This window comes from Pseudoalteromonas byunsanensis, assembly GCF_001854475.1.
Classification (GTDB): Bacteria; Pseudomonadota; Gammaproteobacteria; order Enterobacterales; family Alteromonadaceae; genus Pseudoalteromonas; species Pseudoalteromonas byunsanensis.
Map to the genome: position 1 here is coordinate 210,803 of NZ_MNAN01000035.1, position 216,394 is coordinate 427,196.

A 216,394-nucleotide genomic window follows, 5' to 3' on the forward strand; every position below is an offset into this window, starting at 1 on the left:
ATATGAACAACATCCCCTAACAATGAACCATCAATAGGCGCCAAAGCGGCACCTAACGAGTCAAAGCCAACACAAAAATTACCGACAGAGGCTGGCGCATAAATAGAGATCATTTGTACTTCCTCACCCTATAAAGTTTTAAGAATATCGGCAAATACACCAGCTGAAGTTACCTCCGCACCGGCACCATAACCACGGATCACAAATGGACGTGGTTGATAATATTGACTCAAAATTGCAAGCGCGTTCTCTCCATCACGAATGTCATACAGTGCATGCGCTTTGTCCACCGCTTCAATGCCTACACGACAACGACCATTTTCAATGCTGCCCACATAGCGAAGTACCTTTCCTTCATTGGCTGCACTTTGAATTTTATCAGCGAAGCTAGCATCCAGTTCAGGTAAGCGTGCCATAAACTCGTCAACAGAAGTTCCTGGCGCAAATTCTTCAGGCACAACCGATTCCACTTCTATATCACTGAGTTCAAGTTTCAATCCGGATTCACGTGCAATGATCAGTAGCTTTCTCGCAACATCAGTGCCTGATAAATCATCTCTAGGATCGGGTTCGGTAAAACCGTTGCTCTTAGCTTTTGCTGTCGCCTCAGACAGGCTCAAGCCGTCTTGCAAGGCACCGAACATATACGACAGAGACCCTGATAAAATACCATTGAATGAAAGCAACTCATCGCCTGCACCAAATAACAACTGCAAGTTGTCTAATACTGGCAAACCAGCGCCTACATTAGTCTCATACAAGAACTTTCTTTGTTTACGCTGAGCAGCTAAAGTGAGGGCTTGGTAGTAGTCATAACTGCCTGTATTTGCTTTTTTATTGGCTGCAACCACATGGAAACCCGCATTTAAAAAATCAACGTATTGATCTGCCAAATACTGAGATGAAGAACAATCTACCAACACAGGATTTATCAAATGATTGGCTTTGACGAATTCTTCAACCCGCTGCAACGAGAACCCTTGGCGTTGATTTGCCAGTTCTGACTGCCATGAGTCAAACGGCACACCGTCCGCATTCAGATATAGCTGCTTAGAATTAGCTACCCCATAAAGATTAAGCTTAATGTTGCGTGCTTCAAGCCAAGTCTGTTGCTTTTCAAGCTGTTTGATAAGCTCCTGACCCACAAGTCCACAACCAAGTAAAAAGACGTCAATTGAAGGTATGTGCGTGAAAAAGTTTTCGTGGCAAACTTTCACCGCATCGTTACAACGCGCCCCATCAATCACCGCTGAGATAGCGCTTTCTGTAGAATCTTGAGCAATTGCAACGATATTAAGTTGTGCCTGTGCCAATGATGCAAAGAATTTTGCAGCAAGTCCTTTATGGGCTTTCATGTTATCACCCACTAGCGTGATAATTGCCAATTCACGTTGTACTTGGACCGGTTCTATCAAGCCTGCTTGTGCCTCTAGTTCAAAAGCTTGCTCTAGCGCATTCAGTGCTAAATCCAAATCTGACTCATGTACGCAAAAGCTGATACTAAACTCACAAGATGATTGGGTGATTAAAACAATTGAAACATTATCGTTGGCCAACGCGCCAAATACTCGAGCCGCCATGCCAACTTTGCCCTTCATTCCAGGTCCAGAGACAGTCAACATCGCAAGATTCTCTAAACTAGATAAGGCTTTTACGGCTTCATCACCTCGTCGCTCATTACTTATTACGGAGCCAGCAACATCTGGGTTATGTGTATTTTTTATCTCACAAGGCACCGAAAATTTAGCACAAGGAAGAATGGTTTTTGGATGCAGTACCTTGGCACCAAAATAAGATAACTCCATCGCTTCTTTGTATGATAACCAGTCAATTTTGCTCGCCTTTTTAATAAAACGCGGGTCGGCGTTATAGACTCCATCGACATCAGTCCATATTTGACAGACTTCAGCGCGTAAACAAGCTGCGGCAACTGCAGCAGAATAATCCGAACCGTTACGACCAAGTGTCGTAAGTTCGCCACGCGTGTTACTTGCTGTAAATCCGGGCATGATGTAGTACTTGCTTGGATTTGCATTCATCGCTGCGACAAATTTGACCTGACTCAACTGTAAGTCTACTTCTGCATCCAAATAACCACCATGACTAACAATACAATCACTCGCTTCAAGGTATGCAGCTTGTGAAGCGCCCAACATAGTCTGCATAAGTGCAACACTGACACGCTCCCCAAAGCTGATTACGTAGGCTCGGACTTGATCTGGACAGTTTTGTAACATTTTGACCCCAGCCAACTTTTCAGCAAGGCTAGATAAAGCAGGCCAGTGAAGCACATCACCATATAGATTTTGAACCTGTTCAAGCAAACCCAGAGCTCGACTTTCCAGTTGTAACCATTGCTCACTATAGTCCTGCCCTTGTTCTGCCAAGTCCACCAATTCCACCAACTGATCTGTCATACCCCCAGGTGCGGAAAGTACAACCAAGGCTTCCTCTCCTGCTTGATTCAGGATCAAGCTGTGAACTTGCTTCAGACATTCAAAATTAGCTAGTGATGAGCCACCGAATTTTAAAACACGCATTGTTATTTTCCTCATTCCTAAAACGAAAAAAGGCCTGTGTTCGTAGTGAACACAGGCCTTTTTCAAATACGCACCGACCTATGCCACTATCCAGAATGGATGGTGGTTGTAATAATGGTCGTGGTGTTAAAATTTGTTTTCATGTTTTTTAGCTTGCCCGAAATATGGGCACTCTGTCAACCTCTTAATGCGACAAATAATATGCAATTTACTCATACATAAATTCATATAAGGGCTAGTTTATGCGAAAGGTAGTTTCAATGGCACAATCAATGGAGTGAAAATAGGAAAAAGGCAGTGGTTAATAAAATGTAACTAGGTAATTTAGCGGATACCATAACGATGCAAAAGTTCGATCAGTCGAGTACTATCCACGGGCTTTTCAATAAAATCTATCGCCCCTAACTGAGTGACTCTGTGCTTCATTTCAGGTTGAATATCGGCTGATATAACAACAACAAAAGTTTCGATGCTTGGCTCTGCTTTCATCTTTTCCAGCACCCCAAGCCCATCCAATATCGGCATAGTGAGGTCTAGACACAACAAATCAATAGGTTGCTGTTTTAAAATGCTTAATGCCTCAAGGCCATCTTTTGCTTGTAATACGTTCACCTCAAGCGCGCTGGACAGACAACGGATAACTTGTTTTCTAGCAACTGTCGAATCATCACAGACTAATATTGAGTAAGTCATTACTAATTTTACTATTATTTGTTATACCTCGTCCTTATAACACAATATTCCTACATCAGTAAGTGTTGCAAGCTGCAATTAAAGTAAAGCAGTATTTAAGAGTGAAAATCAGAGATATTTATTTATTTTTAAACCTTTATTAGCTAAGTTTATGATTAGTTATTCTGCACTAACTCTAATTTCGGGAGCCAAAGTTCATTCATGCTGCAAAAAAGTCTATCTAAAAAGCTACTCACGAATGTGCTATCGGTTTACTTCCTACTTACGTTCGTAGTGACCTGTGGTCAGGTTGTCGCTGAATATGTGAATACCAAAGACTACATTCGTAACGAGCTGACTATGCTGCAAAAAACATTCAGCCGTAGTCTTACACGCGCAATTTGGGAGTTAAATACCAAACAAACAGTAACCACAGCAGAGGGGTTGCTGGCGATCCCTATGATTGAAGGGATCATCGTTCGGGATGATAGTGGTGAGATAATCTCTCAGTTGGGTCGCTCTTTAGATATTCATGAACTTTATAGTCAGCAACTGGTACAAGAAGAAGCCATTATTGAAGACACACCATCAGGGCTATTTGGCTATACCTTCCCACTTATCTTTGAGTTTTCTGGCCGAGCAACACAAGTTGGCGACGTAACGCTGTTCTCATCCCGAGATGTGGTATTTAGCCGTATTATGATATCGATCTATTTTTTGATCGGTAATGCGATGATTAAAACCACGTTCCTAATTATCTTGTTTTTAATTGCCTTTCGCCGCCTACTCACCGAGCCCCTTACCGATCTGACAGACCAAATAGAAGAAATTGAATTAGATGATATTGATGGCAGAAAAATTGATATCGGCACCACCGAACGCAATGAACTGAAGGTGATGGAAGAAGCATTCAACAAACTAATTGATAAAGTCTCAGAATATAGAAAACAGCTTGATCAAACACAAAAAGAATTGTTGATAAGCAATGAGAAACTCGATCAACACAACTTACAGCTTGAGCAAGAAGTCGCACGTAAAACATCTAACCTCAGCCAAGCTATGATGGACTTACAGCAGCAAAAATATGAGTTGGAAAAACAAAAGCTTACCCTAACCGAGGAAGTCGACTTACGTAGTCAAACAGAACAAGAGCTATTAACCAAACAAAAAGAACTTGAGCGGTATGTTGACGAGCTTAATATGGCACAAGAGCGTTTAGTTGGCTCAGAAAAAATGGCAGCACTTGGCGGGCTTGTGGCAGGTATCACCCATGATATTAATACGCCGGTTGGTATTGGGGTCACGGCAACCTCATTCTTACAAGAGCGCTTAAATAAACTTGAGGCGGCATATAAAGATAAAACACTCTCCCCAAAAGCCTTAGAAGAATTTATTAACGAAGCGAAGCAGAGTACCAGCCTACTGACAACTAATCTTGATAGAGCGTCAGAGCTAGTTGCCAGCTTTAAACAAATTGCTGTTGATCAGGCGAGTGAAGCCGTCCGAAAAATTAACTTCAAAGAGTATCTTTCTGAAGTTGTGCGTTCACTACACCCTAAAATCAAAAAAACCAAGCATATTATCAACATTGAGTGCCCTGAGGATTTAACCCTAAACCTGCCCGCTGGAGCTATCAGCCAGATATTTACTAACTTGATCATGAACTCATTGATCCATGGTTTTGATGGTGTTGATAAAGGCGAAATAGATATCATCATTACCGATGATCATGATGATGTTAAAATAGTTTATAAAGACAACGGCCGTGGTGTGACTAAAGCACAATTAGAGAAATTATTTGACCCATTTTTCACCACCAAACGCGATCAGGGTGGCAGCGGTTTAGGCACACATATTACTCTGAATTTAGTAAAACAAACCCTCAATGGAGATATAGAAGTAACCAGTGAGGAAGGTAAGGGGCTAACTTACTACATTCAATTTCCAAAAAATATGCAAGCCCCCATGACCATGTTCAGCTAACCCAGTTAGGACTACTCGTAAAGTTTTACGTGTAGTCCTCCCCTTTACTATAAAATTCTTGCTATCATGAGCGCCTATTTTTAAGCACGGATACTCAATATATGTGGTTTAGTAACCTGATCTGTTATCGTTTTAAACAAGATGTTTCATACAATCAAGAAGAGTTTGAAAAGGCGCTAGAGCAAGACGTATTTAGACCCTGTGGTAGCCAAGATATGAGCACATTTGGTTGGACCAAGGCGTTTGGAAAACATGGCAATAGCTTGTCACATTTTTCACAAGACAGTATTTTGTTATGTGCAAAGCGAGAAGAAAAAGTACTTCCTGCTTCAGTGATAAACGACATGGTTGCTGAAAAGGTTGAGCTCATAGAGCGTGAAGAAAACCGCCCAGTAAAGAAAAAAGAAAAAGACGAATTAAAAGAAAACATTCTGAGTGCTTTACTGCCCCAAGCCTTTAAAAAATCGAGTCTACAATTTGCTTTTATCGATCAAAAAAATGGTTGGGTTGTGGTAAACAGCGCCAGCTTTAATAAAGCTGAAGAATTGCTCGCACTGCTTAGGAAATCATTGGGTACACTGCCTGTCGTGCCTGCATTTGCGAATTACGATTTAGACGTCTTTTTGACAGATTGGTTAACTAAATTTGAAACTCCAGAAGGCTTTGCAATTGGCACAGACGCTGAGTTACAAGAGCCCGATGATAATGGTGCTCAGGTTAAGTTAAAACAACATGACTTATCTTCTGACGAAATCAAAAGTCATCTAGAAAATGGTAAACGCGTTACTAAGCTCGCTTTTGATTGGCGTGAACGCGTGAAGTTTATCTTACAAAACGATGGTTCAATTAAACGCTTAAGCTATGCTGATGCACTAAAAGAACAAAATGCGGATATCCCTAAAGAGGATATGGCCGTGAAGCTTGACGCTGACTTTATTCTAGTCAGTGAAGAGATAAAAGAATTACTCGAAGAATTGACCCAAAGCCTTGGTGACAACTCGGATATGTAACTGATTGAGGCAATAAGCGCACCGCATTTATTGCCTCATCTTTTCGCTAAGAAAACATAGTTCGTACATCTTCCAGTGCATCAATATACTCATCACTGGTGAACATTTCTACTGATTCAATAATGCCTTTATTCGCATACACTTGTAGCGAGGCCGTTTTATCTGAAACCTGTAAAATCCCCTCTAAAATAGCGCCTACTCGAATGAAATCAACATAGCAATCATGTTGTGGTTTATAGTTTGGATTGGACCAGTTTTCCGCCGCATCAATAAACTCCTCAGAAAAGCCCCATTCACGCATAATTGCACCGCCAATTCTACCCGCTAGTTTTTGAATGGCATGTGCTAAAAAGCTTGGGTTTGCGAATACTTCTGGGTGCCTTTCTGCTTCCGTCAAAATGGGAAGAACCCCGATGTTAAATACCAACGAAGCCAACGTAATGGTATCTCGATTTAGAGATGTATGTTTATGCGCCTTAAGGTAGAAATCCATTGTTGTGATGGCTTGACAGGCCACTTTGAGCGTCTTTTGCCACGCTTTATCCATATAGGTTTTGATCAACTTATTATTGGATACAAACAGTTGCTCCATCGCCATGGCCGTAGCAATATTTTTGATTTGCCTCAACCCAATACGGGTCACCGCCTGATTGAGTGTATTCACTTTCACAGAACGACCCAAAAAGGCACTGTTTGCTACTTTGATCATCCGCGCAGTTAAGGCAGGGTCATGGGAGATCACATCCGCCATTTGTATTAAGTTAACGTCTGGGTCATCTGCGGCTTTACGCACACGCACGGCAGCATCCGGCAAAGTAGGCAACACTAAGGTGTCACTATTGATCCTATCTATAAGGATGGTGAGTAAGGCATTCTCTGTTGACATGAGCTTAATTCCAAAACTGATTAAGTAGCGCTAAAACGCCCGTGTTTTAGCCTTTAGTATCGTCGAACATCTTTATAAAGTTAAGAAATCTGTATAAAAATATTCGCTGCGATTGGTATTGGGACAATTTTACAAAAATGCATCGCAGCAGTTAGGCATAATTACTCTGGATCATGTAAAGTAGTCGCTCAAGTTTTATTTCCAATAACAAAAAGAGAGCAGCATGAGACTTTCAAAAATTAGTCAGGCACTGATTATTGCCAGCACCTTGGCACTGGGCGCATGTTCAGACCCAGCAACTAACACATCGACTGCAGCAAACACACAACAATCGCAAGCACCAGGCTACGAACTCGTTAACATCGAACCATCGCGTTTAGACATTTACACACAAGTAACGCTTAACACCGATTTATCTCACCTGAGCGACAACCAAAAACAAATGATCGCTAAATTGATTGATGCCTCTAAGCTGATGGATGACCTATTTTGGAAGCAAAGCTTTGGCATGGATAAAGAGACCTTTCTAAGTCGTATCAACGATGAAAAAGTGCGTACCTTCGCCGACATCAACTACGGCCCATGGGATAGACTAGATGGTGACAAAGTATTTCTCAGCGGTTTTGAAGAAAAATCCCCCGGTGCTGAATTCTACCCTCATGATATGAGCAAAGAAGAACTAAATGCCTCAGACATTAAAGATAAAAAGGGTCTGTATTCCATCATTAAGCGCGATAAACAAGGGAAACTGTATAGCATAGCTTACTCTGAAATTTATGGTGAAGAGCTCAAGCAAGCAGCTAAACTACTACTAGAAGCCAGTACGCTTGCTGATGATAAAGAATTTGCAAACTACCTAAAATTACGTGCTGACGCACTACTTAATAACAGCTATCAAACGTCTGATTTCGCTTGGATGGATATGAAAAATAATCCCATTGATGTTGTCATCGGTCCAATTGAAACCTATGAAGATCAACTGTTTGGCTACAGAGCTGGGTTTGAGTCTTATGTACTCGTGAAAGACTTGGCTTGGAGTGAGCGCTTAGCAAAATTTGCAGCATTTTTACCTGAGCTGCAAACTGGTTTGCCTGTTGATGAAAAGTACAAACAAGAAGTACCTGGGTCAGATGCTGACTTGAACGCATACGATGTCATTTATTATGCAGGACACTCAAACGCAGGTAGCAAAACAATAGCGATTAACCTGCCAAACGATGAGCAAGTACAACTTGAAAAGGGAACGCGTCGTTTACAACTTAAAAACGCCATGCGTGCTAAGTTTGATAAGATCTTGCTACCGATTGCCGATCAGTTAATCGTGCCAGAACAGCGTAAGCACATCACCTTCGATGCTTTTTTTGCCAATACAATGTTCCATGAAGTTGCTCACGGGCTAGGTATTAAAAACACCATTACGGGCAAAGGCACAGTTCGTCAATCGCTACAAGAACACGCCAGTGCCATTGAAGAAGGTAAAGCCGATATTCTTGGTCTTTACATGGTTGAGCAGTTGTTGAATAAAGGCGAGATAACTGAAGGCACGATTGAAGATTACTACATAACCTTTATGGCGGGTATCTTCCGCTCAGTACGTTTTGGAGCCTCAAGCGCACACGGTAAAGCCAACATGATCCGTTTCAATTTCTTTAAAGAACAAGGCGCATTTTCTAAAAATGAGCAGGGCTTATATAAAGTAAACATGGATAAAATGGCAACCGCAATGAAGAATCTTTCTAATTTGATCCTGACCTTACAAGGCGATGGTGATTATCAAAAAGTTGACCAGTTGATTGCCACACATGGTGATATTAAAGCAGAGCTTAAAGCCGATTTAGAAAAGCTAGCACAAGCAAATATCCCTGTAGATGTAACCTTTAAACAAGGTAAATCAGTACTTGGTCTATAAGCTGTCATTGCCATAGATTACAGGCGCCTCAGGGCGCCTTTGTTATTTATACTCTTCCACTGGGCGCTAACACCCGGTACTCCATCCCAATTAATTGTCATCCGCCAAGGTTGTCGCTACCATCACGTCACTTTTATTGATAATTAAGGTGCACTGTGCGAGTTACATTTTCTTCCATGGCATGTGGTTTATCTTTGGCGCTAGCCGCCAATGCAGCAGCTCAGCCGCTTACTCTTGAGCGTATTTTTGATGACCCAGGCCTTGCGGGCAAAGCACCCGTAAAACTTAAGTTTTCTCCTGACGGTAGTCGCGTCACATACCTGCAAGGTAAACAGCAAGATTACAATCGCTACGATTTATGGGAGTACAATCTTAAGGACAACAAAAACCGCCTTTTGGTTGATTCAGAAGCCTTATTCTCTGGTCCTGAAACACTCTCAGATGAAGAGAAAGCGCGCCGTGAGCGACAGCGTATTTTTGGCCGTGGAATATTAGAGTATACCTGGTCTGATGATGGTAAAGCCCTACTCTTCCCGCTCAATGGTGATTTATACTACTATCAACTCGATACAGGTAAAAGCCGAAAACTCACCGATACCGAGGCTTTTGAGACAGATGCCAAATTCTCACCCAAAGGCAATTATGTATCATTCATTCGTGAGCAAAACCTTTATGCGCTGGAGCTTAAAACAGGCAAAGAAATAGCCCTGAGTAAAGATGGCGGTGGTGTAATCAAAAATGGCATGGCGGAGTTTGTCGCTCAAGAAGAAATGAGCCGCATGACCGGATATTGGTGGGCCAAAGATGAATCAAAAATCGCCTTCACTCGTATCGATGAAAGCCCAGTGCAAGAAGCCATTCGTAATGAAATATATGCCGATGAAGTCAAACTATTTAATCAGCGCTATCCATTCACAGGTACCGAGAATGTGAGCATTGAATTAGGGGTAGTATCGGTTAATAACCAGCAGATAGACTGGGTTGACTTAGGTAAAGATAAAGATAAAGATATTTATATTGCTCGGGCAAAATGGCTTAATGACAGTAAGACATTGTCTTATCAGTGGCAAAATCGTGCTCAACAACAGCTTGAACTGCGTTTCTATGACACTGAAAAAAAACAGCAACGCGTTGCTTTAACTGAACAAAGTGATACTTGGATAAACCTGCACTTTGACCTGCATTTTTTGAAAGACAATAAACACTTTATTTGGGCCTCTGAGCGCGATGGGTTCAAGCATTTATATTTATACCGCAATGACGGCCAACTAGTGCGCCAAATCACTCAAGGGGATTGGGTTGTAGACTCACTCAAAGGTGTCGATGAAAAAGCTGGCAAAGTGTACTTTGCAGCCCGCAAAGATACGGTACTTGAAAGTCACCTATACAGCACATCAGTTTTTGAAAAAGCCCCCATCACCCGCATCACAAGCTTGGGAACCTACCACAATGTAGTATTAGCAAAAGATGCCAAAACCTTTATCGACAATAGCTCTGCGGTCAACCAGCCTAATTCGGTAGCACTGCGTAAAGTCAATGGTGAGTTTGTAACGTGGTTGGAACAAAATGAGCTTAATGAACAGCACCCACTTACCCCATATTTGAACGACTTGGCAAAACCCGAGTATGGTACGTTAGCTGCCGAAGACGGACAAACACTGCACTATCGCTTGTTTAAACCTACCAAGTTAGAAAAAGGCAAACAGTACCCTGTAATAGTCAATGTATATGGTGGTCCTCATGCACAACGTGTGGTTAATAATTGGCGTAGCAAGAACCTCTATTTTCAGTACATGGCGCAACAAGGTTATGTGATTTTTCAACTTGATAACCGCGGCTCATATAATCGCGGCAAACGCTTTGAAGACCCTATTTACAAAAAGTTAGGTGTGGTAGAGGTTGCCGATCAAATTCGTGGCGTAGAGTTTTTGCGTACTCTTGATTATGTAGACCCTCAACGAATCGGGATCTATGGTCACAGTTATGGCGGATATATGGCGCTGATGACGATGTTCAAAGCACCTGAGTATTTCCAAGCAGGCGTATCAGGCGCCCCTGTTACAGATTGGACATTGTATGACACCCATTATACTGAACGCTACCTTGGACACCCTAAAGACAATGCGCAAGGCTACAAACAAAGTGCGGTATTTGACTATGCGGATGGTTTGCAAGGGCCATTGATGATCTATCATGGTATGGCGGATGACAACGTGCTATTTACACACGCTACAAAACTATTTAAGCAGTTGCAAGATAACATGCAACCATTTGAAATGATGACTTACCCAGGTTCAAAACACAGCCTTAGAGGTAAAAAAGTGCAAACCCACTTACATCAAACGATCACGAACTTTTTTGATCGACACTTCAATATGCATCGTTAAACTAAAAAAGGGCACATTCGGTGCCCTTTTTAACAACTTAAATTACAAGCAATATCTTGCAAACAAACTACTCACAGTTGCAGCGGTAGGTTTACCATGCTGCCAGTCGCCACCCTCTACACCACTTCCAGCAATGTCCATATGCACATATGGTAATGGTAACAGGGCATCACAACCGTGCTTGTCTAGGCCACCCACAATGGCTAAAAATGCCATTGGGAACTGGTGACCACGAGCTGTAACCGCAGAAGGCGCATTGTTGCTCGAAAGCACATCGTCAGCCAAAGTACGAGGCTTAACGAAATCATAGTCCTCGCGACGACTACGTGACAATTCAGCACCATCGGCCCATAAATCACCCAAATCAGCTAGCTGGCGAGAAACCTGAGCTGTGCGAGCAGGGCCATTTTCAACGTAAGCACTGTAAGGTCCTACAGCACGTGCTGCGTGTCCCGTTAATGTTGCGACGGTGAAAAGCGTCGGATTGACTTCACTCTTCGCCATGTCTTTCATTTCACTCAAAAGATCGCCCATCGCCAAACGCCCTTCAGCATCGGTATTGCCGATACGTACCTTCAAGCCTTCACGACAAGTAATAATTTCATCTGGCACAAAACAATCCGAACCAATCGAATTACGTACCACGGCAAGGTAAGCAATCACTTTTACACCACTTGGCTGATAATCTGCAACAGCTTTCATAAAGCCAGCAACAGACGCTGCCCCACCTTTATCTCGGCTCATACCTGCCATAAAGCCACCGACTTTTAAGTCTGCACCGCCTGTGTCATACACCAAGCCTTTACCAACAAACATCAGTGTACGAGTAACCTCATCGTTTGGTGTATAAACCAGCTTAACCACACGAGGGTGATGACGTTCTACCGCGTAAGATGCACGTGCCACGGTACCTAACATCGGGTATTGTTGCTCTATCGTGTCGATATCCGATACTACCTCAACCGAAACACTGGTATTTTTGAACAACTCAACACAGTAGTCTGCAAATCTTGGTGGTGCCATACGCTCAGGCTCAGTACCACATAAATCACGTGCGGCATACTGACCAGCAGCCAACGCATTGAGTTGCTTACATTGCGCGTCTGTTGCTCCTAAAAGGCTGATTTGACGGACAGGCTCAATACTTGGGCCACGATACTCACGCGCTTCCAAAGGCTGCCATAGCGCTTGGCAAGCCCCTAAATAGGCAACCTGTAAAGCGTTTTGATAACGAGCATCTTGTGGCATACCACAAACCACGAGTGTTGGTGCTTGGCTACCCGCGGCTTTTGCTTCACTGATCGCAGCTTTAGCCGCATCAAACACGCGTCGCACATCGTCATAATCTCGGTTTAATGGCCCAGTTGGCGATACAATTAAGCGCTTGCCCGGAAGCTCTTCGGCTAGCACCAATGTGGCTTTGCTCGCAATTCTGGCGTCTACTGCCAGATATGGCGCAAGCGCTTTGTTAAGACGTTCATCGTGAAGGTTATTCACATCAGCAGCAATTACAATGACAGCATCACAGTGCTCATTGAGAAGATCATCACATGGTAACGACAGAGGAAAAGACATAAAAAAGGCCCTTAGTTACGATAATAAGGGCCCGATTATGGGTTATTTAATAATGCTTTACCAGTAAAGTCGGTTACTGGGCCTGTGCGCTTTTAACTTGCCCACTGCGATGCTTTGCAATCACTGACCATGCTTCAAGCATCACCAGCACACTGACCACTAACACAATTACATCCAGCACCACCAACAACCAATTACCTTGCTGATAGTACTCCTGCAATTTTATGAGCCCTGCAAAAAATGCCATCAACAGTACAAAGCTCATTGGGATCAACGTATATTTAGCAGGGCGACCAAGTTTTATCAGATAAACCGAGATCACTAACAAGGTTAGGCTGGCGAGTATTTGGTTAGTCGAACCAAACAAAGGCCAAATGATCATCCCCCCACTGCCTGACGCTCCGCCTGCGCCAAAAGCAAGCAGTAAGCAACAACCAACCGCTAGCAGAGTTGCCATAACACCATTTTTTAAAACCTGTAGCTGGTATATATCCCCCCATTCTTGAATGATATAGCGCTGCAACCGAACACCGGAGTCCATGGTTGTTCCTGCAAACAACACCACCATAACGGCCAGCAAGGTTGCTGCTATTTCGGTAGGTATTCCCCAGCCACTGCTGATCAGATTAGAGCCACCCGTAATAAAGGCTCCCACACTGCCAGCCCCTAAATGGCTATATATTTCATGCCACTGCTCTGGCGACATGGCTAACATCACGCCGCTCACAGCAACCAAAGTGATCAGCGCCAACGAGCCTTCACCAACGGCGCCTAAGTAACCAACAAATCGACCATCAGTTTCTTTATTCAATTGCTTAGAACTGGTGCCTGATGACACTATGCCATGGAAACCAGAAACAGCACCACAGGCTATAGTGACAAACAACAATGGAATAATACTGGGTGTTTCTGCTGCCATTTTCGTATTAAAGGCGGGCGCGGTGATATCAGGCATCACCACAAACACGGCACCATAGAGTAATATCAACCCCACCAGCAACTGCATACCGTTAATAAAGTCTCTAGGCTGGAGCAGCATCCAAACAGGTAATAAAGAAGCAACCGCTGCATAAATAAATAAGATCACAATCCAGTTTGCTTTATCGGTTAGTCCAAACATTTCTGATGGCAGCGCTAACGGCATACTCGATCCCATGTAAATAGTGGCGTAAAGAATAACGACTCCTATGATACACAAAGGGACCAATGGCACTTGACGCTTTAGCAACTGACCAATCACCAACGCGACGGCGATCGCCGCCCAAGCAGGAAAAACAGCGCTAGGGTTAGCCACAAACGAGTTGGCTATCACTACGCCAAACACGGCATTAACCATCAATAGTACCAAAAACACCACTATCATAAACAATGCGCGCGTACGTTTACCAATGACTGTTTCTGACAGAGCCCCCATGGACTTACCCTTGTGTCTAGCACTTGCCCATAGCGCGCCCATGTCATGAACGCCGGCAAAGAAAATAGTCCCAAGCACAACCCAAAGTACCGCCGGTACCCAGCCCCAGTACACAGCAATGGCAGGCCCAACGATAGGAGCGGCCCCCGCAACAGATGTGAAATGATGCCCCCATAGCACCACTTTGTTGGTTGGCACATAGTCAACGCCATCATTTAACTCATGCGCGGGTGTGACAAAATTGTCATCCATTTTAAAGATTTTTTCGGCAATGAATTTGGAATACACAAACCAGCCAAATAACATTCCGACTACCCCAAACAGTACTATCATGATTGACTGCATTTTAGGCTCCTGCAGGTATTATTATTGTTGAGCCCTAAAAATTAACACAGTTATCAGGTTATGCACTTACCTTTTAGTCTGAATCGAACAGTTTTAACTGAGGTTGGCTTAACTGAGTATCCGCTAAAGAGATATTAATACCTATCAAGCGCACAGGTTTATGCGGGTAACGTGACAACAGCTCGGTTAATAACGTACATAAAATATCTACGTTTAAACTTTCATGCTGACACTCTTTGCTAACAACTTGAAAGTCGAAGAATTTTACTTTAACACCCAGCTTGGTCATGCCTCTTTGCACTATATGGGGCTGTGCTCGCCTGGTCAGCTCAGGAAACAGCGACTCAGACAAGCGCCGAGTCAGCTCTTGTATATCACTGGTATCTTCATTGAATGTGGTTTCTACCCCAACCGATTTCCTCACTCGGTGAGTTTCTACTTCTCGCTCATCAATACCATGACATCGACGCCACAGTATCAAACCAAACTTACCAAACCGCTGGTATAAAAACTCTTCGCTGCTGGCTTTAACGTCACATCCATATTGTAACCCTAGCGCCAACAATTTTTGCTGCGTGACCTTACCAACTCCTGGGATTTTTTTCAGGGGCAGCGTATCAATGAAATCATCCACCATATCAGGCGTGATCACAAACTGTCCATTAGGCTTATTTTCGTCACTGGCAATTTTTGCTAGAAACTTTATCGGGGCAATCCCAGCCGACGCTGTAAGTCCCGTTTCTCTCTCTATGTCAGCCCGAATTTGCTGTGCGATTAAAGTGGCACTCCCCGAGCAGGCTCGGCAATCAGTAACATCCAAATACGCCTCATCTAATGACAAAGGCTCTATCAAAGTCGTATATCGGGAGAAAATAGCTCTGATTTGCATTGAAACTTCTTTGTAAATCGCCATTCTACCGGGCACAATCACTAACTGTGGACACAGCTTTTTAGCCTGATAATTAGACATTGCGGAACGAACACCGTATTCGCGGGCTAGATAATTGGCTGTTGACAATACCCCTCGATGGCTATTACCACCAATGGCAATAGGGACATTTGCAAGTTCAGGATTGTCGCGCATCTCAACTGCGGCATAGAAACAATCCATATCAATATGTATGAATTTACGCATCATATAACAACTGTATTTATATACAGTTTCATTATGTTCATAATTTTACCGCTGTTGCAACTTTTACTCGCTCTTTTAATACACTAAACTGATGGCGACGTGGCATTTGTATTGCCAAATAAAACTTCAACAAGGATTTAACATGCAATTTAGTCGACTAGGTAGCAGCACACTCGAAGTCTCAAGAGTATGTTTAGGCAGTATGACTTGGGGGCTACAAAACAATCAGCATGACGCTGATGAGCAAATTAATTATGCACTCAGCCATGGAATCAACTTTATTGATACCGCTGAGCTATACGCTGTGCCTCCGTCAGCAGATACCTATGGTGAAACAGAAAAAATAATAGGTAATTGGTTGGCCCGCCATCAAGAGAAGCGACAGGAAATCGTACTAGCCAGCAAAATTGCAGGTGGTGGAATGCGCTGGATCAGAGATGGAGCACCAATAAGTGCAAAGACTATTATCGAAGCAGTGGATGCGTCTCTTCAACGTTTAAGTACTGATTACATTGATTTATATCAGCTTCATTGGCCAAACCGTACCTCTCCACACTTCGCAAACCACTGGCCGGGTATGGTGAAGTTTTCAGATGTGGAGCGTGAGCAAGAACTCAGTGAAATGCTAGAGATCCTACAAGCCCTACAAGCTTGTATTGATAACGGTAAAATTCGCCATTGGGGATTGTCTGACGACACAACTTGGGGGATTAACACATATCTGCGCTTAGCCTCTGAGCATAATCTCGCCAAACCCGTTTCCATTCAAAATGAGTTTAACTTGTTGCACACCAAAGATTGGCCATATCTGATTGAAAACTGTATCCATGAAGATGTTGCCTACTTACCTTGGTCTCCACTGGCAGCTGGTTCATTGACCGGTAAATACATTGATGGTGCAAGACCTGAAGGGTCTCGCTGGACGTATGGACAGCGAAATGGGTTATTCAGAGATACACCACAAGCCAATCAAGCCGTTAAAGCTTATGTACAACTCGCACAACAGTTTGGTGTAACCCCTGCACAAATGGCACTAGCTTGGGTAAATCAAGTAGATGGAGTGACTTCAACCATCATAGGAGCTACAACTATGGCTCAACTAAAAGAGAACCTACAAGCATTTGATTTTAAATTAGATGATGCCCAACAAGCAGCAATTAGCGAGTTATTACAGCGCTTTCCTTCCCCCTTCTAAGTCAACAACTCAGTCAACAGCCCAGTGACCGTTGGCTGAGTTTTATCTAACTTGCATTAAGTTTTGTTGGCCAGTCGCGTATAATCGGGCCTATTAACCGAATATGACTAAGAGCGACATGCATATCCTCAATCCAACTACGATTATGCCGTTACCCGGCACTTGCTTTACTCGCCATACCACCAGAGCTATTGTGCTAGATGGTCGTAAAATTCTCTTACTGTATACCGCAAGATATGATGACTACTCACTACCGGGCGGTGGTGTAGATGAGCATGAGAGCGCAGAGCAAGCGTTATTAAGGGAGCTACGTGAGGAAACCGGAGCCGAAAATATGCTCAGTTGCTCTGAGTTTGGTCGTTATGAAGAATACCGTGCGTGGCACAAACCGGATTATGATACGATCCATATCATCTCTGATTGCTATGTTTGCGAAATATGTGGTCAGTTCAATCAACCGCAAATGGAAGACTACGAACACGCCAATGGCATGAAACCTGTTTGGGTGGATATCGACGAAGCTATCTCACATAATCAGAAAACGCTTGCTAATAGTGAAAAACAAGGTCAATCTTTGGTGCGTGAGTTGTTTTTATTGCAACAAATAAAAGAACAGCTTGTGTAAAACTCTGTGTGATGGTTTCCTGAGGATTCGGGTTCTGAGTGATGTATGGCAACTACACTTGATCACGTTAAGTGTTAGGTCAATTGATGTAATTGCTTGATGGTTTTATCAGCAATGTACAAAAATACCGGAGGTGACATGACAACAAAATCCCTTTTTTGCGCACTGCTCATATTCTTTGTCTCCACTTGCTGTCACGCCCAAACACTCACTCTTTATGCTGAAGATCTCCCGCCTTATCACTTTAAAAATGCTCAAGGAGAGGTATCAGGCGCTTTGGTCGATTTAGCACGTAGTACGCTGTCACATGCGCAACTTGAGGGACAATTCGAAATTGTCCCCATGGCTCGTGCCTACAAAGAGTTACAAACCCAACCCAACTCATTAATGTTGTCTTTGCTTAAAACACCTCAACGTAGCAAGCAGTTTTTGTGGATTGCGCAAACCTACTTTGCTGATGCCTACTTAGTCAGCCTTGCCAATAGCGATATAACCCTTGATACCTTGCAACAGGCCAAACAATTTCGCGTTAGTACCGTCCGCGGCTACTCCAGTGAGCGTTTCTTGCGTGAACAAGGGTTTAACGAGGAAGAAAACCTGGTATTGGTGGGCCGTTATCATCAGCTTTGGCAAATGCTATACAAAAAGCGCATTGATTTGGTACTGACCAATACTCTCACCTTAGAAAAAGAAATTGTGAGTACCGGCTTAGATCCCAAGCTCGTCGCCAAAAAGCTGCATCTGACCAATTTTCCTTCCGAGCTGTGGCTTGCCGCCAACCCTCAGCTAGACGCTACAACGGTGCAAAAATTAAAGGCTTCGCTCCACCACCTTAAACAAAGTGGTGTTTATCAGCAAATTCTTGCTCGCTGGAACTTATCAGCGCCTCAGTCCGACAAATAATACTCGACGCTAGTTACCACCCGAACCGTCTTTATTTGCGGTGTATTACTGTCTCTGTCGGTGATGCTGAATTGCCCCTGACGTGCTGACTTAATCTTACCTAACTTGGAATCGGAATCTTTAGCAAACTTCAGTGCCACTTCACGCGCCTTTTGGGTCGCCTCCTGCACCATTTGAGGTTTAATATCATTCAAACCGGTAAACATATACTCAATACGATTTTGGTAATCATCTTGAGTGATAGCAACACCTTGTTTAGCAAGCGTGTTCAGTTTTCCAAGCGCTTGTTTTACCTTACCAGGGTGGTGACTAAAAACAGTAACACCAGATTTAGCGATATAGCGAAAACCCCGCTCATTCTGACCATACTCTTGTGCAAACTTATCTACAATCGAAGGCGTTGCTAAGCTCATCTCTTGTTCATTAAAACCGTGTAAAGTTAAAAATGCTCGAATTGCAGCATCTTTTTCTTCTATCCTCGCCACCAGCGTTTCTAAATCGTTGTCAGCATCTTTATAAAATACCGGCCAAATCACCGTATCAGCTGTCACCTCTTGCTCAGCTAATCCTTTTACCTGTACGGTACGCTCCATTGCTTTAATATCCTGTAAAGACTGAGCAATAAGCCAAGTACTAAATACTATGCCAACAGCCAATACACCCGCAGCACCCAAGTGTTTACTAAATGCTTCTTTCACGGTTTGTTACTCCGAAATATAGTTGTTAGATCAAGGTCTCGTTGAATATGACTCGATCAATCATCAAAAACTGATTACAGTGATAACATAAATCATTGTTTTCATCAGCCAAATTACTATTTTAAAACTCGGCACCTGAACAACTCATGTACCAGTGTAATTTGGCCAGCACTGATGTCATGTCAGTAGAGAAGACTCAAAACAGGAAGGTAAATGAGCGTAAAACAAATAGGACAATTCTTAAACCCTCGCTCTGTGGCTGTCATTGGCGCTTCTAATACTCCTGGACGCGCAGGCTATGTGGTCATGAGAAACCTTCTGCAGGGTGGTTTTAATGGTCCTATTATGCCTGTTAGCCCAAAGCATAAAGCAGTCCATGGCGTGTTAGCTTATGCCAACATTGCTGCCTTACCACAAACCCCAGAGTTAGCAGTTATATGTACCAACAAAAACACCTTAGAGCTGCTGATTGAGCAACTTGGCAGTATTGGCTGTCACAACGTCATCATCATCGCCGCAGGTTTGAGTAACGCACAAAAAGTAGCTTTAAGAAATGTAACACAAAAACATAATATTCAACTACTTGGTCCGAATTGTCTGGGTCTATTAGTTCCCCATATCGGCCTTAACGCCAGCTTTTCTCATACCGTTGCCGACCCCGGTAAATTGGCATTTATTTCACAGTCGGCCGCGGTTTGCTCAACCATTTTAGATTGGGCCCAAAGCAAGAAAATTGGTTTTTCTTATTTTGTCTCTGTTGGTGATTGCCTCGGTATTGATTTTGATGAGTTGCTTGATTTTCTTGGTCGTGATGCAAAAACCAAAGCCATTTTACTGTATATCGACAATATTGACGATGTGAGGCGATTCATTTCGGCCGCCAGAGCCGCAGCATTTAGTAAACCTGTAATTGTCATCAAAACGGGCAAGACCCACGCAGGTGCTGAGGCAGCATATATTCATACAGGTGGGCGAACGTCTGACGACTCCGTCTACGATGCGATGTTCCAACGTGCCGGTATGCTCAGAGTGAGTGATCTCAGAGAGTTGTTTGCGGCAACACAAACCCTTGCTCTGCATCCTAAGTTGCTACAAGTAGAACAGCTCACCATACTCACTAATGGCGGAGGTCCGGGGATCATGGCAGTAGATACCCTGTTGCAACGCTCCGGTAAGCTGACACAATTAGATGATGCAACTCGCGCAGCTCTCAATGCAGTGATCCCGCAATCCAATATGACCACCAATCCTATTGACTTGTTTGGTGACTCATCTCCAATGCGTTATCAAAAAGCATTGGAGATTTTACTCAAGGCTCCCGAGGTTAAGAATTTACTGATTATTCATACCCCCTCTGCGCTGGCACCAAGCGAAGAATACGCAAGAATAATTGCCAGCACGTTACAAACAATCCCTAAAATGGCACGACCATTTGTCATGACGAACTTTATGGGGGAACGTGCAGCCTATGCAGCTCGAGACATTTGTGCCGACCACGATATTCCTACTTATCGCACCCCCGAAGGCGCAGTGGGTGCCTTTATGCATTTGGTTAGTTATCGACGAAATCAAAAGCACCTGACGCAAACACCCGAGTCAGGCAGTGATAATAGCCAAATTAATAGTAAGGCAGCAAAAAAGACTATTCAAATGCTGCTCAAAGAAGGACACTCGCGGCTCTCGACGCATCAGGCAAGCCAAGTACTGTCTCAATACAATATTGAGTGTATAGATACACGCGTGGCTATGACCCCAACTGAAGCGAAGGAACAAGCTATTGAGCTTGGTTTTCCCGTAGCACTCAAATTGATAAGCCCCTCTATCGCATCCAAATCCGAAGTCGGTGGCGTGGTACTCAATTTGAACGATAGTCATGAAGTTGAGCAAACCGCATTTGCCATGCTACTTAGGATAAAAAAGGCGTATCCAGATGCCATTATTGAAGGCTTTTCTTTGCAAAAAATGGCACCAAGAGCAGGTGCGCAAGAACTGCGTATTGCGGTTAAAACAGAGCCAAATTTTGGCCCCGTTATCTTACTTGGCGAAGCTGGTACAGGGTTAGAGTTTTCTCAAGCGGCTGTGGCATTTCCTCCTTTAAATATGAATCTCGCTAAGTACCTGATAGCTGCGGCCCATGACAAAGGAGCACTTAAAGAACGAGCACTACCTGACAAAGTCGACAAATACAGGCTGTGCGATTTACTCACGCGCATTTCACAGTTGATCATTGATCAGAGCGACATTGATAGTATTGAGTTGAATCCGATCTTGGCAAGCAAAGGCCAATTTCTGGTATTGGATGCCAACCTCACCCTCTCCCCCTACCAGCCCAAGGCGGGTAAAAAACGGCTAGTAATAAGACCTTATCCAAAAGATCTGGTTAAAGGCGTGACTTTAAAAAATGGTGAAACAGCCATTTTGAGACCCATTAAACCAGAAGATGAGCGTGCACATCAGGAGTTTGATCAATCGCTGACAAAAGAAGATAGATACCGGCGCTTCTTTGGGGAGCTCCCACAGTTTAATCATGAGCAACTAGCTAAAATGACGCAAATAGATTACGACCGAGAAATGGCGTTTATCGTCACCCAATCCTATAAAAGTAGCTACCGGACGCTTGGCGTGTCACGCATACTGATAGAGCCAGACAACAGCAGCGCAGAGTTTGCAGTAGTGGTGCGTTCGCAATCGAAAGGGTTAGGGTTAGGTCGCATTCTTATGAGTGCTATTATCGATTATGCAGCAAAACAAGGGATAAAAACACTCAGCGGAATTACCCTGCCCGAAAACAGCGGTATGATTGAGTTATCCAGAAAACTCGGTTTCACCATTTCCCGTGACTTTGAAGAAGGGACCGTCAACATGCAACTAATACTAAATTAATTATGCTAACTACTTATCGTGAAAAAACAGCCGCTTTATTAGAAGGAAGTGGGCGCTACTACAAAGCAGGACGCTATTTGGATATCTTTTTGATCACCCTAATCATGGTCAACGTTATCGCTATCGTACTTGAGTCAGTTCCTAGTTTAGCCAAGCAGTATCAAGACTTCTTTTTAGAGCTCGAATTGGTCTCCGTGGCAATATTCTCCATTGAGTATTTGCTTCGCCTTTGGTGTAGTGTAGACAAAATTGAATACAAAAATCTATCATCTAGTAATCTAAAAAAGCGTATTAAATACTTCTTTTCTCCGCTGGCAATCATAGACTTACTCGCTATCTTACCCACCTTGCTGATGGTGTTTATCACATTTGATTTGCGCTTCCTCAGAGTGATTAGATTACTTCGTATCTTTAAACTCACTCGCTACTCTCGAGCAATGCAGTTGTTACTTGCTGCTTTTAAAGAAGAAGGCAGTAGTTTGTTGGCCGCTTTTTTTATCATGTCTGTGGTATTGATCATGGCTTCATGCGGTATCTACTTACTCGAACATGATATACAGCCCGATAAATTTGGCTCAATTCCACAGTCCATGTGGTGGGCGATGGCAACCTTAACTACCGTCGGATACGGTGATGTGGTTCCCGTGACCGCGGCCGGTCGATTTTTTGGTGGAGTGATAACGTTGCTTAGTATGGGTATGGTTGCTATACCCACGGGCTTACTGGCGTCAAGTTTTGCCGACCAACTAAGAAAACGCAGAGATGCATTTAATGAGGCAGTGTTGCACAGCCTCATTGACGGTGAGATTGACCCAAGTGAAAAAGAACACCTTGAAATGTTGCGCATCGAACTGGGTCTAAGTCATGCCGAGGCCAATCAAGCCATCAAAATTATGACCTCGCAACGTGTTCACGCGTTGTATTGCAAACACTGTGGCAATAAACTGTAAACTAAATTTACTGCTCGTTGATGCAAGTGAGTAGACAAGTCACCTGCATCTACGAAAATTAAAATACTGGTTGCCAGGTTTTTTCCAGTAAAGCAGCAATTTGTTCACCGGATTGAACATCGCTAAATAGCGGACCTTGAAAATGGTCACAGCCTAACATTCTTAAGAAGCGTAATTGCTCCTGTGTTGATATGCCATCAGCAATACATTGCATTCCCAAACTATGAGCCAGCGATAAACTTGCATGAATTATCACTTCATGTTCATTATCAATACCAATATCACTGACAAAACTATGATCGATTTTTAACACGTCGACAGGGAATTGCTTAAGGTAAGTTAAAGAGGCATATCCCGTACCAAAATCATCCATAAACAATCTACAACCTAGCGCTTTTAATTGGTACATCACATCAATAACATGACGGATATCGCTCATCATTACCGACTCTGTGATTTCAAACGCGACATATCTCCCCTGCATGCCAGTACGTTGAAGAATAACTTTTATCTGCTCTACCAACTGCGTACTTTGAAAGTCTAGCGCTGATAAATTGAGTGAAATGTACAATTCTGAGTTATAAATATGCCACTGTTTTAATTCAAAAAGTGCACGTTCAAGCGTTTGCAACGTAATCAAAGTGGATAGCCCTGTTTGAGCAACATTGGCAATGACACCATCACCATCACAACCCACAATTTTCGGCCAATTTACTGTAGTCTCAAAACCATCTATTGTTTTGCTAGTACCATTAATTATTGGCTGATATAGGTTAGAAAACTCACCATCATCTAACGCCTGACGTAGGTCTTTTTCTAACACGAACGTACGCTGCACCTGTTGATTCATTTCTTGTTTAAAGAAGTACACCCCCGCGCCACTTTGCTGTACCGCATGACTGAGCGCCAGTTTGGCGTTTTGACATAAGGCAAATGCTTCGTTACCGTCTTCTGGTCCACAAGCAACTCCAATACAAACATCAAGTGACAGCTCATATCCTGAAACATTAATTGGCTTTTCAAACCGTTGAATAAGCTCACTAATACATCGCGTTGCTTCAGATATTTCTCTTACTTGTTCCAGCAGAACATAAAACTCCTGACCTGCTTCTACTCCAATGCTATCTTGCTCTCTAAAGCACTGCCTTAAAATGCTCACTAAATGACGCATAACATTTGCATACTGCTCTGCTGGCAATGATTCCTGATAACGTTTGAGGCGCCTAAAACGCAACGCAACAATGACGACAGGGCTTTGTTGTTGCATCTGTGACAACGCGTGTTGCACTCTATCGATAAACAATACTTTATTAGGAAGCTGAGTCACCACATCATAGTTTGCTAGCTGATAAAGTTCTTGCTCCGTTCGCTTTTGTGACGATATATCTGTCATGACAACAACGTAGTTTGCTAATTCACCATGGGCGTCAGCAACAGCACTTACTTTTATCAATACGTAACACACCTCTCCGCCTGGCTGGGTCAACTGTTCTTCAGAGCTATAATGCTCACCCGGCTTAAGTTGTGTCATAGCTCGCAAATAACGCATCCTAACTTGCCTGCTCAAACCAAGACTCAGTTTAGTACTTGAATCAGGCTCGGCTTCAATATCGAATGCCTGTTGCAGTGCGGTATTACATGCTTGAATTCGCAAATTTTTATCTAAGATAAACACCCAATCGCGTGTCTGTTCAAAAGCAGCGCCAAACAAACGAGCCCGCTCTTCGAAAATTCGCTCTCTGGTTAAGTTGGTATAGGTGCCAGTAACACGCTCTGGGATCCCTTCTTGCCAAGCCATTACCTTGCCGTAATCTTTATACCAACGCCAATGCCCTTGTTTATGTGCTAAACGATAGGTGCAATTAAAAGTTCCCTTGTTAGTCGAAACAAACTCCAGCCATTCAATTCGAAACAGTGCCCTGTCGTTAGGATGCATAATGTTAAGGTATTCATCTAGGGTCACATTGTCATGAGGGTAGTCCAGCTCGGTGGTCAACCTTGGCTGGTAAATTAGATGGTTATCAAGTTGCCAATCCCATACACCAGAACCACTACTTTCTAAAGCCAATTTAAGTCTGGCTTCACTGTTTTGGGTTTCTTTGTGTGCTGCGATGATCATTTGTTCTACTTTGTTTTTCCGATACATCCACAAACTAAAAGAACACAAAGCGAATAGAATATAGGCGGCCAATGCATAAGGTGAACGCCACATCGGATAGCGCACCTTAATATTTAATTTTGCAGGCTCTGTATAGTCCCCTGTATATGGATCCTTTGCCCACACCTTCAGCTGATAGTTACCAGGATTAAGCTTTGGAAACACAACACGGTTGTTACTACGCGTCAAAGTCTTTTGACCACCTGATATCTGATATTCGTACACAACACGGTCTTGATAATTGAATACCATGGCAGAGAAAGCGACTTCTAAACCGATGTCATCATGGTTGAGCACCAACTCATCAATCGCTTTAAGACCATTTTGCTGCAATTTCCTCGACATCAATTCTACCGAAGTGATGTTCACCCGAGATAATAATGGTTTTTTAGGCCTTACAACGGCAGGGTCAAACCAAGTGAACCCTTTTAGTGAACCATAAACGATGGTGCCGTCTTCAAGTTGCTCTGACGCATTCCAGTTGAATTCATTGGTGAATAAACCATCGTCAGTTGCAAACTGCTGCATATGAAGGTTATCAGGGTCCAACCGCCATATTCCTTTATGAGATGACATCCAAATAACACCCACCTGATCCTGACGCATTTCATACATAGGGGTGTCGAGCTTCAACTTTCTTAAATCTATAGTATGCACAACTTCATAGTCATCAAGCGTCAAACCTATTAGCCCCATATTGGACATAGCTAGCCACAAAATGTTGTTCTTATCTATAGTGTACGTAAGCAAATTATCCGGTGAGTGCTCATTGGCATTTGGTGTTTCATAAATTTTTGATAATGACTGAGTCTGAGGTATATATCGATACAATATACCGCCATAGAAAAACAATGGCTGCTCAGGCTTATCTGATAATGGCGTTCGAAACCCAAATGACAAGAACGGATCTTTATTTTTCAAGTCGCCATAGAGTTTTTCTATCGTTTTTTGTTCAATGTTGTAATGAAAAAAGCCTTCCTCAGGGTGAACCAGATACATATCGCCATCTGGCAGTAATGTGACCCCAAAAACGTAATCTTCCATAATGCTTTGATGTGGGCCATCAATAACTTCTGGACGGCGGACTTCGTGGCTTAGTGGATTGAAGATAAACAATCCTCGATGGGTAACTAGCCAAAATTCATCATGATATAAATAAATCTGTAGAACAGAAAACTCGGGCATCACAGCTTCCCCGAGATAACCCTTAAGATAAGAAACAGCCTTACCCGTTTCGGGGTCGTAAGCTGTTAATCCATCATGCGTTGCCGCCCAGATATGACCATTAAAAGCCTGCAAATCCCACACGTTACTGTGTGAAAAACCTTCTCCTTGAACAGTCTGCGCATTTATATTGGTGAATACATCATTCCTTTTCGGCAAATACATCGCCCCATCCATTTTAGTGGCGACCCACAGCGAGCCCTGTTGGTCCTCAACAAAGTCAATAATACTGGTATCTGTAAGACTGTAAGCACTTTGTGCTATACGCTGATCGCGACGCAGTTTTTTCGTATCCTTGTCAAAAAACATCAACCCCTTATCAGTCCCTAGCATGATGGAGTCTGGCTTAACCGATATTTTCCATATATTAAAGTCATTCATCAGTGTTTCATACTGCCAACGGTTATCCTGATATTCGAACATTTCCTCAAGTTGAGTGATGTCAACCTGATAAAGTCCCTGTACAGCACCTATCAACAGCGTTTCTGAGTCAAGTAAGGCCAGTGATTTGGTGTAAGTTTGGAACTCATGTTGCGCAGACTCTATATGCTCAATCGCCAGTAACTTTTGTTTTACGGTGTGATATACAAACGCCCCCTTTGAACTGGCGATAAACAGGTAGTCTCCTACACTCATTAAGTCACGAACAAAGCCACCCTCTTTGTCTATCGGCAGTTGTATATCTATGGTGATCTCACCACTTCTTTCGTCCAAAACCGATACATTGTCACCACGGGCAAGCCATAACTCATGTTCGCTCTTTGACAACATATCATTGACCCCAAACTGCACAAACTCTTGCTCGTTTCGTGGGCCATTCATATATTTACGATAGATATCTTTTTCGGGGTCGTAGGAGTAAAGTCCCGATGCTCTAGAGGTGATCCAAATTATGCCTTGAGGGTCTTGATAAATTCTATCTATGATGGCTTCATCTAAAATGCCACCCGGCCCTTTGACCTTGAGTACTTGATAGCCGTCATAGCGATTTAGCCCCCCCTCTGTTGATAACCACAAAAAGCCTTTATTATCAAACATTAAGGTATTAACGTAACTTTGTGACAACCCCTCAGCTGGCGATAAACGTTTCACTTGCGACGCATCACCTAAATTGGCAAAACAAAGTAAAACGACTGAGAGAAATAGAATTATGGGCTGGAAAAAGTTTGGCATAAGAGCGATAGATTACATTACTTGGACAAACACATTGCCACAATATCACGCTTTTGCGCAACATAACTGTTAAAATATGGCTGCAATTTCAAAGGCAATGTACACTCCACAAACCCCAGTCGCTGATAAAAACCGAGCAAATGACGATAAGCAAAAGTGTAGAGCGTGCTATTTTGATACGCAATCACCTGAGCAAGTAATGTACAGGCAACCCCTTGATTGCGGTACTCTTCAGATACAAGTACAGATGACAAAAACAACTCACCTTCTTTGTGTTGGACACGACATGCCGCTATGATTTCTGGAGCTTTGACAACCCAGTTTTGATCTTGCTTTATTGCCCTCCCTCGCCCTTTGTGACGTTGATAAAACTTATTGATCAAAGGTGTTGCAAGTGGGTCAAGTAAAGAAATTTGCATCTTAACCTGCGAGCATGATGCTCAAGTAATATTCAAAACGCTGTTTGAGTGTAGCCTGCTCCGAGCTTGGACGGCTGTTGATAGTTTCATATACAGATTCGCGGGTATTTTTACCACGTTTGATTTGGTACGCCCAAAACGAGGCTTCATAATCCAACTGGATTTGATATTTTTCTTGTCTGGGCAAATTGCAAAGGTTGTAACTCATAACTATCACAATCAAAATTAAAGTAGTGCGAGTATACCATAGGTTTTGCTTCTCTAACTCGCTTTAGGGAACAATTAAAAATCTAGAGATTGTTGGTCATTTTGCGACGAATTTTGCGCATCCTGATGTTTTTTGCTAGCAAGGTAACGTTTGTAGCGCTGCTTACATAGCGCAATAACCCTTTTTTTTTGTGCATCACTGAAATTATTCCAGGCAAACCGCTCCTCTCTACTGCGATAACAACCCTTGCAGTAACCTCGGTTATTGACTTGGCAGATCCCCTTACATGGGCTAGGGATCTCAAAAATTTCAATCTGTTCCATAATGTCCACATCACCTTATTACTTTCAGTATAACGCGATTTGGTGGACAAATAGCAAACAAAAAAACCACTACAAAAAAGCGAGTGGTTTTTATTATTTACAACTGAGCTTGGCTATTTAGTTAGGAGGCTAACTTACGCTTAAATGGCTCCGCATACATAGCCAATACTTGAGCTTTTAACTCTTCGGGTACCAACTCTAGACGCTGCAAGAAATCCTGCTGCTCTTTTGAGCTTATTTTCTCATCTTCTCCCGCTGCGATATAGTTGCTTGGATGTAGATAATAGTGACCCAATATTTGCTGGTCGATACTGTGGGCTAACTCATCAGGCGTTTCACACCCTGTGACAATAGGTTCACCAAACGCAATATGAACATGGCCCTTATCAGAGCGAATGCCTTCCAAAATACTCTCGATATCCTCACCTTGAGCCTTAACGTAAGCACCAAACTCGCGCTTATGAACCAACTCTTTGGCTTTGGCAATGGCGCAAGGCTCGTACTGGTAGGAAATAGACACAGGCACGATTTTTAATGTACGAACGTACTCATCAAACGGCAGCTTTAACTTGCGCCCTTGTAATTGCAGCATTTTAAGCAGGGCTGGATCGGTCTGATCAATACCATCTTTAGCTCGGCCTTCTTTTTGCGCAATCCAAATTGAATGCCCTGATTGCAAAGAATCATAAATATAATTGGAAAGTTGACTGAGTGCCTTCAGCATTTCTTTTGGTGCTTTAGCCGAGCGCTTTACAATAAAGCTTTTATTTAATCGCATTAACTCCGTGATATAAGGCACTTGTAACAGATTATCACCAATAGCTATGCGTACCGTATTCATTTTGTGTTGATGTAATCCCCAGTTCATTAATGCTGGGTCTAGTACGATATCTCTGTGATTAGATATAAACAGGTAGGCTGCGTTTCTATCGAGCTTATCCAGACCAGAGTAAGTTACCTTAGAAGTTGTATTTTTTATTAAAAGCTCCAGGTAGTGTGCCACTTCCTGTTGCACTTGCTCAACGCTGGTAAAGCGCCCCCACTTGCCACGTAACCGCGCGCGAACGAGTGGACGAGACAAGGTAGACCAATGACTTAACCAGCGAGGTAAATTGTACTTTGCAATGACATCAATAAAGTCGTCATCTGCCAATAAACGCGCTAATGCAGCTGGTACTTCATCATCGTTATAAGGTCTTATTTGTGCGTACGTATCCACTAAACTACTCATTTATTCAAGGATTAAACCGAAAAACGCAGTATTTTATCGTGCTTCACTGCAGGAAGCTAAGATTATCAAGTCTGACCACCTTTGCAAGTCTGTAAATAGTTATTTTTCTGCAACTTTCTTTCGTATATCTATAAGCATCAGCCTGAACATCAATGCCAGTAAAACTAGTCCAGTCAATAACGTAAACCACTGTGGTAATACTTCATGTTGTATTTGCATCATAGGCTCAACGGTAAAACCATAACTCTCTACAAGAAAGTCGGTCAAAAACCCGAAGATAATTGCGACACCAATGACCCCACCTAAATAAGCAATCACAGCGCGTTTGCCTAATTCTTTCCCTACCACCCCAAGAGTTGCAATATTAGTGGCAGGTCCCGCGAGCATAAAGACTAAGACCGCACCGGGAGAAACTCCTGCCATTAACAATCCAGCAGCAATAGGTGTAGATGCAGTCGCACAAATATACATAGGAATACTAATCAAGATCACGACCATCATGGCGATGATCCCGCTTCCCCACTGACTCAAAAAAGAGTCTGGTACATAGGTTTGTACCACCGCGGCAAAAAACAGTCCGACCATCAGCCAGACCATAGTGTCTGATAGTAGTTTGTTACAACTAAACTTAGTCGCTCGCCACATTTTGCTTGTGAATGACTCTTGCGGTGTAACTTCTGCATCACAACAGCTTTGCTGTGCGACTGTACCTTTGGTATCACAACACGCCATTTGTTGAGGAGCCTTTTTTTGCTCTGTTGCACAACAGCTAGTCTGCGTCAAAGTCTGGGGTTTTTCACTAGCGCAGCAACTTGATGTCTCAACAGTTGGTTTGCTATCACAGCAGTCTGGCTTTGTATGTTCATGTACAGAGGTAACTACCAACGGTGAGGATGGTTGCGCCTTCGTATCTCTACCAACAAGTACGCCAGCTACAATCGCACTGCACACAGCAGCGATTGGTCTGATAATCGCTAAAAAAGGCCCTAGCAATACATAAGATACAGAAATTGAATCCACTCCTGTTTCTGGAGTTGATACTAAAAATGCGGTTGTAGCACTTTTTGAACCACCCGCTCTTCGCAGCCCTATCGCTGCGGGAATAACACCGCATGAACACAGTGGCATAGGCGCACCAATCAAAGCAGCCTTAATAGTGGTCCAAACACCTTCTTGGCCCAAATGTTTTTGCAAAAAGTCCTTGGCAATAAATACATTGAGCACGCCTGCCAAGAATAAGCCCAGCATCAACCACGGAGCAGATAGCAAAAACAATTGCCAAAAATTAGTTATGAGTTCCATCGACATCCTCCAACGCGGTTAAAATTGAGCAAAAATCTGCACTCTCTTGTCCACCACAACATCTGTGTGCCAGCTTAGACAATGACTTCTCGAAACACTGTAACTCAGCGATACGTGAACGTACCAGCTCTAGCTTTTGTAACGTTATTCCCTTTACTTCTTCACAGCTATGTTGATTCTTATCTACTTTAATTTGTAATAACTCGGAAGTCTCTTTTAAACTAAAGCCCACTTCTTTGGCGCGCAAAATAAATTGCATCTGCTTGAGCTGAGTCTGATCGTAAAGACGATAACCAGAATCACTGCGAGCGCTTGGCGACAGTAAGTTATTTTGTTCATAATAACGTAGCGTGTCTGTCGACACACCCAGCAATTTTGCCAATTCACCAATTTTCATTTGAGCCTCCATATTTCGTGTTACAGTATAAACCTTAGAGTTAACACCAAGGTCAAGCCTTTTTGAGAAAAGTAATGAACATAGTTATTCTTGATACACAAACCCTTGCTAATACACCTTTAGAGCCACTCGAGCGCTGCGGTCATCTTACAACTTATAACAATACCCAAGAACAAGATGTGGTTACACGTTGTCGTGACGCAGACGTTGTCATTAGTAATAAAGTGGTATTGAGTGCCAATACCTTATCTCAATTACCAAAACTAAAACTTATTTGTGTTGCTGCCACAGGCACTAACAATATCGACCTTGTCGCAGCCAAAGAGCTAAATATTGCAGTGACAAATGTTGCTGGATATTCAACGCCTTCTGTAGTTCAACATACATTTACACTGCTAGGCAATTTGTTGGGGAACGTGCATAGATATGTTCAAGACTGTCATCAAGGCCTTTGGCAAAAAAGTGATATGTTTTGCCGTTTAGACTACCCAATTAATGAAATAGCAGGTAAGCGATTTGTAATTGTTGGGTATGGTGCCTTAGGCCAAGCTGTCGCAAAAGTGGCTCAAGCTTTTGGTGCACAGATTCTCATTGCTGAACAACGTGGCAGTAAAACAGTTCGAGCCGGACGCGTTCCTTTTGAACAAGCGATAAAACAAGCCGATATCATTTCGATACACTGCCCCTTAACAAAACAAACCCGTAACCTGTTTGATGAAAAAGAATTTGCCACGCTCAAGCCAAACTGCGTACTGCTCAATACCGCGCGAGGTGGCATAGTTAACGAAGCTGCTCTGGTCAAAGCGCTTACAAAGCATCAGCTTGCTGGTGCTGCAGTTGATGTACTTTCTCAAGAGCCTGCGCAAAGTGACAACCCACTGCTCAGTTATCGTGCAAGTAACTTAATCATCACTCCGCACATTGCTTGGGCAAGTAAAGAGTCTATTGCACGTCTTGTACAAAGTATTGCAGATAATATTCAGAGTTTTAATCGTGGTGAACAACTAAATAGAGTGAACTAATTGACCAAATTATAAGGGATTTAACCATGTTAATTAGTGATATTGACGTTTTACATGCAAGAAAGAAACGCAATTAATTGATATGTATAGATTTTTAATATTGGCAATTAAATTGCTTAGATGTCAGTACATATTGTTAAGGATCAAATAAAAAATGAAAAAATTACTTTTAATCGCAGCACTTGCCACTCCTCTACTTTCTGGTTGTATCGTTGCCGTATCTGATGGTGAAGTTGAACATGGCTGGGTAAGCGAGCATAACAATTGGGAAAAAACACAGAGAAATAACCGTCAAAAGATCTCTCAGCTCAATATTGGTACCGACTATCAAAGTGTTTTAAACTCCTTCAACACCCCAGATTTCACAGAATTGGTCAAAAAAGGTAATACTGTATATCAGGTGCTGTATTTCGCAACTAACAGCAAACACTCTGATGGTAAGGTAACCAAAGACGAATGTACTCCACTGGTGTTCAAAGATGCCAAGTTAATTGGTTTTGGCGAAACGGCAATGTCAGAAATACTGTAAGTCATGTTATGAGGTGAGTGCTACTCACCTCATAAGCAACACCATACGCTCTTGATTGACATGTGCTTGCGATAAAGCACTGTTAGCGTATTGCAAGCACTTCGCGACCCCTAAAGAAAACTCTTTCTCAATTAACACGATACCTGTACTAATACTCACATGAGCACAGATTGGAGAAGACTTATGAGGAAGCAATAATTTGTCTATTGCATCATGCATCATGTATAACAAAACTTCGATTTGTTCCATCGTGTGCCCAGGCAATATCACAGCAAAACGCACTCCATCGTAGCGTGCAATAAACCCTTGATGACTATCAACCGTTTCTTTGAGGGAGCGCGCAACTTTAATCAAACACTCATCTCCAGCACCATAGCCATACATATCGTTGTAGGCCTTAAAATAGTCAATATCGACGAGCAAAACCCCCAAAGTATTACCAGCAGCACGACAAGACTGCCACTGATCCGCTAGGTGCTTATCAAATAAACGACGATTAGGTAGTTCAGTGAGCCCATCTATCGAAGCTAATTCTTCCAATAGATCGCTTTTTTGTTTTAGTACTAAATGTATTTTTACTCTGGCCCTGACGATTAAAGGGCTAAAAGGCTTGGTGATATAATCCACTGCGCCCATCTGTAACCCTTTGACTTCATCACTATAACTACTACTGGAAGAGACGATAATGACGGGGATTTTATAAGTCTCAGAGTTGTTTTTTAATCTTTGAATAAACGTCACACCTTGGGAGTCAACCAAGGAAATATCAGTAATAATTAAGTCTACTTTATGGGTAGCAATAAACTCAATCGCGTCCTCACAATTATCCTGCAAAGCCACTCGGCAATCTTCACTGAGAGTATTTTCCAGTACGACTCGGTTTAAAGGATCGCTGTCAACGATTAGGACTTGCGCATTACTGTGCATTTACTCCCCTTTATATCTCATTAATATAAACTCCCGTACCTGCTGTAAATGCACTTTCAAGGCCTTTTTCAAATCAAGTTTTTGTAGTGTACCGGCTTCTTTAATATGCAACTCAAGATGTTTTGCAGCCATAGACAAATTGCTAAAGCCAATCCCACCAGCAGCGCCTTTGATATTATGAGCCAACATCTGAAGCTGTTTATCATCATTGAGTGTATCAATTCTTTGTAAATATTCTGTACACATAGTAGCAAACTTTTCAAGCATTTTGTCTAATAAATCATCACTCCCCATCATCTGCCGCAACCCCATCTGTTGGTCAAAGAACGTACCTTCACTCGCTAGGTGTATTTGCAACGTCTCAAGTAATTTCGTCTGAGATAAAGGCTTTGTTAGGTAGTCATTCATACCCACCGACAAAGCATGCTCTTTTTCTCCTTGCGAGGAATTTGCTGTTAATGCGATGATTGGGTTACTAAAATCACGTAACTTTGTTCGCAACTCTTCTGTAGCTTGATAACCGTCAATTTCCGGCATATGAATATCCATTAAGATCAGATCTGGCTGTAACTTGGTAACGATTTCTACTAGGTTCTCGGCTGAAGTTTGTACCGCTACATTCACACTGAGCGTTTGCAACATGTTTGCTGTGATACTCAAATTAAGTTGATTGTCATCAATCACCAAACAAAGACTGCCTGAAACCAGCTTGTCGGATAATAGTTGCTGCTTACTCTGCTCATCCTCCTTGATTAAAAAGCAGCACGCACTTTGTAAGAACATGACTTTGCTCAACAGCTTTACTTGTGTCAGGGCCGTCAACTGCGCAGCACTCACTGTGTCTGGGACTAAAATATGTTTTAACGTTTTCAAGGTGCAATGGTTGGATTGCAGAATAATTTTTGCATCACTAGCACTGCTGACAACAAGGCAATCGTAATGTTGCTCAGACAACTTGGTATACGCTTCTTTAGCCTCATGAATAACATCGATATAAGGCTTATTCATGTATTCAGTGACGCCATGGTTACTACACAGCCATAGGGTATGAGTCACGCGCCTTGGCCCATCATTACGTACTTTATCTAGTGTTAACGTAAAGTAGAATTCACTCCCCTGATCAGGCTCACTAATTAACGCTATTTCACCTCCCAGTTTCGCCACCTCATGCTTTACAATGGCTAAGCCCAGCCCTATTCCCTCATGTCTCCTTGCTGGAGACTCATCTCCTTGTGTAAACGCATCGAAGAGTCGCTGCTGATCTTCTTGCTTAATACCTATACCTGTGTCTTGAATACTAAAACGAATGCTTTGTTGAGTATTAGTGTCATCCACAACCTTTAAGCTCAATGTAATCGTTCCCTCAAGGGTATATTTGACTGCATTATTCAACAGGTTCAATAGTACTTGTTTTATTTTGTTTTCATCATTTTTCAGAATCGGCCATACGCGTTCATCAACCATAAGCTCAAACTGCAACTGCTTTTGTTCACTCAGTGGCAAAATTAAGTCTTGGCAGTCTTTAATCAAGGTGGCAATACAAAATGGTGCAAAGGATAGTTCCTGATGTTGTCCCTCTACCTTCGCAAAAGATAAAATACTATTAAGCATGCCCAGTAGTTGTTCTGAGGCATGCTGAACCTGGCCCAATAAACTACTCTGTCGTTCACTGACACCTTGGTTTTTGACGATATCGATCACGCCTTGAATCACGTTTAAAGGTGTTCTGATCTCATGACTGATATTGGCAATAAACCGACTTTTGGCCAATGTTGCACGTTCTGCGTCTAATCGTGCCTGTGTCAAACTGGTAATATCTTGCAAATGTAAAACAAAGTACTTTGGTTCTTTGTTTTTATCCCAAACTAAAGAAACACTGAGTTGCAACCAGTAAAGCGGTTCTCCTTGAGATAGACTTAATTCAAGAACGTTCTTATTGTCTTTCAATAACATGCTAAGAATATGAGAAATAGCAAGGTAGCTATCAGAGTTGAAAAGGGACGACAGATGAACATTTGGTTTCAGTTCTTCACAGCTAAGATAACGTTTCGCAGCTTTATTCATCACTAACACACTTTTATCCAACGATACTAAAATCACACCATTGGGCGCATATTCCATTGCAGATTTGAAGTTTTCTTCCGAGGTTTGCAGTGCTTTCATAGCCTGTTGTTGCTCAGTTATATCTCTGGCAACTCCCAAACTACCTAGTAACCCTCGATGTGCATCTAGCAATGGACTCACCGTCAGCATATAACTCTTATGATCTAGAACTATTGTTTGTGTAATGGAGCACCGTTCATCACGCATTTGCTGTTCGAGTGTCAATAGCTCTGGGTACAGGTTCGTCACGTCAGCGAGCTCACGTCCAACCAATTGTGACTTGTCTATTCCTAAAAACTGCTCAAAAGCGCGATTGCAACCAATAAACGAGCCATCTATATTTTTGAAGTAAATTAAGTCTGGAACGCTATCTAATACTGTATTGAGCAGCGCAGCTTGTCGCTCTTTGGCTTCCAGTGAACGTGACAAGGCCCGCTTTTGTAATTGCACCTGCTCATCAAGCATTTCATTGTGCTCTTGCAGTTGCTCCAATAAGCTTTGCTTTTGCATGACAACCTGTTTGACCTTTGCAAACCAAGGCTGCCAGTCAACAGGAACCACATAGTCGAAAGTGCTCTGAGGTGCGTTATCTTGGTGGGTCAAATAGCTTACAAAATAGCTCACTGGACGAATAAAAATCCGGTTACTTAACCAACTGAGTAATATATAGGTGGCAACGACAAACAGTGATAAAAAACTAAATTCAAGTAAGGTTTCAAATAGTAAAGGTTTAATAAACTGCGTTTCATCTTGCTCGTAAACTAAATCGATTGGCGATTGGGAACGCAAACTGTAAAGCTGAACACCGTCTTGCCAAGGTTCAAATTGATTGATTTGATGCTTAGGCTTTAACTGTATCTGCTCATCACTAAGCAAGTTGCGTTTGTCTTTATTAATTAAACTGATCTGTACGTGGGCAGAGGTAATATCTTTAAGCCAAATTGCGACATCTTCACTGTCATAAACAAGCACCACATACTCCCCACGAGCACTGCCGCTTTGCTTGGCGATGCTGAAATAATGCTGACCGTTGATTGTAACACGCTGACTGGTACTAAAATTATACAAAGAGAAGTCAGGGGCTAGTGCCCCATCCAGCATTGCGCTCAGCAGGTGACTGGTGCTGGTGTCTTTTCTGCGGACAAATGCAAACTGCCCTTCTTTTACATAGCCTATAGCATCAAGTGGTGGTACTAGTGCCAATGCAGTATTAAACGCTGGCCCTAAAGCCAAAATTTGCTGCCAATTTTCAGGCACACTGAACGGCTGCTGGTCCCGTTTGCGAGCAACAATCTCGCCCGCATCGTTGTCTAATTTATGGTAATAGTTGTCGCTTTTTTGGATGGCACGCAAAATCGACTGATCATATTCATAGGCTAACGGCTGATCTAAGCTAATAAAAATATTGTCTATTACATTACTTGCTTCAGCGACTTTTTGTACAACTTGCGTATCTATGGCATCAAAGTAAGCTCGATGCTCATTAAATGAACGGTTGAGTTTAGCTTGGTATAAATGTAAACATAAAAACCCAGCCACAATAATTGATATCAACAGGCCAATGAGCGCTGCCCTTCGATACTTTTTCAGGGGAATGAATTCTTGATTATCGTCCATTGAGCCGACTGAGTTAATTGTTATTAAGCAGGAACATTACCAGTAATGTGATGTATGTCTATAAAAATAAGGTCGGTGCAAGTGACAATCCTATCACCGGCACCGAGTGCCATTTTATAAATTTTCTTCCGCAAAAGAAGCTAAGCGACTCCTTACAACGCCGTTTAAATTAATCGTTGCACTACCTTCAAAATGTTTAAAGCGCTCCACAAGATAGGTTAAACCTGATGTAACCGGTGTAAGATAATTACTGTCGATTTGTGCCAAATTACCCGAACAAATCAGCTTAGTTCCCTCTCCGCAACGGGTGATGATGGTTTTTAACTGAGAGGCCGTTAAATTTTGGCTCTCGTCTAAAATAACCACTGCGTTTTGAATACTACGGCCACGCATGAAGTTCACGGACTTAAATTGAATATTCGCTTTCTCCATAATGTAATTTCTGCTCGAAATAGGGCTTTCATCATTTTTATGTAGTACCTCTAATGTATCGGTAATCGCCGCTAACCAAGGGGCCATTTTTTCCTCTTCGGTTCCCGGTAAAAAGCCTATGCTTTCAGCTATTTCCGGAGTATTACGAGTAACAATTACTTTATCGTATATGCCTTTTTCAATAATCATTTCCAAAGCACTGGCCAATGCCAACAGGGTTTTACCGCACCCTGCTGGGCCCGTTAAAATCACAAGCTCAATATCAGGGTCGAGCAATGCATCCAATGCCATCCCCTGATAGATATTTTTTGGTTTTACTCCCCACGCCATTTGGTGCATTAGTCGTTCGCGGCTCAAGTCTTTTAAGGTGATGTGTTCATCGTCAAAACTATCCACTCGCGCGGCAAAGTGTTCTCCATCATCAATCAAATATTCGTTACAAAATACATCGGGTAAGAGGCTTTTTGGTACATGATGTAAGGTGTAACGTCCCTTTTGCTCTGAAGTGCAATCTCCTACATTTTGCCAAAAATCTCCTGTTATTTTTTTGAAACCGGTGCTGAGTAACTTGATGTCGTCGATTAACTGATCGGTACGATAATCTTCAACAAACTTTAATCCCGCCCCTTTGGCTTTTAGACGCATGTTAATGTCTTTAGTCACTAACACGACTCTCTTTTCACAGTATTGTTTTTGCAGGCGAACGGCACAATTAATAATGCGATGATCATTCTCATTACCCGGTAAGCCGGAAATGCTATCTGGAAACAAATGATCATTCACAATAATTAACTTACCGCGCGCAAGTGGCCCATGTTCTTTGTCTGATTGAATACCGGGTAAACGAACTCCTTCTAGCATTTGTTCAGGGGAAGCGTCTTTTAGTACATCGTCTAGGCTACGAATAGCCACTCTAGCGTCACGACTTACATCGCGCTTTCTATCTTTAATGTGATCTAGCTCTTCAAGTACGGTCATCGGGATGACTACATCATGTTCTTGAAAGGAAAGATAAGCGAGGGGTTCATGGAGCAGTACGTTGGTGTCAAGCACGTACACTTTTCTGTCGAGGTCTTGATCTTTTCCCATAGCGCGTTCCTGTCGTTTGCAGTGATATATGCTATACCCATTACATTCGTTGGTAATAACACCAATAAACATAAGGCTATAAACCAAGTTTAGTCTATTTGTCATAAAAGTCCGTTTCATGACAATCAAGCGCTCACTTTTTAGACAAACACCGTTACTTTGCTTTTGCGCGTTTTGCGTTGCTGAATATGCACATTCAGCAACAATAAACAAGATTGAACAACATCAAACGAACGGGTAACATAGCCGCCTTTTTTCTGCTTAAGACGAGACAAACATGAATTTTTCCTTAGGTCAGCGCTGGATCAGTGACACTGAATCAGATTTAGGATTAGGCACTATTGTGGCTTTAGAAGGCCGCCAAGTAACGATATTGTTCCCAGCCAGTGGAGAAAACCGCGTTTATGCCATGCAAGAAGCACCCGTAACCCGAGTTGTTTTTAATCCGGGAGATATTATTCGTCATGTTGAAGAGTGGGAATTACAGGTAGAAAAAGTTGAATTAGAGGGCGATCTGCTGTGCTATCACGGTATCCGTCTCGATACAGAAGAAAAAACAACGTTAAAAGAAACCTTTCTTGACCATTTTATCAAGTTTAACAAACCACAAGATAGGTTGTTTGCCGGTCAAGTTGACCGCTTTGACCGTTACACGTTGCGCTACCAAACTTGGCAGCACCAGTTTCACCGCCAGCAATCTCATCTAAAGGGCGTTGTAGGTCAACGAGCTAGCCTCATTCCTCATCAGCTCTATATTGCCGATGAAGTTGGCAAACGCTTTGCTCCACGCGTATTGCTCTCTGACGAAGTTGGCTTGGGTAAAACCATTGAGGCTGGCATGATCCTGCATCAGCAAATTTTAACCGGCCGCGCTAACCGAGTACTTATCGTCGTACCTGAAAATCTACAACACCAATGGCTAGTCGAAATGCTACGTCGTTTCAATCTACGTTTTTCTATTTTTGATGAAGAACGCTGTGACGAAGCATTCGCTGATTCACCCAATGTATTTGAAACAGAACAATTGGTATTAGTCAGCCTTGAATTTATTACTAAAAAGCGCCGCTGGTTTGAGCAAGCCACACTTGCCGATTGGGATTTGTTAGTCATTGATGAAGCCCATCACCTGACTGTAGAGAAAGATAAACCCAGTACAGAGTATTTACGCATCGCTGAGTTAAGTCAGGATATTCCAGGGTTGATCCTTTTAACTGCAACCCCCGACCAACTAGGCCACTACAGCCACTTTGCGCGTCTGCAATTACTCGACCCTGACAGATTCTATGACTACGACGTTTTCGTAGAAGAAGAAAGTCACTACAAAGAAGTCGCTGAAGCCGCCAACCAACTATTGCAAGACGATGCCCTCGATGAAAAGGGCAAAGCCACTTTAATTGAGTTACTCAAAGATACAGACATTTCTGGCCTGCTTAACAGCGCACAAACGGGCGATGAAGCCGCTAAGCAAGAAATTTTATCTATGCTTTTGGACCGTCACGGTACGGGACGCATTCTATTTCGTAACAGCCGTAGCGGTATTGAGGGTTATCCTGGGCGTAAACTTCACAGCTATCCTGTTGCCCTGCCCAAGCAATACAAAACCGCTATGTCTGTACTTGGTAGTATGGGGGGAGTACAAAGCGCCGAGAAATCAGCTTTGCGAGCATTATTTCCCGAGAAAATTTTTCAGGAATTTGAAGGGACTGGCAGTAGCTGGGCCGCATTTGACCCTCGTGTAGAGTGGCTCATTGATACGCTAAAATCTCTGAAGCATGAAAAAGTTCTGTTGATCTGTGCTGAAGCGCAAACCGCCATCAGCCTTGAGCAAGTATTGCGCGAACGCGAGGCAATCAAAGCCGCTGTATTCCATGAAGGCATGTCAATTGTTGAACGCGACCGCGCAGCTGCGTTTTTTGCAGATGAATACGACAGCGCGCAAGTTTTATTGTGTTCTGAAATCGGCTCTGAAGGGCGTAACTTCCAATTCTCGCATCACTTAGTGTTATTCGATTTACCGTTAAACCCTGATTTGCTTGAGCAGCGTATTGGTCGTCTTGATCGAATCGGTCAAAAATATGATGTAAATATCCATGTACCATATTTTGAAAATACAGCTCAAGAAGTACTGTTACGTTGGTATCAGGAAGGGTTAGATGCTTTTGAAACGACCAGCACCACAGGGCAAATGCTTTATAAAGAGTTTTCAGAGGACCTTCTAGAGTTAATTGGCGATCACAACTGCGATGAAGATGCGCTAGATCCTTTACTTAAGCAAGCCGCAAAGAAAAATGCGGTATTGCGCAGCCAAATGGAACAAGGCCGAGACCGATTATTAGAGTTGCATTCAAGTGGACAAGGTAAGGCTGAACGTTTGGTGCAAGAAATTGAAACGCTGGATGATGACGTTGTGCTTCCCGCATACATGATCAATGCTTTTGATATTTTTGGTGTAAGCCAAGAAGACAAGGGCGAGAACACCATCATTCTCAAGCCAACAGAACACATGTTGAACCCATCTTTCCCTTGCTTAAAAGAAGATGGGATCACCGTCACCTTTGACCGAGCAACGGCTCTATCACAAGAAGATGCTCATTTCATTAGCTGGGACCATCCCATGGTACAGGGCACCATGGATATGATCTGTGATGATGATTTTGGCAGCGCATCTGTTGCGTTGTTAAAGAACAAAAAACTCCCTGCTGGCACCTTCTTCGTGGAGTTGATTTTTATTGCAGAAGCGTCCGCACCGAAAGCCTTACAACTAGGGCGTTTCTTACCACCAACACCAGTGCGTATCCTACTTGATAAAGCAGGTAATAATTTGGCAGCGAATGTTGCATTCGATGCATTTAACAATCAGCTATCCGCTGTTGGTCGTCAAACTGCGAGTAAATTGGCAAACGCCCTTCAAAGTGCTATTCATCCGCTGATCACCAAAGCTAATACCTTGGCGACACAGGAATTGGATGTCATCCAAAGTCAGGCCCAACAAAAAATGTTAGAAGTGATGGCCGATGAACAAGACCGCTTGGTCGCCCTCAAAGCCGTTAACCCGAACATTCGTGATGAGGAAATCAAAGTCTTTGACCTGCAACGTACTGATTTGACCAATCACATCGCTAAAGCTCAACTAAAGCTTGATGCTATTCGTCTAATCGTCGTTACTCACGAATAAGATTGTTGGCTCAAGGCCCAGTGTAGTGCTCGGCCTTGAGTGCGCCCCTTAATAGCTAAACCTAATTCCTTACTTTGCGATTATCAAAAACCTCGTTAAAATGTCGCGCTCGTTCCATTTAAGGCCAAACTTGTGTTGCTGAATTATGCGCCTCCGCGCGACCCTTACTTAGAAATTTTATATCAAGACTCTCACATGTTGGTGATCAACAAACCCAGTGGCTTGTTGACCGTGCCAGGTAAAGACCCTAAACATGCTGATAGTGCTATCAGTCGAGTCAACACGGTATTTCCAAACGCACGTATTGTACACCGCTTAGATATGGCAACATCTGGCGTGCTGTGTTTGGCAATGAGCAAAGAGGCACACCGCTTTTTAAGTATTCAATTTCAAGATAGATTGACGAACAAGTACTATATTGCCCGCGTTCATGGCAAATTAGAGCAACAAATGGGCTCTGTGGACCTACCTCTCATTTGTGACTGGCCGAACCGTCCTAAACAGATGGTCTGTCACGACACGGGAAAACCATCATTGACTCACTTTGAAGTGCTGAACTATGAAGATAACGCCACCCGAGTGAAACTAACGCCCATCACGGGTCGCTCACACCAGTTGCGCGTACATATGTTATCACTTGGCCATGTTATATTGGGCGATAGACTCTATGCCAAAGACGATGCGTTGACAGCTGCACCTCGTTTACAGTTACATGCACAGATGCTACAAATTTGCCATCCTGACACGGGTCAAATGATGACCTTTGAAGCCCTAGCGCCATTTTAATGGTCGATAAGGCTTAGCATAAAACGTAAGTCAGCGCTCTTACACCAAACATGCTACCCAGCAAAGTGATGAAATATGCTTTATTGCTACTCGCTTTGATTGAACAAACCCAAGGCGCTTGCGGTCATTGCTCTAACCCCGGTTTTTATGGTCAATGGATAATCAGGGGCAAACTCACTTGAATGTAACGAAGGTAAGGTTTCGCCATAAGTTTGCGCTTTTTCATATAAAGCGGGTTCTACACCGCCTAACCAAAAAATTGTAATAGGTATATCTTCATCTGTTAAACCATATAGACCGAAGTCTTCTCCTGCCATGACTGGCTCCGACTTCAGTACATTCTCTGAACCAAGCTCTTGCCTGATTGCGTTAGTCACCTTGAGTGCTAAATCTGGGTCATTGTAGGTAGAGGGAATCGTTTCATCTGTATTTACGTACACAACAGGCGCCATTTCTTCGGGCAAGCCTGCACTCAAAGCAATACCTTTGGTCATACGTTTTATTGTCGCGATTTGCTGCTCTCTCACTTTAGGGTCATAGGAGCGCAGCGTAAGCTGAAGCTTCACTTCATTAGAGATAATATTGTGTTTTGAGCCACCATGAATTGACCCAACCGTTATCACCGAAGGTTGCAGCGGCGATATCTCACGACTGGTGATAGTTTGTAACGCTAGCACAATACGCGATGCTAACACCACAGGGTCAACCGTTGTGTGTGGGTATGCCCCATGACCACCCTTTCCCTTAACCGTAATATCGACTGAATCCACATTAGCTAAGGCATAACCAGGCGCTATAGCGACTTTACCTGCAGGAACTGATGCACTTACATGAAGACCTAACACATGATCAGGCTTTGCGAACTGAGTAAACAGTCCCTCTTTGAGCATTGCTTTGGCACCCGCCCCCACTTCCTCTGCAGGCTGGGCCACCATCATTAAAGTACCTTGCCACTTGGAACGTAACGCAACGAGCTGCTTAGCCGCGCCAACAAAACTGGTCATATGAATATCATGACCACAGCCATGCATAACCCCAACTTTATTATTATTACTATCTAATACTTTCACTTTTGACGCATATTTTTTGCCAGTTTGTTCAATTATGGGGAGCGCATCGGTATCCGCTCGGATCATCACAGTTGGACCTTCTCCATTTTTAAGCAAGCCAACTACACCAAACCCCCCAACTCTTTGGGTCACATCAAAACCAAGTGCCTTAAGCTCTGAGGCCAACCGCACTGCTGTATTTTTTTCTTGGTAAGACAACTCAGGGTTTTGATGTAAATGTAAATATAACGACTCCAAATTTGGCATATCGCTTTGAATGTTTTGCGCTAAAGATACGGCATATGCTTGACTTGCAAGCACCAAAGGTAAACACATTAATAGCTTTTTCATTTATTATTATTCCCACTTCCTCAAGTCAGGCTTCAAATTAGCAACTAACACGTAGTTACACAATATTCTGCCAGCGATGTACTACCTTCACTTTTCTAACAATCAATTGATTGCATGATTAAAATTTAAGCTCTATCACTCTATACTTTTGCATAAGCCTATTGCCAATCAGACAATTTTCTCAAACTAATCAGCGGCTAAAATCAGCTCAAAATATACTAAAAAAACCAATGATCACACCGCTATACATTCAAACTTCCAGACGCTCAATTATTATAAATAAGCATAAAAAATACACATTAGATAACAAAAAACGAACAAAAGCGCCTATTTAACGATAAGAAAAATCATTTATGCACCCACAAAAGGAAATATAAATATTTTTACCATTTCAACTTTGACAACTGTTAAATAATGGCTAACTTTGTAACAACCTTTAAATAAAGGTTAACAATCTAATAATTATAAATAGGAACAACATGATGAAAAAATCTCTTCTTACTTTGTCTATCGCCGTCGCTATTACTAGTACCAGCACATTGGCTCAAGAGCCTAGCTACCAAGGTGCAGCAGCTGACATGGAAATTGCTAACACTTGTATCGTGCGATTTAACGATGGCGTATCAAAGTTTGATGTTGAAGGTAAAGCTCGCGGCATGGTTGCTAAAGCAAACGCTCAAGCAAAGCATATCTATAAAAATAGTATTAAAGGTATGGCAGTAAACATGAGCTGTGAAAAAGCCCAAGCTGCTTTTGCCGGTAACACTGACATTATGCGCTTCACTCCTGATGGCGTAGTACACGCGAGCCCAGCAAAAGTGCAAGGTAAGCCTGAAGTAAACATCAGTGCTGCGCAACAAACACCTTGGAGCGTATCTCGTGTAGGTGGTCCGGTAGATGGTAGCCAATACACAGCTTGGGTTATCGATACAGGTATCGACGTTGACCATGCTGATTTAAATGTTAATGCTAGTAAAGGTTTCTCAGCATTCACAAAAGGCAGAAATGCAGGCGTTGATGATGCTAATGGCCACGGTACTCACGTAGCGGGTACTATCGCAGCATTAGATAACGGTATTGATGTGGTAGGTGTTGCTGCTGGCGCGACGGTTGTTCCAGTTAAAGTACTAGATGCTCGAGGCTCTGGCAGCTGGTCAGGTGTACTAGCTGGTATTGATCATGTAGCAGCCAATGCAAGTTCAGGTGATTGCGCAAACATGAGTCTAGGTGGCGGTTTTAACCAAGAGTTAAATGATGCAGTTGAAAATGCGGCACAGCAATCAGGCGCATTCTTTGTTGTCGCAGCTGGTAATGAAAGTCAACACGCTGGTAATGTTTCGCCGGCTAGTGCGTCACACAACCGCGTTTATACTATCTCAGCGACTGACTCAAACGACCGCTTTGCTAGTTTCTCTAACTACGGCAACCCACCAGTAGATTATGCTGCACCAGGTGTTAGTATCCTGTCCACTCGCAAAGGTGGTGGCACAACAACTATGTCTGGTACGTCAATGGCATCACCGGCTGCATGTGCCGTTATCATGATGAGTAATGGTAACCCAAGCGTTGATGGTAAAGCGACTAACGATCCAGATGGTAACGCTGACAGTATCATTCATCTGTAAATCCCCAGTAGCAAAACGGCGCGCTTAACATAGCGCGCCGTTTTTTAGGCTAAATCTTTTCCAATCCAAACAACTTTGCCAATGATCTCTAATTGCTCGAGCTCATGAGGTTGAACATGTTGGTCAACATATTCTTTGTTGTCACTGATAAGCCGAACCGAACCATCTAAATATTGCTGTAATCGTTTAGCGTAAAGTTCTTCTCCAAGCCGCACAACATAAATCAACCCTTCACTTAACTTTTTATCTGATAAGTCGACTAAAATAGTGTTGTTGTTATGAATGGTTGGCTCCATAGAATCGCCCTTGGCAAACACAACCGCCAGCTGACTTTTATCTAGCCCTTTATAATCAACCCATTTTTTTCTGAAGGCTAAATGACGTTCAATTCGTGCCGCACCATTAAAAGCACCATGACCAGTACTCACTGAAATATGGTATCCCGGGACCAGAATAAACTCTTCTTCGAATTCATCCACACTCACAACACGTTGACTTAGTAAAGGGGACATATCGTTTTTGCTTGAAGCCTCGCCAACTCCCTTAACCAACCACATAAAATCCACCCCTGCTTGCTTCGCTATTCGCTCAATAACACTCAGTTTTGGATCCTCCCCTTTTAGAATTCTACGCAACGTTCCTTCTGAGACACCAATTTTTGACGCAAAATTACGAATACTATCTGGTTTAATAGCTTGCTCTACACGCGCAGAGAATGACGCAGTACCTCCCTCTTCACTGGCCGCGCTGTCGCTATAATTTTCATACATATATGATTTCCCTTATTAATTAAGAGTAAAAACCCGCGTTTCATGACACTGATCAAATCAAGAGTGACATTAAAGCTAAAAAAATTATTGAAATGCGTAATTTTTAGATCTAAAATTCAAAAAAATACGCACAACAACTTACGGGGACTCCCTGCCAATTTCAATCTATGCGTATTTAGTGCTGCATTATACATCAATTTATGAAGCTTTTCACTGGACATTAGTATTTTTGCGTAATAAATGAAGGAATTTATAAGTTATGCTTACACAGATTAACATTCAAGCCAATCGCACGCCCAAAGGGGCTGATATTTTAAAGTTTGCCCGCAAGTGTCGCGGTTATACTCAAGCTGAGTCAGCCGCCAGCTATGGCATTGAAGAGCGAACACTTAGACGCTGGGAAAACAATGAATATAACCCTCGTTGGAACGACGTGATAGGATTGCTAGAGGATGTTTATTCTCTTGATGTAGCACATGTAATTTTGGGTATGATGCGCACCAACGAACAAATCTAATAACGAATGAATAAAACAAGAAACAACATGACAGAAAGAAAAATAAACGAAGACCTAATTAAGGTTCCCAAACAAATCCCCCGCACTTCAGGAATACTATCTCGTAAAGTTGGTACAGCCATGTTACGAATTCTGGGCTGGCGCATTAGCGGTGAATTTCCACACTACAGTAAATTTGTTGCCGCCGTCGCCCCACACACATCCAATTGGGATTTTTTTGTGGCCATTTCTGTAAAACTGAGCCTAGGCATTGAAATTAAATTTTTGGGAAAGCACAGTATTTTTGTTGGGCCTATCGGCTGGCTCTTAAAGAAAATGGGCGGTATTCCGGTAGAGCGAAATCATGCTCACGGTATGGTTGCACAAATTAGCGATGTGTTTAGCCACTGTGATGCCTTAATCTTAGGTATTGCTCCTGAAGGAACCCGAAAAAAAACACCAAAGTGGAAAACGGGCTTCTTACATATTGCCAAATCGGCCAATGTACCCGTTGTGCCTATGGCTCTGGATTATCGCAAAAAGGAATTTGTCATTATGCCAGCGCTGTACATTCAAGGTGATATAGAACAAGAATTACAACGGTTCTGTAAGCTATTTGATAAAGAAATGGCTAAATACCCACAGCAAGTATCTGGAGATTAAACCCAGCTCACAATCTCTTGATTTTGTCGCAATATACTCGCAGCAAACTTAGCCTTGCCTATACTGGACAAATCAATCACACATAATAAAAATGACATGAAAAAAGTTCTTTCTTATTCACTTTACACACTTGCCCTTCTTTGTGGACAAGCATCCGCAAACATCACTGTACTCAATGCAAAGGCCTATATCGATGTGGAGTCAGGCCAACATATTAGTAACCCAAGTTTATTAATCGAAAACAATCGCATCATCAAAATTGCTAAACAAGGTCAATTACAAGTCCCAAATAATGCTCAGGTCATCACTCTTAACAATAAAACATTGCTACCAGGATTAATGGACATGCACGTACATTTAACGGGTGATCCGTCTGATAACTTTCTCGCAGCACAGAACTATTCAATTCCAAGAAAAACAGTTAAAGCTGTAAAAAATGCCCAAACAACACTATTAGCAGGCTTTACAACAATACGAAACCTTGGTTCACCGGGTTATAGTGTTATTGCGGTGCGAGATGCTATCAATGCACAAGAAGTGATTGGCCCAAGAATTTATAGTGCCGGTAATGCGATTTCAATTACAGGCGGACACTGTGACGATAACTTTAGCGCTCCTGAGAGAAAATCAGTCGCTGCGGGAGTTGCTGACGGGCCTTGGGCTGTGCGTGCTAAGGTGAGAGAAAACATCAAATATGGTGCCAATACCATAAAAATATGTGCAACTGGTGGGGTGTTCTCTAAAGGCACTAAGGTTGGTGTTCAACAATTTTCAGAACAAGAGCTACAAGCCGCAGCTGAAGAAGCACATTTACGAGGTCTGATTATTGCGGCGCACGCCCATGGTACCAATGGCATTAAAGCAGCTATTCGTGCAGGAATAGATAGCATTGAACACTGTAGTTTCATGGATGACGAGGCCATCTCATTGGCAAGACAACATGGTACTTATTTATCCTGTGATATTTATAACACCGAGTACACCTTGGCGCATGGAGAAGCTAATGGCGTCCCCGAAGAGAATATCAATAAAGAGAAACAAGTGTCCAAAGCTCAGCGCGAGAGTTTTCGTCGTGCAGTAAAAGCAGGACTGAATATGGTATTTGGCTCCGATGCCGCAATTTACCCACATGGAGACAATGGCAAACAGTTCACTCGCATGGTGCAATTTGGCATGACACCACTGCAAGCAATACAGGCGGCTACGATAAATAGCGCAGCATTGCTTAAACAAGCAGATTTAGGAAAGATCTCTGAAGGTTATCTTGCGGATATTATTGCCGTTGATGACAATCCTCTAAGCAATATTGCAACGCTGGAAAACGTCAGCTTTGTGATGAAAGATGGTAAGGTTTATAAACAATAAATCCCAACGGGCCTGTAATATAGCAGGCCTTGAAACATTCAATCTCAGTGGTACGAAAGAAACGCCTTAAAACGCTAGCTACAAATACTATCCCATTCCAATCATTGGGCCAAACTTAGTCATGCCTTGCTTAGCCTTTCTAATAGTATAAAATGCGGCCTGACATTTAGTTAAGTTGGTATTGATGTGCAGTTTAGAAAAGATATAAATGGTTTAAGAGCCATTGCCGTAATAGCTGTGGTGCTATTTCATTTTAATGCAAGCTGGATGCCCGGCGGTTTTGCTGGGGTAGACGTGTTCTTTGTCATATCTGGCTTTTTAATGACTGGGATAATCTTTAAAGGGATAGAGCGCGAAAACTTCTCCATTTTGAAGTTCTATGTTGCACGGGCAAATAGGATCATACCTGCGCTCGGGGTTCTGTGTTTAGTTTTGTTTATTTTTGGTTGGTTTTATCTTACTCCGTTAGATTACCGAGTATTAGGAAAACATATTGCCAGTAGCATGGGCTTTATATCCAATATCATTTATTGGACCGAGTCGGGCTATTTTGAAGCCGCATCCCATGAAAAATGGCTCTTACATACTTGGTCTTTATCGGCTGAATGGCAGTTCTATATAATCTACCCTATCATACTGGTGGCCATGAGAAAGCTGATGTCTTTAAACGCGATGAAGACGACTATTCTAGTTGCAACAATATTAGGCTTCATCTTCTGCGTAATAACCACTTATCAATGGCCTAACGCAGCATATTACTTGTTACCTACCAGAGCTTGGGAAATGATGATAGGTGGTGTTGCTTACCTATATCCACTTAGCCTTACACAAAGTAAAAAGAAGCTTGTAGAGTGGTTTGGGTTGGGGTTGATCCTTATTTCTTATATCTTTGTTTCAAAAGAAAATTTGTGGCCAGGTTATCTAGCTCTACTGCCAGTTATGGGAACATATTTACTAATCCAAGCACAAAGAAACAACAGTGTATTAACTGGAAATGTTATTTTTCAATATGTAGGAAAATGGTCATACTCTATTTACCTTTGGCATTGGCCGCTAGTAGTGGCTATTTACTACTTCTCTCTAAGTGATTACTTCATATACCTAGGTATTTTACTTTCAATTATTCTTGGTTTTTTAAGTCACAAGTACATTGAACAAATTAAGTTTAAAAATGACTTTATAAAACCTTCACAATACCTCCAATGTAAACCTTTTATATTTGTTCTTATAATCGGGCTAGTAGGTAGCTGTACCTTTATTTCTAATGGTATTAACCACCCCATTAGAGCTTTTTCAACATCAGAAGAAGTAAAGTACACTTCCTATTATCATCGCGACAATTATTACAAATATATACCTGAAGCATATAGCCTACAATGTAACTTTTTAGATAGTAAGACTCACAAGGTTAAGGATAAAGGTATTGCTGATGAGTGTGTAACTAACGGTAATGGTGGTATATTCATTTGGGGTGACTCACATGGGCAAGCGCTATCATATGGTATAAGAGAGGTATTTACTGATGTAAATATCAACCAAGTGACAACTGCTAGCTGTAGACCGCTGATAAAAGAAGATATAAAGACCATAGGTGATATAAAAGCATCTTGTGATATATCAAATAAACGAGCTAAAGAGGCTATCATTAAAATCAAGCCAGATGTTATTTTGCTTGTCCAGAGAGCTGAGCATAATGAAAATGAATTTCGAGAAATATTGGATTATATAAAATCTAACAATCTCGAAACAAAGCTAGTTTTAGTTGGCCCAGTCCCTCAGTGGCAACCATCTTTACCTGCGGTTATCGCTAAAAGGTATTTTGATAGTAGCCTTAAGTCAATTAACGATCACTCTTTCGTAGACGAGCTATTTGTTATAAATGAAAAGCTACATAAAAAGTATGACTCTTCAGACATTGAGTACATTTCTTTAATTGATAACCTTTGTGAAAACAATTATTGCTTAGCTAAAGTTGATGACAATAATACACCTCTAGTTTGGGATTATGGTCACCTATCATTAGAGGGATCAAAATATATTGCTAGTGAAATAATCAAAGGTAAATTAACCCCATTTTTGCATAAAAAGTAAAACCAATTGGAAGATCTTGAATTAATAGCTTTAATTTAAGATCTTTCATTCCACATACCAGAACATCATTAAATAAATCTCAATGTAATATTTGTGGATTCACTATAGCGTTACAGAATTATGGTGTGAGTTGTTTGAATAACCACCTCAGCAATAACCTAGGTGTAACTGATTAAAAAAACGCCAGAACGCCATTGAGTTCAATCCACAAAAAAACCTCACATTTTACATTTATTTTACAAAAATAAAATTTACTCTACGCTTATACTTAAGTCATGCTTAAGCACTGGCTGATAAAAGCTAAAAAGGACTGCAAACAAGGGTAAACAACCATGGAACATACGGCATACAAAGCGCAACCATCCAGATTACTATCAATTGATTTACTGCGTGGATTAATTATTATTCTTATGGCATTAGATCACACCAGAAACTACTGGGGAGTGACGCCTTTCTCACCTACCGATCTGGAATTTAGCAATTGGGCTTGGTTTTTTACCCGCTGGATAACTCATTTTTGTGCACCACTATTTGTCTTTTTAACTGGCCTTAGCGCCTTTTTATATGCACAAAAAGTACAAGACCCAAAGCAATTGCGATATTTTCTATTTACGCGTGGTGTCTGGCTTATCATCTTAGAGATTGCCCTTATCACACCCAGTTGGCAGGTGAGTTATAACAGCATTGTACTTCAGGTGATCTGGGTCATTGGTTGCTCAATGGTATTGCTATCGCTAATAGTCAATATGAGTGCTAAATGGATCCTCATGCTGACCCTACCTTTTCTTATATTACACAACGCACTTAATGATACCGCGATGTTAGAGAGTTTCGGCTCACTCAGTTGGCTTTGGCATATACTTCATGTGCAAGGCAGTATTTCCTTTGCTGATATGGGCATTAATGCCTATGTAGCTTACCCGTTGATACCTTGGTTTAGCATCATGGCACTGGGTTATGTTGTGGGACATGTTTACACATGGCAATCATATAAACGTATTACTTACCTAACCAATTTGGGATTAGGAATGATCATTAGTTTTATCATACTCAGAGCTACTGGTGTTTATGGTGATCCTAGTGCTTTTGCATCTCAGTACAATCCCATCACCTCTGTATTATCATTTCTAAATACTCATAAATATCCGCCATCTTTGCAATACGCCATGATGACTCTTGGACCAGGACTCATCTTATTAGCGCAACTAGAAAAACTTAACACTAAACAAAAGCTGTATCGTTATGTAAGTTGGCTAAAAGTATTCGGCGCTGTACCGCTATTTTTTTACGTCATTCATGTACCCATTATTAATGGTTTTGCCCACCTTTATACCTGGCAGAAATTTGGCAAACCCATCAATATGTTTTTTGCTGGTGGTGATTTGCCCGCCAGCTACCAACCTAGCTTATGGCTAACTTATACGGTTTGGCTATTGCTACTACTCGCTTTGTATTACCCCTGTAAGTACTACGCCAGCCTAAAACGGCAATCTAACAGTGCAATTTTGAGTTACTTGTAAATCCAGCCTTATGAAGGGGCATTTTCTGCCCCCATTAAAAATACAATAATCACTTTAAAGGAACAAAGGTGAATTTTAAACCTTTATAGTAAAAAATTTGTAATGTTTGGTTAAATAATTTAGTGTTCCCAGCGTAAACACTCAAATTGGTGTTTACTAATGAAAAACTATTAATAACACGGGAAACACAATGAAAAAGACCAGCCTTTGCCTATTAATGGCTTTAGCAACATCAACCAATAGTATTGCTTTTACGCAACTAGGCGGTGGTGGCATTATGCCAATGGGCCATGAGTGGCTCACGCGCACAGCCGCTTTGGAGTTACTAGATGCCGAGCATATTATTAGCCCAGATCCCAACGACCCTCGTCCAACTTGGCAATATGGATTAGCGAAAAATACCGACTTAAGTGGTGCCTACAGTGAAATATCTAAGATCAGCGCACACACCAATAACAATACAAATTATCAACCGCGCTTTGACAATGTGTATGCCGCAATCGTAGGTGAACGCTGGGTTGATATTGCTGGGTTCAATGTATCCAATGCCAGTATTGATCCTACCGGGCCAAATTGCTTCAGTGCCATCTCCCAAGAGCCTGCGGACTTGCAACAGGATCACTTTATGCGTCGCTATGATGATGTTGCCGGTCAAGGTGGTGTAGACGCGGCTCGCCGTGGTCAACAACGCTTTATTCAACACTTTGTAGACGCTGCAATGGCACAGCAAAAGCGCATTAAGGTCTGGGATGGTGGAGGCTACTCCGCACAAGCAGACGTAGATCATAATTACTTCTTGTTTGGCCGCGCTGTCCATTTATTCCAAGACTCATTTAGCCCAGAACATACTGTTAGGCTACCTCAAGATAACTACGAAAAAGTGTGGCAAGTTAAAGCTTACTTGTGTTCAGAAGGTGCCGAGCAGCATAGTCATGACACTAAAGATGTGCTGAACTTTAGCAGTGGCGATGTGATCTGGCATGAAAATACCCGCTTAGACTCTGGTTGGAGTAGCTATAAGATCAGTAGCATGAAACCGGTTGCTTTGGTTGCACTTGAAGCCAGTAAAGACCTATGGGCTGCATTTATTCGCACCATGGCGGTGCATCCAGAGCAAAGAGAGCAAGTCGCTCGATTAGAAGCTCAAACACTGGTGGATAATTGGCTTTCATTTGATGAGCAAGCCATGCTTACTTGGTATGACAATCAACAACGCCGCGATCACACCTATGTACTTGCACCTAACGAAACGGGCCCTGGAAAAACACTTGAAGAGTGTATGCTTGAGCTCAATGTCGGCACCAGCAGCCAAGCAGAACGTGTGGCTCAACTCGACGCCGAGCGTCGCCAGTGTTTATATAATATTGAAGCTGAGCCTGGGTACGAGGATCTCCATGACCCACACATGGATATGCCTTATAACTGGCGCTGGAAATCTCTAACTTGGAAAACGCCACCTAGTGACTGGCAAGCTCCACAACAAGCGGCCGACAAAGGTCAAACCATTAGCTTTCAATCGGCGCTAAACGGCCAACCTGTGCACACTAAAAATGGCCTAACCAATGACGCCAGATTAGTCGCGACCTCTGGCACAGCCACTGAGTTTATCAAAGTCCCGACATCGGACGGCGCATTTTATTTACGAAGCAAAGACAACCCAGAACTGTTTTTCAGCTATAGCGCAACGTCATCTGGTTATGCCAAACTTGTTGATTCACCACGCCAATCCGCCTATCAGCTTATTTATCAAGGCGGTGTTTGGAATATTAAAAATACCTATTGGCAACAGTATTTCTGGCTCGATAGCAGCGATAACAGCATACACCTCAATCGTCATGGCGAGCCAAATCACAGCTCAGCGAAATGGATCCTCAACCAATAGCAAGTAAACGCAAATAAAGGCGATGGCAAGCATTTAGCTTGCCACTGCCTTTTCTCTAACATTGCCTATTTTATAGAATTATTTAATATCTACCTCGATTGTTGTGCCATGATTAGCCCCTTCGCCCAATGTTGATACAAAATACCAACCCGGTTGTAGGCCATCTAGTTTGAGATATTCATCACTGCCAGAGTGCTGTGAAGAAAAGTCGTAAAAATTGCGACTTGGCCAAAACTGCCCTACATATAAATTTGTGTTACCAAAGCCGTGACGAGTGCGGATCTCTACTTGACTATCTGGTTCAGTAATTTTGATATAGAAGTGACTATCTCCCGCTCCCGCACATACCGCTTGTTCATCAAATAATTGGCCATAATTGAGCGGTGGCATAGAGCGACACGTGTCCGGTAACTCTTTTGGTTTCTTCGCCCCCTCTCTAAGCGCACTGTCATAGCTTGCTGCCAACATCACCGATTGATAGGGTTTGGAGTCTGCGATTGACACATAGTGAATACCCTTATTTAGCGTAACGGTCAGTACTTGCTCTGCGTGCACGGTTTTCGAACGCACCACTGCATTATTTTCAGTTGCCCATTGTCTTGGGTTGTACAGTAAACGTGTGGTTTTTTGTGCGCCTCGGGTACTTAAATATAATGTGGTGTTGTCATGATTAACCTGTACTTTAAAGTACTGCATCTGCCCGCTGATACACTCCGCTTGGTCGAGCTTCAAAGTGTCACCAGAGCTTGCAGTATCCCCTTCTAAGCAGTTAGCTGGAAGGTAAAGCGGAACGCCCAACTCATTTTTGGCTCGCAGTTGTAGCCCATCCGGATCACCTTCATGTGGCTGTGGCAGCCAAGCCTGTAAACAGGCCGCATCTTTCACGCAAGGGTCTGTCAGTGCTTTCATAAAGTTAACAAGGTCGGTGATATCTTGCTCACTTAGATCCAGAGGAACCAACACTGGGGCCCCGTCAGATATTTCAAAATCAACGATTTTGGCCGCTTCTTCGGTATTTATCTCAGCATCTACGAATAGCGACTCGCAATCCTCTCGATGCTTAAATTGCGCTTGCTGACACCACCTTTTGTTGTCGAAATAATCACGCAATGTGGCGCGATAATCATTGTAATGCTCCATCACTTGTTCAAGCGTATCGTAATTACCTGCATGACCGTAAGGACCAGTGACTTCAATATTCAACAGCGTTCCAGAGCGGAAGCTAAATATATCAGCCTCACTGTTGTTACGATGCATACGGCCAAGGTCATTGGTTTGGGTGTCTCCCGCGCCTGTACCCGGGCCTATTTGTGGAAACGCCAACCTATGGTAGTTAGATACCTTGGTTTGCGTAAAGCTGTCAGTGTTGTGGCAACCGACACATTGTGTGGGTATATCCGTTGGCGGTTCACCGCCATCCGATGGCGGAGGGGGCAGGTATAAATATAAGAATGCACCACGCTTTTGCGACTCGGTGATCGCTGACTTATCACCTCGAACGTAAGCAAACCAAGGGTTATTGGTAAAGTTCATGGACTTTTCGTAAGCAGCAATCGCTTTAGTTATGTTGTTAAAAGTGACCACCTCTTCACCGGGTGAAGTGCTTGCACCATACACCTTTTCAAAATGCGCTCGCCAATTGTTTTTAAACAACTCACCCTGACCACTGCCATAGTCGCCAATTCGTGCGGCTAAATGTGCTCTAACAGCTTCATTTGACTGCCCCTGCATAAAATCAAAACCACGCATCTCGGAAGCGGTGATCACAGGAAAACGAGACTGCGCTTGCAATAAGCTATCTCCCGCATTTGGATCTGCCTGTTCATAGGGAACATCCGGTGTGCTAATACCCCGCTCGGGGTTTAACCAGTCCAAGAATTCGACACGCGCATCACGAAACAAGCTACGCTTTTCAGTCCAGGCATTAAAAACTGTGGGTGAGTTTCTGGGTATATACAGATTGTCAGTTAGGGTTTCTCTACCTGGTCCCAATACATCTTCATCTTTTGCCAGCGTACCGATTGGCAATGCTAAACCATCACCACCGCCTAAATAGGGATGGTGACAGCTTGCACAGGCCACATCTTTGTTGCCACTCAACGCTTTGGTAAAAAACAATAGTTTTCCAAGCTGCACTTCGGGGTCATCTACAGCGGGAATATTTGCGCCGGTGGTTAAATCTCCCGTTAATTCATGCTGCGCTATCAACTGCGCAAGCTTGGCGTCTAAATCAGGTTCTTCGGATGGAAGTACATCACTGGCAAGTACCTTGCTGGCGACTGCGCAGAGGCTGATCAGTAAAGCAATCCGTCTTCTCATTGTTATCATGTTAGTTTCCTTTGCTGTTTGAGAATGCTCTCAAACCTGAAAACTAACCCAAAAAATTTACATTTGCAAAATACTAAATACAAATACCGCAAAAATAAATTTAAATGTATATTTTTCATAGATTTAAAAAACAAAGCAAGTAAAAAACAAACAAAAACAACAGTATAATTAGCAATGATTAAAGGTTAAGTTATGACCAAAGTTAAATAAAGGTTAACAATGCGCTATTGCTCTTTGCTCATAAAAATCAGAACATATAACCAAAAAATCTACATCCCCCAATAAAATACTATCGAAGTTAAAAATGACATGTGTAAACTATGGGTTTTCCAAGGAGCAGTTATGACGATTACCAGAGAACATACCAACCAACGCATGAGCCGCATTGTTACCCACAACAACACCGTTTATTTATGCGGACAAGTCTGTGAAGACGCAAGCAAAGACATCACCGAACAAACTCAAACTATGCTTGCCAAAGTAGATGATTTACTCGCACAGGCCAACAGCGATAAATACCACCTACTAAGCGCAACGGTCTACATCAGCGATATGAAGTATTTCGCTCAGATGAATGCCGTGTGGGATGCTTGGGTGCCAGAGGGTCATGCCCCTGCCAGAGCCTGTGTGCAAGCCGCAATGGCTCGCCCTGAACTGTTGGTAGAAGTATCAGTAGTTGCAGCCGTTAAAGAAAGTTAGTGCTTACAAATATATTGTTCGATTGATAAGAGAATGAGGATTCATGTCTACCAGTTAACCTCATTTTCGACCAAAGAGAAATGCTGAATATAACCTAGGTAACCAAGCATATATGCTAGATACATGTATTACCTTTGACACTTCACAACGCTGTCATTATTTAAAATACAGCGCACTGATACAGCAGTGCAAAACCATTCACCGCAAACTACAAAATCGAAATAAAAACCGCCTATACTGACTATTATTGTTGCTAACAAAAAGATATATCTTGAAAAAGCTGTATTGTCTGGTCGTTGCTTTTTTATCTGTACATGGTTTTTTTAGCCCAGTACTTAATGCTCAGAGCGACACGTTAAAACCGTTCACTTTGGCCACCACTAACGATCCTAGAACACCTTTATATCAAAAAACAGTACAAGTACTGCACGTTGCAATGGCCGAGTTGGGCTACTCGCTTACTGTGATAACGCTACCAAGCAAACGCAGTTTGAGTTGGGCGAATATGGGCAAAGTTGATGGTGAGCTATTCAGAGTCAGCGATTTAGATCTGTCAATTTATCCAAATTTAACACGAGTCAACGAACCCATTGCCACGATAGATCAATCTGTCATAGGCAAATCAGATGTAGTGGTCAATGGCTGGCAAAGCATGAAACGCTATATCATCGCCTATGAGCGAGGCACCGCTTTTTTGGATAAAAATCAAAGCCGTTTTAAGGACGTGATCTTAGTAGACGACTTTGATCAAGCCATTGAGCTCATCATGGCCGGTAGAGCAGATATCACAGTGACCAGTAGAGCAACAGCACAGCGTTTAATGCATAGTTCGGCCCAACCATACACTGAGATAAAAATCCATTCCCCTGCGTTAGTTGAGATAAAACTACATACCTATATCAACAAACCACGCCATCCAGAACTTGCCCACCAACTTGCTGAAGTGCTCAAAGCGATGAAGCTTGATGGTCGTTACCAACAACTGAGCTCATTGACGGCCTTCCAATAATTAGAACCGTTAGCTTTTTGCTCGTTTTAGTAATTTTTGCTTTGCTCTAGGAAGTAAACGATTAACACGTACCAACCAATAGAGCATGAGCAATAAAATAATAAGATCCGCATATTCAACTAAAGGAAAATGACGAATGTCTTCTGGAGCACGTTTTAATCCCTGCCCCACAAATGAGCCCACCGCAATAAACATAGCAAAACACATGCGCCATACATGGCGAGTTAACCGCGCGCGTTGACTGATTTCTTTAGCCTTAATATAGCGAAGGTCCAGTACTGCACTGACTATGGCAAGTACACCAAACATGATAAAAGGCTCAGCAGAGAATCCTTGGAAACGCCCCATCGGTGACTGACTCACCAAATATACGCAATAGATACTGTATAACCCGATAAGCAAAGCAATACACATCAATGTATAGTTAAAACCGCCAACCCTTTGAATTTCTGTCCTAAATACGGCTAAGGCTGTGAGTACTAAATAAAGAGTAAAGGCCCCCGCAATCACCGATATCGTCATAGGTTTAATATAGGCTACCACAGCGCCTGATATCGCCATTAGAGCCATAGAGACAACAAACCAGTGACCCGCTTTGATATGCCCCTTACTCCCTTTTTTCAAAAACAACGCCATATATCCGGCAAATACCGCCACTGTGCCAGCCATGATATGACTAACGAGCATAATAGATTGCTCCATAACAACTCCAAAAAATAAGCCATAATTTAAATTCAGACTCATGCTAAGCTCAATCTGTTAAAGTGTCGTCCTAGCCAGTTAGGAAAGACATAAAAAATAAATATAAGCATATTAATCAACAAGATAAAAAATTAGGGATTTTCATGACTCAGCCTTTTGAAATGCTATTATCAGGTATTACACTTGGTGTTGGTGGGTTTTCTTGTTTTTTAGTTGCCCATAAAATGTGCAAACAGGCGTTTTATATTCCGCTTTTTATTCTAATTCTAGCACTCACTTTGCTCAGTGCCGGAGGCACTATTTTTGTAGGCTTTGAGCAACATAAATTTGGCTATATCTCGATTCTGGCGCCTAGCTTTTTACTGTTGGCACCGAGTCTTTGGCTATACTCAAATGCACTGGTTGCCAGTACACCATGGCGCTTTAAGACATCGCACATCAAGCACTATATTCCCGCGCTCACGAGTTTGCTTCTTAGCGCTGCCATCGCGTTGGCGCCAAAATCACTGTTACAAGACATGTTTTTCAGTAATCTAGATGTAACGCCCAATTACCTCTCAATATTTATTAGCGTCGCAACCATGCTTGTTATTGGAATATGGTTGCTACAGACAGTAGGTTATTTACTCAGTCTGGCAAAACTCACTCATCAGTATCACCTTAAACTTAAACATGTTTTTTGTGATCTCACCAACAAAAAACTGAAATGGTTACGGATCATCGTAGCAATCATGTTGATTAACGGTACTTGGGCACTGTTAGCCATCACAGACATTAACTTTGCTCTATTTGAAGCTGCTTGGGGGCAGCTACTGTGTTTGTTGACAATATGGTGGTTAGGCTACTTTGGTTTAAACCAACAACCAGGATTTGCCCCTGTCTATAACGAAGCAACAGCACAAAGCAGCCTAGATAGCACCCATTTTGCGCGCTATCAACGCTCTGCACTGAGCGAACAGCAAAGTCAGCTTATCGCCAAGAAAATACAACAAGCAATTGAAAATGATAAGCTTTATCTAGATTCACAACTGACTCTTTATAAACTTGCTAAGCATATAAGTGAACCTAGTCAGTATGTTTCGCAAACTCTGAGTCAGGTCATGCAAACGTCATTTTTCGAATGTATAAATAACGCGCGGATTGAGGCGGCAAAAGAAATGTTACAAACAGGTCAGTACAGTATATTAGACGTTGCTATGTCAGTTGGGTTTAATGCCCGCTCGTCATTCTATAAAGCGTTTAAAAATAGAACCAACATGACACCGAGTCAATTCCAAAAGAACATAGGGTTATAGCCTGAAATCCCCCCTAGTTTAGGTCTATACTTGACGAATATAGCAATAACAATGAGGATGACATGATGTTATTAAGCAAGCGCGCTCGCTATATATTTGGCTGTACTATTGTCGCCTGCTCTCCTCACATGTACGCCAGCAACGACATCGACTTATTCTCATTAGATCTCACCGAACTAATGAATGTAAAGGTTGAGGCTAGAAAAGTAGAAGAAGACTTACAAAATACTCCTCTTTCAGTGTCAGTAATGTCGAGTCAATTTTTAGAACAACGAGCACTAGACAACTTAGTAGATGCCGCATATTTTATACCCAATATAGATATTACCACTGTCGGTGAAAATTCAGGTTGCACCCACTGTGCTGGGATCACCATGCGTGGTGTAGGCCAAGTAGACCCCATTCCAACCACCGATCCCAGCGTGGGCTTGTACATCGATGGGGTATACCATGCTCGCTCTGCGGGGTCGATTGTTAACTTTCTTGATATAGAGCGAATTGAAGTACTACGAGGACCGCAGGGCACCTTATATGGTAAAAATTCAATTGGCGGGGCTATCAATATATTGACCCGCAAAGTGAGCGATCAGCGACAAATTCGGACCCAACTAACAGCGGGTGAGTTTAATCGATTTGATGCCTCGTTTCTTATCAATCAGCCATTAAGTGAGCGATGGGCCGCAAGAGTAGCCGTTGCCAAATTTACCGAAGATGGCTTTGTTAAGCGGTTAAATGGAGAGCTCGAAGGTGGTCAGGATGAACTCGCAGTGCTAGCAAAGCTGCGTTACCAACACTCTGCAACACTAAGTGTTGAGTTTAGCCTAGACAGACAGTTACAAAACAATGGCAGTGCTCCATCGGTGCTGTCTAAAAAAAATGACAATGCGGATTTGCTCTCACTTTATAACGTAGTCGCACAGCTTTCTCCCGCCGTTGACCCTATCCCTGAATTACAAACTTTTGCAGACCCTTTTTTGAATGCCGCCACCGCTGAAAATGAAAACCACCTAAGTCAAACAGGCTTTCGTGGCACGGTTGAATGGGATATCAACGAGCAAGTACATCTAAAATCAATTACCAGTTACCGCACTCTTGATGCCATCTATGGCCGAGATTTCGACAATAACCCTGTCAATATCGGCTTTACTCATGATGAACAAACTCAACGTCAACTTAGTCATGAGTTTAACCTCTCTGGCAACCAAAGTGATGATTTTAAATGGCTATTAGGTTTGTTTGCCATTGATGAGCACATAGATTATGACTTCAGGTTCGTATTTCTCGAAGGCCTGTATCAGGGTTTAGAAACTCTAGCAGCACCACTTGATGGTTCTCCTTTGAGCGCCCCCACATCCATTGGAGGCCCAAACAATCCTCTCAATCTGGGCCTTGACCTTGATAACAGCTTTGACAATGACGTTGACAACCAAAGCATTGCGCTATTTGCACACAGTACCTACCAGTTTGCCCCAAAGTGGACCGTAACCACTGGCGCACGCTTAACTTGGGAACGTAAAAAGCAGCAAGTTATCACACGATTGAATGTTGCCGATGCCATCGCAATTGACCGAACGGACAGTAGCCCTGATGGCGCCATTGAGAAAAGCTGGCGGGTTTTTTCACCGCTATTGGGAGTTCAATATACGCTATCCAAAGACACTATGTATTTTATCAATGCCGCACGCGGCTTTAAATCAGGAGGGTTTAACGGTGTCGCCAACTCAGCCATCTCTGCACGCCCTTTTGAACCTGAATATCTCACCTCTATTGAATTGGGAGTACGTTCAGAGTGGTTTGACAGTCAACTGCGACTCAACGGCACCGCTTTTTTGCTCGAGCATCAAGACATGCAGTTACGCGGTGGTGAGTCAGGTGAAGACTCTGGTGTTGAAATATTTATTGATAATGTTGGCAATACGCGTACCAAAGGTATTGAACTAGAAGTTGAAGCGTTACTCTCTAACACCACCAATCTCAGTTTCAGCGTGTCTTACACCGACGCCAAATTTACCGATGTAGGTAATGCAACCGAAGTAACGACCACCAGCAAACTGATAAAAACACCGCGTTGGACAGCGGCTTTAAGCCTACAAAAACTTTGGCCTGTCACCAACAAACACTCGCTGACAACTCGGCTAAGTTGGGCCTATCGTAGCGAGGTCTATAATGATGTGTTTAACAGCGAGCACGCTAAACAAGATGCAATTTCACTGTTAAATTTCTACGTAAGTTATCCTATAAATCAGAATCTTAAAGCATCTGCGTTTGTCACCAACCTGACCGATGAATACCATGTGATTGGTGCCAATGATTTTACCAGTGCTTTTGGAGTGTCGGAGTACTATTTGGCACCACCTAGGCGCTTTGGGCTATCGTTTAGTTATCAATTTTAACCACGAGACATCAAGCTAGTAAGTGGTCGGCGCAGCTTGGCATAGCAAGTTGTTGTAACACAAGATACTATCTTTCTAATAATTAAAAGAAGTTTTAAATAAAGCGGCCTTTATCATGACAGCCATCACACAATTGTTTCCTGTTTGGGCAATATTGCTCAGCGCACTAGCATTATTTTTTCCAAACCTGTTTATTAATTTTAAATCAGCCATTATTCCCATGTTGATGGTGATCATGTTGAGTATGGGTCTGACATTAACTCCCCAAGATTTTGTGCGAGCAATACAACACAAAAAAGCGGTTTTGATAGCCGTGCTGCTGCAATTTACAGTGATGCCCTTGATGGCTTATGTCTTGGCTACACTACTACGCTTTGATACAGACTTGCTCATTGGTATGGTGCTGGTTGGCACCGTGGCAGGTGGCACAGCGAGTAATGTAATGTGTTATTTGGCCAAAGGAGATGTGGCTTTATCTATCACCATGACCGCAATCAGTACCTTGCTAGGAGTAATACTTACCCCCTTTCTCACTGCCCTGCTGATTGGTCAGGTTGTTGATATCCCTGTTACAGCGATGCTCGCCAGTTTACTGAAAATAGTACTGCTACCGGTAACTTTAGGCGTGCTGATAAATCGTATTTTTGCCGATAAGCTCAGTCATATCAAACCCCATTTACCATTAGTATCAATGACTACCATTGTATTTATTATTGCTATCATCGTAGCGCTAAATAGCACAAAGTTACAAAGCATCGGATTGCTCGTATTTGTGGCAGTAGTAGCGCATAACGCTATAGGATTGCTACTGGGTTATTGGATACCTAAATGTCTCAAGCAAGAAGAAACGGTCTGCAGAACCATCGCATTCGAAGTTGGTATGCAAAATTCGGGACTTGCTGTTGCTCTGGCAATGAAATTTTTTACCCCCGCAACCGCCATCGCTGGGACATTATTTTCCATTTGGCACAACGTCAGTGGGTCAATGTTGGCGGGCTTTTGGAGCAAACGTTGCGAAAGTAAGCCTGAACTCAAACCTGATACAAAACATTCATAATACAAGATACAAAAAGCCGCCCAGTGGGCGGCTTGATTAGGATCAACAACGTAATAAGGAATAGTTACAGGCTATTTTTTCTCGAGTAGCTTACTCGTACCAATTTCAATTTTGCGTGGTTTTAAAGCCTCTGGAATCTCACGCTCCAAGTCAATCACTAGCAGACCATTTTCAAGTTCTGCACCAAGTACTTTTACATGGTCGCCTAACTGAAACTTGCGCTCAAAATTGCGCTGTGCGATACCCTGATGGATAAAGCGACGGTCTTCGTCTTGCTCTTTTTGTTGCTGCTTTTCGCCCTTAACCAGTAAGGCATTACCTTCGGACTGTAATGATAATTCATGCTCAGCAAATCCAGCCACCGCCATGGTGATCTGATACTTATCTTTACCTAGTGCCTCTATATTGTAAGGAGGAAAACTAGGCTGTTTTTCATTTCGGGCAGCGGCATCCATCAGTGACGCTAAATGGTCAAAACCAATGAATGAACGGTATAGTGGAGATAGATCGACTGTTTGCATAATTTGTATCCTCATAAAGCAATAACTAAGCTGCTTACTCTTTAAAATAAACCAATAAACAGCATATAAAACATAAAGTTAAATTAATTTGGGACCCTATCGGCGTCCTCATAATCCTATCTATGGACGGGGCAAATCCTTTTCAAGAGATTTTTCCAAATTTTTTTAGATAAAAAAATAACCAACTGATTTTAATGAATTTTTATTTTCCACTTTTGTCATTGAGATCTGTACTTGAGCACAAGTAATTAATAGGATGCTGTAACCAAGGTTGCAGTATGGGTATCTTCTTACCTAACAACCAAGCGCATTCGCTGAGTTATCGTGCCGATAGTCAATATTGTGTGCGATGGGGTAATGAATAGCTCAGTAAGGACAAAACGCGGGGATAGAGCAACCACCCGTGCTCAAAAGTAAGGTTAGGGACGAGTCCCTAATCCATATAGCGGCTTAGCGTAAGTGCAGCAAAAGTGACGTTTGCGCCTTTTTCGGCATTTTTTTCACCACCAGTAGGTACGAATTGTCGATCATGCGCTCAATCTCCCCTTGTGGTATTGAGCCGTCGAGCAACACCGTATTCCAAAGCTTTTTATTCATATGATAACCGGGCAAAACCGATGGGAAGATATCTCTGAGCGCTTGAGCTTCGTCTGGATCACATTTTAAGTTAATCCGCCAAATTTCACTGTTACTTTCTCCCATATCCTTGCCCAAGGCCAAAGTCGCAAACATCTTGTCTTTCACCTTATATACATCGACACCTTCACCAAATGGCTGACTTACTGTGGCTTGGGGTTTACTCATAAAGTACTGGTGAGCCTGATGATGATCCATAAAACCTCCTTGTTATTGAGAATCTGGTGACACATGTATTCATATTAGTTGTTGAGTAAGGATTTTCTCCACTGGAGATAGTTTACTGCTGCCAGCACCGTGTAAAAGACAAACAACACCACGGTTGGAAAATAGCCTTTGTTTACGTAAAGATAAATTGATGCAGCATCAATCACAACCCAATATAGCCAGTTCTCCAACACTTTTTTCGCAAGGAGATAAGTCGCAACAACTCCAAAACAAGTGGTAAGGGAGTCCAAGTAGGCAAAGTCCGCATAGGTATAATGCTCCATGACATATCCCACTGCCACGGCGACTATGCTCGTGATGAGGATCAACCAAGCGTGAGAGTGTAGTGACCAACTGCTGATGGGTAACTGATTTTCCTCATTCAGAGTCAATTTTGCTCCCAACATATGGCCTTGTCGCCATTGCCACCAGCCATAAACCGCCATCGCCATATAGAAAAAGTTAAGCAATGACTCCATCAACAACGCACCGTTGAAAAACAGCAAGGTATAAATCAAAGTGCTCACACCGCCTGCAACCCAGCACCAAGCACTTTGTTTCATCGCTAGCAACATGTAAGCGATTGATAATACTACGGCGCTGTACTCCCAAACCGACATAGCCTGAAAGCCACTGATAACATGTTGGAAAAAACCAACTAATTCATTCATATATTTTGGTGCTCAATTGTAATTAACGGAGTATCAATGCTGACGCATCCTTACGCAGTCAATTGAATTAAGTCACAATATGTTACCACCATTGTGCGATTAGTGCCTTGTGAAACCCCGTTAAATTTCAATCTCTGATGTATTTGTTAGATGATTATTTGATGGTATTAAACATGAGGGTAGTGAAGCGCAACAAGCGGCTATAAAGCACAAACATCACACGTTATGAGATTTTTGTATGCCCACATTCAACACAGGCGCTGTGGATCATTTGCAGGTAAATACAACTACTATTTACCTGCAAAACAAAAACCTTATCTTAAAGCTTGCTTACGCTGCCTTAAGATAAGGCTCTTGGCCTTTGTGTTTTGCATTTCGTTTAAAACTACCTTTTCCTTTTTTAGCCTTCTCTACTTTGGCTTTAAACAGCGGGCTGGTAACCAGTGCTTTTAATGCATTATCTTTTATTTCACCACGTTGATGTGCGTGATGATACTGTTTTTTACTCATTAGAACTCCTAATAATTGTATATTTAAGCGTCAGTTGACGAACCGAATTATTGATGTAAACGCCTGTGAGAGCAAGTATTTTTTATGTTATTTTCAACTTTCTCAAGGAACGCTTTTAAACTAATAAAAACATAGAGTTAAAAATTTATCATCGGATTTACTGCGATATATCTCCCTTTACTGCACATTGTTATCAAACCTTCATCTTAAGCTCGCTATACTGTAAGAAAATAAATGCAATTTTTACCAAGCGCTTGAACTTTATTATGCCCAGCATTGTAACCAACCATGGTATTACACTGAACTATCAGGATGAAGGGTCCAAAGATGCTCCTGTGATTATTTTAATCATGGGATTAGGCGCGCAAATGACAGTATGGCCGCAAAGCTTTTTTTATGGCTTAGTTAACAAAGGTTTTCGGGTGATCCGCTTTGATAATCGTGATGCAGGGCTTTCTACTCAGTTGGACCAATTTGGTTGTCCAAGTCTCGTAAAAACATGGTTTAAAAGGCGCTTTACCGCCACAGTAGACATACCCTATACCCTTGAGAATATGTGCCAAGATACACTAGCTTTGATGGACGCCTTACAAATAAAAAAAGCACACTTAGTCGGTGCTTCAATGGGCGGCATGATCGCACAATCCTTAGCTGCCAAACATAAAAAGAAAGTCCTGAGCCTAACTCTACTCATGTCTTCTTCATCAATGCCGACTCTATCTCCAAGTAACTTTATGTTTTTCATGCGTCTGCTCCGCTTACAAGCTGTGAGAAAAAATAAGGTGTCCACCATTAATTATCTAGTCAAGTTAAACCAACTAATTGGCAGCCCAGGTTATCCGCAAGACGAACGAACACTTCGCCAGCAAGCTAGATTAAGCGTGGCACGAGCTCATACTCCTAATGGCTTCAAGCGCCAGCTAGTGGCATTGACTTACAGCGGCAGCCGGGAACATTTACTGGCCAAAATAAAAGCATCAACACTGGTGATCCACGGCTTAGATGACCCAATCTTTCCGCTATCAGCGGGCCAAAAGACAGCGCAAAGCATACGTAAAGCTAAACTCAAAGTTGTTCCAGGAATGGGGCATGACTTTCCGCCTGAACTGATGAAAAAATTAACAAAATGGGTAGCCAAACATGCTGCCAAGTCCGAACGAAAACGCCAAGAGAAAAAAGTGCGCAAATGGGAGCTGCGTGCCGCACAAGACTAAGCTACCTTCCCATATGAGCTTTAACCCAAGCTTTCACTGGAGTTACCCACTCATTCATTGGTCTGTAAAAAGCGCCATGTTCGAGTCCGGTATTAATCATAATTTCATTAAAAGAGCGTGTTTGTGTGCTCCGTTTGTCCAATGCAGCACAACTTTGAGCGCGATCAGATTGCTCATACACCGACAATACATGACCAAATACTTTTATATCCGAGTGTTTACTAGAGGAAAGGCCACCACATCCTGCCAATATAACGGTATTGATTTCTAAGTCGGAGAGTTTGTCAGACGCAACCGCACTAATAAACGCACCACGAGAGAAGCCAATCAAAGTAATATTTTTTGCTGAAACACCTTTTTCTACTAATTCGCGCACTTGTTTATTTAACTCATAGGCATAAGCAAAAGGGTCGGTATTTTTAGCTCTGTGATGTGCAATTAACGTGTAGCTTTTGTCAGACAACGCTTGTTTTACGGCGGGAAAGTCATAAACTCCCCAGCCGTTTTTAGTGTTTACTGGTTTTGGGTCCACACCCTCTACAATGTAACCATGCGAGTAGAATACAAATTTGTCATTTACGGATACAGACTCAGGTGGCGCATTCAAAATAGTCGTACTCCAGCAGTTAAACGATATCAACGCAGCAAACCAAGCGGCGGTAATTATACCAAGTTTCATTTCTTTCCTTATCTTGCATTATCATTTTGTAAAAATAAGTGGCTCATGTGCTTGCCCATTGGTCATATTCCAGAACACAAACCTATGATTTTGCTTGCCTGGAAGATTCACAGCCTCATTTATATTAATCACTTCTTCTTAAGTCTTACTGAATTAAAGAATTAGCGGTGCCAGTATAAGCTCGATTATACTCAAGACACTCCTTCACTCAACTTCGCTTGTACGAATAAGTTTAAGCTTGATAGTATAAGTTTTGTCAAAGCTCGCTTTGCGTAACGCTTTTGGAGAAAGCATGAAAAATAAGCCCTTTACAATAAAAACCATGACCCCCAGTGAGCTTGATATTGTTGTTGATTGGGCAGCAAAGGAAGGCTGGAATCCGGGCCTCAGCGATGCAAAATGCTATTACCTTGCCGATCCAAATGGCTTCTTAATGGGCTATTTAGGTGACGAACCCATCGCATCTATTTCTGTTGTGAAATACAACGATACGTTTGGCTTTTTAGGTTTTTATATCGTCAAACCACAGTATCGAGGGTTGGGCTATGGTTGGCAAATATGGCAAGCAGGACTGCAATATTTGCATGGCTGTAATATCGCCTTAGATGGCGTTGTTGCCCAACAAGGTAACTATAAAAAGACAGGCTTTAAACTCGCCTACCGTAATATACGCTTTGCAGGCTCAGGCGGTGGCACAGTGCCTGAACTCAGTCACATTGTGCCAATAAACACTGTGCCCTTGGCAATGCTTTTTAACTACGAACAAGAGTTTTTTCCTGCCAACCGAAATAACTTTCTCAGTGAGTGGGTCAATCAACCAAATAGTCATGCATTGGCTGTCATAGAGGCAGGACAAATCGAAGGTTATGGCGTGATCCGCCCCTGCCAAAACGGATATAAAATAGGTCCGCTATTTGCCAACACGGTTCAGCAAGCACAGCAACTTTTCCAAGCTCTGCGCGCAAAGACTCTTCCCTGCGATACAGTTTTTTTGGATGTACCCGAAGTCAATGATGCGGCTGTTACCTTGGCTAAGCGCCATGGTATGCTCCCAACTTTTGAAACCGCCAGAATGTACACCATTGAAACCCCAAACCTTCCATTAGATAGAATATACGGCGTAACATCATTCGAAATTGGTTAAATGCCCAAACAAGGCACTTTGCGTTAAAAACCACGAAATCAAAAAAAAACTAAGTGCCTTAAACCTTTCTGATTGCACACGCGTCATACCCTCTAAAGATAACAAAGGATTATTTATGCACTACCTCATGCGATTAGTTAACTTCGTTGTAGTTTTCACTTTTTGTACGCTCACCTCGATGACAAGTAAAGCTCAAACAACTCCCTTTATGCCGCTACAAACACCTCTATCTGCCACCCAAGCACAGCAAGATTTTGAACAGTGGTTTAATTGGCTTCACCAAACTCACCCTGATTTATCACACAGCGTACAAGATATTGACGCCTTTTATCAAAAAGCGGCTGAGATAAAAAGCGGGATAAAAGCCCCCATGACCGCGATGACACTCTGGCAAACTATGGCACCACTAAATTCCATGCTCGCAGACGGTCACATCAAAGTAGGACATGGCTCCGCTTCACAGTGGCGCCAATGGATAGCGCAAGGGACTACTCTTTTTCCGCTGGAAGTACATATTGCCAATGACGGAATTTATGTAGCGAGAGATCTTGGCGCCCAAGGTAGTCACTACCAAGGCGCAAAAATTGAATCAATAAATGGCACGAGCGCAAGTAGTATTTTACAAACACTACTTGCGAATACCCACGGTGATACACTTGCTTTTCGTCAAAACGTCCTAGAAGATCAATTTAATCGATTGTTTTATATGACATTTGGTCCACAAGATTCTTTTCACATTAATCTGACTCACGATAGTAAAAAGCACGCGATTACGCTCAATGCCAAAGCTGCGCTACCGCAAAGTCTGGTCGCTTCGTCCTTTGCAGAGGCATTCAATGTGACCTACCAAGATAACACTGCCATATTGCGAGTGAACACTTTCGCATGGGATGATTTTAAACAATATCTAACCTTCATGGATTCACTCTTTAGCGATATTAAAAGCAAAGAAATTAAGCATTTGATCATAGACATCAGTAAAAACGGGGGCGGCAACGATGACATGTGGATGGCAGGCATATTGCGGTACATCGCCGATAAGCCCTACCGACACTTTTCAACATATCGTTCAAAAATTTTATTGAAATACCGTGACCCGGGACAAATTGTTGGTAATATTGAGCAAGGTGAAAATACCCGATTGATCCAACCCGAACTGCAACTAGATAACTTCTACAGTGGCAAAGTGTCGCTATTGATAGGTACCGGAACTTATTCATCATCTATCGTATTTGCAAACACCGTGCAGGACTACCAATTTGCTCAGCTCATAGGTGCGCCAACGGGCGGTCGCAGCACGCAAAGCGGTGGGATTCAGTTCACAAAACTCACGCATAGTCAGCTACAAATGATTTCACCACGATTTCTACTTACACGTCCAAACGGTGTCGCTCAAATGACGCCTATAGAGCCTGATGTCAGCCTAGCACAAGCAAATATACCAACGAATATTCTTGCACTGCTTTAAAACACAACATACTTAGCGGAGCCTTTTACTCTAAGCTCCGCTTCTATCGCTTTGTTTAATCTCACTAACAATTTGTCCTCTCTCCATTTTCTTTGCACGATTCGATACTACCTTAACGCCAAATAAGCTCTGCGGTACTCATACAACCCATAAAATCGAACGTAAGGATAGAACAATGGTGTTTAAACTCAATTCACTATGCCTAGCATTATCACTGGGACTTTCAAACTATGCAGCAGCCTCTTGTAACGGCATAGGCGACGGTGCCACTGTCTCTTTAGAGGGGATATCTCTGAGAATTTTAGGCTCTGCAGAGTCAGAGTCGTTTTCATTAACCAGTTCACAAGATACTTTAACCGTTACCCGAACAGCCAACGGTAACACCAGTTGCGATACCTTCTACCTAAGTCAAGTTCGGCTAATTGAAGCTCGATTGGGTGCCGGCCATGACAGCTTCGGTGCAAAAGATATCGCCGTCATGCAATACGTTTATGGTGAAAACGGTGACGACATAATTACCACAGGCTCACAACAGGATAGAGTATATGGCGGTGCAGGTGATGACACTATTTTTGGTAGTGGCGGAAACGACACTCTGTGGGGAGAAGACGGTAAAGATATGATCCACGGCGGTTATGGCAACGATCATATCACGGGAGGAAATGGTCATGACCAATTATTTGGCGATCACAATGATGATGTGATCAGCGGTGATAACGGCGGCGACTTGTTGATGGGTGGTCAAGGACGAGACCTACTCATCGGTGGAAATGACAATGACTACCTCGGCGGTGGCTGCCGCCTTGCTAATGCCAATAACGGTTATATATACGAGCAAAGCGGCTGTAACAGTAATAACGATGGTGATGACACCTTATATGGTGGCAGTGGCGATGACGTCTTAAGTGGTGATCAAGGCAACGACACACTCTACGGTGATGACGGTGATGATTATCTGGCTGGTAATCGTGGCCGTGAAGACCGCTTACATGGTGGCAATGGTAACGATGCCTTATTTGAAGTGGGCGATGGTGATGTGGTCAATACAAGCAAATGGCACAAAGCATGGGGCAACAGCGGCGACGACATTCTATTTACTTATTTGGAAAACTCAGTGCAAGAAGGTGGCAGTGGCAACGACGTGATCATCACCTCATCAACAGAGTTTGATGCAAAAATCGAAGGGGGTAAAAATGCCGATTATATTTGGACTGCTGACATGTTTCCACAAGGCAGTTGCGGTAGCGGCGACGATAAAGGCGTATTGTTTTTAAATAGTTGTGAAGGCATAACATGGGTAGATGATTACCAAGGCCTGCTAACTAAGGTGGCTAAGAAAAGTAACTTTAGTAACCCATACTACAAGGCAGCCAACAGTGTTGTCACAATGCCAGGCTCATACACAGGTTTAAATAATGGTTGGCGTAGCTACTCAGTACGTCCAACTGCATTGTTCGACATTGTTTCAAGCTCCGTATTCAAGCGCTGGCTTGACGACCAAGCAACCAAGCCATATTCATATTATGAGTGGCGCGTTGATTACAACGTAAGTAATTCAGGTATTTACGGCACCTATGTAAACTGTATGGAAAACAACATTGCCTACATGTGCAAGATGATTTTGCAACAAGAAGAAACTTGCTACAACCAGACAGGTAGCATTGTGAAGTGCCAATAACTGACGCTAACCCGGCACTTGATGCCGGGTTTATCTGTTAAATTCTACGGAGTCGTTTATTCACCCAAAGCGCTGACATAATGATGGCTCCACCAACAGCGAGTCGCATCATGTCCGCATCTCTGTTCCAGATTGCAACGTTAACCAAAATACCAGCTGGGATCAGCATATTATTCATGACCGCCAATACACCCACGTCCACTTCAGTGGCTCCTTTGTTCCAAGCAAAGTAACCTAAACCCGATGCGACCACGCCCAAATAAATAAGGACGCTCCATTGTACGCTGGTAGTAGGTAGCCGAGACACGTCCCCAAACGCAGTAAAGCAGGTTACCGCGACTGCCAATGCGCCGATAAAAAACCAACCAAAGACGCTTTGTTGAGGAATTTTATTGTCTTGCATGAGACGTTTATACAAAACCTGCCCTGTTGCAAAGCAAATGTTAGCGCCTTGCACCAACAACATACCAATCAAAAACTGGCCGTCCACACCTTCATAACGGATCGCTACCGCACCAATAACCGCGATTAAAGCAGCGACTAAAAAGCCAATATGAAAACGTTTATCTAACAGATCATTCAACAAGGTAATATACAAAGGTGTCATGACAGTAAAGAGTAACACCTCAGGTACACTTAAAAACAAAAAGGAATGGTAGTAAAATCCATACATCACACCCAATTGAATCGCACCGATTAACATTAATTTAGCGGCGAGCTTTTTAGGTATCACAGAAAACTGGAGGAAGGGAAGAAACACGCAGGTCGCCAATGCAATACGCACCAATACGCTAAACCAAGCGTCTACCTGCCCTGCCAAATAAACGCCAATCAAACTGAATGAAAAAGCCCACAACAAAGTGACTGAAATAAGGTACTGCATAGTCTGTACTTAAACTCAAAAATGTTATCGTACACAATCGTGCACTTTGATTCACCTGCAGTGAACCCTAACTCATCTTTAAGTCGTTCTTTTTAAAAGTTTGTAGAGGGTATCTATACGTTTATTGGTACGATAGTTTTCGTAACACATATGGACTCCCATCAAAATCGTACCATATAGCAACAAGTAAGCTGTTATTTCATCCGATACACTCGGTACCAAAGCGCCCCAAGCAAACGCCAATGCACAAATTATTATCGCTTTCAAACAATGATAAAATACACTGGGACGTAGCTTCTCAAGTTCATTCTCTAATTGGAGTTGCTTGTTCATATTTTTCAACAGAATTTGTTTTTCGATCTCGTTAATACTCATAGTCCACCCTCGGACAATCGTAATACGCTCTTGCAACTAGAAAATTTTTCATACTCAAGATTTAGACCCTATAAAAGGTACTTGTAATAACACGGAGTATACAAGCCTCCCTCATAATTACTAGCTATTTTTAGAGTAATAACGTTAATTTATTGTGTCAGTATTCTTTTATGGAACCCACACATTTTCAACAATCAAGAACCTTATTATGACTAGGGTTTTCATGGCTTTAGCTTATCTTGCAAGCACATAAAAATTACCTATATTTAACACAATTAATTGGTTTGTTTTCATCTTTGCAATTATTTGTTAGAGTTCGTGGGTCGGCTATATTCGACGCTATGGGCAAACCATTCGAAAGGATGGGGCGCAAAGTCACCGGTCTAAGGGGTAGAAAAAGCCCTATGATAGCGGGATTGCTAGCGCAGCCAAGCTATGCGGCTGCCTATCTTTCCGTTCCAAATGACCAAGTTGTTATTATTTGGAGCATATAATGAAATTATTAACGAGAAACAAAGTTGTCATGCTTTGTGGGTGTGTTGGTATCGCTTTAGGTTCAGCGTCTTATGCCGCGAACAATGGCACCGCACAAACAACACTACCAATACAAGCCATCGAAAACTTACCAAATGGCAAACTAAAAACTAGCCTAAATAAATTACCTCCTCACGCTCAGCAAAAAGCGCTCGTGCAACTCAATGAATTGGCAATTCCAGCCATTGATACCTTGCTTATGCAAGCAGATAGCAGTGGTGAGCTGTTCTACATCGAAGAAGGTTTGGTTGAAACCATTTCTACCGACAGTGAACAAACATACACTTTACCGCCAGTTGATGTGTTTAAACTGCACAGTAATGAAAACTCTATCAATAAAGTATTTTTAGATTTCGATGGCGGCACTGTCAGTAATCGTGCGTGGGGAAGCGGTGCCAGTTATGATTCAGCTCCCTATGATTTAGACGGCGATCCTACAACTTTCAATGACAGCGAACGTGCGCGTATTCATGAGATCTGGAACCGTATGGCGGATGACTTCGCAGCCTTTGATATTGATGTAACAACAGAGGCCCCCGCTGAATTTGGACCCAATGTTGGTTGGGTGTTGTTTACCAAAGATACTGATTTATCTGGTAAGGCGATGCCACACCAAGGCGCTGGCGGCGTAGCATATGTTAATGTTTGGGGACGTAGTAATTTTAGCTATTATCAACCCGCCTTTGTTTACTACAATCGCTTAGGCGCAGGCATGGCACCATACATGGCTGAAGCGGGCTCTCATGAGCTGGGTCATAACTTGGGCTTAAGCCATGATGGTACCTCAACACAAAGCTATTATGCTGGTCTGGGCAGTGATAGCGAACCGAGCAGCTGGGCACCAATCATGGGCGTCAGTTACTATAAAAATGTAACGCAGTGGAGCAAAGGTGAATACCCTGACGCTAGCCAGACACAGGACGACATCGCTATCATTGCAACAAAGCTAGGCATGACAATAGACACAGAAGGCAGCACCGATAACCCTGTAATTTTAAATGTGGATAGCAATGGTGCATTTTCCGCAACCAACCGCCAAATCGACCCTGATAATGTATCCACATACAATAAAGGTAGTGTGCAAGTCAGTGATAGCGACTGGTTTGAGTTTAAAGTTGGCGCGGGACCTGCACAGTTTATTGCAACCCCTGCTTGGGATGCTTTTGCCCGTAGTAACAAGCGCGGCGCAAACCTTGATATTGGCCTGCGTTTATACGATGGCAACGGCGCTCTCATCATCACCAGCAATGAGTACAACAATACCAGCGCCACCATTCAGATAGACCTAGCACAAGGGGTTTATACACTTGAAGTATTTGGTGCCGAAGGGCCGTATGCCAGTAACTATGCAAGCCAAGGTCACTTTTATTTACAAGGACAAGTTACACCAGCAACCCCAGATAATACACCACCGGATCCCAATCCAATGAGTTTTGCTCAAGTTCCAATAGAGATTAGCGATTCACAAATTGCGATGCAGGCTGTAAGTGCAGTTGATGATAATGGCGGCGTTGTCAGCTACCGTTTTAACTGTACACAAAGCGGAAATATCTGCCAAGGCAGTGACTGGCAAAGTGAAACCAAATTCACTGCAAGCGCATTGCAGCCACAAACCCAATACTGCTTCAGCGTACAAGCCAAAGACCTAAGTGCTAACACAACACTACCGTCTGCGAGTTTATGCGCCACCACTGAAGCTTCTCCACCTGCGCCTTTGCCCCCTAATCCAGCAAGCAATTTATCTGCACTGGACGGAAAAGATGGTACGGCTCAGCTAATCTGGCAAGACAATAGTGATAATGAGCTGTCGTTCGAAATACAACGTGAATCTCAGCATAAAAATGGCCGCTGGCAAGCAAATCAGATTGTCGCGTCAGTCAACAGCAATGAAACGACTTACACAGACTACAGTGATAAAGGGACATTTCGTTATCGAGTACGTGCCGTAAATGAGGTCACAGCATCAGATTGGACAGCATGGCAGAGTGTCACTGTCACCCAAAGTGGTGATGGCGGCACAGATAAGCCATGTAAAGGCAAAAAGTGCCAAAACTAATTAGACATATCTCCCTTAGATATAACCAAAAGCAGCCTCTGGCTGCTTTTTTTACCGGCTTAACCTATCAAACTAACTGTCTATCTATCATGCGTCCTTCATTAAACTCTCATTCTTAAACTCAGTAACTTGATATCTATAGTTGGTAGCTTACTTAAACTTGCCCCTATTCATTTTCCACCGTACTAAACAACATATAATGATCATCACATAAAATGGATTTTTGACTTAAATCCAACCGCAGCTCTTTCACTCTGTCAAGTCAATAGCAACCCCTAGCGAGATACCGTCGTTTTGCGTTTTTATGTACTTTTTAGTTGCTGATAGGTAGTAAAGGTATTGAGTCCTTAGAAACGGAAGATGCTCAATTAGGATGTTTTAGCAATAAAACGAGAGACAAAGATAAGCGTTGGCAATAACTCAAATCGCTTATCTTTAGATTTCATTGGCAGGCATGACTTACAAAGTGTTTGCCTGCTCAGTGATTATCAGCGATAAAATACTTCAACAGTACCTTTAGTTTTAAGAAGAAGTGGCTGACCGCGGCGATCTAGCGCTTTTGGTGAAGCAACCTTGATCCACCCCTCACTGATGCAATATTCTTCAACATCATCACGTTCTTTGCCATTGATGCGCACACCAATATCGTGCTTTAACACATCCTCATTGTAGAATCGGCTGCGTGGATTAATAGATAGTTGATCAGGAATATCAGGTCTTGCAGTTGTATCGTTCATAATATGTTCTTCGATAAAAAAAGTATGCGCTATTGTAGGTAATACTCAGCGGGCGCTCAATAGCCAAGCTAAGAAATGTTCAATGCAAGCTTCAGCATTTATGCGCACCCGTCCAGCAAACTATTTGTCACTAACTCAATGTAAGAGCACTTTTACTACATCATGTTGCTTGCAATAAATAAAAAGGAGAGCCTGTTATGCTCTCCTTTAAAAAGTATTTTGCAAGACGCAACGTCATCTTATAATACGTTGCTGCATCACTTTATTTAATAAAGTACTGCAACTCGTTTTGCTGATTTCTTGAGCTTTCATCGCTGCCATAAGGCCATACGTCAAAGCGTACTGTAGAGTTAGGCGCCTGAATAACCGATGCCCCTTGATATGTATACGACCCAGCGCGAGTAGAGTCTTTATCACCTAAGATCACACCTGAAAAATCCAAAGACACATCACAGTTGGTGTCTTCATGGTGCCAAATCAAGCCATAGTCACCCAGTGTTGAAAGCTGTGCTAAATTGTCTTCCGTATAGATATTGCGACAATTAGCGTCATTAACTTTCGCTTGATTTAGCTGAGAAATACGGCCGTGTTCATCTTTGAACATCATACCACCTGTGGTTGTAGCTCTTAGAGCTACCCAGCGTTCGCTATTCATTACAGAATAACTTTCCGGTGAAATTAGCTCACCCTGTTGAATATTCTCGATACCATCTTTATGGTTCGCAAACAGCGTCCAACCACCGCCTTGATAGTCCATGTCACACCAAACTTTAAATGGTAACACACCCACCTCAGCGCCATCTGGGTCTATTAAGTAAAATCCGGTGGCAGATGTTGGCTCCATCGTTTTGATGTCTAAACAGTTACGCCCTTTTGGTGTCAACTTGTCTTCAATCGCTTCGACTCTAGCCAGTAAATTTAGATAGTCATTTTGCAACCACCAATGTGCACTTTGCAAGTTATTATGGTCTGTGCGTAACTGATTGTACTGGTTTTGCAGAGCCTGTAGTTGAGCTTCTAAGTCTTGGGCTTTAGTGCCCAACGCAGCGTCTGCCTGCTGCAAAGACTCAACATATCCATCTAAATGACGTTTGGTCACTAGGTGTCCTGGCATAACTGGGTCATACGCGGTAACATTGCCTTTAACCTCTAACGCATCACTGGGCGCATCAGTGCCAATTCCCACTTGATGCACAGTGCTCATCACACCATTTTGATATATCCACGTTTCTGATATAGGTTCTTGTGCTAAAACACTTCCTGTATTGGCTGAACCCAAAATAAGTAATAGCGCAGCTTTAACTTTCGTTAATTTATAAGTCATAAACTCTCCATTAGTGTGACTTTAATTGTTTGGTGTTGCTAAATCAGTATACCTATTTTTAGAACAATGCAAACAAACCAGTGCCAAAAAAACAGACAATGGAATGTGTTAGTAGATTTAAATAAGGTCTAAAAATATATTCGTTGATAAGTCTTTGTTGTGTGCAACAGCAATTAATTTATATCTCAATGTCAGCAACGAGCTTACTCAAGCGAAAATAAGCTCGTTCATAGGTAGGCAGCACGAACGTGCTGATATCGGAGCGACTAGTTTAACTTGTTTGGCCCTGTTCGAACCAAATCTTTACCATTATCAAACACTTCCTGAGTAACCCAACGACCCAGTAATAATTGATGATTATCATCTAGCACGGCAACAAATGGACGACCATCACTATTATTGGTTGCCAACGCAACACCAGCTGCGTTTTTTATTCCTAAACCACCATTATCGACTAGACGTAAAAACGACTCTAACGCTTCTAAAGTATCAATCACTTTGTTATCGTCAATCATGCTTCATACTCTGTTACAACTACATGCCCATAGAATATCAGTTTTGAGAAAACGAAAGAAGACTGTAAAAGAATAACTATCGCCTAAGCAATAGTTTTCAAAAATAGCTTCGCCTCTCTCATCACCATCATGACAGTATCGAGCTTTCGGTTAAAAAAGCCCGATATCATCTACCTACTTAACGTAATAGAATAATGTATCTTGCTCTGAACCACTGTACACTTCATGGTTGTAAGGCCATACATCAAACCTAACGCTGTGCTGGTACAAAGACGCACCATTACGCAGGTAACTGTCTCCTCGCGTGGTTGATTTTACACTCATAATAATCAGTGAATAATCCAACCCAGATAGACTGCAGCCGGTTCCCTCATGATGCCATAATGCAGCAGTATCATAAGAAACAAGCGGTTGTGTCAGGTCATTGTTTTGTTTTACAGCAATACAATTGGCGTTGTACAACTTACTTTTACTAATTTGCGAAACCTTAGCGTGCTCATCAATGAACATCATTCCCTCTGTCATATTATTACGAACGGCTTGCCATTGTTCGTTGGGTAATACACCGACTTCGGCTTGGGTGACAGGTGATGTGTGTACGATAGTTTCCAATCCATCGGTATGATGCGCAACTAGAGTCCAACCGCCACCATTTGTGGTCATATCACAGTGTGCGTAAAACGGCGCTATGCCACCATCACCATCAGGGTCAATGAGATATGTACCTGAACTGGCATTGGCGTTTTGCTGCAAAATACTAGCGCAAGTAATGCCATTCACAGGCTCTGGCTCTTCTGGTGGGGTTACAGGTCCGCCACTGGTTACGAAACCACCATAATATTCAAGCTCCGACAAGACGCGATAATTGTGCCCGTGTGTATTGTGAATTTTCAATCTAACATACTTGCCAATCGCCGGTTGTGTCAGTTCCACAGTTTGATCGTAGCTTCTTGCTAGCGAGAAAGATTCATGATCAATAAAGTTGATGTTGTCGTCCGATACTTGCAACGTTACATCTTTCACGCCCATACCTAGATCCGCCGCACTCTTATGCACCATCACTCTAAATGCGCTAATGTATGCACGTTTTTCAAACGCCACCTGTAACCAATGCTCCTGCGCAACGGTGGTTAACCACACACCCCTTTTAATCTTGCCGTAAGTCGCATCGGTATTAACAAGCGTTGAGAGATTATAACCATCAAACGCACCCGAGGCGCTGTCCAATGAATAGCTGTGGCTGGTTGTGTATGACGACTCAGTCAAACCATTCGATCCCACAAGGGCTATGTTGCCATATTGACCCGTTGTTTCACCCGGTTCTACGCCAAATGTACTCGATGTCTCAAGACGCAGCGCCATTGTATCTTTACCATAGTGAGTGATGTCTTGGGCAAATAACTGATTTTTCAAATTAAGGATAGCCACTGCTTCTAACCAGTGTGCTGTTTCAGCGTCTTTTGACTGCTCTTCTTGCACCAACAACTTGCCACTGATAGTTTGAAAACCTTCCTGATTAATCGCCTGCTGAGTTAGATTGTAGGCTAGGTTTTCATTTGTAATCCCATTGTTGTTATCTTTATAGACAGCTAGATAACCAATTGATTCTTCAGCATGGACACTGCCGGACTCCTGCACATCAAGGCTAGCCCCAAAAGTTAACTTTGAGAGACTAGATACACGTAAAGCATAAGCATCAGCTCGATTTTGCGTTTGCCCATTTAATAAAATATGAGGCGCATGTACAAAGCTTTCATTAAAAAATTGATGCGTAGTGCCACTTTTTAAAGTGAACTCTCCTGCTTCCCAAATACTGCCATCTTGTAGTTGGTGACGACCTTTTTCAACCACCAAGAAAGAGACATACTCAGCGCCATGAACTCCATCAAGGTAAGGCCACTCCTTAAATTGAACATCAAAGCTGCTGTCTGTTACATTGGATATAGATACCACTCCTGGCTCACTATCATTTAATGTGGGAACTGAAGCAAAAACAACTGGATCTGTATAACCATTGATGGCTATGGTTGTTTTTGAATCTGTTACCTCTACATTTTCAATTAGCGTTAATGAGTAGGCATTAGATGAAATCACTGCACCTGCGCACAGTGCTATTGCTCTTAATACATTTCTTTGCATTTTATTTCCTTTATTTTTGCCTTAAAGCAGGACCATTACGCCAGCGATAGGTACACAGGTCAATATACTGTTGCTAATTTTCGCACAAAAATACAATGTAATATGATTGCCAAAGACAGGGCAACTATATTTAATTGCATTATCAAAAGCTATTAAATATAGTTGCATATAGACAATAGAGTGGGAAGATAATAATGATTGCTGTACTGACGGGAGATCTGGTTAACTCCAGCAAAATGCTTAATGAAATACACACGGACGCCATCACCACAATTCAAGGCCTATTACAGAGTATAAATGAGCAGCACGGCGCCACTGGCGAGATATATCGTGGTGATGAGTTTCAAATACAATTTCCAAATGCTATTCACGCCATTACCTGTACGATACTGATAAAATTAGCGCTGCACTTTAAAACACGATCTGATAAGCCTGTCCTGTGCACTTTGTCCCTTGCCTATGGCGAACAGCCACTATCAGGTAAGCAACCAACTATTTCAACAGGGCCCGTTTTTATTGAATCCGGAAGAGGGCTCGCCAACACCCCTCGGGGGGAGATTTCCGTCAGCTTTGGTCACAACAATACTAGCGAAATGAGATTACTGACGCAGTTCCTAAGTCACCAATTGAACAAGCTCACAAAAACTCAAGCAGAGTTATTATACATCTACATCACAAACCACTTTGCAGAGCATCAAAAAATTGCTGAAATAACAAAAACCTCACGACAAAATATTAGTAATCGACTCAGCAGTATTGGCGCTACCTTGATACGCGACTACATTGCTGTGATAAACCAGCGAGTTACAAAAGCTAAAGGAAAAGACGATGGACTTACTACTACTGTTAATTAGCGCACATTTTGTCGGCGACTTTTACCTGCAACCAACAGCGTGGGTGATGTGTAGAAATACCCGCCATATAAAGTCCGCTGGTTTATGGAAGCACTTTTTGGTTCATCTTGCGCTTAACACTTTGGTTTTCTTGCTAGCTGATTTTTCATTTTGGCAGGCAAGCATCGCTGTAATGATCATTGCTTTTTCACACTTATTAATGGATTACATTAAGTCTCATCTAAACAATAGCCTACGTACTTTTTTGCTAGATCAAGGTGTACATCTTGTGATTATCTGTTTGGTATGGATCTATTTATCTGAATATTCCTTATCGCAAATCCAATCATTTCTTAGCAGCTTTATCAGTAACAAAAATATTATCATAGGCCTTGCCTACTTACTGGCATGTAAACCCGCTTCAATAATTATTGCATTAGCATTAAAAAAGCATACGGATAGCTTAACAGCCTCAGCTCAGCAACACGCAAATTCAGGCAGCCACGTAACGCACGAGCCTATCAATATTGGTTTAATCTCGGCAGGTGCTTGGATTGGCTATATCGAGCGTTGTTTAGCAATTTCCTTTATCTTTATGGGGCAATTTGCTGGGATCGGCTTTTTAGTGGCGGCCAAAACCATATTCAGATTTGGTGATTTGACCAAGAACAAGGATATGAAACTCACCGAATATATGATGCTAGGCACCCTATTTAGTTACGCTATCGCACTATTTATTGGTTGGCATGCACTGCGCTTATATCAGCTATTTCCCTAAGTTTTCATAGCCACACTCAGTGAAAAACGCCTGCACAGTAACGTAGGGTTTGATAACTTATGTAACAATTAACATACCAAATAAAATGGTCTCATCTCATCGCTATTGCTAAATTGGATCATATAAAATATCGAGTTTAAGCATGTTTTGACACGGAAAAATTATAAATAATAAGGCGATACTATGAACTTCAAACGCATGTTGCTTGTTGTAACATTGGCATTACTAGCCACTCAACCGCTATTTGCCAAAAACCAGCCTAACTACGCCACTAGTAAACTTAATGACCAAGTATATGTAATCACCCAAATATGGAACGGCAATAACAACGGCAACGCAGGCGTTGTAATTGGCCCTAATGGCGTCATGTTAATCGGCTCTTTGATGGCAAGCAGCGCCCCCTATCTCGCTCAGGAAATCAAAAAACTGACTAACAAACCAATCAAGTTTGTTATTAACATCGATTCAGATCCATACAATCATCATGCTAACCAATACTTTGCAGAGCAAGGGGCGACCATCATTGCCCATGAAAATATGCGTTATGAAAAAGCCTATACCGAGTTGCTATTCAAACAGCAAATATCTATTGCCATGGGAAATGAAACCGTCACCGCATATCACTCTCCTACTCATCAACTTAACCATATTGATGTACACCTTGAAAACAGCAATGTGATTTTTATGAGTGATGGATTTAAGGGACATTGGTTAACTCCACATGGTCCCAATGGGTTAAAAGGAGTACTAGAAAGCTTTGATAAAGCGCTTGAACTGGCAAATGATAAAACCATCATAGTTACAGGTAATACTTCAAAAAACCCAACGCACTATGTTAGAGATAAGGCGACACTGATTAAGGTAAAACAACTGCACATAGATTTTACTGAACGTGTCGGCACTCTATATCAAAAAGGAATGACTGCTGAGCAAATTGCTCAAGATGACGTAATCAATATTCTGTTAAAAAACTTTAGCGCATATTCCACAGCCAAACGCTGGATCCCAGATGAAATTGCGATGCTTTTAGAATCCGACTTTATCCAACCTTACCCACTTACCCATGCCCAGTTAATGAACTATACGGGTAACTATTTACTTGATGATGGTACTAAGGTTGAAGTTTTGCTTGAAGGCAACCGCTTATTTGCGCGCTCCCCCGGTTCATTTATGTTCGAACTTACTGCCCAGTCTAAAGAGGTGTTTGACTTTAAAGCGGTACAAGGGAAAAACCAGATCCGCTTTAACTTCTCACAGGCAGGTCACATTCAAAGCCTCACCACCGAGTTGGAAGACAACGGCTGGTGGGCAAGCAGGATAAAAGCTGGTACACATATAAAACAACTATAAATCAACCAGTAAATAATAGCAGGCATTAAGCTTGCTATTATTGAATCACTTCCATTGTCTGCTATCTTTTTTAAGTACATTGTTTTCAAATAACTATAGATGATACTTTCCAAACTCCGCTGTTCTTACTTGCTCTTCATGTCCGCTTCAATGCTGACTTTTTCTGCTGCGTCACAAGATGATGTCTTTGAGTCGCTTTTTGAGATGTCGCTGGAAGAACTGCTAAACACTCCGGTGATCACCGCCTCAAAACAAGCAGAGTCATTGCGAAACTCCAACGCCAGTATATCGGTTATTTCTCGCCAGCAAATAGAACAATTCGGCGCACACAGCCTCTACGAAATTTTAGAGCGCATCGTCTCAGTCAATAGCAATTATGGTGTACTCACTGCAATTACCACGCGAGGCAGTAAACCTTGGACAGGACTATTACAGCACCTAGGGCTGCTCAATGGCAGACCTTTTGGCAACCTCTCTGGTGCCCATAACTTATACTCTTCAATAGCACTGTCTTCGATTGAGCGCATTGAGTATATCCGTGGTCCGGGATCTGTTTTGTATGGCACAAACGCCTATCAGGGCGTGTTCAATATTATTACCCGACAGAGCAAACATGATGGTTGGCAAGCCAATCAAAGCATTACTGTTGGCAGCTTTGATTCACAAATTATCGATGCCAGTTATCTATATAAAAATGGTGATTTATCCACCGCAATCAATGTACTGTACTCAGATATAGGTGGCTGGGATGCCGTTACAACCGATCCAACAACAAACAACACATTCAGTAAAAAAGCATTTCAAGAAGAAAAAACACTGCACTTGGACGTAAACTACAAAACCCTTTCTCTGTCACACTTTAGAAGTGTGCAACAGAAGTTCGCTAACTTTTGGGATGCACCACAAGCGAACTATATTCCTTGGTCAAAACTTCATCCATCCACTTTCACCAACCTAACTCATCAATATCAATTTGATGATAATTGGCAATTAGATAGCCACTATACGAATATCAAAAAAGTGATGGAATGGAGCAGTGAAGGTATTGCAGATAGCTTTATACGCATAAAATCACCACTCAATATCAGACTATTGGAATTTAATGTAAGCGGTGATTTATCTGATAATACCTCGCTGTTGGTGGGCGCGTATCATGAGCATCGCAGAGTATATGATGCCTCGACTATTCCCGACGCCAAAGAGCGCTATGCCAGCATTTATGCACAAATTAAGTACGCAGTCACGCCCAAGTTGAGTGTAGAACTGGGTGGACAATATGTAACTTCGCTCAAACTCATCAATAACATTGATAATCAGTCAGATTTTGTACCAAGACTTGGACTGACTTATCACTTGGATGACGCATGGACCGTAAAGCTTCGTCATGCAAAGGCGTTTCGCCATCCATCGTCAGGCGAGCGCACAATTGAAACGCCAGGGATCCAAAAAGGAACCCCTGATCTTAGCTCTGAAACCATTAACACCACAGAAGCACAATTTTTTTATCAAACCAACGAACAGCTTTTCATTACAACCATATATAAAAGCGAAGAGCATGATTTGATCCTACTCAGACCCTCAGATGACCCTGACTTTGCATTGGAGAACAAAAACAGTGGTGAAATTTCGTCATATGGTATTGAGTTGGAATATAAGCATCAATTAACTGCTCACTGGTATGCAGAAATGTCTGCCACCCACCAGCGCAATGAAGATAAACAAGGCACAAAAAATATTAATTTATCTCCTAACAACAGCTTTAAGCTTGGTTTGAGCTACGATGATTCACTTTGGCAATTTGGTATGTATCTACTGAGTTACTCTAAATATCACGACAACATTTCATTTGACCCAAACCGAAAGCTTGTGAATCCACCAGCTAATGGTTATGACTGGTTAACGTTTAAGGCAAGCCGCAAATTTACCGTTAACACCGACAACCAACTCACTGTGTCACTGGAAATTAAAAACCTATTAGATGAAGCTGTTTATCAGCCTAATGATACTCCCGTGTTTTATCCCATTAATACCCTGCCTGCACGCGAAGGCTTAGGAGCGTTTTTGTCACTGAATTACAAGTACTAATACACGTCTATGCGTTACTCAACAAGCTGCATATTATGCTAATAAGTTGATAATACTCATCATACTCTGAGAAAATGATTTATTCGCTTGCGTTGCAAGGGTTAATTGCGCTTGCTGTAACGTATCACTTTTTACCTTGCGAGAAATATCTGCTGCATAATCAGCATCTGTAATACGCTGATGTGCAGAACTCAGATATTCATGCTGATTGATTTGATTACGATGTACATGTGCTAGCGCATTGATTTTCGAACCGATATCTGCGCGAAATTGACCGACTGTTGCGATTGCTTTGTCGATGGTCTCAATGAACCCTTGTGCATCCCCAGAGCTTGCCACAACGAAATCCTCTAAGCCTAAACTGTGAGCACTTGCTTCAATATCATCAAAAATTACATAACCATTTTCACCGACGGCCAAATCTTTTACGGTCACCACCATAGGCCCATCCGTCTCCCTAGAAACTGATGGCGCAACAACAGGCTCAGTAGGCGGCTCAGGTTCTGGAGGCGGCTCGGGTTGTGGCAACTCAGCAATTTCATCCCAGCTTGCAGTAATATCAAAACGGCCATTGCCAATAACCGACAGCAAAAGGTGCTCAGTGACCACATCGAAATGCAGCTCTTCATAGCGATTATTTTGCGCAATATTACCATCTCCTGAATAAGTAAATTGCATGTCGCGTATCACACGACTATTTCGTGCAGGTAAATTAAAGCGGCCTCCGTCAAACAACAAACTATTGTCATAGCTTTCATCTCCCGTATAGCCATTTGCTGGGGTAAACAAATTTCTCTCAACAACATTCTGAACCGCACTCAGATCGCTACCCACTAAGTGCTCACCATTGGCAGAAAAAATTGCAATATCATCATTTGCGCCATGATCGTACAAATAGATCCGCACATTCTTTGACCCTTCAGGGATCAAACCAAAAGAAATATATCCTGAACTCCTATCTGTAGCCGTTACACCGTTTGTAAGAACACGATCTAACGTGTCGACATTCTCTATGGGCGGCGGTGGAGGCGGCGGCGGAGGTGGTTCTGGCGGCAGTACTACTGGCGGGGGCTCTTTAACAGAAAGTAACGGCTTTTTGCCGAAGACTTCTGTTTGCTCAGCTAATTGGTCAATCGCTTGAATGTTTGCCTTAATTTCTTGATCCAAGCTTGCTCTATCGGCATCACTGTAACTTTCATTTGCCGCTTGCAGCAGCAACGTACGTATTCTTTGTAGATGCTCTGATACCCCCCCTAAAGCCGAGTCTGCCACTTGACCATAGCTAATACCATCATTGATATTCTTTTGTACCTGCTCTTTTACCTTAAGTTGTGTTTGAAGCCGATTACTTAACTGTAAGCCTGCTGCATCATCTTTTGCTGAATTTATTCTTTTTCCGCTACTAAGTGCTTGTGATAATCCTCTTTGTTCATCCGTCAACTTATTAGCTGCAAATTGGTGCCTGCTCAAAAATCCATTTATTGATAACATTCCACTGTACCGATATAACTTTCACATTCATCAGCAATTCTTGTACCAATTTAGGGTAATTGCATTTTTATCAACTTTCCTTGTAAATTTTCATGGTCTGTAGAAATAATGGCCTTCATTGTTTTAACTTTGTGTAAATGAATAGTGGCTATGGCAATGAGTACGTTTTTTTGACGCGGCAAGTAAAAGTATTATTGCCGCTTGAATGAACACCCCAATATTTACAATAACCTCATAATTTAGGCTTGTATTAACAAATAGTCAGGGTATCGTATAGCACAAATGTAAGTCACGTCTCTCAGTTGGAATTCAGATGCGTAAACTGTTGTTACTATTATTGTGTTTATCAGCCCCCACAATGGCCTATCAAGTTCAGCCAATGATTGTCGATCTCGCGTCTCATGGTAAAAAGTCGTTAGTGACCTATCGACTACAGAATCCAAGTGATAGCCCGCTACCCATTGAAATAGAAGTCTATAAACGTACTTTCGATGACAAACAAAAAGAGATCTTAGTACGCGCAGAAGAAGATTTTATTGTTCTGCCGCCACAAATAGAAGTACCAGCCAATGGTCATCAGGTGTTTCGTGCAAAGTATTTAGGCTCGCCGGAACTAAAACAGACTCATTCCTATCGCATTGTGTTTAAGCAACTGCCACTGCCCGGTGATGAAGAAAAATCAGGGGTAAAGATGGTGTTTAATTTCGCAACCTTGGTATTTGTCAGCCCTGATGGACTAGCTGCTCAGCCAAACGCTAGAGTAAGCTGTGAAAAACTTGCAGACTGTAAATTGACGATCAGCAATGATGGTGCACGAGTACTCGACCTTTCTGGCTTTGCATATCACTTTCATCAAGGGAATACGGTTATTAATTGGGCTCAGTTCCAAAGTGTTACGTCTGGTCGTTTTATAATGCCAGGCCACTCTATGGTGATAGATTTGCAGTCTTTACTCGCTGACAAGCCAACCAAAAGTGTAACGCTTATCAACCTATTCGATAAAAAGTAACCGTTAAACGATGTTGAAAATAGCTGTTACCCGTAGGCCTGCTAGCTGGCAGTGTGCGCTATTGACACTGTTGTGGATGCTGACGCCCCGCGCGTATTGTGCTGTGTACGTCATGGACTTTCCGATCAGGCTAAATGCTATCGAGGTGGGGCAAGTTGCAGCCGCCGTGGATGGTTTAACCTTGCATTCTATTTCAGCAGCAGAGTTTAAACGAAACCTTGATTCAACCTTAAGTAAAGAAGTACTCGCGTGGTTAACCAGTAAAGGAGAGCAAGAAATCACGGTTGAGCAGTTCCAAGCTCAAGGGATATCACTGTCATTGCAACCTCAAGATCTCACCATTGAAATGTCGCTAAGTGAAGCGGCTATGGCCACAGATAGCCTATCTTATGGCAGAAAAAAACACTTTGAACTACCAAAAGGAGAAGCTAGCTGGGCGGTATTGAATAACTTCAATTTGAACCATGAGCGGAGCGATAATAATCAAAGCCACCACTCTCAGTTTGAGTGGCTGATTAATGGCAATGTTGGTGGCGGTGATGGCATCAATATGCGCAGTTCAATATTTTGGGAAAACGGTGATAACCTTGAAGAACAATTTTATCGTGGTGATATCGCGTTATTTTATGACAAGCCAGATATGCCCTTGCGAATGACCCTTGGTGATACTCAATCTAGCGCTCGCGGGCACCTGTCAGGCACCCAGCTCGCAGGGTTCGAAATACAAAAAGCCTACTCAAAATTGCAGCCACAGCGCAAAATCACTCCTGGGAATAGCCAACAGTTTGTGCTGCCACGCCCTGCGACGCTCGAAGTCTTCATCAATGATTTTTTGATATCTCGGCTCAAGCTACGCGCTGGGCGCTATGATTTAAATGACTTACCACTGACATCAGGTGTGAATAACATTCATATCGTCGCCACGTATGCAAACGGTGAAACACAACAGTTTAGCTTTACCACACATTACAACGCCAGATTGCTGGCCCAAGGGCTGAGTGATTATTCTCTCGCTATTGGCTACATCTCGTCAGTAGAAAATGGCCGTTACAATTATGATGATGACTTGTTGATATCCGGCAGCTACGAGTACGGCTTAACCGACCAATTGACGCTGGGCGTAAATGGAGCGGTTCATCCACTAGGACACGTACTAGGATCGGTTGCAACGCTAAATAACTTGCTTGGCAATATATCGTTTCGATATTCGCAAAGTAGCATGCAAGCACTACAGGAAAACACCATGAAGGGTTACGCCTATTCTATCGAAACGGAACACAGTATTTTTGGTCATGGTAACTATGGCTCACCAAACTTACGTTTAGGTTATGAAGTAAAAGATGAATTCACTAATACCCCGTGGCTGCAATTTAGTACAACGAATAGTAATAAAAGAGCCTTTGTAGATTACAGCTATATCATTGATGACAATCTAGACTTTAATCTCAACGCTTCACGCTCAATCGATAGTGAGTCTTTGGTGACTAAAAATATGGCGGCAGAGTTGAACCTGCGCTATGAAGGCTTTCGTGTTCGAGTTGGCTATAACCACAGTAAGAGCGAAGACCCTCGTGCGATATCTGAAAACCAGTTTGTGCTTAACTTCATCTGGAATGATTACAATCGCCACAATAATATTCGCGCCAGAGCGCAGTACAACAATCAAAGTAAAATAGCCAGTGCCAGCTACGGCAGAACCAACAACAACTTTGTTAATGACTACGGTTATGAGCTCAGAGCCGAAAAAGGCAGTGACTACAGACAAGAGCAGGTTAAAGCCAGTTATACCGGAGCCTTTTTTAGGGCTGATGTGGGAGCTAGTAACTATACTCGCTCACAGCAAAACAGCGAAACGGGTGCTAGCATCAACCTCTCTACCAGTCTAGGCGTGGCAGATGGGCACTTCGGCATGGGCGCAACCACAACGGCTCCCTTTGCTGTGGTGAGCAAGCATAAAACGCTAAAAGAGACAGACGTGCTGGTTAATGTTGACCATTTTGGTCGCGCACAAACAAAGCCAAGTCAAAATATTGGCGCATTAATTGACCTTGGCTCAGGCTATACAAACTATCAATTTAATATTGACGTACCTGAAGCTCCATTGGGCTACGACTGGGGGCCTGGGATGTATCAAATCACAGGAGGCGCAAATACAGGACATCATATTCAGGTTGGTTCTGAGCTCTCTTATACAGTTATTGGTACTTTAGTAGACATTCAAGGCACGCCGATTGCAATGCAACGTGGGCAAGTAATAAAACAACAAAATAGTGACGCTCGTGAAACCGCGCCGCTGAGTCGGGCATTTTTTACCAACCGAGTAGGTAGATTTGTAGTGGAAGGCATTAGTGTTGGCGAATATATCATTGAAATCAATGATATTAAAGGAAGCTTTCAGGTGGAAGATACAGAACAAAGGTTTATTACAATTGACACCATTACACTTGAGCGAAGTCACGCAAAAGGAGACTCAACTAAATGAAATTAAAAATTTTTGTTTTGTTTTTTGTGAGTTTTCTATTGTCTTCAAACCAAGCGTTGGCGAAGCACGGACGATGTTATGGAAATTTACTGGCCACCTCAGATCCTTCTGAAATCATAGAAGAGCACAGTGATCGCGTGTCAGTCTTTTTACCGTTAAAAATACAAGTTTCTGACATTCTACTGGACTGTGCCGATGAAATATGGGTCGAAGACACATACTACTATTCATTGGTATTTACAGGACCAACTGAATACAAATACCCAAGGCTGTTAGACTCGCAATTTAACACCATGTGGGCGCAAAATGGCATATGGCGCATACCACTAAGTGGTCGCACAACCCAGATGTGGGTAAGGTTAAGACACTATAGTCTGTTTCCCGCAGGAAACTATACCGGCAGCGTTAAAGTGTCTGTGGTGCGTAAAAACCGTGTGATCCAAGAACAATATTTAAATATGTCCTATTACTCCGAGCCACAGGTTGCCGTTTCTTTGGATAATGCCAGTAGAGGTAAGGTCTCGGGAAGCAATGGCCATTACCAAATCAATCTGGGAGAACTTGAAAGCAATATGCGCTTCTATTGGGGCATTAAAATTCTGAGCAATAGCTCTTATGACATTGTTTTAGACTCAGAATACAATGGCTTGCGTCATGAAACCGATACTCAAGCTCTTATCGATTACTCAATAAGCTTTGATAACGTCAAAATCTCGTCTTCTGAGCGGCTAATTCGTAGCTATAACTTTTTCCCTGGCGTCAGAAATAAGTGGTTTGGCTTCGAATTTATTTTAGGTAACACCGAATTAATGCCAGCAGGTTATTATCGCGATAATTTATCTCTGACCGTATACCCAAAATAACCAATTGAAAATAAAGAAATTAAAGATAAAACCACATTCAACAGGAAAATCCACCCGCAAAAAAGCACAACCTTGGCACAACCTTTGCATTATGTTTGAGAAATAGGTAACTAATACCTAATCATTAAAATTATATAAAAACATTTTGCTGTATTTTATTTTAGGGGAAACGCCATGAACACATTACTAAAGTCATTATTTGTTGCGTCTGCAATCACATCAATGTCAGCGGCGGCAGCTGTTACGCAAACAACAGGTACGGAAGCTAGCTTCTCGTTTGAAGGTACTATTGAGCCTATGTGTAAAACTGACAGCGGCACAAACAGCGTGACTGATTTGAACCTAGACTCGACCCAAGAAACTCAAGAAATTGGCACGTTAGATGTGTGGTGTAACACAGGTGAAAATGCAACCACAGAATATAGCTCAGCAAACGGCGGTTTCTTGGTTGCTGACAATGCACAGAGCAGTAAAATAGCTTATACACTAAGCATTGGCACTACAACTGGTGTTGATTTACAAAGTGGCACATACAAGCACTTAACAACCCTTGCTGGTACTGGTAGCGCAGGTGAAACACAAGCTACATCACTTAAGATCACACCACAAACAAACGGCATGAACGATGCGGGTACTTACTCAGATACTATCACGGTAACAGTAAGCCCTAACTAATAGTTATATTTGGCGGTGATGAGATATTCACTGCCCTCCCCACAAATAGAACTAAACAGTCGGATTGGCTTTGTGCCATCCGACCTATCTCACTTCAAAATACACAATTTGCCACTGCACTTTCTTGCCTAGGCGGCAATTAAAATCCTCCCTACAGTTTTCAAACCGATATAACCAGCAATACGGCAACAGATTTTTGACCGTCAAAAGGTGAAGCTCGGTGACTAGAAACGCTTTACAACCACCACAAATTTACCCAGAATAGGCCCGAAAAGAAAAACCGTTAACTTATAAACTGAACAGAAGACGTAGCGCACTGCGATGTATACATTCGGCATTTTTATATGACACCAATTCGATTCACTTTAAACAAAAGTAACTATTTCCTTTGTTTAGGACTATTGGCCCTAATGTGTGTTTGGGCAGGTTTTGACATGTATGATCCGGTAGCTGGGGCTAAACGTTTTTATGATCGCGGCTTTTTGAGTGATCCTACGACCTTATTTATTTTATCTAGTGTCATTGTCACTATTTTTGTATCAACCATCATATTTGGCCTAGCTAAAATGGCGCACTCTTTGGTCTTAGACTTACAGGAGTGTAAATTACACATTCACTACGTATTCTTGCCCAAGGTCAAGACGGTTGATTTTGAAACAGCTGACAATATTGCCATTTTTCAACACAAGGATGACCCCGCTTTAACCGCCATATATTGTGCTAAACAGAGTAGCTATCACCAACCACTATACGATAGTGGCAGTTTCTTTTGGCACTGTCCTGCACAGCGCCTAACTGATTTGGAGGCGTTGATTGCGGAGCATCAATTAAATAAAAGACCATTCCCTTGGGATTAATTGTGCTGGTAACAAAAAACAGGCGCAAGATATGCAGTAAAATGGTTGCAAACTGAAATACAACTGCTGTACTTTAGTGTTAGGGGGTAATGCCATGAACACATTATTGAAACCACTCTTTGTTGCCTCAGCAATTATGTCGCTATCGGCCATGTCTGCGGTGAGTGAAACAACTGGTCGTGATGCACAGTTTGCAATTGCAGGCACTGTGGAGCCAATGTGTAAAACCAGCAGTGGTGCAAACAGTGTAACTGATTTGAACTTGAGCACAGTGTCACAGGCACAAGAAATTGGCACATTAGATGTGTGGTGTAACACCGGTGAAAACGCAACCACAACCTACAGCTCAGCGAATGGCGGTTACCTTATCGCAAACAACGCACAAAATAGTAAACTGGCTTATACCCTCAATATTGGTGATACCACCGACATTGACCTGCAAGCTGGCGCTTATGAGCACTTAAACGCCACAGCAGCAGGTACTGGCAGCGCAGGTGAAACAAAAGCCACCTTACTTAAAATCACCCCACAGATAAACGGCTTGAACGATGCGGGTACGTACTCAGATACCATTACTGTTACGGTGAGTGCGAACTGACACCATAAAATACTCGGATAAAGCCAACACAGCTATTATCCGAGAGGCTGTTCCACCCATACACACATCAACACTCAACAACTTTCCATCGTCACGACAGCTTGGTTATAATCCTCATCTATCGCTGTATTTTGCCATTTATTTGGAATGCTCATGAAAAAACTCTCCAAGGTCCAACAAAAACAACAAGCGTTGGTTATCAACGTAGCCGATATGCTCGAAGAGCAAGCACGCGCAGAAATTCCCGGTATGGTACAGTGCTGGTTTGATGTGGAATATCACCTATTCCCCGGCTCCCTACTTTTGTGTTTTCAATTTGAAGATGAGCAAGCATTAGAGGCCGCCAAACCCGACTTACTCAAATGGCAAAAGCGCTTAAGCGCCGCCATGCTTAAAAAAGGCGTGATCTTAAAAGACATGCGCAAACACCTAACGTTTACGTTGCAAGGACCTGAAGATTAAGGTGTTGTAGGTCGGTATAAGGCGCACAGTGCCGCCATCCGGGAATCAATGGGGTCAGAGTCGTTGATTCTTCTATTTTCGAGCGTTAATAAATGACACCGACTTCCTATCGCCTCCTTTCGGTAATGGTGATGCCCGCCTACCAGCCATTGCCTCGACTTGCTTTTTGAACTTATCGTTGCCAAGTACCCACATTTTGTCAGTTGCTGTTTTTATTTCATCAACCGTAATCGAGGGAATTTCATCATCGAATAGCGCTCTATATCGGGCTTGCCTATCAAGTTTATCTTTACCTAATTGCATATAAAGCGAATGTTCTGTAATCAGCCCAATGGTTTTTCCTACAGCATTGTGCTGATAGCTAGACCAAGTATATTCAGCTGGGTGTTTAACCATGCCAGCTCTAACGGGGTTTAGTTCAATGTAGCGACTGACCACTAGAAAGTAATTATCACTATCAACCAGTGTGGATTTAAAGCGCCCTTCCCAAAGTGTACCCGTACGTTTATACGCTTGGTTAAAATACCTGACGTAATAGCGCCCTAGTGACTGCATCAGCTTACTTATACCATTTGATGTGGTTGGTGTAGCCAGTAAATGTACGTGATTCGTCATAAGCACGAATGCATGAACTTTAACGTTGTACTCTTTGGCGTAATACTTTAGCTTTTCGAGATAAATGACATAGTCATCAGGTTCAACAAAAGTAATTTGCCTATTATTACCGCGTTGAACAATATGCTGCGGTATATTCGGAAGGTTTAATCGAGGTAAACGTGCCATAACTTAAACTAGTCCATTAGTTTATCGTTATATCAGTATAGCTAAGCTAATCAAAAATAAGCAGAATCAAAATCAAAATCAACGACTCTGACCCCATTGATCTGATCAACGACTCTGACCCCATTGATCAAAACCGCCAGCAAATTGTGGCGGTTACGGTTATAGGTTGTTGTAATTTACTCAACCTTGTTTACTTTTCTCTCGGTTCTCCGCCCCAAACTTTGTTGGTGTAGTTCTTCGTGGTTCTCCATACACCATCGTAGAAGGTCCACTGAACATTCTCTGTGCTCACACGAAAGTTAGAAATGACGTCGTTATCTCTATCATGAGCAATCTGCGTCATCAATTTTTCTGAATTTCCAGAGATTCGGTTTGAGTAATAAGCGGTTTGGTCATACATGCCATCATAATACTTATAGGTAATGTACTCTTGTCCAAGTAGGTAGATTTTAGTGATATTTAGATTTGAAACACTACTACCAAAACGACCCGACGCAACCTTACTTAGTATCTCTAAATCTTTACCCCAAAGTTTATTTGAGTAATAGGCAGTTTGGTTACGCATACCATCATAGTATTTCCAAACAGCGTGCTCTCCGAAAGTACGGAATTCTGACAAACGATCTCCCGATCTCTCACTTGCCACTTGAGTCAACGCCACAAGCGCATTTCCCCAAATTCTATTGGCATAATACGTGGTATTGTTTGACGTGCCATCATAATATTTCCAAGTAGCATGTTCACCATACAGTCTAAAATCAGTAATTCGGCTCTTAGAATGGTCACTTGCACTTTGTGTAAGCTCTTTACGAGAGTTACCCCAAACCGTGTTTGAATAATAAGACGTTGAGTTCCTCATGCCATCATAGAAACGCCATGAGACATAGTTTCCTTTTTTCTGAAACTCAGTTATCCGTGATCCAAAAATATTTTGTGCAGCTTGTGTAACTTGCACTCCATCACACTCGTACCAATATGAAGTACTGTTCTGCTCTTTAACACACTGAGCTGCATTCGCAAATGTTGCAGCGAATAAAGGAACTGCGATACAAGCTAATCGAGTACTTACTTTAAACATATTCAATATCATGCTCCTTATATTTGAATAATTACTTTATAGTGCTCCAAAGTCACTTCGACCTTGGTTATAAGTTGTCGTAACCTTTTAATTTAATTATAAAAAAGCAAAAACATAATTACTAACCATGCTTTAAATTTGTTTTTTACTCATATTAAAAAGAAATGAAAACCTAGACACTTTATACTAATGTAGCCAATTTGTGTACAAAATATAAATCAATGGGGTAAATCAATGTAAATCAATGGGGTCAGAGTTGTTGATTCTTCTATTTTCGAGCGTTAATAAATGACACCGACTTCCTATCGCCTCCTTTCGGTAATGGTGATGCCCGCCTACCAGCCATTGCCTCGACTTGCTTTTTGAACTTATCGTTGCCAAGTACCCACATTTTGTCAGTTGCTGTTTTTATTTCATCAACCGTAATCGAGGGAATTTCATCATCGAATAGCGCTCTATATCGGGCTTGCCTATCAAGTTTATCTTTACCTAATTGCATATAAAGCGAATGTTCTGTAATCAGCCCAATGGTTTTTCCTACAGCATTGTGCTGATAGCTACAAAATCAACGACTCTGACCCCATTGATTGTGACCCCATTGATTGTGATTGGAATTAAGCTCACTTCCTATTTTGTTATTGACTCATTTTTTAATCCATATTTTAGCAATTCAATAACACTGACTTTTCTGTGGCAAAATCCAACCTTCCATACCGTCCCCTCCCAAAAAACCTCCTAACTCTAAGTTCATCACAAACTAGCCATATGTATTAATAGACGACCAAACAACCAAACCAAAGGTTTAAAAAAGATCAAAATTAAATCAACTCAATAGGCGATTTACCGTACTTTTTGGTTAGTTTGTCTGATTTTGACCAATTTTAATCCTGTTTAAATTGCGTACCATATATCTAAACGCTACTATCCGCGCCCCTGGTGTATTTACTCTAAAAAGCACCATTGTATGCAAATAAGAACAGGAGAATTATTTTGCAAAATAGAACATTGCTTGTTGGCGTATTAGCAGTACTTTTGAATGGATGCGGTGGCTCTTCCTCAACGGAAACGCCCCCCAAAACTGATGCGAATACTCAACTTGGAGCGGAGTCAAACAAAGAAACTGGTTATACCTTAAACGTCGAGTCTAACTTTTTAGCAAAAGGTGTCGCCATTTCATGGATGGGAACAACTCTGACTTTGGCGAGCAGTGAAGCAGTGACGCTTACAAAGAAAGCCACCAAGTTCGAAGAACCAGCGCTCAATAACACACCAAACAATATGACTTGCAATGGCAAGTTATCAACTACAAATGATACGGCTTATCGTTATGCAATCAACTGTGAGCTCAATGAGGGTTATATTGCATTCACGCAAACAACTGAGTTGATGTACCCCATTACCGTCAAATATGGCCAAGAAACATTTACGCTCTCGAGCAACATACATACCGTAAAACAAGCTCAAGCAAGCAACTATGAAATTGTATCTTTTGGTGGGCCACAAGATTGTGAAGCAAGCGAAGCACAAGGTGTAGTAGGTTTTAACTGCGCGCGATACACTCTGGCCTACTCTCACCGAAAGTTATACAAGGTGTATAACAAAGATCATAAAGCGCTTATTTTTGATGCTGAGAACTACCATGGTGGAATGTTTAGAATTTCACCTTATTACCTATGGTTTAATGACGCTATCTGGCTTATCAATGCGGAAGAACCAGCAGGGAACGTATATTCATTATCTGTAACCAATCACAGTAATATCCAAAAACATGATGTTCATGCAAACAGTTTACTGGTTAATGGTGATGCATTATATGCTCTGTCTTACTCTCAAAACCAAATCCATAAGCTGGCTAATGGCGCATGGAAAAGTGTGAACTTTTATAAAGGAGAGCGTGAAACGGACATTGAACAAATCATTGTGAGCGATATCGTACACAACAATGAAAACGCCTATATTGTTACTGCTGATAAACATGACCCGCAACAATTGTCATATGTAACCTTTGAAGACGGCAATATTCACGCAAAACCGTTGGGCAGCGCGATTGTTAGTCCTGCATCCACACCACTTTTTAAGTTTGACAACAACAACTATGCTATCGGCTTTAATATTGACAACCAGTTAGTCGTCAATAACTTGGATGGACTTTTGGAAGAGCGCAACGAGGCCATAACAACGATCGCTGATGTCACAAATGCCACATTATGGCAGCACAACGAGAACCAGTACTTGTTCGTCAACAATTCAGATGGTGTTCAGCAATTTACTACCGAGGGCTCATCAAACGCATTTGATACTACAGAGCTTAACAATCTTTCACCCGATTGGATTGGGGGTGATCTTAAGCTGCTTATTGCGGGTAAAAGACATGAGCAAACACTTAAGGTAAATGAAGAAGAAAACCGAGTCGTGGAATTTGCAACACTCGAATATTTACGACAAGGTGACAAAGTGCAAAATGAAGCGCAACTTAAAAAGCGCTTAAATACGCAGTCTCCCATCTATATAAACTACAACAACTCGTTGCTTGAACTTAAATACGAACAACGTCAACCAGCCAAACAGATCACACCGCTCCATGCTTATCAGGGCTTTCTATTAGTGTATGTTGGTGAAAATGAATCAATACAATCAAGTGGGCAGTTATGGTTACTAAGCACTGATGAAGCACATCTGGTCACAGACAATTTTGCTTGGGAGATTTTCGCGGATGGTGATATTTTTATTGAGCAAATAGACCCACTCCTAGCCATTATTTACAACAATTACGCTCGACAAAGAATATACACGGTAGAGTTAGATAAGTATCTCTAACACTGCTGATTAAGTTGCTACTCAAAAAAAAGAAGCTGTTATTTTCAGCTTCTTTTTTTGAAACGTATTAACCTAACCGTGCCACTTAAACTGAGCGATGATTTTCAATCAGCCACTGCTTCGGCGACATGCCACTTTGTGCTTTAAATGCGCGCGATAATGCTGACTCACTTTTATAACCTGCTTCTTCTGCTACCAACTTGAGCGACATACCATTTTTTAGCCATTTTTGTACTAAACCAATGCGCCAACTTTGTAGGTACTTTGCGGGGGTTTCACCTATCACCTCACGAAACAGGTTTGAAAAAACACTACGAGACATATGCGCCTCATTGGCAAGGCGTTCAACCGTCCAATCCTCTTCTGGCTGTTCATGCATTGCAACGATAGCCCTGCGCAAATTTTGATGAGCAAGCCCCGCCAACATTCCCACTTTGATCACTTGGTTTTCCATTAACTCTCGGAGCAGTTGGACTAAAAACACCTCTAACAACCTATCAAGCAGCACTTGTCGCCCACAATGACACGCCTGCGCCTCAGCAAACAACAGCGATAATACCTGCTCGCAATTTGGCAGTGCTCTCAGTGATAAACACAAACTATCAGGTAGAGCGCTTGCTATGGGATTGGCCTCATTCCCCTCAAACGACACGTTAGCACATAAAAACTGCGCTGGTGTCTGCTCGGCCACCACAAAGTGCCTTTGTAACGGGCGCGGATAAAACAACAAACTCGGCTCGGTAATGCTGTAAGCGTGTTTGCGACCATGCCACACCGCAACATTGCCTTCACGGATTAAATGCAATTGCCCAAAAGACCCTTCAGTTGCAACAATGTTAGTGCCACACAGCGGGCCTGATTGAAAGGTATGCGCACTTAGAGAGAAGTGCTCAAACAAAGAAGCAAGACGATCCACCATAAAAATACGATCTGCAATGTTTTAAGGACTAACTGTAATAAATAGTATCGCAAAGAGGTGCACAATAACACCCATCAACAGAACAAATAAACAAACCGCTCAAAAAGCGAAAACACCATTAAATTCATTGGAGAATGATAATGAAAAGCTTCACCACCATACTGAAAACAACCCTCTTAGCCAGCGTACTGGCACTATCTACTACCAACGTACAAGCGGATGACTTTAATCGCACAGCCAGCACCATTACCACTAGCGACAACGTGCAGCTTTATTATAAAGATTGGGGTCCTAAAGATGGTGAAGTGGTGACGTTCAGCCACGGCTGGCCGCTCAGTTCTGACAGCTGGGAGTCACAAATGCAATTTTTGGCAGATAAAGGCTACCGTGTAATTGCCCATGACCGTCGCGGCCATGGCCGCTCAAGCCAACCTTGGCAAGGTAACGACATGGACCATTACGCAGACGATTTAAAAGCCGTATTAGATGCACTGAAATTAGACAAAGTCACCCTAGTTGGCTTTTCAACTGGCGGCGGTGAAGTAGCCCGCTACATTGGCCGCCATGGTACAAAGCGCGTAAATAAAGTTGCCTTAGTCAGCGCAGTGACGCCTTTGATGGTAAAAACCAACACCAACCCAAATGGCATTGAGAAATCACAGTTTGATGGCATACGCAAAGCATCTAACGACAACCGCTCGCAGTTATACTTGGATATTGCATCTGGCCCGTTTTACAGCTTTAACCGCAAGGGCGCAAAAGTATCACAAGGCTTAATTCAATCCTTCTGGAGACAAGGCATGATGGGCGGCGCGAAAAATACCTATGACTCCATAGCCGCATTCTCAGCCACAGATTTTCGCCCAGACTTAGCAAAAATTGATGTACCTACGCTGGTAATACACGGTGATGATGACCAAGTGGTACCCATTGAAATATCAGGCGCCGTGTCTGCCAAGTTAATCAAAGACGCTAAGTTTATTGTTTACAAAGGCGCACCACACGGCCTTGCTGATACACACAAAAATAAACTAAACCAAGATTTATTAAACTTCTTACAAGCGAAATAACCCCCGCCAAACATTAAACCGGAGCCTACTCCGGTTTACTGTGATTTGTTTGAACTTGGAGTCCTTATTACCCCTTTGCACTTTTGTTGAAAGGCGCCTTTGGCTTTTCCAAGCTACCACTTTCCATATCTTCAAGCACTTGGTTATAATCCGCCTTTATCGCTGTATTTTGCCATTTATTTGGAATGCTCATGAAAAAACTCTCCAAGGTCCAACAAAAACAACAAGCAATCAATGGGGTCAGAGTTGTTGATTCTTCTATTTTCGAGAGTTAATAAATGACACCGACTTCCTATCGCCCTCTTTCGGTAATGGTGATGCCCGCCTACCAGCCATTGCCTCGACTTGCTTTTTGAACTTATCGTTGCCAAGTACCCACATTTTGTCAGTTGCAGTTTTTATTTCACCAACCGTAATCGAGGGCATTTCATCATCGAATAGCGCTCTATATCGGGCGTGCCTAACAAGTTTGTCTTTACCTAATTGCATATAAAGCGAATGTTCTGTAATAAATCCAATGGTTATGCCACAGCATTGTGCTGATAGCTACAAAATCAACGACTCTGACCCCATTGATTCCCTTTTGTGATTCCCTTTTGAATAATTACTTTATAGTGCTCCAAAGTCACTTCGACCTTGGTTATAAGCTATCGTAACCTTTTAATTTAATTATAAAAAAGCAAAAACATAATTACTAACCATGCTTTAAATTTGTTTTTTACTCATATTAAAAAGAAATGAAAACCTAGACACTTTATACTAATGTAGCCAATTTGTGTACAAAATATAAATCAATGGGGTAAATCAATGTAAATCAATGGGGTCAGAGTTGTTGATTCTTCTATTTTCGAGAGTTAATAAATGACACCGACTTCCTATCGCCCCCTTTCGGTAATGGTGATGCCCGCCTACCAGCCATTGCCTCGACTTGCTTTTTGAACTTATCGTTGCCAAGTACTCACATTTTGTCAGTTGCAGTTTTTATTTCACCAACCGTAATCGAGGGCATTTCATCATCGAATAGCGCTCTATATCGGGCGTGCCTAGCAAGTTTGTCTTTACCTATCAATGGACCCCATTGTTTATGGCCCCATTGTTTATGTTTATATGTATTAGTACCAGGCATCATAATACGAAAAACACCTATTACTTTTGAGTTAAACTGTTATTATATACAGCATATGATTAAACTTATTAAAGAGGGTATCTCCCTTGCCAACAAAGCAATCAGTTTATAAAAACTCTTCTCGTCGAGAGTATGATATTTCAAACGAAAAGAGAGACGAGTATAGAAAAATTTCAACCGAGTCTAGATTAGCCAAACAAGCTGCAGTACAGGGGTTGCATAAGCCTCTACACAAAGTGAACCAGCCCAATCTAGATCCTAATACTCTAATGCCTCAGTTGGAAAATAATGGAATAAGAGCGCTAAGTCTCTTCTCTGGTGGAGGAGGCTTAGATTTAGGTTTTGACCGAGCAGGATTCCACCATGTCGCTTCATATGAGCTAATCCCTATTTGCAAACACACGTTAAACTCTAATAGGCCTAATTGGGAAGTTCATGGAGGACCAGATGACGGGGATGTAACCAATATTGATTGGAAGCAATACATTGGATTAGTAGACGTAGTCCAAGGAGGGCCTCCTTGTCAACCATTTTCAATTGCAGGGGAACAAAAGGGCCTAGATGATGAAAGAAATATGTGGGGAGAGTTCAACAGAGCGGTTAACACTATAAAGCCAAGAGCTTTTGTAGCAGAAAATGTCATGGGTTTGCTGAATCCAAAATTTCAAGATTTCGTAAAAAAATATATTATTGACGAGTTAGCTGATTATCACATTGTAAAGTTTGAAGTTCACGCTTCTGATTTTGGAGTACCTCAAATCAGAAGGCGAGTTTTTTTTGTTGGTTTTAGAAACCCTAGTGACCTAGCGAAATTCGAGCTCCCCGAGCCAACACATTATAAAGGCCATTTACTTAGCAAAAAAAGTAGCCACGATCTCTTCAGCGCCAACAAACCCAAAACTATGGGTGTTAGAGAAGCTCTTGGCTTATCAAACATAGGCTTTGATAACTTAGCACCAACCATCAGAAGTGGCTTTACTGGTAAACGCAATACTACCTCAGTCTTAAATAGCTCTGCTGGTCAAAAATCATGGGGAGATATGGGAATTTGGCCAAATGGCGTTCAAAGTAGCCGTCAAAAAGCCTCTGAATTTCCAGCTAAAAACAAACACTTCAGATTAAGTATATCTGATGTAGGGATTATACAAGGTTTTCCTGAAGACTGGCAGTTTTCAGGAGCCGTTTATCAAGTTCTAGGGCAAATTGGCAACTCAGTTGCACCTCCAGTTGCATACCATGTTGCCAAAAATGTAGCTAAAGCACTGTCCTAACTACCCTTTATCTCCGTTGAAATAACTACGAACTAACTCTCTCAATTTTGTTGGGTGGTTCTCAGTTATTTCAACCCACCCTTTAAAATAGGAAAAAGGAATATGAGGGTTGTTAAGCGTACTTCCTCTTTGAATTAAATATTTAGCTCTTGCTTGCAGTATTTCTAGCATTCTCTCAGGGCTATAGCCATTTTCTAAGTCTTGTAGTTCTATATATTTAGATTTTTTGTACTGCTTTTTCTGTAAACTAACTGCATCCTCATAAGTGTATATTTCTTTTTCACCCATTATTTGATGAAGATCTAAAATAGAAAGCTGACGGGAAGCTAGCTGAGAAAGCGTTATGTCAGGACGGATATAATCTTCCTTACTTTTAATCCAACTTTCCATCATCTTAGGAGAGCCATAATGATAGAACTCACGATTTCCAATAAAAAACCCTATTAACCAATGCTTATCTTTCCACTTTTCAATGTGATCTGGCCCAAAGTCACGGACAGTTGTTACCGAACCTTTAGATGTTGTTTTCAACTCAAAAGGTATTATTCGACCATCAAGCTCCAAATGGGCATCAACGCCATCACGCCCTTCGTTACTATCCTTATATAAGTCAAAAAGATTACGCATTGCATCTTCTCGCACATCATCTTGAAAACTACTAGACACTAATACTCCCTATATTTTGTATTTTAAATGTATGTAATCAAAAGAAATATAATCTAATACATATGCAATAATTTGTACAAAACATTTTAAACACAAAAAAACCGCCTTGCTTTCACAAGGCGGTTTTCAAACTCTAATCAAAGCCAAGCCTACACTTGGCTTTTACCCAACCCTTACTCTGCGTAAGTCTCTACCGCTGGGCATGAACAAATTAGGTTGCGGTCGCCGTATACGTCGTCGATACGGGTTACGGTTGGCCAGAATTTGTCTTTTGCTACGCTTGGTACTGGGAACGCAGCGTAGAAGCGGTCGTATGCACGGTCCCACTCGTTGCCAAGTACGTCGGCTTGGGTGTGCGGTGCAAACACTAGTGGGTTGTTTTCGATTGACCACTCGCCTGAGATGATCTTGTCGATTTCGCCCTTGATTGACACCATCGCTTCGATGAAACGGTCAATTTCTACTTTAGACTCAGATTCAGTTGGCTCAATCATCAAGGTGCCCGCAACTGGGAACGACATGGTTGGTGAGTGGAAGCCGTAGTCTTGTAAACGCTTCGCCACATCCATTTCAGTGATGCCTGAGGCTTCTTTGATTGGACGTAAGTCAACAATACACTCGTGCGCTACGCGGTTGTTTTGACCACGGTACAAAATTGGGAAGTGCTCGCTTAACTTTTCAGTGAGGTAGTTCGCGTTCACAATCGCCATTTCTGTTGCTTGCTTTAAGCCTTCGCTGCCCATCATGGCAATGTATGCCCAAGAGATAGGTAGGATTGCCGCTGAGCCATAAGGCGCTGCTGAAACCGCACCGTTACCTTCTGTTGTGCCCGCTACGTTAATAACGCTGTGGTTCGGCATAAATGGCGCAAGGTGCGATTTAACACCGATTGGGCCAACACCTGGGCCACCGCCACCGTGTGGAATACAGAATGTTTTGTGTAGGTTTAGGTGCGATACGTCAGAGCCGATTGAACCTGGGCTGGTTACACCTACTTGCGCGTTCATGTTTGCGCCGTCCATGTAAACCTGACCACCGTGCTGGTGTACGATGTCACACACTTCTTTAATGGTTTGCTCGTAAACACCGTGTGTAGACGGGTAAGTAACCATGATACAAGATAGGTTTTCTGCTACGTCAGCGGCTTTTGCACGTAGGTCTTCCATATCAATGTTACCGTTCTTATCACAGCCAACCACCACAACTTTCATGCTGGCCATTTGTGCAGATGCCGGGTTTGTACCGTGTGCTGAGCTTGGGATCAAACAGATGTTACGGTGACCTTCGCCACGTGACTCGTGGTATTTACGAATCGCGATAAGACCTGCGTATTCACCTTGGGCACCTGAGTTAGGCTGTAGTGATACGGCGTCATAACCTGTGATGTCAACTAACCAATCATGTAGTTCGTTGATCATGATTTGGTAGCCTTGCGCTTGGTCTAGTGGGCAGAACGGGTGTAGCTCTGCAAACTCAGGCCAAGTTACTGGGATCATCTCCGCAGTCGCGTTTAGCTTCATGGTACATGAACCAAGCGAAATCATTGAGTGGTTAAGCGCTAAGTCTTTGTTCTCTAGACGCTTGATGTAACGCAGCATTTCAGTCTCGCTGTGGTACGAGTTGAAGTTAGGGTGCGTTAAAATTTCGTCGTCACGAACTAGGCTTGCAGGAATACCTGTGATGTCGTCTTTGCTTACTTGTGCGTCTAGCGCGTCAACATCTAGGCCGTGGCCTTCGCCAAGGATGATGTCGAACAACTGGGCTACATCGGCACGTGTCGTTGTTTCGTTTACAGAGAGTGAGTATTCACCCGCATGGTTAGTGGCAAAATTCACTTCTGCCGCTAAAGCACGTGCAACTACGTCGTCTTTGTTATCAGCAACAACGGTTAATGTGTCAAACCAGGTGTCGTGCTTAAGGGCAACGCCTTTTGATTTAAGACCTGTCGCTACAATGCTTGCAAAACGGTTAATACGCTGAGCAATTGTCTTAAGGCCCTGTGGACCGTGGTACACCGCATAGAACGCTGCCATGTTAGCTAGCAATACCTGCGCTGTACAAATGTTTGAATTGGCTTTTTCGCGGCGGATGTGCTGCTCACGTGTTTGCATCGCCATACGCAGTGCATCATTGCCTAAACGGTCTTTTGATACACCAATGATACGCCCTGGTAGTGAACGCTTATACGCATCACGCGTTGCAAAGAATGCCGCGTGAGGACCACCATAACCCATAGGCACACCAAAACGCTGCGCTGAACCCAATACTACGTCGGCACCTAGTTGGCCTGGCGCTTTAAGTAGCAATAAGCTCATGATGTCAGCGGCCACACAGGCAATCGCTTTTTTGTTTTGTACTTGTGCGATTAGCTCTTGTACGTCAACCACTTCACCCGTTGTGCTTGGGTATTGGAATAAAGCACCAAAAATCTCGTGATTTGCAGCGTCAACAGCAGGACCCACCACCACTTCAAAACCAAACTGCTCTGCGCGTGTTGCCACTACGTCGATAGTTTGTGTGTGTACATCATCTGCAATAAAGAAGATATTGGCTTTTTTCGCTTTCGCAACACGCTTAGCAAGCGCCATTGCTTCTGCTGCGGCTGTCGCTTCATCAAGTAGTGACGCAGACGCTAGGTCTAAACCTGTTAAGTCAATGGTAAGAGTCTGGAAGTTTAATAATGATTCTAAACGGCCTTGTGCGATCTCTGGCTGATATGGAGTATAAGCCGTGTACCAACCTGGATTTTCAAGTACGTTACGTAAAATTACGTTCGGTACATGCGTTGGGTGGTAACCCTGACCGATATATGACTTGAATACCTTGTTCTTGCTTGCAACTGATTTTAGGTAGCTCAGCGTTTCAACTTCAGTGCGACTTTCACCGATGTTTAACCCTTGCTCTAAACGGATAGCCGCAGGTACAGTTTGACCGATCAGCTCTTCAACACTCGATACCCCAAGAGCGTTTAGCATGTCAGTTACTTGCGCCGGGCTTGGGCCGATATGGCGACGAATAAAATCTTGCTTTTGCTCTAATTGTTCAAGAGATTTGGCGTTTGACATTAGTCCAGATTCCTATGATCCAAATTAAAAAGTGTGTTTGTCACAGCAGCCTTGGTAACAGCAGAGTAACAAAACTAAATCAGCCCATGTGATATGGCACACGGGCCAAAAATGCGGTGCATTTTATTAACCCCAAATTTGAAAATGCATTTCTTAACAGGGGTTAATTATAAAAGCCCCAATAAATGGGGCCTTTAGATAGACGTAAAACGATTAGTCTTCGTCGATTGAATTCGCGTAACCTTCCGCATCTAAAAGGTTATCAAGCTCTGACTCGTCAGTAGCTTTAATGCGGAATAACCAACCGTCGCCATAAGCGTCATTGTTAACCGTCTCTGGTGAATCTTCTAGCTCTTCGTTGATAGCAACGATAGTGCCTGAGATTGGCGCGTAAATGTCAGAAGCTGCTTTAACAGACTCAGCAACTGCGCAATCTTCGCCAGCATCTACTTCATCATCTACTTCTGGTAATTCTACGAATACCATGTCGCCTAGAAGTTCTTGAGCGTGCTCGGTGATACCTACTGTGTAAGTGCCATCGCCTTCAGCGCGAACCCACTCGTGTGAAGACGCGTACTTTAACTCGCTAGGAATGTTGCTCATCTTTTTGTTCCTTTGGTTCGGTGTTTTAGGCGGTTAACCCACCCTTTCTTAATATTAAATAACTGCTTTGCCGTTACGTACGAAGCAAGGCTTCACTACTTTCACGTCAACTAACTTTTTGCGCATTTCAACCTGTGCCGTATCGCCCGTTGAGCGAGGAACACGTGCTAATGCCACACTAAAGCCTAAAGTTGGTGAGAATGTACCAGAAGTGATCACCCCTTCGCCACCCTCTACGATAACTTTAGAGCCACTGCGAAGTACACCTTTGCTTTCTAAAACTAAACCAACTAATTTATCAGTGCTTTTTTCAGCGCGTTGTTGTTCCAATACTGTACGGCCGATAAAGTCACGCTCCGCAGGCTCCCAAGCAATGGTCCACGCCATGTTTGCAGCCAGTGGCGATACAGACTCATCCATATCTAAACCGTACAGGTTCATGCCCGCTTCTAAACGTAGCGTATCACGCGCGCCTAAGCCAGCAGGAGCAACACCCGCGTCTAATAATTTTTGCCAAAGATCAGCTGCATCATCGTTATGAACCACAATCTCATAACCGTCTTCACCGGTATAACCTGTCGTTGCAATAAATAAATCACCCGCTTGCACACCGAAGAAAGGCTTCATGCCTTCAACCGCTGCTTTTTGTTCATCGCTTAACACCGTCGCTGTTTTTGCTTTAGCATTTGGACCTTGTACCGCAATCATCGCATACTCTGGGCGCTCAGTGACTTCTACCGCGTAACCTTCAGATACTTTCGCAATGTGTGCTAAGTCTTTCTCACGTGTTGCAGAGTTAACCACCAAGCGATAGCTGGTTTCAGTGAAGAAATAAATGATCAGGTCGTCTATCACACCGCCTTGCTCGTTAAGCATACCTGTGTATAGTGCTTTACCCGGTACAGTTAACTTAGCCACATCGTTGGCAACGAGTTTACGCAAAAATGCTTTTGCATCATCGCCTGCTACGTCAACAATGGTCATGTGAGAAACATCAAACATGCCAGCATCGTTACGTACTGCGTTGTGCTCTTCAATTTGTGACCCATAGTTGATAGGCATTTCCCAACCGTGAAAGTCAACCATTTTTGCGCCAGCTTCAAGGTGCTTGGCATGTAACACTGTTTTAGAAGTCATATCATTCCTTCACTTATATTTAATCAACAAGCCGAGTTGTTGACACTACCTCAAACGAGGTGGGGTTAATTCAAATAGCAACAAGGGCACGCCATATAGCGTGCCCTTGTTATTTTGATTTAGTTTAGGTCAAAGCCTTGCGCTTGCAATGTTGCTTGCCATTTATTCAGCGTAGGTAATTGTGCAATTAGCTGATAACGCTGCTCACCTTGCTCTAATAGAGAGGTGACGAATACTTCACCGCTTTGTCTGCCATAACATACCTGTTCGTCGGATAATCGCAACCCAGGTGTTAACTCAAAGCTGTTAACTAGGGTTTCAAACGCCTGCAAGCCTGACACGGTGGTAATGGCTAAATCATCACGTACCACCAACTCTATGTCGTAGTCTTCAACATACGCAGCCACAAATCGCTCTAAAATCTCCACCGCACTGCTTTGTACCACAAAACGATAAGCCGTTTCACTGAAGTAATACACGCAATAAGATTGGCCACCATCTAGATTGCCTTGAATACCAAGACCCGGTGCCATTAGCTTGTTGAGGTTTAAACCCATTTGCTGATTTAAAAAAGGTGTCGCTTCAAACCCGCTAAAATCGAGTACGGTTAACTCTTGTGTCATCGCCATACTATTAACGGCTGGTGCACAGCCTTGGCGGTGCTTAGCAAACATTGTAGGTGCAAATGTCATAGAGACACCTTAATTAAATTTCGATAAACACAGAGTATATTGACCCTAAAAGCCAACAACAAATTGTAATTATTTATCCATTGATAAATAATGCTTATGTAATTAGCTTTGTTAAATAGTATTTATTAATATGAAGAACTTATCCATTGATGGTCTGCGTACGCTCGTGACCGTGGTTGACGTAGGCGGCTTTGCAAAAGCTGGCGAGCTGCTGGGCTTGTCACAACCGGCTGTATCACTACAGATAAAGCGCTTAGAAGACATGCTCAACTGTAAGCTGTTTAAAAAGCAAGGTCAAAGACAGGTACTTAATCAATACGGTGAGTTATTATTGCCGCTTGCCAAGCAGATGTTGCAACACAATGATGCAATCATTCAGCAGTTCACCTCTGAAAGCGTGACGGGTAAAGTGCGCTTAGGGATCCCCAGTGAGTTTGCCGCTCGCATTTTACCCTCCATCATTGGTGATTTTGTGTCTTTATATCCAGACGTATCACTGGAAGTTAAGTCACGCTTAAGTAAGCATTTACTTTCATCTTCAAGGCAAGATCAATTTGATTTAGTGCTGGCGCTGAATGAACAGCTCGATTCAGGTCAACATCCTATCTTTATGCAGGATCAGTTGGTTTGGGTCGGAGACTTATCTAAAGCCAGTGAAGGGACGGTGACACTGGTCACCGCTCCAGAGGGCTGTATTTATCGACGTCGCGCGATTGAAGCCTTACAGCAAGCAGGTATTAAACACCGCATTATATACAGTAACGCCGATTTAACTGGATTAACCGCAGCCCTCAAAGAAGGATTGGGGATCACCGTACTGGCAAAAAGTACCGTACCTAATGAGCTTAATTATCAAAGTCACACCGCAATCTTGCCAGAACTAGGACAGATTGGTATCTGCCTTATTAAGAACTCTGGTGAATCTGTTAATGCGGTCGACAAGCTCGCCGAGTTTATCGCGCTTCGACTCGGTTAATCGTCATAACAATAGGTTTTAAGGCCAAACAATGATTGTAATTAATGGCAAACGACTTGACCCAGTAACTGGTGAGCTCACATACAAAGACAAAGTAATTCAACTTGAGCCCAAGGTCTTGGCTGTTTTATTGGCACTATATGAGGCCAAAGGACAGCTGGTTTCACAACAAACCTTGCTAGACAGTATCTGGCATAACACGGTAGTTGCACCAAATGCATTACAACGTTGTATCACTCAATTGCGTAAACACCTTGATGATGACGACAAAACACTGATCCAAACGTTCCCGAAAAAAGGTTATCGTTTATGCCACAAACCGCGATACAGCAAACTTCTCTCTAGTAGCACTTTTATGCTGGTAAGTGCTTGTTTTTTAGTATTACTATTTGCATTGTGGCTGCTTCAAAAGTTAATAACCGACCCTTCCGTATTCCCCACAACAAAGCAAATACGGCAAGTCATCCCCATAACATACAGCAAAGCCTCCGAACACAGCGGCACATATGGTCACGATCATTACGCATACATTACTGATATAGCACCACAGCAACAGGTGCTCACGGTACTCAATAGCACCACACAACAAAGCCAAGTGCTGCTCAATGCCACACATTTTTTTAGTGCGCCCGCTTTTGCCCCTCAATCAAAACGTTTGCTGATAAGCCAACAGCGCAAGCCTTTGCAGCCACAGCCTCATAAATGTAGTCAGTTAGTACTTATCAACTTAACAACTACTAAACAGCAAGATGTTGGTAACTGTGCTCAACCATTTATTGAGAAAATACTCTGGCTTAGCGAAGACCGAGTTGTTTTATTGGCAAGCAACCAATTGAGTATGCTCTCACTCGCGTCACCAGAACAAGCACAGTCATTACAGTTACCTAATGATGTTAAGCGCCTAGTTGATATACAACTACACGATGCCAACACTGTACAGCTCAGCGGAGTAAACCCAACGGGAGAAGCTAAATTGTGGTTGGTGCGCATTGAGGGCAATACGCTAAATACCTTAAACACCCAGCCTTTACCATCTCCAACTTCTCGAACAAGCATAGTGAAGCTTAATAACAATCAACAAATTCACGCATATAACAATCAGCTCTTTTTCTATCAAGACAATAAGTTAACAGGACAAACGCTCATCCACAGCCCAAGCAAGATAGAATTAAACGATGTAATAGACACAAACACTTTGCTGGCGACGCAGGCGTATCAAGATCAGGACATTACCGAAAGACGGTTTGATGACACGGGGAAATTCCAGGACCATTTCATCAGCGAAAGTGAGTTTATAGAAGGTGATGCTCAGTATCAGCCAAACGCGCAAAGCATCGCCTTTTTGTCCTCTCGCTCTGGTTCATCACAACTTTGGATAACAGCAACACAACCTCGACAACTCACTTTTGCGCAGCCCGTGAGCAACTTTATATGGCAGCAAAATGGTCAAGCTGTTTGGTTTTTAAGTGATGCGAAGCTCTACCGGCTAGCCATGGACGGTCAACTTACAATGATCTCAATACCAGTCACACTCAAGTTGCTTTTTCAGCACGTGGAGTACTCTTCGACCAATAGTTATTTACTGGCCAGCCAAGACAACAACAATCATCTTTTAAAAATTGACCTTAACACACTGACAGTTACAACCTTGTTAAATGAGCCAGTAAATTGGGCGCAAGAAGCACAGCAAAATGTGGTGTTTTTTGCCACACAAACAGGCTATCTTCAGCGCCTTGAAGGCCACTCCATTACTCAAGAGAGCGCTTTTGAAGACCAAAAACTGCAATGGCGTTTTTATTATCGTGATAGTCGGTTGGTGGTGCCGTTAAAGGACCAAACAATTTGGGCGTTTGATCCAACCGAGCACAGCAAGCAGTTTCTAAGTAAGTACGATGAACGAGTGCACCTAGTCAGTGATATAAAACTGACACCACTGTCGCTGCTAGCAACAACAGCAAGTGAACATCACGCCAATTTAGTGAAAATTATTATTGATTAGGCTCCCAATATAGCTCTGTGCTTCTTCATTACGCTGCGCTTTAGCAAGTGCTAAAGCACTTTCTAGCAAAGGCTTTGCGGCAATGGGCTGCGATATTTTGAGTAAAGCCTGTGCGTAGCGAAGGTGATAGTTCACATTGGTTGGGTTGTGTTTGATTAAGTGTTCGAATACCTGTTTGCCTTTATGCGCCTGCCCTTGTTCAAAATAGTAGTTGGCTAATCCTTGTAACTTGCCGTTTGGCGACATGTCATAATCATACTTTTTATTAGCCCTTTGCTGTTGTGAAAGCACAGCAGCTATTCCCCCCTTGGCATAAGGCGCATAGTCCACAATTCGCATATCAGAAAACAACCACTTCGCTCCTTGCTCAAAAGACAACAGCGGTGCACTCAAGTAGTTTTCTGCGCTGAGATCCACAAAAGAACTCTGCTCAAAGTTGTACAACGGCTTCGTTAAAGCTACAAAGTGTGGCTTATTCTCAGTGAACGATCCCAATGACAAATGTAAAGAGCGACCCTTTAAAGTATTTTCTAGCGCTTTACTCATAGCTTTTCGCCAACCTTCATCCGCCAACTCCAACGCTGGACTGGTAATAATAGCCCCCTGATACTGCTGCGGATACTGAGCAAACAGCTCCAGTGCTATATTTCCCCTAGAGGAAAACCCCTCCAGCACGGTATATGGCGCTATGCGAAAGGCGCTTTTTAAATAAACGAAAATATCTTTGTGTAATACTTGAGCAAGCTTATTTGTATATACCCCCTGGGCCAATTCCTCCTTTTGGGCCACCTCTATATCTGGTAGCTGAAGAATAATCATTTGTGGCATTGGACCAAAATCAACATGACTAAGCCAATCAACTTGTGAGCGCAACACCGCCATGCGACTACTTCCTGCGCTTGTCACGAGCAAAGGATACAGCTTTGCATCCGTTTGCTGATAATTGTGTGGCACATAAAGATTAACCTTAAGGCGGCGCTGTAAAACGTCAGAATGAATATCCAACTCGTGAAGTACAGCGTTAATAGCCCAACTTAACGGGCTAAATAAACATATAGCGATGGCAATGAATAAATTTTTCATAATGGCTCCTTATAAAACGAGCCAAAACCCTAACTTAAGTGTGCAGCTGGAGAATTGATAATTTATTGATAAATAGCTGATGAATCACTGATAAGAAAATAAAAGCTTATAATTTAATACGTTGAGTGATTAGTTAGGCCCTGAGTATAACCAGAGCCCATGTAAATATCGCGGTTATTTACCTACCGCTTGCTTAGCAAATAACTGCTTCAAGGGGCCAAGTTTGTCAACCATGCTTAGACCCACACCACGTACTAGCTTTTTAAGTGGATGAGCGCCTTCAAATAACTCTTTAAGTCCTTGCATCATGGCAATATGCTTTTGCGCGTCCAGTTTGCGTGCTCTTTCATACTCTCGTAAAGTTCTGTGAGTCGCAAACTCACTACCTTGCTCTGCGCTCAACAAATCAATTAATAACTCGGCGTCTTTTAACCCCAAATTCATACCCAGACCAGCTAAAGGGTGAATAGTATGTGCAGCATCTCCCATCAGCACCACTTTGTTGTTAAGCCATTGCTTTGCATAACGCATTCTCAGTGGGAATACAGCCCTGTCGGGAGCAACCTCACACAAACCACACTGTCCATCGATAGCGACATTCAGTGATTTGTTTAAGTCCTCTTCAGATAACGCCATTAATCGCTCCGCTTCTTGTGGTGAAGTCGACCAGACAATTGAGTGATGATAATCATCATGTAACGGCAAAAAAGCAAGTGGCCCTGTGGGCAAAAAGACCTGACGTGCAGTGGCCTCATGAGGAAGCTGTGTTTTTACCGTCGCAACTATGGCGTGATGATCATAATCCCAAAATGTCATTGGCATCTTAAACTGTGTGCGAATAGCTGAGTTTGCACCATCACATGCCACAAGTAGTTTAGCCATCACAGGTGTACCAGACTCTAAGGTGACAAGCACATCCCTATCGGTTTGGTGGATGCTTTGATAACGCGTGTTAAATGCCAGACTCACATTGTCAAACTGCTTGAGCTTATTGTAGAGCGCATATCGAATTGCGTCATTTTCGATGATATGACCAAGTTCAGGTAAATCCAACTCACCACTGTTAAAAGCAATTTTACCAAAACTGTCTTGATCGCGAACATCCATATGAGTGTAGGGACTTGCGCGCAATGCGCTTATGTCCTGCCACACACCTAGCCGCTCGAACAGGGTTTGGCTGGCAAGACTAATAGCACTGACACGATTAGCAAATAGCTCTCCCAAAGGTTGGGGCTCAACAGAGCTATCTATAATTTGCACAGTTATACCCGCTTTGGCTAGCCCGAGCGCGAGTGTTAAACCTATGGCTCCGCCGCCAACGATACATACTTGAACTTGCTGCATTAGCGATTTCCTTTGATCACATGGCCCATTAACTGTTTAGCCAGTGGTGCTTTTAAACGTGTAGACAGTGCCATCGCAAACAAACCACAACTGCGGCCTAATGCTATCAGCCTTGAAGAGTTAGAAAATAAACGCACTAAAGAGTCTGTTAGGGTCATCACCGTATTAATATCTTGCTCTCTCGATAATTCGTAACGACGTGTGAAATGGTAGCCGCCAATTTGCTCTTTATTGGTATTGGCTAAGAGTTCAACTAAACACTGTATATCTCTCAGGCCAAGGTTGAAACCCTGCCCCGCTATCGGATGAATGGCGTGTGCCGCATTACCAATCACCAAGCAACGATGGTGCACCACTTTTTCAACACGCCCTAACACTAGTGGGTAACTGGCTCGCATACCGACTTGTGTGAATAGCCCAGCCCGATAACCAAACGCGTTATGTAACTGCTCGATAAACTGAGCGGCATCCATGTTTTGATATTGTTGCAACTGACTGTTTTCCATGCACCATACGAGAGAATAACGGGAATCACTCATTGGCAATAAAGCCATAGGCCCATGCTCAGTAAAGCGTTCAAAGGCATTACCGTTGTGCCCATCTTGTACCTTAACATTCGCGATCAGCGCGCCTTGCTCATAAGCAATACTGTTAAAGTTGAGTTTTAGTAACCCCCGCGTAGGAGACTGCACGCCATCGGCAACCACCATTAGCTTTGTATAAATAGTTTGTCCGGCACTTAGAGTTAGCACCACTTCATCAATGGTTTGAGTCAATGTTTCAATCGTTTCGGGGCAAAACAGCGTGACGCCAGCATCCTTTAGTTGTTGATGCAAATACGCGCCATAAGGATTCACCTCAACCACATATCCTAGGGCTTCACATTGATAGTCCTGATGATGAATTTGAGTTTTGCCGAAGTGACCTCTATCAGAAACATGCACCTGCTTTATCGCTTGTACAAAAGGCCAGCTTGGCTCAAATAAACCTAGCTTTTCAAGATAACATACCGATTGTTGCGCCAATGCAATGCTTCTGTCATCAAAGCTAGGATGTGTATTGTCTTTGGGAGCAAAGGCTTCAACAACACCAATGTTGTAATCAGCATTAAGCTTACTAATTGCCAACGCAGCGGTGGCACCAGCCATGCCTCCGCCTACAATAAGAATATCAAAGTGTTGCAACCTGCTCTCCTAGTGTTGCATTAGCGCTTCTATCTGTTCAATGGTCTTTGGTGCATCTGCGGTTAGGTTCTCAAAGCCATCTTCGGTGACAAGTAAATCGTCTTCAATACGAATACCTATTCCTTTATATTTTTCAGGAACTTCAGCATCCTCATCAAAATACAGTCCAGGTTCGATAGTTAATACCATTCCCGGTTCAAAAGGCCTATCAGCCTCATCTAGTTTGTACTCACCGACATCATGTACATCTAAGCCTAACCAATGCCCTAAACCATGCATGTAAAACGCTTTGCATGCTTGGTTTTCCATTAGTGTATCTAAATCTCCAGCCAATATTCCGAGCTGGATCAAACCTTGTGTCATTACTTTCATTGCAGCTTGGTTAGCCTTGACCAAAGTACCACCAGGTTTAACGTGCTCAAATGCAGCACGTTGTGCTTTTAAAACCAATTCATACACTTGCTTTTGCGCGTTACTAAAGCGCCCTGAAACCGGAAAAGTGCGAGTAATATCTGCCGCATATCCTTCCAGCTCACACCCTGAATCAATCAGTATTAAATCGCCACTTTTTAACACATCGCTATTTTCGGTGTAATGTAAAATATTGGCATTGTTACCAGAACCGACGATGGTTCCATAAGCTGGATGACGCGCGCCATTCATCGCATAGTGGTGGTGCAGTTCCGCCTCTAATTGGTATTCGGTTGCACCCGCTTTGGCAAAGGCCATAGCCCGTTTATGAGCTTCACAGCTTATTTTTGCAGCCTTACGCATCACCGCGATTTCCGCTTCTGATTTAAACAGACGCATTTCATGTACCAATGGGCGAATGTCTTTAATTATCTCTGGAGCTCGATAGCCTTTTTTCGGCGCGCCGCGCAAAGTGCTCAATAACGACCAAATTTTGTCATCAAAGTCATTGTACGTTCCTTGGCCGTAATACAACACGCGCTTTGTGTTGACGAGTAATTGCAGTTGCTCATCAAGCTCACTTAATGGGTAGCTGTTATCAAATAAGTACTGCTCTTTTGCCTGTTCAAAACCAACGCGCCGACCATGCCAAATTTCAGCTATTTTGTCTTTATTTCTGCAAAATAAATGACTGCTGACTTGTTCATCTCGGTCTTTACACAAAACCAATACGGCATCAGGTTCATTGAACCCCGTTAAATAGTAAAAATCGCTGTCTTGACGAAAAGGAAATTCAGTGTCGCGGCTGCGCGTCAACTCAACCGCCGCAGGGATCACCGCGACTGCGTTCTTATCTAACTGTGATAACAAACGTGTTCTACGTTGTAAAAACTCTTTTGTTTCAATCATTAGTGTATTGTCTTCGAAGTTGTAGTCAGGTCTTTGCCCATTTCAGCAAAACATAGCATGGCTGATACTCGGATATATTCAATTATCTCATGAAGGGCTTGTTGGTCTTCTTCGGTGTCATCAAAATGCGTATCAAGCTTGGTTATTTCCGTAAAATCACTGATCACTTCTTTTACATCAACAGATAACTTTCCGTAATCTTTTTGCTTCAAACCAAATCCTAATAAGAACCCCGATACCCAGCCAACTAATGCATTGGCTTGATCTATCAAGGACTCATCTTCACTCGGTAAAAATAACTCAAAGTGAAATTCATCATCACTGAAATGCTCAACAACATGTTTATACATCTTGGCGAAGAACTGTTTTAGCTCTTCTTGAAAAGCTTGCCCTTCGTTGAATACATCACTTAATAACCCGAGGTACTCTTTTTCTTCAATATTTAAACCACATGCCAACAAACCACTGATGGCACCATGTACTTCCGCTGGGGCAATATAAATATCGTGTTTTTCAAGCAGTAGTTGTGCTTGGACGTAATCGTTTAATTCACTCATCAGTTCGACTTTTTTTGGCATGTTTACACTTAATGCTAACACCGCAAGTATAGCAACTCCAAACAATTGTATGCTTTGGAATAAAAATCAACCACCTATATTACTATAGCGAATAAAAACCAAGCAAACGCACAACTATTTGCGTTTTATGGTTTCGGCCGGGCGTTATGTTTTATATACTGAAGGTGTTCCCTAGCTCGTAGGACAGCAGATTAAGTCCCTGAGCCGATAAATTTTATTTAGGAATGTAGTTTGCTTACTTTTGCGCAAGCTCGGCATGTACCGAGAAGCCTACGGTGAGCTGTTGCGTTCCGCCTTGAACCTCAGGGTTCAAGGGCTGACATCCGCATCCGCGTCGCCGGGGAACATCCACTTCTCTTATATTTTAAAGTATCAATATCCTCAATAAGTTAAGCAATTCAACTTCATGATCCCAAAAAACAAAAAACCCCACAATAGTGAGGCTTTTTATCTCTTTTACCTGTGGTTTGCACACCACAAATTGTAATTAAAGTCCTGCGCGCTCTTTAATTACAGCGATGATTGGAGAACCACCGTGACCGTTTCCTTCAGCCCATGCGATATCCGCTCCATCTTCTAAAGCGCTTTTTGGTAGGTTTTTAACAATAAACTCACCAGTATCCGCAGCGTTGCTCGCTATCGCGTGGCGCAGTAAATTATTGCCATTACACTGTATCGCATCAAATACGTTACGGATTTTAACACGTGAACTTTTCAGTTTTTTACGTAGAGCGCTTTTATCATCAGCAGCAACATACTCACACAGAGACACAGCTAACTGTTCATCAGCACTCGCTTTTTGACTAAATGCTAAAGAAGCTGCACATAAAGAAACAGACACAAGCACAGTAGTTAATTTCATTCCAAACACCCTCTAATACTTTCTTCGTACCCCAAAAGGAGTGTAATTGTACCAAGCTGCACAAATTTTAGCAATAAACTCATAGTTTTTTCTTTAGAGTTACGAACTTATGACTATGTAGATTATGCTCATTGGCACTTAAAGTCTGCTCTTCGATGACTTCCCACTGCCCGACTTTTGTATAGTCCGGAAAGCAGGTATCTCCGGCTACATCTAAGTCAATAAAGGTCAAATATAAGCGCTCACACATGGGTAAAAATTGTTCATAAATATTGCCGCCACCAATAATCATGACTTCTTCCACATCGCCAATAAGCTCTAATGCAGCTTGAGGTGAGCTTACAACCTCAATGCCTTGGGCTGAGTAACTTTCGCTTCGCGTGATCACTATGTTTCGTCGTCCAGGCAATGGACGACCTATCGATTCAAATGTTTTCCTGCCCATAACAACGGGTTTGTTCAGCGTAACCCTTTTAAAATGCTTCAGATCAGAGGGTAAATGCCATGGCATTTTATTGTCTTGCCCTATCACTCGGTTATTCGCCATTGCCGCAATCATGGAAATTATCACATCAAACCTCATTAATGATTTAGTATTAAAAAAGGGCCAAATAGCCCTTAATTACAAAAATAATTGTATCTTATCTTTCGTAGATCACTTCGACATCATAGTCGTCGTCATCCCAATCGTCGTCCCAATCATCATCATTGACTTCTTTGGTTGCCTTACGATGATAAGTATCCCACTTAAATTCAACTTCTTCTTGTTCAACCTCAGCCTCAAACTTATCTTTTGGCATACTTTCAAGTAAATCCATGATGTCATAGCAAAGAGCTTGAGTGTTGTGTTTGTTAATTGCTGAAATACGATAGACCGTGTCAGCATCTAGTTCACTGGCGATACGCTCACACAGCGCTTCGACTTCATCTTCTGGAACTAAATCAATTTTATTAAGTACTAACCAGCGAGGTTTATCTGCTAATTTAGGGCTATATTGATGAAGCTCGTTGATGATAGCGAATGCATTATCAACGGGATCGGTACCATCTACTGGCATCACATCCACGATATGTAACAATACACGGCAACGCTCTAAGTGTTTTAAAAAGCGTATACCTAAACCCGCGCCCTCTGATGCCCCCTCTATTAGTCCAGGAATATCAGCTATCACAAATGATTTGCCCGACTCTGGTCTCACTACACCCAGGTTTGGAATCAATGTTGTAAATGGGTAATCGGCGACTTTTGGTTTCGCTGCCGATACGCTGCGGATAAAGGTAGATTTTCCAGCATTAGGTAACCCTAACAAGCCCACATCAGCAAGTAGCATTAACTCAAGCTTTAAGTTGCGAACTTCCCCCGGAGTGCCTAGGGTTTTTTGGCGTGGTGCTCGGTTCACACTGGATTTAAAACGTGTATTACCCAAGCCATGGAAGCCACCTTTTGCAACTAATAGCTTCTGTCCATGTTGTGTTAAGTCCCCCAAAGACTCTTCTGTATCAACGTCCGTCACTCTTGTACCAACTGGCACTTTCAAGAATAAGTCACTGCCTTTTTTACCAGTACAATTGCGAGATTGGCCATTTGTGCCACGTTCAGCTCTATGAAAACGCTCAAATTGGTAGTCAACTAAGGTATTCCAGCTCTCATCTGCTAGCAGATATACACTGCCACCATCCCCACCATCACCGCCATCAGGGCCGCCATCAGGGACATATTTTTCGCGACGAAATGACACAATGCCACTGCCGCCATCGCCCGCTTCTGCTCGAATTTCAACTTCATCGACAAACTTCATGGTTACTCTCTTTTGACTGGGGGGATTCTAATACCGAAGTATAATACCTTTACCGCTAAAGCTTTAGTTCTTAGCTACTTTGTACAATAAAAACTAAACTTCACAGATAAAGTAATGCTTTTGACAAACAAAAAACCCCGCCGTAGCGGGGTTTTTTTAATCTTTTACCGATTACTCAGCAACGATGCTAACGTATTTACGGTTTAAAGGACCTTTCTGTTCAAAAACAACTTTACCGTCTGCTTTTGCAAAAATTGTGTGGTCTTTACCGATACCTGCGTTAGTGCCAGCGTGGAACTTAGTACCACGTTGACGAACAATGATGCTACCCGCTAATACTGATTCGCCACCGAAACGTTTAACACCTAAGCGTTTACTTTCTGAATCGCGACCGTTACGAGTACTACCAGCTGCCTTCTTATGTGCCATCTTTCTGTACCTCTAAATTAAGCGCTAATGCCAGTGATTTTAACTTCAGTGAACCATTGACGATGGCCCATCTGCTTACGAGAATGCTTACGACGTCTAAATTTAACGATCTTAATCTTCTCACCGCGACCATGTGAAACAACCTCAGCTGTTACCTTGCCACCGTTTACGAACGGTGCACCGATCTCGATTTTCTCACCATCAGCAACTAGAAGTACTGAATCGAATTCAACTGCTGCACCAGTTTCAACGTCTAATTTCTCTAGACGAATTGTTTGACCTTCAGTCACACGGTGCTGTTTACCACCACTTTGGAAAACCGCGTACATAATTAACTCCGTCTGTGCGCCCTCAAATCGACGCAACTTAATATTCTTCAATAGGGCGCGAAGTTTACGCTAATGCTTGACTACAAGCAAGCCTATTTTTGTATAAAATGAATAAAAAATAACTGTGATGAGGGCGAATCATTATTTTTCGCTAGTTTATCCAAAAACGCCGCTAAACCAAAGCCCTTTTTTACACTTTTAAGACGATTTTAAAAGCTCACAAAACCCCCGTTAAGTTGTCTAAATAATCAACAAGATAAGACAATAAGTTATTTTTTTAGCCAGATTGGGACAAAATATCGAGCTAGTTAAAATTTTGTAGTACACTCGCGCTGTATCTCGTAACTTATTTTTGGCTTGGAGCACAATGGATATCAAAACTATCCAGACGTTAATCGAACCTGATATGCTTAACGTCAATCAACTTATTCACGCACAAATGCAATCCGACGTTGCTTTAGTTAATCAACTAGGACTCTACATTGTTAACAGCGGTGGCAAGCGCATTCGCCCTATGCTCACGTTGCTTACAGCCAAAGCTTTAGAATGCTCAAATAACACCCATATAACGCTTGCAACCATTATCGAATTTATCCATACAGCAACACTTCTTCATGATGATGTAGTTGATGAATCAGCGTTACGCCGAGGCGAGCCGACAGCAAATGCAGAGTTTGGCAATGCTGCAAGTGTGTTAGTTGGGGACTTTATTTATACTCGTTCATTCCAACTAATGGTGGGTTTAAATAACATGCAAGTGATGCAAATACTTGCCGATGCGACTAACGTCATCGCTGAAGGGGAAGTATTGCAACTAATGAATTGCAACGACCCAGATACCACAGAAAAAAGTTATATGCAGGTTATATACAGCAAAACGGCCAAGTTATTCGAAGCTGCGACGATGCTACCTGCTGTGGTTTTGGAGTACCCTAACGATGTGCAAGAAGCTTTAAAGTTGTATGGAATGCATTTAGGCACCGCGTTTCAACTGGTAGATGACGTACTCGATTACAGTGCAAATGCTGAGCAAATGGGTAAAAACCTTGGTGATGATCTTGCTGAAGGAAAACCGACATTACCGCTTATTTATGCCATGCAGCACGGTTCTGAGAAACAAGTGGCGCAAATCAGAGAGGCAATTGAAACGGGTAATGGCATGACCTACTTGGAAGATATTCTTGCGACGCTTGAACAAACTAAAGCGTTGGATTTTGCCATGGACAAAGCCAAAAACGAAGCCCAAAAAGCGATCAGCCATCTCGCGTTTTTACCAGACTCACCATACAAACAAGCTTTGATAGCATTAGCTGAACTGTCAGTGGCCAGAGACCATTAATAATTACGAATAAAGTATTAAAAAGCCGCTATTGCGGCTTTTTAATATCCTATACCCTTAGAGCTATTTTTGCTCTGGTGGGCGATAGCCTTCTATTTCTACTTCTTTATTTTCAAATAAGAAGCCTACCATTTGTTCCTCTAGTAGTGCTCTATGTTCTGGATCCATCATATTCAAATGCTTTTCATTTATTAGCATGGTTTGCTTATGCTGCCACTGCTGCCAAGCTTCCTTTGAAATATTGTTAAAAATCTTTTCACCAATTTCACCGGGGTATAGCTGAAAGTCTAAACCTGGGGCTTCTTTTTGTAGCTTTTGACAAAAAACAGTACGTGCCATAATTTTTCCACATCAAATTAAAATCTAATGTCGTTAGTCTAACTCATTGCGCTTAGGACTTTAACCAACTTTTTAGTAGGTGCTGCCAACCCAACTTCTGCATATTCATCTAAGTCATACCAAATAATTGGTTGCTCATGTGCAAAGTCAGGAATTGCAGCCAACTTATAAACCAGCGGATGAATGGTTAACTCGAAGTGAGTAAATATATGGATAAATGATTGCAGTGAATGTTGCTGCCCTTGCAATCCATGTTGAGCGATAAACTGCTCGACTTGTTCAAGTGTCTGAAACTCAAAAAAACCAAACAAGCCCCCCCAGATGCCAGCATTGGGTCTTTTCTCCATCAGTAGCTTGTTTTCGGCATTAACGATTAAATGATATGCCTGCTTTTTCGGTTTTTCTTTTTTAGGCTTGGGATTTGGAAATGCTTTAACTTTATTATGCTTATAAGCTAAACACTGCTCCACTAAGGGGCAAGCTTTACAATTAAAATTACTCCTTGAGCAGTGACTCGCACCTAAATCCATCATTGCCTGATTAAATTCTGTGACATTATTTTTGGGTGTAAGCGTATCACTTAGCGCCCAAAGCTGTTTTTCTACCCCCTTAACGCCATACCAGCCCTGTACCATGAAAAAACGTGCTAATACTCTTTTGACATTACCATCTAAAATCGGATGATGCTGACCCAACGCTAAAGATAAAATAGCTCCAGCTGTCGAACGGCCGATACCAGGCAATGCCATAACCTGTTCCAAGGTTTGCGGGAACTGACCGTTATACTCTGTTACTACTATTTTTGCAGTTTTGTGTAGATTTCGAGCCCTTGCGTAATAGCCAAGTCCCGTCCAATGATGAAGTACTTCATCCTCCGGCGCCTCAGCCAACACCTCAATGGTAGGAAAGCGAGCCATAAAGCGTTCAAAGTAAGGAATGACCGTTACAACCTGAGTTTGTTGTAACATAACCTCTGATATCCATACTTTGTAGGGGGTTTTACCTAATTGCCAAGGCAAACTCTTACGCCCATGTAGGTTATACCAATTGACGACTTGATCGGCGAACCATTTCGCCTGCTCACTAGATACCTGCATTAACCACACTATTCATTAATTTATTTCTAGGGCGCCAGTGTATGGCGCTTTTAAAAACAGTCAAGCTATTGTACTTGGGCCAATGAATAGGGATAATGTGCGCCCGTTTTTTACACCGCAGAAATGATTATGAGTGAATCGAGCAAAACCGCGCTGGAACAAGCACAGCAAGAAGGTAAATATATCCGCAAAGTACGCAGCTTTGTAAAACGTGAAGGCCGTTTAACCAAAGGGCAAGATGCTGCTATTGAAAAGTGCTGGCCAACCATGGGCTTAGTGCATAGCCAAGGAATGCTCGATTTCTCAAAAGTGTTTGGTAATGACAACGATGTAGTGTTAGAGATCGGTTTCGGTATGGGTAAGTCGCTAGTAGAAATGGCCAAGAATGCACCAAACCTTAACTTTATTGGTATTGAAGTACACCGCCCAGGTGTTGGCGCCTGCCTAATGGAAGCTGATGAACAGCAAGTAACAAACTTACGTGTATTCGAACACGATGCGGTTGAGGTTCTGGCTGATTGTATTGCTGATGAAAGTTTGACAACTATGCAGCTTTTCTTCCCTGACCCTTGGCATAAAAAGCGTCACCACAAACGCCGTATTGTACAACCTGAATTCGTCGAAAGCCTCAGAAAGAAGCTAAAGATTGGTGGTGTTTTTCATATGGCCACTGATTGGGAAAACTATGCAGAACATATGCTAGAAGTTATGCAGTCGGCCCCTGGCTATGAAAATATCTCGACGACAAATGATTACGTTCCGCGTCCTGATAATCGTCCTTTAACTAAGTTTGAACAACGCGGTCATAGGCTTGGCCACGGTGTTTGGGATCTTATGTTTAAGCGTGCCAAATAACCTTTTGGTTTTTAAAACTATTTGGGCCTTATGAAAGGCCCTTTAATATGAGTAATTATGAGTAAGTTAACAAACCCCAGTCTGTTGCTACTTCGCAACGAAGAAGAGTTACATGGCAACAACATTTTGGTCATCAACACAAACCGAGATGGTTTTTTAGCTGAGCTGACCAAGCTTAATCCCAACGCCACGATTAACGCCTTTAGTTATAATGTGGCGGATCATAATGACTCTTGTAAGTATCCCAACATCAATAGTTACGTGGATCATAGTTTGCCGTCTCTTAGCGACTTGGATTTAATTATTTACTATTATCCAAAGTCTAAGCCTGAGGCATTGATGATGCTTGATAACATCAGGGCTATCGCAAACAAAAATACCCGTTTATTGGTTGTTGGCGATAATAAAGGTGGTGTTAAATCAGTCGAAAAGCAGCTGAAGCCTTTCGCTGCGCAGTTTTATAAACTAGAGAGTGCTAAACACTGTGTACTCTATGAGTTCTCTGAACTGGCAGTAAACCCTAACTTTGATATAGCACAGTACCACACCAAATTTAGTGTAAGCGTTGCACAGAAAACCTTCGATGTAATGAGTGTGCCCGGCGTATTTAATCACGGAAAGCTCGATGTAGGAACTGAGTTGCTGCTTAAAAACATCACAGTACCATATAAAGGCAAAGTTCTAGATTTTGGTTGTGGCGCAGGTATCATTGCAACTTTTCTAGGCTCACAACAAAGTGAGCTTAGGCTCTTTTGTTCCGATGTCAGTGCGCTCGCTATATACGCCACACAGCAAACATTGGCACTAAACGGGCTAACCGCAGACTGTATACTTAGTGACGGTTTGCAAGAGGTGAGCGGTCAATTCAATCTAATCATCAGCAACCCTCCTTTTCATACTGGTATTGCTACCGATTATGGTATTGCCGAACGCTTTTTAGAACAAACTAAAGGCTTTATGAAACCAAGCGGGCAAGTACAAATTGTTGCCAATAACTTTTTAAAGTACCCGCCGATTCTCGAACAACAGTTTGGTCAATATACTATTCTTGCCAAAAACACTAAATTTACGGTATATCAAGCAACGAAGTGATCTTGTCGCCATAATTGTACATATCATCAAGTCTTATATTGGATAAAATAACATGCAAAGTCAGTGATTTTTTTGTTATTTTATTCAATCTCTTTGCTACACTAGAATGTAGTTCATACCGTTCGACTCTTTTTCGCGCCAAATAAAGCTAATTTGAGTGACTTGTACGCCCTAAGTTGCTTTATGAGTTGCCAACAGTATAGCGAATTAGTATTTGGTAACAGGCTGAATTAAGGCTGATAATGACAAAGCAGGCATCAAAAACAAGTATAAGGAAAGTTTTAATTAGCGCGGTAATGCTCGTTACAGCTCTATGCCTGTCTCTATCTATCTCTATCTCTACTTACCTAGATATCAAAGAGCAACGCCAGTTGATCATTAATAAGCTTGATATGATCGCTGAGATTGTCTCGTTTAACGCACAAATAACGTTGATTTTTGAAGACAGAAAGACGGAAGAAAAGCGCCTAAAGTCATTTAAAGCAGTTGATTTAGTTAAAAATATACACATTTATGATATTGATGATGTAACCAATAAACCAGTCTTTTTTACCAGCTACAACGCCTCTAAAACGCCTCCTGTACCATTAAAAGTCAATAGCATAGAGGAACTCAAGGAACCTAGAATTACCGAAGACTATGTAGAGCTTATCAAACCTGTGATTTACGAAGACAAAATTGAGGGATATGTTTATATTCGTGGCGGTTTAGAGCGTTTAAATGAATATATAAATACCAAAATATTGGTTGATATCACGTTAACTCTTTTTGTCTTGCTTTTAGTACTACTTGTAGCAAGGGGCATTCAACGCCGAATTGCTCGACCAATTGAAGAGCTTTCAATTTTACTGCAAGATGTCTCCAAAAATCACAATTACAGCGCCCGAGCTTCAAGTAGTCACATTGAAGAAATCAACATTCTAGCAAGCAGCTTAAATGTGATGTTAACTCGAACACAGAACCAATTAGAGCGACATCAAGCTGATAAGCTAGAAATTAAAAAGTTAAACCAAAGCCTAGAAGAAAAAGTCAATCAGCGCACGATTGCTCTTCGCGAGGCCAACCAAGAGTTGCTAAATACATTGGAGCGTATGCACCAGTATCAGAACCAAATTGTCGAGAACGAGAAGATGGCATCTTTAGGGCAAATGGTGGCAGGTGTTGCACACGAAGTTAATACACCTATTGGTTTAGGGGTCACAGGCTCCACTCTATTACGAGATAAACTAGCTGATATAAAGGTCGCCTTTGAACAAAAGAACCTCACCTCAAAGCAACTGGAGCGCTTCATTACTGATGGTATTGAAAACCTCGACTTAATCTACAGAAATTTAAACCGTGCCGCCGATTTAATCTCTAGCTTCAAACGTGTCGCGGTCAGTCAAGACCTGGAGTTAAGCTCCGATGTCAATCTAGCGACCCTATTGGATAATATAATAAAGGCGATGAAGCCGGATTTGGTGAGCAAACACCCCACTATTAATATTGATTGCCAAGAAGACTTAGTGATTAGCAGTAAGGCAGGTCCGCTGCAGCAAATATTCGAGCAACTGATATCTAACTCTTTGCTACATGGCTTTACTAGCTCAGAAGGCAATGTAATTGATATAAAAATAGCCAAAGACCAAAACCAGTTGACCATCGAATACAGTGATAATGGTTGTGGTGTATCCAGCTCCATTAAAAAGCGTATCTTTGATCCTTTTGTTACAACACGGCGTGGTGAAGGTGGTAGCGGGTTAGGTATGCACTTAGTGTACAACCTCATTACCCAAGCTTTACACGGTAACATCTCGCTTGATGAAAGTTGTAAAGCAGGCGCTAAATTTATTCTCACACTGCCATTGGGTGAGGTGAACTAATGCGCTTACTAATAACTATTTTATTAATAATTCCATTTTTATCTAGTGCAAAATCACCTGATCAGGTACGTTCAGCATTTTTGTATCAGATGGCTAAATTTATTGAATTCCCTAATCAGCAGACAAAAACGTCTACACGATTTTGTTTTCTAAATATAGATAACGGACCTGGGTTAATTCTAGCTGGAAACCGTAGTTTAAAAATTAGAAACTTACCAATAGAAATAATACAAATTAAAAAGCCAGCAAATTTAGGGGAACTTTCAGAGCTGTGTGATATCACATACATTGATGAAAGTAATGAAGATGATATACTTACCGCTTGGACCGATACAACCCCGCTTGATACGGTGTTTGTGGGGGAGAGCATAGACTTTCTTGAAGGTGGTGGAGTCGCCTCTTTAGTCCAAGAAGGGAGTAAAATACGGCTGTATATTAATAAGCAACAAGTTTCGCAACATAATTTTAAAGTGTTATCAAGACTGCTTGCAGTTTCTAAGTTTCATCCTAATTAATTTTACTTGTTAACAATTAGATATACTCCTATAATCGTAAATATTCGGTTTTATTAGATAGTACCGAATTTCATGTAAATAATATATTCCGAAAAGGTTAATTAATAATGCAAACGCCAGTCATTCTGATTGTAGAGGATGAAGACGTAACTCGCCTGAACCTCGTTAGTTTATTTGAAGCGGAAGGTTACAAAGTAATTGAAGCCATAGATGGCGATGACATGCATGACAAACTGACAACGCATGACGACGTCAACCTTGTTGTTATGGACATCAATCTTCCGGGTAAAAATGGTTTAATTCTCGCTCGTGAATTACGCCAAAAGAGAAACATTGGCCTAATTTTCTTAACAGGCCGTGACAACGATGTCGATCGTATTCTTGGTTTAGAAATTGGTGCTGATGACTATATCACTAAACCATTTAACCCACGTGAGTTAACTATTCGTGCACGTAACCTTATCTCAAGAACAGGGTCTTCTAATGAAGAGTCTTCTCTTGATACTAATGGTGTTATCACGTTCAACGGATGGGAGCTAGACGAAAATAGTCGTTGTCTTACTTCTCCAGCAGGTGAAGCAAAACGTTTACCTAAAGGTGAATACCGCGCATTACGTTTAATGCTCGACTCACCAGGTCGTATCTTTAGTCGCGAACAGTTAATTAAGCATATGACTGGTCGTGAACTTCGTGCTAATGACCGTACTGTAGATGTAACAATTCGTCGTATCAGAAAACACTTTGAAAGCGACAGTAATACTTCTGAACTGATCAGCACCATTCATGGTGAGGGCTATCGCTTTATTGGAAAGATTGATAGCTAATAGATCAATGGTTTCAGGGAGTTTTGCAATTATTGAGTAAGGGGCTTATCAGCCCCTTATTTTTATGCCTCATTCTGGTTCGCAGCCAACTGTTCGATAGCCTGCGCTAACAATGACTGCCCCAGCTCGATTTTCTCCTCTAGCTGTTCAAGCCACATACTCAGCACTTGTGTATCTACTAGCTCTGCGTCCAGCTCCATTTTCTTAGCATGTAATTGCACCTGATTTAACCCCACCGAGCCTGCTGCACCTTTTAATTTGTGGGCAACAGATGCATATTCTTCAATATCCTTGCTCTCAAGTGCGTCTCGTAATTCTGTGCAATACTTAGGATTGAGTGTTTTAAATAATCGCGCGCTGCGTTTGAACGCATCAACTCCCATTGAGTCCATAAAGTCAGTTATGGTTTCAATATCTAGCTCATGCTGTTGCTGTTCGCTAAATGAAACTTTGCCTAGATGCTCTTTGGCACTGTTTTGTTTAGCATCGATACCAAACAAGTCTGCTAACATTCGATCTAAACGTGTTGTATTGATAGGCTTTGCTAGAGCTCCCTGTATGCTAATACCTTCTAGTTCTTGTTCTGCGCTGCGAACATTCGCTGTTAGTGCAACAATAGGAAGGTTATCGTAGTGACTATCCGCACGTATTTCCTTGGCAACTTGATCTCCATTAATATCTGGTAACTGCATATCGAGCAGTATTAGATCTAAGTCATCTTCCGTTGCAACCAAAGACAAGGCGTCTTCACCAGTCTCAGCCCAAATGACTTCATGTCCACGCTGCTCTAAAAGGTTTGTTGCAATTTCAGCGTTAAGTGGCACATCTTCAACTAAGAGAATATAAAGGCTTCTACCTGCATAGCTTTGCTGTTTGGGAGCACTACAAAGAGTCAATGGAATATCAACATCAAAACGACTCCCCTGACCTTCTATACTACTAACTCTAATTTGGCCTTTCATCGCTAACACTAACGCTTTAGTAACAGCCAGGCCTATTCCTGAACCTATGGCATTCGCCCCAGTCAAGTCAGGTGCTTTATAATACATGTCAAAAATACGTTCTTGCTGATCACTTGGGATACCCAGACCAGTATCAATAACACTGATTGCTAACCAAGGCCCCGTCTCTTTGTTTTCACGTCGGCACTCTAGTGTTACTCCACCCTTATGAGTAAATTTAACTGCGTTGTTTATCAGGTTCCATAGCACCTGGCGCAAACGTGTTGGGTCTAGTAACGCGTAAACATCTAGCATACCGGAGCGATTAATGGTGAAGTCCAGCCCCTTTTGATCAGCTATCAAGCCCGCAAAGTTAACTACATCGTTTATAAAATCAGATACATTAATACTGTCAGTTGCTATATCTAACTGCTCCCTATCAATCTTATCTAAGTCTATAATATCATTAAAAATATTACCGAGCGTTTCTGCACTTGAGAATATGGTATTACACCAACTTTTCTGCTGCTGAGACAATTCAGTATCCAATAACATGCGCGTTAAGCCTACTATCCCGTTTAATGGCGTTCGTAACTCATGGCTTAATGTTGCGATAAATTTGCCTTTATCTTTGTAGGCTGTTTCGAGAGCTTGTTCTGCTTCTTTACGACTGGTGATATCACGGCCAAATGCCAGCAAACCTATATATTGGCCGTTGTCATTTATAAAGGGTAACTTACGCATTTCGAACCAGCGGTTTTCATCATTAACAGGATACTCAACATCCAAGGTAATTGGCTTATGCGTTGTTGAAACTTCAGTATCGGTTCGCAATACTTCTGGAAGAAAGTTTTGAGGATAAATTTGCTCAACTGAGCGACCAATTAACTCTTCACTTGGTTTGCCAATAACAAGCTCAAACATCTTATTACAACCAGCAAAAACACCATTTTCATCTCGATAGTAGAATAAGTCGGGTGAGGAGTCGACGATAGAGCGCAGTAACATACCTTGTTGAGCTAATTCTTGTTGTGTTTTCTTACGCTCTGCTATTTCTTTGCGAAGTTCTTCTATCGCGCGATGTTTGGCATGTAACGCCATTTTACGCTCATCAATCTCGTTGTTTAAGCGATTGATGTTGTCTTTTAGGGTTTGGTTAAGTAACTTCTCTTGTTTAGTTGCCGACTCAAGATAGCTTTTAGAGTCTTCCAATTGCCTCATTGCGTGGATTAATATTGAGATCAACACGGGTGACGTGACGGCTGAAAAAAACATGACCGCCAAGACATCGACAATTTTTATCTCGCCTAATGCAACGTAATAAAACATACAAGACAAGATCAGTGCTATCAGCAATATGAATATATAACACAAAAAGCTCGCAGGCTTTGCACCATATTTATTAACTAAGTTAGCTAACACGCGGGCCCAAGGGCCAAAAGAAGAATCTATCATAGTCACCATATACCCCATTCACTCGCACATTATACGCAAGCGACACCAAGATGCGAACTATCCTTTTTGTTAAAATCTGCGCAATATACACTGTAATATCTTTTGCACAATTTCATTTTTTCTACCGCTTAAGAGCAATTCTTATAGGGGCAACCCGTTCGATTATAGTGTAATATGCACGCTTTTAATCGTCGTGACTATGAGGGTTTAGATGCAAACCATAATGCCAGATATTGCAGATACCGCCGAAGCCTTGCAAACCGGCACCTTAAATTGGGTCGGCATGGGTGATATCGAACTACCTTTATTATTTGCTAGCAAAGGATTAAACGATATCACTGTCACTGCTAAAGCTGATGCATTTGTAAATTTACAAAACGAGCAAGCAAAAGGCATTCATATGTCTCGCTTATTCTTAGCTTTAGATACCTTATCTTGTGAACAAACATTAACACCTAAAACTTTAAAGCAAGTACTGGATAGCTTCGTGAGTAGCCATCAGGGATTGAGCAACGCGGCAAAAGTCGTACTAACTTTTGAACTGCCTTTGCGTCGCACATCTTTACTGAGTCAAAAACAAGGCTGGAAAAGCTACCCTGTGACCATCACAGGCACATTGCAAGATGACCAATTTCAGTTGGAGCTTGCTGTAGATGTTACCTATTCTTCTACTTGTCCCTGTTCTGCGGCACTGGCTAGGCAGTTAATCCAACAAGCTTTTAGTGAACAATTTTCACAGCATTCGCTTACTTTTGATGAAGTGCATCAATGGCTTGGTAGTACTGAAGGTATCGTTGCAACGCCTCATTCTCAACGTAGTATCGCTAATATCAAAGTAAAGCTAGCGCCTGATAGTCAAGAGTTTGACATTCTAGCCGTGATAAATAGCGTTGAACATGAACTGAAAACACCTGTTCAAGCCGCAGTCAAAAGAGAAGATGAACAAGAGTTTGCGCGCCTTAACGGTCAAAATTTGATGTTCTGTGAAGATGCAGCAAGAAAGCTAAAAGCATTATTTGAGGCGTCTCACTATCTAGACTATTACATCAAAATTAATCACTATGAGTCTCTACATGCACACGATGCAGTGGCATATGCAGTTAAAGGCTTACCTCACGGTTATCAAGTTTAAAAAATAAATACATAGAACACTCCTAAACAGGCATGACATTTGCTTATTAACTGTAAATTGTCAAATTGTTGTTGTGGAGTGTTTTATGGAATTTGCTTTATTATCAATATTAGCACTTGTAGTTGTAGCTTCCGTAGTCGCTGCGAAGTATACCGATGCAGGTGGTAACCCTTACCCATTTAATAAAAAAGATTCTGTTTTTAGCACCGTAGAAGCTTCTTTTCTCACTTTACTGGAAAGAGCCGTGGGCGATCGTTTTAAGATTGTGAGTCGAGTCAAATTAATTGACTTAATTGAATGTAAACCAGGTCTTTCTGATAAAGCGCGTCGTGCCGCACTAATCAAAGCTAAAAATAAACAGCTCGATTATGTGCTGGTTGATAAAGATACGCTTAAAATTATGGCTGCTGTGGATTTGGTCAACAACGCTAATAAAAGCGGACATAAAGCGCAACGTGACTGGTTTGTCAGTGGCGCGCTAGAATCTGCAGGCATTCCTCATATTCGAATGAAAGTCAAAGCAGGATATAAATCATCAGAAGTACGCAGTGCTATTTTGTTTAAGCTCGGCAAAAATGCCAAAACATCTAAGCCACTTCGCAACCGAACAGAGAAGCCTGCGGTGCTGTCGCCTTCGCAAGCCAAGGCACAGTCAACTCAATTGGCTGAAATATAAAACTTCAAACATACCTAAAAGCGAGCCATAGGCTCGCTTTTTCATATCTTGACCTAATGATGAAATTCGCATTTGTAGCGTGCTCAGGTATACTATGACGCAAATTTTTTGAGGAATATTTATCATGAATATCGGTATTATTGGCGCAATGGAGCCTGAAGTTGCAATCCTGCGAGAAGCCATTCAAAACAAACAGCAAATGAATAAAGGTGGCTTTACTTTCTACACAGGTGATCTTGCCGGTCACAAAGTGACATTGGTGCAGTCTGGCATTGGTAAAGTTGCCGCAACCGTTGCTACTACCCTTCTGATTGACAACTTTAAACCAGATTGTGTTATCAATACCGGCTCTGCGGGTGGTTTCGAACCGAGTTTAAACGTAGGCGATGTGGTTATTTCCGATGAAGTAAAACACCATGACGTTGATGTAACCGCATTTGGCTATGAAATCGGCCAAGTCCCGCAAATGCCAGCGGGTTTTAAAGCCCACCCTGCGCTTATCGAAGCTGCGAAGCAAAGTGTTGCCAGCCTTGCCGATACTCAAACCATGACAGGTTTAATTTGTACAGGCGACTCATTCATGTGTGATCCGGTACGAATTGACAAAGCACGCGCTGATTTTCCAACAATGCTAGCAGTAGAAATGGAAGGGGCTGCGATTGCACAAGCATGTCATGTGCTTGATACTCCATTTGTGGTGATCCGTTCTCTTTCTGACATCGCGGGTAAAGAGTCACCACAATCATTCGAAGAATATCTTGAAGTTGCCTCAATTAACTCTTCAAAGCTCGTCACCGCTTTACTTGAAAAGTTAACTAACGTCACGCTTTAAGATGATGCTAGAACTCATGCAAGCCCATCAGGGCTTGCTGATATTCGTCCTTTCGCTCAGTGCGGCGCACCTGTTACCACTGCAACGAAGTTATCACCCCAATACCGTTGTATTATTGGTTTTTAAAGGTATTGCCCAAAGAGTCTACCAAAGTCAAGCCCCGTCTAGTTATCTTGCTTTGAGTGGCACACTCGCATTTGTATTACCGGTATTGACCATTGTCATTTTGTGCTTTTTACTGGCACAGTTCGCCTATTACCCCAACTGGCTAGGCGGTTTAGTCCTGTATTTATGCTTAGATACCCGTATCAACACGCGTGCCAAGCGCATTGCAACCTTACTCAAACAAGGGCAAAAATCCACTGCTAGGCAGCTTTTACAAGGAGTGGTAGCACGCGACGTTTCGCAACTATCAAAAGTAGGTATCGCCAAAGCATGTATTGATAGCACCAGCTTGCGCACTATCAGGCATTATTATGTGATTATCATATTCTATTTATTCCTTGGCCCCATTGCAGCCCTGAGCTACAAGCTATTGCTACTTTGTGATCATGCATGGCGTGACTGTATTAAACCTAATAGTCGGTTTCTTGCACCATTAAAGCATACGATTTATTTCACCGAATGGCTGCCGCTAAGAGCCTTTGTACTACTGATGGCTCTCTTCCTTAACCCTAAAAAAGTCGCCCATTACATCAAACACTATGCACGCTACTTTTATCAGCGAAACAGTGGTTGGATTTTAGCGTTATTTGCTGCCAATTTAAGGGTTCAATTGGGTGGCCCCTGTTTTTATCTCGAACAACGCTTTGAAAAAATGCGCCTCGGAATTGAGCGTCATCCTGAACCCGAAGACATAGATGCTTTACTTGGCTTATTAAAGCGTATTCAAGCCTTCTTTTTATTGCTGGTTGCGCTGTCATGGCTTGCCTATGCACTATCGACAGCAGCCTTAGCATTTTAACGCTTCTTTTCTAAGCTAAGAAATAAAAAAGGCCAGCGAATAGCTAGCCTAATATAAAACGCTATGAGTGTTTAGTTAACCGTCACTTTAGCAAACTTGCGTTTACCCACTTGGTATATAGCGGTACTACCTTTCTCAATCAGTAGTTTACTGTCGGTTATCTTGTCTTCACCATTGAGCTTGACCGCACCTTGTTTGATCATACGCATCGCCTCTGAAGTACTTGCCACCAAACCGGCTTCTTTTAGCAGGTTAGTTACAAATGTCGCAGGCTCATCAATCGAAATGCTCACTTGCGGAATATCATCAGGTAAAGCATTCTTTTGGAAGCGTTTAATAAAGTCTTGATGTGCCGCCTCAGCATCTTCAGCGCTGTGGAAGCGCGCAATCATTTCTTTGGCGAACTCAATCTTAATGTCTCTTGGGTTGCGACCGTCTGCAACCTGCGCTTTTAGGCCTGCAATCTCTTCTAACGATAAGGCACTTAGTAATTCGTAATAACGCCACATCAACTCATCAGAAATAGACATCACTTTACCGAACATATCATTTGGCGCATCAGTGATCCCGATATAGTTGCCCAATGATTTTGACATTTTCTGCACGCCGTCTGTGCCTTCAAGTAATGGCATCATCAACACAGTTTGGGGTGTTTGCCCTTCCTCTTTTTGCAGCTCTCGGCCCATCAGCAAGTTGAAACGTTGGTCAGTACCGCCAAGCTCAACATCCGCCTCTAATGCAACCGAATCCCAACCTTGTACCAACGGATATAAGAATTCATGAATCGCAATTGGCTGACCACCAGAATAACGCTTTTTAAAATCATCACGTTCAAGCATACGAGCAACAGTTTGACGCGCTGCAAGTTTAATCATGCCCGCACTGCCTAACTTTTCCATCCAAGTTGAATTGAACGCAACGGTTGTTTTAGCTGGGTCTAGGATCTTAAAAACTTGTTCTTTATAGGTTTCTGCGTTTGCCAATACATCTTCTTTGGTAAGCGGTTTACGGGTAACACTTTTGCCCGTTGGGTCACCTATCATACCGGTGAAATCACCAATTAAGAAAATAACCTCATGACCTAAGTCTTGAAATGTCTTTAACTTATTAATGAGAACAGTGTGACCTAAATGCAAATCAGGCGCAGTTGGATCAAAACCCGCTTTGATCTTTAGTTTTTTACCTGACTTAAGCTTTTCTTTTAAGTCGTCTTCAATAAGAATTTCTTCTGCACCACGTTTTATCTCGGCAAATGCAGTTTCTAAGTCCACCATTCATCGCTCCAAATATTCAGTTTATCGCCCGATTCTAGCCTATATTTGCATGAGTTTAAATGCACAAAATACTGGTATTGCTGCTTTATTGCGTATATCCTGCAATATTATCAACAAATTTTCTTGACAGCAGAAAAGGCGCGTTATGGTTCACGTGGTGTATAAGCTCCCTAAAAAACACAAACTGCTTATTATTGGTCTCATCTCCCTAATGTTGATTGTTGCTCTATGGCCTTCAGAAAAAGCAACAGCTTCTAAAGATCATGATAAAAAAGCACTCGAAGTAGGAAAGCGTTACGAGCTGCCTGTAAAGGTCAGCGAAGTAACCGAACAGCTTACTGAGCTTAACTCTGCTGATGCGCCAGTTAACACCAAGAAAGTAGAATATACGTACACTGATCATGAAGTTAAGTCCGGTGATAGCCTAGCGGTTATTTTTAAACGAGCAGGCTTTTCGGCACAGACCCTGCACCAGATTGTTAACACAAACGAAGAAACTCGCAAACTGACTAAGATCCACCCTGGTGAGGTTTTAAGTTTTGCAACTGACGATAAAGGCCAATTAGCTCAGCTCAAGTATGTGCTATCAAAAACCGATACCTTATTCGTGACCCTCAATGATGAAGCTCAATATGAAACAGCTATCCAAAGTAAGGAAATTGAAACTGTAGCTAAATCCGCAGGCGGTGAGATAACCTCAAGTTTTTGGACCGCTGGTATTACATCGGGATTATCTGAGCGTCAAATAATGAACTTTGCAGATATTTTTGGCTGGGATGTAGACTTTGCCAACGATATTAGAAAGGGTGATGAGTTTTCTATCATTTTCGAATCACACTTTGTAGATGGCGAAGAAATTGGCACTGGCAAAATTATTGCTGCTGAGTTCATCAACCAAGGTGAACGCTACAGCGCGATACGCCATACTGATGGTAACTTCTATACCCCTGAAGGCCGCAGCATGAAGAAAGCGTTTCTTCGTGCGCCTGTTAACTTCAAATATATCAGCTCAAGCTTTAACCCTCGCCGTAAGCACCCAGTAACGGGCAGAGTGTCAGCACACAGAGGGATAGACTACGCGGCTCGCACCGGTACCCCTGTTGTTTCATCTGGTGATGGTAAAGTGATCAAGTCAGGTCGTAACAACTTAAACGGTAACTATGTCTTTATTGAGCATGGTAACAAGTACGTTACTAAATACCTGCACCTTAACAAACGCATGGTAAAAACTGGCCAAAAAGTAAAACAGGGCCAGAAAATTGGTACTGTCGGCGCTACGGGCCGTGTAACGGGTGCTCACTTACACTATGAATTCTTGGTAAACGGGGTTCACCGTAACCCTAAAACAGTAGAGCTACCAAAGTCACAACCACTACCGGCAGCTGAAATGGCCGCGTTTAAACCAATTGCCAAAGAGATGCTGGCTAAGCTGGAACGCAACAGAACGCTTCAACTGGCACTACATAAATAAGTAGTTTGCTTTGCATAACAAAAAAGGTCTCAATTGAGGCCTTTTTTGTTGCTCTTAAACAGTAATTTTTATAACTTATTTGGCTTGGCCATAGTAAACCTGTAAGGTAAATAATAGCAGCTCCCAAGTAGCAGTTTTTAAAGCCTCGTTGGATGCCACGGCTTCGCATCTTCTTCAACCTACTGACTGAAATGGCCCTCAAACAATTATCTTTCATGTTATGTTGCTAATCGTCTAACATGCAACTTGTGGTTAAGGTACACTTTTCAAAAATAGGAAAACAAAATGAGTGATAGTTGGGACGATTACGCAGATGGGTGGGATACTAATTCCGATGTCATTAACTACAGTGAAAAGGCATTTGATTCACTGTGTGAATTTATAGATCTAGAAGGTTTGCGTGTTTTAGACTTTGGCTGTGGAACGGGGCTACTCACTGAGAAAATCGCGCATGTTGCTTCATCGGTCGTTGCTGTTGATGCTTCAGCGAAAATGATTGAAGCCTTAAGGCGTAAAAATATACATAATGTAGATTCACTAGCCTGCGAAATCTCAAAAGACTCAATCAATAACCATGCTATTTTTGAGCCCCGCTTCGATTTAATTGTGGCATCATCAGTATGTGCATTTGTGCCTGATTATGAGAACACCTTATCCACACTTAAGCTGCTTTTAAAAGAAGGCGGTACATTTATTCAGTGGGATTGGAAGCGAAGCAATGAAGAGGAAGATTTTGGTTTTACCAATGAAATCATTACCAATACCTATGCGAATGTAGGCCTTTGCGCTGTACGTGTTTGTGAGGCATTCTCACTTACGAGTAAAAGTGGCACGATGCAAGTATTGATGGGCATTGCAAAAAACACTTAACAAGTAGCGACTACCGAATAGCGACTACCGAATAGCGACTACCGAATAACGGCTACCTTCTTTTATAACATAACTCTTGCTGCAAAATTGGATGGGGTAACTTCGTCGCTTATCCAACCTTCTGTTCATAATAGCAAGGGCAAAATACAATTGGCTTATATACATTCGTCATTTATGCTAACCAATTCAATTTAATACATTAACTGGATGTTATGATTGCCCTAATAAAAGCAAGCTATGTGTTTCTATCGATCATGGTATTATATTTTACGATTGGTATTGTCACGCTGCGCTTTTACTTAGATGAATTGGTGTTTAAGCCTGCTGTACAAGAGCAAACTCAAGAAACCTCATTACTGTCCATTCCTTTTGCCACAAATGAAATTCTCATTAGAAGTTATGCTAAAAATAATATACAAGCGTGTATCGTATTTTTCCCTGGTCGAAGCGGCGGAATACGCAGATATGAAAATGAGTTGTTTAATCGTTTTACTTCTCAAGGCGCTAGCGTACATGCAATTTCTTACCCCGGATATGAGGGAGCAAGTGGTAAAAGTCGGCTATCGAATGTTGCGGCCCATATCGAACAGGCACTTAAACAGCTAGAAATACAGACCTCTTGTCGTATCGACAAATCCATTTTTGTGGGCAGATCACTCGGAGCGGCATTGGCAATTGAAACTGCCAAAAACCTTCCCCCTAAAGCTCTGGTATTGGATTCTGTTGGCGTTTCATTAGAGTCTGTTGTTAGATATCAGTTAGGAAAACGGACTTTAACCAAACCACTGCTGTTATTACCCATAGATAAAATACTCCCGTTCAAACATGATTTAAAATCCAGTTTGTTTGCTCTCAATGACGTAGAATTTTATATATTTCAAGGAGAAGAAGACCTCATGATAAATTACCATGAGCTAGTAAATAAAATGGATGGTTTACCTCTAGAAAAAATAATGCCAGTCAGCGGAGCAAATCATAGCAACACCCATATACTGGCTGGTGATAGCTATGTCGATAGAATACTCAGCTTATTACAAAAGTGATTCTAACAATGCTTCCAAACAGCCTATTGTAGGTTTATTTAAGCAGCTCAAAAAATAATAAAAATGGAGAAAAGATGCAATTTGCTAAAGCGTTTCAATATAAAAAATGGGCAAATACTGAGCTACTTAATCTTGGCGAACAACAATTCTCACAACTTCCAGAAAGTGATGGTACATTTTTCATTAGGATCTTAAATCATACCACGGTGGTTGATAGCCTTTTTATTAGCCGAATTTTAGGTGAACCTGAAAAATATAGTGCAGATAACACTGTCGAGACACCAACATTATCAGAGCTACGCGAGACAATGGCTCAAAATGACGCATGGCTAGTGGATTATGCGCAGTCAGCATCCGAGAAAGAACTAAACAGGTCTATTTCTTTTAAGTTTGTCGATGGTGATACTGGGCAACTTTCGGTCGCAGAGATATTACTCCACTTACTCACTCATGGGAGTAACCACAGAGGTATGGCATCTAAAACACTGGCGCAAAATAACCTTGCTCGCCCAAAAGACACCTTTACACGATACCTGCACCAAGTTGAGCCTTCAAGAAGGACTAGAATATAACTCGCGGGCTGCTTTATAAGCTAAGCTCAAAAGGAAAACAAAAAAGCCCGCTACAGCGGGCTTTTTTACAACTTGGTCAGGCTTACTTAGCCATGAAGTCAACACCCTCTTGGATGTCTTTATTTAATGTTTCAAGCATGTCTTCTTTAGCTTTTTGCTCGAAAGCGCTCAGCTCGCCGTAAGACAGGATTTCTTCAACACCGTTCTTACCTAGACGTACTGGGTGAGCGAAGTAAGGTGCATCACCATTTTCAACAGCAACATAAGCGTAATCAACAACATTGCTCTCGCCTTGCAAGCCTTTTACAAGTGAGAAACAAAAACGTGCAGCAGCAGCACCCATTGAAAGCGTTGCAGAACCACCACCCGCTTTAGCATTCACTACTTCAGTACCTGCGTTTTGGATACGTGGTGTAAGCGCTGCAACTTCTTCATCAGTGAAAGTTACACCTTCAACCTGAGAAAGTAGAGGTAGGATAGTTGTGCCTGAGTGACCACCAATAACTGGTACTTTCACTTGTGATACATCAACACCTTTTAGTTCAGCAACAAATGCTTCTGAACGAATAACGTCAAGTGTCGTTACACCGAATACGCGTGATGCGTCATATGTACCCGCTTTTTTGAATACTTCAGCAACGATTGGAACCGTGCCATTTACTGGGTTTGTAATAACACCAACTAGTGCTTTCGGACAGTTTTTAACAATACCTTCAGCCAAGGTCTTGATGATACCCGCGTTTACGTTGAAAAGGTCCGCACGGTCCATACCAGGCTTGCGAGGCATACCCGCAGGGATAAGTACGATATCAGCGTCAACTAACGCAGCGTCTAAATCATCAGCACCAAAACCTGCAACTTTAACTGCAGTTGGAATGTGAGAAAGGTCAACCGCTACACCAGGAACAACTGGTGCAACATCGTATAGTGCTAGCTCAGAGCCTGCAGGCAAGCCATTTTTTAGTAAAAGCGATAAAGCTTGACCGATACCGCCAGCGGCACCTAATACAGCAACTTTCATGTGAATTCTCCATAATTTGAAGGTGGAATTGAATGAGCTGTAAAGATAATGAAAAGCGCCGCTAAAGACAAATTAATCCGAGTTATTTTCATGATTTTTTCGACTATAGTTGTAAAGCTTTTGGCACTTTGCCCTTTACGCATAGCTGTATACAATCTTTGCTATGCAGAACCAAGCACATTTCATTGTGAAAATTTGGGTAACACTGCAGTTTTGTGTAAAATCCCAAGACCGCTTTAGAAGAAATGAAACATTATGCAACCACAAGAAAAGCAAGAAGCCTTGATTAAAGCCTTTAAGGCTCTATTAAAAGAAGAAAACTTCGGTTCTCAAGGCGAGATTGTCGACGCCTTAAAAGAGCAAGGCTTTGATAATGTTAGCCAAAGTAAAGTATCTCGTATGCTGAGCAAATTTGGCGCGGTACGTACACGTAATGCTAAGCAAGAAATGGTTTATTGTTTGCCCGCGGAAATGGGCGTACCAACCGCGAAAAGCCCATTGCGTCAGCTAGTTATTGATATTATGCATAACGAAATGATGATCATCATCCGTACCAGCCCTGGTGCTGCACAACTGATAGCTCGACTGCTTGACTCTTTAGGCACTGCTGATGGCGTATTAGGAACCATAGCAGGTGATGACACTATTTTTATTGCCCCTGCTAAAATATCTGAAATCGATGAAACACTAGAGCGTGTAAAAACACTGTTTGATAACGTTTAATCGCTAAAAAGGAGCTGTGGCTATCACAGCTTCTACTGCTCACACAGCTTGGCCATGTCATTCAAAAACTGGATAGACGGCGCAAAGAAAGCCGCTCCCATATCTGCTTGGCTGTAATCTAGTAACGGATCATAACACTGCCCGTTTCCTAACCTAGAAGATAGAATCTGTTCAAAGCCTGCGCCGTTAGCAGCACAACTTAGCCACAAACTCCCCTGCTCAAACACATCACCAAACGGCATACTTTGGTCAAGCACCAACGCCAATCCATTTTCACCTTTTAATTCAGTCAAAGTTGCATGGCTATCGGGTTGTACGGGCTCAAGCAAGATATTATCTAGCCGCGTACGGCCCATTAGCTGCTCTTGTTCATCCAAAGGTAAACGTTGCCATGCATCAATATCGAACTTAACCCGCATAACATGCACATAACTTCCTTGGTCATCTCGACTTTGAGGATTATTAACCAAGGCAACTTGGCGTTTAAAACGACCATGCGGCGCATTGCCACCGTATACAAAGCCGTTAAAGTCTCTGCCATCTAAAAAGCGAAAACCGCGGACATGCGCCACCAGCTCCACACTTGGTGCCAACATATGTAGTACACTTTGAGCAAATAGATGATTTACATCCTCTCTATCTGAGCGGATCACATAAAGTAAATCAAATGGTTGAGAGTGAACCACATGTTCAGAGCTGGTCACATTAGGAAAACTCTTTAGCTGTTCAGGTATGAACTCCGGATAGATATGTGGCCAATATTGAGCCCCTATGGCAACAAAGCTCGAAACCATAGATTCAGAGAATCTATCGCTCAATTCATTTTGTAATCGTTCGCAGTTAGCCAGCGCAGCACGGACGACCTCATCCTGGCCCTCCAGTACATTAAAAAATAAATGCAGCCCATGTAGGTTTGCCTCAGCACAGACCCCAGATTGTGCTTGCGCCATGCTTTTTCCTTTTGTTCATCAAGTGTTAAGAAAAGAAATTTACCGCATGTGCTTTAATTTTTAAAGAGACAGGTTGATTTGTATCTAATAATTGCTCTGCGGGTGCCGGAACTTCAAGTTGTTGATCGGCTACCTTTATATGATAGACGTATTCTGTGCCAATGAATCGTTGTTGCAATATTTCTACCTGTCCCTGGGGTGCATTGACCAGTTCAATATGTTGTGGACGTACATAAATTTGCCCGTGTTGCTCTGACTCAGGCAAAGAAATAGATGAGCTAACTTCACCAAATTTTGTAGTCACACTCTGTCCGTTGTAACGGGTTGCATCTAGATAAATACCTCTTCCTAAAAACTCAGCAACAGCTTTCGTTTTAGGTTTTTGGAACAAGTTCTTGGCGCTGTCCAGTTGCGCAATCCTGCCTTCATGCATAATGGCAAGTTTATCTGCAAAAGCAAATGCCTCATCCTTGGAGTGGCTCACAAATATCGCAGAAACTTTTTGGTCTTTGATGATGCTGCGAATATCGTTGATCAATTGAAAGCGCACTTGAGTATCAATATTTGAAAATGGCTCATCCAACAGCAATAAGTTAGGTCGATATGCAAGTGCCCTTGCAATAGCAACTCGCTGCTGTTGGCCACCCGACAACTCGTGCGGGTAACGCTTCTCTAATCCCTCTAAACGCACCAACTCCATCATTTGTGCCACACGCCTATTACGCTCCGATTTATTTAGTTTAGATAAACCAAAAGCAATGTTCTGAGCCACATTAAGGTGAGGAAAAAGCGCATAATCCTGAAACATCATGCCAATATTACGGTGTTGAGGCGAAACAAAAAGCTGCTTATGACTCATACATTGACCATGAATAGAAATACGCCCCTGCTGTGGTTTGATAAGCCCAGCGATTGCTTTTAACGTGGTTGTTTTTCCGCATCCACTTGCACCTAGTAAACACACAATTTCATTGTGCTCCACACTAAGGTCTAACTGAGAAATCACAGCTTGCTGCTGATATTGATACGATACCTTTTCTAATACAAGACTACTCATGAGCGGTGTTGTTCCATTGAACGATTAACGATATACAGCGGTATCAAACCCACTAATACAATAAATAAGGCCGAAATAGAAGCCAGCTCCAACTGCTCATCACTGACGTATTGAAACACATGAGTGGCGAGCGTTTCGTAGTTAAATGGCCTCAACAGCAATGCAGCGGGCAACTCTTTCATACATTCAATAAAAACCAGCAAAGCCGCTGTAAGTATGCCACGGCGTAATAATGGAAGGTGTACCAAGCTCAGGGTTTGTAGCAAATTCTTACCCATACTCTGGCTTGCCATATCGAGTGAGGGGCTGATCCTCACATAACTAGATTCAACTGCGCCGTGTGCAATGGCATAAAAGCGCACAATATAAGCGAAGATCATTGCGAAAATGCTGCCGCTAAGTAGTAGGCCGGGTTCGAAGTTTGTATTCGCAAACCACTGATTCAGCTTATTATCTAACAGTGTTAAAGGGAGCAGGACGGCAATAGCCAAAACAGTTCCTGGTAGTGCATAGCCCGTACTGGCAAATCTGCCTGGTACGTTTTTACTGGCATTAGCGCCTATGCGCTGGTAAAACACCACCAACAAGCTTAACAAAACCGCCACAACGCTGACCCAAATTGCAATTTTCAAACTTTGCCACGCGTAGACGAAAAACTCATTACTCCAAGCTTGGTCAAAGTAATCAATGGCATAGCCAAGTAAAATGGTAACAGGTAGCACAAATGCAATGAGCAAGATAAGTGCACAATACGCCGTTGCTAACCAGGCTCGCTTGCCAGTAAGACAATACAGTGCTTCTTCATTGATACTCACCTGACGCTCGTGAATGGTATTATTTTTTCTACTAAAGCGCTCTAGTAATAACGATACAAATAGAAACAGTAGCATGATACCTGAGATTTTCGCCGCGGCAGTCAACGAGTAATATCCTAACCAAGTGTCATATACTGCTGTTGTTAGGGTACTCACTGCAAAATAGTGGACCGTGGCAAAATCAGCCATGGTTTCCATACTGATCAACGCCAGCGCTGCCACTACAGCACCTCGCGCGAGCGGTAGACTGACTTTAAAAAAGCTCTGTATAGGATTTAAGCCCATCAGTTGACTGGCCTGAACCAATTTAAAGGACTGCTCACGTAATGCTGTTTTGAAAATCAAATATAAGTAGGGATACAGTACCAACGCTATCATCACAATAGCACCTGGTAAGGTACGAATATCAAAAAACCAGTAATCTGCAGGCGACTGCCAACCAAACCAGCTACGCAGTGCCACTTGCACAGGGCCCGCATAGTCTAGTAAATCGGTGTAAATATAAGCAATAATATAAGTGGGCATCGCCAGAGGCAGCATCATTGCCCATTCAAAAAAGCGCTGCCCAGGGAACTGGCAATACGCGGCAAGCCATCCCAAAGGGAGTGCAATGATACAACTTAAAGCTATTACACCTAAAATAAGTAATACGGTATTACTGATGTAATCCCACAAGACGGTATCCCAAAGGTGAGAAAAGACCTCCGAGTCGCCTTGTAGTGATTCAAAAATTAAAAACGCCAATGGAGTCGATAAGCACACGCCTATCGACCAAGCAATGACTTGCCACCTAGACAAACATCAACCCCTTGTTTTACAGATCGAACTTAACTTCATCAATCAGTCTAAGTGCTACTGGGCGATATTTTGCGATCTCTGATAGCGCCAAAGCGTCTTCTTTAAATGTGCCCCATGATTCAACCAATGGTGACAATTTCACACCGGGCTTTACTGGATACTCCATATTAACCGAAGCATACATGTTTTGCGCTTCATCACTGGTCATAAACTCAATTAGTTTTAGAGCATTAGCGGGGTTTTTTGCATATTTTGTCATTACCACACCTGAAACATTCAAGTGTGAACCTCGGTTTTCTTGATTTGGAAAGTTGATAAATACAGAATCCGCCCAAGCTTTTTGCTTTTCATCCGTCAACATTTTTCCGAAATAGTAACTATTGCCTAGCGCTAAATCACATAACCCTTCTTTAACAGCTTTAACTTGAGCCCTGTCGTTGCCCTGTGGTTTACGCGCTAAATTCGCTTTTACATCTAACAGCCACTGTTTAGTATAAGCTTCACCGTGGTGCGCTACCATAGAAGCAACTAACCCCAAATTGTATGGGTGCTTGCCTGAGCGCGTACAGATTTTGCCTCGATATTTTGGCTCTGCTAACGATTCGTAAGTTAGAGACTTTAACTCTCCCAAACGCTCTTTTGATGAATACACATTACGCACGCGTTTAGTCAACGCAACCCAATCGCCTTGCGGGTCTCTAAATGCGGCTGGGATACTCTGAGCAACTTGCTCACTTTTTATCGGCTGCGTAAGCTCAAGCTCTTCTAGCTGGATCAGTGCGCTAAAATTCGACGTTAACACCAGATCCGCTCTGCTATGTTTACCCTCACGTTTTACGCGCTCAATTAAACCCTTTTTAGCAAAAACCACATTAGTTTTAATACCAGTTTGTGCCGTGAATTTATCTAAAATAGGTTGGATCAAAAAAGGTTGACGAAAAGAGTAAATATTTACTTCTTCATCGGCCATAACCGGCGTACATACTAACGTGGTAAAAAGAACAGCGAGCAGTCGCTTCATAATCAAGCTCCAATATATTGTTTATTCTTATTTCAGGCAATTCTAACCTGTATCGAGGTATTGTACACCCGTTCGGCCTGACTATTCACCTGCATCTCAGTGAACAATTGCGCCAGATTGGAATTTACTTGTGAGATATATCTCACTGAGCACTAGGCGATCAAGGAAGCTTATGCTGCATTTATCACCAAAAAAAACATAACCACATGAATATTAAGTATATTGACAAATTACAACTTATTAAATCCAAATTTAATAAGTACTGGCTACCTAGAACGCAACCCAGAATTGCTTATACTTAGTAACAAGTTCAGGAGAACATCGGTTTAATAGCAAGCTGATAATTCGGGTCGGATACCCAGCTTACTAGGAAGGTAAGCAAAATGGAAGAAACACGATGGACGCGTGTAGTGTCGAGTTGATGTGAACAGGAAGTTCCTATCGTTGCAATGATGCAAAAAGGACACGCTACAGGAGTGGCGATGAGAGTTAATTAGCTTCTCATGTGGAAATTGGAAGTCCGAGGATTAGGTTAACAGGATTAGAGCTATTAGCTCATAACAAGGACTCAAAGGGACGTTGGCTAGGGAAATACAGCTGGACGCTGTTATCAAAGGAAGGAGCGCATGGAGCGCAAGGAAGATGAGGACATTAGCAGGAAGCTAGATTTCGCAGAAACATAACGCTAAGCGAAACCAAGGAAATGGACGAAATTAGGAGTTGATAATTTCAACATAGCAGGACGCTATAAAAGATTCCGTCAGCGCGACTCATTGAGTCGCGCTTCTTTGTTTCCAGCCCTTCATTATTTAGCTTTTTAAAACGCTACCTAGCAGCCTTTAGCTTTCAAATACAACTGCTAACATACATCAACGTAGGTAAATCATAGTTGTAGCCGTGGCCTTTAACCTTTTTGCCGCTTGCCCTTTAAATATGCATCGCGAAAATCAATAAAATGTTCAGTAAGTAGATTCGCAGCCTCAACTTCACCGTTTTGCTCCAACACCACACATGCTACCTCTGCGGTTCCTAACTGGTGCGCATGAGGTGCAACACGTAATTTATAGTCTGATAAAGACTGAGGCGAAATAGACAGTACCGGAACGTTCTCTAAATAGGGGCTTTTTCGAAACATCTTTTTTGCTTCACGCCAAGTACCATCCAAGAAAATATACAGAGGCGTTTTATTCTCTTCTCTAATCACACGTTCAATTACACGTTTATCTTCTACATTGTCGGCGGGAAATACTAAAATAGGCTGATACTTGGGCTCACCTAATAGCGCAAGCAATGCAGGGTCTGGTTCTGTTCTATCCCACCTAAAGGCGTGATTATCAGGAATAATATCCGCGATTAAGCGCCCAGTATTTGATGGCTTGAAACTCTCATTATGGTACATTATCAAGCACACCGCACTATGACAGTCGTTTGCCACACGAATACCGCTACATATGCACAAACTTTGTGCTAACAAGCAGGTTTCACAACGACTTAGTTTTGAACCTCTGGCCTTATATTCACGTTTGGCCGCGGCTATTTGCTGTTGGCGTAAAGCCAATACAGAATTGTTCACTGAACACCCTCATGTAGATTGGGCGCGTATTGTAATCAAATTCACATATAAAAGCAGTAAGGAGATAAGATGAATATTACCAACTCAGAACGCTTGAGCTACCGCCTCATGGATGCAAATGACGCACAGTTGTTATTTGAACTCGACCAAGACCCTGCTGTGATGAAATATATCAATGGCGGTACACCCAACACCATGGAGGACATCGAGAATATCTTCATTCCCCGTTTGAATGCCTTCAGTAATCCCGCGCAAGGCTGGGGGCTTTGGCAAGTAAACGTGTCAAACACACAACAGTTTATCGGTTGGGTATTAGTACGCCCTATGGGATTTTTTAACGGTGAACGAGATGATAGCGACTTAGAACTCGGTTGGCGTTTCAAGCAATGTACATGGGGAAAAGGCTACGCCACTGAAGCCGCTTCACATATCGCACAAGCTCTTAGCACCAACCCAACCATAGTGTCATTCTCAGCTACAGCGCTTGCTAATAACGAAGCTTCAATTAACATAATGAAAAAACTGGGAATGTCCTTTGTTAAAGAATATATCCATCGCGATCCACTAGGTGATGTGGAAGCTGTGCTATATCGGAAAAACTTAGGCTAAGATTAACTTATTCGCCGTCGGCTACTAATAATGGATAAAAATATGAATACGCCCATTAACCCAGAACGTATCAAAGCGATTTTAAGTAATGATAATGCGCAACGTTATAAATACTTAATAAAAGAAGTCACCCAAAGCGAAAAGATTTGGATTTTGACTGATGAACATGGCTGTGTGATGCTCAATAGTGACAGTGAAGATTGTGTGCCTGTTTGGCCCAACAAAGAGTTTGCCGAATTATGGGCAACGGGTGAGTGGAAAGACTGTGAGCCTCAAGCCATTAGCCTAAAAAAATGGCATGACAAATGGACCGATGGACTGGCCGACGATGAGCTATCTATTGCCATATTTCCTATCCCCGATCAAGAAGGTTTGATTGTCGAACCGGATGAATTTGATTTCGAGTTAGAGCAATTCAGAAAACGCGTTTAGCCAATACTACGACGGAGCAAGTCATTAAGACTTTTGCTCTGTCACATTCAATAGATGCAACTGGTTTTCAGTCCACGGACTATCTAGATAACGCTCAAGGTGTGACGTGGCAAAGTGTAAAAACGATTTAGCTGCATGAGAAATATGTCTATCGGTTCGCACAACAAAATACCAGTGACTTGCTAAACAGGTATCGCATACATCTAACTTTACAATATTAGATTGATCTTGCCCCAATACATGCTCAGAAAGCACCGCAACCCCCATTCCTGCACTCACCGCCTCACGGATAGCTTCATTACTGGCCATTTTTACACTATTGGACAATACCAAACCTCGACTTTGCAGCTCACTTTCAAACAACATCCGCGTTGCCGAACCTGGTTCTCGCAACAAGAAGCGATATTTGACAACGTCAACGAGTGAAAGCTCTCCTTTGTGTGACAAAGGGTGACTTTTCGGAGCGATAAATACCAACGGGTTTTTCAAAAATCTCGCGGCCTGTGCATGCTCAAGTGTCGGAGGATGACTAAACACATAAAGATCATCTTCACCGCGCTCAAAACGGTTCAGCACATGGGCACGATTACCAACTTCAACATGCATCTCAACATTTGGATGAGTGGCACTAAAGGGCCCATATAACTTAGGCAAAATATATTGTGCGGTATTGACCATTGCGATACGACAATGCCCTCGCTCTCCACCACGAAGTTCATCTAAGTACCCTTGATAATCTTCAAAGTGGCCAAACACCTGCTGACAGGTTTGAAATAACCTCTGCCCAGCGTCTGTGGGATGCAAACGTTGCTGATAAGTATAAAATAGTGGTTCCGCAACGCTTTCTTGCAAACGCTTAATTTGTAAGGACACCGTTGGTTGCGTCAGATGTAAACGGCGAGCGGTTTCACTTACCGAGCCACTTTTCACGACACTCATAAACACTTCTAACAGTCGAAATGACACATGCCTTAAATCCATTCCTCAACCCATAGATATTTATCTATACTAACTTAGTAAACATTTTATTTTTATCTATCTTAAATACACTCTAAGATCTTGTCTACACATTGATATGAGCGAGGAGTACACAATGCCTGATATTGTAGTCATGTTTTTCATTCTAGGACTCATTGCTGGAGTACTGCGTTCCGATCTAGCAATCCCTAAGGCAACATACGAAACGCTAAGCCTACTGCTCATGCTGACCATTGGTTTAAAAGGCGGCATGGTACTTCACGGCAATCTTAGTTGGACACTGCTGCCACAAATGCTCACCGTTATCCTACTTGGCGCACTGATCCCCTTAACGCTTTATCCAGTACTTAAACACATCATTAAACTTTCCACAGCAAATAGTGCCAGTATTGCCGCTCACTACGGTTCAGTAAGTGCCGGTACCTTTGCTGTTGCTTTGGCTTATGCCGAGTCGCAACACCTTCAGGTGGGTGCGGAAGTAACTCTATATCTAGTTTTACTTGAACTTCCCGCCATTATTGTCGGGCTTTTGCTGTATCGTCGTTTTGGAGAAAATGCCAACGCTCAGAGCGCACTGTCACTTAAGCATTTGTGGCATGAAACACTCACCAATAAAAGCGTTATATTGTTAGTGGGCGGCGTCATCATCGGCATGATGTATGGTACTCAACAAGGTAGCCAAGTCACCAGCCTACTGACCAATAGTTTTAAGGTTGTATTAGCACTATTTTTATTAGAAATGGGGCTTACCGCAGCGCAAACGCTCCGACCGACGCCTTGGCATCATTGGAAACTGGCAATCTTTGCCCTCTTAATCCCAGTCGTACTTGGTAGCATTGGCGTGGGGGTCGGTATTTTGTTAGCTCTAGAGCTGGGCTCTGTGGTTATATTGGCCAGTCTTGTTGCAAGCGCATCCTACATTGCCGCTCCCGCAGCTATTAAAGCAGCCATTCCTGATGCGGATATAGGTCTGGCAATGCTCAGCTCATTGGGGCTAACATTTCCATTTAACGTGATCATAGGGATTGGGTTATATCACCAACTGGCGTTGAGCGTTCACTAAACACAATAAGTCCAATAAACCCTTAATGCCATTTGCTAAAGGTGATTTGATTCTGAAACAAGTTCAAAATGACAAAACAAATTCAAAATGACAAAACAAGTTTAGAACGACTAAACCAACTAGGAAGACGACATTTCCCAAACACACATGCCGTCTTCCTGACGAAGGTCAGGATCTGTTAGGCTAATGGTATTTAGTTAAATCTGGGCTATTTCAAAATATCGCTTTAATGCCACAAAGCACATCTGCTACCAATCTTTTTGCTTTGGCTTTATCGGCCGATTCGGCGTAACACCTGAACTCTGGCGCATTCCCCGATGGCCTAATATGAACAATATCTCCTTCACCTGATAGCGTGATCCGCACACCATCAGTTGTATCTAGCTCTAGCTCACCTTGATAAGAGATATGCAAACGCTCAAGCAGCTTGCCCGGGTTGGTAGTTGCCAATTGCATAACCTGAGCGCTTCTATGCTGCGTAAAGTTTTGCAATCTGTCACTGTGGGTATACCTTTGTGTCATCTCCACAACAACCTGACTTAACGTGTGGCTAGTTAAGTTTGCTAAAGCGCATAATACAGGTAGCACGGCATCACGCGTTGGTAGGCGTTGTAGTACTTTTTCATTGTCGCTCACATCGCAGCCGAGTAAAAAACCGCCATTGGCTTCAAACCCTGCAACTCGGCGATGCTCTTTTTTTAAATCGACAACACCCGCTATCACATAGGGCGAGCCAATCTTTGTGCGTTTTACTTGTTTAAAAGCACCAGAAGCTTCGATGGAAGTATTGCAGTTAACCGGAATAGCGAGCGCTTCTATCATTAAATATTTCGCTGCCAACAACGACAATATATCCCCTGCCAAAAAGTGCCCCTGTTCGTCGGCAAGCAACGCTCTATCGCCATCACCGTCTGTGGTAAATAGCGCATCGAACTTGTGCGACAGCACCCACTGTCGAGCTTGATTACGGTCTGATTGTGCAACGGCTTCCGTGTCTATCGGCACAAATTGCTCACTGCGCCCTACTAAAGTCACCTGAGCCCCCAAAGCCCGCAATATCAACGGATATATGTCTCGACCGGCACTGCTATGCTGGTAGATACCAATATGCTGACCTTCAAGACAATCAGCTGGGAAATAATCAACATACCGTTTTATATATTGCAGCTTCGCATAATCATTTACTTCGGGTAATTTAGCCACCGGTACTTGTGGCACATCTACAGCCGCATTGATAATCGCCAGTTCATCAGCTTTGCTGATCTCACCCTTTGCGAAATAAAATTTGATGCCATTGCGGTCATAAGGAATATGACTCCCCGTGATCATAATGGCCGGAATATCTTGTAATTGAGCAGCGTAAGCCAATGCCGGAGTGGGAATAACACCATAATACTCAACATCACAGCCATAAAATTTAAGCGCACTGATACATGACCTTGCTATCTGTGGGCTACTGGGGCGGTTATCGATTGCTACCGCAACACGTTTCACTGGTTTTTGAATAGCCAAAAATGCCATAGTCAATGCCATGCAAACTTCAGGCGTAAACTGACTAACCTTGCCTCTTACGCCACTTGTTCCAAAGCGTACGCCACTTTGAGCAATCACTTCATTACTGTACATGTCAGCTTCGACCATATTGGTCATCAAACCGGACTATATCATCTTCATCCAAATAGGCCCCTGACTGTACTTCGATTAGCTCTAAATCAACCTTGCCAGGGTTTTCCAACGCATGAACCTCAGCAATTGGAATATACACAGACTCATTTTCAGCGATATATTGCTCTTTCTCTCCAATGAGTACTTTAGCCGTACCAGCAACAACAACCCAGTGCTCTGAACGATGATGATGCATCTGCTTAGATAACTTAGCACCGGGTTTAACAGTAATACGTTTAACCAAGAACCTCTCACCACGATCAAAGGCATCATACTTTCCCCACGGACGATACACTTCGCGGTGAATACTCGCTTCAGGTCTATTTTCTGTTTGTAACTGATGAGCAATTTCCTTGACCTTTTGGGTATGGTCTTTATGCGCAACCAGCAATGCATCTTTAGTATTGATGATCACTAAGTCTTGTACACCCAGCGTCGCCACGAGTTTATCTTCACTGAGTATTAAAGTGTTTTGTGTATCGAGTGCTTTCACATCACCTTTGACAACATTCCCTTGCTCATCTCTTTGTGACACATCCCACAATGCGGCAAACTCGCCAACGTCATTCCAGGAGGCGTCCAAAGGTACGACCATCGCATGTTTCGTATGCTCCATCACCGCATAGTCAATTGAGTCACTTGGACATGTGTGAAATGCTTCTTGATTGATCCGTATAAAGTCTAGATCTGGCTTTTGCTCACTCATCGCCGCTTTGCACGCTGTATAAATATCCTGCTGATACAGTTTTAACTCTTCAAGATAGCGGCTTGCCTTGAACATAAACATACCGCTGTTCCAATAATATTGACCAGTACTGAGGTACTGCTGGGCAAGCTCTAACGTGGGCTTTTCAACAAAGCTATCAACCCGATAACCATAAGATGATTGCGCTTGCCCACTTTTAATATAACCATAGCCTGTATGTGGATGCGTGGGCACGATGCCAAAAGTAACTAAGTGATCGTTCTTAGCTAATACAAGTGCTTTTTCAACCGCTTGCTCAAATGCCTCCCCATTAGCTATCACATGGTCTGCAGCCAATACCAGTAAAACAGGAGCGTCCTGCATTTCTAGCGCTTTAAAAGCGGCTAGAGCAATAGCGGGGGCTGTGTTGCGTCCCTCACGTTCAAGTAGGATCTGCGCATTGGAGCAATCTATTTGTCTAAGCTGCTCCGCTGTAATAAAACGATGTTCTTCGTTACAAATTACTAATGGGCTGGAATGTGGCAACCCTTGTAAACGCAGCACTGTGTCCTGAAAGAGGGTGTGTTTTGAGTCCGTTAGCGTGAGGAATTGCTTTGGGTATTTTTCTCGGGATAACGGCCAAAGACGCGTACCGACACCACCTGCAATAATAACTGGTTGAAACATTTTTGACCTTACTCTACATCTAATTGGCGCTACCCACAGCATACAACCCATTTGGCGCGGCTCAGCCGTATATTGTAAACCAGCGCACCTAGTTGATGATAGCTGTATCACTACAAGCCAACTTCTTTTTGTGGCCGTAAGATATAAAAAACCCAGCATAAGCTGGGTTTTTAGCATCAAGTATCAGTAATTACATTACTTTTTCTTAACTGCTTTTTTATTTGGTAAATCAGTGATTGAACCTTCAAAAATCTCAGCTGCAAGACCGATTGACTCGTTCAATGTTGGGTGTGCGTGAATGGTCAGTGCTAAATCTTCACCGTCAGCACCCATTTCAACAGCAAGACCAATTTCACCAAGCATTTCGCCTGCGTTGATACCAACCATTGCACCACCGATCACACGGCCAGACTCTTTATCAAAGATAAGCTTAGTTTGACCTTCTGTGCGTGCTGAAGCGATGGCACGACCAGATGCTGCCCACGGGAATACTGCTGTTTCAATGCTCAGACCCTGCTCTTTCGCTTCTTTCTCTGTCACACCTACCCATGCGATTTCTGGGTCTGTGTAAGCGATTGAAGGGATGCATTTCGGATCAAAGAAATGCTTCTTGCCCGAGATAACTTCTGCTGCAACGTGACCTTCATGAACCGCTTTGTGTGCAAGCATTGGCTGACCTACGATGTCACCAATTGCGAAAATGTGATCAACGTTAGTTTTCATTTGCTTGTCAGTGTTGATGAAGCCACGCTCGTCAACGTTGATACCTGCTTTATCAGCATCAAGCAACTTACCGTTTGGTGTACGACCTACAGCAACTAATACTTTGTCATAACGCACTGGCTCAGCAGGTGCTTTCTTACCTTCAAAAGTAACGTATAGGCCATCATCTTTTGCATCAACAGCCACAACTTTTGTAGAAAGCATAACGTTAAACTTGTCTTTAACGTAACGCTGATAAATCTTGATAACGTCTTTGTCAGCCGCTGGCACTAATTGATCAGCAAACTCAACTACGTCGATTTGTGAGCCAAGTGCACGATAAACGGTACCCATCTCAAGACCGATAATACCACCACCTAGTACTAGTAGCTTTTCTGGTACATCTTTAAGTTCTAGTGCGCCGGTTGAATCAATTACACGCTCATCTTCAGGGATGAAAGGTAGGTTTACTGGCTGAGAGCCCGCCGCAATAATAGCATTGTCGAAAGTAACAGTTGTAGTACCCGCTTCACCTTCAACAGCAATGGTGTTTGCGCCTGTAAATTTACCGTAGCCATTAACTACTTTTACTTTACGCATCTTAGCCATACCGTCTAAGCCACCAGTTAACTGGCCAATAACAGACTCTTTCCACGAACGGATTTTGTCTAAGTCAATCTGTGGTGCGCCAAATGTTACACCGTGTGATGACATTTCTGCCGCATCATCGATGACTTTAGCAACGTGTAACAATGCTTTTGAAGGAATACAACCAACATTCAAGCACACACCACCTAGGGTATTGCGAGATTCGATTAGTGTAACTTCTAAACCTAAATCCGCAGCACGGAATGCTGCTGAGTAACCACCAGGACCACCGCCTAGTACAACAACTTGAGTTTTGATTTCGTTGCTCATGTTATTACCTTAACTATTATTCGAACGGGACTGTACTCTTTTGAGTATCCGCACCCAAAATGCCTGCCGCATACAAATTACCGGTACATGGCAGAGAGAGTTTTTAAGTGTGCGAAAGTGTATCATCCGCACAAAAAGATGTCCCGCCTAAATAGTAGGCGGGACAACAAATTACATCACTAATTGGCGAATATCGCTCAAGTAGCTTGCAAGCGTTACAGTAAACTTGGCTGCTAGCGCACCGTCTATTACACGGTGATCGTAAGAGCAGCTTAGCGGCACCATTAAGCGCGGCTCAAACTCTTTACCATTCCACTTAGGTTTCATCTCAGACTTTGACACACCTAAGATAGCGACTTCTGGCGCATTCACGATTGGCGTAAATGCCGTACCACCAATGCCACCCAAGCTTGAGATAGTAAAACAACCACCTTGCATATCAGACGAGGTTAACTTGCCTTCACGTGCTTTAGCTGAAATTTCCATTAACTCGCGAGAAAGCTCAATAATACCTTTTTTGTTTACGTCACGTACCACAGGTACAACCAAGCCATTTGGAGTATCTACCGCGATGCCAATGTGTACGTACTTTTTCAAGATCAGGCTTTCACCGTCTTCTGACAATGAAGAGTTAAACGTTGGGAAGTCTTCCAACGCTTTCGCAGCTGCTTTCATCACGAAGACAAGTGGAGTGATCTTCACGCCCATTTTCTTCTTCTCAGCCAGTACATTCTGCTCTTTACGGAATGCTTCAAGCGCTGTGATATCTGCTTCATCGAACTGTGTAACATGTGGGATTTGAACCCAGTTACGGTGTAAGTTAGCACCAGAAAGTTTTTGGATACGAGAAAGCTTCTTCTCTTCGATTTCACCAAACTTGCTAAAATCAACCTTAGGCCAAGGGATCAGTCCAAGCTCACCGCCGCCAGCGTTACCACTTGCAGCTTTGCCAGATTCAACTTGCTTCACAAGCTCTTTCACGTAATTTTGTACGTCTTCTTTGATCACACGGCCTTTACGACCGGTGCCTTTAACACGAGCTAGGTTTACCCCAAATTCGCGTGCTAAACGACGAACCACTGGGGATGCATGCGCATAAGATGAATTTGCTTCAAAGTCTTCTTTTACACTAGATGCTGCTGGCGTTGAAGATTTCGGTGCATCGCTTGACGCAGCTGCTGGTTTTGATTCAGCAGGCTTGTCTGCTGATTTTTTAGGCGCGCTGCCTGCAACTTCAAATACAAATACCAAAGACCCAGTTGACACTTTAGCGCCCACTTCAACCTTTACTTCTTTAACAGTACCCGCAAATGGTGCCGGTACTTCCATTGCGGCTTTATCGCCTTCAACGTTTAGGATTGATTGGTCTGCAGCAACGCTATCACCTACCGATACCATCACCTCGGTGACTTCAACTTCATCGCCGCCGATATCTGGCACATGAACTTCTTTTAGTTCAGACGATGTTGCTGTATTGGCTGAGTCTGATTTAGATTCTGACTCAGACTTATCTGAAGCACCGCCTGTAGCGCCTGTTTCAAACACAAACACCAAAGAACCGGTTGAGACTTTAGCGCCAACTTCAACTTTGATTTCTTTAACAGTACCTGCAAATGGTGCTGGCACTTCCATTGAAGCTTTATCACCTTCAACATTTAAAATTGATTGGTCAGCTTCAACTTTGTCACCAACCGCAACCATAATTTCGGTCACTTCAACTTCATCACCACCGATATCTGGTACATGTACTTCTTGTAACTCAGTCGTGTCAGATGAGTCAGCTGCTGGCTCTGACTTTTCTTCAGTAGCAGGCTCACTCTGTTGTTGCTCGCCATCGGCAGCTTCAAAGATCATGATAAGCGAGCCAGTTGATACCGTATCACCTTCACTAATTTTGATCTCTTTAACAGTACCTGCTTGTGCAGCAGGTACTTCCATTGATGCCTTATCACCTTCAACCGTGATAAGCGATTGCTCTTCGCTAACCGAATCCCCAACTTTTACGAGGATCTCTGTAACTTCAACTTCATCAGCACCAATATCTGGAACATGAATTTCGATTGTCATTAGTAACGCCCCTTATGCGTAAAGTGGGTTAGTTTTGGTAGCATCAATATCAAATTTCTTGATAGCTTCAACCACCATTGACTTCTCAACTTTGCCTTGCTTAACAAGCTCTGTTAGTGCCGCAACAACAACGTATCCAGCATTAACTTCAAAGTGACGACGTAAGTTTTCACGGCTGTCTGAACGACCATATCCATCAGTACCTAGCACTCTATAAGATACACTAGGCATAAAGGCACGTACTTGCTCTGCATAGTTTTTCATGTAATCCGTAGCCGCAATAGCTGGTGACTCACCAAGTACAGACGTTATATAAGGTACTTTTGCTTCTGACTCAGGGTTTAACATGTTGAAACGATCAGCGTCTTGACCATCACGTGTCAATTCGTTGAATGACGTCACTGAGAATACATCAGAACCAATGCCAAACTCTTCGCTTAGGATTACACCCGCTTTACGTACTTCGTTTAAAATAGTGCCTGAGCCTAATAGCTGAACATGTGCTTTGTCACCGGCATTGCTTTCAAGCTTGTAGATACCCTTGCGGATACCTTCTTCAGCGCCTTCTGGCATAGCTGGCTGGTGATAATTTTCGTTCATTAATGTCAGGTAGTAGAACACATTTTCTTGCTCAGGACCGTACATACGACGAATACCGTCTTGCATGATGACCGCGACTTCATAGCCAAATGTCGGGTCATAAGAGATACAGTTAGGCACGGTGCCTGCTTGAATATGCGAGTGACCGTCTTCGTGTTGTAGACCTTCACCATTGAGCGTAGTACGGCCAGCAGTTGCACCTAGTAAGAAACCACGAGCTTGTTGGTCACCTGCCATCCATGCCATGTCACCAACACGTTGGAAACCAAACATAGAGTAGTAAATGTAGAATGGTATCATCGGCAAGTCGTTGGTGCTGTATGATGTTGCCGCTGCAACCCATGAAGACATAGCACCTAGTTCGTTGATACCTTCTTGTAGAACCTGACCTGAAGTTGCTTCTTTGTAGTAAGAAACGATATCACGGTCTTGTGGCGTATAGTTTTGGCCATGTGGATTGTAAATACCGATTTGACGGAATAAACCTTCCATACCGAACGTACGCGCTTCATCAGCAATGATTGGTACGATGTTTTGGCCAATGTTTTTGTCTTTCAACAATACATTAAGCGCACGAACAAATGCCATGGTGGTTGAAATATCACGCTTTTGCTCTTGCAACAGCGGCTCAAATGCGTTGACTTCAGGTAGAGTTAGCTCTTTGGTGAAGTTAGGTAAACGCGAAGGTGTATAGCCATGTAAAGCTTTACGACGAGCGTGCAAGTATTCGTACTCTTTTGAACCTTCTTCAAGTTTCAAATAAGGTAGATTAACTAGTTCGTCGTCAGCAACCAAGTCTTGCAGGCCAAGACGTGAACGTAGGTGCTCTACGTGCGTCATGTCCATTTTCTTAACTTGGTGGGCAATGTTTTTACCTTCAGCCGCTTCACCCATGCCATAACCTTTTACAGTTTTAGCTAAGATCACAGTTGGACGGTCTTTAGTTTCTTGCGCCGCTTTAAATGCCGCATATAGCTTTGAAGGCTCATGACCACCGCGCTTCAATGCGAAGATCTCTTCGTCGGTCATATCAGCAACTAACGCAGCTGTTTCAGGGTAGCGACCAAAGAAATGCTCACGTACGTACGCACCATCTTTTGCTTTATAGGTTTGATAGTCACCGTCGATAGTTTCGTTCATCAACTGAAGTAGCTTGCCTGTGGTGTCTTTAGCGATAAGCTTATCCCAACCAGATCCCCAAACTACCTTGATCACATTCCAACCTGCACCTCTAAACAGACCTTCAAGCTCTTGAATGATCTTACCATTACCCATTACTGGGCCATCTAGGCGTTGCAAGTTACAGTTGATTAAGTAACAAAGGTTGTCGAGTTTTTCACGTGCCGCGAATGAAATTGCACCACGTGATTCTGGCTCATCCATCTCACCATCACCCAAGAAAGCATATACACGCTGGTTCTTGGTATCTTTTAAGCCACGGCCGTCCAAGTATTTAAGGAATCGAGCCTGATAGATTGAAGCGATTGGTCCCAGACCCATAGAAACCGTAGGAAATTGCCAAAATTCAGGCATCAGTTTAGGGTGTGGATAAGATGAAATGCCGTTGCCGTCTACTTCTTGGCGGAAATTATCTAACTGCTCTTCCGTTAAACGACCTTCTAAGAATGCACGAGCGTAAATACCCGGTGAAATATGACCTTGATAATAAACTAAATCACCACCGTCAACCTCGTTAGGTGCGCGGAAAAAGTGATTAAAACACATTTCATAGAATGCTGCTGACGACTGATAAGACGCCATATGTCCGCCAAGTTCTAAATCTTTCTTTGACGCACGTAATACGATCATGATGGCATTCCAACGAATGATTGAGCGAATACGACGCTCAATATTTACATCACCTGGATATGCAGGTTCTTGGTCCGCTGGAATGGTATTCACATAGTTAGTAGTTGTGCCAGTTGGCATATCTACGCCTTCAAGACGTGCTTGCTCAAGTACTTGCTCTAACAAGAACTGCGCGCGCTCAACACCTTCTTCTTTTACTACCGACTCAAGCGCTTGTAACCACTCTTGGGTTTCTAACGCGTCTACGTCAAATTTATTGACTTCAGACATATGGAATTTTCCTTATGTTTAAAATACGAATTTATTATTCAGTCTTAATGTGATCAGCACGCTTACTGCTGCTTTGTTCGTCTTAAGCTACGCTCGATGCGCGAACGCTCTTTGCCCGCTTCAAGTAATGCTTCTTCAATAAACGCTAAGTGCGCGTTACTGGCTAGACGAGCTTGCTCTGGATTGCCATTAATAACAGCCTCCAACAGCACCCTTCTATGCTCACCCAGTTGCTCACTTACTTCTGATTTTTGCACCAATACCGTTAAGTTCTGCAACACGTTCTGTTCGAGTAACGATTGCATACCACGCACTAAATGCAACAACACCACGTTATGCGAGGCTTCGGCTACTGCAAAGTGAAACGCATTGATGGCTGCGGCAGTTTGGGCGAGATCCCCTTGTGCTTGGGCAATACTATCAAAGCTATTTTGTACCTTTTCAAAATCTGTATCGGTACCACGTAGCGCAGCATAATAGGCTGCGATACCTTCAAGTGCGTGACGAAACTCAAGTAAATCAAATTGTGATTCAGGATGCTTACTGATCAAATCAAATAACGGATCAGTCAGCCCCTCTTCCAATTGGTTTTTAACGTAAGTTCCTCCACCTTGGCGGCGCGTTACGAGGCCCTTTGCTTCGAGTTTTTGAATTGCTTCGCGCAATGAAGGTCTCGATACCTCAAATTGCTTAGCAAGCTCGCGCTCAGGCGGTAACTTTTCTCCTGGCATTAAAGAGCCCTCTAGAATCATATTCTCGAGCTGCTCTAAAATAACATCGGATAACTTCGCTGCTTTTATCTTTAAAGACATTGATCTAACGCCGAATTTCAGTGTACTGCCAACCGCAACTAATTGCGATTGACCGATCCATTAAAACCAAAAGGTAAATTGGTCATACCAAATTTGCACAATACGTTATCAAAATCAATGAACACTGTCAAAAATCTGCGTATAAATACCCACTGAAAGTGCATAGTTAAAGTCTAAACTTTATACAAAAATATCGAATTGCCTAGGATTATGAAAAAGGTCTGACCAGTTAAATGGAGATTAAATCTTTCCCAACAAGTAAGCTTCACCTGCAATGAAATAAATCAAATAGCAACTTTACACAAAAAAGAACAGCGCAGAGCCTGTTTTCACTACTCGCTTGGAATGTGGTCCATGTTTTAATGACAAGACTAAAGTCGCTTAGTACTTTTAGGTTTCGCGCAATTCCTTCATCAAGCACTCTTCACAAATGTTGATAGCCCTAATAGCGCTTTTCTCACTAATAAGGGGTATGAAACTTACCTACATTTAGTACATTGATTAGTATTAACTGATGTGCTTTTATAGTGGTGGATAAACCAACAATATAAAAGGATATTTATATGAAATTATCTACAATAGCTCTATCTATTGTTCCATTCGCGTTTCTCTCTAATGCACATGCACTGGAACATAATTTAACCGACGCTGGTAAAGTTAAGTTACATTCAGCTAAACAAAACATGCTCAATCCCACTCAACCAAAACTCGTTCACAACACACATCGCCAACTTAACTTTTCCACACAAGAAACCACCACTGAAAGTATTACACCTGTATGCCCAACGCTCTCAACAGGTAATCTGTATACACTTAGTGGCGCATCTGCTGGCGATGCGATTTGTTATCACTTCCAGATAACTGAACGAAGTAAAACAACCGCTCTGTTGGTTGGACAAACCGGCACCTCAGACATTGATCTGAATGTACTCAAACATAATCCCGACGATACGTTTAGTGTACTGGGAACCAGTGCTAATCAGGGCACCGATGACGAAATAGTCGTCGCATTGACTGAACCTGGACACTACTACTGGTATATGGAAGTAAAAGAGTCAGATGGTTCTGCATTTAACTTTGGTGCTGCGGTAGCTACACAGCTAGATGAATATGAATTTAATGATACAGTTGCAACCGCAACGATGTTATCGACAGGTCAAAACGTCATTCAAGGCAATATGGACAGTGCAACTGATATCGATATGTATCAATTCACAGCTGTTAACGGTCAAAACCTTGCTTTACGTTTAAAGGATAACAGCTCAGATGAATATATTTTTGAAGTATACAATAATGGTTGGGTACCTTTAGCGGCAAACAAAGTACATCCAATTTCAGGTTTACAAGAAAACCAAACTATTACCCTTAGAGTTAGGGCCAACACAGCGTTGCCGGTGAATACCAATAACCAATACACTTTATCCGTACAGTCCGTTGTCGCGTCATTCAGTAGTCACAAAATCTCTGGTGAAGCAAACGTGATACGTATTCCATATTCTGCATTTAGCGACCCTTATCTAACAACTCAAGCGTACAGAAACCTTAACTGGTCATTGACATTGAATGACTCAACGGGCGCACCAATCGAAAATGCCAGCGCTAAATTAGTGCTAGCTGATACCGACGGCACGACTGATTATGTGCAAACATCTGATACCAATGGCAGAATATCAAATAGCATTAACTTAGGAACCTGTTCACCACAGGTGTCTAATATAGAGCACACGCAGTATAGCTTAGGATACAAAAATACTTGGCATTCTGACGTGGAAGTAAAAGGCTGGAGGCTTGAAATAGATACCAACTTAGACAGTGATAACGATGGTGTCATGGATAAAATTGGTATTGGTGGCGAAAACGTACCATGGGTCTATCTAGGCCATATTTGCGACCAAGACCTAGTTTCTAGTGAGAAATCTTAACTAAGTGAAGTCAGGCCTAGGCCTGACTTTTTATGCTGCGTATGTTGCTTGAGCTTTGCCGCTTAGCTGTTCAGACATATTATCAATGAAGCCAAACATATTTAAGTTATTGCCAATACGCACGCTGACTTCATCTTCCTTGATTTGCTCTTTCATCAGGGATCTCATGTCGATTATTTCTGCAAAGTTCTCGTTGCTCACATCATACTTTCCCCAGTATTGACTGGTTCCTTGCTCGCTTGGTCCACGCTCAAGCTCTGTATACTTCAAGAAGTTATCTTTAACGTCATTTGCTAGCTGTACGAGCTTTTCATTTTCATTCAACTTGTCTTCCAAATAGCTGACTTCATCCGCACTTAGCTGGCCAGAGACCTTAATCGCCCCTTCTTCATCAACTGAGAATGCCCAATCTTTTTGAGCAAGTTGCGGGTTACTGCTGGCCAGCTCACTCATAAACTGGTTGTATTCCCCAGCCAATTCATCCGCTGCTTTATACATATCACCATTGAAGTAGAGTTGGTGATAGGCCTCATTGAGTCTCGCACTTGTCTGCTCTGGCTCTTCTATAAGTTGCTGTGCTTGTTCAAGAACAATAGGACGACTATAAGTGGGGTCTGGGATCTGCTCTTTTGCACCGTGATAAGTATCAGCAGCTAATTTAAGATCACTGTTTTGCACAGTAGCGGTATTTTCCTGCTTAATTGATTTTGAGGGCCCTTTATTCGCTAAAGCCCCCATCTCAATCAGTTGATTGGCATTAACTTTCATAAAAAAATATCCTTTTCTTAATGAACTTTTATAAGTTATCGGTCAGACTGTCTTGAAGTTTAGCTTAAACTATTATTTACATAAAATATTCACTTAATTTACCTAACATATGACCTATCTCCGCGGTTCTTATTACTCATTTAAAGCGGGATAGACAGCAGATAAAGAGCCTGTAGCAATGATCCCTCACAAATCGCCGCATCAGCTTGAGCAACGACCTTAGGTTTACCATGCACCGCTATCCCAGTGCCCGCCTGAGCCATCATCAGTAAGTCGTTAGCACCATCACCCATTGCCACGGTTTGAGACTTATCCAGACCATGCTGTTGGGTCAACATGCGTAGTATGTCTGCCTTCTTCTGAGCATCAACCACCTCTCCAAGCACCTTGCCAGTTAGACAATCGTGCGCAATCTCAAGCTCGTTGGCATAACATCTATCAAGTTGTAACGGCTCTAATAAAGCTTCTGCAAACCAAGTAAACCCACCCGAAGCAATATATAAATGCCAACCATGTTGCTTTAAGTGAGTACATAGTGTTTTTATTCCGTCCATCAACGGTAAGTTATTCTTTAACTCTTTGATCAAGCTAAGCTCAATACCAGCCAGTTTACTCACTCGTTGATGTAAACTATCACTAAATGCCAGTTGCCCCGCCATGGCTTGGGCCGTTACTTTTGCAACTTCATCATAAACATTGGCTAAACGAGCAATTTCATCAATACACTCAATCTCTATCGCGGTGGAGTCCATATCCATAACCAGCAATCCCGGTTTTGAAATAGTGGCTGGATTAGCCAAAATAGTACTTTGCAGAGCCAATGAATGCGCCGCCTCTCTGAGCTGTTGTTTGAGCTGCTCGGTTACCTCTGGTACATAGTAACTTTCAACAAACATAACCACGGCTTCTGGTAATGCCGGGTGTGGGTGGTATTGGCATATGGCACTAACAGGTAGGTCTGAGTCGTGCAAAAACGCAAGAAAATTTTGTAATTTAGCGGTCGTTAAATGTTCGCCAAACAAAGTAATAAAAACCCCTTGCTGGCTATCAGGAGCCATATCATTTAGTAAGCACTGCGCCCTTTCAATTCGGTACCATTTTGCTAAAGTGAAGATATGGGATAAATCATGATCAGGTAATTGCACAAGGCTAGAGGTTGGCATACATAAGCTCCTAAGTAACAGACTCGCCCTTTTTAACATCTATCAATGATACTGTCAGCAACCAACATAGGTAATATGAAAAATACACAAGCAATTGATTTATTAAAGTCTTCACGTGGCCGTCGATTAGTACGCTTGATGGTTGCTGCGGCTTGCTTTATTACTTTAACCTGGCTTGCCTTTAATACCAGCTTTCAATCGCATCAATTATTGTACAAACAAGCTGATATGAACGCTCGAAGTCTAGCTCGCCAGCTTGCATTAAACGCCGCCAAACCGCTCGTGAACGATAACTTGGTTTTATTAGAACAGCTATGCCAACACCTCGAAAGTGACAAAAATGTACTGAGCATCGCCATTTATAACAACAAAGGTGAACTTGTTATAGCTGGTGATGGCTTTACACAAAACGATAATATTTACGGCTTACCACAAGAGCTCCCAGGTATTAGTAAACTTAAAACGTCGGTGGTTGAGCCTATCACTAACGATGGTAGACCGCAGGGGTTCGTCGCCATGGTGTATTTAACTCAATCAGCGATGAGTCAAAGCCATTATCACTTTCACGAATTAGGACGTATGGTGCTTGTAATGTTACTTATCACCGGTGTATTTACTTGGCAAATTGGTCGCGCACTCAAAGGGTGGGAAGTAAAACGTCAAATTCGAAAAAGCGTACAAGATGATAAATAAAGTTGCTGTGCAATTTGCTCAGGGCTTTCACTACGTAATTGACATAAGCATTCAAACACATCTAGTAAACGCTTTGGCTCGTTAATTTTACCTTGATGGCCTGACAAAGGCATAGATGGTGCATCGGTTTCCAATAGCAAGCTGTCCAAAGGCAATTGACTGAATACCTGTTTGGTTTTGGTTGCCCGCTCATAACTGATGGTGCCACCTACCCCAAGCTTAAAACCTTGTTCAAGGTAATATTTTGCTTGCTGTAAAGACCCAGAAAAGGCATGGATCACTCCACCAAACTTTGGAGGTGTTTGCTTAAAGGCTTGCGCAATCAGATGATGTGTTTGTCGATGGTGCACTATCAAGGGTAACTGTAGGGCATTACTGAGTTTTATATGTTCTGCAAAAATTTCTTGTTGCCATTGTATGTGTGGACATGTGCCGTCTAAACCACATTCTCCAATGGCTGCCAAGTACGGATGATTTTCATTGGCAAATGCAATGAATTGATGTAGAGCCTCTTCAGTATGCTGGTCAATGAAATACGGGTGTAACCCCGCCGCGACCCTACACTGTGGGTAGCGTTTCGCGAATGCCAGCAAGGTCTCACTTTGCCTTGCTGTTATACCGGGCACGATAAAACTACAAATGCCCAACGCCTGCGCGTTTGCTAGTTGCAGTTCCAAATCGGGCTTAAACTCGGCAAAGTCCAAGTGGCAATGAGTGTCAATGAATTTCATAGTTAGCTTAGTGGCTGCGCAGCCTTGGGTTATAAGGCAGCGCGTTCTGGCTGCCTTAAGCTACCTCTTAAGGGTTGAGCCTACTAATTTCCCAACTACCATCGCTTTGTTTTATGTACATAAAACGATCATGCAAGCGATGTTCACCACCTTGCCAAAACTCAACTTTAGATGGCTCAACGCAATACCCTCCCCAAAAGTCTGGTAGCGGGATCTCACCTTTAGAAAATTTGGCTTTCATGCTGTGAAAGGTTTCCATTAAAGCTTTGCGTGAAGAAACAGGACGCGACTGCTGTGATGCCCAAGCCGCAATCTGGCTCTCCGCCGGACGTGATAAGAAGTACTTAGCAACCGCTGCCGTTGATAGTGGTTTAGCTTCGCCATACACAATCACTTGACGTTCGATTTCATGCCAAGGGAAGTGAAGACAGACCTTATTGTTGCCTTTTATTTCTTGGGCTTTACGAGAGCCCGTGTTGGTAAAAAACACAAAGCCATTGTCATCTAAATGTTTCAATAAAACAATACGCTGTGATGGTTGACCGTGCTCATCCACCGTGGCGACCACCATCGCCGTTGGGTCTGCAAACTTTGCATCAACGGCCTGTTGCAGCCAAGACTCAAACTGCAAGGTTGGCGTTTGTGCCAGCATTTCTCGACGCAGGCCCCCTTTGCTGTATTCTCGACGAATATCTTCAAGCTTCATGATTTTTCCTTACAAAAAAGCCGCACTAAACAAGGTTCTATGCGGCTTTTAGATTAACACCTATACAGTGCTAAGTAACTAAGCGAATGCGATTTTACATTTGCTCCATCACTTCAATACCTAATAACTCCAAGCCGGTACGTAGCGTATTGGCAACGAGGTTACACAACACTAAGCGACTGTCGCGTACATCGCTTGCCACATCATCCTTAAGAATCGGACAAGCTTCGTAGAAAGTCATGTATAAACTTGCCAACTCATATAAGTACCCACATAGTACGTGCGGTGTCGCCTCACTGATCATCAGATCAAGTACTTCTTCTAATTGCAGTAGCTTAAGAGCCAATGTTTTTTCTTGAGGCTCAATAATGCTCAGAGGGGCATTCAAGGTATTGCTATCAACACCCGACTTGCGGAAGATACTGCGTACACGCGTATAAGCATACTGCAAGTATGGTGCTGTTGCGCCCTCAAAACTGAGCATTGAGTCCCAGTTAAAGATGTAATCACTGGTACGGTGCTTAGATAAGTCTGCGTACTTAACTGCGCCAATACCTACTTTTCGAGCAATTTCACTACGTTCTTCATCAGATAAACCTGAGTCTCTATTTGCCAATTTTTCTGTTGCACGACTTACCGCTTCTTCTAACAAGTCTGCCAATTTAACTGTGCCACCAGTACGGGTTTTGAATGGTTTACCATCCTCTCCCATCATAGTACCGAATAGGCTTGGCTCGTAGGTTGTTTTATCTTTCAAAAGGCCCGCTTTACGTGCCGTGATTTCAACTTGGTTAAAGTGCAACCCTTGACGAGCATCCACAAAGATCAAGATGCGATCTACATCTAACTCATTAGAACGGTAATCACATGCCGCTAAGTCTGTGGTTGAATACAAGAAACCACCACCTGATTTCTGTACGATAAATACCGAAGGTTCACCGTCTTTATTCGCAAGTTCGTCAAGGAACACAACTTGTGCGCCTTGGTCTTCAACCGCAATACCTTTTGACTTAAGTAAGTCAATCACACCAGAAAGACGCTCATTGTACGCACTTTCAGCCATGATATCGTCACGTGTGAGCGTCACGTTTAGCTTCTGATATACTTCTTCAGAATGCTTAACTGAGGTATCAATAAACATTTGCCACAACTTCTTACAATGCGCATCTCCGCTTTGTAGTTTAACTACATAGTCGCGTGCTTTGTCTGCGAAGCCTTCTTCATCATCAAAGCGCTTTTTCGCATCACGATAAAAACTCTCCAGATCTGCTAATGCGACGTTTTCTAGGTCAACTCCTTGATTTAACAAATCTTCAAGGTGCGCTATCAACATACCGAATTGCGTCCCCCAGTCCCCCATATGGTTTTGGCGGATCACGGTATCCCCACGAAACTCTAAAGCGCGAACCACCGAGTCACCAATAATGGTTGAACGTAAATGACCTACGTGCATTTCTTTAGCAAGGTTTGGTGATGAGTAGTCAACCACTACTTTTTTAGCCGGTTGATGCTCAGACACGCCAAGCTTTGAGTCTTTGTTGGCGGCTTCTAAACTAGCTGATAAAAACTCTGGTTTTAAATGAATATTGATAAAACCTGGGCCTGCGATCTCTGTCTGTGCAGCAATATCGCTCACATCTAGATTGTCGATAATTTTTTGCGCAAGCTCTCTTGGGTTAGTTTTCAACGCTTTTGCAGCGCCCATCGCGCCGTTAATTTGATAATCACCAAATTGCGCACGAGTGCTTTGCGTCACCGCAGGGTTTGTCCCTTCAGGGATCCCCGCAGCCAACATGGCCGCATTGGCTTTTTCAATTAAAATGTTTTTGATGTTCATTGCTTATCCTTTCTATGCGGCTTAATGTTCACGTGTATGATGGAACTCTACATCAGGGTAGCGTTCCATAGACAAATTAAGATTTACACGGCTTGGAGCGATATACGTTAGGTTATCGCCTCCATCCAACGCCAAGTTTGACTCACATTTGCGTCTAAACTCCGCCATTTTCTTTTCATCTGAACAACTTACCCAACGTGCCGTCTGTACATTGACACTCTCATAAATAGCGTCAACGTTGTATTCTGCTTTTAAGCGAGCCACAACCACATCGAACTGTAGTACACCCACAGCACCAACGATCAAGTCGTTGTTAATTAAAGGTCTAAATACCTGCACTGCACCTTCTTCAGAAAGTTGTACAAGCCCTTTTAACAACTGCTTTTGCTTTAACGGATCTTTTAAACGAATACGACGAAACAGCTCAGGAGCGAAGTTAGGAATACCGCTGAACTTTAACTTTTCGCCTTGCGTAAAAGTATCACCTATTTGAATTGTACCGTGGTTATGCAGACCGATAATGTCACCTGCAAAAGCATCATTTGCACGTTCACGATCACCAGCCATGAAAGTTACCGCATCGGAAATACTCACCTGCTTGCCGATACGTACATGATTCATTTTCATACCTTGGCTATATTTGCCCGACACGATACGCATAAACGCGATACGGTCACGGTGTTTAGGGTCCATATTCGCCTGAATTTTGAATACGAAGCCTGTGAAATTCTCTTCTTCGGCTTTAACTTCACGATCTTCTGACTGACGAGACATTGGTGCCGGCGCCCACTCAGTCAGACCATCCAACATATGGTCAACACCAAAGTTACCTAGTGCAGTACCAAAGAATACTGGCGTAAGCTCACCCTTTAAAAATAGTTCTCTGTCAAACTCGTGCGATGCGCCCATCACTAGCTCAAGTTCTTCACGTAACTGTGCCGCTAGCTCATCACCTATAGCCTGATCAAGCTCTGGGTTATCCAACCCTTTGACCACGCGTTTTTCCTGAATAGTGTGACCCTGTCCTGTTTGGTACAAGATAGTTTCATCGCGGTGGATATGGTAAACCCCTTTAAACTCTTTACCACAACCAATTGGCCATGACACAGGTGCACACGCAATATTTAACTCTGTTTCAACTTCATCCAATAGCTCCATTGGATCGCGAATATCACGGTCAAGCTTATTCATAAAAGTAATGATCGGCGTATCACGCAGACGAGTTACTTCCATTAATTTACGAGTACGATCCTCTACCCCCTTCGCAGCATCAATCACCATTAAGCATGAATCAACCGCGGTTAGTGTACGGTACGTATCTTCAGAGAAGTCTTCGTGTCCAGGAGTATCTAGTAGGTTAACTAGCGCCTCATTGTAGGGAAACTGCATCACAGAAGTCGTTACCGAGATACCACGCTCTTTCTCCATTTCCATCCAATCGGACTTAGCATGTTGATTAGAGCCGCGACCTTTAACGGTACCCGCTTTTTGTAATGCTTTTCCGAATAACAAGACTTTTTCGGTGATGGTGGTTTTACCCGCATCCGGGTGCGAGATGATAGCGAACGTGCGTCGCTTTTGTATTTCATTGACGATATTTGACATGTAAGCAGCTTTTGCCCTGTGTGCTCGCAGTTCTGTTTGCGAAACAAGTTAAAATTTTGCCGATTATACCTGTTTTACACGGGGCAAAAAAGCCGCAAGATTAAGTTATTGGGCGAGAATGTGTGCTTTATCACAGCCTCGTATATCAGAACAAACTTTCATCAGTTCAAAACATCATGGAGAAATCTGATAACTTCGCCTTAGTATAGGCACTAACCATCACTAGGCTGCGTATACCAAATCGATACCAACATGGAATATAAGTTATTGTTTTCAATTCTAGCGTTTTAGAAATTGTATTGTCAGTTCCTCATAATTTGGTCTACATTGATAGCCTAAGGCTCATAATAAACTCTCTGCTTTTAGCCGACTGACTAACTAAAGAAGAAACGTAAAAGGCTTTAGACTAACAAAATTTCTAAGCCTGAATATATCGATATGATTTTCATAGGGACATAATCGTAACGCCATGAAAATAAGCAAGTTAAGCATAAAACTGCTACGCTATATTACCCCTTTAGTGGTGTTACCCTCGCTATTTCTCGGTGGTTTTACGCTAACGAATGTGACCAATTCAACACAAAAGCAAGCTAAGCTCACTGTTAGTCGTTTTGTTGAACAACAACAACAAAAAATACTCAACTATATCGATATATATCAATCAACAACAAAATTACTGTCATCCTCTCCGGTACTCAACGATTACCTTGCTCTGCGTTATCTTGACTCAGAAGAAACAAAACAGCGTCTGAGTGCACTGCAAAACGTATTTGCTAGCTACACTGAAGCCTACCCTGATATTTTCAGCATTAATCTGGTTGATCAGCAAGGTCAAAGTAATGCTTATTTAGCTAACAATTTGAGTAAACCGCCAGAGAGTTACTCCTTTTTCAAAAAGGTACTCTCCAGTAACTTGCGCCAACAATATTTTATGGTCCCAACAGATAATGGCACAACGCATCTGTACTTTGTGCAGCGGGTATATGAAATCGGTAACTCTGCCAATCAGGCAACACAGGCTGGGTATGTAATCATGCGTGTAGACCCTTCTATCATCAATTACTCTATCTTAGAGTCCCCCTATGATAATGCCCTTAACTTATTGTTCACTGGTGAGGGCAAAATTCTATTCAGTTCTACACCGCTTTTATACGCACAAAATTTACAATTACAAGAAGTGGAACAGATCCATGACCTCGCGGATCACGAAGAGCTCAAAAGTATTAACCTGCCTAGCATTAATAAGTTAGATATGATCAGCTATGCGGTGCAGTTGAGTGATGACTATTACTATTTATCAGCGATCCCTAAAGATTTGCTATATGAATCTGGCCAGGCAATTAAAAACCTTACCGCGCTTATCGTGTTACTCTCAATCATCGCTCTGCCTATTTTGGTACTAATTGTAGTCAAGCGCTTTTTGATCAACCCAATTGAACTGTTGGGTGAGGCTAGCCACCGAGTTGGTGGCGGTGATCTCAGCGTTTACTTGCCCAACGACAATAAAGATGAGGTAGGAAAACTATTTAAAGACTTTAACCACATGGTTAAGCAAATTAGGGATTTTCAAGGAGAGCTTGAAGACTACAAGCTACACCTAGAAGAGAAGGTTGATAACCGAACATTTGCACTTGAACGTATGAACCAGCAATTAGAAACCGCTTTTACGCAAGCTGAACAAGCAAACGAGTTGAAAAGCCGTTTCTTAGCAAACATGAGTCACGAAATCCGCACCCCTTTGACTGCTATTATTGGTTTTACGGAGCAATTAATAAATAATCGTGACACAAAATGCAACCAGAAACACTTAGAGACCATGTTGCGTAACTCTAAGCACTTACTTGAATTAATTAATAATATTTTGGATTTATCAAAGATTGAAGCCGAAAAGCTGGCGGTAGAATGTAGTGAAGTTGATATCCAGCCACTTATGGAAGATGTTGCCGACATAATCATGCCTATGAGCGAGCAAAAACAGCTATCCTTTGCTATTAAGTACCAGTTTCCAATCCCTAAAGTATTGTATAGCGATGCAACTAGACTAAAACAAATCTTAATTGATATATGTAGCAACGCAGTAAAATTTACAGAATATGGTAATGTCACCATTGAAGTATCTTATGATGAGTCAACTCAGCACTTTCATTTTATTATTGAAGATACTGGTATTGGCATGTCACAAGGCGAAATAGACAGAGTCTTCAAGCCGTTTGAACAAGCAGATAGTACTATTACACGTCGCTTTGGCGGCACGGGCTTAGGGTTATGTATTGCAAAGAATTTGGCACAATTGCTCGGGGGTGATGTGAACGTTAAAAGTGAGCAAGGCGTTGGTAGTCAGTTTATTGTCACGATTGCAGGTAATTACCAAGATAACCCACCGCAGATGCAAGATGCCCTCGCGGAGCGGCAAACCAAAGCAAATATTTCTCAAGAGTTTGCTGATATTCACGTTAACGCCCGTATTTTATTGGCCGAAGACAATCCAGATAATCAGGAACTGATCTGCCTACTCCTAAATGCTTGGGGCATCACTCCAGATGTTGTAAACAATGGTGCGCAAGCCGTTGAAAAAGCTCTGGTTAACGACTATCAACTTATCTTAATGGATATGCAAATGCCGGTGATGGGCGGTCTTGAGGCAACTCAAATGCTGCGCCATGCCGCTTACGATGGCCCCATAATCGCATTGACCGCCAATGTGATGAAACACGATATAGAATCCTACTTGCAAGCAGGCTGTGATGCCACTCTTGCCAAACCAATCGATAGAGAGCTATTGGGAAAGGTATTACTTAAACACCTTCAGATTCAAGCCGCTAGTGACTCAAAGTGGGACTCATTACTTAAAAGCGAGAAGTTCGCGCAAATTGCACAAAACTACAACCAAAAACTCCCTGACTACTTAGCGCAATTACAGCAACATTATCAACATGGTGATTGGGAATCTCTGAAAGCTTTGGCACATAGCCTAAAAGGTAGCGCTGGTTGCTTCGGTTTTATGAATATTCATAGTGCCGCAGATCAACTAGAGCAAATTTTACGCACCAGCGACGAAAATCAATGGCATTACGCCATGCTTTCGTTGATAGAGGCCATCAAATACACGCTTACACAGCAAACAAGTGAGTCTATAGGCTACTCTGAGATCCGAAGCTAAGCGCCATTGCCATTAGAATCGCATCCTCATTGCCACTAGCACTTGGGTAGTAATTTTTGCGTATGCCGACTTCGCTAAACCCCGCCCACTCATACAAAGCAATGGCTCCTTTATTAGACGCTCGCACTTCTAAAAACAAATTTTCTGCATCTGCTTGTTCACTGGCAGCAATAAAGTCAGTTAACAATGCTTTGGCTAATCCCTTCCTTTGGTAAGCAGGTGCAACGCAAATATCCATCAACGTATGATCAGGCCCAGCAACCTCTCCGATGTAAAATCCAACTAGTTGCTCATGCTCGAATATTGCACCATTAAAGTAACGTCCTGCTAGACATGATTGCATTGTATTTGCTGACCAAGGAAATTCATGACATGCGGTTTCGATTGCCATCAAATGTTCAAATACCACATTAGATAATACGTTGCGTTGTACTGATTTATTCACTAAGTAAGGTCCATAACTGACGCTTTTGCGCACTAGATAATTGCTCTGCGGGTAAGTACAACGAGGCACCTTGAACCTCAATACGCTCTGCTTTGAACACACAGGTTAATTCACGCGTTGTAGCAAGTTTAATATCTTCCCACAGTATAGCGCTAAGGTGACATGGTTCAGGTGTTTCGTACGCATCATGTCCACCATCGTTGACACGATAGCGATTATTTAAAGCAAGCGGTGTGATATCTAAGATTTCAGCATACAAAGAGTGCATAATTGCCTGTCGTACTGAGTATTAATAAGTTTGGAATATACTGCTTTGAAGAATATAAAGCAAAAATAATAAAGAAGTGGCAGGGGCGGCAGGACTCGAACCCGCAACCATCGGTTTTGGAGACCGCTGTTCTACCAATTGGAACTACGCCCCTGCAATGTCGACGCATTATAAAGAGGTTTTCCCAAAGGTAAAGAAAAATTATGAAAAACCCGTTTAACTGCTTCTAAAATAAACAAAAGGGCGAATATTACCTAATTCGCCCTTAAATTTAGACTAAATTTAGTACCGGAATAATTATTCCCACTCAATCGTTGCAGGTGGTTTACCTGAAATATCGTATACCACGCGTGAAATACCATCGATTTCATTAATGATACGGTTAGACACCTGACCTAAGAACTCATAAGGCAAGTGTGACCAACGCGCGGTCATAAAGTCGATTGTTTCAACGCAACGTAGTGATACAACCCAGTCATATTTACGTGCATCACCCATAACACCTACAGAGCGAACCGGCAAGAATACCGTGAATGCTTGTGAAACTTTATGGTATAGATCTGCTTTGTGTAGCTCTTCGATGAAAATTGCATCGGCACGGCGTAATAAGTCGCAGTACTCTTTTTTGATCTCGCCCAGCACACGAACACCTAGACCAGGACCTGGGAAAGGATGGCGGTATAGCATGTCATATGGCAAACCTAGTTCTAGACCTATCTTACGCACTTCGTCTTTGAACAACTCACGTAATGGCTCTACCAAGCCCATTTCCATATCTTCAGGTAGACCACCTACATTGTGGTGAGATTTAATCACGTGAGCTTTACCTGTGGCTGATGCGGCTGACTCTATCACGTCAGGATAAATGGTGCCTTGTGCCAACCACTTTGCGTTCTTAAGCTTGCTCGCTTGCTCATCAAATACTTCAATGAAGGTATGACCGATTGATTTACGCTTTGCTTCTGGCTCATCAATACCTTCAAGCGCTTTTAAGAATCGATCTTCGGCATCAACTTTAATGATGTTTAGGCCAAACTTGTCACCGAACATATCCATGACCTGCTCGCCTTCGTTTAAACGAAGTAAGCCGTTATCAACAAATACACAGGTAAGCTTCTCACCAATTGCACGGTGAATAAGCATCGCAACAACCGATGAATCAACACCACCTGACAGACCAAGGATCACTTCGTCGTCACCAACCTGCTCTTTGATGCGCGCAATCGCATCTTCGATGATTTGTTCTGGCGTCCATAACTTTTCACACGCACAGATATCAATCACAAAACGCTCTAAAAGGCGTTGTCCCTGCTGAGTGTGAGTCACTTCTGGGTGGAACTGCACGCCGTAAAAACGCTTTTCTTCCCACGACATTGCGGCATGAGGACACGTTTCAGTTCTTGCGGTAGTTACAAAAGCATCTGGAATTTCAATAACTTTGTCGCCATGACTCATCCACACATCGAGATAATCCAAACCATCTTCAATATGATCTTGAATTTGATCAAATAGCTTACAGTTACCGACCTTTTCAACACGTGCGTAACCAAACTCTTTTTTGTCTGAGCTATGCACTTGACCACCCAACTGCATCGCCATAGTTTGCATGCCGTAACAAACACCCAATACTGGCACACCAGCGTTAAAAACGTACTCTGGTGCACGCGGGCTATTTTCTAACGTCGTTGACTCAGGTCCGCCTGATAAAATAATGCCCTGAGGATTAAACTCACGGATCTGCTCTTCGGTAACGTCCCAGGCCCATAGCTCACAATAAACGCCGATTTCACGTATACGACGTGCAATTAGCTGAGTGTATTGCGAACCAAAGTCTAAGATCAAAATGCGGGAATCGTGGATGTCTTTGCTCATTGATAATCTCGTTAGTTAGTAAACGACTAAATTCAGTAAAGCATAAATACCGTGCTTTACTTGAAATTAAGAAGGGCTAGCAATCGCTAGCCCACTTTTGAGTGTTAGCCCAGACGATAGTTAGGGGCTTCTTTGGTGATCTGTACATCGTGTACATGAGACTCACCCATACCCGCAGATGTGACACGTACAAACTGCGGTTTAGTATTTAGTTCTGTAATCGTTGCACAACCAGTTAGACCCATCGCACTGCGGATACCGCCCACCTGTTGGTGGATAATTGTTGTGATTGGACCTTTATAGGCAACACGTCCTTCAATGCCTTCTGGCACCAACTTGTCCGCTTCATTTGACTTTTGGAAGTAGCGATCTGATGAACCTTCTTTTTGATTCATCGCACCTAACGACCCCATTCCGCGGTAAGATTTGTAGTAACGACCTTGATAGAGCTCAACTTCGCCTGGAGACTCTTCAGTCCCCGCTAACATTGAACCTACCATGACACATGATGCTCCAGCTACAAGTGCTTTTACAATATCACCTGAGAAACGAATACCACCATCGGCGATAACCGGAATATCCCGGCCTTTTAAACCTTCTACTGCATCTGAAATCGCTGTGATCTGTGGTACACCACATCCTGTAACGATACGTGTTGTACAGATAGAACCTGGGCCTATACCCACTTTCACCGCATCCGCACCAGCATCAGCCAATGCAATAGCACCTTCCGCTGTTGCGATGTTACCCGCTACGATTTGTAAATCTGGGTACGCCTCTCGAGTTGCTTTAACTCGATCGATTACGCCTTGAGAATGTCCGTGTGAAGTATCAATTAGCAATACGTCAACACCCGCTTCAACCAATGCAGCAATACGCTCGTCGGTTCCTGCGCCCACTCCCACAGCTGCGCCCACGCGTAAACGACCTTGCTCATCTTTACAAGCGTTAGGCTTATCTTGGGCTTTTTGGTAATCTTTTACAGTGATCATGCCTCTGAGTTTAAACGCATCATCAACCACTAGGATTTTTTCGATACGATGCTCATGCATTAAACCTAAAATTTCTTCGCGAGAAGCACCTTCTTTTACCGTCACCAAATTTTCTTTGGTAGTCATAACGGTTGAAACTGGCTGATCAAGCTTTGTCTCAAAACGCATATCACGGCTAGTAACGATGCCCTCTAACTGGTTATCTTTGCCAGTTACTGGAAATCCTGAAAAACCTTTTTCTTCTGCTAAAGCGTTTGCTTGTGCAATCGTTAAATCAGCAGACACGGTAACCGGAAAAGATACAATACCCGCTTCGTAAGCCTTTACTTTACGTACGTTGCGAGCTTGCTCTTCAATGGTCATGTTCTTGTGAATAAAACCAATACCGCCTTCTTGCGCAAGGGCAATAGCAAGGCGAGCTTCTGTTACTGTATCCATAGATGCAGAAACAAGAGGCAGGTTTAGTTTAATACCACGCGTCAATCGCGTTGATAGATTTGCTGTATGAGGTAAAACAGTAGAATGTGCAGGAACTAATAGCACATCATCAAAGGTTAGGGCTTCTTTTGCAATTCTTAGCATGGTTGCGGTTTCTCTCACGTGGAACTGAGTACAAGGAATTGCGGCGAAATTTTATCAGCGTTCCTTGGTGGAGTAAATAAAATTTCGCAAAAAATATGATAAAGTAGCGATGAATTTTTTATGGAGCGTTCTATGTCATTGTCAGGCTTTCATTCTACTGCCTCATCAACTTATACCGTTTCTCGACTAAACAGAGAAATTAGAAGCATTTTGGAGCAAGGTTTTGCTTCAATTCGTCTAACCGGTGAGATTTCTAACTTTGTCGCCCCCGCCTCCGGACACTGGTATTTTTCTTTAAAAGATGACAAAGCACAAATAAAAGCAGCAATGTGGCGTGGCAATAATCGTTACTGCCAATATAAACCAACCAATGGCGCACAAGTCGAGGTACATGCACGGGTCTCGGTATATGAGCCAAGAGGCGATTATCAGCTCATTGTTGAAAAAATGGAGCCTGCAGGAGAAGGTCTACTCAAACAACAATTTGATGAACTAAAAATGCGTTTAGCCGCCGAAGGCTTGTTTAGCAGCGCCCATAAAAAGCCAATACCAAGTAAAATCAATAAGGTTGGTGTGATCACGTCTGCCACAGGCGCTGCTATTAAAGACATTTTAACCGTGCTTAAACGCCGCGCTCCACAATTAGAAGTCATCATTTATCCCGCTCAGGTACAAGGGAAAGAAGCACACTTACAGTTAGTTGAGAAATTGCTACTTGCGAATCAGCGCACCGAGGTAGATGTGCTTATCATTGGCCGAGGCGGTGGTTCACTTGAGGATATGTGGTGTTTTAATGAAGAGCCTTTAGCTCGTGCTATTTTCGCAAGCCAGCTACCTGTGATCAGTGCCGTTGGACATGAAATAGACACAACCATTAGCGACTATGTCGCGGATCTTAGAGCGGCTACACCGTCTGCTGCTGCAGAGCTTGTAAGTCCTGATCAAACGGCTTTACAACAACAACTTATGCAGTACAAAAGAGCACTGCACATGCAAGCACTGCAAGCTATCAAACATGCTAGACACTACTGTGCAACGCTTGAACAACGACTCAAGCTACAACACCCAGAAAACCAGTTGTTACAACAACAGCAAAGAATAGATGAGCTGTCTAGCCGTTTAAGTCGCGCGTTTTTACAAATGCAGAACCGACGCAACAGTAACCTAGATTTAGCAAAACAGCGTTTAAGCCACCAGCACCCAAAGCGATTACTGCAAGATAGTGCTCAGCAACTACAACAGTTAACAAACGCACTTGTACAAGCGATACAAAAACAACAACAGCTTCGTCAGAATCAATTGGCTCTATACGCCGCTAGGCTCGATAGCGTAAGTCCTTTGAGTGTGCTTGCCCGTGGTTATAGCATTACTAAACAACATCAACTTGTTATCAAGTCCGTTGCGCAAGTCGATGTCCAACAACCTCTGGTGACTCGACTGCACGATGGCGAGATCCATTCTCAAGTTATCGACATAAAACCTTATTAGTCTTTTACTTCTTGAGTACTTAGGTAGATCTGCATACGTTCATTATTGCTAGAAGATGTGCTTATAGTAAAACGTTTGAACCAGCTTTGCTCAAATAGTTTTTTACTGACGACTCGCCAGTTCGTTTCATCAAATTCATCAGAGCTGCCATTGGGAACAAGTTCCATTTGGCAAACTGTAGACTTACAACCATAGCTTTGCAGAACTAGTATGTGGCTTAAATCATTTAGATAAAGAAAATCATTAATCAACAACTCCAACTCATCAGCCCACAGTGCATCGCGAGTTTCTTGCTGATATTGTTGTGATAATACAGTACTTAAATCACCATTAGCGACTTGTATAGCGCCAGGCTTATCTGTTTGCTGCTGAGCATCTAAAAGCTGCTGTTTTAGCTTAAGGTTCTGCTCATTTAATCGTGCAATAGTGCTGTTTAGAGTCTCTATTTGTGCCGCGATTTGTGGCTGCTCGAAGGCTGTTTGTACGGAGGATTGCTGTGATTTACCCTGAGTGTGCACATCTGCTGCAATAACGCTCTGCTCCTGTGGTACGGTGTAAATAATTTGAGGGGATGCGCCAAGCCATAGACGTTCCACCATCATCCCCAATGCGAAGGCCATTAGCAATAAAACAATTCCTATCAACCCTCGCATAGTTAGTCCTTTAGATCATTGCACTAGTTTGCGATTCGTTCTTCGGGTCGTCGTTATCTTCTAAGAAATTTTGATTCATACTCTCTGCGGGGCAAGGACTACAAGGCTTACCAACCACTTTAGCCGGTACCCCAACCACAGTTGTGTGCGGAGCTACTGGGCTTAATACCACTGAGCCGGCTCCTATCCGAGCACCTTCACCAACTTCAATATTACCTAGTACTTTTGCACCAGCACCTATAAGTACACCGGCTCTGATCTTCGGATGTCGATCTCCTTGCTCATTACCCGTACCACCAAGCGTCACTGATTGTAAGATAGAAACATTGTCCTCAATGAGTGCCGTTTCTCCAATCACAATACCTGTTGCGTGGTCGAACATGATACCGTGACCGACTTTACACGCAGGGTGAATGTCCACACCAAATACTTCAGACGTTCGACTTTGAATAAATCGTGCTAGTTCTTTGCGGTTTTGTCGCCATAAGCAATGCGCCAATCTATGTGCTTGAATGGCGTGGAAGCCTTTAAGGTTTAACATCACAGTAAGGTAACTATCCGCCGCTGGGTCTCTGTCTTTAACCGCTTTAATGTCATAAGCAACATGGGTGAGCATATTGTCACAATCAACAAAGGCTTGATCAAATAACTCACGAATCGTAAATGCTGATACCACCGCATCGGCCAATTTATTAGCCACAATAAAACTTAGGGCAGCGCCCAGACATTCATGATTCAAAATACTTGAATATACATGACTGGCTAGCAATGGCTCGTGGCTAACAAGCTCTTTTGCTTCGGCGCGAAGTTGTTGCCATATTTCATGACGCATAGCGATACCTTTATTCAAATTAATACCGGAGATTCTAACGACAAAACACCTATAGGTGTTACCGTAATAAAAAACTATATAGTAATTAGTTATAACAAAGTGCTATTTGCCGCGCAACGTACGCTTATAACAGCTTGACAATTAAAAAAGCCGCACGTTTAGTGCGGCTTTAATTAATCAATCACAGAATGTCGTTTATTCAAACACTGAGCTAACTTCAAGTACTTCAATATTCTGCTTTGGAATATCTAACTTGTATGATGCTAAGTGCTTGTCTTCTTGTAGTAATTGCTCTGGCTTTTCAGAATTGTAGCTCAACGGTGAAGACGTTTCTTGTGCTAAACGTTGCGCCATATCTTTACCATCTCCCGTTACAAATACGTATTGAATATGTTCCGTTTGCAGATTCTCTCGGATCACACGGTTTACATCTTCAACGCTCAAACCGGCCAATTGCTTGCGTACATAATCAACGAACCCTTCAATATTATAAAATTGACTGTCCATCGCGTAGCCAAGTTGACGGTCCTGACTTGAAACAAGCTGTGCCACATAATTGGTTAGGAAGTTTCGAGTTGCTGCAAAGTCCGCTTCACTCATTCCCTCTTTTATGAGTTTATCTAACTCGAATAAAGCCACACGAGTTGCAAAATGCGCGTCATTGTTAGAACGTAATGGACGTAGCCAAACCTGGAATATTTGTTCAGAACGGCCAAGGTTTGCATCTGGTACCGTCTGGAACATACCGCGAGGGAAGTACTCAATGTATGCGTAATCACCGTAGTTCATACCGCGAGCTTCACGAATACGTTGATACAAGAAGCTGTTTGAGTTTCTGTGCTCGCCAAAATACGAACGAACTAACCAAAGTGCGGTCCAGTCTTTATGACTACGAATAGTATCAATCGGGAAACCAAACGATACCGCCGTTGATTTAGCACTTTTTTCAATGATGGTGGCATGACGGCCATGCAAAGCTGGCGCATCAGGGATGTTTAAACGTGTTTCATCACCTTTAGGTAGCTTAGCTAAATCCGTGAACAATTTCGCTTTAACATCCTCAGGCATTGCACCTGTGATACCAACATTAAGTTTAGCCTGAGTTAACTGCTGATTATAAAAGGCTTTGACGTCTTCTAATGTTAAGGCTTCAAGATCAGACAAGTCACCGAAGTTATAACTTTCATAAGGGTGTCCTTGATATAATTTGTGATAAAGCACTTCTTTACCTAACTCTTCATCATTTGATGACTTTAAGCCTGCCTTTATGTTGTCTAGCATTTCTTTTTTCAAGCGACTGAAGTCGTCAGCTCTAAATCCTGGATTGAGCAACTGCTCACTGATCAAACTATACCATTGATGAATATTGTCTTTATGAACACGGCCACGTAATGACAACATTTCTTTATCAATTTGATAGTTGAAAGACCCGGCAATTGGATACAAAGCCTTTTGAATTTCTTTGTATGCCTTACTCTGAGAACCGCCGTTGGCAATCATCGCCGCGGTCATCGCTGCTAGCCCTTTTTTACCCGCAGGATCTGCCGCCGCACCAGTGTAAAATAGTAGGTTTACGTCAACAAGCGGTGAACTATTACTTTTATCAACAACATTAAAGTGACGTTTAACTGGTTGATTTGCTTCATCAACGATTGCCTGCAGTGACACTTCTTTATCAAAACCATCGATTGATGCAAGTGCAGACATGGTCACGGTTGTGCGGTTAGAATCCACAAAGTATTTGTTAGCAATCGCTTTGATATCCTCAGCAGAGATGGCATCCGCCGTAGCATAAAGTTGATTAATAACTTCTGGGTCTCGCTCAAAATGCATATATTCGGCTAACCTTGAAGCGATGGCCCCAGATGAGTCTAACCCATTAATAAAGCTATATTTTCTATTTGATTTCAGAGCATTTAACTTGTCTTCATTGACAAGCTCTGTGCGCGCTTTAGCATAAGTTTGATTGATGGCGTCACGTACCGTGGCTAAATCTTCTGCGTTTTCAACTTTCACAAATACATGAAGTAGACCTGGATCTTTAGTTTCTGGGTTGTAAGTAAGCATTTGACTAGCTATTTGCTTCTCTACCACTAACTGCTGATACAGGTCAGAAGTTTCTGAGAAGTAAAGATCTGAGATGAGATCAAGCGCAGCTCTGTCTTTAGTTTCGCTCTGCCATGCAGCACCTTTGTAGGATACGAGTAGCCAATGACCTGGTAAACCTTCACTTTGTTTGTGTACGTATTTAGGTGCGCTCTGCTTAGGCTCTTGTGGCACCTTTGAGACATAGTCACCACGCTCCCAATCACCCCAGTGCTTCTTCACCATAGCAATAGTTTCTTGTGGGTCCACATCACCCACAATAACTAAGGAAACATATTCAGGGTTATAAAAGCGCTCAAAGAAAGTTTGTCCATAAGCCATTTGATCTGGCATTGCTTCAATGTCTTCAAAAAAGCCCATGGTAGTGTGCTTATATGTGTGCTTATCAAAAGCCTCTTTACGCGCCGCAGATAACAACTGACGTAGTGGGTTCGCATTATTCTTTAAATACTCTCCTTTTACCGTCAATGCCTCTGTACGAAATTGTGCTTCGGTGTATGTCAGATTTTGAAAAATATCAGCTTCTATCTCTAATACTTTATCTAAATGCTGCTTAGAAAAACTCAGATAGTAGTTAGTATAATCGTTGGTGGTATAAGCACGGTTGTCCACCCCAGAGTTTTTCAAAATATCTGCATAAACATCTTTTGGATATTTTTTTGAGCCTTTGAACATCATATGTTCAAAGAAATGGGCAAACCCCGTGCGGCCCGATTCAACTTCATCTCGTGAACCAACCGATACAGGAATGTGCACTGAAACTACGTCTGGATAGTCTGTTTTAACCACCATGACACGCAAGCCATTTTCTAACTCTTCTAATACGTAGTCTTGAGAAAATACTTTATTATTTGTTTGCTTTTGTACGGTATTGACCGTCTGGTTATCTGCATTGCTAACACAGCCTGCCAAAGCAAACGTTACAGCAAGGCTGGTTGCCAAAAGTTTAAATTTCATAGTGTTCCCTGAACTTGTTATCTTTTATTGCACTGTCACGGTTGTTAAGTGCTTATTTCAAAGACCATTATGCAATAATTTTTTATTCCGTTGACATTTATGAGCAAAAATTCTGTAAACAAATATGTTAACAACACAATAAAAGCCAACCTCAAGTTGAATTTAATTCATATTCGTTGAATAACTTTCAATAAAAAAATCTATCTAGACGTCTAAATGGCTGCTATATTATCCTGTATCGACACACATTGAGCTGGGATGAGGATCATGGCGTTATCACTGCAAGAGAAAATATTAGACCCAAACCAAGGGGTATACTTAATCGGAACTACTCCCCCTAAAGTAGATACCGATAGTACGAAACTAAAAAGCATTGCCAAAAAACTGCTCGGTCGCTTACATGAAATTGAATATGATGGTGTGGTCATTTACGACATTCAAGACGAAAGTAGTCGTACACAAGTGCCGCGTCCTTTTCCGTTTAAGCATACTGTCGATCCATGTGAATATTCTCAACTGATCAGTGAGCTGTCACAGTTGGATGTCATCACTTATAAAAGTGTGGCACAACGTGAAGCCAGCGAATTTAGTGACTGGTTAGATGACACTAAAAAACAATACGGTCTGAAAAACTTGGTCTTGGTCGGCAGTCCGTCATCAACGGGTGATATCAAACTGAGTTTATCTGAAGCCTATGCAACCTTGGCAGCACATCAAGAGAAGTTCTTCTTAGGTGGTGTCACCATTGCTGAGCGTCATGCTAGCAAACGTAACGAGCACGAAAGGTTATTGGAGAAAACTACCCAAGGGTGCGAATTTTTTATCTCTCAGGCTGTTTATAATGCTCAGGCAACTATAGATTTAATCACCAGCTATGCGCGTTCGTGTAAACAACAAGGTCTTACACCTAAACGCATCATTTTGACCTTTACACCGTGTGGTGGAGAGAAAACGCTCGACTTTATGCAGTGGTTGGGGATCTCAGTACCAGAGGCGACCAAGTGGCGCATGCTAGATGCCGATAATTCACTAAGCGAGTCTATTCGTATTTGTCGTGAAAACCTCGACCAGATCTTAAGAAGCTGCGCTCATTTAGATGTGCCATTGGGTTTAAACATTGAGAGTTTAACAAATCGAAAAGAAGAAATTGACGCTTCCATTAACTTATATCGCCTTCTAAAAGCAACGATGGAACTCACGCTTGCAGAAAAACAAATCGCATAACAAGAAAAGCACAATTAAGTGCTTTTTTTGTCTGTCTTTAATGAATAAATTAGCGACGGCGCGTTGAACGTTTATTTAATATGCGCTTTTTATCTCTTTGCTTACGAGACTTAGTAGAGTTTTTACGGTTATCTTTGGGCTCTTTAGTTAAATCAGGCTCATAACCTGCAAGCCATTGTGGAGTAAGTCGTTCATCCAACAACACTTCTATCTCCTCTAATAACCATTGCTCATCAATACTGACCAAAGAAATTGCATGTCCAGCATTACCCGCTCGCCCCGTACGACCTATACGGTGAATATAATCCTCAGCGACATAAGGAAGCTCGGCATTGATCACATAGTCAAGGTCAACAATATCCAAGCCTCTGGCTGCAACGTCCGTTGCCACCAACACACGTGTTTTACCATTTTTGAATTGTTCCAGAGCTTTGTCTCTTGCGCCTTGAGACTTGTCGCCATGAATAGCAAGTGTTGCCAACCCATCTTTATTTAGCTCTTTAGCTAAACTATCCGCCATATTTTTAGTACGGGTAAATACCAACACCTGTTGCCAGTTGTTTTTGCCAATCAAATGAGACATCAGCTCCCGCTTCCTATCTTCATCCACAGCATAAAACGCCTGCTCAACTTTTTGTGCGACCGTATTCTCTTTATCTATGCTGATCCGTTTCGGGTCTTTTAACCACTGTTTTACTAAGTTTTGTACCTGCTCATCGATGGTGGCAGAAAACAATAAGGTTTGTCGCTGGGGCGGCAAATGGCGCATGACACGTTTTATTTCACCAATAAATCCCATATCCAAAATTCTATCTGCTTCATCAAACACTAGGTACTCAACCTGTGCCAGTGATAGCGTCCCTTTTATCAAATGATCAAGTAAACGACCAGGTGTAGCCACAACCACATCCGCTCCCGCTTTCAATGCCTTTTCTTGGGGCCCAATATTCGCCCCTCCATATAGGCACACCGTCTTTAACGCCGTACATTGTGCATAACTTTGTGTGCTTTGAGCGACTTGCTGTGCAAGCTCTCTAGTGGGTGTCACGACCAATGCTCTGACACTCCCCAGCTGTTCAGAGCTTGTCAGTAAACGGTGTAGTATTGGCAACATAAAAGCCGCGGTTTTACCCGTTCCAGTTTGTGCGGTCGCAACTAGGTCATTCCCAGCCAATAAGACCGGAATACACTGTGTTTGCACGGGAGTTGGCGTTGTGAAATTGAGTTTATTGAGCGCTTGAACGAGTTCATCTGAAAGAGATAAAGCTTGGAATGACATGGATAAACCAGATATAAACGAAGATGGTGGGAAGTATAACAAAAGCGCGCAGGGGATGCGCGCTTTAGATATGAGCTATTAAAGTGTGGCTTTTCTATCGTTATAGTAATCAATCAAACCATCCACCATCTCCTGGCAATAGTCTCGAATACCCGATACCAACATATGCTTTTCACCGTAACCTACCTTTTTGCCTTCACTCAGTAGATTAAAGCGTAAAATGATTTTGCCTCGTTTACCTTCATAGTTAAATTCTGGCGTCGACGCTTCGAGCTCTAAATTGGTTACATCCAGTTTATCCAAATGAATCGCCATCGACTCATAAATTACCATGGGACGCGCTGGGTTAATCATAACCTGTTTTTGTGCCATAAGCGGAATGATAACATGGGGGAAGGTAGTCCCAGAGAATTCAACGTAATTCTTTGTCAAGCTATCAATCAACGTTTGGCACTGGTTATTGGCGCCACCTCTTTTTACCGATAACATCACTTTATCGTTAGAAGTGATATCAAATGCCTCACTTCCCGCAGGAAAGTCTAACCTAGATGTTTCATCAACCATTCCTGAAAAGGTAAAGTGCATATTTTCACTGACACCATACTTTGCCAATACCAGTGCAAATAGTAAGTCTCCAGGTACACAGAATTTTTTCGCATCGACATCATGCAAAGGATTAAAATCATCAGCCACACGTTTGGCAAACTCGCTACCTTGCTCACGGCTGATCACAACTTGATCACTATCTTGCTGGAAAAATTGACTTAACATAGACCTTTTCTTTGACGACTAAAAACCGCGCTATGTTAACAGAATATGGCGTACTAGAGGTCATATCTGTTTAATTTTATATATAATAAAAAAACCACAATTATAAAATTGTGGTTTTTAATATTAATATCAATTAGTTGGATTAGCTTTGAGGAAAGTCTCGATATGCTTTCTCAAGCTTTTTCGCCTGCTTTTTAGACACACCAATATGTGCCAATGCAACACGCAAGCGAGCTCTAGACAGATCCGAACCTAATATTTCCATCGCATCAATCACCGATGTTGATGATTGTTTACCAGTAATAGCAACAAAGATTGGTTCTAGAAAATCTTTAATCTTCAACTCATGGAAGTTAGCAACGGCTTTAGCCGTGGCAAAAATTTCAGACTTATTCCAGCTGCGCAACCCTTCCAACTGCCAAATAAAGAACTGCAATGCTTGGCGCACTGTCTCTTCGTCAGTTTTACCAGCAGTTAATAGCGTCGGATCATACTCAGGTTGTCCTGAAACGAAGTGTCCTGCCAAATCCACTAAATCAGACAAGGTATTAATGCGTGCTTTCGCCTCAGGCAGAATACGTGCCAATGTCTGTGCATTAAACTTCCAATCGACAAAACGTTGGATCAGCTCTTCATCAGAAAGATTTTCGCGGATCCACAATCCGTTTAACCAACTTAACTTATCTACATCAAATACCGGACCACCGAGAGATACACGTTTCATATCAAAGTGCTCTATCATTTCAGCAAGGGTGAATTTCTCTCGCTCATCTGGCATAGACCAACCCATACGGCCAAGATAGTTTAATACCGCTTCAGGTAGGAAGCCCATCTCTTTATAGTAATTGATCGAGGTAGGGTTCTTACGCTTAGATAGTTTTGACTTATCAGGGTTACGTAATAGCGGCAAATGACCCAGCACCGGAGCTGTCCAACCAAAATCTTCGTATAGTTTTAATAGCTTCGGAGCCGAGTTGATCCACTCTTCACCACGGAAGATGTGGCTGATTTGCATGTGGTGATCATCCACTACATTCGCTAAGAAATAAGTAGGAAAACCGTCTGCTTTTAACAATACTTGCATATCAACGTTTTCCCACGGGATCTCAATCTCGCCTCGTAAGTAATCATTGAATTTAAAGGTGCCTTCAGAGGGGATCTTCATACGAATAACATAGGGTTTGCCAGCAGCTAAGTTTTCTTTAACTTGTTCTTCGCTAAGCAATAAACCTCGGCCGTCATACTTAGGGCGTAAACCTTCAGCCATTTGTTGTTCACGCATCTCATCAAGTTCTTCTGCGGTTGCAAAACAATAGAATGCCTTGTCTTGCTCAACTAGCTGATGGGCATATTTTTTATAAAGATCACTGCGCTCTGATTGACGGTAAGGGCCAAACTCGCCGCCCACATCTGGACCGTGATCCCAGTTCAACCCTAACCAGCGTAAGCTATCCATTATCGCCTGCTCAGACTCTTTTGTACTGCGTACCTGATCAGTATCTTCGATACGTAAAACAAATTCGCCGCCTTGCTGTTTAGCAAAGCAGTAGTTAAAAAGGGCAATATAAGCGGTACCTAAATGCGGATCACCGGTGGGTGATGGGGCAACACGAGTACGGATAGTCATGGTGTTTCTCTTTAAATGTCTGACAATAGATTATGGGCGGCTATGCTAGCATAACCGCGGGGTATCTCAAACGCTCTACGGCGTTTACAACGGTAAATTATGCGGCTTTTTCAAGCTTTTCTAAGTAGCTAACAATGTCACTAGATTCATATAACCACTGTACATTGTTGCCCTGCTCGATACGCAGACAAGGTACCTTGATTTTTCCCCCTTGTTCCGCCAGCTCTTGACGAAATTGAGGATTGTTCTTTGCGTCACGTGTTTCTATTTTTAAACCTTCACGCTTAATCGCACGGCGTACTTTGACGCAAAATGGACAGGCTTTAAATTGATATAGCTTTAACTGTGATGTGTGTTCATCCAACATTTGTTGTTCATCCGCAGAACGCTTTTTACTGCGAGGCGTAAAAATAAAATCCAAAAGCAAAATTACCCGACCCAAAAACCAACGTACAAATTTCATGCTCGCTCCCATTTATCGATATTAATGGGCGCTATATTAACACAGGCTAAAATAATTCAATATCACCGGATGAATGGTCACAGCCTTTATCTTTTAAGTTCGAAAAAGCCGTTACTCTATTTCTGCCATCTTGCTTAGATTGATAAAGGGCCCTATCGGCTCTGTTGACAAATTCAGCAACTTGACCGGCATCTTTTAATTCCACAAAGCCCATACTGATTGTTACGTTTCCAACCTGAGGAAAGCGCGTATCTGCAATAACTCCCCGCACACTGTCTAGCTTTTGCATTGCTTCACCTTCATCTCTACACGGAAAAACAATTGCAAACTCTTCCCCACCGTAACGGAAAACATAGTCACCAACACGAAAGTTGCTTTTCAGTAGTTGTGCCACCAGCAATATCACTTCATCACCAATTACATGGCCATAGTTGTCGTTAACATGTTTGAATAAGTCTATGTCGGCGATAGCCATGTACCAGCTCTTTTTTTGCTCACTGTCGCGAACCAGCCAAGCATCTTTTCCTGCCACTATGTCGATGATTTTCTCATCAAATGTTTGTCGGTTTAACAATTGAGTGAGTGGATCCACGCGCGCATACTGCAGTGTTGCTAGTTGATGAACATACACATTGAGAACATGGTTAAGCACAGTATGCCCAGAAGAAGGGATTATTGATTGGTCGTGAACAGCTAAAAAGCCAAGCACCAACCCTTGATAACGCACGGGTAGAATTTGCAATTGCGCTAAGCTAAGCAGCTGAACATCCTGATTTAATTTTTTCAATCGCTCTAACAGTGGCGGTACGTCAATCTCCTCCACCGCAATTTTATGCTCATTTTTAAGCTGCTCACCCATTGATGCAAAGGTCAAGCAAGGCGTTTGTCTTATTGACAGGCTTTTACTGAAATAAAAAGCATATACGCAGGACTCGCCTAAGAGCTGATTTAATATTTTGGCTAAGCAGCTATCTAAAGTGTGTTCACTATTTTGCGAAATGAGCCCAATAGTCCACTCATAACCACACGATGATATTTTTTCCATCTGCAATCTTGTTGTTGTTCACAGTAGCTTAAGCTTAGCGTAACCTGCTAATTTTGCATGTGATTAACAATACTCTTTTACAGTAAAACCATGTCATCTCGATGGATCACCACACTAGATGCTTTGTATCCTAGTGCCGATGCGATATCTAAGCTATGACAACCTTTAATGGTATCTAGCTCTCGCTCTGAAAACCCACATAACCCTTTTGCTACCGCTTGCCCTTGGGTGTTAGTAACGGTGATTAAATCACCTCGCACAAAACTACCCGACACTCCCACCACGCCTTTGGCCAATAAACTCGCCCCTTGTTGTGCAATGGCAAGGCAGGCACCGTTGTCAATAATCACTGAACCTGTAGATTTAGGCGCAGACAGTAACCACTTTTTGCGCCCTTCAACCGGCGCATCAAAACGCATAAAAGTCGTACTTAACGCTTCTTTGCTCATGATTTTCAGAATGATATCTGTTTCACTACCTTTAGCTATCACGGTCTCTATGCCCGCACGTTGGGCGATATCAGCTGCTTGCAACTTCGTTGCCATTCCACCAGTACCAAGTGATGTGCCACTGTCACCAGCCAAGGCTCTAAGTTCATCATCAATTCTATGTACTTGTGAAATCAATTCAGCCTGTGGATTGGTACGCGGATCCGCAGTAAACAAACCAACTTGATCGGTTAACAGTACCAGTTTGTTGGCGTTGGCTAAAATAGCCACCATCGCAGATAAGTTGTCGTTGTCACCTACTTTAATTTCAGTGGTTGCAACAGCATCATTTTCATTGATGATAGGGATGACTTGATGCCTTAATAATTGCGTCAGTGTATCTCTGGCTGTTAAATAACGCTCTCTATGCTCTACATCTGCGCGGGTTAACAACATTTGCGCTACGGGAATATCATAAAGCGCAAACAGAGTTTGCCATAAGTGAATTAATTGCCCCTGACCAATGGCTGCCAGCATTTGCTTCTCAGAGATAGAATCTCCGACACTCTGAGTAAGCTGAGAACGACCAGCAGCTACCGCACCACTTGATACTAATACGATTTGATGGCCTTGGCGCTTGAGTGCTGCACATTGTCGAACCAGTTCCACCATACGCGGTTTATTTAGGTGAATATCACCTGCTGTAAGTACACTAGTTCCTAACTTTATGACAATTGTTTGCTGCCCCATAATCCCAGTCTCAGAAATAAAAAAATCAGTTATATCAGAGCGGCGCCAAGGCACAAGCAAATTTTGTTCATAAAGACATAAAGTGCTAAGATCGCGCGCTAATGACAGTAGCTCCCCTACTGAGAAGTGCATGCTCAGTCATTGGAGAACATCATGATCAATGTCAATAAAGTGAATTGGCTGCACTGTCATAGTGGCTATTTGGAGAATTAACAATGAAAACACACTCGAAACGTAAAGAGCTCATCATGTTGCCACTGCTACTGATCACCATAGTGTTATGCATAGGCGGTCACTACATTTTACAGCCAAACTACCAAGACAGCTCTGTTGCAGAATACGCACTTGCTGCCCTACCATTCTTAATGTTTGCGGTAGTACTCGTAGCAATCAAGCTCGCGGTTAAGGCAGACAGGCAAGAAGACAAATCGTAATTATAAGATGTGGTAGCCAAACCAATCCGGCGTAATAGGTTTACTTTTCCCACTCGGGGTAAGGGCAATAAAGTACTGTTGATCAACTAAATCTATCGCAAAACAATCATCCACATCATGTAAGTTATCTTTATGTAGGTGACTCATACCACCGAGTAAAGTCGCTTTAGCTTTTTCTTTCGCTTCACGTTCGCTGTGTGCCACAAACAAAGCAAATGCATGTTGCTCTGCCAAAGACTCTGGAACATAGGCGCCCATATTCACAAAGTACAATTTTTGACTTTGCGTTGGCTGCTCAGTCACAAGGCTAACTTCATAGCCGTCAACATGCTCAATAGCAGTATATGAATCCATATGGACCGCCGATTTTTCTCCAACCCACTGTGCTTTTAGTTTTTGATAGCAGTCTTCAATTTTCTCACCAACCACAAAACGTATATCGTGCATTTCTATATGACAACCCGCAACGCGACCGCCTAAGTAAACCATATATAACTTCATACAAGTCCCTTATTTTAGAACGAAAACCAATAATATCATTATTTTGAGTCAGAGCTTAATCTAAGCTAAGGTGGTTACAAAAATAACAATCGACATGGACCAACTATATGAAACTTTTAGCAAGCCTATGTATTTTGCTTTGTAGCCTGATGGTACAAGCCAAAACAACTATGCTCCACAATGTCCACGGTTATACCCCGACACAAGAAGGAAAGCTTGAGTCATTTTCGGTATTGGTATTTAAAGATGGAAAAGTCATCAAAACAGGAGATGACAAAACCCTAAAGCAGTTTCCAAATGCGGTTCGAATAGACGGTAAAGGAAAAACGCTAATACCGGGGCTCATAGATGCACACGGCCATATTATCGGTCTTGGTAATAATCTGATGCGGCTCGATGTGCGAGGTAGCCAATCCATCTCTGAAGTGGGTGAACGACTCACCGAGTATGCTAAACAAGCACCCAAGGGTTGGATCTTAGGTCGAGGCTGGGATCAAACGCTGTGGCCTGAAAAAGAGTTTCCAACCGCTGCTGATCTAGACCGTTATGTCAAAGATAGGCCTGTCGTACTCACTCGTGTGGATGGCCACGCCATTTGGGCAAATACTAAAGCAATGCAACTTGCAGGTATCAACGAGCAAAGTCAAACACCTGCGGGGGGGGAGATCTTACGACTGGCTAATAATCAGCCCAGTGGTGTATTCATCGACAAAGCAGAACAATTGATCAATACACATATTCCTCCACTGAGTGACGAGCAAAGACAACTGGCATTGAATAAAGCCGGAGAGCATTTGCTAAGCCTTGGGATCACCTCTGCCCATGATGCAGGTATCGACTATGAAACATGGCAGCTTTATCAACAGCGTGCTCAACAGCACACCCTGCCAATTCGTATCTACGCTATGCTCAGTGCCGCCGAGCAGCATTTAGCAAAAATGTTAGAGCATGGCGTCATCAAAGAAAAAGATGATTTTCTGTCAATTCGGAGTGTGAAAATATATGCCGATGGGGCTTTAGGGAGCCGTGGAGCGGCATTACTTGACGACTACCATGACAGAAAAGGCTATCAAGGCCTGATGCTGGAAACTCAAAATCAACTTGAAGCATTAATGAAGCAAAGCTTTTCCAGTGGCTACAGCGCACATACCCATGCGATTGGTGACCGTGCAAACCGCATCGTATTAGATAGTTATGAAAAGTTATTTAAACAGGTTGGCGGTAAACTACTGCGTAATCGCATCGAACATGCACAAATTGTTCACCCTGATGACATTCCACGCTTTAAAACGCTCGCTATTATCCCTTCAATGCAACCTATTCACGCCACCTCAGACATGCATATGGCTGAGCAACGCTTGGATGAGCATCAGTTGCGTGGCGCTTATGCGTGGCAAACATTCTTAAAACAAGGTAGTAAAATAGCGGCAGGATCGGATTTTCCAGTTGAACTTGCCAACCCATTTCATGGCCTCCATGCAGCTGTCTCTCGCATGTCAGGCAACGATCAACCCGAAGGTGGATGGCGTGCCGAAGAGCGTCTAAATAGAGAGCAAGCGCTACGCGCCTTTACACTTGACGCAGCTTATGCAGCATTTCAAGAATATAAACTAGGTAGCTTGGAACAAGGAAAATGGGCAGACTTTATCATACTGGATCAAGATTATTTTAACATTCCAGTGTCACAAATAGACGATATTCAGGTCAAACAAACTTGGCTTGCTGGCAATCTGGTTTACCAAAATTAAGCTGAGACAATGACATCGGGCTAGCAAGCCCGATGTAGCTTATACAAGTGATATAAATTTACTAAAGCAAGTAAGCCATTTGTAAAAGCAACAGGCCATGCTTCAATCATCACACCATAAATAGTAAAACATACGCATCCAGTTAGGTTGAACCAACGTAATTTAACCACATTACTCATCATTAACGAGATAACCAAAAAAACAGAGGCAATATAGCCTAAATATTCCCAAGTCATTTGTTCTCTCCGGTCAGTTGAGTTAGCATAGTGGGTCGCGTAGTAACAATGTGTGTAAGATTAAGCCTAGAAGAAAAAAGCTAACCCACAAACCCCTTTGAATTAGTACCCTAGTAAGCTCTAACACGGGATGGGGGCTAAACGAGGAAAACCTCAATAGCAGGTGTGAGTTAGCGTAAAAGCAATGTCTTCATGCTATCTTTATTCAATATTAATAAATAGGACAAATGTCCGAAGAGCCATCTAGATGTTTCAATATCATTTTTCAACGAACTTAGTGGAACAATTGCTTAGCTTTGCGGGCAACGCTTTTGTACACAATAAAAAAGACGTATTAATCCATCAAGACGAACCTTTAACTAAGCTCATTTTAGTCAGAAGCGGTACCGTATCGTTTAGCTATGATGTGGGCAATGGCCGTCGTCTGCTGCTTGGGCAATTGGATTGTAATAATACGCTGATCGGTGAAATTGAAGCTCTAAACAACCAACCATGTATCTATACGGTAACTTGTTTAAGCGATGTGCAATACAACCTTATTGAGCTTAAACATTGGCGCCAACTGTTACTGGATCAACCCGAGTTAAGTTTATACACCGCACAAACAATCGCGGCCAAGTTTGCAGAGAACCAAAAAATCAACCTCGACAAACTACTGCTTCCTCTTAGCTATAACATTGCTAAAGACTGTTTGTTACGCGCAGAAAACAATAACCCCACATTGCTTCGTGCTTATCCAACCGTTAATGCCGAAGCTGAACGCTTTGCCACTACGGAACGCGCCTATCGGCGTGTGGTGACTGAATTAGTGGATAAAGGTTTAATTGTTAGAAGTAGTGAAGGCTTAAAACCAGTAGATTTGGACGCTTTGGAAGAGTTCGTGGATAGCTTTGCACAAATTTAATGGCTCGCCGAATGGCTGGCCTTTTAGACCAGCCCACCTCAAACTTATTTAAACAAATCTTGAATATTGCTTAAGTCTGATTTGCCTTCAATGATTTCATCTGGTGTCAAACCTGAAAGCTCATGTGGAAACACCAACCACTCATCCGACTCATGAATAAAGTAATCAGGTTTCATTGGCACCTTAGTATTTTTTGGCTTGTAGTATGGACAAGCAACACGAATATCTTTTGGCAAGTTCAGGCGCATCAACTCTGCCAGTTTCTCTTTCAGCGCATAGATGCTGCGACCCGAATCAAAAACATCATCCACAATTAACAATGAATCACCCGCATTGGCATTTTCGATGATGTAATGTAGACCATGCACTTTAATCTCTTTTGACTGCTTGCCAATACCATAATACGACGATGTACGTACCGCGATATGATCGGTTTCTATGCCTTTGTAATCGTAGTACTCCTGTACTGCTATGCCTATGGGTGCACCACCACGCCAAATACCAATAATAAAATCAGGACGAAACCCATCTTCATAGACTTGCGCCGCAACGCGAAATGAATCTTCCAATAGTTGCTGTGCGGTGATATAGCACTTATCTGACATACAAAAAACCCCGTGAGAACCAAATAATATCGTGTGTTATCTGCTGCGAGCCAGTTACCTTAAGGGTAGTTAACGCAGCTTAAGTAATAACCGCTTATTTTAGCGCAGTTGAATAGAAAATGCTTGTGTATTAATGTAGGGGGTATAAATGAAGACTTAAATGGGTAGCGTGAAAGGTGTCAGCAATCACAGAGTTGCGCACATTTTTACACTCAAAATGTTTTGAAGGAGAGACCACGATAATCTGCTCCTTCGGTTTCTTTTATTTAGCGCATTGACTACTTAAACTGCACTAGGGTTAGAGCGCTTAAAGCTCTCTACAAACTTGCCAAAATACACCACTGCTGTTTGGGTTGAAGTCAACAACACTAATTGTGTTGTCTGAAAGCTTCTTCATTGCACCACCAGCAGCTGAAATTAGTGCGTACTCGCCATCATAGTTAGAATCTTTGATAATCCAGCGAGTCCAAGCTTGGCTAAAGTCAGTTTGCTGTAAGGGTTGAGCAACCACTTTGCCATTTTTCGACACCAACACTTCACCATATGCATTGTATAGGGCAAACTGACCATCATTATCGGAATCTTTTAAAGTCCAGTTGTCACCGCTACCCATTCTAGTGTAGACAGCACTACCACTTGCGTCGATTGCGAGACCACTCTCAAGTTCATAAAAATTAAGCGTTGTATACTTTGTACCGTATAGTGTTCCAGTTGCACACTTTCTTGGGCTTTCATAAGTTACTTCTATTCTATAACCCGCTGCAATGTAGTTTCTGCAAACCTCTGGATTCGTGTTATTGCATCGTACCGTAGCGCCGGTATCAATATCCGAGAAAAGATTCATTTGCATACCATGCAGATCTTTCCCTACTAGCTCTGGAACAGAGTTATGTATACCAGAAATTGATTCTATAGATGAGCCTGCTGTACCGTTCGCGTAGGGGCCGATAATCTGATGACTTTGGCCGTCGGCTTGTAATATTAAATTGTAATAACCTCTGGGAAAACCATTTGTCAAAATCTCTTTGTTAAGCGCATAGTGTGTATGAACTTTCACGTTTTCGATGTAACTTCCCTCGGGCACATTGGCACACGACTCGGTATACTTTGAGCGGATGTGATCCGTCATAAAATTACCATTTTTGAAACTGATCGCCACATCATCTTCAAGAGAGAACCTATCAATTACACATGTTCCCGCATTTGCGACTCCCACTTGGGCTAAAGAAGTTAATGCAAATAACGCCACTAGTTTTTTCATTTTTATCCCTATATGAACAATTAAAATTCCCTAAAAGAATAACAGTCCCCTTAAACTTCAACAACAAAAATCTCACAAAAACACAAGCATAAATATATGAATATATTCATATATTAATAAAAACTAACATATAAACCTTAGCTCAAATACAGTTAAAGAATAACAAAAAGCCAACTTATAGCCACATTTTTGCAACTTTACCTAGCGCTGGCGCCTCATATTAAAAATGGAAAAACAAGAAGGCATGTAGAAAATACGTAATAGAAGTGGTGATATCGAATAACGACCGCGAGATTACGACTACTGAGTGAATAAGTAATCAACCTGAATTACAGGCATAAAAAAACCCCAACCAAACGGCTGGGGTCATAAAAAGTGGTACCAGTGGGCGGACTTGAACCGCCACGCCCGAAGGCAACGGATTTTGAATCCGTCATGTCTACCAATTCCATCACACTGGCATAATTTTTCTTTCATCTTCTAAAACAAGAGAAAATAAAGAAAAACCACTTTGAGCTTAGGCTTTGTTTATATTGCCCTCGTCTCTATGCTTTGCATTATACAAACATCGTTTAACTCGGCAAGTAGTTTTTTTAGTTACCTAGGTTAACTGCTTGGTTTTCGTACAAAGCGGATAGAAAATTACCATTTATAATGATTTCGCCATTACTCTCGCCTTTGTGTAAAATACACCACAATTAATTGTGTTTGATTTAACTAAGAGTCTGCCCATGTCTGAGTTTCCCAAAGCTGGTTTTTTTCGTCGACTAGCATCTTTGATTTATGATGGTTTGGTAGTGATCGCATTTGCGATGCTAACAACGGTTGTTTACTTACTCATTGTTCAAGCGTTTATATCGGCCGATTTACTATCCTTAGGAGAACACCCTGATGTGTCGGCATATATTCAAGCATCTCCTTTGCTATATGGGATTAGAGCTGCGCTTTTGATCCTTGTCAGTGTGTTATTTTTTGCTTATTTTTGGACTAAAAGCGGACAGACAATTGGTATGAGGGCTTGGCGTTTACGTGTACAAACACATTCAGGTGAGCTTCTGCCTTGGTCTGTGGCGATATTGCGTAGTCTATTTGCCTTATGTGGATTAGGAAACTTACTGGTATTAGTGGATTTTAAACATAAGCGCGCTCTACAGGATCTAATTTGTAAAACGCAGGTAGTGGTGTTGAGTAAAGAAGAAAATAAAAAGGTGTATAACAGCCTAGACTAGTAGCATACAGCCCAAAGTCCGCTCTGGGCTGTTAATCTCTACTGCTGACGTTTCAATAGATAACTGGCGATACCAATAAATAATACACTTGGCATCATCGCTCCCATCACAGCAGGCACATCATAAACCATCACGATAGGTCCAAAGATCTCATTGCTCAAATGAAACGCTAACCCAGTCACTACTCCCATAATTATTCTCGCCCCCATGCTCACAGAGCGTAATGGACCAAAAATAAATGACAGCGCAACCAGTAGCATCACCGCAATAGTCAATGGTTGCATAACCTTACGCCACAGGGCTAAATCGTAACTGCTGGTGTCTTGATCGTTTTGTTCTAAATACGACAAATAGGACCATATCCCCCTGAACGACAATGACTCTGGATCAATAGACACAACATCAAGCTTTTCTGCTGTTAATTGTGAATTGTATATTTGTGATTCACGATAGTATGTATTGATCTTATCTTCGCTGATGGTTACTTCTTCAATACCGCTAAATATCCAACCTTGAGGCACACTTCGTCCACGCTCGACGCGCATGACTTTCACTAATTCTAGGGCATCATTGAAATAGTAAATATTAACGTCTTTCAAATCCCCCGACTGCTCAATATTGCCGATATTAATGAAATTATTGCCATCTTTGGCCCACACCCCTTTTTGCGCATTGAACACCTCGCCACCGAAAATGGCGTTGTTTCGCAACTGTTTAGCAGCCTTTTCGGCTTGAGGAACGCCCCACTCTCCCAGCGCCATCATACATAGCGCCAAGACAATGGCTGTTTTCATTACCGAACCAATAATTTGCAAGCGCGACATACCCGCGGCCTGCATTACTACCAGTTCACTACTTGAGGCCAAAGCCCCCAACCCGGTTAAGCCGCCTATCAACGCCGCCATTGGGAAAAACACCACAATATCTCCGGGCATACTGTAAACGGTGTACAGCATTGCATCGAGCATATCGTAGCTGCCACGGCCAACTGATTTTAGCTGCTCAATGTATTTAATAAGTGTATTTATGCCAACGAACACCAACAAGGCAAATCCCGTGGTTTGCAAAATACTGCGACCCAAATACCAATCTAATGTTTTCATCATGCAACTGACGCTCGCTTAGTTAAGATTGAGCGTACCCAAACGCCAAATGGACGCCCTTTTGCAATTAAATAAGCGCCGATAAATAACACACTTAAATGGATCCACCACAAGCCTACCGCCGCTGGAATTTTACCTTCGGCTACTAAAAACTTACCTGCGTTGAGTAAAATAAAATACCCAAGATATAAACTAATTGCGGGCACCAGTTTAGCGAACTTACCTTGTCGCGGATTGACCACACTCAACGGCACAGCCAATAAGGTGAGCAATATAATTGAGATAGGTACCGACAAACGCAATTGAAACTGCGCTGCGGCTTGCGGTGTATCCATTTCCAACAGCTGTAGTGTTGGAATCGCTTCAAGCTTACGACGCTGATGTTCGATAACTTGTTCGCGTATTTGTACCTGATAGCTCGCGAATTCAGTCTTGTTCAAAGCCTGACTCAGACCATCTGTTTCATAGCGCTTACCATCGTTAAGTACTAGCTGTTGCTCACCACTTTCTTGTTCCAACACTCGCCCTTTTTGTGCATAAACGATACGAGCGGCTTGATTAGAATCTTTATTCGGTAGCTGAGCGACAAATACTTTATCCAACTCTTTGCCCTGTTCGACAATGTTATGAACAAACACCACCGCTTTTTCATTACCTGTTTGTTGAAATCGTCCCGCTCTTAGCGTTGACAATCCCGATTCAGCTTCGGCCTGTTCTTTAAGTTGATATTCTTTTTCCGATGCCCAAGGCGAGATGTAAAGACTCACCACCCCAGCTAAAATTGCAAAACACACGCTTGAAACTAACGTTACCCTTACAACATACCACTCACTGACGCCACAGGCCCTGAGTACAGTCATTTCACTATCGGCATATACTCTGCTGTAAGCCAAAATAATTCCTAGAAACAAACTCAAAGGTAAAATGTAGACCGCCAATTGGGGTAGCTTGAGCATTAATACTGAAGCCACTAATTTTGCTGGAAGGTCGCCGTCTGATGCGTCACTTAAGATCCGAACAAACTTTTGTGACAGGAAAATCGTCATCAACGTGAGAAACACGGCGATCTGCGATTTTAATACCTCAGCAGTTAAATAACGAAAAATTAGCAATGTTTGCCCCTATAAAACTTCGTGTTTCACTGGAATAGTGGGAGATTTTGAGTAAACTGGTTATTTTAGTCAGTTTATTATATGCCATCAAATTAAATTATCATACCAACACGCCAGAGATAATCGCGCATTTATGGTATGGATAATAACATTGGCATAAAGTTCAAAAAGACATAACTTTAGACTCAGGAGTCGCAATGGAATTCAGCGTAAAAAGTGGTAGCCCAGAGAAACAGCGTAGCGCCTGCATCGTCGTTGGTGTGTATGAGCCTCGCCGTTTATCTCCAATCGGTGAACAGCTGGATAAAATCAGTGATGGTTACATCTCAAATTTATTGCGCCGTGGTGACTTAGAAGGCAAACCCGGACAAGTATTATTATTGCATCATGTACCAAACGTGCTCAGTGAGCGAGTATTATTAGTCGGCTGTGGTAAAGAGCGAGAGCTGGACGACAAGCAATATAAACAAATTATTTCAAAAACAATCAACACATTAAATGATACGGGCTCAATGGAAGCGGTATGCTTTCTTACCGAGCAACATGTCAAGGGGCGCGACACATATTGGAAAGTACGCCAAGCTGTTGAAACAACTCAAGACTGTTTATACACCTTCAACCAACTTAAAAGCAAAAAGGTCGATCCAAGGCGCCCATTACGTAAAATAGTTTTCAACGTACCTACAAGACGAGAGCTCACTATCGGAGAAGCCGCCATAGAGCATGGTTTGGCTATCGCCTCGGGTGCTAAGCTATGTAAAGACGTCGCGAATATGCCGCCAAATATCTGCAACCCAAGTTATTTAGGAGAGCAGGCCAAATCTCTCGAAGAATTTGCTAACGTCTCTGTGAATTTAGTTGGCGAGCAAGAAATGGAAGAGCTAGGTATGCACTCTTATCTAGCCGTTGGCCGTGGTAGTGCAAATGAATCTATGATGTCGGTTATCCACTATAATGGTGGCGCTGAAGATCAGGCGCCAATCGTATTTGTTGGTAAAGGTCTAACATTCGACTCGGGCGGTATTTCGCTAAAACCCGGCGAAGGTATGGACGAAATGAAATATGACATGGGCGGTGCTGCTGGCGTATTGGGCTTAATGAGAGCGCTAGTTGAAATGCAACTGCCTATCAATGTTATCGGCGTACTCGCTGGCTGTGAAAATATGCCAGGGTCAAATGCTTATCGCCCCGGAGATATTCTTACCACCATGTCAGGTCAAACGGTTGAAGTGCTGAACACAGATGCTGAAGGTCGCTTGGTTTTATGTGATGCACTCACTTATGTAGAAGCATTTGAGCCGGAAGCGGTGATTGATGTGGCAACATTAACTGGCGCTTGCATAGTCGCCTTAGGTGCTCATGCAACTGGCTTATTGTCGACTCACAACCCTCTTGCCCATGACCTGTTAAAAGCTGGCGAGCAAAGTGGTGATCGCGCATGGCAGCTACCGTTATGGGATGATTATCAAGAGCAACTAGAAAGCCCTTTTGCTGATTTCACTAACTTAGGAGGCCGTGCTGCAGGCACAATTACTGCGGCTTGCTTCTTGTCTAAGTTTACCAAAAAGTATAACTGGGCACATTTAGACATCGCAGGTACCGCTTGGCGCAGTGGCAAAAACAAAGGTGCAACTGGCAGACCAGTCCCAATGTTAATGCAATACTTACTCAACCGAGTGAATGCCACCGACATACAGCAAGATTAACCCTACCGCAGCGATTGATGGTATGGGGTTTCTGTGTCAAAATGCGGCTTTATTTTGAACGCTGAGTTTTGCCTGTAGAAATACAGAATAACCGCCCATAATGAAGTCGATGCCATGACCATCAATGCACGCTTTTATGTGTTAAAGCATGATAATGAGCCGGACACTAACCTACCGGCTCATTTTGATCTAGCCGCTCGAGCGGCAGCCAAGCAATATAGAGCGGGTCAACGCATATTTATTTACGTTGATTCAGTGGAAGATGCCCATGCGATCGATGAGCACTTATGGTGTTTTGAAGCCGACAGCTTTGTGCCTCACAATCTACAAGGGGAAGGTCCAAAAGGGGGCGCCCCTGTTGAGATTGGGCAAACACCTCCAGTAGGACGTCGTACTGTGTTGATCAATCTGGCAACAAAGTTACCCGACTTTATTCGTCGCTTTGCTCAGGTATATGATTTTGTACCGGCCGAACCACAAGCTACGCAAGCGGCACGAGAACGGTTTAAGCACTTACGTCAACTTGGCGCCAGTATTTCAACCAAAGAAATTGAAAATTAAAGTATTTATTAAGGTTCTGTGAAATGGATAAAACCTATAATCCACAAGATATAGAACAGTCTTTATACCAAGACTGGGAAGAAAATGGCTATTTCAAGCCATCAGGTAAAGGCGATGCATATTCTATCATGATCCCGCCGCCCAATGTCACAGGTAGCCTACATATGGGACATGCCTTCCAAGATACCATCATGGATACTTTGACTCGCTACAAGCGTATGCAAGGTAACAATACTTTATGGCAAGTAGGCACCGACCACGCTGGTATAGCAACACAAATGGTAGTAGAGCGTAAACTCGCTGCTGAAGAAGGTAAAACACGCCATGATTTAGGCCGTGACGCCTTTATCGACAAGATCTGGCAGTGGAAAGATCAATCTGGTGGCACCATCACAAAACAGCTTCGCCGCTTAGGCGCATCAGTTGATTGGGACCGTGAACGCTTTACTATGGATGAAGGTCTTTCTGAAGCGGTGAAAGAAGTTTTTGTCCGTCTACACAAAGAAGATCTTATCTACCGTGGTAAACGTTTAGTTAACTGGGATCCTAAGCTGCACACTGCTATCTCAGACCTTGAAGTTGAAAATAAAGACAAACAAGGCCACATGTGGAATCTACGCTATCCGCTTGCGGATGGTGTTAAAACACTTGATGGTAAAGATTACATTGTTGTTGCCACGACTCGCCCAGAAACTATGCTAGGAGACACGGGCGTTGCTGTAAACCCAGAAGATGAACGCTACAAAAACTTAATTGGTAAAGAAATTCTCTTACCAATCGTTAATCGCCGAATCCCTATCGTTGCAGATGAACACGCTGATATGGAAAAAGGTACAGGCTGTGTGAAAATAACGCCGGCCCATGACTTCAATGATAACGAAGTTGGTAAACGTCATCAGTTACCAATGATCAATGTATTTAACAAAGACGCGGCAATATTGGCAACTGGCGAAACATATACTTTCGATGGTAAAGAGCTCGAATTAGACGCACCTATCCCTGAGCGTTTCCAAGGTTTAGACCGTTTTGATGCGCGTAAATTGGTTGTTGATGAATTTGAACAAGCAGGGTTACTTGAGAAGATTGATGACCACAGCCTGACCGTCCCTTACGGTGACCGCTCGGGCGTAGTTATCGAGCCATTACTTACTGATCAGTGGTATGTTCGTGTTGCACCGCTGGCCAAAGTTGCAACCGAAGCTGTTGAAAACGGTGAGATCCAATTCGTTCCAAAACAGTACGAAAACATGTATTTCTCTTGGATGCGCGACGTTCAAGACTGGTGTATTTCTCGCCAGCTTTGGTGGGGGCACCGTATCCCAGCATGGTACGACGAACAAGGTAATGTGTTTGTGGGCCGTGATGAAACAGAAGTACGCCGCGAGAACAATATCGCTGATGACGTACAGCTTACGCAAGATGAAGATGTTCTTGATACTTGGTTCTCATCGGCACTGTGGACTTTCTCAACACAAGGGTGGCCACAAAACACCGACGATTTACGTGTATTCCACCCTTCAGATACACTAGTTACGGGTTTTGATATCATTTTCTTCTGGGTGGCACGTATGATCATGATGACCATGCATTTCATCAAAGATGAGAATGGCAAACCACAAGTTCCATTCAAAACTGTTTATGTCACAGGCCTAATCCGTGATGAAAACGGCGATAAAATGTCTAAATCTAAAGGTAACGTGCTTGACCCACTCGATATGATCGATGGTATCGACTTGGAGAGCCTAGTTGAAAAACGTACCGGCAACATGATGCAGCCTCAACTTGCTAAAAAGATTGAAAAGAATACTCGTAAAACATTTGCAGATGGAATTGAACCTCACGGTACCGATGCATTGCGATTTACTCTTGCTGCCATGGCTTCAACAGGCCGTGATATTAACTGGGATATGAACCGCTTAGAAGGTTATCGTAACTTCTGTAACAAGCTTTGGAACGCCAGTCGCTATGTATTAATGAATACAGAAGAGCAAGACTGTGGCTTCAATGACGCAGAAAAAGTTTATTCTCTGGCTGATCGCTGGATTTTAGGACAGTTCCAAAATACCGTTAAAACGTTTACAGAGCACCTTGATAACTATCGTTTTGACCTTGCTGCTAATACTATCTACGAATTCACATGGAACCAATTCTGTGATTGGTACCTAGAGCTGACTAAACCTATTCTGTTCAAAGGTACTGACGTACAGCAACGTGGTACTCGCCACACGCTGATCACAGTACTAGAAGGCTTGCTGCGTCTAATGCACCCATTAATGCCTTACATCACAGAAACAATCTGGCGTCGTGTTGCACCTCTAGCTGGTATTGAAGCTAAAACTATCATGTTAGAGCGCTTCCCTGTTTTTGATCAAAGTCAGGTTGATGAAACGGCTATGGCAGATCTTGAGTGGGTGAAACAGTTTATTCTGGCAATCCGAAACATCCGTGGTGAGATGGATATTAGTCCAAACAAACCGCTGAATGTATTGCTAGCAAAAGCAAGCGAGCAGGACTTACGTCGCCTAGAAGATAACCAAGCGTTCTTAAGCTCGTTAGCAAAGTTGGAAGCATTCACTGTGCTTGAAAATGCCAATGAAGCACCAGCCTCAGCGACCGCATTTATCGGCAACTTAGAAATCCTAATCCCAATGGCTGGTCTAATTGATGTTGATGCTGAACTTGCACGTATCGCAAAGCAACTTGAGAAGGCAGAAAAAGGCCTAGAGCAAGTTGAGAAAAAACTTGCTAATGAGAAGTTTGTTAATAACGCGCCTGAAGCAGTATTAGCAAAAGAGAAAGAAAAGTTAGCAGAATTCTCGGATGCAAAAGCCAAGTTGCTAGAGCAAAAAGCGAAGATCGAAAGTCTGTAAAACTATTTGCAGAGATTTGAAACGCGGGCATTGCCCGCGTTTTTGTTTCTATAAAAGGAAAACATTGCTAACATATCTTTTTTCAATAGGATTGTTTCAATGAATACATATGCTCGCCAAGCTCTAATGGCATTATTACTGTGTGTATCATCTAATACACTTGCACAAAATAGCGAAAATAACTGGACACTCGGAGTTGGTCTGTTTGAATACGGTGGACATTTTGGTGCCAAATATCAAACACAGCTGAGCGGCAACCACTTTGTGTCTGGTTCCTTCGGGATCATTGGCTATTCACTTGGGTACGAATTTAAAGTGAATGAAAAACTCAGCCTTGGTGCAACGCTAGGCCAACAAGTTGGTTATGCTGAAGACGGTTACTTTGTCACAAAGTTAAATTATCATTTTAGTGGTTTTGATAACTCAGGCTTTGTCATAGGTGCTAGCCTAGGTGTTAAAGAGGATGATGGTGATTGCTTGGTGCTGTGTCCACGAGAAGATGGGAATGGGCTTGAAAGTGCAGCAGGTATTCATCTTGGCTACAAATTCTAAGGCTCAGGGTAGGACAATGCGTGCCCTACCCTAGCACGGGCGCCTGACTTAAAAGCCCATGTTATATTGAACACCCACAACTGCCGCATGGCCTTTAGATTCAAAGCCCCACGCCTGTCCTAAGTTATCAGTTTCTACAAAGTTCTGTGTTTTACCACGTAAAATACTGACCCCAAAATCAACTGAGCTGGTTTGTGAAATTTGATACTCAGCGCCAAATGAATACCAAAATCTGTCCGTATCAGGAATCGAAATTGACATATGGTACTGATCTGCAGGTGACTCATCATACGCAATACCTAAGCGCAGTTTTAGCGATTCATCATACTGATGCTCTGCACCAATCGAGTAGCGCAAAGAGTTTGAGAAGTTCTCATCTTTGCTAAATACCACACCACGTCCGTCTACTTGTGCTTCAAGCTTTTTAAAGCTATTCCAAGCAGTCCACAATACACTGTAATGAAGTGCACTTTTTTCACTTACTTGATGGCTACCCGAAAACTCAGCAATAGCCGGTAAGGTTAATTCTAATGAGCCAGGTAGCGACGCTCCCGCTGTGCCATAAAAAGGTGCTCCGCCCGGAAGCTGGTTGCTAAACTCACCGTCAAATACAATCTCAGTTTCACTGCGATAGTTAAAACCAAAGCGGCTATTCTCATCTAACTGATAGCTTAAGCCTAAATTCCAACCATAACCCTGATCATCACCCTCTAAGTGCACTGCTTGTGTTTGCGCAGGAACTGGTAGCATTGATGCACCGAAATGACGAACAACCTTTGCATCTGCATATACATGACTAATACCGAATGCCAACGACAGTTCAGAAGATACCTTGTAAGCAGCACTCACATTGGTATTCACGGTAACAATTTCAGTTTCACCCGCTAACTGACCCGCCGCATAGTCCGAGGCAAACTCGGTTGCTAAGCCAAATTGCGAGTAAACTCCCACACCCACAAACCAATCTTGTGTAATTGGTTGCAAATAGTAAGCTGCTGGCACTATTGCGCTTGGCGCGATACTGCTCTCATCTAACAGAGCTGCATTCATCCCATTATTTGTAGAGGTTCCTTTAAGGCTAACATCAGGTTCGACAAACATCGCGGCGACCGTTAATTGCGCGCTATCAAACTGACTCATTAACGCTGGATTACGCGCTACCACCGATGCATCATCAGCCACAGAGGCTTCACCAGCGTAGGCACGACCTAAGCCTGATACACTCTGTTCAGCCAATTGAAATGCAGCAGCAAAAGCCCCAGAAGAAACACACATCAAACTTGATGCTAATACCGTTTTTTTAAATAAAGACATTTATGAATCCCACGTGTACATTCTCATTTTTAAAACGCTGACACACTACCTAAATCTCAGAAAAAAAGCTGCATTTTCGAGATAATACTCTAATCAAACGAACAAATTTACATCAAAGTTTATTTTTTATTCACTTCAGCTTTTATTTAGCTCATTAAATGATATTGATTACTATTTGCATTGACGTGTTTTGTTAAATTATTTACACTGATATCTGTACTGTCAATTAAGGAACTAAGGATATGCTGCTACTGATACTGTGTGCGCTGATCTTTTCGGGGTTAAGTGTTTATTGCTGGTGTAAAGCAACATATTGCGCATGTCACCACGCTGAAGAGTGTAATAATGCCATCACACTATATTGGCTTGGATGTATAGCTTTGGCAATGTGCTCATTGATGTTTTGCTACCTTGCTCTGCATAGCAACAAAGGAACTATGTTATGGTTAGTATTAACTACGAGTTGTTTAATTGGCGCAACGTTGTGTCGCAAATTATCAAAACGAAAGCGCTGTGATGCGACTAAGCTAGGAGGTGATCTTTTAACAAACGAGATAAGTTGATTTGGTAGTCTAACGGCCTGATACTAGCGATGACTTTAATATCGTGATCAGGTGCACTTAAGTCCAGCTCTTTGGCAGTAATATGGTGCATATGTTTTGTGTTGTAAAAAACTCTAACTTTTGGCGATGTAGGCGCATGTTGATTACCTTCCAAAACTAAAGCCAAGCGTTCATTGGTAAGTTTTACAATTGAGCCCACAGGGTGAACACCTAAACACTTGATAAAACGTTGGACCAACTCAGGGTCAAATTGTTCTTTATTAGATAGTAGGTACCTAAGTGCATGCACAGGCTCCTCACCCTGTTGATAGGGTCGCTCCGATGTCATCGCATCATAAACATCAACAATAGCCATCATGCGTGCAGCTTTACTTATTTTGTCACCATTCAAACCGCGCGGATATCCTGAACCATCAGCCCGTTCATGATGATTCACTATCATATCCATAATGAGTGGTGTGATCCCTTGCTCTCCTTTAACCAGTCCCAAAGAATGTACCACATGCTTTTTAACCGCTTTAAACTCGTTCTCGCTCAATTTGTCGCGTTTATTGACTAAGCCTTGTGGAAGACGCGCATGACCCACATCATGTAGCATTGCGCCCATCGCCAGTTGCTCAATCGTCGGCTGCTTAACGCCCAAATACTTTGCAAACACACTGATCAAAATGGCGCAGTTAATCATATGACGCCAGTTATAACCTTCTCTATCTTGTAATCGTGTCAATATGGCCATCGCATTGCTATTGCGCAATACTGATTCAACAATCTCTTTACTGATTTGATTGATTAAGCTAACGTCAGCTTTCATGCCTGAGGTAATGTCACCGTATAGAACTTGTATCTTACGGTTATGCATCTCAAATGCCTGACTTGCTATCAAGAATTCTTTTTCAAGAGAACTAGTGTCACCGTCTTGCTCTTGTTTTTTACGTGTGCGTGTTCGTGATTCGTCTTGTTGTTGCCCTCTGCGCCTTCTTCTTTGCTTTGCATCTATAAACTCAGACTCAGGTGCATTACGTTCTGGTGTTTCTTCGCTTACCTGATACTTTTGCGGAATAGCAATCTCACTTAGAGCAAAGTCAATATTCAGCTCTAAAACACCTTCATCCAGCAAGCGGCTAATAATCCCGTGATCACGAACTAAACCACGTGATTTGATTTTAACACCCGCGTCAGCGCGCTGCTTGTGAACACTATCCACAAACATGCCTGGTTTGAGTTCCGAAATCGGGAGCGTGACTCGCATAACTGGATTCAATCAAGTAAAGACAACTAGTACGATTAATAGCACTTTTCAGTATAAAGAGTCTATATTTCATTCGTTAAATAATAATTAACTATTAGAATATGACTAGTAAAAGGCGGTAAAACAGAGGTTTTTCAGGTGCCATGAGTGTTTGGCACCTCTTTAGATTAGAACAGCTTATAAAGTCACTTACTCTTGAAAATAAGTTCCCCAGCCATCATATTCAACATTATGTTCCTGAGCGAGTGCGACCAACTTATCTACATCTTCCATGATCACGTCAGCGTCTAGTTCTACTTCAACAACGATATCAAATCCCCAGATTTTACTGCCATCTTCTAACTCAAGTTCCGCTGGGTCTTCCACATCATAGCCCAGTCTAAATGCAGCCAACGCAGCATTTTCTAATTTTTTGAAGTCTTCACACACAAAATGATGCTCTACTTCGTACAACTTATCAGTCGCGGAGCCATCTTCTAAAAGCGAATCAACTATGTCTTCACTTATTTCGCGCCAGTTTTCCATTATTCTCTCTCACTTTGTCATCAAGCAAGGCAATACGCTGTGCCATTAATGCATGTACTGCCTGAGCATGTTCACGAGCGCTGATTTGTTTATCTAAATAAACCGGCGCTAAAATATCGATATAGATTGTACCATTGTCCCAGCGGTTTAGCTTAATACTATTGTGTGTACTGTTCATGCAAACTGGAACAATCGGTACCTGAGCATTTAATGCCGTGTGGAATGCACCGGTTTTAAACGGTAACAAACCTCGCCCATAACTTCGCGTTCCTTCAGGAAACATCCAAAGTGATAGGCCTTTGCGTTTTATCTTAGCAGCTGATTTACCCAAAGTACCAACAGCCTTAGAACGGTTACCACGATTGATAAGAATATTGCCAGATAACCAATACAGTTGGCCGAAGAATGGGATCCACTTTAAACTTTTTTTGCCCATACTAACTGTTTTTTCTGGAACCACGGCAGGTAAAGTAAAGAGGTCATAGTTATTTTGATGGTTGGCTACATACACCGCAGGCCCTATATTTACACTATCAGGGTGGTGTGACACGACCAGCTTAACGCCTATCACCTTTGACATTTTGCCAAACCAGCTAGCTATAGTGTGTACATTATTGGGATGAAATGGACGAACGATGCATAGTAATAGCCCCAGTATACAGCTAAAAATAATAAACAACGCCATCGCTGCGATACGTAATACTGCCAACAAAATTGTGTCTCCTCATTTTCGAAGGCGCATTATAATCAAAATAGCGAACACTTGTAAGCTCAAATATCCGATTACTTTATCCACAAAAACAAAAAAAGCCGCTAACATGTAGCGGCCTTTTTAAAATTCAATAATTTATCAACTCATTGCAAGTTGTAACTTCTTCATCGCTGATTTTTCTAGCTGACGCACACGCTCGGCTGATACATTATATTTCTCAGCGAGGTCCTGCAATGTAGCTTTTTCATCAGCTAACCAACGTGCGCTTACAATATCTTGAGAGCGTTCATCCAAGGTTTTAAGTGCTGAAAACAAACGATTCTCAGATTGCTCCTGCCACTGTTCTTGCTCGACTACTTCAGCTAAATCACTGTTTGCATCCGTTAGATACTGAACAGGTGAATAGCTGCTTGCTGGAGAATCATCATTGTCATCTTGAGTCAAGTCAAAACCCATGTCTTGACCACTCATACGAGATTCCATTTCGCGGACTTCTTTTTCACTAACACCCAGCTCATTAGCAACTGTTGTCACTTCATCTTGGTTAAACCAACCTAGACGCTTCTTGTTCTTACGAAGATTAAAAAATAACTTACGTTGCGCTTTGGTCGTAGCAACTTTCACTATGCGCCAGTTTTTGAGCACATACTCATGAATTTCTGCTTTGATCCAATGCACCGCAAATGAAACAAGTCTTACGCCAACTTCAGGATTAAAACGTTTAACAGCCTTCATCAGACCTATGTTACCTTCTTGGATAAGGTCTGCTTGAGGCAGGCCATAACCCGCGTAGCTTTTTGCAATGTGGGCAACAAAGCGAAGGTGAGAAACGATAAGCTTTTTAGCAGCTTCCAGATCACCTTCTTGTTGAAGGCGAGTGGCCAACACTTTTTCTTGCTCAGCATCAAGCATAGGGATGGCGCTCACAGTTTGTAAGTAACCGTCTAAGCTTGCGCTTTGTTGTCCAGCTGTTAGTGCTAATGCATATATATCTTTACTCATTTTTCACCTCAGTGATAAATATTTCAGTCCATTTTAGCACTCTTTGAGTCAGAGTGCTAATGCGTATATAATACTTTTTCCAAAGAAAATGCAAGTATTTTATTTCTTCTTTTTTAAGAACAACTAAACAATTGATTTAGGTGGGATAAAATATTATTGCTAGAGCAGCTGTTCGGCTTGCTTAACGGCAGCGTAACCCGTTTTTATGAATTAATTATGACAAAACACAAGCACTTAAACGACACTAAACGAGCGCTCAAGTGCTTCTTTTAGCGGTCTATACCTTGTCAGGTTCGATATCTTTAATGTAACGATGTACGGACAAAAATGACCCACCAAAGCCTAACATGACTGCCAATAATAGTAGCGTCAGCAACTCATTACCATTAAGCCCTTGCAGAACAAATGAGCTTTGGTACACACCTGCCACCATGGAAACTGCTGATTCTAGCCACCATAGCATCATAGCGACACTCATAAAAGCAACGAGACCACCTACTATGCCGTACCATACCCCTGTCCATATAAATGGTGTATGAATAAAGGTGTTGGTTGCTCCAACAAGTTTGAGCACTTGGATCTCTTCTTTCTTATCCATAATAGATAATCGTATGGTATTGCCAATAATTAAGATCACCGCGCTGAGTAACAGCAGAGCGATTGTTACAACACTTTCTTTGAGTAGACTCAACAGCGCGTTTAGACGCTCTAACCACTCTATATCCAGTTTGCCAAACTCTACTTCCCTTTCATCTTCTAATTTATCTAACAATTGCTGCGCGGCTTGTGGCTTGCGATAACGGCTGGTTGGTGTAACCAGAACCACATTAGGCAGTGGATTCTCCTCAAGGTAGTCCAGTGCCTGACCAAACCCTGACACTCGCTTAAACTCTTCCAGCGCCTTCGATTTGGAGATCAGCTTGACGCCTTCGACCTCTGGATATAGTGCTAACCGTTTAACTAAGGTCTGAGTTTGCTGCTCCGTCATGGAATCTTTAACAAACAAAGAAATTTCAGCGGCATCACTGAAGCCACTGCTGACCTGTTGCACGTTTTTAACAACAATATACAAAGTTGCGGGTAGAGTAAGGCTTAATCCTAGTACCAAAATAGTCATTAATGAAGCCATGGGTGTGCGCCACATTTCGCCTAGTGAATTAACTCCTTGGCGAAATACCGTCAACACAAAGAAGTAGCACCCCATGATCCAAGACTTATGCAGACTGCTAGTTTGCGCCTCACGGCCTTTGAAAAGTAAACTCATAGCTGTCCCTCCATCAATGGATCTTGACTTAAACGACCATGATTCAAGGTCAAACTACGATATTTCATGCGTGCTATAAGACCTAAATCGTGGGTAGCGATAAGTACCGCTGTACCATGGCGGTTAAAGTCTTCGAATAAGCGCAGTATTTCCATCGATAGCTCAGGGTCTAAGTTACCTGTCGGTTCGTCTGCAAGAAGTAATGGAGGAGAATTTACGATAGCACGGGCAATTCCTACACGCTGCTGCTCCCCGCCTGACAATGTACTTGGCTGACATCTTACTTTATCCAACAGCCCGACCTTGTCTAATGCTGCATGAACCCGCTTAGCGATATGTTTATGATGCATCCCCTCTATGACCAGTGGCAACGCAACATTGTCAAATACATTGTAGCGCTCTAGCAAACGGTGATTTTGAAAAATGATGCCTATATCTCTGCGTACAAACGGGATCTGACGATTACTTACCCCGTTTAAATCGACACCATTAATAAATACACGCCCAGCTGAAGGCCGCTCCATAACGCTGATCAATTTCAATAAGGTACTCTTACCCGCACCACTGTGGCCAGTCAAAAAAGCCAATTCACCATTGCCTAGCTCAAAACTGACTTTTTCCAAAGCTCGATGACCACCTGGGTACGTTTTACTGACTTGGTCAAATTTGATCATGTTAGGCCTGCTTATAATTGTGTTTTAGACCAAAGAAAGGGAGCCCTTTGTCTCCCCATTTCTTACTTTATGCTTCATCGTTGCTAAATAATGCGTCAATAAAGTCATCACTTTTAAATGTACGTAAATCGTCAATCCCTTCGCCCACACCGATATAACGAATTGGCACCTGAAACTTATCTGCAACAGCGAAAATAACGCCACCCTTTGCTGTACCATCTAGCTTAGTCAAAGCAATACCGGTTAGACCGACAGCCTGATTGAATAGGTTAACTTGGCTAATTGCATTTTGACCTGTTCCTGCATCGATTGTCAGCATTACTTCATGTGGCGCATCAGGGTCTAGTTTCTTCATAACGCGAGCGATTTTCTCCAACTCTTGCATCAAGTTGTCTTTGTTTTGCAATCGGCCTGCGGTATCAGCTATCAACACATCGATGTTACGAGCTTGTGCAGCTTGAAATGCATCAAATACCACTGAAGCACTATCAGCGCCCGTGTGCTGTGCAACCACTGGAATATCATTACGCTCCCCCCATACCTGCAACTGCTCCACAGCAGCCGCACGGAAAGTGTCACCAGCTGCCAACATAACTGACTTACCTTGCTGTTGAAACTGCTTGGCCATCTTACCTATGGTTGTGGTTTTACCTACCCCATTTACCCCTACCATCAGAATTACAAATGGTTTTTTATCCTTAGGGATATCTAGTGGTTGTTCAGCTTCTTTGAGCATTTCAGCCATTTCTTGCTTCATTAATTCATAAAGCGCATCACCATCTTTTAACTGCTTACGGTCAGCTGCATCTGTCAGGCTATCGATTAACTTCATAGTAGTATCGACGCCTAGATCAGCCGTTAATAACTGCGTTTCAAGTTCTTCGAATAGCTCATCATCAATCTTTTTGCCCTTGAAGATCGATGCAATGCCTGAGCCTAGATTTACTTTGGTTTTAAGTAACCCTTTTTTCAACCTTGAAAAGAAACCTTCTTTCTTTGGCTTCTCTTCTGCTGCTAGACGTTGACGCTCAGCCTCTTCTGCAGCGGCTTTCTCAGCTTGTTCTTTCGCC

At 42.5% G+C, this 216,394-nt stretch carries 183 protein-coding genes, 2 tRNA genes, 1 other RNA gene and 1 riboswitch (1 of these 187 only partly in view); of the genes, 78 read left to right on the plus strand and 108 right to left on the minus strand.

Translation table 11 applies throughout. From position 1 onward, the window contains the following. The 3 genes from thrB to BIW53_RS17240 all read right to left on the minus strand — a co-directional run. Nucleotides 1-113: the 5' portion of a homoserine kinase gene (thrB, locus tag BIW53_RS17230; RefSeq protein ID WP_070993258.1), read on the minus strand. It extends 829 nt beyond the left edge of the window; the window shows 113 of its 942 coding nt (coding positions 1-113); it begins with the start codon at nt 111-113; the stop codon falls past the left edge of the window. A 15-nt stretch (nt 114-128) separates the two neighbouring features. After that, entirely contained in the window at nt 129-2,540 is a 2,412-nt protein-coding gene (gene thrA, locus BIW53_RS17235; RefSeq protein WP_070993259.1) for a bifunctional aspartate kinase/homoserine dehydrogenase I, read from the minus strand. 324 nt (nt 2,541-2,864) lie between these two features. Next, the gene (locus BIW53_RS17240; RefSeq protein WP_070993260.1) at nt 2,865-3,233 is read right to left on the minus strand and encodes a response regulator; all 369 of its coding nucleotides are present in this window, start codon (nt 3,231-3,233) and stop codon (nt 2,865-2,867) included. Between the two features lie 201 nt (nt 3,234-3,434). On the opposite strand from BIW53_RS17240, the gene BIW53_RS17245 reads away from it, so the two are divergent. Together BIW53_RS17245 and rdgC are read left to right on the plus strand one after the other, a co-directional pair. Continuing rightward, a complete protein-coding gene (locus BIW53_RS17245) occupies nt 3,435-5,195 on the plus strand; it encodes a sensor histidine kinase (protein ID WP_070993261.1) in 1,761 nt (586 codons plus the stop codon). 101 nt (nt 5,196-5,296) lie between these two features. After that, entirely contained in the window at nt 5,297-6,205 is a 909-nt protein-coding gene (gene rdgC / locus BIW53_RS17250) for a recombination-associated protein RdgC (RefSeq protein ID WP_070993262.1), read from the plus strand. Nucleotides 6,206-6,251: 46 nt separating this feature from the next. Here rdgC and BIW53_RS17255 read toward each other — a convergent pair whose 3' ends face one another. Then, entirely contained in the window at nt 6,252-7,091 is an 840-nt protein-coding gene (locus BIW53_RS17255; RefSeq protein WP_070993263.1) for an HDOD domain-containing protein, read from the minus strand. A 223-nt stretch (nt 7,092-7,314) separates the two neighbouring features. Between BIW53_RS17255 and BIW53_RS17260 the strand changes: the two genes are divergently transcribed. Next, nucleotides 7,315-9,000 carry a dipeptidyl-peptidase 3 family protein gene (locus BIW53_RS17260; RefSeq protein ID WP_070993264.1) on the plus strand — a complete coding sequence of 562 codons (1,686 nt, stop codon included), beginning with the start codon at nt 7,315-7,317 and terminating at the stop codon, nt 8,998-9,000. A 176-nt stretch (nt 9,001-9,176) separates the two neighbouring features. Continuing rightward, nucleotides 9,177-11,387: a S9 family peptidase gene (locus tag BIW53_RS17265; protein ID WP_070993265.1), complete on the plus strand. Its 2,211-nt coding sequence runs from the start codon at nt 9,177-9,179 to the stop codon at nt 11,385-11,387. Between the two features lie 42 nt (nt 11,388-11,429). On the opposite strand, the gene BIW53_RS17270 is transcribed toward BIW53_RS17265, so the two are convergent. The 3 genes from BIW53_RS17270 to dinB all read right to left on the minus strand — a co-directional run bounded on the left by BIW53_RS17270 (nt 11,430) and on the right by dinB (nt 15,856). Continuing rightward, nucleotides 11,430-12,962 (minus strand): M17 family metallopeptidase, encoded by a 1,533-nt coding sequence (locus BIW53_RS17270; protein WP_070993266.1) that lies wholly within the window; start codon nt 12,960-12,962, stop codon nt 11,430-11,432. Nucleotides 12,963-13,035: 73 nt separating this feature from the next. Then, entirely contained in the window at nt 13,036-14,721 is a 1,686-nt protein-coding gene (locus tag BIW53_RS17275) for a carbon starvation CstA family protein (protein ID WP_070993267.1), read from the minus strand. A 73-nt stretch (nt 14,722-14,794) separates the two neighbouring features. After that, nucleotides 14,795-15,856, minus strand: a complete 1,062-nt coding sequence (gene dinB, locus BIW53_RS17280; RefSeq protein WP_070993507.1) for a DNA polymerase IV — start codon at nt 15,854-15,856, stop codon at nt 14,795-14,797. 142 nt (nt 15,857-15,998) lie between these two features. Here dinB and BIW53_RS17285 point away from each other — a divergent pair, with 142 nt between their 5' ends. The 3 genes from BIW53_RS17285 (at nt 15,999) to BIW53_RS17295 (ending at nt 18,579) form a co-directional block, all read left to right on the plus strand. Continuing rightward, on the plus strand, nt 15,999-17,051 hold the full coding sequence (locus BIW53_RS17285) for an aldo/keto reductase (protein WP_070993268.1): 1,053 nt from the start codon (nt 15,999-16,001) through the stop codon (nt 17,049-17,051). Between the two features lie 118 nt (nt 17,052-17,169). Further along, complete coding sequence (locus tag BIW53_RS17290) at nt 17,170-17,676, plus strand: NUDIX hydrolase (protein ID WP_070993269.1); 507 nt, start codon at nt 17,170-17,172, stop codon at nt 17,674-17,676. A gap of 138 nt (nt 17,677-17,814) precedes the next feature. Continuing rightward, nucleotides 17,815-18,579, plus strand: coding sequence for a substrate-binding periplasmic protein (locus tag BIW53_RS17295; protein WP_070993508.1), 765 nt, complete (start codon nt 17,815-17,817; stop codon nt 18,577-18,579). Here the strand turns inward: BIW53_RS17295 and BIW53_RS17300 are convergent. After that, a complete protein-coding gene (locus BIW53_RS17300; RefSeq protein WP_415839073.1) occupies nt 18,564-19,235 on the minus strand; it encodes an SIMPL domain-containing protein in 672 nt (223 codons plus the stop codon). The two genes, BIW53_RS17295 and BIW53_RS17300, sit on opposite strands and share 16 nt — an antisense overlap. 255 nt (nt 19,236-19,490) lie before the next feature. On the opposite strand from BIW53_RS17300, the gene BIW53_RS17305 reads away from it, so the two are divergent. Beyond that, the gene (locus BIW53_RS17305; protein WP_070993271.1) at nt 19,491-22,160 is read left to right on the plus strand and encodes a bifunctional acetate--CoA ligase family protein/GNAT family N-acetyltransferase; all 2,670 of its coding nucleotides are present in this window, start codon (nt 19,491-19,493) and stop codon (nt 22,158-22,160) included. Between the two features lie 2 nt (nt 22,161-22,162). Beyond that, the gene (locus tag BIW53_RS17310) at nt 22,163-23,110 is read left to right on the plus strand and encodes an ion transporter (protein WP_070993272.1); all 948 of its coding nucleotides are present in this window, start codon (nt 22,163-22,165) and stop codon (nt 23,108-23,110) included. Between the two features lie 58 nt (nt 23,111-23,168). Here the strand turns inward: BIW53_RS17310 and BIW53_RS17315 are convergent, their stop codons facing one another. The 7 genes from BIW53_RS17315 to zntR all read right to left on the minus strand — a co-directional run bounded on the left by BIW53_RS17315 (nt 23,169) and on the right by zntR (nt 31,545). Then, complete coding sequence (locus BIW53_RS17315; RefSeq protein WP_245699469.1) at nt 23,169-27,584, minus strand: EAL domain-containing protein; 4,416 nt, start codon at nt 27,582-27,584, stop codon at nt 23,169-23,171. A 98-nt stretch (nt 27,585-27,682) separates the two neighbouring features. Then, entirely contained in the window at nt 27,683-28,084 is a 402-nt protein-coding gene (locus BIW53_RS17320) for a GNAT family N-acetyltransferase (protein ID WP_070993273.1), read from the minus strand. 1 nt (nt 28,085) lies between these two features. Then, entirely contained in the window at nt 28,086-28,292 is a 207-nt protein-coding gene (locus tag BIW53_RS17325) for a DUF3283 family protein (protein WP_070993274.1), read from the minus strand. A gap of 74 nt (nt 28,293-28,366) precedes the next feature. Then, the gene (locus BIW53_RS17330) at nt 28,367-28,615 is read right to left on the minus strand and encodes a DUF1289 domain-containing protein (protein WP_070993275.1); all 249 of its coding nucleotides are present in this window, start codon (nt 28,613-28,615) and stop codon (nt 28,367-28,369) included. 121 nt (nt 28,616-28,736) lie between these two features. Continuing rightward, entirely contained in the window at nt 28,737-29,846 is a 1,110-nt protein-coding gene (locus BIW53_RS17335; protein ID WP_175442160.1) for a 1-acyl-sn-glycerol-3-phosphate acyltransferase, read from the minus strand. Nucleotides 29,847-29,945: 99 nt separating this feature from the next. After that, nucleotides 29,946-31,148, minus strand: a complete 1,203-nt coding sequence (locus tag BIW53_RS17340) for an SO_0444 family Cu/Zn efflux transporter (RefSeq protein WP_070993277.1) — start codon at nt 31,146-31,148, stop codon at nt 29,946-29,948. After that, nucleotides 31,132-31,545 carry a Zn(2+)-responsive transcriptional regulator gene (gene zntR, locus BIW53_RS17345; protein ID WP_070993278.1) on the minus strand — a complete coding sequence of 138 codons (414 nt, stop codon included), beginning with the start codon at nt 31,543-31,545 and terminating at the stop codon, nt 31,132-31,134. Before zntR ends, BIW53_RS17340 begins: the two co-directional genes overlap by 17 nt. 74 nt (nt 31,546-31,619) lie before the next feature. On the opposite strand from zntR, the gene BIW53_RS17350 reads away from it, so the two are divergent. Next, entirely contained in the window at nt 31,620-32,567 is a 948-nt protein-coding gene (locus BIW53_RS17350; protein ID WP_070993279.1) for a D-2-hydroxyacid dehydrogenase, read from the plus strand. 154 nt (nt 32,568-32,721) lie between these two features. Further along, nucleotides 32,722-33,096: a DUF3192 domain-containing protein gene (locus tag BIW53_RS17355; protein WP_070993280.1), complete on the plus strand. Its 375-nt coding sequence runs from the start codon at nt 32,722-32,724 to the stop codon at nt 33,094-33,096. A 24-nt stretch (nt 33,097-33,120) separates the two neighbouring features. Here BIW53_RS17355 and BIW53_RS17360 read toward each other — a convergent pair whose 3' ends face one another. The 3 genes from BIW53_RS17360 to BIW53_RS17370 all read right to left on the minus strand — a co-directional run bounded on the left by BIW53_RS17360 (nt 33,121) and on the right by BIW53_RS17370 (nt 39,264). Beyond that, complete coding sequence (locus tag BIW53_RS17360; protein WP_070993281.1) at nt 33,121-34,023, minus strand: diguanylate cyclase domain-containing protein; 903 nt, start codon at nt 34,021-34,023, stop codon at nt 33,121-33,123. After that, complete coding sequence (locus BIW53_RS17365) at nt 34,024-37,743, minus strand: hybrid sensor histidine kinase/response regulator (protein ID WP_070993282.1); 3,720 nt, start codon at nt 37,741-37,743, stop codon at nt 34,024-34,026. Nucleotides 37,744-37,857: 114 nt separating this feature from the next. Next, complete coding sequence (locus BIW53_RS17370) at nt 37,858-39,264, minus strand: PhoH family protein (RefSeq protein WP_070993510.1); 1,407 nt, start codon at nt 39,262-39,264, stop codon at nt 37,858-37,860. Nucleotides 39,265-39,541: 277 nt separating this feature from the next. Here BIW53_RS17370 and rapA point away from each other — a divergent pair, with 277 nt between their 5' ends. Next, the gene (gene rapA / locus BIW53_RS17375; protein WP_070993283.1) at nt 39,542-42,439 is read left to right on the plus strand and encodes an RNA polymerase-associated protein RapA; all 2,898 of its coding nucleotides are present in this window, start codon (nt 39,542-39,544) and stop codon (nt 42,437-42,439) included. A 132-nt stretch (nt 42,440-42,571) separates the two neighbouring features. Next, nucleotides 42,572-43,225, plus strand: coding sequence for a bifunctional tRNA pseudouridine(32) synthase/23S rRNA pseudouridine(746) synthase RluA (rluA, locus tag BIW53_RS17380; protein WP_070993284.1), 654 nt, complete (start codon nt 42,572-42,574; stop codon nt 43,223-43,225). An 86-nt stretch (nt 43,226-43,311) separates the two neighbouring features. On the opposite strand, the gene BIW53_RS17385 is transcribed toward rluA, so the two are convergent. Next, nucleotides 43,312-44,625 carry an amidohydrolase gene (locus BIW53_RS17385; RefSeq protein ID WP_070993285.1) on the minus strand — a complete coding sequence of 438 codons (1,314 nt, stop codon included), beginning with the start codon at nt 44,623-44,625 and terminating at the stop codon, nt 43,312-43,314. Between the two features lie 479 nt (nt 44,626-45,104). Between BIW53_RS17385 and BIW53_RS17390 the strand changes: the two genes are divergently transcribed. Then, nucleotides 45,105-46,250 carry a S8 family serine peptidase gene (locus tag BIW53_RS17390; RefSeq protein ID WP_245699471.1) on the plus strand — a complete coding sequence of 382 codons (1,146 nt, stop codon included), beginning with the start codon at nt 45,105-45,107 and terminating at the stop codon, nt 46,248-46,250. A 44-nt stretch (nt 46,251-46,294) separates the two neighbouring features. Here BIW53_RS17390 and BIW53_RS17395 read toward each other — a convergent pair whose 3' ends face one another. After that, nucleotides 46,295-47,020 (minus strand): XRE family transcriptional regulator, encoded by a 726-nt coding sequence (locus BIW53_RS17395; RefSeq protein WP_070993287.1) that lies wholly within the window; start codon nt 47,018-47,020, stop codon nt 46,295-46,297. A gap of 259 nt (nt 47,021-47,279) precedes the next feature. On the opposite strand from BIW53_RS17395, the gene BIW53_RS17400 reads away from it, so the two are divergent. The 6 genes from BIW53_RS17400 to BIW53_RS17425 all read left to right on the plus strand — a co-directional run bounded on the left by BIW53_RS17400 (nt 47,280) and on the right by BIW53_RS17425 (nt 55,037). After that, the gene (locus BIW53_RS17400) at nt 47,280-47,537 is read left to right on the plus strand and encodes a helix-turn-helix domain-containing protein (RefSeq protein ID WP_070993288.1); all 258 of its coding nucleotides are present in this window, start codon (nt 47,280-47,282) and stop codon (nt 47,535-47,537) included. Between the two features lie 27 nt (nt 47,538-47,564). Further along, nucleotides 47,565-48,179: a 1-acyl-sn-glycerol-3-phosphate acyltransferase gene (locus BIW53_RS17405; protein WP_070993289.1), complete on the plus strand. Its 615-nt coding sequence runs from the start codon at nt 47,565-47,567 to the stop codon at nt 48,177-48,179. 96 nt (nt 48,180-48,275) lie between these two features. Further along, nucleotides 48,276-49,544: a Xaa-Pro dipeptidase gene (locus tag BIW53_RS17410; RefSeq protein WP_070993290.1), complete on the plus strand. Its 1,269-nt coding sequence runs from the start codon at nt 48,276-48,278 to the stop codon at nt 49,542-49,544. 186 nt (nt 49,545-49,730) lie between these two features. Next, complete coding sequence (locus BIW53_RS17415; RefSeq protein ID WP_070993291.1) at nt 49,731-51,635, plus strand: acyltransferase family protein; 1,905 nt, start codon at nt 49,731-49,733, stop codon at nt 51,633-51,635. 332 nt (nt 51,636-51,967) lie between these two features. Next, complete coding sequence (locus BIW53_RS17420; RefSeq protein WP_070993292.1) at nt 51,968-53,155, plus strand: acetyltransferase domain-containing protein; 1,188 nt, start codon at nt 51,968-51,970, stop codon at nt 53,153-53,155. A 190-nt stretch (nt 53,156-53,345) separates the two neighbouring features. Next, nucleotides 53,346-55,037, plus strand: a complete 1,692-nt coding sequence (locus BIW53_RS17425; protein ID WP_070993293.1) for a hemolysin D — start codon at nt 53,346-53,348, stop codon at nt 55,035-55,037. Nucleotides 55,038-55,115: 78 nt separating this feature from the next. Here BIW53_RS17425 and BIW53_RS17430 read toward each other — a convergent pair whose 3' ends face one another. Further along, on the minus strand, nt 55,116-57,365 hold the full coding sequence (locus tag BIW53_RS17430) for a cytochrome c peroxidase (RefSeq protein ID WP_245699473.1): 2,250 nt from the start codon (nt 57,363-57,365) through the stop codon (nt 55,116-55,118). Between the two features lie 342 nt (nt 57,366-57,707). On the opposite strand from BIW53_RS17430, the gene BIW53_RS17435 reads away from it, so the two are divergent. Both BIW53_RS17435 and BIW53_RS17440 read left to right on the plus strand, forming a co-directional pair. Then, a complete protein-coding gene (locus BIW53_RS17435; protein ID WP_070993294.1) occupies nt 57,708-58,064 on the plus strand; it encodes a RidA family protein in 357 nt (118 codons plus the stop codon). Between the two features lie 271 nt (nt 58,065-58,335). Beyond that, nucleotides 58,336-59,073 (plus strand): substrate-binding periplasmic protein, encoded by a 738-nt coding sequence (locus tag BIW53_RS17440; protein ID WP_070993295.1) that lies wholly within the window; start codon nt 58,336-58,338, stop codon nt 59,071-59,073. 9 nt (nt 59,074-59,082) lie between these two features. Here BIW53_RS17440 and BIW53_RS17445 read toward each other — a convergent pair whose 3' ends face one another. Continuing rightward, on the minus strand, nt 59,083-59,775 hold the full coding sequence (locus tag BIW53_RS17445; protein WP_070993296.1) for a hypothetical protein: 693 nt from the start codon (nt 59,773-59,775) through the stop codon (nt 59,083-59,085). Nucleotides 59,776-59,918: 143 nt separating this feature from the next. On the opposite strand from BIW53_RS17445, the gene BIW53_RS17450 reads away from it, so the two are divergent. The 3 genes from BIW53_RS17450 (at nt 59,919) to BIW53_RS17460 (ending at nt 64,520) form a co-directional block, all read left to right on the plus strand. Further along, nucleotides 59,919-61,070: a helix-turn-helix domain-containing protein gene (locus BIW53_RS17450; RefSeq protein ID WP_070993297.1), complete on the plus strand. Its 1,152-nt coding sequence runs from the start codon at nt 59,919-59,921 to the stop codon at nt 61,068-61,070. Between the two features lie 62 nt (nt 61,071-61,132). Beyond that, nucleotides 61,133-63,463, plus strand: a complete 2,331-nt coding sequence (locus BIW53_RS17455) for a TonB-dependent receptor (protein WP_070993298.1) — start codon at nt 61,133-61,135, stop codon at nt 63,461-63,463. 112 nt (nt 63,464-63,575) lie between these two features. Further along, nucleotides 63,576-64,520 (plus strand): bile acid:sodium symporter family protein, encoded by a 945-nt coding sequence (locus BIW53_RS17460; protein WP_070993299.1) that lies wholly within the window; start codon nt 63,576-63,578, stop codon nt 64,518-64,520. Between the two features lie 71 nt (nt 64,521-64,591). On the opposite strand, the gene BIW53_RS17465 is transcribed toward BIW53_RS17460, so the two are convergent. From BIW53_RS17465 to BIW53_RS17480, 4 genes are all read right to left on the minus strand, one after another. Next, on the minus strand, nt 64,592-65,041 hold the full coding sequence (locus BIW53_RS17465; RefSeq protein ID WP_070993300.1) for an Hsp20 family protein: 450 nt from the start codon (nt 65,039-65,041) through the stop codon (nt 64,592-64,594). A 450-nt stretch (nt 65,042-65,491) separates the two neighbouring features. Further along, complete coding sequence (locus BIW53_RS17470) at nt 65,492-65,875, minus strand: MmcQ/YjbR family DNA-binding protein (protein ID WP_070993301.1); 384 nt, start codon at nt 65,873-65,875, stop codon at nt 65,492-65,494. 44 nt (nt 65,876-65,919) lie between these two features. Next, nucleotides 65,920-66,555: a nicotinamide riboside transporter PnuC gene (pnuC, locus tag BIW53_RS17475; protein ID WP_070993302.1), complete on the minus strand. Its 636-nt coding sequence runs from the start codon at nt 66,553-66,555 to the stop codon at nt 65,920-65,922. Nucleotides 66,556-66,885: 330 nt separating this feature from the next. Continuing rightward, entirely contained in the window at nt 66,886-67,065 is a 180-nt protein-coding gene (locus BIW53_RS17480) for an alternative ribosome-rescue factor A (RefSeq protein WP_070993303.1), read from the minus strand. A gap of 266 nt (nt 67,066-67,331) precedes the next feature. Between BIW53_RS17480 and BIW53_RS17485 the strand changes: the two genes are divergently transcribed. Then, the gene (locus tag BIW53_RS17485) at nt 67,332-68,279 is read left to right on the plus strand and encodes an alpha/beta fold hydrolase (RefSeq protein ID WP_070993304.1); all 948 of its coding nucleotides are present in this window, start codon (nt 67,332-67,334) and stop codon (nt 68,277-68,279) included. A 1-nt stretch (nt 68,280) separates the two neighbouring features. Here the strand turns inward: BIW53_RS17485 and BIW53_RS17490 are convergent, their stop codons facing one another. Then, entirely contained in the window at nt 68,281-68,958 is a 678-nt protein-coding gene (locus BIW53_RS17490; protein WP_070993305.1) for an alpha/beta hydrolase, read from the minus strand. Between the two features lie 292 nt (nt 68,959-69,250). Here BIW53_RS17490 and BIW53_RS17495 point away from each other — a divergent pair, with 292 nt between their 5' ends. The 3 genes from BIW53_RS17495 to BIW53_RS17505 all read left to right on the plus strand — a co-directional run bounded on the left by BIW53_RS17495 (nt 69,251) and on the right by BIW53_RS17505 (nt 73,248). After that, on the plus strand, nt 69,251-70,102 hold the full coding sequence (locus tag BIW53_RS17495; RefSeq protein ID WP_070993306.1) for a GNAT family N-acetyltransferase: 852 nt from the start codon (nt 69,251-69,253) through the stop codon (nt 70,100-70,102). 115 nt (nt 70,103-70,217) lie between these two features. After that, on the plus strand, nt 70,218-71,570 hold the full coding sequence (locus tag BIW53_RS17500) for a S41 family peptidase (protein WP_070993307.1): 1,353 nt from the start codon (nt 70,218-70,220) through the stop codon (nt 71,568-71,570). Nucleotides 71,571-71,745: 175 nt separating this feature from the next. After that, entirely contained in the window at nt 71,746-73,248 is a 1,503-nt protein-coding gene (locus BIW53_RS17505) for a calcium-binding protein (protein WP_070993308.1), read from the plus strand. A gap of 37 nt (nt 73,249-73,285) precedes the next feature. On the opposite strand, the gene BIW53_RS17510 is transcribed toward BIW53_RS17505, so the two are convergent. Together BIW53_RS17510 and BIW53_RS17515 are read right to left on the minus strand one after the other, a co-directional pair. Beyond that, entirely contained in the window at nt 73,286-74,131 is an 846-nt protein-coding gene (locus BIW53_RS17510) for a carboxylate/amino acid/amine transporter (protein ID WP_070993309.1), read from the minus strand. A 78-nt stretch (nt 74,132-74,209) separates the two neighbouring features. Continuing rightward, nucleotides 74,210-74,506 (minus strand): hypothetical protein, encoded by a 297-nt coding sequence (locus BIW53_RS17515; protein WP_070993310.1) that lies wholly within the window; start codon nt 74,504-74,506, stop codon nt 74,210-74,212. 334 nt (nt 74,507-74,840) lie between these two features. Beyond that, a riboswitch (cyclic di-GMP riboswitch) is annotated at nt 74,841-74,930 on the plus strand. A gap of 69 nt (nt 74,931-74,999) precedes the next feature. Here BIW53_RS17515 and BIW53_RS17520 point away from each other — a divergent pair. Further along, complete coding sequence (locus BIW53_RS17520) at nt 75,000-77,096, plus strand: zinc-dependent metalloprotease family protein (RefSeq protein ID WP_070993311.1); 2,097 nt, start codon at nt 75,000-75,002, stop codon at nt 77,094-77,096. Nucleotides 77,097-77,584: 488 nt separating this feature from the next. Here BIW53_RS17520 and BIW53_RS17525 read toward each other — a convergent pair whose 3' ends face one another. The 4 genes from BIW53_RS17525 to BIW53_RS17540 all read right to left on the minus strand — a co-directional run bounded on the left by BIW53_RS17525 (nt 77,585) and on the right by BIW53_RS17540 (nt 81,811). Continuing rightward, nucleotides 77,585-77,833 (minus strand): DUF3297 family protein, encoded by a 249-nt coding sequence (locus BIW53_RS17525; protein WP_084228235.1) that lies wholly within the window; start codon nt 77,831-77,833, stop codon nt 77,585-77,587. A gap of 262 nt (nt 77,834-78,095) precedes the next feature. Then, on the minus strand, nt 78,096-79,157 hold the full coding sequence (locus tag BIW53_RS17530) for a fibrinogen-like YCDxxxxGGGW domain-containing protein (RefSeq protein WP_070993313.1): 1,062 nt from the start codon (nt 79,155-79,157) through the stop codon (nt 78,096-78,098). A gap of 266 nt (nt 79,158-79,423) precedes the next feature. Further along, nucleotides 79,424-79,672, minus strand: a complete 249-nt coding sequence (locus BIW53_RS17535) for a hypothetical protein (protein WP_070993314.1) — start codon at nt 79,670-79,672, stop codon at nt 79,424-79,426. Between the two features lie 174 nt (nt 79,673-79,846). Continuing rightward, nucleotides 79,847-81,811, minus strand: coding sequence for a discoidin domain-containing protein (locus BIW53_RS17540; RefSeq protein WP_070993315.1), 1,965 nt, complete (start codon nt 81,809-81,811; stop codon nt 79,847-79,849). 194 nt (nt 81,812-82,005) lie between these two features. Here BIW53_RS17540 and BIW53_RS17545 point away from each other — a divergent pair, with 194 nt between their 5' ends. The 4 genes from BIW53_RS17545 to BIW53_RS17560 all read left to right on the plus strand — a co-directional run bounded on the left by BIW53_RS17545 (nt 82,006) and on the right by BIW53_RS17560 (nt 86,857). Beyond that, nucleotides 82,006-82,665 (plus strand): hypothetical protein, encoded by a 660-nt coding sequence (locus BIW53_RS17545; RefSeq protein ID WP_070993316.1) that lies wholly within the window; start codon nt 82,006-82,008, stop codon nt 82,663-82,665. Then, nucleotides 82,640-83,422 (plus strand): DUF3307 domain-containing protein, encoded by a 783-nt coding sequence (locus BIW53_RS17550; protein WP_070993317.1) that lies wholly within the window; start codon nt 82,640-82,642, stop codon nt 83,420-83,422. Before BIW53_RS17545 ends, BIW53_RS17550 begins: the two co-directional genes overlap by 26 nt. Nucleotides 83,423-83,605: 183 nt before the next feature. Next, on the plus strand, nt 83,606-84,772 hold the full coding sequence (locus BIW53_RS17555) for an MBL fold metallo-hydrolase (protein ID WP_070993318.1): 1,167 nt from the start codon (nt 83,606-83,608) through the stop codon (nt 84,770-84,772). A gap of 150 nt (nt 84,773-84,922) precedes the next feature. Beyond that, nucleotides 84,923-86,857, plus strand: a complete 1,935-nt coding sequence (locus BIW53_RS17560; RefSeq protein ID WP_070993319.1) for a TonB-dependent receptor plug domain-containing protein — start codon at nt 84,923-84,925, stop codon at nt 86,855-86,857. A 33-nt stretch (nt 86,858-86,890) separates the two neighbouring features. Here the strand turns inward: BIW53_RS17560 and BIW53_RS17565 are convergent, their stop codons facing one another. Next, the gene (locus BIW53_RS17565; RefSeq protein ID WP_070993320.1) at nt 86,891-88,348 is read right to left on the minus strand and encodes a flagellin N-terminal helical domain-containing protein; all 1,458 of its coding nucleotides are present in this window, start codon (nt 88,346-88,348) and stop codon (nt 86,891-86,893) included. Nucleotides 88,349-88,661: 313 nt separating this feature from the next. Here BIW53_RS17565 and BIW53_RS17570 point away from each other — a divergent pair, with 313 nt between their 5' ends. From BIW53_RS17570 to BIW53_RS17600, 7 genes are all read left to right on the plus strand, one after another. Next, nucleotides 88,662-89,357, plus strand: coding sequence for a fimbrial biogenesis chaperone (locus BIW53_RS17570; protein WP_070993321.1), 696 nt, complete (start codon nt 88,662-88,664; stop codon nt 89,355-89,357). Between the two features lie 112 nt (nt 89,358-89,469). Then, entirely contained in the window at nt 89,470-91,839 is a 2,370-nt protein-coding gene (locus tag BIW53_RS17575; RefSeq protein WP_084228247.1) for a fimbria/pilus outer membrane usher protein, read from the plus strand. Then, the gene (locus tag BIW53_RS17580) at nt 91,836-92,702 is read left to right on the plus strand and encodes a hypothetical protein (protein WP_070993323.1); all 867 of its coding nucleotides are present in this window, start codon (nt 91,836-91,838) and stop codon (nt 92,700-92,702) included. The genes BIW53_RS17575 and BIW53_RS17580 overlap by 4 nt, the downstream gene beginning before the upstream one ends. A gap of 174 nt (nt 92,703-92,876) precedes the next feature. After that, a complete protein-coding gene (locus BIW53_RS17585) occupies nt 92,877-93,377 on the plus strand; it encodes a hypothetical protein (RefSeq protein ID WP_070993324.1) in 501 nt (166 codons plus the stop codon). A 434-nt stretch (nt 93,378-93,811) separates the two neighbouring features. Continuing rightward, nucleotides 93,812-94,234 (plus strand): hypothetical protein, encoded by a 423-nt coding sequence (locus BIW53_RS17590; protein ID WP_139158880.1) that lies wholly within the window; start codon nt 93,812-93,814, stop codon nt 94,232-94,234. 94 nt (nt 94,235-94,328) lie between these two features. After that, nucleotides 94,329-94,832, plus strand: coding sequence for a hypothetical protein (locus tag BIW53_RS17595; protein ID WP_070993326.1), 504 nt, complete (start codon nt 94,329-94,331; stop codon nt 94,830-94,832). A 153-nt stretch (nt 94,833-94,985) separates the two neighbouring features. Further along, nucleotides 94,986-95,294: a hypothetical protein gene (locus BIW53_RS17600; RefSeq protein WP_070993327.1), complete on the plus strand. Its 309-nt coding sequence runs from the start codon at nt 94,986-94,988 to the stop codon at nt 95,292-95,294. Between the two features lie 72 nt (nt 95,295-95,366). Here BIW53_RS17600 and BIW53_RS17605 read toward each other — a convergent pair whose 3' ends face one another. The 3 genes from BIW53_RS17605 to BIW53_RS17615 all read right to left on the minus strand — a co-directional run bounded on the left by BIW53_RS17605 (nt 95,367) and on the right by BIW53_RS17615 (nt 97,654). Next, nucleotides 95,367-96,077, minus strand: coding sequence for a transposase (locus BIW53_RS17605; protein WP_070993328.1), 711 nt, complete (start codon nt 96,075-96,077; stop codon nt 95,367-95,369). Between the two features lie 190 nt (nt 96,078-96,267). After that, nucleotides 96,268-97,155, minus strand: a complete 888-nt coding sequence (locus BIW53_RS17610; RefSeq protein WP_070993329.1) for a hypothetical protein — start codon at nt 97,153-97,155, stop codon at nt 96,268-96,270. A gap of 268 nt (nt 97,156-97,423) precedes the next feature. Next, nucleotides 97,424-97,654, minus strand: a complete 231-nt coding sequence (locus BIW53_RS17615) for a hypothetical protein (protein ID WP_070993330.1) — start codon at nt 97,652-97,654, stop codon at nt 97,424-97,426. A 491-nt stretch (nt 97,655-98,145) separates the two neighbouring features. Here BIW53_RS17615 and BIW53_RS17620 point away from each other — a divergent pair, with 491 nt between their 5' ends. Continuing rightward, nucleotides 98,146-99,972, plus strand: coding sequence for a hypothetical protein (locus tag BIW53_RS17620; RefSeq protein ID WP_070993331.1), 1,827 nt, complete (start codon nt 98,146-98,148; stop codon nt 99,970-99,972). Between the two features lie 85 nt (nt 99,973-100,057). Here BIW53_RS17620 and BIW53_RS17625 read toward each other — a convergent pair whose 3' ends face one another. Continuing rightward, nucleotides 100,058-100,891: an AraC family transcriptional regulator gene (locus tag BIW53_RS17625; protein WP_070993332.1), complete on the minus strand. Its 834-nt coding sequence runs from the start codon at nt 100,889-100,891 to the stop codon at nt 100,058-100,060. Nucleotides 100,892-101,031: 140 nt separating this feature from the next. Between BIW53_RS17625 and BIW53_RS17630 the strand changes: the two genes are divergently transcribed. Further along, nucleotides 101,032-101,961 (plus strand): alpha/beta fold hydrolase, encoded by a 930-nt coding sequence (locus tag BIW53_RS17630; protein WP_070993333.1) that lies wholly within the window; start codon nt 101,032-101,034, stop codon nt 101,959-101,961. A 67-nt stretch (nt 101,962-102,028) separates the two neighbouring features. Here BIW53_RS17630 and BIW53_RS21235 read toward each other — a convergent pair whose 3' ends face one another. The 3 genes from BIW53_RS21235 to BIW53_RS20990 all read right to left on the minus strand — a co-directional run bounded on the left by BIW53_RS21235 (nt 102,029) and on the right by BIW53_RS20990 (nt 103,090). Beyond that, nucleotides 102,029-102,154, minus strand: a complete 126-nt coding sequence (locus BIW53_RS21235) for a hypothetical protein (RefSeq protein ID WP_281179888.1) — start codon at nt 102,152-102,154, stop codon at nt 102,029-102,031. A 65-nt stretch (nt 102,155-102,219) separates the two neighbouring features. Then, the gene (locus BIW53_RS17635) at nt 102,220-102,450 is read right to left on the minus strand and encodes a hypothetical protein (RefSeq protein WP_070993334.1); all 231 of its coding nucleotides are present in this window, start codon (nt 102,448-102,450) and stop codon (nt 102,220-102,222) included. Nucleotides 102,451-102,919: 469 nt separating this feature from the next. Next, nucleotides 102,920-103,090: a hypothetical protein gene (locus BIW53_RS20990; RefSeq protein WP_175442162.1), complete on the minus strand. Its 171-nt coding sequence runs from the start codon at nt 103,088-103,090 to the stop codon at nt 102,920-102,922. A 275-nt stretch (nt 103,091-103,365) separates the two neighbouring features. Here BIW53_RS20990 and BIW53_RS17640 point away from each other — a divergent pair, with 275 nt between their 5' ends. Further along, on the plus strand, nt 103,366-104,358 hold the full coding sequence (locus BIW53_RS17640; RefSeq protein ID WP_217495720.1) for a DNA cytosine methyltransferase: 993 nt from the start codon (nt 103,366-103,368) through the stop codon (nt 104,356-104,358). Here BIW53_RS17640 and BIW53_RS17645 read toward each other — a convergent pair whose 3' ends face one another. The 5 genes from BIW53_RS17645 to BIW53_RS17665 all read right to left on the minus strand — a co-directional run bounded on the left by BIW53_RS17645 (nt 104,359) and on the right by BIW53_RS17665 (nt 110,521). Then, nucleotides 104,359-105,024, minus strand: a complete 666-nt coding sequence (locus tag BIW53_RS17645; protein ID WP_217495721.1) for a hypothetical protein — start codon at nt 105,022-105,024, stop codon at nt 104,359-104,361. Nucleotides 105,025-105,197: 173 nt separating this feature from the next. Beyond that, nucleotides 105,198-108,089, minus strand: coding sequence for an aminomethyl-transferring glycine dehydrogenase (gene gcvP / locus BIW53_RS17650; RefSeq protein ID WP_070993336.1), 2,892 nt, complete (start codon nt 108,087-108,089; stop codon nt 105,198-105,200). Between the two features lie 213 nt (nt 108,090-108,302). Further along, nucleotides 108,303-108,692: a glycine cleavage system protein GcvH gene (gcvH, locus tag BIW53_RS17655; protein WP_070993337.1), complete on the minus strand. Its 390-nt coding sequence runs from the start codon at nt 108,690-108,692 to the stop codon at nt 108,303-108,305. 54 nt (nt 108,693-108,746) lie between these two features. Then, complete coding sequence (gene gcvT / locus BIW53_RS17660; protein ID WP_070993338.1) at nt 108,747-109,829, minus strand: glycine cleavage system aminomethyltransferase GcvT; 1,083 nt, start codon at nt 109,827-109,829, stop codon at nt 108,747-108,749. 119 nt (nt 109,830-109,948) lie between these two features. Next, a complete protein-coding gene (locus tag BIW53_RS17665) occupies nt 109,949-110,521 on the minus strand; it encodes a hypothetical protein (protein ID WP_070993339.1) in 573 nt (190 codons plus the stop codon). A 130-nt stretch (nt 110,522-110,651) separates the two neighbouring features. Between BIW53_RS17665 and BIW53_RS17670 the strand changes: the two genes are divergently transcribed. Then, the gene (locus BIW53_RS17670; RefSeq protein ID WP_070993340.1) at nt 110,652-111,497 is read left to right on the plus strand and encodes a LysR family transcriptional regulator; all 846 of its coding nucleotides are present in this window, start codon (nt 110,652-110,654) and stop codon (nt 111,495-111,497) included. 31 nt (nt 111,498-111,528) lie between these two features. Beyond that, the gene (locus BIW53_RS17675; protein WP_070993341.1) at nt 111,529-113,496 is read left to right on the plus strand and encodes a winged helix-turn-helix domain-containing protein; all 1,968 of its coding nucleotides are present in this window, start codon (nt 111,529-111,531) and stop codon (nt 113,494-113,496) included. On the opposite strand, the gene BIW53_RS17680 is transcribed toward BIW53_RS17675, so the two are convergent. The 5 genes from BIW53_RS17680 to BIW53_RS17700 all read right to left on the minus strand — a co-directional run bounded on the left by BIW53_RS17680 (nt 113,473) and on the right by BIW53_RS17700 (nt 118,984). Then, nucleotides 113,473-114,579, minus strand: coding sequence for an alpha/beta hydrolase-fold protein (locus tag BIW53_RS17680; protein ID WP_070993342.1), 1,107 nt, complete (start codon nt 114,577-114,579; stop codon nt 113,473-113,475). The two genes, BIW53_RS17675 and BIW53_RS17680, sit on opposite strands and share 24 nt — an antisense overlap. A 174-nt stretch (nt 114,580-114,753) precedes the next feature. After that, the gene (locus BIW53_RS17685; protein ID WP_070993343.1) at nt 114,754-115,923 is read right to left on the minus strand and encodes an FAD-dependent monooxygenase; all 1,170 of its coding nucleotides are present in this window, start codon (nt 115,921-115,923) and stop codon (nt 114,754-114,756) included. Then, the gene (ubiH, locus tag BIW53_RS17690; RefSeq protein WP_070993344.1) at nt 115,923-117,107 is read right to left on the minus strand and encodes a 2-octaprenyl-6-methoxyphenyl hydroxylase; all 1,185 of its coding nucleotides are present in this window, start codon (nt 117,105-117,107) and stop codon (nt 115,923-115,925) included. Before ubiH ends, BIW53_RS17685 begins: the two co-directional genes overlap by 1 nt. Before the next feature lie 9 nt (nt 117,108-117,116). Continuing rightward, nucleotides 117,117-118,427, minus strand: a complete 1,311-nt coding sequence (gene pepP, locus BIW53_RS17695) for a Xaa-Pro aminopeptidase (RefSeq protein WP_070993345.1) — start codon at nt 118,425-118,427, stop codon at nt 117,117-117,119. Then, nucleotides 118,427-118,984, minus strand: a complete 558-nt coding sequence (locus BIW53_RS17700) for a UPF0149 family protein (RefSeq protein WP_070993513.1) — start codon at nt 118,982-118,984, stop codon at nt 118,427-118,429. Before BIW53_RS17700 ends, pepP begins: the two co-directional genes overlap by 1 nt. A 186-nt stretch (nt 118,985-119,170) precedes the next feature. Between BIW53_RS17700 and ssrS the strand changes: the two genes are divergently transcribed. Further along, nucleotides 119,171-119,353, plus strand: a non-coding RNA gene (gene ssrS / locus BIW53_RS17705) — 6S RNA. A 139-nt stretch (nt 119,354-119,492) separates the two neighbouring features. Here ssrS and BIW53_RS17710 read toward each other — a convergent pair. The 5 genes from BIW53_RS17710 to rplU all read right to left on the minus strand — a co-directional run bounded on the left by BIW53_RS17710 (nt 119,493) and on the right by rplU (nt 122,424). Beyond that, nucleotides 119,493-119,867 (minus strand): DUF3718 domain-containing protein, encoded by a 375-nt coding sequence (locus tag BIW53_RS17710; protein WP_070993346.1) that lies wholly within the window; start codon nt 119,865-119,867, stop codon nt 119,493-119,495. Between the two features lie 79 nt (nt 119,868-119,946). Continuing rightward, nucleotides 119,947-120,438: a type 3 dihydrofolate reductase gene (gene folA / locus BIW53_RS17715; protein WP_070993347.1), complete on the minus strand. Its 492-nt coding sequence runs from the start codon at nt 120,436-120,438 to the stop codon at nt 119,947-119,949. Between the two features lie 70 nt (nt 120,439-120,508). Then, nucleotides 120,509-121,666 carry an Obg family GTPase CgtA gene (gene cgtA, locus BIW53_RS17720; RefSeq protein WP_070993348.1) on the minus strand — a complete coding sequence of 386 codons (1,158 nt, stop codon included), beginning with the start codon at nt 121,664-121,666 and terminating at the stop codon, nt 120,509-120,511. A gap of 171 nt (nt 121,667-121,837) precedes the next feature. After that, entirely contained in the window at nt 121,838-122,095 is a 258-nt protein-coding gene (rpmA, locus tag BIW53_RS17725) for a 50S ribosomal protein L27 (protein ID WP_070993349.1), read from the minus strand. A gap of 17 nt (nt 122,096-122,112) precedes the next feature. Then, a complete protein-coding gene (gene rplU / locus BIW53_RS17730; RefSeq protein ID WP_070985693.1) occupies nt 122,113-122,424 on the minus strand; it encodes a 50S ribosomal protein L21 in 312 nt (103 codons plus the stop codon). 367 nt (nt 122,425-122,791) lie between these two features. Here rplU and ispB point away from each other — a divergent pair, with 367 nt between their 5' ends. Then, on the plus strand, nt 122,792-123,763 hold the full coding sequence (gene ispB / locus BIW53_RS17735; RefSeq protein ID WP_070993350.1) for an octaprenyl diphosphate synthase: 972 nt from the start codon (nt 122,792-122,794) through the stop codon (nt 123,761-123,763). A gap of 63 nt (nt 123,764-123,826) precedes the next feature. Here the strand turns inward: ispB and BIW53_RS17740 are convergent, their stop codons facing one another. Beyond that, complete coding sequence (locus tag BIW53_RS17740; protein WP_070985695.1) at nt 123,827-124,102, minus strand: oxidative damage protection protein; 276 nt, start codon at nt 124,100-124,102, stop codon at nt 123,827-123,829. 38 nt (nt 124,103-124,140) lie between these two features. Then, complete coding sequence (mutY, locus tag BIW53_RS17745) at nt 124,141-125,199, minus strand: A/G-specific adenine glycosylase (protein ID WP_070993351.1); 1,059 nt, start codon at nt 125,197-125,199, stop codon at nt 124,141-124,143. A 129-nt stretch (nt 125,200-125,328) separates the two neighbouring features. Between mutY and trmB the strand changes: the two genes are divergently transcribed. The 5 genes from trmB to arcA all read left to right on the plus strand — a co-directional run bounded on the left by trmB (nt 125,329) and on the right by arcA (nt 130,347). Continuing rightward, nucleotides 125,329-126,054 carry a tRNA (guanosine(46)-N7)-methyltransferase TrmB gene (gene trmB / locus BIW53_RS17750; protein WP_070993514.1) on the plus strand — a complete coding sequence of 242 codons (726 nt, stop codon included), beginning with the start codon at nt 125,329-125,331 and terminating at the stop codon, nt 126,052-126,054. A gap of 57 nt (nt 126,055-126,111) precedes the next feature. Further along, nucleotides 126,112-127,146, plus strand: a complete 1,035-nt coding sequence (locus tag BIW53_RS17755) for a methyltransferase (RefSeq protein ID WP_070993352.1) — start codon at nt 126,112-126,114, stop codon at nt 127,144-127,146. A gap of 242 nt (nt 127,147-127,388) precedes the next feature. Further along, nucleotides 127,389-129,008, plus strand: coding sequence for an ATP-binding protein (locus tag BIW53_RS17760; RefSeq protein ID WP_070993353.1), 1,620 nt, complete (start codon nt 127,389-127,391; stop codon nt 129,006-129,008). Then, the gene (locus tag BIW53_RS17765; RefSeq protein WP_070993354.1) at nt 129,008-129,523 is read left to right on the plus strand and encodes a YfiR family protein; all 516 of its coding nucleotides are present in this window, start codon (nt 129,008-129,010) and stop codon (nt 129,521-129,523) included. The genes BIW53_RS17760 and BIW53_RS17765 overlap by 1 nt, the downstream gene beginning before the upstream one ends. Before the next feature lie 107 nt (nt 129,524-129,630). Beyond that, nucleotides 129,631-130,347: a two-component system response regulator ArcA gene (arcA, locus tag BIW53_RS17770; protein ID WP_070993355.1), complete on the plus strand. Its 717-nt coding sequence runs from the start codon at nt 129,631-129,633 to the stop codon at nt 130,345-130,347. A gap of 62 nt (nt 130,348-130,409) precedes the next feature. Here the strand turns inward: arcA and arcB are convergent, their stop codons facing one another. After that, nucleotides 130,410-132,743: an aerobic respiration two-component sensor histidine kinase ArcB gene (arcB, locus tag BIW53_RS17775; RefSeq protein ID WP_070993515.1), complete on the minus strand. Its 2,334-nt coding sequence runs from the start codon at nt 132,741-132,743 to the stop codon at nt 130,410-130,412. 211 nt (nt 132,744-132,954) lie between these two features. Here arcB and folE2 point away from each other — a divergent pair, with 211 nt between their 5' ends. The 4 genes from folE2 (at nt 132,955) to BIW53_RS17795 (ending at nt 136,347) form a co-directional block, all read left to right on the plus strand. After that, the gene (gene folE2, locus BIW53_RS17780; RefSeq protein ID WP_070993356.1) at nt 132,955-133,875 is read left to right on the plus strand and encodes a GTP cyclohydrolase FolE2; all 921 of its coding nucleotides are present in this window, start codon (nt 132,955-132,957) and stop codon (nt 133,873-133,875) included. Nucleotides 133,876-133,960: 85 nt separating this feature from the next. Further along, complete coding sequence (locus BIW53_RS17785) at nt 133,961-134,551, plus strand: DUF2726 domain-containing protein (protein WP_070993357.1); 591 nt, start codon at nt 133,961-133,963, stop codon at nt 134,549-134,551. A gap of 124 nt (nt 134,552-134,675) precedes the next feature. Further along, nucleotides 134,676-135,383, plus strand: coding sequence for a 5'-methylthioadenosine/S-adenosylhomocysteine nucleosidase (gene mtnN, locus BIW53_RS17790; RefSeq protein WP_070993358.1), 708 nt, complete (start codon nt 134,676-134,678; stop codon nt 135,381-135,383). A 1-nt stretch (nt 135,384) separates the two neighbouring features. After that, on the plus strand, nt 135,385-136,347 hold the full coding sequence (locus tag BIW53_RS17795) for a cobalamin biosynthesis protein CobD/CbiB (protein WP_070993359.1): 963 nt from the start codon (nt 135,385-135,387) through the stop codon (nt 136,345-136,347). Between the two features lie 71 nt (nt 136,348-136,418). Here the strand turns inward: BIW53_RS17795 and tyrS are convergent, their stop codons facing one another. Then, nucleotides 136,419-137,618 carry a tyrosine--tRNA ligase gene (gene tyrS, locus BIW53_RS17800; protein WP_070993516.1) on the minus strand — a complete coding sequence of 400 codons (1,200 nt, stop codon included), beginning with the start codon at nt 137,616-137,618 and terminating at the stop codon, nt 136,419-136,421. Nucleotides 137,619-137,766: 148 nt separating this feature from the next. On the opposite strand from tyrS, the gene BIW53_RS17805 reads away from it, so the two are divergent. The 4 genes from BIW53_RS17805 to BIW53_RS17820 all read left to right on the plus strand — a co-directional run bounded on the left by BIW53_RS17805 (nt 137,767) and on the right by BIW53_RS17820 (nt 141,577). Then, nucleotides 137,767-139,092: a peptidoglycan DD-metalloendopeptidase family protein gene (locus tag BIW53_RS17805; RefSeq protein WP_070993360.1), complete on the plus strand. Its 1,326-nt coding sequence runs from the start codon at nt 137,767-137,769 to the stop codon at nt 139,090-139,092. Nucleotides 139,093-139,377: 285 nt separating this feature from the next. Beyond that, a complete protein-coding gene (locus BIW53_RS17810; protein WP_070993361.1) occupies nt 139,378-139,962 on the plus strand; it encodes a class I SAM-dependent DNA methyltransferase in 585 nt (194 codons plus the stop codon). Nucleotides 139,963-140,174: 212 nt separating this feature from the next. After that, nucleotides 140,175-141,005 carry an alpha/beta hydrolase gene (locus BIW53_RS17815; RefSeq protein WP_070993362.1) on the plus strand — a complete coding sequence of 277 codons (831 nt, stop codon included), beginning with the start codon at nt 140,175-140,177 and terminating at the stop codon, nt 141,003-141,005. Nucleotides 141,006-141,079: 74 nt separating this feature from the next. After that, nucleotides 141,080-141,577: a DinB family protein gene (locus tag BIW53_RS17820; protein ID WP_070993363.1), complete on the plus strand. Its 498-nt coding sequence runs from the start codon at nt 141,080-141,082 to the stop codon at nt 141,575-141,577. A gap of 82 nt (nt 141,578-141,659) precedes the next feature. Here the strand turns inward: BIW53_RS17820 and mdh are convergent, their stop codons facing one another. Next, nucleotides 141,660-142,598: a malate dehydrogenase gene (gene mdh / locus BIW53_RS17825; RefSeq protein ID WP_070993364.1), complete on the minus strand. Its 939-nt coding sequence runs from the start codon at nt 142,596-142,598 to the stop codon at nt 141,660-141,662. A gap of 255 nt (nt 142,599-142,853) precedes the next feature. Between mdh and argR the strand changes: the two genes are divergently transcribed. Further along, entirely contained in the window at nt 142,854-143,321 is a 468-nt protein-coding gene (gene argR, locus BIW53_RS17830) for a transcriptional regulator ArgR (protein WP_070993365.1), read from the plus strand. A gap of 32 nt (nt 143,322-143,353) precedes the next feature. On the opposite strand, the gene BIW53_RS17835 is transcribed toward argR, so the two are convergent. From BIW53_RS17835 to BIW53_RS17855, 5 genes are all read right to left on the minus strand, one after another. Next, nucleotides 143,354-144,271 (minus strand): Dyp-type peroxidase, encoded by a 918-nt coding sequence (locus BIW53_RS17835; protein ID WP_070993366.1) that lies wholly within the window; start codon nt 144,269-144,271, stop codon nt 143,354-143,356. Between the two features lie 25 nt (nt 144,272-144,296). Further along, on the minus strand, nt 144,297-145,328 hold the full coding sequence (locus tag BIW53_RS17840; RefSeq protein ID WP_070993367.1) for an ABC transporter ATP-binding protein: 1,032 nt from the start codon (nt 145,326-145,328) through the stop codon (nt 144,297-144,299). Further along, entirely contained in the window at nt 145,325-146,941 is a 1,617-nt protein-coding gene (locus BIW53_RS17845) for an ABC transporter permease (protein WP_070993368.1), read from the minus strand. Before BIW53_RS17845 ends, BIW53_RS17840 begins: the two co-directional genes overlap by 4 nt. Nucleotides 146,942-146,957: 16 nt before the next feature. Beyond that, on the minus strand, nt 146,958-147,962 hold the full coding sequence (locus BIW53_RS17850; protein ID WP_070993369.1) for a Fe(3+) ABC transporter substrate-binding protein: 1,005 nt from the start codon (nt 147,960-147,962) through the stop codon (nt 146,958-146,960). A 904-nt stretch (nt 147,963-148,866) separates the two neighbouring features. Next, nucleotides 148,867-149,535: a tRNA-uridine aminocarboxypropyltransferase gene (locus tag BIW53_RS17855; RefSeq protein ID WP_070993370.1), complete on the minus strand. Its 669-nt coding sequence runs from the start codon at nt 149,533-149,535 to the stop codon at nt 148,867-148,869. A gap of 69 nt (nt 149,536-149,604) precedes the next feature. Between BIW53_RS17855 and BIW53_RS17860 the strand changes: the two genes are divergently transcribed. Together BIW53_RS17860 and BIW53_RS17865 are read left to right on the plus strand one after the other, a co-directional pair. Continuing rightward, nucleotides 149,605-150,144, plus strand: a complete 540-nt coding sequence (locus tag BIW53_RS17860) for a GNAT family N-acetyltransferase (protein WP_070993371.1) — start codon at nt 149,605-149,607, stop codon at nt 150,142-150,144. A 42-nt stretch (nt 150,145-150,186) separates the two neighbouring features. After that, nucleotides 150,187-150,576, plus strand: coding sequence for a DUF2750 domain-containing protein (locus tag BIW53_RS17865; RefSeq protein ID WP_070993372.1), 390 nt, complete (start codon nt 150,187-150,189; stop codon nt 150,574-150,576). 24 nt (nt 150,577-150,600) lie between these two features. Here BIW53_RS17865 and BIW53_RS17870 read toward each other — a convergent pair whose 3' ends face one another. After that, nucleotides 150,601-151,557 carry a LysR family transcriptional regulator gene (locus BIW53_RS17870; protein WP_070993373.1) on the minus strand — a complete coding sequence of 319 codons (957 nt, stop codon included), beginning with the start codon at nt 151,555-151,557 and terminating at the stop codon, nt 150,601-150,603. A gap of 112 nt (nt 151,558-151,669) precedes the next feature. Between BIW53_RS17870 and BIW53_RS17875 the strand changes: the two genes are divergently transcribed. Then, nucleotides 151,670-152,617: a sodium-dependent bicarbonate transport family permease gene (locus BIW53_RS17875; RefSeq protein ID WP_070993374.1), complete on the plus strand. Its 948-nt coding sequence runs from the start codon at nt 151,670-151,672 to the stop codon at nt 152,615-152,617. 213 nt (nt 152,618-152,830) lie between these two features. On the opposite strand, the gene BIW53_RS17880 is transcribed toward BIW53_RS17875, so the two are convergent. The 6 genes from BIW53_RS17880 to pdhR form a co-directional block, all read right to left on the minus strand. Further along, on the minus strand, nt 152,831-154,243 hold the full coding sequence (locus BIW53_RS17880) for a phosphomannomutase (protein ID WP_070993518.1): 1,413 nt from the start codon (nt 154,241-154,243) through the stop codon (nt 152,831-152,833). A gap of 1 nt (nt 154,244) precedes the next feature. After that, a complete protein-coding gene (locus BIW53_RS17885) occupies nt 154,245-155,654 on the minus strand; it encodes a mannose-1-phosphate guanylyltransferase/mannose-6-phosphate isomerase (protein ID WP_070993517.1) in 1,410 nt (469 codons plus the stop codon). Nucleotides 155,655-155,849: 195 nt separating this feature from the next. Then, a complete protein-coding gene (gene lpdA / locus BIW53_RS17890; protein WP_070993375.1) occupies nt 155,850-157,274 on the minus strand; it encodes a dihydrolipoyl dehydrogenase in 1,425 nt (474 codons plus the stop codon). Between the two features lie 171 nt (nt 157,275-157,445). Then, entirely contained in the window at nt 157,446-159,341 is a 1,896-nt protein-coding gene (gene aceF, locus BIW53_RS17895; protein WP_070993376.1) for a pyruvate dehydrogenase complex dihydrolipoyllysine-residue acetyltransferase, read from the minus strand. A gap of 12 nt (nt 159,342-159,353) precedes the next feature. Then, nucleotides 159,354-162,020 carry a pyruvate dehydrogenase (acetyl-transferring), homodimeric type gene (gene aceE, locus BIW53_RS17900; RefSeq protein WP_070993377.1) on the minus strand — a complete coding sequence of 889 codons (2,667 nt, stop codon included), beginning with the start codon at nt 162,018-162,020 and terminating at the stop codon, nt 159,354-159,356. Nucleotides 162,021-162,082: 62 nt separating this feature from the next. Then, nucleotides 162,083-162,832 carry a pyruvate dehydrogenase complex transcriptional repressor PdhR gene (pdhR, locus tag BIW53_RS17905; RefSeq protein ID WP_070993378.1) on the minus strand — a complete coding sequence of 250 codons (750 nt, stop codon included), beginning with the start codon at nt 162,830-162,832 and terminating at the stop codon, nt 162,083-162,085. Nucleotides 162,833-163,395: 563 nt separating this feature from the next. On the opposite strand from pdhR, the gene BIW53_RS17910 reads away from it, so the two are divergent. Next, the gene (locus BIW53_RS17910; protein WP_070993379.1) at nt 163,396-164,754 is read left to right on the plus strand and encodes a hypothetical protein; all 1,359 of its coding nucleotides are present in this window, start codon (nt 163,396-163,398) and stop codon (nt 164,752-164,754) included. Between the two features lie 30 nt (nt 164,755-164,784). Here BIW53_RS17910 and BIW53_RS17915 read toward each other — a convergent pair whose 3' ends face one another. Both BIW53_RS17915 and serB read right to left on the minus strand, forming a co-directional pair. Then, a complete protein-coding gene (locus tag BIW53_RS17915; RefSeq protein WP_070993380.1) occupies nt 164,785-165,522 on the minus strand; it encodes a hypothetical protein in 738 nt (245 codons plus the stop codon). A gap of 140 nt (nt 165,523-165,662) precedes the next feature. Beyond that, nucleotides 165,663-166,685, minus strand: coding sequence for a phosphoserine phosphatase SerB (gene serB, locus BIW53_RS17920; RefSeq protein ID WP_070993381.1), 1,023 nt, complete (start codon nt 166,683-166,685; stop codon nt 165,663-165,665). Between the two features lie 75 nt (nt 166,686-166,760). Between serB and BIW53_RS17925 the strand changes: the two genes are divergently transcribed. Beyond that, nucleotides 166,761-167,378 carry an AhpA/YtjB family protein gene (locus tag BIW53_RS17925; protein ID WP_070993382.1) on the plus strand — a complete coding sequence of 206 codons (618 nt, stop codon included), beginning with the start codon at nt 166,761-166,763 and terminating at the stop codon, nt 167,376-167,378. Here BIW53_RS17925 and BIW53_RS17930 read toward each other — a convergent pair. The 4 genes from BIW53_RS17930 to prfC form a co-directional block, all read right to left on the minus strand. Beyond that, nucleotides 167,345-168,109, minus strand: coding sequence for a TatD family hydrolase (locus BIW53_RS17930; RefSeq protein ID WP_070993383.1), 765 nt, complete (start codon nt 168,107-168,109; stop codon nt 167,345-167,347). The two genes, BIW53_RS17925 and BIW53_RS17930, sit on opposite strands and share 34 nt — an antisense overlap. Before the next feature lie 67 nt (nt 168,110-168,176). Beyond that, nucleotides 168,177-168,818, minus strand: a complete 642-nt coding sequence (gene pdxH, locus BIW53_RS17935; RefSeq protein ID WP_175442166.1) for a pyridoxamine 5'-phosphate oxidase — start codon at nt 168,816-168,818, stop codon at nt 168,177-168,179. A gap of 91 nt (nt 168,819-168,909) precedes the next feature. Further along, the gene (argS, locus tag BIW53_RS17940) at nt 168,910-170,652 is read right to left on the minus strand and encodes an arginine--tRNA ligase (RefSeq protein ID WP_070993385.1); all 1,743 of its coding nucleotides are present in this window, start codon (nt 170,650-170,652) and stop codon (nt 168,910-168,912) included. Nucleotides 170,653-170,673: 21 nt separating this feature from the next. After that, a complete protein-coding gene (gene prfC / locus BIW53_RS17945) occupies nt 170,674-172,257 on the minus strand; it encodes a peptide chain release factor 3 (protein ID WP_070993386.1) in 1,584 nt (527 codons plus the stop codon). 469 nt (nt 172,258-172,726) lie between these two features. Here prfC and BIW53_RS17950 point away from each other — a divergent pair, with 469 nt between their 5' ends. After that, complete coding sequence (locus BIW53_RS17950; RefSeq protein WP_070993387.1) at nt 172,727-175,417, plus strand: hybrid sensor histidine kinase/response regulator; 2,691 nt, start codon at nt 172,727-172,729, stop codon at nt 175,415-175,417. On the opposite strand, the gene rimI is transcribed toward BIW53_RS17950, so the two are convergent. From rimI to guaB, 5 genes are all read right to left on the minus strand, one after another. Continuing rightward, a complete protein-coding gene (rimI, locus tag BIW53_RS17955; RefSeq protein WP_070993519.1) occupies nt 175,389-175,808 on the minus strand; it encodes a ribosomal protein S18-alanine N-acetyltransferase in 420 nt (139 codons plus the stop codon). The genes BIW53_RS17950 and rimI overlap by 29 nt on opposite strands. A 46-nt stretch (nt 175,809-175,854) precedes the next feature. Further along, nucleotides 175,855-176,130: a hypothetical protein gene (locus BIW53_RS17960; protein ID WP_070993388.1), complete on the minus strand. Its 276-nt coding sequence runs from the start codon at nt 176,128-176,130 to the stop codon at nt 175,855-175,857. Between the two features lie 77 nt (nt 176,131-176,207). Beyond that, nucleotides 176,208-176,284, minus strand: a tRNA-Trp gene (locus BIW53_RS17965). Between the two features lie 143 nt (nt 176,285-176,427). Then, nucleotides 176,428-178,002, minus strand: a complete 1,575-nt coding sequence (gene guaA / locus BIW53_RS17970; protein ID WP_070993389.1) for a glutamine-hydrolyzing GMP synthase — start codon at nt 178,000-178,002, stop codon at nt 176,428-176,430. 104 nt (nt 178,003-178,106) lie between these two features. Beyond that, a complete protein-coding gene (guaB, locus tag BIW53_RS17975) occupies nt 178,107-179,576 on the minus strand; it encodes an IMP dehydrogenase (protein ID WP_070993390.1) in 1,470 nt (489 codons plus the stop codon). A gap of 132 nt (nt 179,577-179,708) precedes the next feature. Here guaB and xseA point away from each other — a divergent pair, with 132 nt between their 5' ends. Beyond that, the gene (gene xseA, locus BIW53_RS17980) at nt 179,709-181,064 is read left to right on the plus strand and encodes an exodeoxyribonuclease VII large subunit (protein WP_070993391.1); all 1,356 of its coding nucleotides are present in this window, start codon (nt 179,709-179,711) and stop codon (nt 181,062-181,064) included. Here xseA and BIW53_RS17985 read toward each other — a convergent pair. The 3 genes from BIW53_RS17985 to BIW53_RS17995 form a co-directional block, all read right to left on the minus strand. Continuing rightward, nucleotides 181,061-181,717: a hypothetical protein gene (locus tag BIW53_RS17985; protein WP_070993392.1), complete on the minus strand. Its 657-nt coding sequence runs from the start codon at nt 181,715-181,717 to the stop codon at nt 181,061-181,063. The two genes, xseA and BIW53_RS17985, sit on opposite strands and share 4 nt — an antisense overlap. A gap of 10 nt (nt 181,718-181,727) precedes the next feature. Continuing rightward, nucleotides 181,728-182,549 (minus strand): serine O-acetyltransferase, encoded by an 822-nt coding sequence (gene cysE / locus BIW53_RS17990; RefSeq protein ID WP_070993393.1) that lies wholly within the window; start codon nt 182,547-182,549, stop codon nt 181,728-181,730. 195 nt (nt 182,550-182,744) lie between these two features. Then, on the minus strand, nt 182,745-185,612 hold the full coding sequence (locus BIW53_RS17995; protein WP_070993394.1) for a M16 family metallopeptidase: 2,868 nt from the start codon (nt 185,610-185,612) through the stop codon (nt 182,745-182,747). A 267-nt stretch (nt 185,613-185,879) separates the two neighbouring features. Here BIW53_RS17995 and BIW53_RS18000 point away from each other — a divergent pair, with 267 nt between their 5' ends. Further along, nucleotides 185,880-186,836: a methylenetetrahydrofolate reductase gene (locus tag BIW53_RS18000; RefSeq protein ID WP_070993395.1), complete on the plus strand. Its 957-nt coding sequence runs from the start codon at nt 185,880-185,882 to the stop codon at nt 186,834-186,836. 49 nt (nt 186,837-186,885) lie between these two features. Here the strand turns inward: BIW53_RS18000 and BIW53_RS18005 are convergent, their stop codons facing one another. From BIW53_RS18005 to proB, 6 genes are all read right to left on the minus strand, one after another. Beyond that, the gene (locus tag BIW53_RS18005; RefSeq protein WP_070993396.1) at nt 186,886-188,115 is read right to left on the minus strand and encodes a DEAD/DEAH box helicase; all 1,230 of its coding nucleotides are present in this window, start codon (nt 188,113-188,115) and stop codon (nt 186,886-186,888) included. 78 nt (nt 188,116-188,193) lie between these two features. Then, nucleotides 188,194-188,886 (minus strand): DUF3581 family protein, encoded by a 693-nt coding sequence (locus tag BIW53_RS18010; RefSeq protein WP_070993397.1) that lies wholly within the window; start codon nt 188,884-188,886, stop codon nt 188,194-188,196. A gap of 142 nt (nt 188,887-189,028) precedes the next feature. Next, nucleotides 189,029-190,513: a glutamate--tRNA ligase gene (gene gltX, locus BIW53_RS18015; RefSeq protein WP_070993398.1), complete on the minus strand. Its 1,485-nt coding sequence runs from the start codon at nt 190,511-190,513 to the stop codon at nt 189,029-189,031. 97 nt (nt 190,514-190,610) lie between these two features. After that, on the minus strand, nt 190,611-190,976 hold the full coding sequence (locus tag BIW53_RS18020) for a glutaredoxin family protein (protein ID WP_070993399.1): 366 nt from the start codon (nt 190,974-190,976) through the stop codon (nt 190,611-190,613). A gap of 46 nt (nt 190,977-191,022) precedes the next feature. Continuing rightward, on the minus strand, nt 191,023-192,021 hold the full coding sequence (locus BIW53_RS18025; protein WP_070993400.1) for a GGDEF domain-containing protein: 999 nt from the start codon (nt 192,019-192,021) through the stop codon (nt 191,023-191,025). Between the two features lie 77 nt (nt 192,022-192,098). Beyond that, nucleotides 192,099-193,202, minus strand: coding sequence for a glutamate 5-kinase (gene proB, locus BIW53_RS18030; RefSeq protein ID WP_175442167.1), 1,104 nt, complete (start codon nt 193,200-193,202; stop codon nt 192,099-192,101). Between the two features lie 212 nt (nt 193,203-193,414). Here proB and BIW53_RS18035 point away from each other — a divergent pair, with 212 nt between their 5' ends. Continuing rightward, nucleotides 193,415-193,633 carry a hypothetical protein gene (locus BIW53_RS18035; protein ID WP_070993401.1) on the plus strand — a complete coding sequence of 73 codons (219 nt, stop codon included), beginning with the start codon at nt 193,415-193,417 and terminating at the stop codon, nt 193,631-193,633. On the opposite strand, the gene BIW53_RS18040 is transcribed toward BIW53_RS18035, so the two are convergent. Beyond that, a complete protein-coding gene (locus tag BIW53_RS18040) occupies nt 193,634-194,134 on the minus strand; it encodes a DUF1543 domain-containing protein (protein WP_070993402.1) in 501 nt (166 codons plus the stop codon). A 107-nt stretch (nt 194,135-194,241) separates the two neighbouring features. Here BIW53_RS18040 and BIW53_RS18045 point away from each other — a divergent pair, with 107 nt between their 5' ends. After that, a complete protein-coding gene (locus BIW53_RS18045; protein ID WP_070993403.1) occupies nt 194,242-195,882 on the plus strand; it encodes an amidohydrolase in 1,641 nt (546 codons plus the stop codon). A 20-nt stretch (nt 195,883-195,902) separates the two neighbouring features. Here BIW53_RS18045 and BIW53_RS18050 read toward each other — a convergent pair whose 3' ends face one another. Then, nucleotides 195,903-196,118, minus strand: a complete 216-nt coding sequence (locus BIW53_RS18050) for a YgjV family protein (protein ID WP_070993404.1) — start codon at nt 196,116-196,118, stop codon at nt 195,903-195,905. A gap of 247 nt (nt 196,119-196,365) precedes the next feature. Here BIW53_RS18050 and BIW53_RS18055 point away from each other — a divergent pair, with 247 nt between their 5' ends. Continuing rightward, complete coding sequence (locus BIW53_RS18055; protein WP_070993405.1) at nt 196,366-197,022, plus strand: Crp/Fnr family transcriptional regulator; 657 nt, start codon at nt 196,366-196,368, stop codon at nt 197,020-197,022. Nucleotides 197,023-197,066: 44 nt separating this feature from the next. On the opposite strand, the gene BIW53_RS18060 is transcribed toward BIW53_RS18055, so the two are convergent. The 3 genes from BIW53_RS18060 to BIW53_RS18070 all read right to left on the minus strand — a co-directional run bounded on the left by BIW53_RS18060 (nt 197,067) and on the right by BIW53_RS18070 (nt 199,349). Next, nucleotides 197,067-197,627: a phosphoribosyltransferase gene (locus BIW53_RS18060; protein WP_070985749.1), complete on the minus strand. Its 561-nt coding sequence runs from the start codon at nt 197,625-197,627 to the stop codon at nt 197,067-197,069. Between the two features lie 307 nt (nt 197,628-197,934). Further along, on the minus strand, nt 197,935-198,888 hold the full coding sequence (locus BIW53_RS18065) for a hypothetical protein (protein WP_070993406.1): 954 nt from the start codon (nt 198,886-198,888) through the stop codon (nt 197,935-197,937). 376 nt (nt 198,889-199,264) lie between these two features. Continuing rightward, a tRNA-Leu gene (locus BIW53_RS18070) sits at nt 199,265-199,349 on the minus strand. A gap of 270 nt (nt 199,350-199,619) precedes the next feature. Between BIW53_RS18070 and BIW53_RS18075 the strand changes: the two genes are divergently transcribed. Further along, nucleotides 199,620-200,117 carry an RDD family protein gene (locus tag BIW53_RS18075; protein ID WP_070993407.1) on the plus strand — a complete coding sequence of 166 codons (498 nt, stop codon included), beginning with the start codon at nt 199,620-199,622 and terminating at the stop codon, nt 200,115-200,117. Nucleotides 200,118-200,155: 38 nt separating this feature from the next. On the opposite strand, the gene lptG is transcribed toward BIW53_RS18075, so the two are convergent. Together lptG and lptF are read right to left on the minus strand one after the other, a co-directional pair. Further along, entirely contained in the window at nt 200,156-201,223 is a 1,068-nt protein-coding gene (lptG, locus tag BIW53_RS18080) for an LPS export ABC transporter permease LptG (protein ID WP_070993408.1), read from the minus strand. After that, nucleotides 201,220-202,332, minus strand: a complete 1,113-nt coding sequence (gene lptF / locus BIW53_RS18085) for an LPS export ABC transporter permease LptF (RefSeq protein ID WP_070993409.1) — start codon at nt 202,330-202,332, stop codon at nt 201,220-201,222. The genes lptG and lptF overlap by 4 nt, the downstream gene beginning before the upstream one ends. 197 nt (nt 202,333-202,529) lie before the next feature. Between lptF and pepA the strand changes: the two genes are divergently transcribed. The 4 genes from pepA to BIW53_RS18105 all read left to right on the plus strand — a co-directional run bounded on the left by pepA (nt 202,530) and on the right by BIW53_RS18105 (nt 208,021). After that, a complete protein-coding gene (gene pepA, locus BIW53_RS18090) occupies nt 202,530-204,038 on the plus strand; it encodes a leucyl aminopeptidase (RefSeq protein WP_070993410.1) in 1,509 nt (502 codons plus the stop codon). Between the two features lie 114 nt (nt 204,039-204,152). After that, nucleotides 204,153-204,599 carry a DNA polymerase III subunit chi gene (locus BIW53_RS18095; protein ID WP_070993411.1) on the plus strand — a complete coding sequence of 149 codons (447 nt, stop codon included), beginning with the start codon at nt 204,153-204,155 and terminating at the stop codon, nt 204,597-204,599. A 23-nt stretch (nt 204,600-204,622) separates the two neighbouring features. Continuing rightward, nucleotides 204,623-207,469: a valine--tRNA ligase gene (locus BIW53_RS18100; RefSeq protein ID WP_070993412.1), complete on the plus strand. Its 2,847-nt coding sequence runs from the start codon at nt 204,623-204,625 to the stop codon at nt 207,467-207,469. A gap of 99 nt (nt 207,470-207,568) precedes the next feature. Then, nucleotides 207,569-208,021: a hypothetical protein gene (locus BIW53_RS18105; RefSeq protein WP_070993413.1), complete on the plus strand. Its 453-nt coding sequence runs from the start codon at nt 207,569-207,571 to the stop codon at nt 208,019-208,021. 48 nt (nt 208,022-208,069) lie between these two features. Here BIW53_RS18105 and BIW53_RS18110 read toward each other — a convergent pair whose 3' ends face one another. The 8 genes from BIW53_RS18110 to ftsY form a co-directional block, all read right to left on the minus strand. Next, complete coding sequence (locus BIW53_RS18110; RefSeq protein WP_070993414.1) at nt 208,070-209,335, minus strand: outer membrane protein transport protein; 1,266 nt, start codon at nt 209,333-209,335, stop codon at nt 208,070-208,072. A 522-nt stretch (nt 209,336-209,857) separates the two neighbouring features. Continuing rightward, nucleotides 209,858-211,147 carry an HD-GYP domain-containing protein gene (locus BIW53_RS18115; RefSeq protein ID WP_070993415.1) on the minus strand — a complete coding sequence of 430 codons (1,290 nt, stop codon included), beginning with the start codon at nt 211,145-211,147 and terminating at the stop codon, nt 209,858-209,860. Between the two features lie 189 nt (nt 211,148-211,336). After that, nucleotides 211,337-211,672, minus strand: a complete 336-nt coding sequence (gene rraB, locus BIW53_RS18120; protein WP_070993416.1) for a ribonuclease E inhibitor RraB — start codon at nt 211,670-211,672, stop codon at nt 211,337-211,339. Next, nucleotides 211,647-212,384: a 1-acylglycerol-3-phosphate O-acyltransferase gene (locus tag BIW53_RS18125; protein WP_070993417.1), complete on the minus strand. Its 738-nt coding sequence runs from the start codon at nt 212,382-212,384 to the stop codon at nt 211,647-211,649. The genes rraB and BIW53_RS18125 overlap by 26 nt, the downstream gene beginning before the upstream one ends. Before the next feature lie 138 nt (nt 212,385-212,522). After that, a complete protein-coding gene (gene rpoH, locus BIW53_RS18130; RefSeq protein WP_070993418.1) occupies nt 212,523-213,386 on the minus strand; it encodes an RNA polymerase sigma factor RpoH in 864 nt (287 codons plus the stop codon). Nucleotides 213,387-213,663: 277 nt separating this feature from the next. Next, nucleotides 213,664-214,650, minus strand: a complete 987-nt coding sequence (gene ftsX, locus BIW53_RS18135) for a permease-like cell division protein FtsX (RefSeq protein WP_070993419.1) — start codon at nt 214,648-214,650, stop codon at nt 213,664-213,666. After that, nucleotides 214,647-215,324 (minus strand): cell division ATP-binding protein FtsE, encoded by a 678-nt coding sequence (gene ftsE / locus BIW53_RS18140; RefSeq protein WP_070993420.1) that lies wholly within the window; start codon nt 215,322-215,324, stop codon nt 214,647-214,649. Before ftsE ends, ftsX begins: the two co-directional genes overlap by 4 nt. 67 nt (nt 215,325-215,391) lie before the next feature. After that, nucleotides 215,392-216,394 (minus strand): signal recognition particle-docking protein FtsY (gene ftsY, locus BIW53_RS21145; RefSeq protein WP_245699474.1); only part of this gene is annotated, 1,003 nt, incomplete at its 5' end.

Excerpts from the sequence above, each read along its gene's own strand:
- thrA (WP_070993259.1), bottom strand. The coding sequence starts at position 2,540 with ATGCGTGTTTTAAAATTCGGTGGCTCATCACTAGCTAATTTTGAATGT.
- BIW53_RS17240 (WP_070993260.1), bottom strand. The coding sequence starts at position 3,233 with ATGACTTACTCAATATTAGTCTGTGATGATTCGACAGTTGCTAGAAAA.
- BIW53_RS17245 (WP_070993261.1), top strand. The coding sequence starts at position 3,435 with ATGCTGCAAAAAAGTCTATCTAAAAAGCTACTCACGAATGTGCTATCG.
- rdgC (WP_070993262.1), top strand. The coding sequence starts at position 5,297 with ATGTGGTTTAGTAACCTGATCTGTTATCGTTTTAAACAAGATGTTTCA.
- BIW53_RS17255 (WP_070993263.1), bottom strand. The coding sequence starts at position 7,091 with ATGTCAACAGAGAATGCCTTACTCACCATCCTTATAGATAGGATCAAT.
- BIW53_RS17260 (WP_070993264.1), top strand. The coding sequence starts at position 7,315 with ATGAGACTTTCAAAAATTAGTCAGGCACTGATTATTGCCAGCACCTTG.
- BIW53_RS17265 (WP_070993265.1), top strand. The coding sequence starts at position 9,177 with ATGGCATGTGGTTTATCTTTGGCGCTAGCCGCCAATGCAGCAGCTCAG.
- BIW53_RS17270 (WP_070993266.1), bottom strand. The coding sequence starts at position 12,962 with ATGTCTTTTCCTCTGTCGTTACCATGTGATGATCTTCTCAATGAGCAC.
- BIW53_RS17275 (WP_070993267.1), bottom strand. The coding sequence starts at position 14,721 with ATGCAGTCAATCATGATAGTACTGTTTGGGGTAGTCGGAATGTTATTT.
- dinB (WP_070993507.1), bottom strand. The coding sequence starts at position 15,856 with ATGCGTAAATTCATACATATTGATATGGATTGTTTCTATGCCGCAGTT.
- BIW53_RS17285 (WP_070993268.1), top strand. The coding sequence starts at position 15,999 with ATGCAATTTAGTCGACTAGGTAGCAGCACACTCGAAGTCTCAAGAGTA.
- BIW53_RS17290 (WP_070993269.1), top strand. The coding sequence starts at position 17,170 with ATGCATATCCTCAATCCAACTACGATTATGCCGTTACCCGGCACTTGC.
- BIW53_RS17295 (WP_070993508.1), top strand. The coding sequence starts at position 17,815 with ATGACAACAAAATCCCTTTTTTGCGCACTGCTCATATTCTTTGTCTCC.
- BIW53_RS17305 (WP_070993271.1), top strand. The coding sequence starts at position 19,491 with ATGAGCGTAAAACAAATAGGACAATTCTTAAACCCTCGCTCTGTGGCT.
- BIW53_RS17310 (WP_070993272.1), top strand. The coding sequence starts at position 22,163 with ATGCTAACTACTTATCGTGAAAAAACAGCCGCTTTATTAGAAGGAAGT.
- BIW53_RS17320 (WP_070993273.1), bottom strand. The coding sequence starts at position 28,084 with ATGCAAATTTCTTTACTTGACCCACTTGCAACACCTTTGATCAATAAG.
- BIW53_RS17325 (WP_070993274.1), bottom strand. The coding sequence starts at position 28,292 with ATGAGTTACAACCTTTGCAATTTGCCCAGACAAGAAAAATATCAAATC.
- BIW53_RS17330 (WP_070993275.1), bottom strand. The coding sequence starts at position 28,615 with ATGGAACAGATTGAAATTTTTGAGATCCCTAGCCCATGTAAGGGGATC.
- BIW53_RS17335 (WP_175442160.1), bottom strand. The coding sequence starts at position 29,846 with ATGAGTAGTTTAGTGGATACGTACGCACAAATAAGACCTTATAACGAT.
- BIW53_RS17340 (WP_070993277.1), bottom strand. The coding sequence starts at position 31,148 with ATGGAACTCATAACTAATTTTTGGCAATTGTTTTTGCTATCTGCTCCG.
- zntR (WP_070993278.1), bottom strand. The coding sequence starts at position 31,545 with ATGAAAATTGGTGAATTGGCAAAATTGCTGGGTGTGTCGACAGACACG.
- BIW53_RS17350 (WP_070993279.1), top strand. The coding sequence starts at position 31,620 with ATGAACATAGTTATTCTTGATACACAAACCCTTGCTAATACACCTTTA.
- BIW53_RS17355 (WP_070993280.1), top strand. The coding sequence starts at position 32,722 with ATGAAAAAATTACTTTTAATCGCAGCACTTGCCACTCCTCTACTTTCT.
- BIW53_RS17360 (WP_070993281.1), bottom strand. The coding sequence starts at position 34,023 with ATGCACAGTAATGCGCAAGTCCTAATCGTTGACAGCGATCCTTTAAAC.
- BIW53_RS17365 (WP_070993282.1), bottom strand. The coding sequence starts at position 37,743 with ATGGACGATAATCAAGAATTCATTCCCCTGAAAAAGTATCGAAGGGCA.
- BIW53_RS17370 (WP_070993510.1), bottom strand. The coding sequence starts at position 39,264 with ATGGGAAAAGATCAAGACCTCGACAGAAAAGTGTACGTGCTTGACACC.
- rapA (WP_070993283.1), top strand. The coding sequence starts at position 39,542 with ATGAATTTTTCCTTAGGTCAGCGCTGGATCAGTGACACTGAATCAGAT.
- BIW53_RS17385 (WP_070993285.1), bottom strand. The coding sequence starts at position 44,625 with ATGAAAAAGCTATTAATGTGTTTACCTTTGGTGCTTGCAAGTCAAGCA.
- BIW53_RS17390 (WP_245699471.1), top strand. The coding sequence starts at position 45,105 with ATGATGAAAAAATCTCTTCTTACTTTGTCTATCGCCGTCGCTATTACT.
- BIW53_RS17395 (WP_070993287.1), bottom strand. The coding sequence starts at position 47,020 with ATGTATGAAAATTATAGCGACAGCGCGGCCAGTGAAGAGGGAGGTACT.
- BIW53_RS17400 (WP_070993288.1), top strand. The coding sequence starts at position 47,280 with ATGCTTACACAGATTAACATTCAAGCCAATCGCACGCCCAAAGGGGCT.
- BIW53_RS17405 (WP_070993289.1), top strand. The coding sequence starts at position 47,565 with ATGACAGAAAGAAAAATAAACGAAGACCTAATTAAGGTTCCCAAACAA.
- BIW53_RS17410 (WP_070993290.1), top strand. The coding sequence starts at position 48,276 with ATGAAAAAAGTTCTTTCTTATTCACTTTACACACTTGCCCTTCTTTGT.
- BIW53_RS17420 (WP_070993292.1), top strand. The coding sequence starts at position 51,968 with ATGGAACATACGGCATACAAAGCGCAACCATCCAGATTACTATCAATT.
- BIW53_RS17425 (WP_070993293.1), top strand. The coding sequence starts at position 53,346 with ATGAAAAAGACCAGCCTTTGCCTATTAATGGCTTTAGCAACATCAACC.
- BIW53_RS17430 (WP_245699473.1), bottom strand. The coding sequence starts at position 57,365 with ATGATAACAATGAGAAGACGGATTGCTTTACTGATCAGCCTCTGCGCA.
- BIW53_RS17435 (WP_070993294.1), top strand. The coding sequence starts at position 57,708 with ATGACGATTACCAGAGAACATACCAACCAACGCATGAGCCGCATTGTT.
- BIW53_RS17445 (WP_070993296.1), bottom strand. The coding sequence starts at position 59,775 with ATGGAGCAATCTATTATGCTCGTTAGTCATATCATGGCTGGCACAGTG.
- BIW53_RS17450 (WP_070993297.1), top strand. The coding sequence starts at position 59,919 with ATGACTCAGCCTTTTGAAATGCTATTATCAGGTATTACACTTGGTGTT.
- BIW53_RS17455 (WP_070993298.1), top strand. The coding sequence starts at position 61,133 with ATGATGTTATTAAGCAAGCGCGCTCGCTATATATTTGGCTGTACTATT.
- BIW53_RS17465 (WP_070993300.1), bottom strand. The coding sequence starts at position 65,041 with ATGCAAACAGTCGATCTATCTCCACTATACCGTTCATTCATTGGTTTT.
- BIW53_RS17470 (WP_070993301.1), bottom strand. The coding sequence starts at position 65,875 with ATGGATCATCATCAGGCTCACCAGTACTTTATGAGTAAACCCCAAGCC.
- pnuC (WP_070993302.1), bottom strand. The coding sequence starts at position 66,555 with ATGAATGAATTAGTTGGTTTTTTCCAACATGTTATCAGTGGCTTTCAG.
- BIW53_RS17480 (WP_070993303.1), bottom strand. The coding sequence starts at position 67,065 with ATGAGTAAAAAACAGTATCATCACGCACATCAACGTGGTGAAATAAAA.
- BIW53_RS17485 (WP_070993304.1), top strand. The coding sequence starts at position 67,332 with ATGCCCAGCATTGTAACCAACCATGGTATTACACTGAACTATCAGGAT.
- BIW53_RS17490 (WP_070993305.1), bottom strand. The coding sequence starts at position 68,958 with ATGAAACTTGGTATAATTACCGCCGCTTGGTTTGCTGCGTTGATATCG.
- BIW53_RS17495 (WP_070993306.1), top strand. The coding sequence starts at position 69,251 with ATGAAAAATAAGCCCTTTACAATAAAAACCATGACCCCCAGTGAGCTT.
- BIW53_RS17500 (WP_070993307.1), top strand. The coding sequence starts at position 70,218 with ATGCACTACCTCATGCGATTAGTTAACTTCGTTGTAGTTTTCACTTTT.
- BIW53_RS17505 (WP_070993308.1), top strand. The coding sequence starts at position 71,746 with ATGGTGTTTAAACTCAATTCACTATGCCTAGCATTATCACTGGGACTT.
- BIW53_RS17510 (WP_070993309.1), bottom strand. The coding sequence starts at position 74,131 with ATGCAGTACCTTATTTCAGTCACTTTGTTGTGGGCTTTTTCATTCAGT.
- BIW53_RS17515 (WP_070993310.1), bottom strand. The coding sequence starts at position 74,506 with ATGAGTATTAACGAGATCGAAAAACAAATTCTGTTGAAAAATATGAAC.
- BIW53_RS17520 (WP_070993311.1), top strand. The coding sequence starts at position 75,000 with ATGAAATTATTAACGAGAAACAAAGTTGTCATGCTTTGTGGGTGTGTT.
- BIW53_RS17525 (WP_084228235.1), bottom strand. The coding sequence starts at position 77,833 with ATGAACGATACAACTGCAAGACCTGATATTCCTGATCAACTATCTATT.
- BIW53_RS17530 (WP_070993313.1), bottom strand. The coding sequence starts at position 79,157 with ATGACTTATAAATTAACGAAAGTTAAAGCTGCGCTATTACTTATTTTG.
- BIW53_RS17535 (WP_070993314.1), bottom strand. The coding sequence starts at position 79,672 with ATGATTGACGATAACAAAGTGATTGATACTTTAGAAGCGTTAGAGTCG.
- BIW53_RS17540 (WP_070993315.1), bottom strand. The coding sequence starts at position 81,811 with ATGCAAAGAAATGTATTAAGAGCAATAGCACTGTGCGCAGGTGCAGTG.
- BIW53_RS17545 (WP_070993316.1), top strand. The coding sequence starts at position 82,006 with ATGATTGCTGTACTGACGGGAGATCTGGTTAACTCCAGCAAAATGCTT.
- BIW53_RS17550 (WP_070993317.1), top strand. The coding sequence starts at position 82,640 with ATGGACTTACTACTACTGTTAATTAGCGCACATTTTGTCGGCGACTTT.
- BIW53_RS17555 (WP_070993318.1), top strand. The coding sequence starts at position 83,606 with ATGAACTTCAAACGCATGTTGCTTGTTGTAACATTGGCATTACTAGCC.
- BIW53_RS17560 (WP_070993319.1), top strand. The coding sequence starts at position 84,923 with ATGCTGACTTTTTCTGCTGCGTCACAAGATGATGTCTTTGAGTCGCTT.
- BIW53_RS17565 (WP_070993320.1), bottom strand. The coding sequence starts at position 88,348 with ATGTTATCAATAAATGGATTTTTGAGCAGGCACCAATTTGCAGCTAAT.
- BIW53_RS17570 (WP_070993321.1), top strand. The coding sequence starts at position 88,662 with ATGCGTAAACTGTTGTTACTATTATTGTGTTTATCAGCCCCCACAATG.
- BIW53_RS17575 (WP_084228247.1), top strand. The coding sequence starts at position 89,470 with ATGGACTTTCCGATCAGGCTAAATGCTATCGAGGTGGGGCAAGTTGCA.
- BIW53_RS17580 (WP_070993323.1), top strand. The coding sequence starts at position 91,836 with ATGAAATTAAAAATTTTTGTTTTGTTTTTTGTGAGTTTTCTATTGTCT.
- BIW53_RS17585 (WP_070993324.1), top strand. The coding sequence starts at position 92,877 with ATGAACACATTACTAAAGTCATTATTTGTTGCGTCTGCAATCACATCA.
- BIW53_RS17590 (WP_139158880.1), top strand. The coding sequence starts at position 93,812 with ATGTATGATCCGGTAGCTGGGGCTAAACGTTTTTATGATCGCGGCTTT.
- BIW53_RS17595 (WP_070993326.1), top strand. The coding sequence starts at position 94,329 with ATGAACACATTATTGAAACCACTCTTTGTTGCCTCAGCAATTATGTCG.
- BIW53_RS17600 (WP_070993327.1), top strand. The coding sequence starts at position 94,986 with ATGAAAAAACTCTCCAAGGTCCAACAAAAACAACAAGCGTTGGTTATC.
- BIW53_RS17605 (WP_070993328.1), bottom strand. The coding sequence starts at position 96,077 with ATGGCACGTTTACCTCGATTAAACCTTCCGAATATACCGCAGCATATT.
- BIW53_RS17610 (WP_070993329.1), bottom strand. The coding sequence starts at position 97,155 with ATGTTTAAAGTAAGTACTCGATTAGCTTGTATCGCAGTTCCTTTATTC.
- BIW53_RS17615 (WP_070993330.1), bottom strand. The coding sequence starts at position 97,654 with ATGCAATTAGGTAAAGATAAACTTGATAGGCAAGCCCGATATAGAGCG.
- BIW53_RS17625 (WP_070993332.1), bottom strand. The coding sequence starts at position 100,891 with ATGGTGGATCGTCTTGCTTCTTTGTTTGAGCACTTCTCTCTAAGTGCG.
- BIW53_RS17630 (WP_070993333.1), top strand. The coding sequence starts at position 101,032 with ATGAAAAGCTTCACCACCATACTGAAAACAACCCTCTTAGCCAGCGTA.
- BIW53_RS21235 (WP_281179888.1), bottom strand. The coding sequence starts at position 102,154 with ATGAGCATTCCAAATAAATGGCAAAATACAGCGATAAAGGCGGATTAT.
- BIW53_RS17635 (WP_070993334.1), bottom strand. The coding sequence starts at position 102,450 with ATGCAATTAGGTAAAGACAAACTTGTTAGGCACGCCCGATATAGAGCG.
- BIW53_RS20990 (WP_175442162.1), bottom strand. The coding sequence starts at position 103,090 with ATGATGCCTGGTACTAATACATATAAACATAAACAATGGGGCCATAAA.
- gcvP (WP_070993336.1), bottom strand. The coding sequence starts at position 108,089 with ATGTCAAACGCCAAATCTCTTGAACAATTAGAGCAAAAGCAAGATTTT.
- gcvH (WP_070993337.1), bottom strand. The coding sequence starts at position 108,692 with ATGAGCAACATTCCTAGCGAGTTAAAGTACGCGTCTTCACACGAGTGG.
- gcvT (WP_070993338.1), bottom strand. The coding sequence starts at position 109,829 with ATGACTTCTAAAACAGTGTTACATGCCAAGCACCTTGAAGCTGGCGCA.
- BIW53_RS17665 (WP_070993339.1), bottom strand. The coding sequence starts at position 110,521 with ATGACATTTGCACCTACAATGTTTGCTAAGCACCGCCAAGGCTGTGCA.
- BIW53_RS17670 (WP_070993340.1), top strand. The coding sequence starts at position 110,652 with ATGAAGAACTTATCCATTGATGGTCTGCGTACGCTCGTGACCGTGGTT.
- BIW53_RS17675 (WP_070993341.1), top strand. The coding sequence starts at position 111,529 with ATGATTGTAATTAATGGCAAACGACTTGACCCAGTAACTGGTGAGCTC.
- BIW53_RS17680 (WP_070993342.1), bottom strand. The coding sequence starts at position 114,579 with ATGAAAAATTTATTCATTGCCATCGCTATATGTTTATTTAGCCCGTTA.
- BIW53_RS17685 (WP_070993343.1), bottom strand. The coding sequence starts at position 115,923 with ATGCAGCAAGTTCAAGTATGTATCGTTGGCGGCGGAGCCATAGGTTTA.
- pepP (WP_070993345.1), bottom strand. The coding sequence starts at position 118,427 with ATGATTGAAACAAAAGAGTTTTTACAACGTAGAACACGTTTGTTATCA.
- BIW53_RS17700 (WP_070993513.1), bottom strand. The coding sequence starts at position 118,984 with ATGAGTGAATTAAACGATTACGTCCAAGCACAACTACTGCTTGAAAAA.
- BIW53_RS17710 (WP_070993346.1), bottom strand. The coding sequence starts at position 119,867 with ATGAAATTAACTACTGTGCTTGTGTCTGTTTCTTTATGTGCAGCTTCT.
- cgtA (WP_070993348.1), bottom strand. The coding sequence starts at position 121,666 with ATGAAGTTTGTCGATGAAGTTGAAATTCGAGCAGAAGCGGGCGATGGC.
- rpmA (WP_070993349.1), bottom strand. The coding sequence starts at position 122,095 with ATGGCACATAAGAAGGCAGCTGGTAGTACTCGTAACGGTCGCGATTCA.
- rplU (WP_070985693.1), bottom strand. The coding sequence starts at position 122,424 with ATGTACGCGGTTTTCCAAAGTGGTGGTAAACAGCACCGTGTGACTGAA.
- ispB (WP_070993350.1), top strand. The coding sequence starts at position 122,792 with ATGGATATCAAAACTATCCAGACGTTAATCGAACCTGATATGCTTAAC.
- BIW53_RS17740 (WP_070985695.1), bottom strand. The coding sequence starts at position 124,102 with ATGGCACGTACTGTTTTTTGTCAAAAGCTACAAAAAGAAGCCCCAGGT.
- mutY (WP_070993351.1), bottom strand. The coding sequence starts at position 125,199 with ATGCAGGTATCTAGTGAGCAGGCGAAATGGTTCGCCGATCAAGTCGTC.
- trmB (WP_070993514.1), top strand. The coding sequence starts at position 125,329 with ATGAGTGAATCGAGCAAAACCGCGCTGGAACAAGCACAGCAAGAAGGT.
- BIW53_RS17755 (WP_070993352.1), top strand. The coding sequence starts at position 126,112 with ATGAGTAAGTTAACAAACCCCAGTCTGTTGCTACTTCGCAACGAAGAA.
- BIW53_RS17760 (WP_070993353.1), top strand. The coding sequence starts at position 127,389 with ATGACAAAGCAGGCATCAAAAACAAGTATAAGGAAAGTTTTAATTAGC.
- BIW53_RS17765 (WP_070993354.1), top strand. The coding sequence starts at position 129,008 with ATGCGCTTACTAATAACTATTTTATTAATAATTCCATTTTTATCTAGT.
- arcA (WP_070993355.1), top strand. The coding sequence starts at position 129,631 with ATGCAAACGCCAGTCATTCTGATTGTAGAGGATGAAGACGTAACTCGC.
- arcB (WP_070993515.1), bottom strand. The coding sequence starts at position 132,743 with ATGATAGATTCTTCTTTTGGCCCTTGGGCCCGCGTGTTAGCTAACTTA.
- folE2 (WP_070993356.1), top strand. The coding sequence starts at position 132,955 with ATGCAAACCATAATGCCAGATATTGCAGATACCGCCGAAGCCTTGCAA.
- BIW53_RS17785 (WP_070993357.1), top strand. The coding sequence starts at position 133,961 with ATGGAATTTGCTTTATTATCAATATTAGCACTTGTAGTTGTAGCTTCC.
- mtnN (WP_070993358.1), top strand. The coding sequence starts at position 134,676 with ATGAATATCGGTATTATTGGCGCAATGGAGCCTGAAGTTGCAATCCTG.
- BIW53_RS17795 (WP_070993359.1), top strand. The coding sequence starts at position 135,385 with ATGATGCTAGAACTCATGCAAGCCCATCAGGGCTTGCTGATATTCGTC.
- BIW53_RS17805 (WP_070993360.1), top strand. The coding sequence starts at position 137,767 with ATGGTTCACGTGGTGTATAAGCTCCCTAAAAAACACAAACTGCTTATT.
- BIW53_RS17810 (WP_070993361.1), top strand. The coding sequence starts at position 139,378 with ATGAGTGATAGTTGGGACGATTACGCAGATGGGTGGGATACTAATTCC.
- BIW53_RS17815 (WP_070993362.1), top strand. The coding sequence starts at position 140,175 with ATGATTGCCCTAATAAAAGCAAGCTATGTGTTTCTATCGATCATGGTA.
- BIW53_RS17820 (WP_070993363.1), top strand. The coding sequence starts at position 141,080 with ATGCAATTTGCTAAAGCGTTTCAATATAAAAAATGGGCAAATACTGAG.
- mdh (WP_070993364.1), bottom strand. The coding sequence starts at position 142,598 with ATGAAAGTTGCTGTATTAGGTGCCGCTGGCGGTATCGGTCAAGCTTTA.
- argR (WP_070993365.1), top strand. The coding sequence starts at position 142,854 with ATGCAACCACAAGAAAAGCAAGAAGCCTTGATTAAAGCCTTTAAGGCT.
- BIW53_RS17835 (WP_070993366.1), bottom strand. The coding sequence starts at position 144,271 with ATGGCGCAAGCACAATCTGGGGTCTGTGCTGAGGCAAACCTACATGGG.
- BIW53_RS17840 (WP_070993367.1), bottom strand. The coding sequence starts at position 145,328 with ATGAGTAGTCTTGTATTAGAAAAGGTATCGTATCAATATCAGCAGCAA.
- BIW53_RS17850 (WP_070993369.1), bottom strand. The coding sequence starts at position 147,962 with ATGAAGCGACTGCTCGCTGTTCTTTTTACCACGTTAGTATGTACGCCG.
- BIW53_RS17860 (WP_070993371.1), top strand. The coding sequence starts at position 149,605 with ATGAATATTACCAACTCAGAACGCTTGAGCTACCGCCTCATGGATGCA.
- BIW53_RS17865 (WP_070993372.1), top strand. The coding sequence starts at position 150,187 with ATGAATACGCCCATTAACCCAGAACGTATCAAAGCGATTTTAAGTAAT.
- BIW53_RS17870 (WP_070993373.1), bottom strand. The coding sequence starts at position 151,557 with ATGGATTTAAGGCATGTGTCATTTCGACTGTTAGAAGTGTTTATGAGT.
- BIW53_RS17875 (WP_070993374.1), top strand. The coding sequence starts at position 151,670 with ATGCCTGATATTGTAGTCATGTTTTTCATTCTAGGACTCATTGCTGGA.
- BIW53_RS17880 (WP_070993518.1), bottom strand. The coding sequence starts at position 154,243 with ATGTACAGTAATGAAGTGATTGCTCAAAGTGGCGTACGCTTTGGAACA.
- BIW53_RS17885 (WP_070993517.1), bottom strand. The coding sequence starts at position 155,654 with ATGTTTCAACCAGTTATTATTGCAGGTGGTGTCGGTACGCGTCTTTGG.
- lpdA (WP_070993375.1), bottom strand. The coding sequence starts at position 157,274 with ATGAGCAACGAAATCAAAACTCAAGTTGTTGTACTAGGCGGTGGTCCT.
- aceF (WP_070993376.1), bottom strand. The coding sequence starts at position 159,341 with ATGACAATCGAAATTCATGTTCCAGATATTGGTGCTGATGAAGTTGAA.
- aceE (WP_070993377.1), bottom strand. The coding sequence starts at position 162,020 with ATGTCTGAAGTCAATAAATTTGACGTAGACGCGTTAGAAACCCAAGAG.
- pdhR (WP_070993378.1), bottom strand. The coding sequence starts at position 162,832 with ATGTCTTTAAAGATAAAAGCAGCGAAGTTATCCGATGTTATTTTAGAG.
- BIW53_RS17910 (WP_070993379.1), top strand. The coding sequence starts at position 163,396 with ATGAAATTATCTACAATAGCTCTATCTATTGTTCCATTCGCGTTTCTC.
- BIW53_RS17915 (WP_070993380.1), bottom strand. The coding sequence starts at position 165,522 with ATGAAAGTTAATGCCAATCAACTGATTGAGATGGGGGCTTTAGCGAAT.
- serB (WP_070993381.1), bottom strand. The coding sequence starts at position 166,685 with ATGCCAACCTCTAGCCTTGTGCAATTACCTGATCATGATTTATCCCAT.
- BIW53_RS17925 (WP_070993382.1), top strand. The coding sequence starts at position 166,761 with ATGAAAAATACACAAGCAATTGATTTATTAAAGTCTTCACGTGGCCGT.
- BIW53_RS17930 (WP_070993383.1), bottom strand. The coding sequence starts at position 168,109 with ATGAAATTCATTGACACTCATTGCCACTTGGACTTTGCCGAGTTTAAG.
- argS (WP_070993385.1), bottom strand. The coding sequence starts at position 170,652 with ATGAACATCAAAAACATTTTAATTGAAAAAGCCAATGCGGCCATGTTG.
- prfC (WP_070993386.1), bottom strand. The coding sequence starts at position 172,257 with ATGTCAAATATCGTCAATGAAATACAAAAGCGACGCACGTTCGCTATC.
- BIW53_RS17950 (WP_070993387.1), top strand. The coding sequence starts at position 172,727 with ATGAAAATAAGCAAGTTAAGCATAAAACTGCTACGCTATATTACCCCT.
- rimI (WP_070993519.1), bottom strand. The coding sequence starts at position 175,808 with ATGGCAATCGAAACCGCATGTCATGAATTTCCTTGGTCAGCAAATACA.
- BIW53_RS17960 (WP_070993388.1), bottom strand. The coding sequence starts at position 176,130 with ATGCACTCTTTGTATGCTGAAATCTTAGATATCACACCGCTTGCTTTA.
- guaA (WP_070993389.1), bottom strand. The coding sequence starts at position 178,002 with ATGAGCAAAGACATCCACGATTCCCGCATTTTGATCTTAGACTTTGGT.
- guaB (WP_070993390.1), bottom strand. The coding sequence starts at position 179,576 with ATGCTAAGAATTGCAAAAGAAGCCCTAACCTTTGATGATGTGCTATTA.
- xseA (WP_070993391.1), top strand. The coding sequence starts at position 179,709 with ATGTCATTGTCAGGCTTTCATTCTACTGCCTCATCAACTTATACCGTT.
- BIW53_RS17985 (WP_070993392.1), bottom strand. The coding sequence starts at position 181,717 with ATGCGAGGGTTGATAGGAATTGTTTTATTGCTAATGGCCTTCGCATTG.
- cysE (WP_070993393.1), bottom strand. The coding sequence starts at position 182,549 with ATGCGTCATGAAATATGGCAACAACTTCGCGCCGAAGCAAAAGAGCTT.
- BIW53_RS17995 (WP_070993394.1), bottom strand. The coding sequence starts at position 185,612 with ATGAAATTTAAACTTTTGGCAACCAGCCTTGCTGTAACGTTTGCTTTG.
- BIW53_RS18000 (WP_070993395.1), top strand. The coding sequence starts at position 185,880 with ATGGCGTTATCACTGCAAGAGAAAATATTAGACCCAAACCAAGGGGTA.
- BIW53_RS18005 (WP_070993396.1), bottom strand. The coding sequence starts at position 188,115 with ATGTCATTCCAAGCTTTATCTCTTTCAGATGAACTCGTTCAAGCGCTC.
- BIW53_RS18010 (WP_070993397.1), bottom strand. The coding sequence starts at position 188,886 with ATGTTAAGTCAATTTTTCCAGCAAGATAGTGATCAAGTTGTGATCAGC.
- gltX (WP_070993398.1), bottom strand. The coding sequence starts at position 190,513 with ATGACTATCCGTACTCGTGTTGCCCCATCACCCACCGGTGATCCGCAT.
- BIW53_RS18020 (WP_070993399.1), bottom strand. The coding sequence starts at position 190,976 with ATGAAATTTGTACGTTGGTTTTTGGGTCGGGTAATTTTGCTTTTGGAT.
- BIW53_RS18025 (WP_070993400.1), bottom strand. The coding sequence starts at position 192,021 with ATGGAAAAAATATCATCGTGTGGTTATGAGTGGACTATTGGGCTCATT.
- BIW53_RS18035 (WP_070993401.1), top strand. The coding sequence starts at position 193,415 with ATGAAAACACACTCGAAACGTAAAGAGCTCATCATGTTGCCACTGCTA.
- BIW53_RS18040 (WP_070993402.1), bottom strand. The coding sequence starts at position 194,134 with ATGAAGTTATATATGGTTTACTTAGGCGGTCGCGTTGCGGGTTGTCAT.
- BIW53_RS18045 (WP_070993403.1), top strand. The coding sequence starts at position 194,242 with ATGAAACTTTTAGCAAGCCTATGTATTTTGCTTTGTAGCCTGATGGTA.
- BIW53_RS18050 (WP_070993404.1), bottom strand. The coding sequence starts at position 196,118 with ATGACTTGGGAATATTTAGGCTATATTGCCTCTGTTTTTTTGGTTATC.
- BIW53_RS18055 (WP_070993405.1), top strand. The coding sequence starts at position 196,366 with ATGTTTCAATATCATTTTTCAACGAACTTAGTGGAACAATTGCTTAGC.
- BIW53_RS18060 (WP_070985749.1), bottom strand. The coding sequence starts at position 197,627 with ATGTCAGATAAGTGCTATATCACCGCACAGCAACTATTGGAAGATTCA.
- BIW53_RS18065 (WP_070993406.1), bottom strand. The coding sequence starts at position 198,888 with ATGAAAAAACTAGTGGCGTTATTTGCATTAACTTCTTTAGCCCAAGTG.
- BIW53_RS18075 (WP_070993407.1), top strand. The coding sequence starts at position 199,620 with ATGTCTGAGTTTCCCAAAGCTGGTTTTTTTCGTCGACTAGCATCTTTG.
- lptG (WP_070993408.1), bottom strand. The coding sequence starts at position 201,223 with ATGATGAAAACATTAGATTGGTATTTGGGTCGCAGTATTTTGCAAACC.
- pepA (WP_070993410.1), top strand. The coding sequence starts at position 202,530 with ATGGAATTCAGCGTAAAAAGTGGTAGCCCAGAGAAACAGCGTAGCGCC.
- BIW53_RS18095 (WP_070993411.1), top strand. The coding sequence starts at position 204,153 with ATGACCATCAATGCACGCTTTTATGTGTTAAAGCATGATAATGAGCCG.
- BIW53_RS18100 (WP_070993412.1), top strand. The coding sequence starts at position 204,623 with ATGGATAAAACCTATAATCCACAAGATATAGAACAGTCTTTATACCAA.
- BIW53_RS18105 (WP_070993413.1), top strand. The coding sequence starts at position 207,569 with ATGAATACATATGCTCGCCAAGCTCTAATGGCATTATTACTGTGTGTA.
- BIW53_RS18110 (WP_070993414.1), bottom strand. The coding sequence starts at position 209,335 with ATGTCTTTATTTAAAAAAACGGTATTAGCATCAAGTTTGATGTGTGTT.
- BIW53_RS18115 (WP_070993415.1), bottom strand. The coding sequence starts at position 211,147 with ATGCGAGTCACGCTCCCGATTTCGGAACTCAAACCAGGCATGTTTGTG.
- rraB (WP_070993416.1), bottom strand. The coding sequence starts at position 211,672 with ATGGAAAACTGGCGCGAAATAAGTGAAGACATAGTTGATTCGCTTTTA.
- rpoH (WP_070993418.1), bottom strand. The coding sequence starts at position 213,386 with ATGAGTAAAGATATATATGCATTAGCACTAACAGCTGGACAACAAAGC.
- ftsX (WP_070993419.1), bottom strand. The coding sequence starts at position 214,650 with ATGAGTTTACTTTTCAAAGGCCGTGAGGCGCAAACTAGCAGTCTGCAT.
- ftsE (WP_070993420.1), bottom strand. The coding sequence starts at position 215,324 with ATGATCAAATTTGACCAAGTCAGTAAAACGTACCCAGGTGGTCATCGA.